Below are 226,937 nucleotides of genomic sequence, written 5' to 3' on the forward strand. Positions count from 1 at the left end.
TGAACTGGGCGCTGTTCAATGACGTCGCGTGGGACTTCGCCGCCGATACGCGCGGTTATACGGAAGGCCTGATGGTCGGCCTGGTCGAATCCGGCTGGAGCCTGCGCTACGGCATCTACCGCATGCCGCGCGAAGCGAATGGCTCGCAGCTCGTGCCGTCGCTGCAACGCGCGCGCGGACAGCAGATGGAGCTGACCCTCCAGCCGCAGAAGGACGGCTGGGCGCTGCGCGCCCTGGTCTTCCAGAACCAGGCCAGCATGGGCATCTACCGCAAGGTCATCGCCGAGGCGCTGGCGAACGGCACGGTGCCGGACATCCGCGCCGACGACCGTCCGGGCCGCCACAAGTACGGCTTCGGCCTCAACGGCGAGCTACCGTTGGCGGACGACGGCGATACCGGGCTGTTCATGCGCGCGGGCTGGAACGACGGGCGCAACGAGTCGTTCGCGTTCACCGAAGTGGATCGCACCGTCGGCGGCGGATTCCAGCTGTCCGGAGCCCACTGGGGGCGCACGCAGGACCATCTGAGCGTGGGCGTGGCGGTGAATGCGCTTTCGGCACCGCACCGGGAGTACCTCGCCCTGGGCGGCAGCGGATTCGTGCTGGGCGATGGCGCGCTGAACTACGGGCGCGAGCAGATCGTGGAGGCCTACTACAGCTTCATGCCCTTCGAACACCTGACGCTGAGCCCGGATCTGCAATGGGTGCGGCACCCCGGTTACAACCGCGACCGTGGGCCGGCGCGCTTCGTGGCCCTGCGAGCGCACGTGGAATTCTGACGCGCACCCACGCGCAAGAACTCGGCACACTGAATCAGCTGGCAGCCCAATGTCCGTGGCGGACGGGAGCGTTCCGCCATGGCGCCGCCAGTCGCCATGCCGCCCGGCCCGGCCTCTCCATGCAGGGAAGCCGGGCCACTCCCAACTAGCCGGTATGTGTTATTTGCCCCCGCCCAGCCGCCTGACAAGCTCCCGGACACCCCCTTCCGGGATGCCGTCATGCGCCAGTTCTATCGCCACTTCTATTTCTGGGTCCTGCTCGCGATCGTCGCGGGCGGACTGATCGGCCACTACTCGCCCGAGACCGGCGTGGCGCTCAAACCGCTGGGCGACGGTTTCATCGCGCTGGTGAAGATGCTGATCGGCCCGATCATCTTCCTCACCGTGGTGCTGGGCATCGCCGGCGTCTCCGACGTGAAGAAAGTCGGCCGCGTGGGCGCGAAGGCGATTCTCTACTTCGAAGTGGTCTCCAGCTTCGCGCTGGTGATCGGCTTGGTGGTGGTCAACACGCTCAAGCCGGGCGTCGGCTTCAATGCCACCCCGGCCTCCCTCGATGCCGCGGCGGTGGCCAAGTACGCCAATGCCGCGCACGAGCAGGGCACCGTGCAATTCCTGCTGCACCTGATCCCCAAGACCTTCAGCGATGCCTTCAGCGGCGACGGCGACCTGCTGCAGGTGCTGCTGCTCGCCCTGCTGTTCGGCTTTGCCATGATCCACGTCGGCGAGCGCGCCAAACCGGTGATGACGCTGCTGGAATCGCTGTCCAAGGTGTTCTTCCGCATCATGGGCATGATCATGCGCCTGGCGCCGCTCGGTGCGATGGGCGCGATGGCCTTCACCATCGGCAAGTACGGCGTGCACAGCCTGGGGCCGCTGCTGAAGCTGATGGGCAGTTTCTATCTGGCTTGCGTGCTGTTCGTGGTGGTGGTGCTCGGCGCGATCGCGCGCGCCACCGGCTTCAGCATCTTCAAATTCCTCCGCTACATCCGCGACGAACTGCTGCTGGTGCTGGGCACCTCGTCGTCCGAATCCGCGCTGGTTCCGCTGATGCAGAAACTGGAACGGCTGGGCTGTTCCAAGTCCGTGGTCGGCCTGGTGGTGCCCAGCGGCTATTCGTTCAACCTGGACGGCACCAACATCTACCTGACCATGGCCGCGATCTTCGTCGCGCAGGCGCTGGGCGTGGAACTGTCGCTCACCCAGGAACTGACCCTGCTCGCGGTGGCGATGCTGACGTCCAAAGGCGCGTCCGGCGTCACGGGCGCGGGTTTCATCACGTTGGCCGCCACACTCGCGGTCGTACCTTCGGTGCCAGTGGCCGGCCTTTCGCTGATCCTGGGCATCGACCGCTTCATGAGCGAAGCGCGCGCCATCACCAACATCATCGGCAACGGCGTGGCCACCGTGGTGGTCTCGCATTGGGAGAAGGAACTCGACCACGCCAGCCTGCAGGCCGCGCTGGACGGCCGCCCGCCCTCGCCCGCCGCGGACGAGGCCACCCTGCTCTCCGACGCCGGCTGAGCCGCCGGTTCCTTCCGAAGCCCACGAGGCCGCCATGACATCCTTTCGCGCGTTCGCCGTCTCCCTTCTTGCCTGCAGTGTGGGCGTGGGCCTCCCTGCCGGCGCCCGCGCCGCCGACATCAACAACTGGCCGATCAAGTACACCGCGCCGGGCGGCAGCGAGTGGATGCTCTACGGCAACTACCAGTACGACTGGATGGACGTCAGCGGCAGCAAGAAGCTGGAGGACGCCCACACCAACCGGCGCAAGGAGTTCGGCTTCATCGCGCGCAAGAAGGACCAGTGGGACGCCATGGTCTATTTCGACTTCCAGTCCAAGCAGTGGCTGGACGTCTATTGGCGCATGGAGACCAAATGGCTGTTCGGCCAGGACTACGGCAAGCTCCGCTTCGGTTACAGCAAGCTGCCCGTCGGCTTCGAAGGCGTCACCAGCGCGCGCAACGACAGCTTCATGGAACTGGCCCTGCCGCTGCAGGCGTTCTATGAAACGCGCCGCACGGGCATCGACTGGGCATTCGAGCGCCCGACGTACCTCATCAATGCCGGCTACTACTTCGGCGAAGACCTGCAAGGCGACAACGACGGCACCACCGTCGCCGCACGCGCCGCATGGACCCCGCTGAAGAAGGAAGGCGATGTGCTGCACCTCGGCGTCTCCGCGTCGGTGGAGCACCCGGACGCCACCACCGACGGCCGCGGCGTCGATCATTCGCCCGCGGCGCGCTGGCGCGCCAGGCCCGAGGCTGGCCTGACGACCGTGCGCCTGATCGACAGCGGCTCGCTCAGTCACGTCGACAGCAATCGCCGCCTGGGCCTGGAGGGGCTGTGGATCCATGGTCCGCTCTCGTTCCAGGGCGAGTACCTGCACGCCCACAGCGAGCGCGCGGACGGCCTGCCCGACTACACCGCCGACGGCTGGTATGCCTTCGGCAGCTATGTGCTGACCGGCGAATCGCGCCCATACACCGCCGGCAACGTCGGCAATATCAAGCCACGCGGCGCGTGGGGTGCCGTGGAGCTGCTCATGCGCTACAGCACGCTGGACCTGGACCACGGCAAGATCCTCGGCGGCCGCGAGCATGACCTCACCTTCGGCGCCAACTGGTATCTCACGCAGCACTTCAAGTTCCAGGCGAACTACGTGAAGGTCCACGCCACGCGTCAGGGCAAGCGCGAAGACCCGGACATCCTCGAGCTGCGCGCGCAGGTGTACTTCTGACCGGGAAAGAGGCGACAGACGCATGAGCACGACGATACAAGCACTCGCCGCGCGCGCCCCGGCCATGACGGCCGGCCAGCGCCTGCGCTCGATCTTCAGCGGCTCGATCGGCAACCTGGTCGAGTGGTACGACTGGTATGTGTATTCGGCGTTCTCGCTGTACTTCGCCCACGTGTTCTTTCCGGCGAGCGATCAGACCACGCAGCTGCTCAACACCTCCGGCATCTTCGCGGTGGGCTTCCTGATGCGCCCGCTGGGCGGCTGGCTGCTGGGCACCTTCGCCGACCGGCGCGGGCGCAAGGCCGCCCTGCTGCTGTCGGTGTTCATGATGAGCCTGGGTTCGCTGATCATCGGCCTGTCGCCCGGCTACGAGCACATCGGCGTGGCCGCGCCGATCCTGCTGGTACTGGCGCGCCTGCTTCAGGGCCTGTCGATCGGCGGCGAATACGGTACCTCCGCCACCTATCTCAGCGAGATGGCACCGCGCGAAAGCCGCGGCTTCTGGTCCAGCATCCAGTACGTGACCCTGGTGGCCGGTCAGCTCATCGCGCTCGCGCTGCTGGTGGTGCTGCAGCAATTCGTGCTCAGCGCCGAGCAGCTGCATGCCTGGGGCTGGCGCATTCCGTTCCTGATCGGCGCCCTGCTGGCGGTGATCGCGGTGATCATCCGCCGCAACATGGACGAGACGGCGTCGTTCAAGAAGGCCGCGCACCTGGAGAGCCCGCTACGCACCCTGCTGCGCCATCCGCGCGAGGTGCTGACCGTGATCGGCCTGACCATGGGCGGCACGCTGGCCTTCTATACGTACACCACGTACATGCAGAAATTCCTGGTGAACTCGGCCGGCATGAGCAAGGACGACGCCACCTCGATCTCCACCGCGGCGCTGTTCATCTACGCGCTGCTGCAACCGGCCTTCGGCGCGCTGTCGGACCGCATCGGCCGCCGGCCGCTGCTGATCGGCTTCGGCGTACTCGGCGCGTTAGGCACCTACCCCATCCTATCCACGCTCAAGGAAGCCCACGACTGGTGGCAGGCGTTCGGCCTGATCATGCTCGCGCTGGTCATCGTCAGCGGCTATACCTCGATCAACGCGGTGGTGAAGGCGGAGCTGTTCCCCACCGAGATCCGCGCGATCGGCGTCGGCCTGCCCTATGCGCTGGCGCTGTCGGTCTTCGGCGGCACCGCCGAGTACTTGGCGCTGTGGTTCAAGAAGATCGGCCACGAGGACTACTTCTACTGGTACGTCACCGCCTGCATCACCTGTTCCCTGCTGGTATACATAGGCATGCGCGATACCCGGCGGCATTCGCGCATCGTCGAGGACTGAACGCCGCGCGCGTCGCGCGGGGAATGGATGCCAGGCCGCCCGATCCGAACAGGCATTCCGTTCCCGAACAGGCATGGCCATCTCGTTCCGCCATGGCAAGACCGCCGCCGTCGCCGCCCTGCTCGCGGCCGGCATCGCGCTGTCTGCCCTGCTCGCCTACCGCATCGCCCTGCGCCACGCGCTGGGCAACCTGGCCGAGGACAGCGCACAGCAGCTGCAACTGCAATCGCTGGCTCTGCAGCGGCTGATCGATCGTTATCGCGTCCTACCGGGTACGCTGGCGCTCGACCCGGAGCTGCGCGCCGCCCTGGTCACACCGCCGGACGCCGCCACGCAGCACTACCTCAACGTCAAGCTGGAACACGCCAACGGGGTCACCCACGCTTCCACGCTCACCCTGCTGGACCGCGACGGACTCGCCTTGGCCGCCAACAACTGGCGCGAGCCGAGCAGCAACGTCGGCCACCGCTACGATTTCCGGCCGTACTTCCAGCAAGCGGTGGCCAAGGGGCTCGGTACGTTCTACGCCGTCGGCATCTCCACGCACGTGCCGGGCTACTTCATCGCCGAAGCGGTCAAGGGCGCCAAAGGCGAAGTGCTCGGCGTGATCTCGGTGAAAGTTCCGCTGGGCGAGCTCGAACGCGAGTGGCTGCACGGCGAAGACACGCTGCTGCTGAGCGACAAGATGGGCATCGTATTCCTCACCAACCGCAACGAATGGGAATTCCGCGAACTTGCCGCCCTGCGCCCCGACGAGGCGGCACGTCTCGAAGCCACCCGCCAGTACGAGGGACAGCAGCTGCGGCCGGCCCGATACCGCACCCTGGACGAACTGGACGACGGCAGCCTCCTGGTCCGCGCCACGGAGCCGGCCATGCGGGGCCCGCTGCTGTGGACCTCGCTGAGCCTGCCGCTGGAAGGCTGGACCCTGCACCTGCTGCGCAGTGCTTCCCGCAGCCTCGCCACAGCACGCGTCGCCGCCGCGGTCGCGGCGGCGGCCTGGGCGCCGCTGATCTTCTTCGGCCTGTTCCTGCAGCAACGCCGCCGGCTGATCCAGCATCGCCTGCAAAGCCGTGCCGAACTGGAGCGCCTGGTCGCCCACTACACCGGCGAGCTGCGCTCGGCGCAGGACAGCGTGGTGCAGGCCGCCGAAGCCGCCGCCAGCCGCAACGCCAGCCTGGAACATCTGCCCCAGGGCGTCAGCGTGGTCGACAAAGAGTTGCGCCTGGTCGCCTGGAATACGCGCTACCAGGAGATCTTCAAATTCCCGCCCGGCCTGCTGCGTGCCGGCATGCCGATCGAAGAGGTGCTGCGCTACAACGCGCGGCTCGGCCGGCTCGGCCCCGGCTCGGTGGAGGAAGCGATCCAGCGCCGCCTCGATCATATGCGCAGCGGTTCGGCGCACATGTTCGAGCGCGAACGGCCCGACGGCAGCGTGCTGGAAATCCGCGGCAACCCGCTGCCCGGCGGTGGCTTCGTCACCAGCTTCGCCGACATCACCGCGTACAAGGCCGCCGCGCGCGAGCTGCGCAACCTCGCCACCACGCTCGAACAGCGCATCGAAGAACGCACGCGCGACCTCGAAGCGGCCAAGGCCGAGGCCGAACGCGCCAACCGCAGCAAGACCCGCTTCGTCGCCGCGGCCGTGCACGACTTGCTGCAGCCGCTCAACGCGGCGCGAATGTACGTGGGCGTGCTGCGCGGCCACCTGCCCGGCGGCGACGACCGCGAACTGGCCGACCGGGTGGAAAGCGCGCTGGAAGCGCAGGACGAACTGCTCGCCAGCCTGCTCGACATCGCGCGGCTGGAAGCGGGCGCCCTGGCCGCCAAGCCCGTGGATCTGCCGCTGGAGCCGCTGCTCACGGGTCTGGCGCGGCAGTTCGGCATCCTTGCGCAATCGCGCGGCCTGGTGCTGCACTACGTACCCAGCCATGCAATGGTACATAGCGACCCGCTGCTGCTGCGGCGCATCCTGCAGAACTTCCTTTCCAACGCGATCCACTACACGCCACGCGGGCGCGTACTGCTCGGCTGCCGCCGCGGGCACGACAGCGTGCGCATCGAAGTGTGGGATACCGGCGTGGGCATTCCCGCGACCAAGCAGCAGGCGATCTTCGAGGAGTTCCGCCGCCTCGACACCGGCATCGACCGCGATGGCCGCAGTGCCGGCCTGGGCCTGTCGATCGTCGACCGCATCGCAAGGCTGCTCGGCCACCGCATCGGCCTGCGCTCCTGGCCGGAACGCGGCAGCGTGTTCTCTGTCACCGTGCCCTTGGGCGACCCCGTCGGTGTCGCGGAACCGGCCAAGCCGAACGGCACGGTGACAGACGAGGATTCCCCCCTGCGCGGCTGTAGCGTTTGGTGCGTCGACGACGCCCCGCAGGTCCGCGAAGCCACCGCCGCGCTGCTGCGGCACTGGGGTTGCGAGGTCACCCTCGCGGACGGCGCGGAGCAGGCCTTGGCGCTGGCCCACGCCAACGCCGCCCCCGACCTGCTGCTACTGGACTACCAGCTCGGCGACGAACACACCGGCCTGGACCTGCTGCCCCGCCTCGCCATGCAATGGGGCAAGCAACCACCGACCATCGTGCTCTCCGCACAGAAAGACCCGCAGACGCGAACACGCGTCCAGGAAGCCGGCCTCCGCTTCCTGGCCAAACCCGCCACCCCCGCCGCCCTGCGGGCGATGATGTCGCAGATGCTGCTGGCGAGCCTCGGCGAAGCGAGGGCGGCAAACGACGGAAGTTTCGCTCCGTAGCACCCCTCATCCCGCCTTCTCTCCCACGGGGACTACCTTCGGGTCGCCCGGAGGGGAGAAGGAGAAGTGCGGTACCGAGGCAAGCAAGAGCGAGCGAAGCGACGCTCCGTGTCGCTCTTGATCTCCCGGGTTCCCTTCGCGGCGGTGAGGGCTGGACGATCAGGCCGCCAAAGGCGGGCGGGGACAGGACGTCCCCGCCTTTTCGATCAGGGCATGGATGCCCTGTCGAAAAGCCCGGCCAGCCCTCAACGCACCCGGAGCAGCGTAGGCTGCGGAGGGCGCCGCGCAGGGGGCCTTTTCTTCTTGGTTACTTCTTCTTTGGGCAAGCAAAGAAGAAGTAACTCGCTCTCCGGCAGGAGAGCGAAACCCTCGCCCTCCGGGCGAGACCAGACTGGCGACCACGTCGCGACAACCGAGCGATACCGCCACTGGATGACTCGCTACGCCCGCCCCTTCGGGGCGGCCCTCCAGGCGTTCTCCGCGCGACGCACTCCGTCCGGCCCGCGACGGAATGACGAGTAGGTAGGGGCGAGGCTGACTCAGCGCCTCCCGTTGGGGTTCGCAGGCTCACCCCAACCTACGCCCACCCTGACCTCAAATCGCCGTCGACGGCGACTCATCCAAATCCAGCGACTTCGCCAACACCGCCGCCTGCGTCCGCGACCGGCAATCCAACTTCTTCAACACCGCCGTCACATGAATCTTCACCGTGTTCTCCGCCAATCCGAGCTGATCGGCGATCTGCTTGTTGAGCAACCCCTCCGCAAGCAACATCAACACACGCAGCTGCTGCGGCGTGAGCTGCGCCAGCCGTGCCGCCAGCGCGGCATCCTGCTCACTGCGCTCGGCCTTCTCGGCGGGGAACCAGCTGCCGCCTGCGAGCACCTCGCGCACGGCCTCGCCCAACGTGCCCACGGGCGCCGACTTGGACACGAAACCCGCGGCGCCGAACTGCTGCGCCCGGCGCACCGTGCGTGGATGATCGTTGGACGAGATCACGATGACCGGCACCTCCGGGCGCTCGCCGCGCAGCAGCACCAGCGAGGAAAAACCCATCGCGCCGGGCATCGCCAGGTCCAGCAGCACCAGATCGATGGCCGCTGCGCCGGCCAATGCGGTTTCCAGCGCGCTTTGGCTGGCCACCTCCAGCATGCGCGCGCCGGGCAGCGCCTCACGCAGCGCGTGCAGGATCGCAGCGCGGAACATCGGGTGATCGTCGGCGACAAGAATGGTTTGCACGGCTGCCCTCTTCTTCTGAGCGGACGGATCGGTCGCCGCCGGCGGCCGTTGCCCTTCGCGCCGGAGGCGCGACCGCTGGTGTTTTAACAGAGGCTCGCAGCGGCGGCTATCGCGATGCTTGACCCTTACGTAACGTAAGGCCTCAGTGTTCGGCCCCGCACCGAAGGAGAACCCCATGCTGTTGACTGTTGGCGAACTGGCGCGGCGTTGCGGGCTGACCGTCCGCACCTTGCATCACTACGACACCATCGGCCTGCTGAAGCCTTCAGTGCGCTCCGCTGCCGGCTATCGACTCTACGATCGGGCGAACATCGAACGCCTGCATCGCATCCGCGCCCTGCACCAGTTGGGCCTGTCGCTGGCCGCCATCGGAGACGCCCTGTCCGGGCCGCAGGCGCCGCTGCCGGAGGTGATCGATCGCCAGATCGCCAGCCTCGACCGCGAGCTGGCCAAGGCCGCGCTGCTGCGCGAGCGGCTGCTCCGGCTGCGCATACAGCTGGATACCGGACAGTCCCCCGACCTGGCCGACTGGCTGGACACGCTCGAGACCATGACCATGTACGAAAAGTACTTTTCCGCCGACGAACTGAAGACCCTGCCGCTGCACACCGACCCCGACGTACTGCCCGAATGGAGGGCGCTGGTCACCGCGGTGCAGGCGGCGATGGACCGCGGCGCGACCGCACAGGACCACGACGCACAGCTGCTGGCGCTGCGCTGGATGACCATGCTCGGGCGCGGCACCGGCAACAACCCCGCCTATCTGTTGCGCCTGCTGGACATCAACGAACAAGAGCCCTGCATGCGCGAGCGCAGCGGCATCACCCGCGAGCTGGAGCGCTTCGTGGAGCAGTCGCTGATCGCCGCGCGGCTGTCGATCTTCGCCCACTACCTGGATGCGCGGGAGATGGAGCGAATGCAGGCGCATTACGGCGCGCAGATGCATGCCTGGCCCGTGCTGATCGCGGAACTGCGCCATGCCATGAACGACCAGCTTCCGCCCGCGCACCCGCACGTGCAGGCCAAGGCGCGGCGCTGGATGGAGCTGTTCTTCGCTTATGCCGGCGACGACCCGGCCACGCATGCCCGCATTCGCGAGGCCTATGCGAAGGAGCCGGACCTGCGCAGCGGCAGCTCGGTGGACGAACCGCTGCTGGCCTATGTGCGCAGCGCGTGGGAAAGCGTGCAGGCGGCGACGCACTGAGTTCCTCAACGAAGAAGGGCGGCCCAAGGGCCGCCCTTCCTCAGCTTCGATACCGAAGCGGCTTACTTCTTGGCGAACAGGTGCTCGACGCCGGCGCGCTCTTCGCGCAGTTCCTTGTCGGTCGCTTCCATGCGGGCGCGCGAGAAGTCGTTGATCGCCAGGCCCTGCACGATCTCGTACTTGCCGTTCTTCACCGTCACCGGGTAGCCGTAGATCACGCCCGGAGCGATGCCGTACGAGCCGTCGGAAGGAATGCCCATCGAGACCCAGTCACCGTCCACGGTACCCAGCGCCCAGTCGCGCATGTGGTCGATCGCGGCCGACGCGGCCGACGCAGCGGACGACGCGCCGCGCGCCTTGATGATCGCCGCGCCGCGCTGCTGCACGGTCGGGATGAAGGTGCCTTCGTACCAGGCCTGGTCCACCTGCTCGAGCGCCGGCTTGCCCTTCACCGAAGCCTGGTGCAGGTCCGGATACTGGGTGGAGCTGTGGTTGCCCCAGATGGTGACCTTCTTGATGTCGGTGGTGTGCGCACCGGTCTTCTCGGCCAGCTGCGACAGAGCGCGGTTGTGGTCCAGGCGCACCATCGCGGTGAAGCACTTCGGATCGAGGTCCGGGGCGTTCTGCTGGGCGATCAGCGCATTGGTGTTGGCCGGGTTGCCCACCACCAGCACCTTCACGTCGCGCTTGGCGTGGTCGTTCAGCGCCTTGCCCTGCGGGCCGAAGATGGCGCCGTTGGCTTCGAGCAGGTCCTTGCGCTCCATGCCCGGGCCACGCGGACGCGCGCCGACCAGCAGGGCGTAGTCCACGTCCTTGAAGGCGACGTTGAGGTCGTCGGTGGCGACGACGCCGGCCAGGGTCGGGAACGCACAATCGTTCAGTTCCATCACCACGCCCTGCAGGGCGGGCAGCGCCGGGGTGATCTCCAGCAGATGCAGGATCACCGGCTGGTCCTTGCCGAGCATGTCGCCGGCGGCGATGCGGAACAGCAGGGCATAACCGATCTGGCCGGCAGCGCCGGTAACGGCAACGCGAACGGGGGCTTTCATCACTTGCACTCCTTCAGGGGACAGGTGGGCCGTGCCCACCGAGTTAATCGGGGTGGGCTCGCGGACCCACCGATGCGATGGATCAGGTCAGCTCGGCGAAGAAGGCCTGGATACGCTCCAGTCCCGGCTTCAGCTGCGCCGTGGGACAGGTGTACGAAATGCGCATCGCGCGCGGCTCGCCGAAGGCGGAGCCCGGCACGCAGGCCACACCGGTCGCTTCCAGCAGCGCGGCGCAGAACTCCACGTCGTTGGCGATCTTCGTGCCCTGGTGGCTCTTGCCGAAGGCTACGGAAATGTCGGGGAACGCGTAGAACGCGCCCTGTGGACGCGGGCACACCACGCCGGGGATCGCGCGCAGCGCATCTACGACCACGTCGCGCTTGCCGGCGAATTCCTCGCACTTGGCGCGCGGAATGTCCTGCGGGCCGGCGAACGCCGCGACGGCTGCCGCAGTGATCACTTCCGGCACGCTGGTGATGTGGTTGGAGTTGAGCGTGGTCACCGCCTTGGCCACCGATTCGGGACCGGCGATCAGGCCCACGCGCCAGCCCGGCATGCCGTAGGTCTTGGAGACCGAGTCGACGAACACCAGCCGCTCGCGCAGTTCGGGGCGCGCGAACACGAAGTTGTGGTAGCCCAGCCCGTCGAACACCATCGAGTTGTAGATGTCGTCGGTGATGATCCACGTGTCCGGATACTTCGCCAGCACGTCCGCCAGCGCGGCGATTTCCTCGCGCGTGTAGACCATGCCGGTGGGGTTGGACGGGTTGTTGAACAGGAACACCTTCGGCTTGCGCTTGAGCGCTTCTTCCAACTGCGCGGGCACCAGCTTGTAGTTCTGTTCCGGGCCGCAGTGCAGCACGTTGGCCTTGGCGCCGACGATGTCCGCGATGTCGTGGTAGGTGGTCCAGTACGGCGCGGCGAAGCAGATTTCGTCGCCCTCGTCGAGCATGGCCTCGGCCAGGTTGTACAGCACCTGCTTGGCACCGATGCCGATGGAGAGATTCAGGCGGCCGTAGCCGGTGAAGCCCAGCGCCTCGATGTGCTTGAGGAAGGCGTCCAGCAGCGCGTCGGCGCCGCGGTTGCTGCCGTACTGGCCGGAGTCGTGCTTGAGCGCCTCGCGCGCCGCTTCGTACACATGCTCGCCGGGAAGAAAGTTCGGCACGCCGATGGAGAAGCTGATGATGTCGCGGCCGGCGGCTTTCAGCTGCCTGGCCTTCTCGGCGATGACCATGATCGCGCTGGGCTTGGCACGGCCGACACGCTGGGCGAGCTGGGGCATGACTTCCTCGGGTTAGAGCCGGTGGAGGGGGGAGGAGGCAGCAAACCCGGCGATTTTAGCATGCGGCGCCGCGTCATCCCGTACCGGCGCGCCCAGCGGACCCGGGTGCATTCCACGACGGGCCCATGCATGATGCGCGGGCCACGCCCTCCACCGCACGGAGCCGGGGCAGCGGGCCACGGGACGGCGCCCGCCAGACGTACTCAGGGGACCTTTCCAACCATCTCGGAGGACACGGGTATGCATTGGCTTTGGGTTTTCATCGTCGGTCTGGTCGTCGGCCTGCTCGCCAAGGCCATCATGCCGGGCAAGGACCCGGGCGGTTTCATCATCACGGGGTTGCTGGGCATCGCCGGTTCGGTCATTTCGACCTATATCGGCGAGCAGCTCGGCTGGTGGCCCGCGACGGGCTTCGTGCATTTCCTGGGCTCGATTGCCGGCGCGATCGTGCTGTTGCTGCTCTACCACTTCCTGTTCAAGCGCAAAGCCGCGGCCTGAGGCCAGAAAAAAAGCCGCCGGCGGGTCGCCCCGCCGGCGGCTCTTCGTATCCGCGCGATGCCTGCGTCAGGCCGGCGCCTTGCTCCCGCCCAGCAGCTGGCCGGCCAGCGAGGCCAGCGAGCCGAGATCGAAACCATTGCCTTGCGGCACCTCGCCGTTCGGGGTGACGTGATCCACCGCCTGCGGCAGCACGTGCGAGAGCTGGCCCAGCAGCTGGCCAGGATCGACGCCGAGCTTGCCGGCCGCCTCCTGCACGAACGAGCCCAGGCCGCCGTTCTGCAGCGCCTGACCGAGCTGGTCGCCCGACACCGGCTGGTTGGCGCCCGTGCCGACCCACGACTGCACCTGCTCGCCCAGGCCATGCTGCTGCAGGATGTTCACCAGGCCCTGCACGCCGCCCGCCTTGTCGAGCAGCTGACCGGCAAGGGAAATCAACGAACCGCCACTCTGCCCCTCCTGGCCGCCCTGCCCGCCGAGCAGGCCGCCAAGGCCTCCAAGCAGATCATTGAGTGATGACATGTTTGCTCTCCTGAGAAAGAAGGACTACCCCCGGTAGCGCACGACCGGCGCATCCGCGGATTCTAGGCATGCATGGGCTAGCCACATGTGACGGGTCCGTTAACGACGAAGGCCGCCGTCGTTGCCGACGGCGGCCTTCGTTTACGCCCGGACCGACGCTCAGCCGCGCTGGTCGAGGATCGCGTTCCACTCTTTCACGCGATCAGCCTGCGCGGCCAGCAGCGCATCGGCATCGCCGCCGTCGATAGTGGCCTTCTCGATCTTGTCGCCCTGCTGGATGGCATCGACCACCTTCTGGTCGTCCGCGCCGACCACTTCGCCGAACACGCTGTGCTTGCCGTCGAGCCAGGGCGTGGCGCCGTGGGTGATGAAGAACTGGCTGCCGTTCGTGCGCGGGCCGGCGTTGGCCATCGACAGCACGCCGGGCTTGTCGTGGCGCAGCGACGGATTGAACTCGTCCTCGAACTTGTAGCCCGGGCCGCCGCGGCCGCTGCCCTCCGGGCAACCGCCCTGGATCATGAAATCGTTGATCACGCGGTGGAAGCTCAGACCATCGTAGTAACCGCGGCGCACCAGGTTGACGAAGCTGGCGACCGTCACCGGCGTCTTATCGTCATGCAGGCGCAGGTGGATGGGGCCGCGATTGGTGTGGAGGGTCACTTGGATGGTCATCGATGGATCCTTGGTCTGACGGAACGGCGCCGCGGGATGGCGCGGAACGCGAAAGGATACCCCAGCCGGCCCGTCGTCGCCCTCGACGCGGCCCCTCCGAACGGACCGGAACAGCCCTTCAGGGCAGGCCCAGCGCGGCGCGCTCCAGCGGCGCGGCCCCGCGAGGCTGCGCCTCGGGCACCGGCGGCGCGTCGGCCGGCCACGCGGCATCCTCGTAGAGATGGCTCCACAGGCGGTCCAGGGCCAGATACCCGTACGGCAGCAGGGGCACGTGGCGGTCGCCGAACCCCGGCACCGGCAGGAAGGCGTCGAAGTGCTGCGCGTACGGCACCTTCCAGTACAGCGGGCGGCGCCCCTGTCCGCGCAGCCAGCTCACGTAGGGCTCGGAGGTGAAGGCCGTGGGCAACAGGCCGTCCTGCGCGCCGTGCAGCACCCACATCGGCAGCTCCGGGCGCGGCAGCCGCACCGCCGTGGCCGCGACCGCGGCATGCAAGTCCGCGACGTCGGCACCGGTACCCTCCCATAGCCCGCGCAGGCAACGCGTACCTGGCAGCGTCGCGTCGGCAGAGCCGTCCGTGCCGCCGAGGAGCGCAATGCCGTTGCCCGGCGGAATACCCGCGCCATCCGCCCACCACGATGCCCGCGCCGCTGGCGTCGCTTCCGCCGTGGCGGCGTAGCGGAATCCGCACGGCATGTCCGTTGCGCCACGGCGCATGTAAGCGGAGGCATAGCCCGCGGCGATGGCACGCCACAGATCGAAGGCCTGCGTGCTGGCCGCGACCTCCAGCGCTGCATCGCTCCAGCCGCCGGCGCGCAGGTGCTCGTAAGCCTGCGCCGCCTGGGCCTGCGGTGTCTCGCCGGTGACCAGCCCCAGCGATCGCAGGCTGCCGCAGCGCGCGAGCCATGCGGCCGCCGGCTTGCCGTCCTTGCCGCGGGCCAGCGGCGTGCGGTCGAAACGCGCATCCGTCAGTGCGCACGGCAGCCAGAGCGCCGCGTCGGTAGCGTAGTCGTACAGCGCGCGACCATGCCCTTCCACGTGGACGTTAGGCTCCAGCGCCACCACACCCGCGAGCACGCCTTCGTCGTCCAGCCCCGCCGCCTGCAGTACCGCGCCACCGCCGTTGGAAAGGCCGGTGGCGATGATGCGCGTGTTCTGCGGCGTGAACGGCGCCTCGGCCGGATAGGCGCGGTCGAGCATCGCCAGGCCGAAGCGCGCCGCCTGCAGCACATGGCGGCCCCAATCGGCTTCCGGATGGTCGCCCGAATGCAGATGCTTGATCGCGACGCCTGCATGGCTGGATGCGGCAGCCGGTTCGAACTCAAGCGCGGCGTCGCCCCGCTTGGCGCGCGTGCCGTCCAGGGCGACGCCGCTGTCGTCGGCGAAGTCGAAGTAACCGGCGCCCGTGCCCTTGTCCGTATAAGCGACAGCGCAACCGCGCGGCAGTCCCCACGCCCCCGCCAGCGCGATCGCGCCGTAGATGCCGCGCGAACCCGACGACGCCGTCACCACCAGGCAGCGCCGCTGCCGGTCGAATGAGTCCGGCACCTGCAGCAGCACCCGGTGCGGCGCATGCGCGCCCGGAATCCGCGCGAACGCCTGATATTCCCGCCCCGGCGCCGCCGGCACCGCCCCGTACACGCGCCCGTAGCCGCCCAGCGGACCGAGATCGGCGATGCCCTTCCAACTGTTCTGAATGGCCCTCCGCCGCAACTCCGCCGGCGTCGGATGCAGGGGATCGGCATAAGGCGCCGGCACCCCCGCCAACCCCGCCAGCCCAAGCCCCGCACTCAACAGATCGTCCCCGCCCCGATGCTCGGTGACGCGCACATCGCCTTCGATGAAATCCAGGTCGCGCATGAAAGCCTGTCCCGCCGAATGGGAGGAATGCGTCTGCGCCGCGCACGCGGTCAGCAACGGCAGCAGCAACAGCCAAGAGCGATGAAAGATAGTCATCCGCGCACCATAGCAACCGCTGGTTGGCACGCCATCGTACGAAGGTACAGCGTGAGGTGGGGGAGCTCCAGGATCCGCAGGGGTAGTTCGATGGCCTGCGCTCCGTAGGTCCCCTCATCCCTCCTTCTCCCCGGAGGGGAGAAGGAGAAGTGCGGTACCGAGGCGAAAACTAAACAAGAGCGAGCGCAGCGACGCTCCGTAACGCTCTTGATCTTCCGGGTTCCCTTCGCGGCGGTGAGGGCTGGACGATCAGGCCGCCAAAGGCGGGCGGGGACAGGACGTCCCCGCCTTTTCGATCAGGGCAGGATGCCCTGTCGAAAAGCCCGGCCAGCCCTCAACGCACCCGCAGCAGCGAAGGCTGCGGAGGGCGCCGCGCAGGGGGCCCTTTCTTCTTGGTTACTTCTTCTTTGGGCAAGCAAAGAAGAAGTAACTCGCTCTCCGGCAGGAGAGCGAAACCCTCGCCCCGCCAGGGGCGAGACCAGACTGGCGACCACGTCGCGACAATCGAGCGACCGTCCGGCCTACGCCGAATGACGAAGATGGGAGCGCGAGGCACACCCTCGCCGCCCCCACCCTCGACGCCACACCCCCACCCCCGCTAACGTCCCCCACCATGCCCACCCTCCTCATCGCCGACGACCACCCCCTGTTCCGCACCGCCCTGCGCCAGGCCGTGAGCGAAAGCATCGACGACTGTGTCGTGCGCGAAGCCGCCGACCTCCCCGCCGTGCTCGCGGCACTCGCCGGCGAGCCGGACATCGACCTCGTGCTGCTGGACCTCAACATGCCCGGCAGCCACGGCCTCTCCGGCCTCGCCGCGCTGCGTGGCCAGCATCCCGGCGTGGCGGTATTGGTGGTGTCGGCGCATGACGAGGCGCGCACCGTGCGCCGCGTACTGGACCATGGCGCGGCCGGCTTCATCGCCAAGAGCGCGTCGCCCGCGGAGATCGGCGAAGCCGTGCGCACCGTGCTCGCTTGCGGCACCTGGCTGCCACCGGCATTGGCGCAGGCGGTCGCGGCGATGCCGGCCGATCCGGCCGACGCCGATCTCGCCGCGCGGCTGGCGCGGCTGACCGACCAGCAATACCGCGTACTCACCCTGGTGGGCGAAGGGCTGCTGAACAAGCAGATCGCCGATCGCCTGTCGATCCAGGAACGCACGGTGAAAGCACACGTCACCGCCATCTTCGAAAAGCTCGGCGTGCGCAATCGCACCCAGGCCAGCCTGCTGCTGCGCTCGCTCGCCTTGAGCGAACCCGCACTTTGATCAGGCAGGCGCGCCGCCGCGCGCGGCGGCCATCAGGCGCTGCATCACCTGTTGCATCGCCAGCGGCTTGAGCGGCTTGTAGAGCAACATCGCGCCGGCGTCGAGCACGCGCTGCCGCAATTCGCTGTCGCGATCCGCGGTGAGCACCAGCGCCGGCACGTCCGGATGCACGCGGCGCAGCTCGTGCAGCACGTCCAGGCCGGTGACGCCGTGATCGAGGTGATAGTCGAGCACGCACAGATCCGGCCGCCATGGCGTTTCCAGCGCCTGGCGCGGCTGCGCGGCGACGTGGACTTCCCAGCCCCAGCCCTGCAACAGCGCCGCGAGGGCGGTCCGCGCCGCCGGCTCGTTGTCGAGCACCAGCGCGCGGCCGATAGCCACGCCGTGAGTCGCCGCAGGCGCGGCAACCGGTGATGGAGAAGACACGGCCCGCGCGCGCGGCACCTCGAGGTGGAACACGCTGCCCTGCCCAGGCCATGAGCGCAGCCCAAGCGGATGTTCGAGCAACGCCGCCATGCGCTGCGCGATCGATAGCCCGAGGCCCAGCCCCTGGCCGCCGGCATGCTGCAACCGATGGAACTCCTGGAAGATGCGTTCGCGTTCCTCCGGCGCGATGCCCGGCCCGGTATCCCAGACCTCCAGCCGCACGAACTCGCCACGACGGCGCACGCCGAGCAGCACGCGACCGCGCTCGGAGTAGCGCAGCGCGTTCGACAGGAAATTCTGCAATACGCGCCGCAGCAGCAACGGATCGGAACGCACCCAGACAGCGCTGTCGACCACGCTCAGGCGCATGCCGCGGTCGCCGGCCATGGCCTGGAATTCCGCGGCCAGCGGACCGAGCACTTCGCTCAAGGCGAACTCGCGTGGCTGCGGATGCAGGCGCCCGCCTTCCAGGCGCGCGATATCGAGAAGTCCGGCGAGCAACCCTTCCGTCGCCGCCAGCGCGCCCTGCAGGTGACGCACGGTGACCGCCTCGCCGCCGCGTTCGGCCAGCGTGTGCGCGAACAGCTGCGCAGCATGCAGCGGCTGCATCAGGTCATGGCTCACTGCGGCGAGGAAACGGCTCTTGGCCGCGTTCGCGCGCTGTGCCTCGGCCGTGGCCTCGGCGAGTTCGCGCGTGCGTTCCTCCACGCGCAATTCCAGCGTTTCGTTGGCGCGCTTGAGCGCGTCCTCCGCCTGGCGAAAGGCGGTGACATCGGTGAAGGTGGCGACGAAGCCCCCGCCGGGCATGGGGTTGCCGCGGATCTCCACCACGGTGCCGTCCGGAAAGCGCCGCTCGGACAGATGCCGCGTGCCCGCGCGCATGTGCGCCAGGCGACGCTGCACGCGCGCCTCGACGTCGCCCTGTCCGATCATGCCGCGCGCAACGTTGTGGCGCGTGAGGTCTGCCACCGGGCGCCCCACCTGCAGCAGGCCTTCCGGATAGTCGAACAGGCTGGCGTAGCGGCGGTTCCACGCGACCAGGTGCAGTTCCGCGTCGACCACGCAGATGCCCTGGCTCATGTTCTCCAGCGCTGCTTCCAGCACGCGCTGGTTGAAGCGCAGGTCCTGCGCGGCTTCGCCGACGATGGCGGCGACGGTGTCCAGTTCGTCGCGCCCCTGCCGCCGCACCACTTCCAACAACAGTCGCGCGGACGCTGCGCCGATCACCGCCGCCAGATCGTGTTCCACCTCGGCCATGCGCGCGCCGCTGGCGAAGCCCTGCGTCGGCGCGTCACGGAAAAGATGGGCCACGCGCTCGGCCGGCAGAAAACGCAGGGCCAGCGCGTGCAGTTCGGCGATCCCGATCCCGCCCACCGCCGACCGCGGGCGCGCTCGCCCGAAACGCGACCCGGCCACCATGAACATCGAAAGGACATTCACCGCCAGCCCGGCCGCGACGGCACGACCCAGGCGACTCCAGTCGCCGAGCCCGAGAAAGCCGTCCGGTGTCAGCGCGTGCAGCCCGGTGGGCCACTCGTTCCACCACGCGGCTTCGGCGGGGAACATCGCCGGCATGAGCACGTACAGCCATGCCAACGTTCCTGCAGCGAGTCCCGACGCCACCGCTCGCGGCCCCAGCTGCGGACGGTACACCGCCGCCAGCAACGCGGGCGCCAGGCCGGCGAGCGCGGAGAAGGAAATCGCGCCGATGTCGGCCAGCACGTCGTTGCGGGCAAGCACGCGGCTGTATGCCCAGGCCAGCAGGATGACCGCGAGGATGGCCACGCGACGCTGATTGATCACCTCGCCGCGCAGGTCGCCGTGCTCGTCGCGACCCCAGCCCGCCTGCACGCGCAGCGGCGCGATGAGGTGGTTCACCACCATCAGGCTCAGTGCCAGCGTCGCCACCACCACCATGCTGGTCGCCGCGCTCAATCCGCCAAGAAAAGCCAGCAGCGCGAGCCCGTGCTGGTCGCGCGCCATCGGCAAGGCCAGCACGTAGAGATCCGAGGGCACGCCGCTAGGTGCCAGCCACGCATCGCCCAGCCGCGCGAGCGGCAGGATCGGCAGCGCGATCAGCAGCATGTACAGCGGAAAGAGCCAACGCGCCGTGTGCAGGTGCGCGCCGTCGCGGCACTCCACCACGCCGGCGTGGAACTGGTGCGGCAGCGTGAACATGGCCAGCGCGCCGAGCAGGATCATCGCCGGGAATCCGGCACTGTCGTGCGGCGGCGGTGCCGCATGCGCCACGCTCGCGGGCGGCACCGCGAACAGCAGCGACCCCAGCGCCAGCATCGCCGCCAGCTTGAACAGCGATTCGAACGCCATCGCCAGCACCAACCCGCGGTTGTGCGCCATGGTCGACGCGCGACGCGTGCCGAACAGCATCGCGAACAGCGCCATCAGCAATGCGACATACAAGGCACTGTCCTGCCACGGCGGCGACTCCGCTACCTGCCCGCGGCTGAGCATGGCGAAGCTCATTGCCACCGCCTTCAGCTGCAGCGCGATGTACGGCACGATGCCGATCAGCACCACCACCGTCACCAGCGCGGCGAGCCCCGAGTGCCGCCCCAGGCGCACCGCGATCAGGTCAGCCAGCGAGCCGGCGTTGTAGTCGCGCGCCAACTGCACGAGGCGTTTCAACACCGCGATGCCGAACAGATACATCAGGATCGCCCCGACGAAGGTCGGCGGCAGCCACCAGCCGGAGCGGCTAGCCTGCGTCACCGTGCCGTAGAACGTCCACGACGTGCAGTGGATCGCCAGCGACAGCGCGTAGACGATCGCCCAGCGTTTCTCGAACAGCGCGGGCCGGCGCTCGCCGAGCAGCGCGACGCCGAACAACAGGCCGAGCCAGATGAGCGCGGCGGTGGCGATGATGGCGGGGGTCAGCATGGCGGGCGGGCGGCGTCGGACCTTAGCGGGTTAGGGCTTGTGCGATAGAAGCGCATTCGCGAGCACCCGCCCCTCATCCCGCCTTCTCCCTGGAGGGGGGAAGGAGAAGTGCGGTACCGCGGCAAGAAAAAGACAAGAGCGAGCGAAGCGATGCTCCGTGTGGCTCTTGATCTCCCGGGTTCCCTTCGCGGCGGTGAGGGCTGGACGATCAGGCCGCCGCAGGCGGGCGGGGACAGGACGTCCCCGCCTTTTCGATTCGGGCAGGGATGCCCGATCGAAAAGCCCGGCCAGCCCTCAACGCACCCGGAGCAGCGAAGGCTGCGGAGGGCGCCGCGCAGGGTGCCCTTCTTCTTGGTTACTTCTTCTTGGGCAAGCAAGAAGAAGTAACTCGCTCTCCGGCAGGAGAGCGAAACCCCTCGCCCCGCGAGGGGCGAGACCAGACTGGCGACCACCTCGCGACAACTGAGCCGCATCGCCGCTAGATTCCGGCCTGCGCCGGAACAACGACCGAAGGCAGGAAAGTCCGGCGCCAGCCTCAGCCCTTCACCCCGATGGGGAGAGGGAGAAAAGCGGGACATCGTCACCGCGCGGGCGGCAATCCCAGCGCCTCCACCGCGCGCACCAGCCACCGCAGCTGCACACCCTGCCGCGTGTCGTAGTCCGTCCCCGAATAACCCCACCAATCCCAGCATGCCTGCGGATTCAAAGGCGCCATGCTGGCGCGCGTCTGAGGATACAGGACCGCCACCCCGTAAACGTCCGCCCAGCGATTGAACCCCGCGTCCTTCACGAACGCCTCGCCCACCGCCGTGGCGTTCTGCTTGCAGCCGTGAAACGCTACCAGCAAGCCGCAGGGCTTCCCGGCGAGGCAGGCCGGCGGAAGGTACACGTAGCCTTCGTCCGCCAGGTAGGCGTCGGCACCATCGGGCTTGTAGGCGTTCTGGTCGAAGCGGCGCAGTTCGCCCTTCGCCTCGCCCGCTGCGTGCGCCGGCTTGCCGAACAGCTGCGCGAAGACTTCGCCGGCCGCATCGAAACCGCAGTGTCCGAGATAGGGCGATACGGACTTGTCGCAGTCGTCGCCCTTGGCGGCGATCGGCAGGTTGTGCGCGAAGGCTCGATCGCCATCGTCGCGAACCTGCATGCTCTTCAGCGCGGGATCGCCGTCGCGCAACCGGCCGTAGAAGCCCACGGCGGCTTCAGCGACGGTGGGAGCGACCACGGCATCGTCCTTGCCGTGGAGCACGTAGACATGGGCCTTGGCCAGCGCATGCAGGTCGCCGATCTCGCCGGACTTGGCCCGCTCGCGCGCGCGCTCCGCCAAGGCGGCGACGTCCGGTGCCGGCGTGCCTTTCATGCACGAACTCAGCGCCGCATCCAGCTTGCCGCCGGCGCAGCCGTACGGCCCGCCGGCGATCAATGCCGCATGGGGAAAACGCTCCGGATAAGCCACCTGCACCTGGGTGGCCATGTAGGCGCCGGAAGACAAACCGGCGACGGCCACCCGCGACGCGTCCAGCTTCAGCCTGGGCAGCGGCTCCGCGTCCGCCGCCCAGGCCTGCGCGACGAGGGCCCATAGCGCAACGCCGACCCAACCGATCCAACGCATGTTCCCCTCCTGTCCGCTCAGAACTTGTAGCGCGCCGTCAGCGTGACCATGCGCGGCGCCCCGTAGAAGCCGGTGACGATGCCCAGTGCCGCGATGTTATAGCCAGTCGTGCGATAGGACTTGTTGGCCAGGTTGGTACCCTGCAGGCTCAAGGTCCAGGGTTCGTTCACTTCCCATACGATGCCGGCGTTCCACAGCCCGTAGCCGCGCTGCGCGATCAGCGGCGACAGCGTGGTTTCCGGATACACCGTGCTCTGGTAGGTGTAGTTGACGCGCGCGCCGATGCTGCCGCCGTTGGCCAGCGGGTAGTTGTTCTCCACGCTCAACCCGCCGGACCACTTCGGCGCATTGGTGAAGCGCTGCGTATCGGCAATGTTCTTGCCGCCGCTCATGAACTCCGTGTACTTGGTGTGCAGGTACGCGACGTTGCCGCTGACGGTCCAGTTGTCCGACGGCTTCCAGGCGAACTCCTGCTCCAGGCCGTCGATGTGGCCCTTGCCGGCGTTGGTGAAATCGCCGAAGAAGCCTTGGGTGCCATTGGGCAGCGTGTACGAGGTGAATACGGACAGCTGGATGTCCGAATAGATGTTGTGGAAGGCCGCGGTGTTCATCATCAGGCGGCCATCGAAGAAGCTCATCTTGCTGCCGAGCTCGAACGACTGCACCTTCTCGTCGCTGATCGGACGGCACGATTGCGGGATCGCTACGCAGTTGGCGCGAATGTTGTAGCCGCCCGAGTGGAAGCCCGCACTGTAGGTGGCATAAAGCTTCATCTGCTCGCTGGCGTTCCAGGCCAGCGATACCTTCGGCGAGGCGTTGCGCGAGGTATGCGCGCCGCTGAAGTCGGCCGCCGTGGCGATACGACGCGTAAAGGTCGCATCGGAGAAGGCGTAGTTCTGGATCACCGCGCTCTTCTTCTCCTGGGTGAGCCGCAGCCCCACGTCCAGGCTCCACTGTGGAGCGAAGTCCCAGGTGAGGTCGCCATAACCGGCGATGCTCTTGGTGCCCATGCTGCCACCCGTGCTGCCGTAGGTGGCGAAGCCCAGCGCGCTGTACGGCGGCGAGCCGAGGAAGATGTTGTGGATCTGCCCGTCGGCCGCGCCTTTGAAGTAGTACAGGCCGAATACGCCGTGGATCGAGCCGCCGGCGTCGTAGTTGGCCTGCAGCTCCTGCGAGAACTGGTGGTCCTTGTAGACCGCGTTCACGTCGGCGACCTTGGCCGGAATCGTGTCGAAGTCGATGTTGGTATCCGTGGACGACTCGCGATACGCGGTGATCGACTTCAACGTCCACGACGGGTTGACGATCCAGTTCAAGGTCAGCGCGGCGCCGGAAAGCTCGGTGTGATTGAGCTGCGCCATGCCGCCGCGCGTATCGAAGTCGCTGGAGAGCGGCTGATAGGTCGGATAGAACTTGTTCGTGGTGAGCAGCTTGGCGCCGCGCGGATTGGAGTTGTCGCGCAGGCCGTCCACGGTGAGCTGGGCGTTGAAGGCCTTGCTGGGGAAGAAGCCCAGCGAGGCGCGCGCGGCATTGGTGTTCTTGTTGCCGTTGCGGCTGTCGGTGAGCAGGTTCTTGCCGAAGCCGTCGTTGTGCGCACTGGATACCGCCACGCGCCCGCGCCACACGCCGTCGTCCGTGGCACCGCCCACACTGGCCTTGACGTCCTTCTCTCCGCGCGTGCCGATCGTGGCTTCCGCACTGCCGCCGAACTTGGTGGGCAATGGATTGGACACGTACTTGATCGCGCCGCCGATGGTGTTCTTGCCGTACAGCGTGCCCTGCGGGCCGCGCAGCACCTCGATGCGGTTGACGTCGAACACGTCCAGCAACGCGCCCTGCGGGCGGGCCATGTAGACGTCGTCGAGGTAGATGCCCACGCCGGGGTCAAAACCCCAGGTCGGGTCCGCCTGGCCGACGCCGCGGATATAGGCGGTCATGGTGGTATTGGAGCCGCGCGCGGCGTACACCTGCAGCGAGGGCACCTTGCCCTGCAGGTCGCCCAGGTTCTGCACGTTCTGCTTGAACAGCGCCGCGGACGTGAACGCGCTGACGGCAATCGGCACGTCCTGCAAGGTCTCTTCGCGCTTGCGCGCGGTCACCGTCACCGCCTCCAGCTTCTTCGCTTCCGCCGGCTTGGCCGGCGCTTCCGCCTGCTGCGCGCGGACCGGCAAGGCACAGGCCATGCCGAACGCCATGCCGATGGCCAGACTCATGTACGTGCGTTTCATATCGCCCCTCACGGTATGCGCACCCTCCCCACGGATGCCGATGCCGCGAAGCGTAGGGAGCGGGGCACGGGGCCACACTTGTACCTTCGTACAGTGCCGTGACGAATGGCCCATCCGGATACTGCCGGCCGTTCGTCTTGCATGCTGGGAGTGACGAGGAATGGCGTTTGCGATCGTGCTGGCCGCGCTGTGTTTCCTGATGCTGGCGGCGTACCGCGGCTACAGCGTGATCCTGTTCGCGCCGATCGCCGCGCTGGGCGCGGTGCTGCTCACCGACCCGGCGCTGGTCGCGCCGATGTTCACCGGCTTGTTCATGGACAAGATGGTGGGCTTCCTGAAGCTCTATTTCCCGGTGTTCATGCTGGGCGCGGTATTCGGCAAGCTGATCGAGATGTCCGGCTTTTCCAAGGCGATCGTCGCGGCGACGATCGGACTGGTCGGGCGCGGGCGCGCGATGCTGTCGATCGTGCTGGTATGCGCGCTGCTCACCTACGGCGGCGTGTCGCTGTTCGTGGTGGTGTTCGCGGTGTACCCGTTCGCGGCGGAACTGTTCCGCCAGGCGGACATCCCCAAGCGCCTGATCCCCGGCACCATCGCGCTGGGCGCCTTCACATTCACTATGGATGCGCTGCCGGGCACGCCGCAGATCCAGAACATCATTCCCACCTCGTTCTTCGGGACCACCGCATGGGCCGCGCCGTGGCTGGGCACGCTCGGCGCGGTGTTCATCCTGGCCGTGGGGCTTACCTACCTGGAATCGCGACGCCGGCGTGCCGCGGCCGCCGGCGAGGGCTACGGGCAGGCCTGGCTCGCCAACGAGCCGGCGCCGTTCGAGGGCGGCCGGCTGGCGCATCCGCTGGTTGCCCTGCTACCGCTCGTCGTGGTGGGTGTCGCCAATAAGCTGCTGGCCGACGCCGTGCCCAGGCTGTACGGCGCCACGTCCTCGTTCGTGCCCGCCGTGATCGGCGAGGCGAAGCCCGTGGTGCAGGAAGTATCCAAGCTCGCCGCGATCTGGGCGGTGGAAGGCGCGCTGCTGCTGGGCATCCTGTGCGTGCTGCTGTTCGCGTGGCGCCCGGTGAAGCAGTCCTTCGCGGAAGGGAGCAAGGCTGCGGTCGCGGGCGCCCTGCTGGCATCCATGAACACGGCGTCGGAATACGGCTTCGGCGCGGTGATCGCCGCCCTGCCGGGCTTCAAGCTGATCGCCGACGGGTTGCACGCCATTCCCAATCCGCTGGTCAACCAGGCCGTCTCGATCACGGCGCTGGCCGGCATCACCGGCTCGGCCTCTGGCGGCATGGGCATCGCCCTGGCGGCGATGGCCGACACCTTCATCCGCAACGCGCAGGCAGCGGGCATTCCGATGGAAGTCCTGCACCGCATCGCCGCGATGGCCTCCGGCGGCATGGACACGCTGCCGCACAACGGCGCCGTGATCACCCTGCTGGCAGTGACCGGGCTCACCCATCGACAGTCCTACCGGGACATCTTCGCCATCACGCTGATCAAGACCGCCGCGGTGTTCGTGGCGATCGCGGGCTACTACGTCCTCGGGCTGGTCTAGCCGTCCCTCACGTCGATGCCTTCCCCCGGTTCGTTTCTCCAGGACGCGACCGTGGCATCGCTTTCGATCCGGCGCCGCGCGGGCGATCGCGCGGCGCCTCACCGTCCCGGCCTGCCGGGACCCGTCAAAGCGAAGGGAGGAAGCAGCGATGTCGATCAGATCATGGGGGACCGTCAAATCCTGGGCCATGGGCCTGTTGGCCCTGGCCTTGCTGATCCCGGGCGCCGGGCTGCGTGCGGCCTGCGTGGACAGCGTGGTGCTGGTACACGGCAACACCGGCAGTCCGGGCGATTTCCAGAACACCTACAACCTGCTGCGCCAGAACGGCTACGCCGACGCGCAGATCTACGCGCCAAGCTGGGGCAATGCCCTGTGCGCCGCCTGCAACGACCATAGCGGCAGCGAGGAGACCCCGGTCGCCAACGCGATCAACGCCGCCATCGCCGGCTCCTGCACCGGCCGCATCGACGTCATAGGCCATTCGATGGGCGCCACGCTCGCCGCGCGCGAGATCGACAAGCTCGGCGTGTCGGGCAAGGTCGACGTGTTCGTCGGCATCGCCGGCGCATTCCATGGGCTGTGGTCGTGCGGCACCTATCCGTTCAACGTGGCCACCAGCACCTGCGGCTACTGGGGCTTGTCGGTGGGCAGCCCGTTCCTCGGCAGCATCGCGGGGCACCGCTTCGGGCAGCGCATGTATTCGATCAAGTCGTGGATCGACGAGATCAACTGCTACGGCGGGGTGTGCACGGTGGGCGGCGTGCATACGTCGAGCATCGACGGCGAGACCGGCAGCCTCACGTATGCATACGGGCATTACGGCCTGCTCTGGTACACGGCGGCGGACCAGTTGTTGCTGCTGCAGTAAAGCGCCCGCGCGCCGCCTCAGCGCGCCAGTTCGCGCGCGGGGCGGCGCTCGCGGCATCACACCGGCCGATCCCGCGGCTATCATCGGGGCTTCCATCGAGGAAGCCCCGCATGCCCCAGCGCTGGATGACCCGCCTGTTCGCCGCCGTGCTCGCCGTGGCCGCCCTGCCCGCCCCGGCGGCGGCCCCGTCCAGGGGCGACGTCCTGCTCCTGCCCGACCGCGTATGGACGGCCGAAGGCGATGCGGCGCACACCGGCTGGGCCGTGCTGGTCCATGACGGCGCCATCGCGGCGGCCGGCCCTGCCGCCGGTATCCAGGCGCCCGCCGACGCGCGACGGATCGAGCTGCCCGGCACCACGCTAGTACCGGGCTTGATCGACCTGCACTCGCACGTGTTCCTGCATCCCTACAACGAAACATTGTGGAACGACCAGGTGCTGAAGGAGCCGCAGGACTACCGCACGCTGGAGGCCGCGGTGCATGCGCGCGACACGCTCATGGCCGGCTTCACCGCACTGCGCGACCTGGGCACGGAAGGCGCGGGCTATGCCGACGTCTCGGTGAAACGCGCGATCGACGAAGGCATGATTCCCGGCCCGCGCCTGTTCATAGCCACGCGCGCGATCGTCGCCAGCGCCAGCTACGGACCGGCGCCGCGCGGCTTCCGTCCCGATCTCGACCTCCCCGGCGGCGCGCAGGAAGTGAGCGGCGCGGACGAGGCCATCCGCGCCGTGCGCGAGCAGGCCAACCGCGGCGCCGACTGGATCAAGCTCTACGCCGACTACCGCGTCGGACCGGGCGGATCCACCGTGCCGACGCTGAGTGCCGCGGAGATGAAGGCGATCGTCGATACGGCGCATCTCTCCGGCCGCCCGGTCGCCGCACATGCTGCCAGCGACGAAGGCGTGCGCATGGCGGTCGAGGCCGGCGTCGACAGCATCGAGCACGGCTACGGCGCCAGCGAGGCGACGTTCCGGCTGATGAAACAGCATGGCGTCGCCTACCAACCCACGCTGACCGCGGTGGCATCGACGGCCGAGTACTTCGAGCACTACGTGCCTGGCAAGAGCGAGCCGACCGAGCGCATGAAGGAAGCCGAGCGTGCGTTCCGCACCGCCATGAAGGTGGGCGTCACCATCGGCAACGGCAGCGACGTGGGCGTGTTTTCGCACGGCGCCAACTGGCGCGAGCCCGATGCCATGGTGCGCGCGGGCATGTCGCCTGCGCAGGCGCTGCATGCGGCCACCGACGTCGCCGCGCGCATTCTTCGCCAGCAGGACCGCTTCGGCCGCATCGCACCCGGCCTGCGCGCGGACCTGGCGGCATTCGCCGGCGATCCGAGCCGGCACATCGACGACCTGCAGCATCCCGTCTTCGTGATGAAGGACGGCGCCATCTACCGCAGCCCCGAAAGCAAACCATGAATCCACGCTTCCTGATCCGCCCCATCGAGCCCCGCGACGATGCCGCCATCGCCGCGATCATCCGCGCCGTGATGCCGGAGTTCGGCGCCGACGGCCCCGGTTTCGCCATCCACGATGCCGAGGTGGATGCCATGCATGCCTCGTATGCGCGTCCGCGCAGCGCCTATTTCGTGGTCGAGGTCGACGGGCAGGTGGCCGGCGGTGGCGGCATCGCGCCACTGGAAGGCGGCGAGCCGGACGTGTGCGAACTGCGCAAGATGTACTTCCTGCCCGCCGCGCGCGGCATCGGCGCCGGCGCCGCGATGATGGAACGCTGCCTGGATGCGGCGCGCGCGCACGGGTTCAAGCGCTGCTACCTGGAGACGCTCACCGGCATGGATGCGGCGCAGGCGCTGTACCGGCGCAGCGGCTTCCGCACGCTGTGCGGCCCGCTCGGCGGCACCGGGCATTTCAGCTGCGACCAGTTCTTCATCCGCGACCTGTGAGAGCCGCCATGGGCAGCCACGATCCGCGCGTCGACACCTATATCGCCAAGTCCGCCGAGTTCGCCCGGCCGATCCTGGAGCACATCCGCGCGACGGTGCATGCCGCCTGTCCGGAGGTGGAAGAGACGCTCAAGTGGAGCATGCCTTCCTTCGTCTACAAGGGCGCGATCCTTTGCGGCATGGCGGCGTTCAAGCAGCACGCGAGCTTGCATTTCTGGCACCACAAGGCCTTGTTCGGCGATGGGGCGCAGGACGAACCCGGGAAAGCGCCAGCGAAAGAAGGTCCAGAGAAAGAAGGAATGGGCCAGTTCGGCAAGCTCGCTTCCGTGCGGGATCTGCCGCCGAAGAAGACACTGGCCGCACTGCTGAAGAAAGCCGCGGCGCTGATCGACGACGGCGCCACGCGCGCGCGGCCCAAGGCGGCGCCGAAGCCGCCGCCGTCCGTGCCGGAGGACCTCGCCGCCCTGCTCGCGCAGAAGAAACACGCCGCCGCGCGCAAGCACTTCGAGGGCTTCAGCCCGAGTGCGCAGCGGGAGTACGTGGAGTGGATCATCGAGGCCAAGACCGACGCCACCCGCCAGAAACGCCTCGCCACCGCGCTGGAGTGGCTGGCCGAGGGCAAGCACCGCAACTGGAAATATCAGTGAACAAGCGCCCCGAACTCGTCTTCGCCGTCGAAGACCCCGGCACGCCCGACATCCTGCCACTGACGCAGGAATTGGACGGCTATCTGGCCGAACTGTATCCCTCGGCCAACATCCAGCCGGTCTCGCTGGACGAGTTGCGCCAACCCAACGTCACCTTCGTCACCGCCCGCGTGGACGGCACGCCGGTGGCTTGCGGTGCCTGCGTGGACGAAGGCGGCTACGTGGAGGTCAAGCGCATGTACGTGCTACCGGCCTGCCGCGGGCTGGGCCTGGGCAAGCAGCTGCTGGAAGCGCTGGAGCAATACGTGCGCGGCCGCGGCGGCCGCGTGATCCGCCTCGAGACCGGCACGGCCCAGGCCGAGGCGCTGGAGCTGTACGAGCGCTCCGGCTATGCGCGTTGCCCGCCGTTCGGCCGCCATCGCACCAACCCCCACAGCATCTGCATGGAAAAGGTTCTCGCATGATCCGCATCGCCCGCCCGGAGGACGCCGCCGCCATCCACGCCATCTACGCGCCCCACGTGCTCGAAGGCATGGCAACGTTCGAAACGGAACTGCCCGGCGAAGCAGCGATGCGCGACCGCATCGCCGGCAGATTGCCGCACTACCCCTGGCTGGTATGGGAGGACGACGGCCGCTTGCTGGCCTACGCCTACGCCAGCCGCTTCCGCGAACGCGCCGCCTACGACTGGATCGCCGAGACGTCCATCTACGTTCACCCCGACGCGCAACGCCGCGGCATAGCGCGCCGCCTCTACGGCATTCTGCTGGAGAGCATGCGCCTGCAGGGCATCAACCAGGCCGTCGGGGTAATCACCATGCCGGGCGAACCGAGCGTGGCCATGCACGAAGCCATGGGCTTCGAGCCGGCCGGCATCTGGCGCAAGGCGGGCTACAAGCTCGGTCGATGGTGGGATGTAGGCGTGTGGCAGAAGGAACTACAGGCACCGGCGCTACCGCCCTCCCCGGTCGTGCCCTTCGCGGAACTGCGGACGCAGGCGGCGTGGCGGGCGCTGCTGGATTGACGGCTGGCGGCAAGCGTTCGACGGCGTAGGTACGTTGCCGCAAGCACCCGCCCTTCATCCCACCTTCTCCCCGGAGGGGAGAAGGAGAAGTGAATACCGAGGCAAGCACAGCTAGTGCGGGCTTTTGCTCTTCGCTTTTGCTCTCCCGGGTTCCCTTCGCGGCGGTGAGGGCTGGACGATCAGGCCGCCGAAGGCGGGCGGGGACAGGACGTCCCCGCCTTTTCGATCAGGGCAGGGATGCCCTGTCGAAAAGCCCGGCCAGCCCTCAACGCACCCGCAGCAGCGTAGGCTGCGGAGGGCGCCGCGCAGGGGGCCCTTCTTCTTGGTTACTTCTTCTTGGGCAAGCAAGAAGAAGTAACTCGCTCTCCGGCAGGAGAGCGAAACCCTCGCCCCGGAGGGGCGAGACAAGGCTGGCCACAAGGCGCCCCCCAAAACCATCATCACCCCAAACCCCAACAACATCCCGCGCCGCCGCGAGCGCCTCCCCGACCTCCTCGGCTACCATTCCGCCTTTCGGCATTTCCCAGGACGTTCCCCATGCAACTCCAGCAGGTCAAGGCGATCATCACCGGCGGCGCCTCCGGTCTCGGCCACGCGGTGGCGCAGCACATCGTCGCCAAGGGCGGCCAAGTGGCGCTGTTCGACGTGAACGAGGAGAAGGGCCAGGAGGCGGCGAAGGCGCTCGGCGCACAGGCACGCTTCTTCCGTACCGACGTGACCTCCGAGGACGGCGTGACCGCCAACGTGGCTGCCGCCCGCGACGCCATGGGCGGCCTGAACGTGGTGGTCAACTGCGCGGGCATCCTGGGCGCCGGCCGCGTGCTCGGCAAGGAAGGCCCGATGCCGCTCAGCACCTTCGCCACGACCGTGATGGTGAACCTGGTGGGCAGCTTCAACGTGGCCAAGGCGGCCGCGGCGCTCATGCAGGGCAACGAGGCGGGCGAGGACGGCGAGCGCGGCGTGATCATCAACACCGCCAGCGTTGCCGCCTACGAAGGGCAGATCGGCCAGGCCGCCTATTCCGCCTCCAAGGGCGGCGTGGTGGGCATGACCCTGCCGATGGCGCGCGAGCTGTCGCGCTTCGGCATCCGCGTGGCGACGATCGCGCCGGGCATTTTCTGGACCCCGATGGTAGACGGCATGCCGCCGCAGGTGCAGGAATCGCTCTCCGCGTCGATCCCATTCCCGTCACGCCTGGGCAAGCCGGAAGAGTTCGCCGAGCTGGCCGCGTTCATCCTCGCCAACCGCTACATCAACGGCGAGACCATTCGCCTGGATGGCGCGGTGCGGCTGCAGCCGAAGTGAGGCATCTGGCGGCCGGAAACGGGGCGTAGCGAAAGCCACCCGCGCCGGCCTCCCCGCCCCGCATATTTCCCTCTCTATTTCCCACTTTCTTCAAAAACCCATGAAAGCTTCCGACGTCAAGAAAGGCAACGTGGTCGAACACGAAGGCACCGTCTACCAGGTGCGCGACATCGAGCGCAGCTCGCCCACCGCGCGCGGCGGCAACGTGACCTTCCGCTTCACGCTGTACTCCATCCCCGGCGGGCGCAAGTTCGACCTCAGCCTGCGCGCGGACGACGATCTGAAAGAGATGGACCTGGTGCGCCGCGCCGCCAATTACTCCTACAAGGACGGCGACGCATTCGTGTTCATGGATGCGGAGGACTACACGCAGTACCTGCTCGGCCCGGAGCTGGTCGGCGACAACGCCGGCTACATCGTGGAGGACACCGAGGGCTTCTACGTGCAGTTGATCGACGACGCTCCGGTGGGCCTGCAGGTGCCGACCAGCGTCGCGCTCGAAGTGGTGGACACCGCGCCGGAGCTGAAGGGCGCCAGCGCCACCAAGCGCACCAAACCGGCCAAGCTCAGCACTGGGGTGGAAATCCAGGTGCCGGAATACATCACCAACGGCGAGAAGGTGTGGGTGAACACCGTGACCGGCGAGTTCGGCGGCCGCGTCTCCTGATCCGCCGGCGGGCAGCACCGCCAAAAAAAGGCCCGTGGGGGTCACGGGCCGAAATGGGCATCACCCGATTCACCGTGCGGGCGTGCGCTGAACGATCGCGCCCCGCCCTGTCCTTCGCGTCGCGCGCTCCCGGTCGCGCGGATCGCCATGATGTCGAGGCCTCTCCCATGCCCCTGCAAAGGGAGGCTACGGGTCCGGCGCCTCGTGTGCCGGACCCGCCCCCCTGCTGATCCCGCCCGGCGCGCTGATCAGCGATGGCACCTCCTGTGCCCGGCGCCTCCGTTCGCCGCGGGAAAACCCGAGTCCTGGGCTTTCCTCTTTCCAACCCCCTTCAGACCGCCTCGGCCAGCCCCTGGGCATCCGCCAGGGATGCGGCCGGGCGAGTCATCGCCAGCTGGGCGGTCCAGAACTGGTCCCACAGATCGCAATAGCGCATGCACAGCTGCTGCACGCGCGGGTAATGCTCGGGCGTCAGCGCCTGGGTCAGCGCGAGCCACAGATCGTTCTCGTGATCGTCGTCCGCAGCTTCGGCCGTGGTGTCCTCGCTGACGCCGTGGACGAAGTAGTAGCCGTCGTCCACGCCGATGCCCAGTGCGCGCGTGGCCTCACGCAGCGGCGGGCTGAACAGGATCACCTCTTCTTCCGCGGCGGCGAGCAGCACGACCACGTCGAGGTAATCGCCGTAACTGTGTTCGAGGAACTGGCGCACCATGCGCGAGATGCGACTGGCCTGGTACGCCTGCCGCTGCTGCTGGCCGATGCCGTAGTCGTCGAGCACCCGCTCGAATAGCGGGTAATGCGCATAAGCCGGATTGCCGCGGTAATAGCCGGCGGCATCTCGCCCGGGGCGGAAGCCGAATTCGTCCAGGTCGTTGAGCGTGATCAGGAATCGCGGCGCCATCTTGGCGCCGGGACACAGGCGCGGTTCCAGCTGCCGCGTCTGCAACTGCGCGGCGAGCAGCGCGTCGGTGAAGATCTGCACGATCGCATGCCGGTATTCCAGATGGATCGTGCGCATCGACGCTAAGTCGAGCGTGCCGCTGTTGAGCACGCCGATGGCGCGATGCCTTGCCACCGGATGCGTGGCGATCAGCCGGCGGAGATTGTCGACAAAGGCGGCATTCCGTTGCCAGAGGTCCTGGGCAATGCTCGCCCGCATGGCGGCGATCGCCTTCTTGCGGGGTTGGTCCAGATCAGCCATCAACGAAGGCATGGTGCTCCCCCTGGGTTTGCCTGCAGAACAGCCAAAACCAAACGTTTGGTTTTCTACCAGACAGCATAGGGGCCTGTAAAGCGGTTTTTATGAAGCTACAACAGGTTACGTACCTGTTTACTGCATTCCCGCAGGGCCTCTTCTTCCCCCGCGATCTGCAGCCAGATCACGGCGCCCTCGATCCGGGCCAGGGCGTCCGTGGACAGCCGGTGCGCTTCGGCCTCGTCGTAGCGGGATCGCAGCAAGTCGGCCAGCAGGTCGCGCCAGTCGCGGAAGAACTGCTGGATCATCCCGCGCGCCTCGTCGCTCTCCTGCAGCGCGTCGGGCCACAGGTGAACCAGCGCGCAGACGCGGTGCTGGATGTAGTAGCTCTCCACCGCATCGATCATGCCGTCCAGCCGCGCCTTCTCGCTCAGGTCCGCGCGCCGGGCCTCCGCGAAGACACCGTCCTCGAACAGGCCGATGACGTGCTGGATCACCTCGATCAACAAACGCTCCTTGTTGGGGAAGTGGTGATAGATGCTGCCCTTCAGCAGGCCGCTTGCCCGGCCGATGTCGGCCATCGAGGTGCGCCGGTATCCCTTGCTTCGAAACAGCGAGAGCGACACCTCGATCAAGTTGGACGGATCTGTCTTCATGTTGATGTTGGCCTTCCAGGAATGCGATGCCGGCGTCCATCCCGGGACAGCGCGGCGGCCTACTGTACGAGATTTGACCACCTTGACGCCCCGGAACACGCTCACCGTTCGAGCTATGCATATCCGCCATGGCGCGCCAACGGGCGCGCGCAGCCGTCTTTCCGCCGTCTTCAGCCTGTGTCAGGCAGAATCCCGCGGATCGTTTAGGAGTGAACGAGAGCCATGCCTGCCGGCGGTTATTCGCTACGCGCCACTGTCATCGAGAGCCTGCTGACCGCCAAGCGTCCCGACGTGCCTCCGCGCGTCGTGCTGCGCAATACGGCGGCGGTGATCCTGCCGCTGGCAGTCGGCCTGGCCACGGGTTATCCGGCGGTCGGCCTGGGTGTCGCCGCGGGCGCGCTCGACACGATGTTCTCCGACCAACCCGGGCCTTATCGCCAGCGCATGTGGCAGCTGTTCCTCGCCTCGCTGGCCGCCGCCCTGGCCTCGGTGCTGGGCTTCCTGATCGGCGACCAGCTGCTGCCGATGCTCGTGGCAACCGCAGCGTTCGGTTTCTTCGGCGGCATGCTGGTGGTCTTCGGCACGGACATCGCGCGTGTCGGCATGACGAGCATGATCCTGCTCGTGGTGACCGCGGCCTCGCCCACATCGCTGGCCGGCGCGCTGAGCGGCGCCGGGCTGATCTTCGCCGGCGGCCTGCTGCTGGCCCTGTTTTCCGTCGCGGCGTGGCCGCTGCAACGCTACCGCCCGGAGCGCCATGCGCTGTCCGAGGTCTACCGCGGGCTCGCCAGCCTGGCCCGGCAGCAGGCGCACGACGACGCCGACGTGCCCGCGCTCACCGTCGCCATGACCACGCTCCAGCACACGCTGCTCGGCCGCCACCATGCGCGCGGCCGCGCGATGGAGGCATTCCGCGTGCTGCTGGAGATCGCCGAACGCATCCGCCTGGAGCTGATCGCCATGGCCGAACTGCGTGCCAGCCCCGGCGTACACGCAATGTTCCGCGGCGATGCGGCGCGCGTGCTCGCGGCGATCGCCGATGCGCTCGAAGCGGGCGAGTCGCCCCGGCAGGCCGAGCGCGCATTGCAGACGCTGCAGGCGAGCGAGAACGCGCTGCTCGGCCGCGGCGGCTCGGGCGAGGGATTGGCGGCGCACATCCACGCACTCTCCGGCCAGCTCGCCGCCGCCGTGCGCAACGCCAACTGGGCGGGCAGCCGCGGCGAACTGCGCGCCTCGGCCGCGGAAACGCCGCTGCCCGCGGCGCTGCGCGCGGATTCGGCGCTGTCCACGCTGCGCGCCAATCTCACGCCGCGCTCGGTGGCGTTCCGCCACGCGGTGCGCAGTGCGCTGTGCCTCAGCGCGGCGCTGCTCGTCGCGCGCAAGCTGGCCCTGCCGCACGGCTACTGGCTGCCGATGACCGCCGCGATCGTGCTGCGTCCCGACTTCGGCGCCACCTTCAATTTCGGCTTCCTGCGCGTGGTCGGCACGGTGCTCGGCCTGGTGCTGACCACGGCCCTGCTGCACGTCACGCCGCACGACCCTTGGGCGCACCTGGCGGTGATGGCCGTGCTGTGCATGGCGTTCCGCTATCTGGCCAACGCGCATTACGGCGTGGCGGTGGCCGCGCTGACGGGCACGGTGGTCATCCTGCTCTCATTCGAAGGCGTCAATTCCAGCGCCGCGGTCGCCGACCGCGTACTCAACACGGCACTGGGCAGCGGCATGGCGCTGCTCGCCTACGTGCTGTGGCCGACCTGGGAACGCGGCCGCGCACGCGCCGCGCTGGCGGACATGCTCGACGCGTACGCCGGCTATCTGCAATCGCTGTCGCGCCCTGACCGCCGCGATGCACACCGCGAAGCGCGCACCGCCGCACGCACCGCGCGCACCAACGCCCAGGCTTCGCTCGACCGCATGCGCGCCGAGCCCGCCACTCCGTCGCACCTGATGGACCTGGCCAGCACCCTCTTCGCCAACGGCAACCGCCTCGCACGCACCGCAATGACGCTGGAGGCGGTGATCGACGACCACGACAACCTGCCCGAGACCACCGAGATCGCCGCCTTCGTCGAACACGTCGCCTCCGCCCTGCACCTCGTCGCCAACGCCCTGCGGGACCACCAAGCCCCCACCACCCTGCCCGACCTCCGCGCCCTCCAGCGCAGCCTCGCCTCCTTGCTGTCCATGGCCGAGGACCGCCGCGCCGCCGAACTGCTCGATCGCCTCAGCGACCGGCTGGTAGACAACGTGAACACCCTTGCGCACATCGTTGAAAGGGGGGCAAGGGAGAAGGCGGCGACGGTGGCCTGAGTGGTTGGGGTGCTAGCGAGCGTGTTGGTGTGCATTGCCGCGCTGGGACTCTCCGACGGTTAGCCACGATCAACGCGGCGGTTTGGCTCGAACTATGTTGGCGCGAGCCCCGCCCCTCATCCCGCCTTCTCCCCGGAGGGGAGAAGGAGAAGTGAATACCGAGGCAAGAACAAACAAGAGCGAGCGAAGCGACGCTCCGTAACGCTCTTGATCTGCCGGGTTCCCCTCGCGGCGGTGAGGGCTGGACGATCAGGCCGCCGAAGGCGGGCGGGGACAGGACGTCCCCGCCTTTTCGATTCGGGCATGGATGCCCGATCGAAAAGCCCGGCCAGCCCTCAACGCACCCGGAGGTGGCGAAGGCCACCGGAGGGCGCCGCGCAGGGTGCCGTTTCTTCTTGGTTACTTCTTCTTTGGGCAAGCAAAGAAGAAGTAACTTGCTCTCCGGCAGGAGAGCGAAACCCTCGCCCCGCGAGGGGCGAGACACGACTGGCGACCACCTCCCGACTTGAGCGAACGACGCAGTCACAAGCGCTGACACGGCCATCAGCGCTCGTGCAGGCACACACCCCCAACCCACGCCAGCCCAAACACTCCCGCTCGCGACAAACAAACCGAAGCACACACCACGCGCGCCCCGCGCAAAAAACACCCCCGCCCCCCCCTTTGCCGCGCCGCGACAAGGCACCATCCCCCTCAACCCCCTACACTCCTGCGCATGCTCAAGATCGACACCCACGCGCACGTCCTCCCCCGCGACTGGCCGAATCTTGCGGCCAAGTACGGCGACAACCGCTTCCCCGTCATGACCCATCACGACGGCAAGCACCGGATCTACAAGGACGGGAAATTCTTCCGCGAAGTCTGGGAATCGGCCTTCGATCCCCAGCACCGCATCGACGACTACGCGCGCTTCGGCGTCGACGTCCAGGTCGTCTCCACCGTGCCGGTGCTGTTCTCCTACTGGGCTCCCGGCTACCAGGCCCTCGACCTGCACCGGCACCTCAACGATCACGTCGCGGGGCTTTGTCGCGACTACCCGCGCCATTACGCCGGCATCGCCACCGTGCCGTTGCAGTCGCCGGATTTGGCCATCCGCGAGCTGGAGCGCTGTATCGACGAGCTCGGCCTGCAGGGCGTGCAGGTGGGCTCGCACTGCAACGACTGGAATCTGGACGCGCCAGAGCTATTTCCGTTCTTCGAGGCTGCGGCGGACCTGGGCGCGGCGGTGATGGTCCATCCCTGGGACATGATGGGCACGGACAGCATGCCCAAGTACTGGCTGCCCTGGCTGGTCGGCATGCCGGCGGAACAGTCGCGCGCCGCGTGCTGCCTGGTCTTCGGCGGCGTGCTGGAGCGGTTGCCGCGGCTGCGCGTGATGCTGGCGCACGGCGGCGGCAGCTTCCCCTGGAGCATCGGGCGCATCGAACACGGCTTCCGCATGCGCCCGGACCTGGTCGCCACGGACAATCCGCGCAATCCCCGGGAATATCTCAAGCGGCTATATTTCGACTCCTGCGTGCACGATCCGCAGGCCCTGCGGTATCTGCTGGATGTGACCGGCGTCGAGCGCGTGATGCTCGGCACCGACTATCCTTTCCCGCTGGGGGAGCAGCATCCGGGCAGCGGCATCGAGGCCCTGGGGCTGGACGAGGCCGCACGGGCGCGCCTGTTCCACGGCACGGCGCTGGAATGGCTGGGGCTGCCCCGTTACCGTTTCGCTTCTGACTGATCGAGAACAGGATCCGGCATGAGTTTTTCCCGCACTATCCTCCTGGCCGGCGCCCTGCTGCTGGCCGGCACGGTCCACGCCACCGAGGTGGCCATGGCCAACGGCACCGTTCATTTCGCCACGCCCGACGGCTGGTTGGGCATCATGGAAACCCAGGGCGACCCCGAGTCGCGCGTCTTCCAGGTGCCGGACAGCTCGCCCACCGGCAGCACCGCCCTGGCGCGGGTCACCGTGACCGTGAAGCAGGTGGCGGACGTCGCCGCATTCCAGGACTACGTGAACACCGCGACGACCAAGGCCAAGGGCCTGACCGGCTACCAGTCCGGCGGCAGCCCGGCGCCGAACGCCAGCACCTATACCGCGCAGGAGAACGGCTCGCAGTTCAGCTACGTGGAGCGCTACTGGTTCCGCGAAGGCCACGCCATCCAGCTCCGCTGCGCGCGCCCGGCCCAGAGCCAGGCGGGTCCGGGCTGGAAGGCGGCCTTCGACAAGGGCTGCGACGCTATCGCCGACCGCCTGAAGTAAGCGCGCGGCGCGGCGAGGCCCGGGCTTGCGCCCGGGCCTTTTTCGTTTCGGCGGCCCGGTCGCGCCCAGGCTACGCGGTCCGCCACGCAGGCTCTAAGCTTTAGCGCCGTTCCGCGCGAGACGAGAGCCGATGTCGACTGCCTACCAAGCCACCGCCGAATGGGCCCGTGCCCAGGATGTCGCCGACCCGCTGCGCGCGTTCCGCGACGAGTTCCTGATTCCTCCGCACGAGGGCCGCGACAGCCAGTACTTCTGCGGCAACTCGCTGGGTCTGCAGCCGCGTGCAGTGCGCGACGCGGTCGCCGCCGAACTCGAAGACTGGGGTGCGCTCGCGGTGGAAGGCCACTTCAAGGGCCGCCTGCCATGGATGGACTATCACGAGTTCGTGCGCGACGGCCTCGCCGAGGTCGTGGGCGCGCTGCCTTCCGAAGTCGTCGCGATGAACACCCTGGGCGTGAACCTGCACCTGATGATGGTGAGCTTCTACCGCCCTACCCCAGACCGCCACGCCGTCCTGATCGAAGCCGGCGCCTTTCCCACCGATCGCTACGCGGTGGAATCGCAGATCCGCTACCACGGTTTCAGCCCCGCGCTTTCGCTGATCGAACTGCAGCCGGACGAACCGAATGGCACGCTCTCCCAGACGGCCATCGAGCGCGCCCTGGCCGAGCATGGCGACCGGATCGCGCTCGTGCTGCTGCCGGGCGTGCAGTACCGCACCGGCCAGGTGTTCGACCTGAAGGCCATCGTCGGACTCGCCCATGCGCAGGGCTGCATGGTCGGCTTCGACCTCGCGCACGCCGTGGGCAACCTGCCGCTGAGCCTGCACGACAGCGGCGCGGACTTCGCCGTGTGGTGCAGCTACAAGTACCTCAATGCCGGCCCGGGCGCCGTTGGCGGCGCCTTCGTGCACGAACGCCACGCGCATACTGAACACCTGCCCCGCTTCGCCGGCTGGTGGGGCCACGACAAGCATTCGCGTTTCCGCATGGGGCCGGAGTTCGTGCCCACGCCGGGCGCAGACGGCTGGCAGATTTCCAACCCGCCGATCCTGTCGCTGGCGCCGCTGCGCATTTCGCTGGACATCTTCCACCGCGCGGGCATGCCGCGGCTGCGCGAGAAGTCGCTGCACCTCACCGGCTATCTGGAATGGCTGGTGCAGACGCAGCTGGGCGACCTGCTGGAATCGGTGACGCCGCGCGATCCGTCGCGGCGCGGCTCGCAGCTGTCCATCCGCGTGCTCGGCGGGCGCGAACGCGGGCGCGCGCTGTTCCAGTACCTGCTGGACCGCGGCATCGTCGGCGACTGGCGCGAGCCCGACGTGATCCGCATTTCGCCGACGCCGCTGTACAACCGCTTCGAGGATTGCGTGGCGTTCGCGGAGGCGGTACGGGCGTGGGGGCAGGGGTGATCTCGCTGCGCGGGTGCGGACGCCGCGAGGCATCCGAAGCGGCGGGTTGAGACGATTCGCTCCGCAGGGCCCCTCACCCCGGCCCTCTCCCCGTAGAGGAGAGGGCATGAGGCATGCGCTTACTTGCCTTCGCAGCGCGGATGCTCGAAACGCTGCGGCTTCAGGCCGGGCAGATCGGCATCGTCGAAGGCGAACACGAAGAAGCGGTTCGGATTGTCGGCGCCCTGCGGGTGCAGGCTGTCGGTGATGTCCGGCAGGAAGTCGTTGTCGTTGGCGAGGAACAGCGTGTGACGGCGCCGGCCGTCCTGCACCACGTCCGGACCGAGGCTCAGGCCCTCGAGCTTGGCCGGCACTTCCGAAGGCGCCAGACCGTGGCGCCCCAGCTCAGCAAGCACGTCGAGGAACGGCGTCTTGTTGACGGCCGCCGCGGCGAGTGCGGTGGCGCCGCTGAGTTTGCTCACTTCCGTCGCGCCATCCAGGTCGATCAAAAAGACACGCTTGAACTTCGCTTCCGATCCGTCGACAAAACCCTTGCCGTCGCGTTCGTCGACCAGCAGCTGATGATCGTTCACCGCCAGGATCTCGCTGACGCCGTTGTACTTGGGTTTGCTCGCCGTGCCGGTGTTGCTCAGCGGATAGGCGTACTCGCGCACCTCGCGCGTGCGCAGGTCGATGCGCACGATGCGCAGCACCGGCGCGCCGTCGCCGCCGTCCTGGAGCAGCGGCGCCTGCATCGCACCGAACAGCGTGCGGCCGTCCGGCGAGATCGCCAGGCCTTCCATGCCTTTGTTGGCGACGCGGCCGGCGCTGTTTCCGGCGATCTCGTCGGCGCCGTGCGGCGAGGTCTTCGCCACATAGAAGTGCGCCGGCAGCGCATAGCTGTCGAGGCGCCGGCCGGTGTGGCGATCGAACTTGTAGACGTAGGGACCGTACTCGTCGGACACGTACACCGCATCGCCATCGGCCGAGGCGCGGATGCCTTCGGGGTCCAGGCGGGCATCCAGCATCCAGCCGGAACCGCGTGCAGGATCGGCATTGTCGGAACGGCCGGTGAAGTAATGGCGGAACCCGTGGTTCGCGCGCGGGGCGCCGTCCGGCAGGTTCGCCGCGCGGCCGTCACCGTAGTAGAGACCGTAGGCATCCCACAGCAGCGTGGTGCGCTCCAGCGTCGGCGTCAGGGCGAATGGCAGCGCGGCATCCGGGCCGGCGGGGCGCAGCGCCATGCGCAGCGTATGGAAGCGCGGGATGTAGGAGGTCGTGTCGTCCACCGCGGCGTCATAAGAGACCGCGTTCGGGCCGCGATCCGGCAGGGCCAGGAAGGTGTTGCAGCCGGCGTAGGCGAGGCCGGAGCCCAGGCCGCCGAGCAGGTTGCCCGGCACGCCGTTCTCCAGCGGGCCGGCCGTGCGGACCGCGCGATCGCCCTGGTGGGCGTCCAGGCTGCCGATGGCGATCAGCTCGACGCCGGCATGGGCCTGCGAGGCGGCGAGCGCGGCGATCAGGGCGAGAGCGAACTTCGAACGCATGCGGGGCACTCCTGGACGGGATCGGTCCGCCCAGCCTGCGGCCCATGCATTGCCGCGCTGTGACGCTTGCGTGACCCTGCCAGCCGGGCGTTGCGGCATGCGATCCGCTGCGCGCTTCGGCCTACCTGGGGAGCACCCCAGGTAGGGAACGCCCCAGCTAGGGTTCGCCCCAGGTGCATCTTTCATGACAGCGGGATTACGGTCAGACCGAAATCCCCGCTGGAGCGCGCCCATGAACATGAAACTCGACGGCGCGGTGGCGCCTCGCGTCCTGCCCGAACTCGACCCGCAGACGACCGTCAGGACCGACGCGCGGGCCACGCCCGCCGACCACAGCTCGACACCGCAGCTGCCCTATAACCCGCACGTCTCCCAGGCCTATTACCGGACCCCGGACGGCGGCGGCGATGCCGGAAAGCATGCGTCCGACGACGAGATCAAGCAGACCGCGCACGAGATCCTGAAAACGGGCGACCGTTTCATGCTGGTCGATGACTACGACAGCCGCATGGTCCGCTTCAGTCAGGAAATGGCCAAGCTGGATACCGAATCGCGCGCAAAACTGGTGCAGCAGCTGCTGAGCAAGGACCACGGTGCGCTGCAGTCGTGGATGAAGCTGGACATTCTCGACCGCATGCACAACGAAGGCCGCACCGACGGCGCCGGTTATGCGGCGGTCGCCGACGGCTTCGCCCAGGCCTATACCAGTGGGCGCATCGATCAAGGCAAGGCCGAGACCTTCCTGCAGATGCAGACGCTCACCGAACGCGCACCGGCCCTGGTCGACAAGCAGTGGCGGCAGCTGCGCGACTTCCTTGGCGCGGGCGACGCTTCGCCATCCATGCAGGCCTTCCGCGAGCAGTTCGCCGGCAAGCTGCTCGCCGACGGCCACGGCCCGCATGCGGCCGGCATCGCCATGCAGATAGCCGCCGATTCCGGCGACCCTGGCATGCCCGCACGTGTGTTCGCAGGTATACCGGAGGACAAGCGCGATGCCGCGTTGCAGGCTATCGGCCAGTCCAGCATCGGCTTCCAGAATTCGCTCGGCGCGGTGGATGGGCTGAAGAACCCGATGGCCGCCTTGATCGAATCCGTGGCGCAGCAGCCGGCGTCCAAGGACACCGACGCCCTGGCCGTGCAGATCGCCCGCTACGCCAGTTCCGCCGATCACCAGATCTTCTACGACATGTACACCGACAAGCCGATCGGCCCGGTGTCCACGGCGTTGACGCATCTGCTGGCGGGCGAACACGGCAAGGCGGTGCTGGATGAACTGTCCGTCTGGGATACGACCGGGGTACCCGGCAAGGACGGCCATGCAATGCAGTTCGGCGAGAACGCCATCGAACTGGGCAATCTGCTGCGGCTGACGGTATTCAATCCGGACAACAAGGAATCGTCGGCAGCGATGAAGACGATCACCGAGTGGACGCAGCTGCGCAAGGAGATCGCGACCTCGGGCCAGGAAAAGGACGGCATCAGCGTGACCGACGCACGCAGCCAGCTGGGCATGCTCGGCGGCGCGGCCATGGATGCGATGCAGCAGGCCAAGATCGACAGCGACCAGCGCGCCGCGGCCAACGAGAAGCTGGTCGGATTCGTGGTCGATGTGGCGCTTTCCGCCGTACCCGGCGGCGGCACCGTCAGCGGCGTCGTGGGCCCGCAGCTCAAGAACGTGTTCGGCAACAACCCCAAACTGGACGGCGTGATCGACGAAGCACTCAAAGGCGCCGACACCCTCAGCACGGCCCAGACCGACGCCCTGAAAAAGAAGCTCACCGACGCGCTCAACGGCGACCAGAAAGCGCTGGAAACCTTCCGCCTGGACGCGAGCAACTTCATCAACAAGTCGGTACTCAACGGGTTGCCGGAGAACGGGCCGATGGCATCGGTGGATATCGTGAAAGGGCATATCCAGAACGTGCTGGACAATATCGACGACAACCGGAAGTGAGGTGATGGAGTTGTTCGGTGGTCGTAGGAGAGGTTCCGGCGAGCCCCCGCCCCTCATCCCGCCTTCTCCCCGGAGGGGAGAAGGAGAAGTGCGGTACCGCGGCAAGCAGCAACAACAAACAAGAGCGAGCGAAGCGACGCTCCGAGTTGCTCTTGATCTGCCGGGTTCCCTTCGCGGCGGTGAGGGCTGGACGATCAGGCCGCCGCAGGCGGGCGGGGACAGGACGTCCCCGCCTTTTCGATCAGGGCATGGATGTCCTGTCGAAAAGCCCGGCCAGCCCTCAACGCACCCGCAGCAGCGAAGGCTGCGGAGGGCGCCGCGCAGGGTGCCTTTCTTCTTGGTTAGGCGGTGTCAATCTAGAAGTGCATCATCGATGGCCTGAGCGAGGTCATCGTGCCCCATGGCACGCATGAACATCTCCGCCGGACAGTGGTAGCCCAAGGTGGCTCGGGGCCGAAGGTTCATCTCCTGAGCGATGGCATCCAGCGCTCGCTGGCTATGCACGGACAGATCGGTGCCTTTAGGGAGGTACTGCCGCAGCAGGCCGTTGGTGTTTTCGCAGATGCCCCGCTGCCAGGGGCTGCGCGGATCGGCGAAATAAATGCTCAAGCCGGTACGTTCGGACAAGGTCTTGTACAGCGCCATTTCCTTGCCCTGGTCATAGGTCAGTGTCTGGCGAAGCTCCGGCGGCACGCCCTGGAAGGCGCGACTGAAGCCCTCCAGCGCCTCCTGGGCCGAACACCCCTTCATCTTGACCAGCTTCAGGAACAAAGTGCGTCGATCCACCAGCACCCCCACCGACGATCGGTTACGCGCCCCCTTGAGGAAGTCGCCTTCCCAATGGTCTGGTAACAGGCGCTCGTTGGCCTCCGGCGGGCGGTCATGAATACTCGGCAGATCCTGCATGCGGCCGCGCCGGTTCGCCCCTTGGCCACGCGGACGGCGTGCGCACTTGTGTTGGCGCAGCAAGGCCACCAGCTCACGCCGCAGTTCGCCACGCGGCATGGCATAAATCGCGGTGTAGATCGTCTCATGGGACACGTGTTTGGCCGGCTCGTCAGGATGCTGCCGGCGCAGTGTGCGGCTCACTTCTTGCGGTGACCAGCGGCGCGCTAACAGCTGGCGCACCAGGGGCCACAAGGCCCCATCACGATGTAGCTTGCGCCGTCGGCGTGCCTTGCGCGCGAGCCGTCGAGCCCGCGCACCGGCACGGCGGGCGTCATAGCCAAGTGTCGGACGACCCATGCGCGGACGCTCCGCCGGTTCGCGGTGCCCATTACGCGCCAATTCCCGGGAAATCGTGCTAGCCGAACGGCCTAGCAGCCGTGCCAGCTGCCGAGCGCTCTCGCCGCGTGCCTTGCCCACCATGATCGCGCCCCGTTCTTCGGCGCTCAGATGGCTGTAATGCTGTCCCATGCATCACCGTGTCGTGGGGGTGGTGCACTTGATGTTAGAGACCGCCTTACTTCTTCTTGGGCAAGCAAGAAGAAGTAACTCGCTCTCCGGCAGGAGAGCGAAACCCCTCGCCCCGCGAGGGGCGAGACCAGACTGGCGACCACGTCGCACCGGATCCCAGCCACGCCGGAATGACGAGTAGGTGAGGCCGAGGCGACCCTGAGCGCCGCGTTGGGGTCCGCAGGCTCACTCCAACCTACGGCCTACGGCCTCGATGACGGGTGCCTCACCTGCCCCACCCCGCGCACCACAAAACGCTCCACCGTAAGCGCCTCCGCCCCCATCGGCCCATACGCATGCAAACGCGTCGTAGAAATACCGATCTCGGCGCCGAGCCCCAACTCCCCGCCATCGCTGAAACGCGACGAAGCATTCACCATCACCACCGCCGAACGGATACCGCGCACGAAGCGGCGCGCTGCATCCACGTCGCCCGTCGCAATCACTTCGGTATGGTCCGAACCGTAGCGGCGGATATGCGCCAGCGCGTCCTCCAGATCGTCCACGATGCGCACGGCGAGAATCAGATCGAGATACTCGGCCGCATAATCGGCCTCGTCCGCCGCCTTCATCGCCGGCACCAGCGCGCGGCTGCGCTCGCAGCCGCGCAATTCCACCTGCCGGCGGCCCAGGGCGTCGGCGGCGCGCGGCAGGAATTCGGTGGCGATGTCCTTGTGCACCAGCAACGTCTCTAGCGCATTGCACACGCCGGGGCGCGAGGTCTTGCCGTCCACCAGCAGGTCCAGCGCCAGGGACGGGTCGGCCGCGCGGTCCACGTAAAGGTGGCACACGCCCTTGTAGTGCTTGATCACCGGCACGCGCGCATGCTCGGCCACGAAACGGATCAGGCCTTCGCCACCGCGCGGGATGGCGAGGTCGACGATGTCGGTCAGCTGAAGCAGCTCCACCATGGCTTCGCGGCTCAGGTCCGTGATCAGCGTGAGCGCCGCGTCGGGCACGCCGTGCGCGGCCAGCGCGCTGCATAGCAGGCGCGCGATCGCGGTGTTGGAATGCACGGCCTCCGAGCCCCCACGCAGGATCACGCCGTTGCCGGCCATGAGGCACAGCGCGGCGGCGTCCGCGGTGACATTGGGGCGCGCTTCGTAAATCATCGCGATCACGCCGAGCGGCACGCGCACCCGCTCGATCTGCAGGCCGTTCGGGCGCGTCTCGCGACGGGTGACCACGCCGACGGGATCGGGCAACTGTGCCACCTCGCGCAGCGCGGCAACGATGCCGGCGACGCGCGCCTCGTCCAGGCGCAGGCGATCGAGCATGGCGCCCTGCACGCCTTTATCCCTGGCTGCAGCCATGTCCCGCGCATTCGCTTGCAATACCTCGGCGGTGCCGGCATGCAGGGCCTCCGCCATTGCGCGCAGCAGCGCACGCTTGGCTTCGGTATCCAATTCGGCCATGACCAGGGCCGCGTCGCGGCAGGCCAGCGCCTGGGTTCGCATCTCGCTCATCGATTCGTCTCCGCCAGGACGACCAGGTCGTCCCGATGCACCACTTCCGCGCCGTAGCTGTAACCCAGCACGGCGTCGATCTCGCTGCTGTGCCGGCCCGCCAGGCGGCGCACCTCGGCCACGCCGTACTGGCACAGCCCGCGCGCCACCGGATGCCGCGCCGCATCCACGATCTCCACCATGTCGCCGCGATGGAATTCACCCTCGATGCCCACGATGCCGCCGGGCAGCAGCGAAGCGCGTCCGCCGGCGAGTGCGCGCGCGGCGCCGTCGTCCACCTGGATGCGCCCCGGCGCCGCCGGCGCGTGGCGAAGCCAGTACTTGCGCGCCTGCATGCGGCTGCGGGGCGCCTCGAACAGCGTGCCGTGCAGGCAGTCTTCGGCAAGCGCGGCCACGGTCTGTGCGTTGCGGCCATCGAACAGCACCGTGGGAATGCCGGCCGCGCCGGCTTTCACCGCCGCCTCCAGCTTGGTGCGCATGCCGCCGGTGCCGACGCTGCTGCCGCTGCCGCCGGCCATCGCCATCACCTCCGGCGTCAGTTCGGGCACGCGATCGATCGGCACCGCGTTCGGATTACGCCGGGGATCGGCGTCGTAAAGCGCGTCGATGTCCGAAGCGATCAGCAGCAGATCCGCGTCGACCAAGGCGGCGACGATGGCAGCGAGGTTGTCGTTGTCGCCGAGCTTGAGCTCGTCCACCGCCACGGTGTCATTCTCGTTGATCACCGGCAGCACGCTCAGGCGCAGCAGTTCGCGCAGCGTGGCGCGCGCATTGAGATAGCGGCGGCGGTGGCGCAGGTCGTCGTGGGTCAGCAGAACCTGGGCGACCGGGCGTTCCGACAGCGACTGCCACAGCGCGATCATCGGCGCCTGCCCCAGCGCGGCGAGCGCCTGCCGCGCGGCGAGGTCGTCGCCGGCACGCTGGCGCAGCAGTGCGCGGCCGGCGGCGACGGCGCCGGAGGACACCAGCACCAGCTGGCGCCCGTGGGCATGAGCCTGAGCGATGAACGCCGCGAGCGCTTCGGCGTGGCGCGGCGTCAGGCCGCCGCCGTCGGCGGCCAGCAGGTTGCTGCCGACCTTGAGCACGGCGCGCCGCCACGACGGCAGGCTTTGCGCGGGCAGGCGCTCAGCCATCGACCGCCTCCCGGTCGCCATGGCTCTTGGGCGAGGAGACGACCACGAAGCGGACGTCCGCGGCCGATTCGTTGCGCATCTGGTGCGCCGAACCCGGTGGCACGTGCAGCCCCTGGCGCGGACCGAGCGCATGCGCCACGCCATCGAGTTCCAGCACCGCTTCACCCTCCAGCACATAGAAGAACTGGCGGGCACGTACGTGGCGATGGCGCACTTCGGCGGTGCCGGGCGGCATGCGCTCCTCGATCACGCTGAGGTCGTCCCCTTGCAGGAGGTGCCAGCCGTCGCACTGCCGGCCCCAGGTGTAATGCGGTGCGTTGGCGGTGCTGACGGCGCTCATTGGCCTGGCCTCAGTGATCGAGCGCGGCGAGCCGCGCCGTCAGCTCGTCCAGCCGCAGGTCGTGGCCCGCGCCGGGCGACACACGCGCAGCGAGGCTGCCTTCGGGCGTGCGGCCTTCGCCGGCCGAAGCCGCAGTCTCCGCCGCCGCGCGGTAGGCATCGCGGAACGGCACGCCGGCGGCGGCCTGTTCGATCGCCACGTCGGTGGCGTACATCGCCGGCTCGATCGCCGCGCGCATGGCCGCCTCATTCCACTCCATCCGCGCCAGCAGGTCCGGCACCAGCTCCAGCGCGGCCAGACCGTGGCGGCAACCATGGAACAGCGAGCCCTTGGAGAACTGCAGGTCGCGCTGGTAGCCCGAGGGCAGCGACAGCAGCTGTTCGATCTCGGTGCGCGCGGCGGCGACGCTGGCGTAGCTCGCGCGCAGCAGCTCCACCACGTCGGGGTTGCGCTTGTTGGGCATGATCGAACTGCCGGTGGTGTACTCCGACGGCAGCTTCACGAAACCGAATTCGGCGGTGGTGAACAGCGACAGGTCCCAGGCGAGCCGACGCACGTCCAGCAGCGCGGCGGCGATCGCTTCCAATACGGCCATTTCGAACTTGCCGCGCGACAGCTGCGCATAGATCGGCGACACCTGCATGCGCGCGAAGCCCAGTGCGCGCGTGGTGTGCTCGCGGTCCAGCTTCAGGTTGACGCCATAGCCCGCGGCGGTGCCGAGCGGGTTGCAGTCGATCAGCGCCATGGTCTGGCGCGCGCGCAGCGCATTGTCGATGGAGCCTTCGGCGAAGCCGGCGAACCACATGGCGGTGGACGACACCACCGCGCGCTGGATGTGGGTGTAGCCGGGCATCGGCACGGCCGGCTGCGCGGCGCGCGCGAGGCAGACTTCCGCGATGGCGCGACAGTGGCGTTCCAGCGCGGCCAGCTGGTCCTTCAGCCACAGGCGCGTGGCGACCAGGATCTGGTCGTTGCGGCTGCGCCCCGTATGCACGCGGCGCCCGGCGTCGCCGAGGCGTTCGGTCAGGCGCGCCTCGATGGCGGAATGGCCGTCCTCGTAGCGTTCGTCCAGCACAAAACGGCCGGCCTGGAAATCCTCCGCCAGGACATCCAGTTCCCGCTTCAGCGCGGCGGCTTCGTCGGCGCTGACCACGCCGATGTTGGCAAGGCCTTCCACGTGCGCCTTGCTGGCGGTGATGTCGTGCAGGAAGAACTCGCGGTCCAGCACGACGTCGTCGCCGGCGAGGAAACGCATGATCTTGGCGTCGATCTGGATGCCGGACTTCTGCCAGAGAGGTTGGGTCATGGGGGTGTCCTGAAAACGTGTAGCAGACAACGTGACGCGCGCGCGTCAGGCGTCCAGCGGGATGGCGGTGCACTCGTCCACGCCGATCGCGCGGTTGATGTTCTGCATGGCCTGGGTGGCGGCGCCCTTGAGCAGGTTGTCGAGGGTGGCGACCACCACCACGCGCTTGCCGTCCACCGAGACGGCGAAGCCGCCTACCTCGGCGTGGTGCTTGTGCGCGATGTGGCTGACCCACGGCGCCTCGTCCACCACTTTCACGAGCTTCTCGCCTTCGTAGGCATGGCGAAAGCGCTGCAGGATGTCTTCGCGCTTCATCGGACGCACGAGATAGAGATTCGTGGTGACGGTGAGCCCGCGGAAGTGCGGCGCGACGTGGGGCATGAATTCCACCGGCACGCCAAGATGGCGGCTAGCCTCCTTCTCATGTGTGTGACCGGTGAGCGAATACGGCATCAGGTTGTCGCGCAGCTTTTCCGGGTCGTTCTTGTCCGACGGCGTGGTGCCGGCGCCGGAGTAGCCGGACACGCCGAAGCTCACCGGCGGTGCCGCCAGCATGTCCTTCAGCGGCGCGATGGAGAGCTGGATCGCGGTCGCATAGCAACCGGGATTGCTGATGCGTTTCTCTCCCCGCCATTTGCCGCGGGTCAGCTCGGGCAACCCGTAGTACCAGCGCTCGTCGAAACGGTAGTCGGCGGAAAGGTCCAGGAGCAGCGTGTCGGGCTTCGCCGCGTCGATCGCTTCGACGTACGGCGCCGCCTTGCCGTTCGGTAAGGCCAGCACCACCACGTCCGCGCCTTGCGCGGCGACCGCGGCAGGATCGAGGCTGGCGTAGCGCAGCTCGCCGGGGAAGCCGTCCACGTGGTCGGCCACGCGCTGGCCGTCCAGTTCGCGGGACGAAACGAAGCTCAGCTCCAAGGCCGGGTGCGCGGCGATCAGGCGGATCAGCTCCGCGCCGGTATGGCCGCGTGCGCCGACGATGCCAATGGTCTTCTTGTCGTTACTCATGTCAGTCCACCAGGGTCGCGGGCCGGGTCGCGCAGTGCGCGACGCAGCGCTCGATCTCGCCGAAGTTCTTCAACCCGTACCAGAACACCTTCCAGCGTTCCTGCTTGAAGCAGCCGTCCGATTCGGCGTAGTAGAAGATGTTGACCTGGTTGCCGTGGCGCGAACGCCAGAACAGCTGCGGGTTCTCGTCGCGCATCACCTGCCACACGGCACGGCCCAGGCCCTCGCCCTGCGCGTCGTCCAGCACGGCGAACTTGTCGAGATACGGCAGGCCGTCTTCCCAGGTCAGGATCATCGCGGCGCGATAGTTTTCGCTCACGTAGATGCGATAGGGCTTGGTGCGTGCGAAGTAGTCCGGCACCACCTTGCGGCCGAAGCTCGACTCGATCAGCCCGCGCATGCGTTCCTGGTCGATGCCGTCCCACGATTCGAAGCGCTGCACCTTCTCGCCTCGGCGCACCAGCGTGCCGGAGCCCTTGTGGGTAAACAGCTCCTTAGCCAGCTCGGACGGACGCGTGATCGACACCGACGAGGTCAGCGGCAGGCTCGACAGCAGATCGGCGATCTGCTCGATCTTCACGCGCATGCCGCCGTTGATCCACGGCTGCTGCATGAGGTGGTCGTACTCGGTGCTGAGGTTGATCGAGTCGATGATCCGCCCCTGGTCATCCAGCAGGCCGCCGGTGCCGGTGAGGAACACGATCTTGTACGGCTGCAGCACACGCACCAGCTCGTTGGCGGCGAAGTCCGCATTGATGTTGAGGATCTGGCCTTCCTCGGTCTCGCCCAGGCTGGCGATCACCGGAATAGAGCCGGCGCGCAGGCTGGCCTCGATGGGCGCGAGGTTGATGCTGGTGACCTTGCCCACCAGACCGTAGGTGTCGCGGTCCAGGTATTCGGAGGTGAACACGCCGGAAGGCACCGACGTCGCGCGCGTATCCATCTCCTGCAGCGCCTCGACCAGGCGCAGGTTCTGCGCCTGGAAGACCTTGCGCACGATCGCCAGCGCCCTGGGCGAGGTCACGCGAAGGCCGTTGACGGTCTGCTTCTCGATGCCGGCGGCGGAGAGCTCCTCGTCCAGCTGCGGGCCGGCCCCGTGCAGGACGATCGGCGTCAAGCCGACCTGCTGCAGGAACGTCAGCGACGACGTAAGCGCCGGCAGGTCGTCGCGCAGCACCGCGCCACCGACCTTCACTACCGCGAAGCGCTTGGCATCGAGCTGCGAGAAGCGCTTGAGGTACTGCTGGATTTCCTTGGTGCTGCCCATGCTCGACAGCAGCCGAACGATGGTCTTGCGAGTGTGCTTATGCGCTTCCACGGTTGACGATCCGGTAAATGGTTTGTGCGTAATGGTCGAGCTGTTCGAGCGATACCCATTCGTCCGCGGCATGCGCCTGGGCGATGTCGCCGGGGCCGTAGACGAAGGAGATGTAGCCGGCGGCGGAGAACAGCGCCGCCTCGGTCCAGAAGTTCACGGCATTGCCGACGGGAATGCCAAGCTCGTCGGCCAGGTCGCGGGCGGCCAGGCGGCGGGTTTCCGCCGTGGCGGTGTCGCCGGCCGGCAGCGAATCGCCGCGGAAGGTTTCGCCGAACTCGACAGGGTGCGGTTCCACCAGCGTGCGGAACGTTTCCAGCATCTGGTCCGCATCCATCGAAGGCAGCGGGCGGAAGCCGAAGCGCACGTCCGCGGTCGGCGCGATGACATTGGCCTTGATGCCGCCCTCGACCTTGCCGATGTTGAAGCGCAGGCCGGTCAGGCCGCCGAAGCGCTCGTGCGCCTGCTTCTCTACGTAGTCCAGCGCGGCCGTGCCCCAGCGCACCGCCTGGTGCAGCGCACTGTCGGACGGCTTCTGCTCGCCGGACGCGTGGCCGGCCTTGCCGCTGAAACGCATCTGCACCGAATGGATGCCGCGGTGCGCCAGCACGGCCTCACCCTTGGTGGGCTCGGCGACGATCACGGCTTCGTAGTCGTGCACGCCCTGCTCCGCCTGTCCCTTCAAGAAGCCGGCGATGCAGCGCGCGTCGTTGGCTTCTTCGTCGGTGGAAAGCAGCAGCGCCATGTCGCCCTGGGTCGCATTGGCGACGGCGAGCAGCGCGGCGGCCGCGCCCTTGATGTCGCAGGCGCCCAGGCCGATGGCGCGGTCGCTTTCGACGCGCAGCACGTGCGGGTCGGCGCTCCAATGCGGCGAATCGGGCACCGTGTCCAGGTGCACATTGAACAGGTACTTCGGCTTGCCGCGCACGGCGTAGAGATTGACCGCGCCGGCGCCGAAGTCGGTGACGGTGACGTCGAAACCGGCGAGATGCTCGCGCAGGTAGTCGAAGATACCGCCGGTGCCGATCTCGCGCGGGGGATTGCGCGTGTCGTGGCTGACCAGTGCCCGGAGATGCCTGAGGGTGTCGTCGAGTAGTTGGCTCATGAGGTCCGTCTTTGTCTTTGTGTTTTCCGGGGATGTCATCGTCGGGCGGACTGGTAGATGCCCGGCTTGTAGATTTCCATCAGAGTGTCCGGGTTATGCGGCGGAGTGAATCCATAACGCGCGTAAAGCGCATGGGCGTCGAAGGTGGCGAGGGTGAAGCGGCGCAAGCCCTGCAACTGGGGATGCGCCATCACCGCCTCGACCACGGCCTTGCTGTAGCCCTGCCCGCGGTACGGGGGCAGGACGAACACGTCGACCAGGTTGGCGAACGTGGCGAAGTCGGAAATGACCCGCGCGAACGCCACCTGGGCCTGGCCGAGATAGCCGCCGAAGCACAGCGAATGCTCGATGGACTTGCGCACCGTATCGAACGAAATCCCCTTCGCCCAGCTGGAGCCGGTCGAGAGGAAGTCATGGATCAGGGCAAGGTCCAGCTCGCTCTTTTCCGTACTGATGCGCAAGGTCTCGCTCATGCCGCTCAGCCCTTGCGGTTCACTTCGGCCCACAGGGTGCTGCTCATGCCGAACAGCTTGATGAAGCCCTCGGCCTCGGCCACGCCCCAGTCGGCGGACTGCGCATAGGTGGCGCCCTTGGCGTTGAGGATGTGCGGCGAGCGCACTTCCACTGCAGTCACCTGGGCGCCCGAGGTTTCCAGCACCACTTCGCCGTTGACCTGCTGCTGGCTGGAGGCGAGGAAGGCTTCGAGGTCGGTCTTGATCGGATCGTGGAAGAAACCTTCGTAGACCACCTCTACCCACTTGCGCGCGATCTCGGGCTTGAAACGGTTCTGCTGCTTGGTCAGCACGGCCTCTTCCAGCGCGCGGTGCGCGGCCAGCAGGGAGATCAGGCCGGGGGCTTCGTACACGATGCGACCCTTCAGGCCGATGGTGGTGTCGCCGGTGTACATGCCGCGGCCCACGCCGTAGGGCGCGAACAGTTCGTTGAGCTTGGCCAGGATCTTGGCGCCCGGCAGCTTCTGGCCGTTGAGCGACACGGCCTCGCCCTGCTCGAACGCGAGGGCCACGCTGAGCTTTTCGGACGGCCATTCGGCGCGCGGCTTGCACCAGCCGCGCGCGCCTTCGCCCGGCGCCTTCCACTGGTCGATCTCGCCGCCGGACAGCGTCACGCCCAGCAGGTTCTCGTTGATGGTGTAGCTCTTCTGCTTGGCGCGCACGGGGAAGCCACGCTCTTCCAGATAGGCCTGCTCGTAAGCGCGGGTCTGCGTGTGTTCCTTCTGGATCTCGCGGATCGGCGCCACGATCTCGTAGTCGCCCAGCGCCTTCACGGCCAGGTCGAAACGCACCTGGTCGTTGCCCATGCCGGTGCAGCCGTGCGCGATCGCGCGGGTGCCCACTTCGGCGCAGCGCTTGATAGCGGCGTCGACGATCAGATAGCGGTCGGACACCAGCAGCGGGTACTGGCCCTGGTAGCCCTCGCCGGCCCACACGAACGGCTTGACGAAGCCTTCCCAGATGGCCGGGCCGCCGTCGACGGTGACGTGGCTGGCTACGCCCAGCTCCTTGGCGCGCGCTTCGATGTAGGCGCGCTCCTCGGCGTCCACGCCGCCGGTGTCGGCGAATACGGTGTGCACGTTCCAGCCGCGCTCCTTCAGGTAGGGCACGCAGAAGCTGGTGTCGAGGCCGCCGGAGAAGGCGAGGACGATGTCTTTGCTCATGGCTTTTCGGGGATCCTGGGTGGAAAGGAAACGGTCAGGCGGAAACGACGATGCGCGGTTCGCAGCGCACCGGGAAATTCATGGAATTGGCGATGAAACAGGCGTGGTGCGCGTCTGCGTGCAGCGATTCGGCTTTCGCCGCGTCACCGGCGGCGATGGTGACTTCGGGGCGCAATACCACTTCCGTGAAGCGGCCGCCCTTGGCATCGACGACCAGCAGGCCTTCGGCACGATCCACGTACTGGGTGACCACCACGCCCGCGTCTGCCGCCAGATGCAGGTACCACAGCATGTGGCAGGCCGAGAGCGAGGCGACCAGCATGTCTTCGGGATTGTGCTTGGCGGCATCGCCGCGGAACGCCGCGTCGGACGAGCCGGCGATCACCGGCCGGCCCGCCACGCGGATCTCGTGGTCGCGGCCGTAGCCTTGGTACGTACGCGTGCCGTCGCCGCGGTTGCCGGTCCACACGACGTCGACCGGATAACGATGTTCATGCGCCATCGGTCAGCTCCTTGGTTGCGGTCATCAGGTCAGCCAGGTCGCGGTCATGGCGATGCGCGCGCTCGCGCAGACCTTCGACCACGCCGGCGCGATTGCGGGCGGGATGGTTCTGGCTCAGCTTGAACTTGGCCTCGATGCGTTCGATGGCGATGTCCAGTCCGACGATCGCGCCGAGCATCTTGTCCACGTGGTCGGCCGGCGCGTCGTCGACGCGCCATGGCTGGGCCTGCGCGGCTTCGTGACGGTCGGTAAGCCGATCGAGCAGAGCGCGCAGCCAGGCCTTGTCCTCGACCACGCGCAGGGTGCCGCGCACGTGCACTACCGCGTAATTCCAGGTGGGGACTTCACGGCCGGTCTCGTGCTTGCTGGGATACCAATTGGGGCTGACGTAGGCGTCGGGCCCCTGGAAGATCGCCAGCACCTCGGTACCACCCGCTTCGGCCAGCTCGTTGACGCGTGCGACGTGACCGTGGAGCCGCCCATCGACCAGTTCCAGCGGAAGGTGATTGGCAGTGACGCCCGTCTCGCCCGTCGTGACGACAGTGGCGAACGGATAACTGCGTATCAGCGCCCGCAGGGCGTCTTCGCGCGTTTCCTGGAACGAACGAGGCAGGTACACGGGCGTGCGCTCAGCGCTGGCCGAGCAGCGAGGCCATTACCGCCTTCTGCACGTGCAGGCGGTTTTCCGCCTCGTCGATGGCGATGCAGTACGGCGCATCCATGACGCCGTCGGTAGCCTTCACGTTGCGGCGCAGCGGCAGGCAATGGCTGAACAGGCCGTTGTGGGTGAGCGCCATCTTCTGCTCGTCGACAATGAAGTGCTTGTGCGCGTCGCGGATCGGCTTCTCCTGTTCCCAGCGGCCGAAAAACGGCAGCGCGCCCCAGCTCTTGGCGTACACCACTTCGGCGCCGGTGTAGGCTTCCTCGATGTCATGGCTGACCCGCAGCGAGCCGCCGTTGGCCTTCGCATTCTCGTAGCCGGCCTGCATGTAGCGCTCGTCCAGCACGTAGTCCGGCGTGGGGCACAGCAAGGTCACGTCCATGCCCATCTTGGTGGCGATCAGCAGCGCCGAGTTGGCCACCGCGGTGTTGAGCGGCTTGGGGTGATAGGTCCAGGTGAGTACGTACTTCTTGTTCTGCAGATCGCCCAGGTGTTCCTTCATCGCCATCGCATGCGCCAGCTCCTGGCAGGGATGGGTGATCGTTTCCATGTTGATCACCGGCACGGTCGCGTACTGGGCGAAAGCCTTGATGACGCGGTCCTCGCGGTCCACCGACCAGTCCTGGAACTTGGGGAAGGCGCGCACGGCGATCAGGTCGACGTAGCGGCTGAGCACGCGCGCGACCTCGGCGATGTGCTCCTCGGTATCGCCATCCATGACGGTGCCGACGTCGAATTCGATCGGCCATGCGTCCTTGCCGGGCGCCAGCACGATCGCGTGGCCGCCGAGATGGAAGGCGCCCAGCTCGAAGCTGGTGCGGGTGCGCATGGAGGGATTGAAGAACAGCAGCGCCACCGACTTGCCGGCCAGTTGCTGTCCACGGGGGGAGCGCTTGAACGCGGCCGCCTGGTCGAGCAGCGCGTCGATCTCGGCGCGGGTGTAATCCTGAGTGGTGAGAAAGTGGCGAAGCGTCATGTCATGTCTCTTCTATCGATCCGAAACGTTGGCCCTGCCCGACAACCGCCGACAGCCGAACCACTGCTTACAACTCCCGGCCGAGCCGGTTTCCCCTTGCGTACCCCAAAACCGAAACACAAAAAAACCCGGCGCGATGGCCGGGTTCTTTGTCGTCGATGCGCATGAAATGCGTGCGACAGCCTACCCGGCCGTATGTCGGACCAGCGGTCGGCGCGCACGCGACGTCATGCCAGCGGCCATGCGGGCGCTGGTGAGTACGGTGGCGGTATAGACGGCTGCGGACATGCGGGTTCCGGGTAGGTGAACCGGCATGATGACGGGATTTCCGCTGCTGTGCAACAGGCGCGGCGACCCGGCCCGGGTTGAGGAAGAGGAGCGGCAGGCGCATTGCCGGGCGGCTACCGGCCGTGGCGAATGGCGGAGGCGGCCTCCCCGGCATACAAAGCCTCTCCGCGCTGCCAACTTCCTATGCCGCAACAAAAAAAACCGCCGCCCGAAGGCGGCGGCTGGTCTGGACTCCCCACGACAGGTCCGGCTTAATCCGCCGGGGCCACGCTGACCCGGACGCGCAGGCGCTCGCCCGGATCGTAATTCAGCCGCGACACATAGACCTCGCCGCGGTAGCGGTACTCGACATCGTAACCCATGATGCGGCGCTGCTCGCTCACCGCGGCGACCTGGCGGCAGCGGGTTTCGGTGGACTCGTACTCGCCCCCGCCGCTGCGGGACACGCCGTTGCCGACGGCGCCACCGACCACGGCACCGGCCACGGTCGCCGCGCGGCGGCCATCGCCCTTGCCCACGGTGTTGCCGAGCACGCCGCCGACCACGGCGCCCAGGATGGTGCCCGCGGCGCTGCCGCTGCCCGGCTCGCGGCGGACCACCTGCTGGTCGTAGCACTCCTGGCGGGGGACCTCGGTGCGCGACACACCATAGACCGGATCGACGCGCAGCACGTCCGCCCAGCCGTAATGGGTGTTGTCGTCACTGGGGTAACGGTCGTTGGGATAACGCGCGTCCTGCGCGGCGACGCTGGCGGCGGCGAGGCACATCATCAGCGCGGGGAAAAACAGCTTGGTCATCGCGGCCCTCCGGCGGGACTTCAGGCGCGCTTCGTTGCGCTTGTGTGAATTCCAGCAAAACATCTATGAATCGACGCTTAGAATGGCCGGCCACCACCCGGGCCGCTTACAGCTTGTTAAGATGCCCGGCTGGCCCGCGCGCCGCGCGGCCCTATCCGGAACCGACGTCGATGCCGATCACGCTCTACAACAGCCTCACCCGCCGCGCCGAACCGTTCGCCCCGCGCGATCCGCAGCGAGTGACCATGTACGTGTGCGGCCCCACGGTCTACAACTACGTGCATATCGGCAACGCGCGCGGCCCGGTGGTGTTCGACGTGCTGGCCGGACTGCTGCGCCGGCACTATCCCAAGCTGGTCTACGCCCGCAACATCACCGATGTGGACGACAAGATCAATGCCGCGGCGAAAGAAGCCGGCTGCGCGATCGGCGTCGTGACGGAGCGCTACACGGAAGCCTACCGGGAGGACATGGCCGCCCTCGGCATCGCCCCGCCCGACCTGGAGCCGAAGGCCACCGCCCACATCGGCCAGATCATCGCGATGATCGAAAGCCTGATCGCCAGCGGCAACGCCTACGCGGCCGAGGGCCACGTGCTGTTCGAGGTGGGCACCTACCCGGCCTATGGCGCCTTGTCGGGCCGCGATACCGAGGAGCTGATCGCCGGCGCCCGCGTCGAGGTGGCTCCCTACAAAAAGAACCCCGGCGATTTCGTGCTATGGAAGCCCTCCACGCCTGACCTGCCGGGTTGGGACAGCCCCTGGGGCGTGGGCCGCCCCGGCTGGCACATCGAGTGCTCCGCCATGTGCGAGGCGCACCTGGGCGAGACCATCGACATCCATGCCGGTGGCGTGGATCTCCAGTTCCCGCATCACGAGAACGAGATCGCCCAGTCCACTTGCGCGCACGGCGGCAAGACCTTCGCGCGCTGGTGGCTGCACAACGGCATGCTCACCTTCGACGGTCGGAAGATGTCCAAGTCGCTGGGCAACGTGCTGAAGGTGCACGAATTGCTGAAACAGCACCCGCCCGAGGCGCTGCGCCTGGTGTTGCTGCGCGGCCATTACCGCCAGCCGCTGGACTGGTCCGACGAGGCCGTGACGCAGGCAGTGAGCACCCTGGACGGCTGGTATCGCGTGCTGCGCGACCTGGCCGATGTCGCCCTGCCGGAAGGGCCGTTGCCGGTGCCGGAAAAGGTCGAGGCCGCGCTGTGCGACGACCTCAATACGCCGCAGGCGCTGGCCGAGCTGTCGCAGCTCGCCGATGCCGCGCGCCAGAGCGGCGAAGCGGACAGGCAGGCAGCGAAGGCGGCCCTGCTGGGCGGCGGCGCGCTGCTGGGCCTGCTGCAGCAGAACCCGGAAGCATGGTTCAAGCACGGCGGTGCGGCGGCGATCGACGCCGACCAGGTCGAGTCCCTGCTGGAAGAGCGCCGCGCTGCCCGTGCGGCCCGCGACTTCAAGCGCGCGGACGCGATCCGCGACGAGCTGAGCGCCATGGGCGTGGTTATCGAGGACGGCGCACAAGGTACGCGCTGGAGCGTTGCCAAGGGCTGATGCAGGGTCGGCGCGGGCACGCGCGCCGGCCTTCGCCATCGGATCGGGCGAAACGCGCGATAATGCGCGGCATGAACACTATGGCCGCACCCGGCGCCGAGCAGGCGCAGCAGGACATCATCGACGAGTTCGCCTTCTTCGGGGACTGGACCGAGCGCTACCAGTACCTGATCGATCTCGGCAAGCAGCTTCCGCCGCTTTCCGAGGAACTGAAGACCGAGGCTTACCGCGTGCATGGCTGCCAGTCGATGGTATGGCTGGTGCCCGATGGCGACGCCTCGCGCATGCAATTCCGCGCGACCAGCGACTCGGCCATCGTCGCCGGCCTGATCGCACTCGTGCTGCGCGTGTATTCCGACCGCCCGGCGCAGGAGATCGTGACCACGGAGCCGCGCTTCATCGAAGCGATCGGCTTGGCCAAGCATCTTTCGCCCACCCGGTCGAACGGCCTCGCGGCCATGCTGGCGAAGCTCAAGGCCTACGCGGCCGCCGCACTCCAGCCGGCCTGATACGGCAACGCGCCACAAAAAAGCCCCGTGCTCGACGGGGCTTCTTGAAGAACCGGATATCGGCTCCGATCAGTCGCCCATCTGCTTCTGCAGATGTTCGCGGCGTTCCTGCGCATCCAGCGACAGGGTAGCGATGGGACGCGCTTCCAGGCGCTCCACGCCGATCTCCTCGTCGGTCTCTTCGCAGTAGCCGTAACGGCCTTCTTCGATCCGGCGAAGCGCCTTGTCGATCTTGGAGATGAGCTTGCGGTAGCGGTCGCGGGTGCGCAGCTCCAGCGAGTTCTCCGTCTCGCGCGTAGCGCGCTCAGCTTCGTCGCCGACGTCGCGGACCTCGTCACGGAGGTTCTCCATGGTCTGGCGCGACTCTTCGACCAGCTGATCGCGCCAATCCCGCAACTTGTTGCGGAAGTAGGCGAGCTGACGGGGGTTCATGTACTCCTCGTCGTCCGTGGGCTTGTAGCCCTTCGGCAGATCGATGGAGGTGGTGGAAGGCAGGGCATAGCGCCCGTCTTCCTTGGTGATGCCATTGTCGAGTACGGCTGTCGAACTATTCATCGAGGACTGCGGGGTCTTCTGTTTTTTGGAAGAGGTATGGCGCGCGGTGGCGGTTGCCACCTTGGGGGGCGCCACGGCGACGGCGCTCGCGACCTTGCCCGGAGCGGGCGCAGGTGCAGGCTTCGGTGTTTCCTTGCCGGTGACCGGTGCCGGAGCGGCGGCCGGAGCGGCGGTTTTCTTTACGGCCGCCGGCGAGGCGGCGGGCTTCACGGCCGGCTTGGGCGCCGCCTTCTGCGGCGGCTTGGCAGGCGCCACGACGGCCTTCCTGGGTTCCGGCTTCGCCGGGGCGGCCTTGGCGGGAGCCTTCTTCGCGACCGGCTTCGGCGGAGCGGCCTTCCTGGGTGCCGCCTTCACCGCAACGTTCTTCACCGCGGCCTTCTTGGCCACTGGCTTGGGAGCCGCCTTCTTGGCGACCACCTGCTTCGCGGGAGCCTTCTTGGCCGCCGGCTTCTTGGCCGGCGCCGGTTTCTTGGCGGGCGCTACCTTGGGAGCGGCCTTCTTGGCCGCCTTGGCGGCGACTTTCGACTTGCTGGTCTTGACCTCTTTAGCCTTGGCCGCAGTCTTTCCCTTCTGCGACTTGGCAGCTGTCGAACTACGCGTCGTTTTCGCCATTTCCCTTCACCATTTTGGCCTTGGCGGCCGGGTGTTATAGCCCATGTGACCTACCCCGGCAACCATGCATCTGGAATACTGCACGCTTATTTGCCGCAGGCTGTTTCGGCAGCGTCAAACCGTCGTGACACGACTCTTACTTCTACTGCTCGGTCTGTACAAGCGCCTGTTGAGCCCCCTGCTCGGCCCGCGTTGCCGGTTCCATCCGACCTGCTCGGATTATGCACGGATTGCCATCGCGCGCTTCGGGCCTCTGCGCGGCAGCCTGCTGACCGGCTGGCGTCTGCTGCGCTGCCAACCCTTGTGCGATGGTGGCGAAGATCCGGTCCCCGAGCAGTTCACTTTTCGCCGATGCCGCACTCACGAGGAACCTCATGTCCACTGACTGGCTGATCAAGAACGCCGAACTGGTCAACGAAGGCCGCCGCTTCCACGCCGATCTGCGCGTCAAAGGCGGACGTATCGAGACGATCGCCGGCGATCTCGACGCCCGCCCCGGCGAACAGGTCGTCGATGCCGCCGGCCTCTGGCTGCTGCCGGGCATGATCGATGACCAGGTGCATTTCCGCGAACCAGGCCTGACCCACAAGGCGGACATCGCCCACGAATCCCGCGCCTGCGCGGCCGGCGGCATCACCAGCTTCATGGAGATGCCCAACACCAAGCCGCCGGCACTGGACCGCGATTCCCTGGAAGCCAAGTACGCCCGCGCCGCGGAGACCTCGGCGGTCAACTACGCATTCTACCTGGGCGCCAGCAACGACAACCTGGAAGCGATCCGCTCGCTGGACCCGAAGGCCGCCCCGGGCATCAAGGTGTTCATGGGCGCTTCCACCGGCAACATGCTGGTGGATAACCCCGACGTGCTCGACGGCATCTTCCGCTACGCGCCCACGCCGATCATCACGCACTGCGAAGACACGCCGATGATCGACGCGCTGCACGCCAAGGCGCGCGAGAAGTACGGCGATGCCATTCCCGCCCGCGAGCACCCGCTGATCCGCTCGCGCGAGGCCTGCATCAAGTCCACCCGGCTGGCGATCTCCCTGGCGCAGAAGCACGGCAGCCGCCTGCACGTGCTGCATATCTCCACCGCGGACGAACTGGCGCTGTTCCAGCCGGGCCCGCTGAAAGGCAAGAAGATCACCGCGGAAACCTGCGTGCACTTCCTGCATTTCGACGATCGCGACTATGAGCGGCTAGGCTTTCTCATCAAGTGCAACCCGGCGATCAAGACCGCCAACGACCGCGAAAAGATCACCCAGGCCCTGGCGGAGGGCCGCATCGATGTACTGGCTACCGACCATGCCCCGCACCTGCTGGAAGAGAAGGCCCAGCTGTACGACAAGGCACCATCGGGCCTGCCGCTGGTGCAGTTCGCCCTGCAGGCGGCCTTGCAGCGGGTCTTCGAGGGCAAGCTCACGCTGGAGCGCGTGGTCGAAGCGGTCTGCCACGCGCCGGCGCAGCTGTTCGACGTGGCCGAACGCGGCTACCTGCGCGAAGGCTACGCGGCCGACCTCGTCCTGGTGGATCCGCATAAACCACACACGGTGCGGCGCGAGGAGGTGCTCTCCAAGTGCGGCTGGTCGCCGTTCGAGGGCGAGACGTTCCACAGCTCTATCGCCGCCACCTTCGTGAACGGCCAGCGGGTGTGGGACGGCCGCGAGGTCGACGCCGCGGTGCGTGGCCAGCGCCTGGCGTTCACTCGATGATGTGTCGCCGGCTGTCCGGCGCGCTGCTGTTACTGGGCGCGCTGGTGGCGCATGCGGCGGAACCGGTACTCCCCCTGCCCGCCGCCTTGTCCCAGGGCGGGCTGGCGGTCGCCCGCCTCCCCGAGGTTTCTCGCGCCAGCGTCGGCGGCAAGCTGGTGCGCGTCGGGGCGGACGGCACGTTCGTCTTCGGCGCGGGCCGCGACGAAAAAGGCCCGCTGGCGGTGAACCTCACCTACCGCGATGGTCACCGCGAGACCCTGCGCATCCCAGTGACGCCGCGTGACTGGCCGGTCGAACGCGTCAACGGCGTTCCGCCGAAAACGGTCAATCCGCCTCCGGACATCGCCGCGCGCATCCGCCGCGAGCAAGCCGAAGTCGTCGCGGCGAGGGATCGCGACGACGATCGTGAGGACTTCACGCAAGGCTTCATCTGGCCCGTGCAGGGCCGCATCAGCGGGCGCTTCGGCAACCAGCGTGTCTACAACGGCGATCCCAAGTCGCCCCACTCGGGCATGGATATCGCCGTACCGCAAGGCACGCCGGTGAAAGCTCCGGCGGATGGCCTGGTGACCTTCGCGCGCCCGGACCTCTACCTGACCGGCGGAACCGTGCTGCTCGACCACGGCTTCGGACTGAGCTCCAACTTCCTGCATCTCTCCCGCCTCGACGTGAAAGTCGGGCAGCGCGTGCGCCAGGGCGAGGTGATCGGTGCGGCAGGGATGACCGGGCGCGCCACCGGCCCGCACGTGCACTGGGGCTTCAACTGGTTCGGCGTGCGGCTCGACCCGCTGCTGTTGCCCGGTATCGCCGCCCCCTGAGTCCAGGGGTACCGATGTCGCGCCGCCCTCCGGCCGGTACGGCGGCAGCTCAGGCCTGCGGCACGCTGCCGAATCCGCCAGCCACGCCCTTGCTGGCGTAGGCCACCGCGTCGTGGGGATGCAGGCTTTCCTGGTGCTCCACGCGAATGTGGAAATCGCCCAGGTTCGCATCGGCGTCCAGTGCCTTCTGAATACGGCGCGCGGCATCCTCGCAGAACATCAAGTTGCTGCCGTTGGCGAGCGCGAAGGCCTGTTCGTCTTCGCGCTTCACCGCGGTCTGCACCGGCGTGCCGAGGGCCTGCTCGACGCGGTCTACCAGGGCGATCAAGTTGAATTTCCCGCCTTCCGCGATCCGTACGCGCAGTCGCGCCACGCTGCGCTGTGCGTGCGGCGTGGCGAGGATGCCGCGCTCGGACCCCAGCCAGGCCAACACGGTGGCGTGGTCCAGGGGGCGGGATGCGTCGAAGTCCTGCGCGAACTGCTCCTGGATGAGCTGACGGGAAAGGGCCGCCGATGCCGGGCAGGTGGAGGAATAGACGACTTCCGTGCCGTATTCGAGCAGGAACGCCTCGCCCACCAGGCTGGCCTCGATGCATACCGGGTACGCCCGCCAGCCGCTGTTGCCGCTGCGCAGCGCGGGGCGGCGCACCAGTTGTTCGAAGCGGATGCTGAGGCAGGCGCGGTCGGAAAGGTCCTTGTGCGACTCCAGGAAGCTGCCGAGCAGGTCGCGCAGCGCATCGGCCGTGAGGGGCCGCGCGCTGAGCGCGCGCTCCACCAGCAGATAGAGACGCGACATGTGAATGCCGCGCTTGTCCGGCCTATGCAGATTGACGAACGCCCCAGCCCTGGCGCTGGCGCGATGGATGTCGCCATCGCCGGCATCGAAACTCACTGGCACTTCGATGCCGTCCATGCCGACCCAGTCCAGCGCACCGGCTAGATGCGGCTGAGCGTGGTGGGCGACATCGGGCAACAGGCGAACGGTGTTTTCCTGGGTATACATGGATGGACCCTTGAAGCCATGCGTGGAGCGCGCCTCGTCTTCCTCGATCCCGGAGCAGATACTCCTCTGACCACCGTGATGGGCGCGACAGCGACGCAAAAAGGAAACCCCGCGTTTCCGTGCCCTCAGCCGGTTACTTTCCGCCAACGCCGCGCGGCGCGCCATGCCTGCCATGCTGTGCTGGGGCCGCTGCGCCCCTGTCCAGCACGCAGCGTCGCCAGCGGATCCACGGCCTTGCCCGCCCGTCCGGCCAGGGACTGGCCGGCGTCCGATTCCAGGCTGCGGAATACGCTGAGCGGGCCGGGCAGGCGCTCGGCCTCGCGCCAGGCCGTCGCCAGGTCCTGCAGTTGCGCCCGGATCGCCTGCTCGCGCGCAGGATGGTCGCCACGCAGTTCAGCGCGACTGAGTCCGAAGCGCGCCAGCCGCGCCATCGGCAGCGGCAGGCGGTCGCGGTCGGCGTCCTCTTCGACGCGCAGCAGGGCGAACAGCAGGTGGGACAGCGTGGCGACGCGAGCCGCACGCACGCTCGACGCACTGCTGCCGTACCACCACGCCGTCTCCAATGCGGCGAGCGCGCCATGCAGCTGGCCGCCCGCGTTGACCTGCGCATCGAAATCGGCGGCCGTGCCCTCTTCCAGCTGCGCCATGGCAGCCAGCACGGGAGCCAGCCAGTGCTCGGCCGATACGGCGTGCGCGCGCTCGTCGTCGAACAGCACCTGGGTCAAGGGATGGCGCCCGCCGGAGGCAGGAGCGCCGGAGAGTTCCTCGGCCCACCAGTTGAGCTTGACGGCCGCTACCTGGGGTTCGCGGATGCCGTAGGCGGCGGAGAGCAGCTCCTGTTCCAGCGCGGCCAAAGCAACGTGCCCCGGGTAGCGCGCAGGATCCACGAACGCCAAGGCGATGCGCTGGCGCGGCTGCACGGCCAACCACTTGTCGACGTAGCTCTGCAGCGGCCCGCCGAGTTCCTCGGGATTCATGCCGCCACCGTGCCCCGCTGCAGCAGCGCGGTCAGGTCCGAGGGCTTGTCCAGAACGATATCGGCGCCCCACTCGTGGGGATTGCCGCCATCCAGGTATCCCCAGCTCGCAGCGACCGTATAGAGCCCGGCGCCGGCGCCCGCCAGGACGTCGCGGCGATCGTCGCCCACGAACAGGCAGCGAGCGGGCTCCAGCCCCGCCCGCTCGCACGCCAGCAGCACCGGCGCGGGATCGGGTTTCTTCACCGGCAAGGTGTCGCCCGACACCACGGCGCCGGCACGCTCGGCCCAGCCGATCTGGCGAACCAGTTCGTCAGTGAGGAAACCGGGCTTGTTGGTGACGATGCCCCAGCGCAGGCCCTGCGCCTCGATTAGCGCGAGCAGTTCGTCCACGCCGTCGAAGGCGCGGGTCTGGCGGGCCATCACGTCCTGGTAGATCTCCAGGTAACGCGGCACCAACGCGAGCCGGGCGGCGTCGTCGAGGTCGGGGAAGCCGCAGGCCAGGATCGCGCGCGACCCGCGCGACACCACCTCGCGCACGGGCGGGAAGGCGGGCTTCGGGGCGCCCTCCTCCAGGCACAGGATGACCAGTGCGTCGTAGAGGTCGGCGGCGCTGTCGAGCAGCGTGCCGTCCAGATCGAACAGGACGCCTTGGACATCGGAGGGGTATCGCTTCATGCAGGCTTGCGTGCGCAGAGCACGTAGTTGATGGAAGTAATGCGGCTGAGCCACGCTTTGCGGTTCACCGGGTTGTAGCCGAGGCCGGTGACGTCCTCCAGTTCCAGCCCGGTATGGCGCAGCAGGCGCCCCAATTCGGATGGCTTGAGGAATTTGCCATAGTGGTGCGTTCCGCGCGGCAGCATGCGCATCAGGTATTCCGCGCCGAGAATGGCTGCGCCGAACGCCGCAGGCGTGCGGTTGATGGTGGACATGAACACCAGCCCGCCCGGCTTGACCAGCGCGGCCAGATCGGCGACCAGTGCGGCCGGGTCCGGCACGTGTTCGATCAGCTCCATGCAGCACACGGCGTCGAACGAAGCCGGCTCGGCGGCGGCCAGCGCAGCGGAGGACTGCACGCGGTAGTCGACCTGGAGTTGGGACTCATGCAGGTGCAGCCGAGCCACATCGATGACCTTTTCGCCCAGATCGATACCGGTGACCTGGGCGCCGGCGCGGGCCAGTGCCTCGCTCAGCAGGCCCCCGCCACAGCCCACGTCGACAACGCGCGCGCCGCGCAGGTCCAAGCGCGCGGCCACGTAGCCCAGCCGCACCGGATTGAGATCGTGCAGCGGGCGCGATTCGCCGTCGGGATCCCACCAGCGGGCGGCGAGCTTGCCGAAGCGGGCGATCTCGTCGGGGCTGACATTGGGCGAGGCTTGCATGGGGGGTACCTCTTGGGGGCTTGCGCGGGGAGCCCGTAGCTTAACGCGCGTTCCACTCGTGCACGGTGAAATCCCAACCGCCACTCAGGTAGGCCGGGTCCGCGTGCACGGTCTGCATGGCCTGCTCGATATCTTCGGCGAACAGCAGATAGGCGCCGCCGGAGCCATCGGAGAAGCCGCCGGACAACTCCAGCCTGCCGCCCGCGCGCAATCCTTCGAGAAAATCGCGATGGGGCTGCACGGCGGCCGGGTCGAACCTGGCGTTGCGCATGACGAGCACGAGGTAACGGTTCATGGCGATCCTCAGGCCGACGCGTCGATCGCGGCGATGCGCTCGCGCCACGCACGGGTGCGGGCATGGATGCCATCCACGTCCATGCCCACCAGCGTGCGGCCCGCCAGCTTGCGATGGCCCGCGATCCAGACGTCAGTGACCTGGTGGCGGCCGGTGGCGTACACCAGCTGCGACGCGACGTGGTACAGCGGCTGGGTTTCCAGGTCCGACAGCCGCACTGCCGCCAGGTCGGCCTGTTTGCCTGGTTCGACCGAACCGATCTTCGCGTCCAGGCCCAGCGCCCTGGCGCCGTTCAGCGTAGCCGCGCGCAACGCGTAGGCCGCGTCGAAGGCAGCGGCATCGTTCGAGACCGCCTTGGCCAGCATGGCCGCCGTGCGCATCTCGCCGAACATGTCCAGGTCGTTGTTCGACGCGCAGCCATCCGTGCCGATCGCGACGTTGACGCCGGCGAGGCGCAGTTTTTCGGCCGGGCAGAAGCCCGAGGCCAGCTTGAGATTCGATTCGGGGCAATGCACCACCGACACGCCCGCCTCGGCGCAGGCGGCGATTTCGCCGTCGGTCATCTGCGTCATATGGACCGCGATCAGCCGGTCGTTGACCAGCCCCAGCTTCTGCAGGCGCTGGAATGGGCGGAGCCCGGTCTTTTTCTTTTCCTCTTCCACCTCGTGTGCCGTCTCGTGCGTATGCAGGTGCACCGGAATGTCGAGCTGGTCGGCGAGCAGGCGGATGCGCTCGAAGCTCTGGTCGGACACCGTGTAGGGCGCATGCGGCGCGAAGGCGGTGCTGATCAGCGCGTCGCCGCGGAAGCTATCGTGCACTTCGGTGGCGCGCTCGAAATATTCGTCCTGGGTTTTGGCCCACGCCGTGGGGAATTCGATCACCGGCAGACCGACCGCGGCGCGGAAGCCTAGGCGGCGATAGGTGGCGCCGATCACGTCGGGAAAGAAGTAGTTCTCGTTGGCGCAAGTCGTGCCGCCGCGCAGCATTTCGGCCACGGCCAGTTCCACGCCGTCACGCACGAATTCCGGACCGATCACCTGCCCTTCCACCGGCCAGATGTGCTTCTGCAGCCACACCATCAGGGGAAGATCGTCGGCCAGCCCGCGCAGCAGCGTCATGGGGTTGTGCGTATGCGCATTGACCAGGCCAGGCATCAGCACGTGCTCGCCCAGCTCGACGCGTTCGCGCGGGGCATAGGCCGCGCGTGCATCAGCGATCGGCAGCAGCGCGACGATGGCGCCCTTGTCGACGGCCACCGCATGATGATCGAGCACCACGCCATGCGGCTCGACGGGGATGACCCAGCGCGCCTCGATGAGAAGGTCAATGACGGTGCTGCCGGGGTTCATGCATTACCTCGCCGAAGTGGGGTACCAGAAGTTGCGGAACATATCGATGCCATAGGACTGGCCATCGTACTTGAGCACAGTGCGGGCGACGCGCTTGCCCGTGTCCGTGTAGTCGCCATCCTTGCGCTGGCTCTGCGTGATATGCGCGGTGACCGACAGGTCGGCGAAGCCGTGGCTGGCGGTTTTTTCCACCGCGATGGTCATGTGCGCGGACTCGCTGCGCGCATCACCGGCGGCGGCGCCGCAAGCCGTACCCTCCACGCTGACCCAGCCATCGAGATTGGTGCCGAACACTGCCCGCAGACGCTTGCCGTCGCGAACCCACAGGGTCAGCTCGTCCGAGGCCTCGGCATCGGGACAGCTCGGGCCGCGCGCGGCGCTGATGAACACGACGCCGAAGGCACGCACGTCCGGCGAGAGCCGATACGGCGCGGCGTCGATGCGGTAGCTGCCGACGGCCGTGAGGGCATCCTCCTCGATCTCCGACCGTTCCGCCGCGACCACCTTGCCCGCCTCGACCAGCGCGATGATCTGCAGCTTGCTGCCCGTGTCACCGCCGCGCCCTTCATGCTTGGTGTCGAACGCGATGGCGGCGATCGTGGTGCCTGGCGCGTTGGGCATGGCCTTGCAGGCCGAAGCGGCGATCAGTCCGTCTTCCTGGTCCCAGGACACCAGTTTGCCCTTGACCGCACCCCATCGGGCGACGGCTTCGACGATGCGGTCGTCGCAAGCCTGGGCATCATCGGCATGCACCCATGGCGCCAGCAACAGCGCGAGCAGCGGTAAGACGCGGACGTTCCTGTGCATGAGTGGCCTTTCCTTGCAGCCCATAAAGCAAACGGCACGGCGCCCGAGGACTGCCGTGCCGTTCCGATGCCGCGCGTCGCCTTACTTGCCGACGCGGCTGACGTATTCGCCCGTGCGGGTGTCGACCTTGATCACTTCGTCCGTGCTGACGAACAGCGGCACGCGCACCACGGCACCGGTTTCCAGCGTGGCCGGCTTGCCGCCGCCGCCGGAGGTGTCGCCGCGCAGGCCCGGATCGGTCTCGGTGATCTTGAGCTCGACGAAGTTCGGCGGCTGCACGGCGATGATCTCGCCATTGAACAGCGTCACCACGCACTCCTCCTCGCCCTTCAGCCATTTGGAGGCGTCGCCGACGCCGACCTTGGTGGCCTGGTGCTGCTCGAAGCTCTCCTGCTGCATGAAATGCCAGTATTCGCCGTCGGAATACAGGTACTGCATGTCGGTATCGACCACGTCGGCGACTTCGAAGCTGTCGCTGGACTTCATGGTCTGCTCGGTGGTGCGGCCGGTCTTCAGGTTGCGGATGAAGATGCGGGTGAAGGCCTGGCCCTTGCCCGGCTTGATGAAATCCGCGTCGGTGATGACCCACGGGTCGTTGTTGTGAAGGATCTTCATACCCTTCTTGACGTCGTTGAGACCGACGGTGGCCATGCGCTTCTGCTCCAGAGGTGACGCCGCTCCATGGCGGCTACAATAGGGGTTTCTCCGGGCCATGGGCCCGACGTAAGGCCCGCTATGATAACCGCAAGCTCCTCCGCCCGCCTATCGCCGCCCCTGACCGACTGGCGCGAACTCTGGCGCACCGCCGTCACCGACGCGGGCGAATTGCTGCAGATGGTCGGCCTGGAACACCTGAGCGGGCGGCTGCCCGCCGACGACGCGGGCTTCGCCCTGCGCGTGCCCCGCGGCTTCGTGGACCGCATGCGTCCGGGGGATGCCAACGATCCGCTGCTTCTGCAGGTCCTGCCCCAGCTGGCCGAGCTTGACGCGGCGCCTGGCTTCGTCACTGACCCGGTGGGCGACCTGGCCGCGCGGGAAGCCCAGGGCCTGCTCCACAAGTACGACGGCCGCGCCCTGCTGATCGCCAGCGGCAGCTGTGCGGTCAACTGCCGCTACTGCTTCCGCCGGCATTTTCCCTACGGCGAGGAGATGGCCGCGGCCGGCCAGTGGCGCAAGGCGCTGGAACACGTGCGGCAGGACAGCTCGATCTCGGAGCTGATCCTCTCCGGCGGCGATCCGCTGGCACTGTCCACCGCCAAGCTGGAGGAGCTGACCCGGGGCCTGGCAAGCATCCCGCACGTCACCCGCCTGCGCATCCATACCCGCCTTCCGGTGGTGCTGCCGGAGCGCATCGACGACGCTTTCCTGGCCTGGTTCCGGGACGTTCCACTGCAGAAGGTGGTCGTGCTGCATGCCAACCATGCCAACGAGTTCGACGCCTCCGTGGACACCGCCTGCAGGCGCCTGCGCGAAGCGGGAGCGACGCTGCTCAACCAGTCCGTGCTGTTGCGTGGAATCAATGACCGGGCCGATACGCTGGAATCGCTTTCCGAGCGGCTGTTTGCCGCAGGCGTTCTGCCCTACTACCTGCACCAGCTCGACCGGGTACAAGGCGCTGCCCATTTCGAGGTGGACGACGAGCGGGCCATCGCCCTGGTCGAAGCCATCCGCCGCCGCCTGCCCGGATACCTGGTGCCGAAGCTGGTCCGCGAGGTCGGTGGGGACGCTTCCAAGCGTCCTGTCTGAGCGACTGCGCGCCACGTCACCCTAAGGATATTTCCGCTGGCGGTTGACCGGGGAATCCGTTAAAACCGAACGTCGCCGGCTCGCGCCACGCCGGCCGGCCTGCCCAAGGCGCCCATGGACAGTACGACGTGCCAATGAAGACAGACCTGGTCATCAAGATTCTTTTCATCGAGAAATCGGTCGAAGACGCGGAACAGATCGTCAGCCTGCTGCGGAACAACGGCATTGCCGTACGCCCGGCGCGGGCCACCAGTACTGACCAGGTGCAGGCGGCGCTGGAAGAACTCGGCCCGGATATCGTGCTCTACGATCCTTCGGTCGGTTCCGTGGACCTTCCGGACCTGATCCGTCAGCTCGATGCGCATGGGCGGGATCTTTCGCTGATTGCGGTGGTGCCGCAGGTGGACAACACCATCGTGTCGGACTTCTTCGTCAACGGCGTGCGTGCCATCGCCCTGCGTCCGCAGCCCAAGCAGCTGCTGGCCGTCGTGCAGCGAGAGTTCGAGTCGCTCAACACCCGCCGCCAGCTGCGCCGCCTGGAAACCGCACTGCGCGAATCGGAGCGTCGCTGCGACGCCCTGCTGGATTCGTCCAACGATCCCATCGCTTACGTGCACGAAGGCATGCACGTGCGCGCGAATCAGGCTTACCTGGAAACCTTCGGCTACTCCGATTTCGACGAGCTGCTTGGTCTTCCCGTGCTGGACATGGTCGGCTCGACCGACGCCGACGAGTTCAAGACCACGCTCAAGAGCCTTTCGCGCGGCGAAAAGCCTACCAGCCCGGTGGAAGTGCAGGCGCGCCGCGCCGACGGCAGTACCTTCAAGGCAACGGTGGAGTTCGCCCACGCTACGTTCGAGGGCGAGCCCTGCCTGCAGATCGTGTTCCGCCGGCAGCTGGTGGACCCGTCGGTACTCGAGCAGTTGCAGCGGGACCCGGTCACCGGCCTGTTCAACCGCGCCCGCATGCTGGAATGCGTGGACCAGGCCGTGGCCGCCGCGACCGAAGGCACTAAGGGCCAATCCCTGCTGCTGATCGAACCGGACAACTGGCAGGGCATCGTGTCAGGCATCGGCCTGGGCAAGGCGGACGAGCTGCTGGCGGCCTTCGCTGCGCGCATCAACAACCTGCTCGGACTGGAAGACACCGCCGGCCTGCTTGCCGAACACACCATCGGCGTCATCCTGCACTCGCGCAACGACGATGGCATCAAAGAATGGATCGCCAACCTGCAGCGCGCGGTGGCCAACGAGATCTTCGACGTCGGCACGCGTTCGCTGACCGTCACCACCAGCATCGGTGGCAGCCTGCTCGGCGAGAGGAACGCCAATACGGAACTGCTGCTGGAACAGGCTGGACAGGCCCTGCGCAACGCACAGAGCCTCGGCGGCAACCGTTTCGACCTGCACGACCCGGCCGCGCGCGAGAAGGCGGATGCCGAACGCGAACGCTATTGGCTCGGCCAGCTGAAGCAGGCCCTGAGCCAGGACGAGTTCGTGCTGTATCACCAGCACATCATCAGTCTGCAGGATGCGGAGGGCGAGTTCTCGGAGATCCTGCTGCGCCTCAACGGTCCGCAGGGCGAGGTGTTGCCGGGCTTCTTCATGCCTATCGCCGAGAAGTACAACCTCACGCCGGCCGTCGATCGCTGGGTGCTCAACCAGGCCATCCAGGCACTGACGGCGCGCGAACGCTTCGCGTCGCCGACGACCTTCTTCGTCAAGCTCACCTCGGGCTCGCTGCAGGACGAACAGCTGCTTCCCTGGCTCAGCGCACGCCTCAAGCAGGCCAACCTCAAGCACGGCAAGATCGTGCTGGAGATGACCGAGAGCAAAGTGGTCACGTCACTGCGGCCCGCGCAGGAATTCGTACGGGCCTGGAAACAGCTTGGCGGCCAGTTCGCGCTGGAGCAGTTCGGCTCGGGCCTCAACTCGTTCCAGCTGTTGAATCACATCGACGCCGACTACCTGAAGATCGACCGCAGCTACATGTCCAACCTGCCTCAGCAGCCGGACAGCCAGAAGAAGGTGGCCGAACTGTGCCGCCAGGCGCGCGAGATCAAGCGAATGACGATCGCCGAATGGGTCGAGGACGCGGCCAGCACTTCGCTGCTGTTCGCCTGCGGCGTGGATTTCGTGCAGGGCAACTTCCTGCAGGAGCCCCAGAGGCTGGCCATTACGCCATGACGGCGCCTGCTGGCCGGGCCCCGGCCAGCAGAGCGATCATCGCTCCCCCGCGGAGGGCAATGCAGGGCACCCTACTTGCACCGCCTTCCATCCGCGCAATAGAAAAACCCGCGAATGCCGAGCATTCGCGGGTTTCCGGGTAAATCGAAGAAGCTGGATTACTCGCCCTTCGCCTTGGCTGCAGTAGCGGCGGCGATGTCTTCCTTGATGCGGGCAGCCTTGCCTTCCAGGCCACGCAGGTAGTACAGCTTCGCGCCACGGACCTTGCCCTTGCGCTTCACCTGCACCGATTCGATGGCGGCGCTGTGCGACTGGAACACGCGCTCCACGCCGGTGCCGTGGGAGATCTTGCGCACCGTGAAGGCGGAGTTCAGGCCGCGGCTGCGCTTGGCGATCACGACGCCTTCGAAGGCCTGCACGCGCTCGCGGTTGCCTTCCTTCACCTTCACATTGACCACCACAGTGTCACCAGGGCCGAATTCCGGCAGCTGGCGGGTGATCTGCTCGGCTTCGAACTGTTCGATGATCTTGTTCATGGCAACACCTATCTGATTTCAATGGCTGCGGTTACTGCTAGGCCGCATCGTTAGTTTGCCGCGTCGCGCTGAGCGTGTTCGCGGCGGAATTCATCCAACAACGCCCGGGATTCCGCATCCAGCGTGCGTTGCACCAAGAGATCCGGACGCCGCAGCCAGGTCCGCCCCAGGGCCTGCTTCAGGCGCCAGCGGCGGATCGCCGCATGGTCACCGGACAGCAGCACTTCCGGTACGTCACCCAGTGCATGACGCACCGGCTTCGCGTAGTGAGGGCAATCCAGCAATCCGTCCGAGAACGAATCCTGTTGCGCCGACTGCGCGTCGTTGAGCGCCCCTTCCTGCAAGCGGCCAACGGCATCGATGATCACCGCCGCACCCAGCTCGCCACCGGACAGCACATAGTCGCCGATCGACAGCTCTTCGTCGACCTCATGCGCCAGTAGACGCTCGTCCACACCCTCGTAACGCCCACAGAGCAAAGCGATTCGCGGCAACTTCGCCAGCGCCTCCACCCTGCCCTGCGTCAGCCTCGCACCTTGCGGGCTGAGGTAAATCACGTGCACCGGCTCCGGTGCCGCCTCGCGCACGGCCTGGAGCGCCGCGCGCAGAGGATCGATCAACATCACCATGCCGGGCCCGCCGCCGCAGGTGCGGCCATCCACGGTACGGTAATTGTCAGCGGCGTAGTCGCGCGGATTCCAGGTTTCCACCTGCAACAACTCGCGCTGCTGGGCGCGCCCGACGACACCGACGGCGGCGCACTGGCGCACGAAGTCGGGAAACAGCGTGACGACGTCGAAGCGCATGACCCTCAAACTCCAGCTGCGGCGGAACCGCCGTCAGAATTCAGGATCCCAGTCCACCACCATGCGTCCGCCGGACAGATCCACCGAACGCACGTAAGAACCCTGGACGAAGGGAATCAGCCGCTCACGCTCGCCGTCCCTCACTACCACGACATCGTTGGCCCCGGTGGCGAACAGGTGACTGACCCGCCCCAGCACCACGTTTTCCGTGGTGACGACCTCGAGACCTTCGAGATCGACCCAGTAATACTCGTCCTTTCCGGGAGGAGGCAGCTGCTCGCGGGCGACGTAGATGTCCTGCCCCACCAGCGCTGCCGCCGCATCACGACCGTCTATGCCGGGCAATTGGGCGATGAGCCCTTTGCCTTGCGGACGACCCTTGACCCCTTCCACTTCCGTTTCCTCGCCCGGCGCCGCACTGAGCAGCCAGGGCTGGTACCGGAAAATCTGGGTGCGGGGCTCGGTCCAGGATTCGACCTTGAGCCAGCCCTGCACTCCGAACAGCCCGACGATGCGTCCTACCAGGACGCGCCGACCGGCTGCACTCATACTCAGGCGGCAGCCTGCTGCTTGCCGGCTTCCTTCACCAGGGCGGCGACCTTGTCGCTCAGCTGGGCGCCCTTGGACACCCATTCCTGGATGCGCGTGACGTTCAGCTCGAGACGCTTGTCCTTGCCCGAGGCGACCGGGTTGTAGAAGCCCACGTTCTCGATGTTGCGGCCTTCACGCGCGCTGCGCGAGTCGGTGACGATGACGTGGTAGAACGGACGGCCCTTGGCGCCGCCGCGCGAAAGACGAATCTTGACCATAAGTAAAAAGCTCCGGAATCGCCGGCTGCGCCGGCAGCACGCCCGGGCACGGGCGCGGTAAACGCGGCATTTTAGAGAGAAAACCGCAAAAAGGGAATAGGCGGCGCGCTCGTCGACGGCACGCCCGCCACCCCGCTCAGCGCATGGGCGGCAGGCCGCCCATGCCACCCATGCCCTTCATGGCGCCGCGCATCTGGCGCAGCAGCCCCTTGCTGCCGCCCTTGGACAGCTTGGACATCATCTTTTCCATCTGCATGTACTGCTTCAGCAGGCGATTCACGTCGGCCGGCTGGGTGCCCGAGCCGCGGGCCACGCGGGCGCGGCGGGAGCCGTTCAGCAGGTCAGGGTGGCGACGCTCCTTCTTGGTCATCGAACTGATGATGGCCACCATCCGCTTGATCTCGCCGTCGTTGACCTTGGACTTGACGCTCTCGGGGAGGCCCGAGACGCCAGGGAGCTTGTCCATCAGGCCGGCCAGGCCGCCCATGTTGGACATCTGCTCGAGCTGGTCGCGCATATCGTTGAGATCGAAGCGCTTGCCCTTGATGACCTTCTCGGCCAGCTTCTGCGCCTTTTCCTGGTCGACCTTGCGCTCGACCTCCTCCACCAGCGACAGCACGTCGCCCATGCCCAGGATGCGCTGCGCGACGCGATCCGGGTGGAACGGCTCCAGGGCGTCGGTCTTTTCGCCGGCGCCGAGGAATTTGATCGGCCGGCCGGTAACGTAGCGCACCGACAGCGCGGCGCCACCGCGAGCGTCGCCATCGGTCTTGGTCAGCACCACACCGGTGAGCGGCAGCGCCTCGGCGAAGGCCTTCGCGGTGTTGGCCGCGTCCTGGCCGGTCATCGAATCGACCACGAACAGGGTCTCGACCGGAGTGATCGCGGCGTGCAGCGCCTTGATCTCGGCCATCATGGCCTCGTCGACATGCAGGCGGCCAGCGGTGTCCACCAGCAGCACGTCGACCACTTCACGGCGGGCGGCAGCGATTGCGCCCTTCGCAATGTCGACGGGATTCTGGCCCGCCTCGGACGGGAAGAACTTCACGCCCACCTGCTCGGCCAGCGTGCGCAGCTGCTCGATGGCGGCCGGACGATAGACGTCGCAGCTCACCACCATCACCTTCTTTTTCTTGCGCTCGGTGAGGAAGCGGGCCAGTTTCGCGACGGTGGTGGTCTTGCCCGCGCCCTGCAAGCCCGCCATCAGCACCACGGCCGGCGGCTGCTGCGCGAGGTTCAGCTCGCTGTTGGCGGTGCCCATCACTGCGGTCAGCTCGTCGCTGACCACCTTCACCAGGGCCTGGCCCGGGCTCAGGCTCTTGAGCACTTCCTGGCCGACGGCGCGCACCTTCACGCGCTCGATCAGTGCCTGCACCACCGGCAGGGCGACGTCGGCCTCCAGCAGGGCGATGCGCACCTCGCGCAACGACTCGCGGATGTTTTCCTCGGTCAGGCGGCCGCGGCCGCGCAGGCGGTTGACGGTGGCGGAGAGGCGTTGGCTGAGCGACTCGAACATGGCGGAGTACGGCGAGGGGAAAGTGGCCAAGTATAGCGGAGAGCGCTTTGACCGCATTCACCTGCCACGAGGGGCTGTGAGACACTCGCGCGCCATGGCTATCCACCTCCTCTCCCTGCTCGCGATCGCGCTCTACCTTGCCGCAGCGGGGGGATTGGCTCGACCGCTGCTGGGCGGCGGGCAGCCGCTGAACAAGTCCGCCCTGGGCCTGGCCGGCATGGCGGTGCTGATTCACGCAGGCATTCTGCTGGGCATCCATCGCGGCTCGGTGGATCTGCATTTCTTCGCCGCGCTATCGCTGGTTGCTTGCGTGGTCTCGGCGTTGACCTTGGTGGTCAACGTCACGCGCCCCGTCGCCGCCCTGGGCGTGATCGTGTTCCCCCTGACGGCACTGCTGCTGGGCGCGGATGCTTATCTGGCTCCCGCCACCGCTCCCTTGACCATGGGCTGGCAGATCAAGCTGCATGTGACGGTGGCCCTGCTCGCCTTCAGCGTGTTGTCGATCGCCGCGGTACTGGCGATCCTGCTTGCCATCCAGGACCGGACCCTCCGGCACAAGCAGTTCGGCACGTGGCTGCGCGCGCTGCCGCCGCTGACCCTGACCGAGACATTGATGTTCCGTCTCATCGGCACCGGCTTCGCCCTGCTCACACTCACCTTGCTGACCGGCGCACTGTTCGTGGGCGATCTGTTCGGCCAGCACCTGATCCACAAGACCGTGCTGTCGATCGTCGCCTGGCTGGTGTTCGGCGCGCTGCTGTTCGGGCGCTGGCGCTACGGCTGGCGCGGCCGCCGCGCGGTAAACCTCACCCTGACCGGCATGGCCGTGCTCCTGCTTGCCTTCTTCGGCACCAAGGCGGTGCTGGAGCTGATCCTGCACCGCACTGCCTGAGCCAAGGAGACCGCACGTGAAGCTGATCGGCATGCTGGATTCCCCCTTCGTACGCCGCGCGGCGATCACGCTGAAGCTCAAAGGCCTGCCGTTCGAGCACCTATCGCTGTCGGTGTTCCGCAACTTCGACGAGTTCCAGTCCATCAACCCGCTGGTGAAAGCTCCCACGCTGGTCGGCGACGATGGCTGGCAGCTGGTCGATTCCACGCTGATCATCGATTGGGCCGAAACCGCCGGCTCCGGGCCCAGCCTGATGCCATCCGACCCGGCGGCTCGGCTGCGGGCGCTGCGCCTGACCGGACTGGCTTTGATCGCCGCCGAGAAAAGCGTGCAGATCGTATACGAGGGCAAGCGCGCCGAGGATCGCCGCGACGCCGGCTGGCTCGCCCGCGTCCAGGGACAGCTGAAGGCTGCCTGCTCGGAGCTCGAGCGCGAGGCGGCCGGAAGCGATGACTGGCTCGTCGGTGATGCGCTCACGCAGGCCGACATCACGACCGCCGTGACCTGGCGCTTCACCCAGCTGATGCAGCCCGAGCTGATCCGGCCGCACGACTACCCGGCCCTGGCCGCGCATTCGGCCCGCGCCGAACAGCTGCCCGCTTTCGTCGAGCTGCCGCCCATCTGAGTGGCAGGCAGAGGCAGCGGCGCCATCCAAACGACACTCAGGCGCGCTCCGCGGCCACGCCCTCCGGAACGATCTCCAGCTTGCGCACGAAAGCGCGGCGCGCCAGGTGATACGCCTGATCCGCACCGAAGAAGTTACGGCGCATCTCGACGAGTTCCTCTTCCGCATACCGCTCGAGCGGTTTGCGGCGTTCGTCCTCCTCGCGCCGCGCCGCCTTGCGAGCCAGCTCTTCGCGCCAATGCCGCAGCTCGTTTCCGGGTGCAAGAATCGCCTCCATCGCCCCCGGCAGCTCGCTTCCCGCCATGACGCCGTCGACGAGGCCGATGCGCCTGGCTCGCGCCGTGCCAAGTGGCTGCAGGGACTCGGTCAACAACCGGGCCGCCGTTTCGCCTACGCGGCGCGGCAGCAGGTACGTCCAATACTCCGAGCCGTATAGGCCGCCCATGCCTTTGTAATGCGGATTGAGCACGATGCCCTCGCGGGCGTACACCAGGTCCGCGGCAAGCGCGAGGATCACGCCGCCGGCACCCGCATTGCCGCGCATCAACGCAACCGTGCGCTTGTCATGCGTGAGCACGATTTCGCGCACTAGTGCATTCATCGCCAGGATGTTGCCCCAGGACGCCTCGGCTGGGTCGCGCGATGCCTCGATCGCATTGAGGTCGATGCCGTTCGACCAGAAATCCTCGCCGCCGCACAGCACGAGAGTGCGGGTCGGACGCGCACGCGCATGACGGTAGGCAGCCAGCAGCCGCTCGAGCGCCTCGGTGCCCATCGCGCCGTTGAGGAAGTCGAAATGCAGATAGCCATTATGACCGCGCTCGCGGTACCGGATCGGCTGCCATGTAGACCCCGAGGGGCGAGCATCCGCGGCCAAGGGAAGCTCGGGCACACCCATCAGACGGTCGGCCAGCACCTGCGCGGCTGGCAGCTTGATGTCGTAACGCGGGTCGTCGGCCGATAGCCCCTGGCGTCGGCGGAGATGGCTGATCCATATCGCGCCATCGGCACAGGCCACGCACACCGCGCCGTCGCGCTGCGCGAGCAGCCGGCCAGGCTTGCCGCGCAACTTCGCTTCGGCATGTACGCCGTACAACCTCGCCTTGACGCCACCGAGCGACGCCAGCAGCCCCGGCGCGCTGTCGGCGGAACGGATGTGGCGCAGCACCTGTTCGACAGGCCCGTCCCAATCGATCTGCCGATCGGACTGCCGGCACGGCGGCCGTTCGCGTCCGCGATGTGGGGACGGCTCGTCGAAGGGTGGACGCTGTCCGCGTTGATATCGCTCCAGCGCCTCGCGGATCGCCACCATCGCTGCGTCGGTGGTTTCCCGCCGATAGATCGCGCTCTTGCTGGCCTCGCGCAGCGGGAATTCGCGATGCGCCAATACCGGCCCGCCGTCCAGCTCGTCGCGCGCTTCCAGCACGGTGACACCCCAGGCGGATGCTCCCTCCAGGACCGCCCAGTCCAAGGCAGAAGGCCCGCGGTCTCCGGGAATGCCCGGGTGCACGATCAGGCACGTATAGCGTTGCCAGACGCTGGCGGGTATCGCCGATTTCAGCATCGGCGCGAGGATCAAGTCGGGTCGGAAGCGCTGCGCTGCGGCTTCCATCTGTGTACCGTCGGCGACTTCCGCGATGTCCAGGTGATGCCCCAGTTCCTCCAGCTCGACCTGTGCGCGCTGGGACAATCCATTGTGACGCGTAGACAGAAACAGGATCCGCATGGCCCTCTCTCCTTGAGTGCGCTGCCTCGCACATGAGCGGCGATGCTGCCAGCGGCCGATGGCCACTTTCATTGATGCACCGCACAGCTTCGAGAGAAGGGCTACGGCAAGAGAACACGCCGCTTCGCTCTTCACCATCCATCGACACGCGCAGTGATTCCGCGATGGTGTCGTAACCAGAGCCGCTACCGGCAGGCGTCGATCGCCTGCGCGAGCCGTTCCACGCCGATCACTTCCAGTTCCCCTACCTTGCCCTTCTTCGGCGCATTCGCTTTCGGAACGATCGCGCGCTGGAAGCCATGGTGCGCCGCCTCCTTCAGGCGTTCCTCGCCGTTGGGCACGGGACGAATCTCGCCGGACAGGCCCACCTCGCCAAAGGCGATGGTCTTTTCCGGCAGGGGACGATCGCGCAGGCTCGACAGCACCGCCAGCAAGACCGGCAAGTCCGCGGCCGTCTCCTGGACGCGGATGCCGCCCACCACGTTGACGAAGACGTCCTGGTCGTAGGCCGCAACGCCGCCGTGCCGATGCAGCACGGCCAGCAGCATCGCCAGGCGGTTCTGCTCCAACCCCAGGGCCACGCGCCGGGGATTGCCAAGCGAGGATTGATCCACCAGTGCCTGCACTTCCACCAGCAAAGGCCGCGTGCCTTCGCGCGTGACCATCACCGCGCTGCCCGACGTGGGCTCGGCGTGCGCGGAGAGAAAGATGGCGGAGGGATTGGGCACTTCGCGCAGCCCCTTCTCCGACATAGCGAATACGCCCAGCTCGTTCACCGCGCCGAAGCGGTTCTTGAAGGCGCGCAGCACCCGGAAGCGGCTGCCTGACTCGCCTTCGAAGTACAGCACTGCGTCCACCATGTGCTCGAGCACGCGCGGGCCAGCGATGCCGCCCTCCTTCGTCACGTGGCCGACGAGGAATACCGAGGTACCGGTCTCCTTCGCGAAACGCGTGAGCTTGGCGGCGGATTCGCGCACCTGGCTCACCGACCCCGGTGCGGCGGCGAGCAGCTCGGTCCAGATGGTTTGGATCGAGTCGATCACCAGCACGCGCGGGCGGGCGGACACGGCCTGCTCGAGAATCCGCTCGATGCAGGTTTCGGCCAGCGCGTGCAACGGACCCAGCGGCAGATCGAGGCGCTGCGCGCGGGCTGCTACCTGGGCGAGCGATTCCTCACCGGTGACGTAGACGCTGGCGAGCTGCTCGCCCAGCTTGCCAAGCATCTGCAACAGCAACGTGGATTTGCCGATACCGGGATCGCCGCCGATCAGTACCACCGAACCGTCGACCAGGCCACCGCCCAGTACGCGGTCGAGTTCACCGATACCAGTGAGCGTGCGCGACTCCGCCGTCAGCGCCACCGACGTGAGCGGCGTGACTCTGGGCGCACCCGCGGCGGCGCCGGCATAGCCCGCGCTGCGGGCGGCACCGGCGGACTTCACCGCCGGCTGCACCACGAATTCGCTGAGCGTGTTCCACGCGCCGCATTCGATGCATTGCCCCTGCCACTTGGAGTGCTCCGCCCCGCAATCGGCGCATACGTAAGCGGTCTTGGCCTTGGCCATGAATATCGGTTCCCGGAAACGCGAAAAGGCGAGCTTAGCCCGCCTTCATCGCAAATCGCGAGACGGCCAGAGCGCGCTCAGCTGTCGTCTTCCACGAACAGGACGCGTCGGGTCATGCCACAGGTCAGGTCGTAAGAGATGGTGCCGGCCTGGGCAGCGATATGCTCGACCGGCAGGCCCGGCCCCCACAGCGTCACCTGATCGCCCACTTTGGCCTGCGGAGCTTCCCGCAAATCCAGGGTGATCAGGTCCATGGACACGCGTCCGATCAGCGGCACGCAACGCTCGCCGACCAGCACCGGCGTGCCGCAGGCCGCGCTGCGCGGATAACCGTCGCCGTAGCCTACGGCGGCCACGCCGACCGGCATGTCTTCGGGGCAGGCCCAGGTGCCGTTGTAGCCGATGCGTTCGCCACGACGAATCCGATTGATCGCGATCAATCGGGTAGTCAGGGTCATCGCTGGGCGAAAACCGAAGTCCGCGCCGGTCTTCCCCGCCACCACCGACAAGCCGTACAGCAACCCTCCGGTACGGACCCAATCGCCACGCGCCTCGGGCCAGCCCAGGACGCCGGCGGAATTGGACAGCGCCCGCGGGCCTTTCAGCCCCGCGACCGCCTCGTTGAAACGGCGAATCTGCGCGGACGTTTCCTCGCCCTCGAAGACCTCCGATTCGGAGAAATGGGTCAGCAGCCCGACTTCCGGATCGATCCCGGGCATGGACGCCAGCCGCGCATGAATGTCGGCGACTTGCTCGGGCGGAAAACCCAGCCGGTGCATGCCCGTGTCCACCTTCAGCCACACGCGCAGGGGACCGCGCGACGCAGAGGCTTCGCTCAGCCAGGCCAATTGCGATTCATGGTGGATCGCCGCGTCCAGCCGCAAGCGCTGCATTTCCGCAATATCGCTCGCCCGATCGGGGCCCGACAGCACGACGATGCGCTGCCGATGTCCCTGGGCTCGCAGGCGCAAGCCATCGCCCTGCGCAGCCACCGCGAACGCATCCGCAGCGCCATCCAGCGCACGCGCCACGCGCTCCAGCCCATGGCCGTAGGCATCGGCCTTGACCACGGCCATGACTTTGGCTGGAGCAGCCATGGCTTTGATGCGGGCCAGGTTATGGCGGAGTGCGCCGAGATGGATGGTGGCGACGGTGGTACGGCTCATGATTCCTTGGCGCGCCGCGGTTCGCGACGGCTTCAACGAGGAAAGGGAGGACGCCGCCGGGGGCGGGCCGGAAGGGCCGGAACGGCTGCGGCAAGCTTAGCATCCGTGCCGATCCCAGGCCGATGCATGCTAGTCCGGCGCGACGCCGGGCGTATGGAGCCATCCGGGCCCCCGCGGGGAAATTCCCGGGCATGGCCGGGTACGGCCGGCGGCTTGCCTGGCCGGTTTGGCTGCAGCATCCAGGACGCGCCGCAGTACCAGCGGCTTATCGGGCATCCAGGTTCGCGCGCGCCCGCAAAGAACGAAGGCGCGGGATCACCGCGCCCTCTTCATCCGTGCACCGGTTACTCGAACGCGCCGACAAACGAATCCGGCGCATAGTTCTCGAACTTGGTGTAGTGCCCAAGGAAAGTGAGCTTCACCGTATCGGTGGGGCCATTACGCTGCTTGCCGATGATGATCTCGGCCAGGCCTTTGTCCGGCGATTCCTTGTTGTAGTACTCGTCGCGGTAGATGAACATGATCACGTCCGCGTCCTGCTCGATAGCGCCGGACTCGCGGAGGTCGGACATCATCGGCCGCTTGTCGGCACGCTGTTCCAGCGAACGGTTGAGCTGTGACAGCGCGATCACCGGACAGTTGAGTTCCTTCGCCAGGCCCTTGAGCGAGCGCGAGATCTCGGAAATCTCCGTGGCGCGGTTTTCCTTCATGCCCGGCACCTGCATCAGCTGCAGGTAGTCGATCACGATCAACCCCAGGCCGCCATGCTCGCGGTGCAGGCGGCGCGAGCGCGAGCGCATTTCCACCGGCGAGAGGCCAGGCGTGTCGTCGATGAAGATCTTCGCGTCGGAGAGCAACGCGATGGCATTGGTGACGCGCGGCCAATCCTCCTCGGCGAGGTCGCCATTGCGCAGATGCTGCGCGTGGATGCGACCGACCGAGGAGATCATACGGAACGCCAGCTGCGACGCCGACATTTCCATCGAGAAGATCGCCACCGCCTTCTTGCCGCGCAACGCGGCAGCCTCGGCGATGTTCACCGAGAACGCGGTCTTGCCCATGGACGGACGCGCCGCCACGATGATCAGGTCGGAAGGCTGCAGGCCCGACGTGAGTTCGTCCAGGTCGGTAAAGCCGGTGGAGATGCCGGTCAGCTGACCGCGGTTTTCATAGCGCTCGGACAGGATGCGGAAGGCATCCTTCACTGCCTCGCGCATCGACACGGTGTCCTTCTTGCCGCGCGCGCCCGACTCGGCGATCTTGAACACGCGTTGCTCGGCGCTTTCCAGCACCTCGTGCACGCTCTTGCCTTCCGGGCGATAGCCGTCCTCGGTGATTTCCGTGCCCGCGTCGATCAGCTGCCGTAGGATCGACTTCTCGCGCACGATGTCCGCATAGGCACCGATGTTGGCCGCGCTGGGCGTCGCATTGGCCAGTTCCACCAGATAGGTCGCGCCGCCCACCAGCTCCGCCAGACCATTGGCTTCGAACCAGTCGCCCAGGGTGACCGCATCGCACGGCATGCCCTTGTTGGCCAGCTCCGTAATGGCACGCCAGATCAGGCGATGGTCTTTGCGATAGAAGTCCCGCTCGCCGAGCCGGTCGGCCACCTTGTCCAGCGAATCGGGCGAAAGCATCAGGCCGCCCAGCACGGCCTGCTCGGCCTCGATGGAGTGCGGGGGTACGCGCAGCGCCTCGATGGAGGTGTTGCCGTGCTTTCGATCTGGGACAAAGGACATCGAGTCTCCTCGCGAAGGCGAGTCCGACCAGCGCGGATCGTCAGCGTCAGAGGATACGCGGCGTTTTCTCATGCGGCGAGACCATAACTCTGTGGATAAGTTGTGGATACCGGTGGATAAAACCTCCGGCGAGGCACTGCCCGGCCGGCACCACCGGGCAAGGCGACGAGCCCCAAAACAAACGGGCGCCCGGAGGCGCCCGTTTGATGCGACACAGGCGGGAGATCGGCTTACTTCTCGCCGACCACCGTCACCTTGACCGTCGACTGCACGTCGGCGTGCAGCGCGATGACCACTTCGAACTCACCGGTGGCGCGGATCGGGCCTTCGCCCTGGATCACTTCGTTCTTATGGACGTCGTGGCCGGCAGCCTGCAGGGCTTCGGAGATCTCGCGCGGGCCGACCGAGCCGTACAGCTTGCCCTCGGGGCTGGCGTTGACGGTGATGGTCACGGCCACGTCGGCCAGCTTGGCCTGGCGAGCCTGCGCGTCGGCCAGCTGCTTGTTGGCCTTGGCTTCGTACTCGGCGCGGCGCTTCTCGAAGCCTTCGAGGTTGGCGGCGGTGGCCGGCACGGCCTTGCCCTGCGGCAGCAGGTAGTTACGGCCGTAGCCCGGCTTCACCTTGACCTTGTCGCCCAGGTTGCCGAGGCCGCGGACTTTCTCGAGGAGGATCAGATCCATGGTTTATTCCTTTTCGTTAGCGCCGGAGAGTGGCCCGGCGCAGCCGTGGACGGTTGTCCGAAGAGTTGAGGAAGCCGCCCGGCGCGAGGCCGGGCGGCGGTCCATCAGACGTCGTGGTTGTCGGTGTACGGCAGCAGCGCCAGGAAGCGCGCACGCTTCACCGCGGTGGCCAGCTGGCGCTGGTAGCGCGCCTTGGTGCCGGTGATGCGGCTCGGCACGATCTTGCCGTTCTCGGTGATGTACTGGCGCAGCGTGTTGAGATCCTTGTAGTCGATCTCCTTCACGTTTTCGGCCGTGAAGCGGCAGAACTTGCGGCGGCGGAAGAACTTGGACATGGCTTAGTGCTCCTGATCAGTCGTCGCTGTCGCGGTCGTTGTCGTTACGAGCGCCGCGGCGGTCGTCACCTTCGCTGTCGCTGTCGTCATCGCGGCGACGCGAGGACTTGGCGTCATCCTTCTCCTTGGACTTCAGGATGAAGGACGGCTCGGTGTCGGCGGCATCGCGCTTGATCACCAGGTGGCGCAGCACGGCGTCGTTGAAGCGGAAGCCCGACTCCAGCTCGTTCAGCGCGCTCTGGCCGACTTCGATGTTCAGCAGCACGTAGTGCGCCTTGGCCAGGTTGACGATCGGGTAGGCCAGCTGGCGGCGGCCCCAGTCCTCGAGACGGTGGATCTTGCCGCCGTCGGCTTCGATCAGCGCCTTGTAGCGCTCGATCATGGCCGGGACCTGCTCGCTCTGGTCAGGGTGGACCAGGAACACAACTTCGTAATGACGCAGGGTCATTGAGGGGTAACTCCTTGTGGATGCGGCCTTTTCGGGCCTGGCAGCCTCCCGCGGAAGGCGATGAGGCAAGGGTCCGCCCGGGCCTTTTTCGCCAGGACAGAAGCGGAATTCTAAACGGTTACAGGGATTTACCGCAAGCAGTCAGCTGCCGCGGATCGGCCGCTGGAGACAGGGCCGGCAGGCGCGCGCCCTCAGGAGACGGTGAAGCTCTCCCCACAACCGCACTCGCCGGTGGCGTTGGGGTTGTGGAACACGAAGCTGGCGTTGAGGCCCTGGCGCTGGAAGTCGATCACCGTGCCGTCGACCAGCGGCAGGCTCTTGGCGTCCACGATCAGCCGCACGCCGTCGAGGTCCAGCGTCTGGTCGTCCGCCGTCACCGTCTCGGCCAGGTCCACGACGTACGAGAAACCCGAACAGCCGGTACGCCTCACCCCGAAACGCACGCCGGCAGCGCCGGGCGTAGTGGTCAGGAAGTGGCGCATGCGTTCGCTGGCGGCAGGAGTGATGCTGATGCTCATGAGATGGCGGTCGGTGCGGCGAAATGACGATCGGAACGTCGCGGTTCGGACGAAGCCTACATTATGATGCAGGTTTGCCCCGAGCGCCGCGGCGCACAGGGGTTTCACCCGATCATACGTGCCAGATGCGGCACTTCAGCAGGAGTTTCAATCCATGGCGGTGGTCAGTGTCAAACAGGCCCTCTCCGGCAAGCTCGAAGCCGGCAGCAAGGTGACGGTCCAGGGCTGGGTGCGCACCCGGCGCGATTCCAAGGCCGGCCTGTCCTTCGTCAACGTCACGGACGGCTCCTGCTTCGACCCCATCCAGGCGGTGGTTCCGGCCACCCTGGCCAACTACGAGACCGAGGTGAAGCACCTGACCGCCGGTGCCGGCCTGGTCGTCGAAGGCACCCTGGTGCCTTCCCAGGGCAAGGGCCAAGCGTTCGAGCTGCAAGCGGAGCGGGTCGAGGTCACCGGCTTCGTCGACGACCCGGAAACCTATCCGATCCAGCCCAAGCAGCATTCGATGGAATTCCTGCGCGAGGTCGCCCACCTGCGACCGCGCACCAACCTGTTCGGCGCAGTCACCCGCGTGCGCCACACGATGATGACGGCGATCCATCGCCATCTCACCGAACAGGGCTTCTTCTGGATCAACACGCCGATCATCACCACCTCGGACGCCGAGGGCGCCGGCGACATGTTCCGCCTGTCCACGCTGGACCTGGCGAACCTCCCCCGCACCGACGACGGCAAGATCGATTTCCGCAAGGACTTCTTCGGGCGCGAGGCCTTCCTCACTGTCTCCGGCCAGCTCAACGTCGAGGCGTACGCGCTGGCGATGAGCAAGGTCTACACCTTCGGCCCGACGTTCCGCGCCGAGAACTCCAACACTCCGCGCCATCTCGCCGAGTTCTGGATGGTGGAACCGGAAATCGCCTTCGCCGACCTGTCCGCCGACGCCGACTGCGCCGAGGCCTTCCTCAAGGCAATCTTCAAGGCCGTGCTGGACGAACGCGCGGACGACATGGCCTTCTTCGCCGAGCGCGTGCTGCCTGAAGCGGTGTCGCGCCTGGAGACCTTCATCGCCCAGCCGTTCGAGCGCATCGATTACACCGACGCGATCGACATCCTCAAGAAGTCCGGCCAGAAGTTCGAGTTCCCCGTGGCCTGGGGCGTGGACCTGCAGACCGAGCACGAGCGCTACCTGGCCGAGAAGCACATCGGCCGGCCGGTGGTCGTGATGAACTACCCGGAACAAATCAAGGCGTTCTACATGCGCCTGAACGACGACGAGAAGACCGTCGCCGCCATGGACGTGCTCGCCCCGGGCATCGGCGAAATCATTGGCGGCAGCCAGCGCGAGGAACGCCTGGACTATCTCGACCGCCGCATGGCCAAGTTCGGTCTCGATACGAGCACCTACGGCTGGTACCGTGACCTGCGCCGCTATGGCAGCGTGCCGCATGCCGGTTTCGGCCTGGGCTTCGAGCGCCTGCTGGTTTACGTTTGCGGCCTCTCCAACATCCGCGACGCCATCCCGTACCCCCGCGCCGCGGGCACTGCCGAGTTCTGATATCGACGATGCGTCCACGCCACCGGTTCCTCACCGCACTGCTTGCTCTTTCCGTCCTGGCTCTTGGCGGCTGCCATGGGGTGAAGAAGCTGGTGCCGCCGAACCTGCGGCCGCCCGAGGAAAACACCACGGCGCTGGACCAGGCCAAGGCCGCCCTGCAGCAAGCCACGCCCTGCTGCAGCAGCTTCGCCGATTTCTCGTACCAGACCCTGCTGCCTTGGCGGCCGAAGCGCTTCGAGCTGGGGCCGGGCAGCATGGTCGCCAGCATCAACGGTGAGCGCAGCTACTTCCTCAGCTTCCGCCTGCCGCCCGATACCAAGCTGCCTTACCGCATCGCGATCAAGTCGGAATTGAACGGCCGCTGGCTGCGCGCCAGCTACCTGTTCGCGCCCACGGTCACCCTGCTCGACGAGGCCTTCCAGCCGGTCAGCAGCGAGGACATCTCGCTGTGCGAGCACATGGGCTGGACCAGCGAGACCACCGGTGCGTTCGGCAGCGTCAAGGTCACCAGCAAGCAGGCGCGCTACCTGGTGCTCTACAGCTCGGCCAAGCAGCAGGCGGACAGCACCTATTGGGAGCAGTCGCCGGCAGCGTTCTCCGCCGAAGCCCCCGTGAAGATGGCCGCCGCCGGCAGCTTCCGCATTCCGCACGGCCCGGATGGCACGGTGTGGGTAGGGTTGATGAACAAGAGCTTCGAAGATGCCGTCGACAGCGCCATCTGCGGCAAGGCGCCCAAGGGCGAAGGCGTGCTCAATACACTGCGCACCGCCCTCCCCGTGCCGCTATGGCTCGGTGCCGACCCGACGAACAAGACCAACTCGGTCGACACCCCGGCAGCGGATCATCCTTCCGGCGACGCCGGGCAGAACAAGACCAACTGAGCCGCTCCGCCGATCGGCACCCTTCAACCCGGAACCCAGCTGCATGGTCACGCTTTACCTTTCGCTTCTTCTCGCCGGCGTGGTGTTCTTCCTGCTGCATTTCATCGCGCAGGCGCGTATCGCCTCGCTGCTGCGCGAACGGCATCCGTCGCAATGGAAAATCATCGCCGAGACCGAAAGCGGCAACCCCAGCCCCTTCGGCATCTGGATGCGGCTGCAGCTGGCCCTGCGCTCGCCCATCCTGCCCGCGCTGGAAGATGCATCCATCACTCGCTGGCGACGCGTCTGGCGCTACTGTCCCTGGGGAGCCTGGCTCTGCTGGTTCGGCGCGCTGGGTCTTCAATGGATGGCGCGCTGAAGGAACCGGACCCGCCGTCCGGCGCTGCCCCGGCGAACGGCAGCGGCCACCCCGTCACCGCAGGAGTCATCTCATGCAGCTGGATCTGAGCGGGCGTCATGCCCTGGTCTGCGGCGCATCCCAAGGCATCGGCCGCGCCGCCGCCATCGAACTGGCGCGCCTGGGCGCCAACGTCACCGTGCTGGCCCGTTCCGCCGAGACGCTCAAGGCGCTCGCCGCCGAGCTGCCGCGAATCCATGCATCCCAGCAGCACCGCTGGCAAGCGGCCGACATGCTGGATACCGCGCGCCTGCTCACCGCCGCGACCGACGCCGCGGCGGCCGAACCGGTGCAGATCCTGGTCAACAACACCGGCGGCCCTCCTGGCGGCTCCGCGCACACCGCCGAAGCCGCCGCCTTCGAAGCCGCCTTCCGCCAGCACGTGCTCGCCGGACAGGCGCTGGTGCAGGCGGTGTTGCCTGGCATGCGCGCCAGCGGCTACGGCCGCATCGTGAATGTCATTTCGACATCGGTGCGAGAACCCATCCCCGGGCTTGGCGTATCCAACACGATCCGCGCCGCGGTGGCCGCCTGGGCCAAGACCCTGTCCGGCGAACTCGCCGCCGACGGCATCACCGTCAACAACGTGCTGCCCGGCTACACCCGCACCGCCCGGCTCGATGGCTTGGTCGAGACCCAATCGGCCGGAACCGGCCGCAGCCGCGAGGAGCTCGAGCGCGGCATGCTCGCCATGGTTCCCGCCGGCCGGTTCGGTGAACCGGAGGAAGTCGCCGCAGTGATCGCCTTCCTGTGTACGCCGGCGGCCGGCTACGTCAATGGCGTGAGCATCGCGGTGGACGGCGGCCGCACACGCGCGCTGGCGTGACGTCCGGCGTTCACTGCGAGCGCTCTCTGCCACCGCGCCATACCCCCGCGTCCGGTGCATTCGCCGACGCCGCGGATTAAGCTTTTACAGATGCCCAACCTGCGCCTCGCCAACCTGATCGACGGTCGCCTGCAGGCGCCGCGCCAGGAACGCTGGCTCGACGTGTTCGAGCCGGCCACCGGCGCGGTTTTCGCGCAATGTCCCGACTCCTCCGCGGAAGACGTCGACTTCGCCGTCGCAGCAGCGCAGCGCGCGGCACCGGCATGGGCCTCGACGCCTGCCGAGCAGCGGGCACGCCTGCTGAATCGACTGGCCGACCTGATCGAAGCGCGTCTTGATGCTTTCGCCGCACTGGAATCGCGCGACAGCGGCAAGCCGCTGAGCCTCGCCCGCAGCCTCGACATTCCCCGTGCGGTGAGCAACCTGCGCTACTTCGCCGCCGCCGTCGTGCCGTGGAGCAGCGAATCGCACGCCATGGAACTAGGTGCGATCAATTACACGCTGCGCCAGCCCCTCGGCGTGGTGGGCTGCATCAGCCCGTGGAACCTGCCGCTGTACCTGTTCACGTGGAAGATCGCGCCGGCGCTCGCCGCCGGCAACGCGGTGGTCGCCAAGCCATCGGAGATCACGCCCTGCACCGCGGCGCTGCTCGGCGAACTGAGCATCGAGACGGGCTTCCCCGCGGGCGTGCTGAATATCGTGCAGGGCCGCGGCCCCACGGTGGGCCAGGCGATCGTCGAGCACCGCGGCGTGAAGGCAGTGTCCTTCACCGGCAGCACGCGGACCGGCGCGCAGATCGCCGCGGCCGCCGCGCCCCAGTTCAAGAAGGTATCGCTCGAACTGGGTGGCAAGAACCCGGCCATCGTCTTTGCCGATGCGGACCTCGGCGACGCCAACCTCGACACCATCGTGCGTTCCGGCTTCGCCAACCAGGGCGAGATCTGTCTGTGCGGTTCGCGCCTGCTGGTGCAGCGATCGATCTACGACAGCTTCCGCGCGCGCTACCTGGAGCGCGTACGCGCCCTGCGCGTGGGCGATCCGGGCGACGCCGGCACCGACCTCGGCGCGCTCGTCTCGCGCGAACACTTCGACAAGGTGATGGCCTGCATCGCCCAGGCCCGCGCCGAAGGCGGCCAGGTGGCCTGCGGCGGAGAGGCGCTCGCCCTGCCGGGCGCGCTGTCGGGCGGCTGGTACGTCGCGCCCACGGTCATCGAAGGCCTCGGTCCCGATGCCGTCACCAACCAGCAGGAGATCTTCGGGCCGGTGGTCAGCCTGATACCGTTCGACGACGAAGAAGAGGCCATCGCCATCGCCAACGGCACGGGCTACGGCCTGGCCGCCTCGTTCTGGACCGGCGACCTGGCGCGCGCGCATCGCGTCGCTTCCCGCCTCGACTTCGGCATCGTCTGGATCAATTGCTGGCTGTTGCGCGACCTGCGCACGCCGTTCGGCGGCACCAAACAATCCGGCCTGGGCCGCGAGGGCGGCGTCGAAGCGCTGCGCTTCTTCACCGAACCCAAGAACGTCTGCATTCGCTACTGAATCCATGTCCGAGGCCACTCCCTTGAACCCTTCGTTGAAAGACCTGATCGACAGCAACCGCCGCTGGTCGGCGAAAGTGCGCGGCGAAGATCCGCACTTCTTCGAGCGCCTCGCGCAGCAGCAGGCGCCCAAGTACCTCTGGATCGGCTGCTCGGATTCGCGCGTGCCGGCCAACCAGATCGTCGGCCTGCCACCGGGCGAGATCTTCGTCCAGCGCAACGTTGCGAACGTGGTCTCGCATACCGACCTGAACTGCCTGAGTACCATCCAGTTCGCGGTAGACGTGCTGAAGGTGGAACACATCCTGGTGGTCGGCCACTACGGCTGCGGCGGCGTGCAGGCGGTGCTGGACGATCGCCGGCTGGGCCTCGTGGACAACTGGCTGCGCCATGTGGCCGACGTCGCCCAGCAGCATTCCGGCCTGCTCGCCTCGCTCGATCTCATGCAGCTGCGCAATACACGCCTGTGCGAACTCAACGCCATCGAGCAGGTGGTCAACGTCTGCCACACCACCATCGTGATGGACGCGTGGGAGCGCGGGCAGAAGCTGTCGGTGCACGCGTGGTGTTACAGCCTGTTCGATGGCCACGTGAACGACCTGGGCCTGCACGTCAGCTCGCGCGAGCAGCTGCGCCCGGCCTATGAGAATGCACTGCACCGCCTCACCACCGAACCGGTGGTGCCGCGATGAGCGGCGGCGTGGTGCGTACCAGCGCCGCGCCTGCGCCGGTCGGCGCCTATCCGCACGCGCGCCGGGTAGGCGACCTGTTGTTCCTTTCCGGCGTCGGCCCGCGCATGCCCGGCGGCAACGCCGTGCCGGGCAACGTGCACGACGCCGAGGGACGCCTCATCAGCTACGACTTCGAGGCGCAGTGTCGCCAGGTGTTCGCCAACGTGCGCGCCGTGCTGGAAGCGAGCGGCGCGCGCTGGGAGGACCTGGTCGACGTGACTGTCTACCTCACCGACATGGCGCGCGACTTCCCCGCCTACAACAGGCTTTACGCCGAGTACTTCGCTGGCGTCGACGCCTGCCGCACCACGCTGGGCGTCACCGCCCTGCCCACGCCGATCGCCATCGAACTGAAATGCATCGCCGCGCTGCCGTCGGGCAGGCCGGCCATGCAGGACTGATCCGCGCATAAGAAGAAGCCCCGGCAGGCGAACCTCCGGGGCTTCGATGCCTGTCGGGCGCTCAGGGCGACGTGGTGGTCGCTGGCATGGCGCTCTTCTTGGAGTTCTTGGAGCCCTTGTGGCTCTTGTGCGAACTCTTGGCGTGGTGATGCGTCGCCGACTTGGTCGCCGGCGCCGAACCCGTCTGCGGCGCGGCCGCGCCGTCCTGGGCGAACACCGATCCAGAAAGAGCCACACCCGCGACGAGCAGGGAAGCGATGGCCAGTTTGCGCATGGGGAAGAACCTCGAAAGCTTGATCGCCGCGGACCCGGCCGGAACCCGGCGCCACGGGCGGCGCGGCAGCTTCACCTTGGCACGATCGTCGTCGCGCGGAAACCGCAAAATCAGCACGAAAAATGCACGCGGATGCCACGACCCGCTTGACTTTGCACACAAGCCGGCGGACCCGAAATTCCTTGCGCTTAATCCAGGCAAAGGCGCAGCAACGCAAGCATCGTCGGCTGCAGGCGCGCGGCTTTTGCCTCGTCGTAGGCGAAGCTCTCCTCGTCCATGTAGTTGAGCTGCGCCAGTTCGAGCTGCACCGCCTGCACGCCCTGTTGGGGCGCCGCGTAATGCCGCGTGATGTAGCCGCCCTTGAAGCGCCCGTTCACGACGAAACTGTAGTCGGACTGCGCCTTCAGGCACGCCGCCAGCTTGTCCTGCAAGGCGGGCGCGCAACTGGCGCCGTCCGCAGTGCCCAGGTTGAGATCGGGCAATTGTCCGTCGAAGAGCATGGGCACGCGGCTGCGGATCGAATGCCCTTCCCACACCACGACACGCCCGTACATCTCGCGCAGCCTCGCAATTTCGTGCGCGAGCGCCTGGTGGTAAGGACGCCAATAGGCGTTTATCCGTTGTTGAATTTCCGCCGCGTCCGGCTCCTGCCCGTCCAGGTACAGCGGCTCGCCATCGAAACCGACGGTAGAGACCAGACCGGTTTCGCGCTGCCCCGGATACAGCGCATGGCCGTCGGACGGCCGGTTGAGATCCACCACGTAACGCGATGCGTGGGGACGAATCAAGCTCGCGCCCAGCACTTCCGCAAGCGGCTGGTACAAGCGTCCCACGTGCCAGTCGGTATCCGGCGCGCGGCGTGCGGCGGGCCGCAGGCGCGCGGCGAGGTCGTCGGGAATGAAGCTGCCGTCATGCGGCAGGCTGATCAGCAGCGGGGCGCTGCCCTGGTGCAGAGTGAAGGTTTCCATTCGCGCAGTGTAGCCGGAGCGGCGCGCGCTACCGCGCGTGCGCACGACCGTCAGGACATCAGCACGAGTTCTTCGGCCGAGCTGGGGTGGATCGCCACCGTGGCCTCCAGGTCGCGCTTGCAGGCGCCCATCTTCACCGCCACGGCGAAGCCCTGCAGCATCTCATCCGCGCCGGGGCCGAGCACGTGCACGCCGGCGATGCGTTCGTCCACGCCGACGCAGACCAGTTTCATCACGCTCTGCCCGTGCAGGCCGGCCAGGGCCCACTGCATGGGCGTGAAGCGGCTGCGATAGACCCGCACGGCCTCGTCGCCGAAGCGCTCGCGCGCCTGTGCTTCGGTCAATCCCACCGCGGCCAGCGGCGGTTCGGCAAAGACCACGCTGGGCACGTCATCGTAGTCGAGCTTCGCCTCGTTCATGCCGCCGAACCAGCGATCGGCCAGTCGCCGCGCCGCCGCTACCGCTACCGGCGTCAGCGCCAGGCGTCCGGTGACGTCGCCCAAGGCCGCGATACCCGGCACGTTGGTGTTCTGCCAGGCATCGGTGAGCACGTGCCCCTTGTCGTCGCGCTGCACGCCGGCCGCGTCCAGATCCAGGCGCCCGGTGTTGGGCACGCGCCCCAGCGCCCACAGCACCGCATCGTAGGGACCTTGCGCACCGCAGGCATCGTCTTCGAGCACGATGGCGTCGCCCTCGCGACGGGCACCCGCAATACGGGCGCCGGTGGCGAGGGTGATGCCCTGCGTGCGCATGTGCTCTTCGAGACAGGAGACCATCTCCGCATCGAACGTCCGCAGCAGGCGCTCGCGTACGTGCAGCGTCACTTCACTGCCCAGCGCACGCAGCAGGCCCGCAAACTCCACGGCGATGTAGCCGCCGCCCACGATCGCCATCCGCCGCGGCAGTTCGCGCAGCGTGAACATGTCGTCCGAAAGCAGGCCCAGTTCGAAACCCGGCAGCGGCGGAGATTGGGGCCTTGCGCCGGTGGCGATCACGATCCGTGGCGCACGCAGTTCGGCGCCGCTCTCCGTGGCAATCGTGTCGGGCGCGACGAAACGCCCTGCTTCGCGCAGCCACTGCACGCCGGCGGCGGCGAGACGCTCTTCGTAGCGCTGCTTGATGCCGTCGATGTAGGCGAGGCGCCGCTGCCGGAACCGTTCCCAGTCCAGCACGCCCGTGCCGCCATCGAAACCGTACGGGCCGGCGAGCTGCATGGCATGCGCGATCTGCGCGGCGAACCACAGCGATTTCTTCGGCACGCAACCGACGTTGACGCAGGTGCCGCCCAGCGCGCCAGGGTCCAGCATCGCCACGCGCGCCCCGTGCCTGGCCGCGCGGAACGACGCCGCCAGGCCGCCGGAACCCGCGCCCAGCACGATCAGGTCGTAGGTATCGGCCATGCGGCTGTTTCCCTCGCGATAAAGCGCCAAGCTAACGGGCGCGGCTTTAAGCGCATGTCAATGCACGCCGCGTCGATCAAAGGCCGAACCGGGCCGGTGCGTAAGGCGATGGATCGATCGCCGGATCGCCCCGCCCCGCCAGTGCGGCCACCAGCTCGCCAGTAGCCGCGGACATGCTCACGCCCAGCATGCCGTGCGCGGTCGCCAGCAGCAGGTTGGACCAGCGGGTGCTCTGGCCGATGAGCGGGATCTCGTCCATGCTCATAGGCCGCCAACCCCACCACTCTTCGACCACCTCCGGCCCTTCCGGCTCGCGCAGTGCGACGGCCGCGCCACGGCGCAGCGCGTCCAGGCGCGTGCGATTCAGCCCCTCCGCATAGCCGGAGAACTCCATCGTGCTGCCGAGCCGGTAGCCGCTGCCCCAGGTGGTGACGCAGACGGCCGCCTCGCGCAGCACCAGCGCGTGGCGCGGCGCCTGGGCCGGCCGCGTGTAGGTGATCGAATATCCCTTGCCCGGCTGCATCGGCAGGCGCAGATCCAGCAGGCGCCCAAGCAGCGGCGACCATGCCCCCAGAGCCATCACGATGCGATCGCCGCGGAACACGCCCCGCGTGGTGCGCACGTGCGAGATGCGGCCACCGTCCAGGCCGAACTGGTCGATGCGCGCTCCGCTTTCGATGGTGCCGCCAAGCTCGCGCACGCGCCGTGCCAGCTCCGCCACATAGCGATTCGGCCGCAGCTGTGCGTCGCCCGGATGAAACAGCCCGCCGGCGACGCCGGGAAGCAAGGCCGGTTCGGCGGCCTCCACCTCGGCGCCACGCATGCGCCGCACTTCGATGCCCAACCGGTCCAGCACCTGCGCATGATGGCGTTCGTCCGCCGCCATCTGCGCCTGGCCACGGTAGACATATAGCTCGCCACCGGGCACGAACTCGCAATCGAGCCGCTCGTCGCGCACCAGCGCCTCCAGCAGGCCACGCGACCGCTGCAGGATCGCCGAGCGCGCGAGCGTGGCGCGCTCGAAATCGCGCCAGTTGCAGTGCCGAGCGAAACCCAGCAGCCAGCGCAGGCGGGCCAGATCGGGGCGAGGATTGAGATAGAGCGGCGCGTCGGCGCGGAACATGGAGCGCAGCGCCACGCCCACCATGCCCGGCATGGCCAGCGGCGCCGCGTGGCTCGGCGTGATGGTGCCGCAATTGCCGTGGGAGCTGCCGGAACCCGGCGTCCCCTGCTCCAGCACGCGCACCGTAGCGCCGGCCTTCAGCAGGTAATAGGCACAGGCGAGGCCGATCACGCCGCCGCCAAGGATCAGTACATCGCTGCGGGAAGCATCCATGCGGGCTATTGTAGCGGTGCCCGGCTGCTCCCCCGCCGGCCGGGCTCACGGGGGTGACATCGTGTGCATCGATCGACACGGACTTCGAACGCGCCTCGTCCGCCTCGCCGGACTCGTGCTCTGTGCAGCGTTGCAGGTGTCGCCGGCGGTGGCGGCCCAGGCGAAACCGCCCGGCGACGCGGCACCCCGGCGCGACATGTACGCCGAACTTCAAGCGCTGAAGAACGATCTGCAGCGCTACCAGCATCTGGTCGACGCGATGCCGCGCCTGGCGCATGACGACCGCATCATGCCGTTGCAGATGCTCGCGGCGGTCGAGGACCAGCTGGGGCTCTACAACGAAGCGATCCGCGATTTCCCGTTCGACAACCGCGTGAGCTTCTCCGGCGAACTGCCGCAACCGGGCCTATGGCAGGCGAGCGACGCCGTCGATGTCATCGCGAAGCTGGCGGCAGGACGCCGTATCGTGATGATCAACGAGGCCCACCACGACGCACACACCCGCGCCCTCACCCTGGCCCTGCTGCCACGCCTGAAGGCGGCGGGCTTCACCCACTTTGCGGCCGAGGCACTGCATGACGCGGACCCCGATCTGGCGAAACGCGGCTATCCCGTCCCCGCCAGCGGCAGCCAGTACGTGCGCGAACCGCTGTACGGGGAGATCGTGCGGCAGGCGCTGAAGCTCGGCTTCGTCGTCGTGCCCTATGAATCCGACGCGCCCACCATGGCCGAACGCGAAGCCGGCCAGGCGCGCCAGCTCTACCGCAAGGTGTTCCAGGCTAATCCCAAGGCGCGGCTGTTCATCCATGCCGGCTATGCGCATATCGACAAGGCGCCGGGCAACCTCGGCCTCGGCGTGAAACCGATGGCAATGCATTTGCGCGACCTTACCGGCATCGATCCGCTGTCCATCGACCAGACCCGTTGGCGCGATATCGGCGTCGCGCTGGACAACGACCCGTACCGGCAACTCATCGCGCTGTATCAGCCGCAGAAGGCCGTGGTGCTGACCCGCCGCGACGACGGCAGCGCGTGGACGGCCGATCCCTCCCGCCATGACGTCGACGTGCTGCTGCCCGGCCCTGGCCGCCAGCGCCGGCCGCGCTGGCTGAGCCTGGACGGCCAGCGCGTGACGCGCCTGATCACCACCGACATGTGCGCCGGCCATATCCCTTGCGTCGTGGAAGCGCGCTATGCCGATGAGGGCGAGCATGCCGTCCCGGCCGACCTCTATACCTTCCTCGCGCCGGAGGGGATGAGTTCGCTTTACCTGTACCCGGGTCACTATCGCTTGCGGGCATGGGCCGCCGATGGCCGCACCCTGCTCGAACGGCGGCTGGACGTCTCGCCCTGAGTCGTTTGCTGCGGTGCTTTTGCAGTGCGTGCACGGTTGCAACTAATTTCCGTGGTTCAAAGGGGAGAACGCGTTCATGAGATCGGGCCACAGGGTTTCGCGTCTTGCCGCGGCCGTTGTCTGTTCCATCGGTTTGCTGTTCCACGGGAAGGCCGCAGCGGGCGAGATCGATCCGTCCACACTGGCGCTGCTAAAGGATCTGAAACCGTTGACGGAAGACCTGGCGCGGTATCGCTATCTGGCGAAGACCGTGCGCAAGTTTCCGGAGGGACAGCAGCGCCTCGTGGCCATGCAGTTTCTCGCCACCACGGAAAGCGAGCTCGGGCTCTATGCCCAGGCGTTGAGGGACTTTCCGATCGATTCGCGCAAGAACTACACCGACCCCCTTCCCGCCCCCGGGGAATGGCAAACCGTCGACGCTGCCGCGGCCATTGCTCATGCAGCCCAAGGGCGCCGGCTCGTACTGATCAATGAAGCCCATCACGATCCGCATACGCGGGAACTCACCCTGGCATTGCTGCCTCGCCTGAAAGCCGCGGGCTTCACGCATTTCGCCATGGAGGCCCTCGGCGACACGGACACGGAGCTGGCGACCCGCGGCTATCCCTTGCAGAGCAGCGGCAGCGAGTATCTGCACGAGCCATTGCTCGGCGAGATCGCGCGCAAAGCGCTGCAGCTTGGCTTCGTGGTGGTGCCCTACGAAGCCGACAGCGCGACCACCGCGGGACGCGAGAGCGGCCAGGCCAGGAACCTCTATCAACGCGTCTTCGCGGCGCATCCGGGGGCCCGCCTCTTCGTGCATGCGGGGTATGCCCACATCGACAAGGCCAAGGGCCGCCTGGGCAATGTGGCGCCCATGGCAGCCGAGCTCGCACGCCTGACGGGTATCGAACCGCTCTCGATCGAGCAAACGCAATTCAGGGAGGCGCATCCTCAGGTTCCCCACGCCGCCTACGACCAGCTCGTTGCCGGCTTCAAGGTCACCGCGCCCGTCGTGCTCGAACGCAAGGCTGCCGGCACACCGGGAGAGGTCGCCACGTCGCTCTATTGGAGCGCCGATCCCAAGCTGCACGATATTTCGGTGATCCTCCCGCCGGACAGCCACAGTTCCAAGGAGGCGGACGTCGTTCGCTACAGTCCGATGGGCGATCTCCTCTTTCCAATGCGGATACCCATGGACGAGGGCATCCGCCCCGACTGGCTCGACCTTGGCGAGCAGCGCTACCCCGTTCCGATCGAGGGGACGCTGTGCGACGACACTTTCCCTTGCCTGGTTGAAGCGCTGTATGCGCAGGAGTCCGATCAGGCGGTCGCCGCCGATCGCTTCGCTTTCCTGCGCTCCGGGGTGCATAGCTCTCTCTACCTGTTCCCCGGCAAGTACCGCCTGCGCGCCCGGGACGCGGATGGCAGAGTGCTTGGCGAACGCGCCATCGAGGTGAGCGGGGCGGAAAAATGAAGTGATTCGTCTCGGCTGGCATAGAGCTTCACCCTTGGCCTCAAGACTTCCCTCCAACCCCTTGATTTGCTAGCCTCGCGCCGTCGTTCGACAGGGGAACTCCCATGCGCCAGGCTCCCGCCGCCCCGAACTTCCGCACGCCAGCCCGGCCGTTCGCGCTGCGGCACGCGATGCTGGCGCTGATGCTCCTGCTGCTCGCCGCCTGCTCCAGCGCGCCGCGGCGTCCCCAACCCACGTACAAGGAATCCCGCTCTTCGCTCGCGAACCTTCCGGCGCGCGCACCCGAGGGCGCGGCGGGCACGGCCAACGACGTGCTGTTCCGGGCGATCGCCCTGGTCGGCACGCCCTACCGCTGGGGCGGCAATACGCCGGATGGCGGCTTCGACTGCAGCGGCCTGGTCGACTACATCTACCGCCAGGCCGCCGGCCTGCAGCTGCCGCGGACCTCGCGGGAGATGTCGGCCATGGACGGGCACCGGGTGGGCACCATGAGCGACTTGGTGAGCGGCGACCTGGTGTTCTTCGGCAATCGCGGGAACATCAGCCACGTCGGCGTCTACGTGGGCAAGGGGCGCTTCGTGCATGCGCCCAACAGCGGCGGCACCGTCCGCCTGGACGATATCGACGGTCCCTACTGGAAGGACCACTTCGCCTTCGGCAAACGGCTGCTGGACTGACGTTCTTCCCTCTTGGAAGCTTCGATGACCAGCGCCGAAAGGCACGGGCTATCGGATCGATTGGAAAATTTAATTGTACACAACTGAATTTTGCACCTAAGGTGTGCCCATGAAGAACGCAACGACCCCGTCACTGCTCCTGGACCAGCAATTCTGCTTCGCGCTGTACGCCGCCTCCCGCGCCGTCACCGCCGCGTACCGGCCATTGCTGGAGGAGATCGGCCTGACCTACCCGCAGTACGTGACCATGCTGGTGCTGTGGGAACAGGACGGGTTGACCGTTCGGGAGCTGGGGCGCCGCCTGCAACTGGACTCCGGCACCCTGACGCCGCTGCTCAAGCGCCTGCAGCAGTCCGGACTGGTCAGCCGCGAACGCCGCCGCAGCGACGAGCGCGAAGTGGAAATCCGCCTCACCCCGCAAGGCCGCGCGCTGCGCGCCCAGGCCGAACGGGTGCCCGCATGCCTTGCGACCCGGCTGAACGCCAGTCCCGAGGACATGCTCCGACTCCGCGACGAGCTCAAACAGCTCGCCGCCGGCATCCACCGCTCCACCAACGTTTGAACCCAATCACCCCGCACCCACCAAGGAAATCACCATGAGCAACGGCACGATCAGCAAGATCCTCTACACCGCTACCGCTACCGCCCACGGTGGCCGCGAAGGCCATATCAAGAGCAGCGACGGCGTGCTCGACTTCGACCTGAAGGTGCCGAAGGAACTCGGCGGCCCGGGCGGTGCGGGCAGCAATCCGGAACAGCTGTTCGCCGCCGGCTATGCGGCTTGCTTCGAGGGCGCGGTGCGTTACGTCGCCCGCGAGCAGAAGGTCGCGCTGAAGGACGCCTCCGTTACCGCGCAGGTGGGCATCGGCCCGCGCGAACCGACCGGCTTCGGCATCGCGGTGAAGCTGGAAGTAAGCCTGCCGGGCATCGACCGCGAAGTCGCGCAGAAGCTGGTCGATACCGCGCATAGCGACATCTGCCCCTACTCTCATGCCACCCGCGGCAACGTAGACGTGCAGATCACGCTGGCCTGAACTGGCCGCTCCGCAAAAGAAAACGGCGCCTTCCGGCGCCGTTTTCGTATCCGCTCGCGAAGAAACCGCTCAGTGCGCCTCGGCACCCGGCGGATGCGCGTGGCCGTGCTGGATCTCTTCCTCGGTGCCGTCGCGCACTTCGTTGATGGTCACGTCGAAGTTCAGCGTCTTGCCGGCCATCGGATGGTTGAGGTCCACGTCGACCGCGGACATGCCGACCTTGTGCACGGTGACCACGCGGTGGCCGCCCTGCTTCAGCGCCAGCACGGTGGTGTCGCCCACCTTCAGCTTGGCGCCGTTCTGGAAATACTTCTTCGGCACGCGCTGGATCTGGCCTTCCTGGCGCTCGCCGTAGCCTTCTTCCGGCGTCACTTCCACCTGCAGGCTCTCGCCGGCTTCGTGGCCTTCCAGCGCCTTCTCCAGACCGGGGATCAGCTGGCCGTGGCCCAGCAGCACCCACAGCGGCTCGTTGCGATCGAGCGAGCTCTCCACCTTCTCGCCGCCTACCGCCAGGGTGTAGTGGAGCGAGATGACCTTGTCCTTGCCAGCCTTCATTGCCTGTCTCGTGATGTGCGAAAAGCGGCCATTCTAGCAGCAAGGGCCCCGCTAGCCGGACCGCCGGCCACCGCCGAACCCCATGCCGCCGAACCCCACGCCGTGCGCCTCCGGCCCCAGCCATACCAGCAGGGCCAGCAGCAGGGCGATGCCGGCGATCCAGGCGCTCATGGCGAAGGCCAGGTCCCCGCCGCGCCATTCGCTGATCAGGTTCTGCGCGTTGGCCGTATAAGCCGCCAGCAGGTTTCCGAGCTGGTACGCCACGCCTGGCAACGTGCCGCGCACGGCGTCGGGCGACAGCTCGTTGAGGTGGGTGGGCACCACGCCCCAGGCGCCCTGCACCATCACCTGGATTAGGAACGCGCCCACGGCCAGCCAGAATATCGATCCGCCGTACATCCACAGGGGAATGACCGGTATGGCCAGCAGCGCGGCCGTGATCATCGCCCGGCGCCGCCCGATCCGCTCCGACAGCGCGCCGAAGCCGAGGCCGCCCACCATCGCTCCCAGGTTGAGCATGGCCACCAGCAGGAAGGCCACGCCGGAGCCCGTCGGCAGGTGCAGCGTCTCTTCTTCGAAGGTGTGATAGAGGTCCTGGGAGCCGTGGCTGAACATGTTGAACGCAGCCATCAGCAGGATCAGATAGAAGGCCAATTTCCAATGGCCGCGCATCTGCTCGAACAGCCCGCGCTTGGCGCGCTCGTCGCGCCCCGCCTCCCATACCGGCGATTCCGGCACGCTTGCGCGGATGTAGAGCACCAGCAGCGCCGGCGCCGCTCCCACCACGAACAGGCCGCGCCAGCCGATGTGGTCCACCAGCAGCCAGTTCACCAGCGCGCCGAGGAAGAAGCCGCAGGGATAGCCGCTCTGCAGCAGGCCCGACACCAGGCCTCGCGCCCGCGGCGGGATGCTTTCCATCGCCAGCGACGCCCCCAATCCCCATTCCCCGCCCATGGCCACGCCGAACAGGAAGCGCAGTACGAGGAACGCGGTCAGCGACGGCGCGAACGCGGTGGCGAGCTCGAACAACGAGAACAGCAGCACGTCCACCATCAGGATCGGCCGCCTCCCGTAGCGGTCGGCCAGGCGCCCGAACAACAGCGCGCCCACTGGCCGCGCCGCAAGCGTCAGGAACAGGCCATAGAGCACCTGCGCCTTGTCGGCGTGAAATTCCTTCGACACCGCGACGATCACAAACGTCAACAAAAAGTAGTCGAACGCATCCAGCGTCCAGCCGAGGAAACTCGCCAGCACCGTGTGGCGCTGGGTGGAATCCAGTTCACGCAAGGGCGCAAGCAGCCGCATGGAAACTCCGCAGTAGGCGACGAGTGGCGCAACAACACACCAATGCGGGCCGGCGCGCAAGGCCGCGCCCGCTGCGCTCGGTTGGCACGCACGGACATGGACGCTAGTCTGCGGGAACCGCCTCCTCGTCACGGATCGATGGAACGCCTCTCGCGCCACCGCATCGCCGGCTATTACGACGGCCATATCCAGCGCGGCTACGTCCGCGGCAAGCTCGCCTCCGATCCGGTCTACGCGGCTGCCGCGGAAGCCATCGACGGCGCCGACCTGCCGCTGCTCGATATCGGCTGCGGCATCGGCCTGCTCGGCCTGTACCTGCACGCGCGCGGGGCGCTGCCGCGCTACGTCGGACTCGATCATGACGAGCGCAAGATCGCCGAAGGCCGCGTGGCGGTACGCCGCGCCGGGCTGGAGCATGCGATGGAACTGTGCACGGCCGACGCTTCCGCATTACCGGACATGCTGGGCCATGTCGCCTTGCTCGACATGCTCCATTACCTGCCTCGCGACGCCCAAGCTGCCCTGCTCGAAGCCGCCGTCGGTCGCCTCGCGCCGGGCGGCGCGCTGGTGATCCGCAGCGTGCTGCGCGACGGCAGTTGGCGTTTCCAGGTCACGCGGGCCGAGGAGGTCTGGCTGCGCGTCAGCGGCCGCATCCGCGGCGGCGCACAGCACTACCCCACGGAAGCGGAGCTGCGCGCCCCGCTGGAACGGGCCGGCTTGACCGTGAACACGGGCCCGCTGTTCGGCCGCACGCCCTTCAACAGCTACCTCCTGGTGGCGCGCCGCCCGCGCTGAAAGCAGCCCTCCACCGTTTGCGCTATACTACTCGGACGGCATTCCGCCGCCCTCCCCTCATAGAACACTGCAACGCGGTTCGATATCGCTCCGGGTTGCGCCCTGGAGCATCCATGTCTTTCGAATCGCTGGGCCTCGCGCCCACGTTGCTGCGTGCGCTTGCCGAGCAAGGCTACGCCAATCCCACTCCCATCCAGGCCGGCGCCATCCCGCTGGTACTGGAAGGCCACGACCTGCTGGCCGCCGCGCAGACCGGCACCGGCAAGACCGCCGCCTTCGCGCTGCCCCTGCTGCACAAGCTGTCCACCGCCGGTGCCACGCAGACGCGCCGGCCGCGTGCCCTCGTGCTCACTCCCACCCGCGAACTGGCCGCGCAGGTCAACGACAACCTGCGCGACTATGGCCGCCACCTGCGCGTGAGCAGCGCCACCATCTTCGGCGGCGTGAGCATGGGCCCGCAAATGCAGGTCCTGCGCCGCGGCGTGGACGTGGTGATCGCCACGCCGGGCCGCCTGATCGACCATATGCAGCAGCGCACCGTCGACCTCTCCGGCGTGGAAACGCTGGTACTGGACGAAGCCGACCGCATGCTCGACATGGGGTTCCTTCCCGCCCTCAAGCGCATCCTCGGCGCGTTGCCGAAGCAGCGGCAGACGCTGCTGTTCTCCGCGACCTTCGCACCGCCGATCAAGGCGCTGGCGATGCAGTTCATGCATGAGCCGCGCGAAGTTTCGGTGACCCCGGCGAACACGGTGGCCACCACGGTGAGCCATCACGTGCACCCCGTCGACGCCGCGCGCAAGCGCGACCTGCTGCTGCACCTGCTGGCCCAGGACAGCCGCCGCCAGACCCTGGTGTTCAGCCGCACCAAGCACGGCGCGGACAAGCTGGTGCGCTATCTGGAAACCGCCGGCCTGCGCGCCGCGGCGATCCATGGCAACAAGAGCCAGAACGCCCGTACGCGCGCGCTCGGCGACTTCAAGAGCGGCCGCATCACCGTGCTGGTGGCGACCGATATCGCCGCGCGCGGCATCGATATCGACCAGCTGCCCATCGTCATCAACTTCGACCTGCCGATGGTGGCCGAGGACTACGTGCACCGCATCGGCCGCACCGGCCGCGCGGGCGCCGACGGCCTGGCCGTGTCGCTGGTGAGCCATGACGAGTCGGGCCTGCTGCGCGACATCCGCCGCCTGCTGAAGCAGGAAATCGCGATCACCGACGTCGCCGGCTTCGAACCCTCCCAGCCCTTGCGCCTGGATGCCGGCGCGCCGCGTCCCGTGCAGGGCCAGCGCCAGCCGCGCGCGCCGCGTCCCGCGCCGTCGCATCGCCCGCACGGGCATGCCCAGCAGCCGCTCGCGGCGGAACGCTCCAGCGAAGGGAACCGCCAGCGCCGCCGCCGGCGGCGTCCTGCCGCCAAGGCCTGAGGCCACCTGCGAATGGGGCGCTACGGCGCCCCATTCGTTAGCGGGCAGCTGCACGCGCCGTCGTCACCCGCAACGCAACCAAGCCCGGCCGCTTAACCTTTCGGGTGGATGCGCGCCGTCAGCACGTGGTCTTCCCACACACCGGCAATGCACAGATAGCGCTTCGCATAGCCCTCGCGCTCGAAGCCCAAGCGTTCCAGCAGCTTTCCGCTGCGCTCGTTGCGCGGCATGTAGTTGGCCATCACGCGGTGCAGCCCGAGCGGGCCGAAAGCCCACTCCAACCCCCTTTCCAGCGCTTCGTGCATGAGGCCTTGCCCCTGTCTGCGCTGCGCGATCGCGTAGCCGAGATGGCAGGCCTGGAACACGCCGCGCACGACATTCGCCAGGTTGAAGCTGCCGATCACCTCGCGCTCCTCCGGATCGAGCACGAGGAAGGGATAACCGCGATCGAGGCGGATGGCTTCGCGCCAGTCCGCGATGGTCTGCGCGCAATGTCCCAGCGTGTAGTAACGCTCCTCGCGCAACGGTTCCCACGGCGCGAGGTGCTCGCGGTTTTCCAGCCGGAATTGCCACAGCGCGGCCGCATCGGATTCGACAGCTTGCCGGACCAGCGTGCGCGGCGTGGCGAACCGCACCGTCATGCGTACAAGGCCTGCGCATGGTGGCGCAGGTGGTCCTCGATGAAGCTGGCGATGAAGTAGTAACTGTGGTCGTAGCCGGCATGGCGGCGCAGCCGCAACGCCTGGCCGGATTCGGCGCAGGCCTGGTCGAACAGTTCCGGCCGCAGCTGCTCCGCCAGGAATTTGTCGGACTCGCCCTGGTCGATCAGGATCTCGCCGTCGAACGCACGCTCGCGCACCAGCTCACAGGCATCGTAGGCGGCCCACGCGGTCGGATCCTCGCCCAGGTAGCGAGGCAGCGCCTTGCGTCCCCACGGCACCTGTGTCGGTGCTACGATCGGCGCGAAGGCGGACGCGGAGCGGTAACGCTCCGGATGCTTGAGCGCGATGGTCAGCGCGCCATGGCCGCCCATCGAATGGCCGGTGATCCCGCTGCGCGTGATGTCCACCGGAAAGTGGCGCGCCAGCAGGGCGGGCAGCTCATCCGCCACGTAGCTATGCATGCGGAAGCGCGCGGACCACGGCGCGGCGGTCGCGTCCACATAGAAGCCCGCGCCTTCGCCGAATTCCCAGTCGCCGGTGGCGCCATCGATGCCGGTGTCGCGCGGGCTGGTATCGGGCATCACCAGCACCAACCCCAGTTCGGCCGCGATGCGCTGCGCGCCGGCTTTGATCGTCGCGGTCTCTTCGGTGGAGGTAAGCCCGGCCAGGAAATACACCACAGGGCATGCCTGCGACGCGGCCTGCGGCGGCTGGTACACCGCCACGCGCATGGGCCCGCCGCAGGCGGACGAGGCATGGCGGTAGAACCCCTGCACGCCACCGAAGCAGCGCTGCTCGGCGACGATCTCGATATCGGACATGCCCTTCCTCTCCTCGGTACCTTCCGGCCATGGAAACCGGACCGCCATGATAGTGGCCGCCCGCGCTCAGCGTTCCTGGTCCGTGGGACGCATCAGCAGTTCGTTGACATTGACGTGCGCCGGCCGCGTCACGCAGAACACGATGGCCTCGGCCACGTCCTCCGCCTGCAGCTGACGCATGCTGTCGGCCCATGCGTTGATGGCCTGCCGCGTCGAGGCGTGGCCGATGTGGTCGCGCAGTTCGGTTTCCACCACGCCCGGCTCGATCACGCTCACGCGGATGTTGTGCTGGCAGACCTCGCGCCGCAACGCCTCGGAAAAAGCGCCGACGCCGAACTTGGTGGCCGCGTACGCCGCGGCGTTGGGGTTGGCGATGCGTCCCGCCGTGGACGAGATGTTCACCACATGCCCGTCGCGGCGCCCGCGCATGCCCGGCAGCGCGGCCTGGGTGGCGGCGATCAGGCTCATTAGATTGAGCTGGAGCATGCGCTCCCAGCGCCCCAGGTCGGCGTCCTCGACCGGCTCCAGGTACATCACGCCGGCGTTGTTCACCAGGACGTCGAGCCGGCCGTAATGCGCCTCGGTCTCCCGCACCACGCGCTGGGCCTCGGTAGTCGACTGCAGGTCGGCCTGGAGCACCAGCGGCTCCGCGCCCAGGCCGGCCAGGCGTGCGGCCAGCGCATCCAGCCGTTCCCGCCGCCGGGCGGCGATGGCCACCCGCGCTCCGGCCTCCGCCAGGGCCATCGCGGTGGCTTCGCCGATGCCCGAGGATGCGCCGGTGACCAGGGCGACGCGCCCCTGCAAACGCTTCTGCATACGAATTCCTTACGCGAAAGGGGGATGGGGACCATAACTCCCCGCGGCCAGGGGCGGCCAGGCTGCTACAATGGGTACATTCTCACGCATGCCGCTGCGCATGCCCTGTCGAGGTTCCCCATGTCCTCCCCGTCCTCCGAATCCCAGCCGGTGGCCGCCGGCTTCGTTGCGCTCGCGCTCAAGCCGGAAGTGCTGCAAGCGCTCTCCGACGTCGGCTACGAGTCGCCGTCGCCGATCCAGGCCGCCACCATCCCCCCGCTGCTCGAGGGCCGCGACGTCCTCGGCCAGGCGCAGACCGGCACCGGCAAGACCGCCGCGTTCGCCCTGCCGATCCTGTCGCGCATCGAACTGAAGCCCGGCAAGCCGCAGGCGCTGGTGCTGGCGCCCACGCGCGAACTGGCCATCCAGGTGGCCGAAGCCTTCCAGCGCTACGCGGCGCACATGCCCGGCCTGCAGGTACTGCCGATCTACGGCGGCCAGAGCTACGGCCCGCAGCTGCACGCGCTCAAGCGCGGCGTGCATATCGTGGTGGGCACGCCCGGCCGCGTGATCGACCATCTCGAGCGCGGCACGCTCGATCTGTCCGAACTGAAATTCCTGGTCCTGGACGAAGCCGACGAAATGCTGCGCATGGGCTTCATCGACGACGTCGAGAAGGTGTTGCAGGCCACTCCGCCGTCGCGCCAGGTGGCGCTGTTCTCGGCCACCATGCCGGCGCCGATCCGCAAGATCGCGCAGCATCACTTGAAGGATCCGGTCGAGGTGACGATCAAGTCGTCCACCACCACGGCCGCTAACATCCGCCAGCGTTACTGGTTCGTCAGCGGCCTGCACAAGCTGGACGCGATGACGCGCATCCTCGAAGCCGAGCCGTTCGACGCGATGATCATCTTCGCGCGCACCAAGCAGGCCACCGAGGAGCTGGCCGAGAAACTGCAGGCGCGCGGCCTGGCCGCCGCCGCGATCAACGGCGACATCGCCCAGGCCCAGCGCGAGCGCGTGATCCAGCAGTTGAAGGACGGCAAGCTGGATATCCTGGTCGCCACCGACGTGGCCGCGCGCGGCCTGGACGTGGAGCGCATCAGCCACGTGATGAACTACGACATCCCGTACGACACCGAGAGCTACGTGCACCGCATCGGCCGTACCGGCCGCGCGGGGCGCAGCGGCGAGGCGATCCTGTTCGTCACCCCGCGCGAAAAGGGCATGCTGCGCGCGATCGAGCGCGCCACGCGCCAGCCGATCGAAGAAATGAAGCTGCCCACCGTCGAGGCGGTGAACGACGTGCGCATCGCGCGCTTCAAGCAGCGCATCAGCGACACCCTGGCCGTCGGCGAGCTGGCGCTGTTCCAGCAACTGATCGAACAGTACGAGCAGGAGCACAACATCCCGGCGATCGAGATCGCCGCCGCGCTCGCGCGCATCGCCCAGGGCGACCAGCCGCTGCTGCTGACCCCTCCGCCCAAGCGCGAGTTCGTGCCCCGCGAGCGCGACGAGCGTCGCGGCGGCGAGCGCGATGGCCATCATGAACGCGGGGAACGCGCTCCGCGCGAACACAGGCCGCGCGACGGCGCGCCGCGCGAGTTCGGTACGCGCCCGGTGCGGCCGCACCAGACCGAGGAAGGCAAGCGCACCTACCGCATCGAAGTCGGCCATGAGCATGGCGTAAAGCCCGGCAACATCATCGGTGCGATCGCCAACGAAGCCGGACTGGACAGTCAGCACATCGGCCGCCTCAGCATCCGTGGCGAGTACAGCCTGGTCGATCTGCCCGACGGCATGCCCAAGGAAGTGTTCGAGCACCTGAAGAAGGTCTGGGTGGCCCAGCAGCAGCTGCGCATCCGCGAATGGGACGGCGACGACAGCGGTGCCGGCGAGGCGCCGCCGAAGCGCGGCGGCTATCGTCCTGGCGGCTTCAAAGGCCATGGCAAGAAACCGCACGGCGGCAAGCCGTTCAAGAAACGCTGAGCGGGCGCGTGCCCGCGGCTTAGCGCAGGCGGCAGGTTTATACGGCCCATCGCCTGCGCAACGCTCGGTTGGCCATCGTTCCGTCCGGGCAACGCTTAGTCCGATCCCCCGCGTCTACCGGCTGGCGCAGGCGGCCCTACTCTAGGGCGGTCCCCACGAGACCGACGCCATGACCGCCCTGCCCAGCCTGTACATTTCCCACGGTTCACCGATGACCGCCTTGCACCCGGGCCAGGTCGGCGAACGCCTGGCCGAGCTGGCGCGGGACCTGCCGCGCCCTCGCGCCATCGTGATCGCCTCCGCGCACTGGCTGGCGAAGCAGCCCGCGGTGGGTGGCGCGGCCCGCCCCGAGACCGTGCACGACTTCTACGGTTTTCCGCGCGAACTGTTCGAGATCCGCTACCCGGCCCCCGGTGAGCCGGCGCTCGCGGCCCGGATAGTCGAACTGCTCGACCGCGCTGGCCTTCCGACCATGCTCGATCCGCGCCAGGGCCTGGACCATGGCGCCTGGGTGCCGCTGCGCCTGTTGTATCCCGCGGCGGACATTCCCGTGGTGCCGCTCTCCATCCAGCCCATGCTCGGCCCGCGCCACCAGTACGACGTCGGGCGCGCACTCGCCCCGTTGCGCAACGAAGGCGTGCTGGTGATCGGTTCGGGCAGCATCACCCACAACCTGCACGACTTCCGCGCCGGCTTCAGCGAGGAACGCGAGGCGCCCTACGTACGGCCCTTCATCGGCTGGATCGAACAGAAGCTCGCCGCCAACGATGTGGATGCCCTGCTCGATTACCGCCGCCAGGCGCCTTTCGCCGAACGCGCGCATCCCACCGACGAACATCTGCTGCCGCTGTTCGTCGCGCTGGGCGCGGCCGGCGAACCGGCCCGCGCCGAACGCATCGACGCGGGTGTCGACCTGGGCTTCCTCGCCATGGACATTTACCGCTTCGACGGCACGCCTAGCGCACGATGACCGTGCCGACCATGTGCGGGTGAATCGAACAGAAGTACGCGTACGTTCCCGGCTTGTCGAACACCGCCGCATAGCTGTCGCCGGTGTCCAGCGCCTTCGACGAGGCGAACTGGTCGCCCGCGCTCACCACGATGTGCGGCTCGTCGTCGCGGTTGACCCACACCACGCGCGTGCCCGGCGACACCGTCAGCGTGCCCGGCCCGAACGTGAAATGGCTGATCTCGACGCGCACCTCGGGCGCCTTGCCGGCCGCGTTCGCCGCGGACATGCCGGCGACGAACAGTGCCCCCGCCAGCAGCGCGGCACCGCCGCGCAACCCGTTCATGCCAGCACCTCGTCAGTCACGGCGAGCGCCTGCGTCCCGCGCACGTGGCGCACCTCGCGCACGCCCAGGTAGCGCTGCAACAAACCGGGGGCGATCGTCTTCAGCGGCCCCGGCGTGTCCGCCGCGCCCGGGGCCGGCTGCGGATAAGCCGTGGAGCGCGCCGTGTGGAAGGTAACGTTGCCCTCCACCTTCTGCTGGATCTGGTGGATGTGCCCATTGAGCACGCTCACCGAGCCGAAGCGGCGCAGATAACCCATCGCTTCCGCACTGTCCTCGGTGCCCCAGCCCCATTGCGGATACAGCGGCCACAGCGGCATGTGCGCGAACACCACCAGCGGCGTCTCCGCCGACAGCGGCGCCAGGTCCTTCTTCAGCCACGCCAGCTGATCGGCGCCGAGCGAACCGAGCCCGCCCGCCTTGAGGTTCAGCACGTTGATCAGCCCGACGAAATGCACGCCGCGGTGATCGAAGCTGTACCAGCCGCCAGGCTGCTGACCCTGGCCGAAGCGGCGAAAGTACTCCGCGCCGTTGTCGCCGATCACGTCGTGCTCGCCCGGCACATAAAACGTGTGCGCCGCGCGCGCGTCCTGCATCACCCCGGATAGCGTGTCGAACTCCTCCGCTTTCGAGAGGTGGGTCAGGTCACCCGTATGCAGCAGGAAATCCGGACGGGTCGGCTGGGCCTGGATGCGTGCCAGCGATGCGCGCAGCGTGCCGACCACGTCGGGATTCGGCTCTTTGTGGAAACCGATGTGCGAGTCGCTGATCTGGGCGAAGCTGAAGCTCGCATCGGCAACCTCCTTGGCATCCAGCCCGTCGAGGGCGCGGGCCTGCAACACCCCGCCTTTCATCAGCCATAGCGTGCCGGCCCCGGCCCAGGCCATGCATTGGAGGAATTGACGGCGTCCCGGCGCCGTATCGTCGTGATCGTCTTGCATGGTGTGCTCCGGAAAAGGCGGCCGGCTGGCCGGAATGACCGGCATCGCCACGATGCCGGCCACCTCAATACCCGCCCGTGCCGCGGCCTATTCCCGCCTCCACGGCGCGGGAATAAAGTCGTGCGCAGCGAGGTATCTCCTCCCATGGCCATCGATGCGCACCTGCCGCCGCACCGCCCGGACGCCGCCTCCCGCGCGCGCTTCCAGGCGCTGGTCGTGCCTTATCTCGACGCGGCCTACAACCTCGCCCATTGGCTCACCCGCGACGACGCGGACGCGCAGGACGTCGTGCAGGAGGCAATGCTGCGGGCGCTGCGCTACTTCGACAGTTTCCATGGCGCCGATGCACGCGTGTGGCTGCTGGCCATCGTGCGCAACACCTTCTACACGCTGCGCGCCAGGCACGCGCCCGAGACGGCGCGCGATCCGCTGGACGACGAAAGTCATCCGCTGGTCGATCCGCAGCCGTCGCCGGAAACCGTCGCCCTGCTCGCGGTGGACGTGGGCTCGCTGCAGGAGGCCCTCGCGCGCCTGCCCGCCGCCTGGCGCGAAGTGCTGGTGCTGCGCGAGCTGGAGGAGTGTTCTTACAAGGAAATCGCCGCCATCACCGGGCAGAAGATCGGCACGGTGATGTCCCGCCTGGCGCGCGCCCGCGAGCGGCTGCGGGAGGAGTTGACCCACCGGCCCGCGCCCGACCACCGGCTGCGGTCGCACGAGGCGCCGCCCCACCAGACACGATCGGACAAGGGAGGGCCGCCATGACCTGCGACGACGCCCGGCGGCGGCTGCACGCCTACCTCGACGACGAGCTCGATCCCGCGCAGAGCATGGCGGTGGAGCAGCACCTGGTCGGCTGCGCCGCGTGTGCCGCGGGCCGCCGCGAATACGATCGCCTGCGCCAGGCACTGGCGCAGCCCGCGCTCTACCACCGCGCGCCAGACGCGCTGCGCCAGCGCTGGGACGTATCCGTCACGCCGCCGCTCACCTCGACTCGCCCGCGCCGCGCGCTGGCCCTCGCCGCGGCGGCCGGCTTCGCCGGCGCGCTCGCTCTTTCGGCCCCTGCCTGGCTATGGCTGAGCCGCGGCACGGAAACGCCCGCGGCGCTCGTCGGCGAGGCGATTTCCGGCCACCTTCGCTCGCTGCAGCCGCAGCACCTCATGGACGTGGTCTCGACCGACCAGCACACGGTCAAGCCGTGGTTCGAGGGCAAGCTGGATTTCGCGCCACGGGTGAAGGAGCTGTCCGCCGAAGGCTTTCCGCTCGCCGGCGGCCGCCTGGATGCGATCGGCGGACGCAGCGTGGCGGCCCTGGTCTATCGGCGCCGCATGCACGCGATCAATCTCTACCAATGGCCCTCCGACGGCCCGGATACGCAGCACACGCTTGCGCAGCGCCATGGTTATGCGGTGATCGACTGGCGGCAGGACGGCATGCGCTTCCTCGCCGTGTCCGACCTCAACGAGAACGAACTGAAGCAATTCGCGCTGGCCTTCGACAACGCCACGCCGGCGGCGGCGCGCTGAATCACGCGCTTTGCGGCAGCACCGGCTCGCCGGCGTCCGGACCGATCCAGTCCTCTGGGGTGAGCGGCGCCAGGCCGTAGGCCGCGCGGGCCTTGTCGCACTGGGCGCTGGGTGCGCCGAACTCCCAGGCGGGTATCACTTCGCGGCAGACCGAGGGGCGCTGGGCATAGATGCTGCAGCTCGCCGCCGTGCCGACTGCGCCCTGCAGCGCCACGCAGTGCGGCTGCCGTGCCTGGGTGCCGCGCATGGCCACGCGGTGCGGGTCGATCCGCTCGGTCAGCTCGGGCGGCACCGTGCCGCCCATGAAGGCTTCGGCTTCCGACCAGTGGAAAGCGACGCGGAAATGGGCGCAGCAGGCGCCGCAGCGCAGGCACGGATGGCTCATGACGGTTGGCGAAGCGCACCCCCTGGCGCGCGGCGGCGGGATTCTAGAACGAAGAAAGCCCGCCTGACAGCGGGCTTTTCGGCCTAGGCCGCGCGGCGGACGCGGTTGGCGCTCGCCCTGCCGTCCCTGTCAGGGCTCGCCAGCGAAGGTATTGCAGCTGTTGACGTTGCCGCTGTCGAAACCGGCGCGGAACCACTTCACGCGCTGCGCCGACGTGCCGTGGGTAAACGAATCGGGCACCACCCGGCCGCGCGCCTGCTGCTGCAAGGCGTCGTCGCCGATCTTGCTGGCGGCGTTGAGCGCCGCCTCGACGTCGCCGGCCTGCAGCCACTGCAAACGCTGCTGGCTGCGGTTGGCCCACACGCCGGCGAAACAGTCGGCCTGCAATTCCTGGCGCACCGACAGGCCATCGGCGCCTTCCATGCGTGCGCCCCGGCGGCGCGCCTGTTCGGCGCGATCGAACACGCCCAGCAGGTTCTGCACATGGTGGCCCACTTCATGCGCGATGACGTAGGCGCGCGCGAAGTCGCCTGCGGCGTGGAAGCGGTCCTGCAGCTCCTGGAAGAACGCCAGGTCCAGGTACACCTTCTGGTCGCCGGGGCAATAGAACGGTCCCACCGCGGTGGATGCCGCGCCGCAGGCGGTATTCACGCCGCCGCTGAACAAGGTGAGCTTCGGCTGCACGTACTGCTTGCCGTTGGCGGCGAAGAGATCGCCCCAGGTCTTCTCGGTGGAACCCAGCACGGCACTGACGAAATCCCTCTGCTGCGGATCGACCTGGGCCGGCTGGCCGGTCGGCGCGGCGACCTGGCCGCCGCCCTGGTCCACCTGGCTGAGCAGCGCAGTCGGGTCCTTGAAGAACACCAGCCCAAGGATGGCCAGGATCACGATGCCGCCGATGCCCAGCCCGCGTCCGCCGCCGAAACGCGGACCGCCGCCACCGCTGTCGACCTCGACGTTCTGACTGCGTTCGCCTTTTTGCCAGTCCATGCCTGCCTCGTCTGCCGATGGCGCCGCCGCCGGCACCGCCGGGGGACGATAACCCCGGCCGCAGCTTGCGCCAAGCCGCGCCGTACCGGCGCCACCGACGCCGGGCTATGGACCGACGGCAAGCCCCACGGGTTACGGAACCCGCAGGCGCCGCGCTGGGGTCCGCTATGCTCGCCCAAATCTGCCTCAACCATCAGCGAGCCCATCCGCATGCTTCAGCACCTCCCCGCCGTAGTGGTCCTGCTTACCGTGCTGTTGCAGTGCGGCACCGCATTCGCCGTGGCCCGCGCCCGCGGTCTCTACGGCATCAAGGCCCCGGCCACCACCGGCCACCCGGGCTTCGAGCGCGCCTTCCGCGTGCAGATGAACACGCTGGAAGCCACGTTGATGTTCCTGCCCTTGCTGTGGCTCGCGGCCACGTACGGCGCGCCCTTGTGGGCGGGGTTGGCCGGGCTGCTGTGGGTGGCCGGCCGTGTGTGGTACGCGCTGGCCTATCTGCGCGATCCGGCGAAGCGCGAAGGCGGTTTCGTAGTGGGCGCGGTCGGCCTGCTGGCCATGCTCGCGATCGGCAGCCTCGGCCTGGGCCGGGCCCTGCTGCTGAGCTGAGCCTCAGCCCGGGGCCACCGCGCTCAGCACCCAGACGCAATGGGGCACGGCCATCGGCTCCGCCGGATAGCGATCGGACAGCAGCGCGGCCAGTTCGGCGTCGAAGCGCTCGACCGCCGCCGGTGCCATCGACGCGCCGACGCCGGCACTGGCGCGGATGCGTCCGCGCCAGCCGAGATGGCTGTAGGGCACGTCGACGTCGAACGAAAACGTGCGCACGTCGCGAAAGCCCGCTTCGCGCACGTCCGTGAGCCATGCCGGATACAGGCCGTTGCCCTTGCCGAGCGTCCACGCCGGGTTGTGCGCTCGAATCAGTTCTTCCGTCGCATGGACCAGATTGCCTTCCAGCGGCAGCCAGTCGAAGTGTGCGATCACCAGCCGTCCGCCGGGCCGCAGCCAGCGCCGCGCCAGGGCGGCCGCGCGCGGCCGGTCGAACCAGTGCCAGCACTGGCCCGCAGTGACGAGATCGAAGCTCGCGTCCGGAAACTCCGCATCTTCTACCCGTGCGTGCACCTGCCGTACCTGCACGCCGACGGCGCGATCCAACTCGGCAGCTTGCGCCAGCAGAGCCTCCGAAGGATCGAGCCCCGTGACTGCGCAGCCCCGCAGCGCCAACCCGCGCGCCACGACGCCCGTGCCGGTACCGAGATCCAGTGCGAGCTCGCCGGTCCGCGCCAGCCCCTCGTCGAACAGGCGCTGGAAGAAGGCTTCGGGAAAACCTACGCGGTGCTGAGCGTAATCGCCGGCCGCCTTGCCGAAATCCACCTGCATGCCGTTCCCTCCGATCAATCCGCCGGGGTGACCTTGAGCCGCTCGATGCGGGCTCCGTCCATCGCCACTACTTCGAAGTGCAGGTCTTCGCTGTCCAGGCTGTCGCCTACGCGCGGCAGGCGGCCGAGCTGCTGCAGCACGTAGCCGGCGAGCGTGGAGAAACTGCCGTCGCTGGTGAGCGTGCAGTCGAGCAGATGTTCGACACGACGCAGATCCAGGCCGCCGTCCAGCAGCCAGGCACCGTCGGTGTCCTGCACGGCGGAGGGATCGCCGCTGTCGTCGTCGGGGAACTCGCCGGCGATCGTCTCCAGCACGTCCGTCGGCGTCACCAGGCCGAGCACGCTGCCGTATTCATCTACCACCAGGGCCACCTGCAGCGGCGAGCGACGGAATTCGTCGATCAGGCGCAGCACGCTGAGCGAATCGAGCACGGTCAGCGGCTTGCGCACCACCTGCTCCACCTCCACGCGACCGTGTTCCAACAAGCTGGCCAGCAGGTCGCGCGAGGACGCCACGCCGACCAGCTGGTCCAGATCGTCGCCGGCCACCGGCAACCATGCATGCGAAGACGAGGTGACTTCGCCGCGCAGCGTCTCGGCGTCCTCGCGCGGATCGACCCAGCTGATCTCGGTGCGCGGCGTCATGATCGAACGCACCGGGCGGTGCGCCAGGTCCAGCACGCCTTGCACCATGGCCAACTCGTCCTTGCCGAACACGGCCACGCCGGACTCGGCCGCGGCGGCGTCCGCCTTGGGCACGTCTTCTTCTTCCTCGCCACCGGCGCCGAGCAGGCGCAGCACCGCCTGCGCGGTACGGTCGCGCAGCTTGCGCGGGCTGCTGAACAGCACGCGGCGACGATTGCGCCGCATGGTCTGGTTGAACACCTCGATCATGATCGAGAAACCGATCGCGGCGTACAGATAACCCTTCGGAATATGGAACCCGAGCCCTTCCGCCACCAGGCTGAAACCAATCATCAGCAGGAAGGACAGGCAGAGGATCACCACCGTCGGCCGCGCGTTGACGAACGCGGTGAGCGGCTTGCTGGCACTGATCATCAGAACCATCGCGATGAGCACCGCAATCATCATCACCGAGAGCTGGTCCACCATGCCGACGGCGGTGATCACCGAGTCGAGCGAGAACACCGCGTCGAGCACGACGATCTGCGTGACCACCAGCCAGAACCTGGCGTGCGCGCGGTTGCCGGCTTCGTGGCCATCGCCGCCTTCCAGCCGCTCATGCAGTTCGAGCGTCGCCTTGAACAGCAGGAACACGCCGCCGAGCAGCAGGATGATGTCGCGCCAGGACAGCGAGAAGCCATGCCACTCGAACAGCGGCGTGGTGAGCTTCACCAGCCAGGACATCGCCCCCAGCAGGACCAGCCGCATCGCCAGGGCCAGGCCCAGGCCCATGAGACGTGCGCGATCGCGCTGATGCGGCGGCAGCTTGTCCGCCAGGATCGCGATGAAGACGAGGTTGTCGATGCCCAGCACGATCTCCAGCACCACCAGGGTGAGGAGACCGGCCCAGGCGGTAGGGTCGGCCAGCCAGTCGAATGCGAACATGGGTCGGCGCCTGGACGCCTGCTTCCTCCGTGTAGGACCTCGACACTATACAGGCAGGGTATCCCGCGACCATGACGAAGGGCAGGATTGCGCGCCCGCGGCAGCGGCGATTAGCGTGTGAAGTGTCGGAAGCAATCAGGGAGAACGGGCGCCAAGGCCTCGGCCTGGAATGCCTGCCGATGTACCCACCGCAGGATGATCCCGATGCAAGCCCCCCTTGACTCCGCCTTCACGCCCCATGCCCCGCAGCGCACGCTCACGCTGTGGGCGGCGCTCGGGCTGATCGCGCTCTACTTCGTGCTGCAGTACGTGGTCGGAGCGGTCGTGGGTCTGCTGGTCGGCCTGACGGTGGGTCTCGCGCACGGCTTGCGCGGCGGCGAGGCGATGGCGCGGCTCCAGACGCTGGTGGTGCAGCCGGACGTCAATGCGGCCATGGTGATTCTGACCCTGCTGATCACCGCGACGGTCACCCTGCTGTTGGCGAGGCGCCGCTGGCCGGCGCTGTGGGCGCTCGCCGCGCCGCCGGGATTCGGCTTCGCCCCGCCGCGGCAGGCGGGCTATTACGTGGCCGCCATCGCGCTGGGACTGGCCTTGCCATTTCTCGGCGGGTTGCTGACGCAGTGGTTCGCGCAGGGACACGAGGTGAGCCAGGACATCAAGCAACTGGGCGCGACCGCATCGCCCGCGCTGCGGATCCCGCTCGCCCTGCTGGTGGTGAGCCTGGGGCCGGTGGTGGAAGAACTGCTGTTCCGCGGCGTGCTGCTGTCCGCGGCAGTGCGTCATCTTCCGCCCGGCACCGCCACCTTCCTCACCGCCGCTTTGTTCGCCTGCGTCCATCTGCCCGATCTGGGTTTCCTCTGGTACGCCCTGCCCAATCTCCTGCTGCTCGGGCTGGTGCTGGCGTGGCTGCGGCTGGCGTCCGGTTCGCTGTGGCCGGCCATTCTCGCGCACGCCGTGAACAACGCGCTGGCGGTGGTCTCGTGGTTCGTGGTGATGCCGTAGCGCAGCGGCGCGCGGTCAGCGGATGCCGAAACGGCGCAGGAGACGCGCGGTCTCGAACACCGGCAAGCCCATCACCCCGGTGAAGCTGCCTTCCAGATACTCGATCAAGGTCGCGCCCAGGCCCTGGATGGCGTATGCGCCCGCGCGGCCGAACGGCTCGCCGCTGGCCACGTAGGCGGCGATGTCCTCGTCGGCGAGCCGCGCGAAACGCACGCGCGACACGCAGACCTCGCTCTCCGCACGCTCGCCCTGCACGGCCCACACCACCGAGATGGTCTCGTGCGTGCGGCCGGAGAGCCGGCGCAGCATCGCCGTGGCATCGGCCGCGTCTGCGGGCTTGCCGAACACTTCGTCGTCCAGCACCACTTCCGTATCCGCGCTCAGCACCAGGGCATCCGCCGGCAGGCCGGCCATGCCGGCGGATGCCTTGTCGCGCGCGACGCGGCTGACGTAGTGGAGCGGCGACTCTCCTGGCGCGCGCTGTTCGGGCACGTCCACGTCGACCGGCGTATAAGCCACGCCGATCTGTTCCAGCAGTTGGCGGCGGCGCGGCGATTGCGAGGCGAGATAGAGCATGGAGTCTTCCTTGGGCTGCGAAGGCGCTCAGGGTCGCATGTCGCCGGTATCGAGGAAACGCTGGTGCCAGGCCAGCGCCTCGCCCAGCAGGTGCGGCGTGTGCTTGCCCCGGCTGTCGCGGCTGGCGCGCTCGACGTAGTCCTCCAGCAGCGGGCGATAAGTGGGATGCGCGCAGTTGGCGATGATCGTGCGGGCGCGCTGCCGCGGCGACAGCCCGCGCAGGTCGGCGAGACCCTGCTCGGTCACCAGCACGGACACGTCGTGCTCGGTGTGGTCGACGTGGCTGGCCATGGGCACCAGGCAGGAGATCGCGCCGTTCTTGGCCGTGCTCGGCGTCAGGAAGCAGGACATGAAGCCATTGCGCGCGAAGTCGCCGGACCCGCCGATGCCGTTGATCACGCTGGTGCCCGCGACATGCGTGGAATTGACGTTGCCGTAGATGTCCGCCTCCACCATGCCGTTCATCGCGATGCAGCCCAGGCGGCGCACGAGTTCCGGATGGTTGGAGATTTCCTGCGTGCGCAGCACGATGCGTTCGCGGAAGAACGCGATGTCCGCGAGGAAACGTTCGATGCCTGCAGGACTGAGCGAGAACGAGGTCGCCGACGCGCTCTTCAGTACACCGTCGGCGAGCAGGTCTAGCATGCCGTCCTGGATCACTTCAGTGAACGCGGTCAGCCCGCGGAAGCCGCCCTCGCGCAGGCCGGCCAGCACCGCATTGGCGATGTTGCCCACGCCCGACTGCAATGGCAGCAGCTGCGGACCGAGCCGCCCGCGCGCGATCTCATGGCGGAAGAACTCGATGAGATGTCCGGCGATGCGCTTGGAGGTTTCGTCGATCGGCGCGAACGCGCTGTTGCGGTCGGGCGCATCGGTCTCCACCACCGCCACGATCTTGGACGGATCGCAGCGCAGATATGGCTCGCCGATACGGTCGTCCGGATTCACCAGCGGGATCGGCTTGCGATGCGGCGGCAGCGCGGTGCCGTAATAAACATCGTGCATGCCGTCCAGCGCCTCGGGTTGCCAGCGGTTGACCTCCACGATGACCTTGTCGGCCAAGTCGAGCCAGGTCTTGTTGTTGCCCACGGATGATGAAGGCACCAGGCGGCCGTCCTCGCGGATCGCGGTGGCCTCGATCACCGCCACATCGATCTTGCCGAAGAGCCCGAACCACGCGTACTGCGCGACGTGGCTCAGATGGATGTCGAGATAGTCGATCTCGCCGCGGTTCACGCGCGCGCGCAATTCCGGATCGGACTGGTAAGGCAGGCGCAGGTCCAGGCCGTCCGCGCGCGCCAGCGCGCCATCCAGTTCCGGCGCAGTCGAGGCGCCGGTGAGCACGCGCACGCGGAAAGTCTCGCCGCGCGCATGCGCTGCGGTCATGCGCGCCGCCAGCGCCTGCGGCACGGCCTTCGGATAGCCCGCGCCGGTGAAGCCGCTCATGCCGACGGTCATGCCGGGCTCGATGAGTGCGGCCGCCTGTTCGGCGGTCATGACCTTGGCGGCCAGTTCGGGATGGCGAATGCGCGACATGGGGAGGACCGGCTGGGGAGACGGCTATGGTAAAGCCCGCGCCGCGCTGTCCTGCCTTCGACTTTGGTCGGCGACATGCCGCACGCGGCAGCCCGCCGGCTACAGCGTCAGGCTGTACTCGCGGAACTCCGTGTCCGGTTTCCAGCCAAGCGATTCGTACAGCCGCTGCGCCGCGTGATTGTCATGCGCCGTGGACAGCGAGAGCCCCGCCACGCCCATCGCACGCCCGTGTCCCGCGGCCGCCTTCAGCAGCGCCGCCGCGATACCGCGGCGGCGCGCCGCGGGCGCCACGAACAAGTCGTTGAGCAGATAGCGGCGCGTACAGCGCACCGAGGAGAACAGCGGATAGAGCTGAGTGAAACCCAAGCCGGTGCCTTCGGCATCCAGGGCCAGCAGGATCACCGACTCGGCATGCTGGAAGCGCTCGGCGATGAACGCGCGCGCGCGGGCCAGGTCCGCGGGCTGGCCATAGAACTGGCGATAGCCGTCGAACAGCGGCACGACGGTGTCGAGATCGTGGATGGTGGCCTGGCGCACGACGAAGGACATGGCGGACCCGCTGGCGGAATGGTCGGCGGAGCATAGCAAGCGCGCCGCGCCGCGAAACGGCGGCTCAGGCGCGGTGGTACGGATGCCCGGAGAGCAGCGTGGTCGCGCGATAGAGCTGCTCGGCCAGCACCAGCCGCACCAGCATGTGCGGGAGCGTGAGCGGGCCGAGCGACCAACGCTGGTCCGCCCGCGCGAGCACCTCCGGCGCGTGGCCGTCGGGGCCGCCGATGAGGAAGGCGAGATCGCGCCCGGACATCCGCCAGCGTGCGAGCTGCTCCGCCAGTTCCTCGCTCGACCAGGTCTTGCCGCGCCCGTCCAAGGCGACGACGTGGATATCGCGCGGCAGGGCGGCGAGGATCGCCGCGCCTTCGTCCTGGATCGCGCGCGCATCGTCGCGCCCCTTGCCGCGAGCGCCGGGCTTGAGCTCGACCAGCTCCAGCGGCAGTTCGTGCGAAAGGCGCTTGCGGTATTCGGCGAAGCCCTCGGCCACCCAGGCGGGCATACGTTCACCGACGGCGATCAGGCGGGCGCGCATGGATCGGAACGATCGAAAAGAGGAAAAAAGCGAAAGTAACGGAACCCGGCGCGCGCCGTCGCCGGCGCAGCGCGGCAGGTCGCGGACGCGGGCGCTCAGCCCGCGCCGACGGCGGCCTGGTTGTCGGCCTCGCGGTCGCCCACGGTCCACAGCCGCTCGAGGCCGTAGAACTCGCGGATACGCGGCAGCATCACGTGGACGATCACATCGCCCAGATCCACCAGGACCCATTCGGCTTCCTGCTCGCCTTCCACGCCGATCGGCATCACGCCCGCCTTCTTGGCGAACTTGACCACTTCGTCGGCGATGGATTTGACGTGTCGCGCGGAGGTGCCGGAGGCGATGACCAGCAGGTCGGCGATGGAGGTTTTGCCGCGGACGTCGATTTCGCGGATGTCCTTGGCCTTCAGTTCTTCGAGCGCGTCGATGACGTGCTTGCGGAGGGAGGCGGTATCGGCCGCCTTGGTGCGCTGGGAAGTCTGACTCAAGTGGGCATGCCCTCGGTGCGGTTCGGTGCGCCGGATCGGCGCGGCCGCAGTATAGCGCCCGGCTCTCAAACCCGCGTCAAACCTCGGCTTCGGCCACTCGGCCTAGTCGAATGCGCGGCGCGCCTGGACGTACTCGTCCATGAGCACCGCGACCAGCTCGCCCGCCGGCATCGCGCGGGACAGGCCGGCCCCCTGCCCGCACCACTCCGAGAGCAGATCCCCGCGTCCCGCGGCAGCCGCGGCGCGGCGCAGCGGCGAGGTCAGCGCATTGGTCACCGGGTAGGCCGGCAGCTCGGCTTCGATGGCCGCCATGGCCTTGACGTAGGTATTGCGCAAGCCGCGCGCGGCGCGGCCGGAAAAGCTGCGGATGGTCGCCACGTCGTGCTCGGTCGAGCCCGCCAGGTCATGCTTCCAGGCCGCCGCCGCGCCGCACTCCGGACAGGCCAGAAAGGCCGTGCCGAGCTGGCTGGCCGCGGCGCCGAGCACCTCCGCGGCGAGCATGCCGCGGCCGTCCATGATGCCGCCGGCCGCGATCAGCGGGATCTTCACGGCGCGAGCGGTCAGGGGCAGCAGCGCGAACAGGCCGATCAATGCCTCTTCGGGCTCATGCAGGAAGGTGCCGCGGTGGCCGCCCGCTTCCGCGCTCTGCAGGCTCACGGCATCCGCGCCGAGTTCCTCCCAGGCGCGTGCCTCGGCCACCGTGGTGGCGGTCCCGACCACGACGATGCCCAGCTGCTTGAGCTGCCGCATCTGCCCAGGCGAGATCAGGTCGAAAGCGAAGCTCGCCACCGCCGGACGCGCCTCGCACAATGCCGCGAACTGTTCGGCGAACGAAGGCGCCCAGCGCGCAGGCATGACGGTGCGCACGTCCAGTCCCTCGCGCTCCATCAGCGCGTCGAGCGCACGGCGCGCGGCATCCACCGCGGCCATGTCCACCTCGAAGGTTTCGGGCAGCACGAACAGGTTGATCGCGAACGGATGGCCGCTGGCGGCACGGATTTCGCGCGCCTGGTCGAGGATGGCCTGGGGTTCGAGATAGCCCGCGCCGAGCGAGCCGAGCGCTCCCGCGTTGGACACGGCAGCCACGAGCGCCGGCGTGGTGGAGCCGGACATCGGCGCCTGGATCAGCGGATGCTCGATGCCCAGCCGAGCGACGAGGGAAGGAACCATGGCGTTTCTCCGCGGAGCGAAACCCGCGCATTACACCACGGAAAATGCAACGGCCCTCCCCGTCGCCGGGAAGGGCCGCGCGTGGAACTGCCGGAAAATCAGTGACCGCTGCTAGAGGACGAGGCCGGTGCGGCCGCAGCCTTCTTGTGATGCTTGTGCTTGGCCGGCTTCGTACCGGTGTCGGATTTCATGGAGTCCTCGGACTTCATGGAATCGCCGGACTTCATCGAATCGTCGGCCTTCATGTGGTCCTTGTGCATGTCGGACTTCATCATGTCCTTGTGCATGGCCGAGGATGCGGGCGCTGGCGTGGTTTCCTGCGCGCCGGCCTGGCCGATGCCGGCTCCCAGGGCGAGCGCGATGGAAAGACCGAGGACGGCGTTACGGGAAACTTTCATGAGTGCGTTCTCCTTCAGTCGGTAAGTTGCCGTGCGGCGCGAGCCGCGCTTCCAATCGGTGAAGTGCCGGGGCGGCCCCCTCCCGGACCGCCCCGGCGATACCGCTACCGGCGAGTAGCCGGCCGCGGGCACGCTGCGTCAGGCGGTGGTCGCTGGTGCACAACGTTCCCGCAGAGACGCCGCGACGACACCCCCTCAGCGCCGTCGACGCGAAGAGCCTAGCTCGCCTCTGCCTACGTTCCCGAAGCGAAAGAACCGCGCCGTTCAGCGCAAATACCGCCTCGCGCGCCATACGGACGAACCGTGCTGCGATGCCCACAAGCGATGGGCGCGTGCGCCCTGCGGCGGCTGTCTCCGTGCCGAGCGCTTCGCCGCAGGGCTCACGCGCCGAGACTGTGCCGGCCCGGTCGACCCGACGGCATGCGCGCGCCGCGCGCAGCGCTGCGACGCACCAGGGAAACGAAAGTTCGTGCGGCTTGCGCGAAGCTGACGCTTCGCTGCCTCAGCGCGGCTGTAGCAGCCGGCCACCCATGGCCGCGTTCACGCCAATCACGATCGCGACGGCCAGCGCGTGCATCAGCAGGTCCGTCGCGGCGGCGTCGAACTCGTGGCAGATCTCCAGCAGGCTGGCCGACGCGGCGGCGCTGGCAAGGCCGATCAAGGCCGCTGTGAGCACGGGCCGCAGCGGACAGGCACGACGCAGCAGCCAGATCATCAGCATCGACAGCGGCACCGAGAAACTGACGATGAAGATCAGGCAGTGGCCCGCCTGGTGCGGACCGGCCACCAGCGTGTCAGGCGCCACCCATTCGCGCAGGCAACCCAGCCCGCTGGCGCCGATCCACAGCAACGCGGCCGGCAGCGGCAGCAGCGCCCAGCGCGGACTGCGTCCGGGCACACCCAGCGAGAACGCCGCCCATGCCGCCGTCACCGCCGTCAGCGCGGCGCCGAGGCCGGCCCAGGCCAGGTCCGGCGCGCCGGACCAGCGCCGCAGCATGCCGCCGGCGCCGTAATGCGCGAACAGCACCGCAGCGATCACGGCGACGACCAGCAGCCACCGGGCCGCGCGCCGCCACGGCGGCGGCAGGCGCCGCACCGGCACCAGCTCGGCGCCGAGCGTGTCGATCAACGCGTGGTGGTTGCGCGGGTCGGCCATGACGATCAGGGTCCTCCGTGAATACGGTTGCGCAACGCCTTGAGCGCTCGATGCAGATTGACCTTCAAGGCGCCGGCGTTGCGGCCGGTGTGCTCGGCGGCCTCCGCCAGCGAGCGCTCACGCAGCGCGAGCTGCTCCACGGCTTCGCGCTGGCCCGGGGGAAGCGTCTGGATCGCCTCGTGTAGCCGCTGCGCTTCCTGCTCGCGCTCGGTGGCGAGCGCGGCATCGGCATGGTCGGGCTGGTTGTCCAGCACGAAATCGTCGTGCAGCTCCCGCCGGTCGCGGCGGCCATGGCTGCGCAGCGCATCGATCGCGCGGCGCGAGGCGATGGCCGTGATCCAGGCGTCGTAGGACCGCGCCGGATCGTACGTGTGACGCACGCGATGCACGGTCAGCAAGGTTTCCTGCACCACGTCGTCGACGTTATCCACGGGCACGCCCTGCCGGCGCGCGGCGGCGCGGATCAGCGGCAGGGAATCGGCCAGCACGCGCTCATAGGCACGCCGGTCGCCGGCCTGCGCCGCAGCCATCCAGTCGGCGCGACGGCGGTCGGCTTCCTCGTGGGTGCTGGCAGGTTCGGCGGACAAGGCTAGGCGAAGACCGAGATGGCGACGGAATACGCCATCTAGGCCCAGGACGCCGGCCGCGGTCAAGCTGGCTTGCATGGATGACTCGAAAAGTGGGCTCTTGCCGTCTTCGCCGGAAGCCGCGGCCCGGTTACACCCACCCCGCAAACCCGCCATGGCGTGGCCCGCGCCGGTTTGGGAGAACGCCCCATGGCGGCGCGAGGTAACCGTTCGCCCCGTCCATCGAATAAGCCATCAACCTGCCCCTGGATTCGCGCCCATGCTCGTTCTGATTCTTGCCTACCTCGGCGGCGTGCTGACCATCCTCAGCCCCTGCATCCTGCCCGTACTGCCGTTCGTGTTCGCCCGCGGCGACCGGCCGTTCCTGCGCAACGGCCTGCCGATGCTGCTGGGCATGGCGGTCACCTTCGCCCTGGTCGCCACCCTGGCCGCGGTGGGCGGCGGCTGGGCGGTGCGCGCCAACCAGTACGGCCGCTGGGTCGCCCTGGCCGTGCTCGCGGTACTGGGCCTGACCCTGCTCTCGCCGCGCGTAGCGGAGTGGATCAGCCGCCCGTTCGTTTCCCTCGGCAACCGCCTCACGCAACGCGCGGACAGCGACGAGGGCTCCGCGCTCTCCGCCGCCGGCCTCGGTGTCGCCACCGGCCTGCTGTGGGCGCCCTGCGCCGGCCCGATCCTCGGCCTGCTGTTGACTGGCGCTGCACTCAACGGTGCCAGCGTACAGACCACCTTGCTGCTGCTCACCTACGCCGCCGGCGCGGCGACGTCGCTCGCGCTGGCGCTGCTGGTGGGTGGCAAGGTGTTCTCGCTGATGAAGCGCTCGCTCGGCGCGGGCGAATGGCTGCGGCGCGCGCTCGGCGTGCTGGTACTCGCCGGCGTCGCCGCGATCGCGCTGGGGCTGGATACCGGTGTGCTTACGCGCGTGTCGCTGGCGAGCACCGGCGGCCTCGAACAGCGCCTGGTCAACCAGGTCGTGCCCGCGCCCGCGCCGCAGCCGGAACGCAAGGCCGGCGAAGCCCTGCCGGTGGAAGGCGAGCTGCCGTCGCTGGCTGGTGCCACGGCCTGGATCAACACGGCACCGCTCAGCGCCGCGTCGCTGCGCGGCAAGGTGGTGCTGGTGGATTTCTGGACGTACTCCTGCATCAACTGCATCCGCGCCCTGCCCTACGTCCGCGCCTGGGCGGACAAGTACAAGGACCATGGCCTGGTCGTGCTCGGCGTGCACGCGCCGGAGTTCGCCTTCGAGAAGGACCTGGGCAACGTCCAGCAGGCGGTGAAGGACCTGCAGGTCAGCTACCCGGTCGCGCTCGATAACGACTACGCGATCTGGCAGGGCTTCAACAACCGCTACTGGCCAGCGCATTACTTCATCGATACGCAGGGCCGCGTGCGCCATCACCATTTCGGCGAGGGCGGCTACGAGGAAAGCGAGGACGTGATCCGCCAGCTGCTCGCCGACGCCGGCCAGAAGGACCTGCCCGGCGGCTATGTGCGGCCCGACGCGAAAGGCGCCGAAGCCGCGGATTCCAAGGCCGCCGACCGTTCGCCCGAAACCTACGTGGGCTATGCGCGCGCGCAGAATTTCATCGGCGGCCCGTTCATCCGCAACGACCGCGAGACCTATCGCGTACCCGCCACGCTGCGCGTCAACCAATGGTCGCTGGACGGCGACTGGACGGTGAATGCTGAGGACGCGCGGCTCGACGCCGCCGGCGGCCGCGTCGTCTACCGCTTCCGCGGCCGCGACCTGCACCTGGTGCTGGGCCCGGGCGCCGACGGCAAGCCGGTGCGCTTCCGCGTCCGCATCGACGGCAAGGCGCCGGGCGCCGACCACGGCATGGACATCGACGCCGGCGGCAACGGCACGGTGACCACGCAGCGTCTGTACCAGCTCGTACGCCAGGCGCAGGGCACGGGCGAACGGCAGTTCGAGATCGAATTCCTCGATCCGGGCGTGCACGCCTACGCCTTCACCTTCGGCTGATCCGTCTTCGACTGAGAGAGGCTCGCCATGAGCACACGCACCATCCGCACCATCGAGAACGAACAGCGGCGCGGCTTCCTGCGCGTCGCCGCGCTGGGTGTCGCCGGCGCCGCCGTCGGCGCCCTGCTGTGGCCGCGGCGCGACCCGGCGCTGGCCGCCGGCGCGGCCGCGTCGACTGCCGCACCGCAGGACCTCATGCTGGAGTGCTTCGCTGATGCCGACGGACGCCGCCTCGGCCCCTGCCACGTGCAGAAGCTGGTGCTGACCGACACGCAATGGCGCCAGCGGCTCTCCGCGGATGCGTTCTACGTGATGCGCCGCGAAGGCACCGAACGCCCCTTCAGCGGCGAATACTGGAACCTGCACGCCAAGGGCCTGTTCCGCTGCCCGGGCTGCGACACCGCGCTGTTCGACGCCTCGACCAAGTTCGACTCAGGCACCGGCTGGCCCAGCTTCTGGGAGCCGATCGCGAAGGCCAACATCGTCGAGAGCAACGACTACAGCCTGGGCATGGTGCGCACCAAAGTGAGCTGCGCCGGCTGCGACAGCCACCTGGGCCACGTATTCACCGACGGCCCCAGGCCGACCGGCCTGCGCTACTGCATGAATTCGGTGGCGCTGCGCTTCGTACCGCGCAGCGCGTGAAACGCATCGGCTCCGCTCAGCCCGACAACGGTTCGATGCGCAGGATGCGGCCGCCGCGCGGACGGCGATCCACATAGTCCATGCGCACCACGCTGCCGCAGGTGATCGTCTCCTCGTCCGGCACTTTCAAGCCGGTGGCATAGAGACGATCGCCGATGCGATACCAACGCTGGGTTCGCGCATAGCGGCCAATGGAGACGGTTTTGTCCAGCACTTCCGCGATCACACCCGTCACGGTCAAGGTTCGCGGCTCGATCGCCAGCCAGTGCTTCGTCCTGCGCCACATATGCACGCCGATCGCACCGATCGGCAGCGCGGCCACCAGGAGGCCGCCGGTGAGCCGCGAATACGCCCAGGCGTCGATGAAAGCGAACAAGGCGACGCCGCCCGCCAGAAACGCCAGCATGGCAAGCACGGCCATGAACCAGGCGTAGGCGACGTGATCCCACCAGGCCACGGCGCGACGTTCCTGCTCGGTCGATACGCGCTCCGTCACCACCGGGGGATCGTCCGGATAATCCACGCGAAGCAGCAGCCTCGGTGCACCGTCGAGTGCCAGCCACTCCAATGAGACGCGCCGATGCAGCAAGCCGCCCAGGCGTGGAACGGTTCTTTCGAAATCGATCTTGCCGGTATCGGCGAGCGGCACCGGCAACCACACCTCGAAGGATTCTCCGCCCAGGTCGTAGCGGATGCTGCCCTTGCCTCGCGCAATCGCGGTCAATTCGCCCTGGCTGACTTGTTTCGCGACCCGCGAGGGCTGCCGCAGCAACGCGTCGGCACTACGGAACAGACGAGCGCTACGCGCCCCGCCCAGGAACGCCACGCCCACGATCGCGGCGAGCAGCGGAACGGCGACAAGCTCGGCCGAAAACTCGTGCCCTATGCCGCGATCGATCAGGGTCCATAGCGCGCTCGCCAGGGCAGACACGAAGACCGTGCCCGCCAGCGTCGTCATGGCGATACCGCCCAGCAAGTTCGTCCGCAGCGCGCGCAGCAAGGCCAGGTCTCGTGGCTCAAGCGGACGCTCAGTGGTGTGCGTCGCGATCACGACTGGGTTCCTTGTCGAAAAACATCGGTGTCCTTCCGATGGGATGCCGCGCGATCAGCCGGCCTTGCCGCGCCGGTAGGGTTCCAGCAGCGCCGGGTCCTCGAACAACCCGCATGGCAGCAGATAGCGTGGATCTCGCCCCGCGGCAAGCAGTTCGCGGATGCGCGTGGCGGAGATTTCCAAGGGTGTGACCGCCAACTCGATGACGTATCCCGCCGGCGACGCACGCAACGAAGAGACGTCGTCGGTGCGGCGGGTATCGATCTCCGCCCACAACGTGTGCGGCAATTCCACTTCCACGCCGGGCCGGCTGAGCACGCCCAGGTGCGCCACGTCGAACAGTTCGCGCCAACGATGCCAGGTCGGCAGGCCGGCGAAGGCATCCGCGCCCAGCAGCAGCACCAGCGGGCGGGCGCCCTGCTCCGCGCGCAACTCGCGCAAAGTGTCGTAGGTGTAGGAAGGGCCTTCGCGGCGCAGCTCCCGCGTGTCCACGGTCAGGCGATCCTGCTTCTGCAACGCTGCGTGCAGCATGGCCACGCGCTGATCGGCCGTGGCCAATGGAGCCGGCTTGTGCGGCGGCACGTTGGCCGGCATCAGGCGCACTTCCGCGTCGAGCAGCTCCGCCGCTTCCCACGCCACGCTCAGGTGGCCCAGGTGCACCGGATCGAAGGTGCCGCCGAACAGAGCGAGCGGTTTCATGCGAAGGCGCTGGCGGCCCGCGGTTCGGCGATGGCGGCGATCAGGCGCTCGGCTTCCAGCCACGGATCGCCCGCCTCGCGGCCCTTGGCCATGCGATCGATGCGCGCCGCACGCGCCAGGCATTGCAGCCAATGCTCGCGCGGCGCGCGGCGCAGGGCCTTGCGGAACAGCTGTTCGCGCGCGGGCCACAGGCGCTCGGCGCGAGCCTGCGCGGCGAAGTCGCGCGCATTGGCCAGGCGCAGCGCCAGCTGCAGCTGGTTCACCAGCCAGCCCATCAGCGCGATCAACTCATCGCCCTCGGCACGCAGGCCGGCGAGAATGTGCAAGGCGCGCCCGCCGTCGCCGGCGAAGGCCGCGTCGGTGAGCTTGAAGGCGTCGTAGCGCGCGCTGTCGGCGACCAGATGCTCCATTTCGGTCGCGTCGATGCGCCCGCCGCCACCTTCGCCGCGCAGCACGGCCAGCTTGTCGATCTCCTGCGCGGCGGCGAGCAGGTTGCCCTCCACCCGCTCGGCCAGCAGCGCGGCAGCGTCGGGCGTGGCGCTCAGCCCGCGCGAAGCGAGCCGTGCGCCGACCCAGGCCGCCCATTCGTGCGGCTTGGGGGCGTTGAACACCACCACGGCCCCGGCGGCGTCGAGGTTCTTGGTCCACGCACCTTCATGCTTGCTGCTCCACTCGGTGGCGGTGATCAACAAGGTGACGTCCGGTGGCGGATTGGCGCAGAACTCGTTGATGGCCTTGGCGCCCTCGGTACCCGGGCGGCCGGTGGGCAGGCGCAAGTCCAGCAGGCGGCGCGTGGCGAACAGGGACATGCCCGCGGCCGCCCGGGCCAGGTCGTTCCAGTCGAAATGGTTGCCGACGTCCAGCACCTCGCGCTCGGCATAGCCCAGGCGGCGCGCCTGCGCGCGCAGCGCGTCGGCGGCTTCCAGCACCAGCAGCTCCTCGCCGGCCAGCAGGTACGCCGGCCGCAGGCTGTCGCCGGCCAGCGCCTTCTGCCATTGGGCGGGATTGAGCGGCATGCGGTCAGCGCGTGGAGGACGCGGACGCCGGCGCGACCACGCCGCCGTGCTTCTGCAGCGCCTGCAAGCGGAACAGGATGGACTGCACCATGTCGTCGTTGAGGCTGCGCTGAATCTCTTCCACCTGCGCCGTGGTGCCGATGGTGTTGGTGGCGTCGTAGCTGAATTCACGCGACATGCTGATGCTCTGCGACGGCAGCAGCACCTGGCCGGCGCCATCCTCGAGCTGGAACTGCACCTGATAGCGCACCGCGTACTCGGTGACGCGGGCGTAGCCGCTGACGGTCAGCGTCTCGGTGCTGAAGCTGGCGACGGGCACCTTCAGCTCGGCGACGCCGGGGCCGGAGCGCTCCTCTACGGTAGCGCCAGAGCTTTCCAGCGCGCGCGCCAGGTCGCGCTGCAGGTCGGCGCCGCCGTTCACCGCCAAGTGCACGCGCTGCATCGCGGCCGGCAACGCGGCGCTCTGGCGGAGATGGAAACCGCACGCCGTCAGCGCGAGGGCAGACACCAGCATCAGCGAAGCTTTGAACACGCGGCTCACGGTACTCATTGGGGCGCTCTCATCCTGCGACGATGTTGACGATCTTGCCGGGAACCACGATCACCTTGCGGACGCTCTGGCCTTCCAAGAAGGCCGCGACGTTCGGATGCGCCAGCGCGAGCTTCTCGGCCTCTTCCTTCGAAGCGCCCGCGGCGACCTCGATGGTACCGCGCAACTTGCCGTTGACCTGAACCGCCAGGGTCAGCGAGTCGCGCACCAGCGCGGCCTCGTCAGCCTTCGGCCAGGGCTGGTCTTCCAGCACCGACGCCGGATGCCCCAGCACCTGCCACAGGGCGTGGCTGACATGCGGCACGACCGGATTGAGCAGCAGCACCATCGCTTCCAGCGCCTCATGGCGCACCGCGCGGCCCTGCTCGCTCATGTCGTCGAACTTGCCCAGCGCGTTGAGCAGCTCCATCAACGCGGCGATGGCGGTGTTGAAGGAGTGGCGCCGGCCGAAGTCGTCGCCGACCTTCTGGATGGTCTCGTGCAGCTGGCGGCGCAGCGCCTTCTGCGCGGGGTCGAGCGCCGCCGGGTCCGTGACCGGATGGTCGGGAGCCGCGGCGTGCGTGGTCACCTCGCGCCAGAAGCGGCGCAGGAAGCGCGCCATGCCTTCCACGCCGGCCTCGCTCCATTCCAGCGACTGTTCCGGCGGCGCGGCGAACATCGAGAACAGGCGCACCGTATCGGCGCCGAACTTGTCCACCATCGCCTGCGGGTCGATGCCGTTGTTCTTGGACTTGGACATCTTCTCGGTGCCGCCGATCTTCACCGGCTCGCCGTCCTGCTTCGAGCGGGCGCCGATCACGCGCGCCTTGTCATCGCGCTCGATCTCCACGTCGGCCGGATTGATCCAGTCCTTCGAACCGTCGGCGTTCTCGCGATAGAACGTCTCGGCGATCACCATGCCCTGGCACAGCAGGTTGGTGGCCGGTTCGTCCGAATGCACCAGGCCCGCGTCGCGCATCAGCTTGTGATAGAAGCGGAAATACAGCAGGTGCAGGATCGCGTGCTCGATGCCGCCGATGTACTGGTCCACCGGCAACCAGTAGTTGGCGCGCCCGTCCACCTGGTCGCTCGCGCCCGGGCTGGTGTAGCGGGCGTAGTACCAGCTGGACTCCATGAAGGTGTCGAAGGTGTCGGTCTCGCGCTCGGCCGGGCCGCCGCACTGCGGGCAGATGGTCTTGCGCCATTCCGGGTCGGCCTTGATCGGTGACTGCACGCCGGAGAAGGCCACATCCTCGGGCAGTACCACCGGCAGCTGGTCTTCCGGCACCGGCACCGCATCGCAGTGGGGACAATAAATGACCGGGATCGGGCAGCCCCAGTAGCGCTGGCGGCTCACGCCCCAGTCGCGCAGGCGCCAGTTCACGCGGCGCACGCCCTTGCCCTCGCGCTCGAAGCGCGCGGCCATGGCCTCGAAGGACTGCCCATAGTCCATGCCGTCGAATTCGCCCGAGTTCACCAGGAAGCCGCGCTCGGTATACGCGCCGTCCTGCTGGATGCTGCGCTCGAACGCCTCGACCAGCTGCACGGCGGAAGACGCCGCGTACGCGTCGACCGTGCCGCCGCCCAGGGCGGCGCGCAGCGGATCGGCGCCGACGCCCTTGGAAAGGTCGTGGCCGATTTCCGCCACCGCGTCCAGCACGGCGCGGTCGACCACCACCATCTTGATCGGCAGGCTGTATTTCTGCGCGAACTCCCAGTCGCGCTGGTCATGGCCGGGCACAGCCATCACTGCGCCGGTGCCATAGCCCCACAGCACGAAGTTGGCGACGAAGACCGGGATCTTCTCGCCTGTCAGCGGGTGGATGGCCTCGATGCCCGTATCCATGCCGCGCTTTTCCTGCGTCTCCAGCTCGGCCTCGGACACACCGCCGTGCTTGAGCTCTTCCAGGAACGCGGCCAGCCGCGGGTTGTCCTGCGCGGCCTTCAGCGCCAGCGGATGCTCGCCCGCGATGGACACGAAGGTCACGCCCATCAGCGTGTCCGGACGCGTGGTGAACACGGTCAGCGGCTCGGCCTCGCCTTCGACCGCGAAATGGATCTCCAGCCCCTCGGAGCGGCCGATCCAGTTGCGCTGCATGGTCTTCACCGCGTCCGGCCAGCCCGGCAGGGTGTCCAGGCCGTCGAGCAGTTCCTGCGCGTAGTCGGTGATCTTGAGGAACCACTGCGGGATCTCGCGCTTCTCCACCAGCGCGCCGGACCGCCAACCGCGGCCGTCGACCACCTGCTCGTTGGCCAGTACGGTCTGGTCGACCGGGTCCCAGTTGACCACCGCGTTCTTGCGGTAGGCCAGGCCCTTCTTCATCAGCCGTGTGAACATCAACTGTTCCCAGCGGTAGTACTCCGGCCGGCAGGTGGCGAACTCGCGAGTCCAGTCGTAGGCAAAGCCCATGCGCTGCAGCTGGCCGCGCATGTGGTCGATGTTCTGGTAAGTCCACTTGGCCGGCGCGGTCTTGTTCTTGATCGCGGCGTTCTCGGCCGGCAGGCCGAACGCGTCCCAGCCCATCGGCTGCAGGACGTTCTTGCCGTTCATGCGCTGGAAGCGGCTGATCACGTCGCCGATCGTGTAGTTGCGCACATGGCCCATGTGCAGGGCGCCGGAGGGATACGGCAGCATCGAGAGGCAGTAGAACTTGGGCCGGGAAGGATCTTCCTTCACCTCGTAGGCGCGCTGCTCGCGCCAGTACTGCTGCGCGGCGGCTTCCACCGCCTGCGGCCGATAGCCCTGTTCGCCAGCCTGCTCGCTGGCCTGGTCGTTGCTGCCCTGTGCTTGGTTGTCCTGCATGTTTCCGGCGCCTGGATCTCGTTGCGGCAGCCCGTGCCGGCGTCCGCCGGCGGCTGCGGGTGAACGCGGCAGACTAGCAGATGACAGGGGTGGCGCGGGACCGGGGCGGGCTCGGCACGGCCGGTTTCCCGCCCCCGCTTCAGCCTGCCGGACAGGCGACGGGCTGGCCCGCGGCCAGCGTCTGCGCCGCCGCGGCGATCCGCGCGGCCAAACCGTCCAGCGCCCGCTGATGGCCCTGCACCAGGGCCGCATAGCCTTCGCCCACGCTTTCCTGCACACGGCTGGTGCACGCCACCGACGCGCCGCTCTTGAGCGCCCGCACGCTCCACGCCGCATCGACGAGCGCGTAGCTCCCCGGCACGGAATCGAAGCGCCGCAGGTCTACCTTGATGCGCAGCACCGGCGGCGTGCCCGCCGCAAGGCCGGAGACGTCCTGGGCATGCAGCTGCCGCGAGAGGTCCGCCGACAACGCTCCGCGCACCTCGTCGCCCAGCGGGGCGATCCAGCGCTCGCCATCCAGCACCGCCACGCCCTGCCCGCCCTGGCGCACCACCAGCTGCGGCTGGTCCACCTGTGCGGGCACGCCCACCGGCAGCAGCTCGAACTGGAAGGATGCCGCGGGCGCCACGATGGCGCTCTGGGTCGCGGTGGGCACATAGGCATCCGCCGGCGGCACCAGGGTGTAGTAGCGCACCGGTGCCGAGCCGCCGCAGGCGGCCAGCGCGAGCGCGCCACCCAGGACCAGGGCGCCGAGGACGGCGAAGCGGTTTCCCTTGCGGATCATGGCTTGCTCCCTTCTTGCGTGGCGGCCGGCGGCTCGGCGCGCGGCGGCGGGGCATCCGCCCGGCGTCCGCGCAGCAGCGCGTCCGGGTGGCTGCCGAGGTAATCGGTGAGCACGCGCAGCGAGCGCGCCGTGCGCTGCAGTTCCTGCATCGTGCCGCCGAGGTTCTGCTGCAGCGGGGAATCCGCCGACAGCGCATTGTTGGCGTTGCCCAGCGTCTGCTGCGCGCCCTGCAGGGTGTTCTTGAACTCCGGCAGCACGTCGCCGTTCACCTGCTTGAGCGTGCGATTGAGCTCAGCCAGCGTAGCGTCCACGTTCTTGCCGATGCTGTCGAACGGGATCTTCTGGATCTTGTCCACGATCTCCGCCAGCTGCTCCTGCAACCGGTCGAAGCTGCCCGGCACGGTCGGGATCTCCAGCGGCTTCTGGGCCGGGTCGTATGCCACCTTCGGCGCCTTCGGCACGAAATCCAGCGCGATGTAAAGCTGGCCGGTCAGCAGGTTGCCGCTGCGCGCCTGCGCGCGCAGGCCGTGCTCGATCAGCTTGCCCATCATCTGCGACAGCTGCGCGTCGTCGCCGCGCTCGCGCGCCAGCGCCACCAGCTTGTCGTGGGCGCGGCCGAGGCGCTGCGGATACACCACCGCGCCGACCACTACCGGGAAGGTCTGGGTCTTCTCGTCGAAGTCGAGGTTGATCGACACCACCCGGCCGAACGGAATGCCCAGGAATTCCACCGGCGCATCCACCTTCAAGCCGCGCAGCGACTGATCGAAGCGCATGCGGATGTACTTGGGCTCCCCATCCGGCGGCGCCATGGCAGTCGCCTGGTCGCCGAACAGGCGGTATTCCGCGCCCTGGTCCGCCGGCGTCTCGTCGTGCGGCCCCATCGGCGAGCCGAACGCCACGCCGCCGGCCAGCACGGTGGCCAGCGATTGCGTATCGAGCTTGACGCCGTCGGCGCCGATCGAGACGTCCACGCCGCTGGCGTTCCAGAAGCGCGTGGACTTGGTGACGAATTCGTCGTTCGGTCCATCGATGAAGATCTGCAGGCTCACGCCCTTGCCGTCCTTGTCCAGCTGGTAGGTCACCACGCGGCCGACCTGGATGCGGCGGTAATAGACCGGCGAGCCGATGTCGAGCGAACCGAGGTCGTCGGTGTGCAGCTTAAAGGTCTTGCCCGGCGCGCCGTGGGTCACCGCCGGCGGCTCCTCCAGGCCGGTGAACTCGTCGCGCGTTTCCTTGGACTCGCCCACGTCGGCGCCGATGAACGCGCCGGACAGCAGCGTGTCGATGCCCGACACCCCGCCCAGCCCGATGCGCGGACGCACCACCCAGAACCGGGTGTCGGCGGTGGCGAAGCCCTCGGCGCTCTTCTCCAGCGAGACCTTCGCCGTCACGTGGCTGCGGTCCTTGCTGAGCGTCACCGAGGTGACGCGGCCGATCACCACGTTCTTGTACTTCACCGGCGTCTTGCCCGGGTCCAACCCTTCGGCGCTCTGGAAGCTGATGGTGATGGTCGGCCCGGCCTTGATCCAGGCGTTGATCACCAGCGAAAGGCCGACCAGCGCGGCGAGCACGGGGATCAGCCATACGAATGAGGCGTTCACGCGCGGCTTGCGCACGATCGGCTCGGGCAGTGCTCCGCCGGAAGGCGTTTGTTGGTCAGTCATCGGATTCCCTGCCATCCCAGATCAGCCTGGGGTCGAAACTCATCGAGGCAAACATGGTGAGTACCACCGTCAGGCCGAAGAACACCACGCCCGGCAAGGGTTCCACCAGGCTCAGCACGCCGAACTGCACCAGCGCCGTCAGCAGCGCCACCACGAACACGTCCAGCATCGACCAGTAGCCGATCAGCTCCACCAGCCGGTACAGCTTGGACCGCTGCCGGCGCGCCCAGGGGCTGGCGCGATGCGAACTCCACAGCAGCGTCACCAGGGCCAGGAACTTGAGCACCGGCACCATGATGCTGGCGGTGAACACGATCACGGCCAGGTCCGGCGAGCCCTTTACCCACAGCTCGATGACACCGCTCAGAATGGTGTTGTCGTCGATGTCGCCCACGCTCGCGGTGCGCATGATCGGCAGCACGTTGGCGGGGATATAGAAGATGAAAGCGGCGATCAGCAGCGCCCACGTGCGGCTATAGCTGGCCGTCTTGCGCCGGTGCAGCGAGGAATGGCAGCGCGGGCAGTGCGCATGTTCCGCGCCCGTGTCGCGGCAGACCAGGCCGCACACGTGGCAGCCAATCAGGCCCAGCTCGTCCGCGCGCGGCAGGTCGGCGCTCATGCGGGCGTCTCCGGCACCAGCTCCCACAGGCGGCGCAGGTCGATGCTGGCGAAGACGGTGATCAGCAGGGTCAGCGCCGCATAGGCGAAGATCCCCGGATTGAGGATCACATCGAAGTACACGCGCGCCTTCACGATCGCCACCAGCGCGCCGAGCACGAACACTTCGCTCATGGTCCACGGCCCCACGCGGTGCAGCGCCACCATCGCCTGGCGAAAACCGGGGGCGCGCTGGCCGCGCTGGGCGAAGAACAGCACCCAGCCCAGCAGCGACATCTTGCACAAGGGAAAGAAGAACAGCGTGGCCGCGGCCAGCACCGAGACGATCTGCGAATGCTCCCGCCACATCATGATGATGGCGCCCCACAGCGTGGTGCTGATCAGCTGGCCGTTGAGGCCCAGCGTCACGATCGGCCAGACGTTGGCCTGCACGAACACCAGCATCGCGGTGACCACCAGCGCGAACATGCCGCCCACGCCGAGGCGATGGTGCCGCTCCAGGATGGCGTCGCAACGCAGGCAACGCGCGACCTCGCCGCAGCACAGCTCGCGCCGCCGGTAGACGGTGTCGCAATGCTCGCAGATCAGCAACGGCTGCTGTTCGGCCATGCGGGTACTGGCGGGGTCCGGGCTCGTCATCCGGCGGATTCTCGCAAATCCACGCCGCGTGCGCCCAGGCACCGGCAAGCCCGTTCAGCGCCGCCACGGGCGGGCGCGGCCCCCTTGATATGCACCATGCCGCCCTGATCTGATGCCGATTCCCTCTTTGTCCCCCGGAGCCCGGCCGTGACCAGCGACGCCCCAACCCATGTCTTCGACGTCGACCAGGAGAACTTCGAAGCAGAGGTGCTGCAGGCCTCGCTGAAGACGCCGATCCTGATCGATTTCTGGGCGACCTGGTGCGGCCCCTGCAAGACCCTGGGCCCGCTGCTGGAAAAACTGGCGACCGCCTTCAACGGTGCCTTCCGCCTCGCCAAGGTCGACGTCGACAAGAACCAGCAGCTCGCGGCCATGTTCGGCGTGCGCAGCATTCCGACCGTGATCCTGGTGAAGGACGGCCAGATCGTGGACGGCTTCGCCGGAGCACTACCCGAGGGCCAGCTGCGCGAATTCCTGTCGCGCCACGTGCAGCCGGCCGAGGATGCCGCCGAAGAAGCCACCCTCGCCCCGGCCGAGACGCCCGAGCAGACCGTCGAGCGCCTGCGCCATGCGATCGCGGCCGAACCGGAGCAGCCGGAACTGAAGCTCGACCTGGCCCTGGCCCTGATGCAGGCCGGCCAGGCCGACGCGGCCGAGGCCGAACTGGCCGCGCTGCCCGCCAACCTCGCCACCGATGGGCGCGCGGTGCGGCTGCGCAGCCAGCTCGACCTGGCGCGCGCGCTGCAGGGCGCCCCGGCGCTCGGCGAACTGCGCCAGCGCGTGCAGAACGACGCTACGGACTGGGCGGCGCGCGATCTGCTCGGCGTGCGCCTGCTGCTTGAGGGCGACGCCGCGGCCGGCCTCGATCAGTTCCTGGCGATCCTGGAAAAGGCCCGCGACTGGAACGACGGCCAGGCGAAGAAGCGCCTGCTTGCCGCCTTCGCCACGCTGGACGACGCCGAACTGGTGGGCAAGTACCGCCGCCGCATGGCTTCGCTGTTGTTCTAAACGGCAAGCCCCCCCGGGCGGCCGGCATGCGCCGGCCGCTTGTCAGCCCTCGTATCGAGCGCCGAGGAGCAGCGGCGCCCCATACGCGCACGTATGTTTATCGTAGACTGGCGCACCCAGCCGCCATCCGCGAGCCCCATGCGCGCCTCCACCTTCCGCCGCCTGCTCAACCTCTGGCCGCCGTTCCTGTTCAACAGCATCCGCGTGCAGCACGTCGCGGAGGACTGGTCTGAAGCCCGCGTGGTCCTGCGCCTGCGTCCCTGGAACCGCAACTACGTGCGCACCCAGTTCGGCGGCAACCTGTTCGCCATGACCGACCCGTTCTGGATGCTGCTGGTGATGCACCGGCTCGGCGGCGAGTATTTCGTGTGGGACAAAGCCGGCGCGATCGACTTCGTGGCGCCGGGCCGTAGCGATGTCTATGCGCACTTCAAGCTGGAGCCGAGCGTGATCGACGAACTGCGCGCCGCCGCCGCCACCGGCGAGAAGGTACTGCGCTGGTTCGAGACGGATGTGATGACCGCCGACGGCGAGGTGGTGGCGCGGGTGCGCAAGCAGCTTTACGTGCGCCTGAAGCCGCGGGCCCGCGAAGCCGCATGACCCTTTCGCGCGAGCCATGAAGCGATCCCGGGCAGGACGGCGAAGAAGAAGTCCGCATCGTCCGACCGCGCGCTCACGCCTGCTCGAACTGGCGTATCTCCTCCATCGCCGCTTCCGCGCGCAATAGGCTCTGGCCCACGAAGTTGCGTTCCAGCCAGGAGCGCTTGCCGGCAAAGCGCAGCACGCCATACGTGCCCCAGGTCAGCGCCAGCGCGACCAGGCCGCCAAGCATCAGGTTCCAGACGAGCCCTGGCGCTTGCCGCAACGCGTCGCCGCCCCCGGCATCGAACTCGAGCTGGAACAGCATCAGCATCAAGGGCACCCAGATCACGCTCCCGAGCGTGGCGAACACCGGCGCCTCCACCCGCACCCGCCAACGCCGCAGCAGGGCCAGGCGCCGCTGGATGTCGAGCACGGGTGTCGCGTAGTCGATACCGTGCAGCAGCGCGATGAGGCGCCCCGAAAAAGCCATCACCACGATGCCGAACAGTTGCGTGACGGCACCGCACAACACCCACGCCCACGACCACCGATGCGTGCTCCAGAACGACACGCCCATGCCGAGAAACACGGCCCCGAGCGCGAACTGCGCCCATTGCCCCCACCGCAGAGGGCGCAGGCCATGCCTCATCCGTTCCAGCATGTTCGCGCGATGCCACTGCACGCCCCATTGATGCTGCCGCTCGAGGCGAGCGTCCAACGCTTTCCAGGCGAGTTTCAGTTCGTCCAGTTCCATGCTCATGCTCCTGCGCTCAGGCGCTCGGTGGGTGACGCGGTCATCCGGCCGCGCAAGGTCTGCTTGATGCGACCGAGCTTGGTCGCAACGTTCGTTTCGGTGATGCCGAGCACCTCGGCGATCTCCGCATAGCTGCGTTCTTCCAGGTAAAGCAGGATCAGCGCGCGGTTGAGCGGGTCGAGCTGGCCGATGAACGCGTACAGCGCGGCCAGCCGCTCGTCGCGCTCCGGCGGCTCCTCGCCGCTCAGCGTGTCCAGGTGGTGCTGCTCCAGCGGCTCGAGCCGGCCGGCATCGCGGCCCTGCTCGCGGCGCAGGTGGGAAATCGCCACGTTCAGCGCGATCCGGTACAACCAGGTGGAGAAGCGCGCGCGCCGTTCGTCATAGCCGGGATAGGCGCGCCACAACTGCACGCAGATCTCCTGCTCCAGATCGCGCCGGTCCTCGGCGCCCGCGGCATACACGCTCGCCACCTTGGCGATCAAGCGCCGGTGCTCCGCCAACCTCTGCTCGAACTGCCCGTGGTCCGCCTTGCCGCTCATGTCCGTTCCCCCGCTCTCCCTCCATGATTCGCGCCGCGGCGAAAAAAATCACAAGCGGCAAAAATCGCAGGCGGCGCGAAAGGGTCGAACGTCACGCCCAGGCCATGTCCCCCTCCGCCTACAATGCCGGCTTCCCCGCCTCCCGAAGGGTGTTCCCCATGCGGCGACTGCGCGTCAAACGCTACCTGTTCACCGGCTTGCTCACCTTCCTTCCGCTATGGGTGACGTGGCTGGTGTTCAAATTCGTCTTCGGCCTGCTGGCCGGGATCGGCGCGCCGGCGGTGGGTGCGCTCGTCGTCGCCGCCGGACGCGTGTCGCCGGCCCTGGGCGAGGCGCTCAACCGCGGCTGGCTGCTGTCCGTGCTGGCGCTGGTGCTCACCCTGCTGGCGCTCTACCTGCTCGGCTGGCTGGCTACGCGGGTGATCGGCCAGCGCCTGCTGGAAGCCTTCGACGGCCTGCTCGCACGCATCCCGCTGGTGCAGACCATCTACGGCGGCACCAAGAAGCTGATGGCGGTGCTGCAGCAGAAACCTTCCGGCGTGCAGCGCGTGGTGCTGATCGACTTCCCGCGCCAGGGCATGAAGGTGGTCGGCTTCGTCACCCGCGTGATGACCGAGGAAGGCACCGGCCGCGAGATGGCCGCGGTGTACATCCCCACCACGCCCAACCCCACCGGCGGCTACCTCGAGGTGGTGCCGGTGGACGAACTCACGCCCACCGACTGGACCATGGACCAGGCGATGGCCTTCATCATCTCCGGCGGCGCAGTCGCGCCCGACACCCTGCCCGCTTCGCCGGCGCTGCCGCCGCATCAGGACCGCGCATGAACCGATTGCTCCTCGCCGCCGCGCTCGCGGCGTCCGCGCCTTTCGCGCACGCCGCCGACTGGACCACGCCCGCGGAGTCGGGCCATTTCCGCACCACGCCGGACTACGCGGACACCGTCGCCTACCTGAGAAAACTGGCCGAGGCCGCGCCCGGCAAGCTGAAGGTGGAAACCTTCGGCACCTCGCCGCAAGGCCGCCCGATGGCCGTGGTGATCGCCAGCGCCGACGGCACGTTCACGCCCGAAGAGGCGCACCGCAAGGGCAAGCCGGTCGTGCTGCTGCAGGCGGGCATCCATCCCGGCGAGATCGAGGGCAAGGACGCCGGCCTGATGCTGCTGCGCGACTACGCCGTGACCGGCAAGCTGCCGCACCTGCTGGACCATGCGGTGCTCGTCTTCATCCCGGTATTCAGCGTGGACGGCCACGAAAACAGCTCGCCCTACCACCGCATCAACCAGAACGGCCCGGAACGCATGGGCTTCCGCGGCCAGTCGCAGTACCTCAACCTCAACCGCGACTACATCAAGGCCGACGCGCCGGAGATGCGCGACTGGCTGAAGCTTTGGCAGCGCTGGCGGCCCGACCTGCTGATGGATATCCACACCACCGACGGCGCGGATTATCAGTACGACCTCACCTGGTACCTGGAAGACCCGCAAAAGCTCGATGCCGGCGTGAGCGCGTGGCAGCAGAAGCTGCTGCACGATCGCGTCATTCCCGCCTATGAGAAGCGCGGACACCTCGCCTCGATCTACCTCGAATTCAAGGACGGCCGCGATCCGCGCAAGGGCATCGTCAACTTCGGTTCCGGGCCGCGCTTCTCCACCGGCTACGCGGCACTGCAGAACCGCCCAGCCCTGCTGGTGGAGACGCACATGCTCAAGAGCTACGAAACCCGCGTGCGCGCCACCTATGACCTGGTCGCCCTGATGCTCGAACAGACCGGCGCCGACGCGGCCGGCCTGATCGCGGCCAACCGCAAGGCGGACGAGGCGGTGGTGGCCCGTGCGCGCGATGCACATGCCCAGGTCGCGCTGACCTTCAAGGACGACCCGGCCTCGACGCCCTTCACGCTCAAGGGCTACGCCTTCAGCCTCAGTCACAGCGATGTCTCCAACAGCGACTGGATCCAGTACGACCCGCGCACGCCGCGCAATTACGACATCCAGAACTGGAACGGACTGCTGCCCGACACCGCCGTCGCGCCGCCGGCCGCCTATGTCGTGCCGGCGCAATGGACGCAGGTGCTGGACCGGCTGGATGCCCACGGCATTACCTACCGTCGCCTGGCCCGGCCGGCGAAGCTCAAGGTGCAGGCTTACCAGCTCGACAAGCCGCAGTGGGCGAGCAAGCCGTTCGAAGGGCACTTGATGCTGCGCGATTTCGCACTGTCCCCGACGACGCGCGAGGTGGAACTGCCGGCCGGCTCGGCGATCGTGCCGATGGATCAGCGCGCGGCCAACTTGGCGATCGAACTGCTCGAGCCGCAGGCGCCGGACTCGCTGCTGCGCTGGGGTTTCCTCGACGCCGTCTTCGAGCCCAAGGAATACGGCGAGCCGCGCGTGCTGGAGAAACTCGCGCGCGACATGATGGCGAAAGATCCTGCGCTGAAGGCCGATTTCGAACACCGCCTCCGCGAGGACGCAGCGTTCGCCGCCAGCCCGTCGCAGCGCCTGTTCTATTTCTTCGAGCGTTCGCCCTGGTACACGGCCCAGGACGTGGGCCTCTATCCCGTGTACCGCCTCGACGCGGCCGCCCTGCAGGGCCTGCCCCCTGACCTTTGACACTGTGCCCGACCATGACCTTTGGCCTAGCGTCGAGGGCCATGACCGCGAAACGGGACACATACCCGGCGTGGCCATCGGTGACAGACAAGCCATTTCGCCCCCGCGGGGGCGCCATTTCATGAGAGGGAGATCCATGACCAAGCCGTACCTGAAGCCGCTCGCCCTTGCGGTGAGCCTGGCCCTGACGCTTTCCGCCTGCGGCAAGCACGAATCCGCCGAGCAAGCCCCCGCCGCCAGCGGCAGCGCGCCCGCCCCGGCCTCTACCACCGCCGCCGCGCCGGCCGCGAAGAAGAGCCCGTTCGACGTCAGCGAGCTGGATACCGGCATCAACGCGTGCCAGGACTTCAACGGCTTCGTCAACGCCAAGTGGGTCGCCGCCAATCCGATTCCCGACGACCGCACCCGCTGGGGCGCCTTCGACCAGCTGAGCGAGAACAGCCTCAACACGCAGCACGAGATCGTCGACGCGGCCGCCAAGGGCGCCGCGCAGGCGCAGGCCGGTTCCATCGAGCAGAAGATCGGCCTGCTGTACCAGTCGGGCATGAACGAAGACGCCATCGAGAAGGCCGGCTTCGAGCCGATCAAGCCCAAGCTCGACGCCATCGGCGCGCTGAAGAGCGGCGCCGACGTGGCCGACTACATCACCAAGAGCTATGCCGAAGGCGACGGCCAGGTGTTCCAGTTCGGCTCCGGCGCGGACTACAAGCACGCCGAGACGCAGATCGGCTATGCCAACCAGGGCGGCCTGGGCCTGCCGACCAAGGACTACTACCTGGATCCGAAGTACAAGGAGATCCGCGACGCCTACGTGGCGCACGTGGCCCAGGCGCTGCAGTTGACCGGCGTGGCCGAGGCCGACGCCAAGAAGCAGGCCGACGACGTGCTGAAGTTCGAAACCGAACTGGCCAAGGCTTCGCTGGCGCCGGTGGAAGAGCGCGATCCGAAGAACCAGTACCACTTCGTCAGCGTGAAGGAGGCCGACAAGGTTACCCCGCACTTCAGCTGGGAGAAGTTCTTCAGTGCCCAGGGCGTGACGATCGACAAGGGCTTCTCGCTGTCGCAGCCGAAGTTCTTCGCCGAGTTCGACAAGCTGCTGGCCGCCGCGCCCATCGAGCAGTGGCAGGCCTACCTGCGCTTCCACACCATCAGCGACGCCTCGCCGTACCTTAGCAAGGCGTTCCAGGACAACAAGTTCGACTTCTACGGCAAGACCCTCGCCGGCCAGCCGCAGCAGAAGCCGCGCTGGAAGCGCGTGCTCGGCGCGGTGAACGGTTCCATGGGCGAAGCGCTGGGCCAGCTGTACGTGGCCAAGGTGTTCAAGCCCGAGGCGAAGGAACGCGCGCAGGAACTGGTCGACAACGTGCGCAACGCCCTGAAGGCGCGCATCGAGAAGCTCGACTGGATGAGCGACGCCACCAAGCAGAAGGCCATCGCCAAGTGGGAGACCTTCCTGCCGAAGATCGGCTACCCCGACAAGTGGCGTGACTGGTCTGGTCTGAACGTCAGCGGCGACAACTTCTACGGCAACGTGATGGCCGCCTCGAAGTTCAACTACGACTACGACATCGCCAAGATCGGCAAGCCGACCGACCGCAAGGAATGGGGCATGACCCCGCAGACGGTCAACGCGTACTACAACCCCACCGACAACACCATCAACTTCCCGGCCGCGATCCTGCAGCCGCCGTTCTTCGACGCCAGCGCTGACGATGCGATCAACTACGGCGGCATCGGTGCGGTGATCGGCCACGAAGCCAGCCACGGCTTCGACGACGAAGGCAGCCAGTTCGATGGCCAGGGCAACCAGGAGAACTGGTGGACCGCGGCGGACCGCAAGCAGTTCGACGGCCGCGCTGAGAAGCTGGTGCAGCAGTTCAACGACTACACGCCGATCAAGGACAAGCCCGACGCGCACGTCAACGGCAAGCTGACCCTGGGCGAGAACATCGCCGACCTGGGCGGCCTGAACGTGGCCTACGACGCGCTGCAGAGCGTGCTGTCCAAGACCCCGGGCTCGACCGAGCAGAAGACGGACGGCTATACGCCCGACCAGCGCTTCTTCCTCAACTGGGCCCGCGTGTGGCGCGGCCACGCGCGCGAGAAGCAGGCCCTGCTCTCGCTCAACACCGACCCGCACGCCCCGGTCTCGCTGCGCGCGATCGGCGCGCCGTCGAACATGGAAGCCTTCGCCAAGGCCTTCCAGTGCAAGCCGGGCGACGCGATGGTGCGCGATGCCGACAAGCAGGTGAAGATCTGGTGATGCAGTACGCCGCGGCCTGGACCGCGGCGCCTCGCTGAAAAGAAAAAAGCGCCGCATGCGAATGCGGCGCTTTTTTTGTCATGCCGGCCTGCGCCAGTGCATCCTTTTTTGCCATTCCGGCCCGCGCCGGCGCATCTCTCTTGCCATTCCGGCCGACGTCGGCGCATCCCTTTTTGCCATTCCGGCTGACGCCGGAATGGCGGTTCAGAAGGCCGTGTCGCTCAAGCCTGGCGTGCGCGGCGGTTCTCGTAGGCCTTCAGATGCGCATACGCGGTCCGCAGCATGGACAGCGAAGCGCCGGGCGCAGCCCGCGCGATCAGATCGCCGACCACATGATCCGCTTCGACCGGCCCACCCTGCTCCAGGTCGCGCATCATCGAGGCGCTCAGGGTGGAGCCCTCCTCCGTCAAGACGCCGCGCGCTTTCGACAGCACGCTTTCCGATAGTGCATGGCCATGATCGGAAGCCACTTGGCAGCAGTCGTCGAGCATCGACAGCATCGCGTCCAATCCACCCGGCGCGGCCATGATGTCGCCCACCGGCGCGCGCATCAGGCAGGTCATGCCGGCAAGCGAAGCGAGGAACACCCATTTGTCCCACATGTCCTGCAATACGCCCGTGCTGAGACGCGACTCGAAGTTGGCGCCCTGCATCGCTTCGGCGATCCGCTCCGCCCGCGCCGAGCGCGAGCCGTCGCGCTCGCCGAACGTCAGGCTGTGGGAGCGGTTGAGGTGGCGCACCTCGCCTTCGGCACCGAGCGTCGCGGCGATCACGCACAGCCCGCCGAGCACGCGGGCAGCGCCGAAGCGCGCATCGAGCTCATCCAGATGCCGCATGCCATTGAGCAAAGGCAGGATCGCCGTGCCCTCGCCCACCGCCGGCGCCACGTCCGCGATGACCTGCGGCAGGTGGTAGGCCTTGCAGCTGAGCAGGATCAGGTCGTAGGACCCACGCAACGCGTCCGCGGTCACCGTCGGCGCACGCAGCGTGGCGTCGCCCAGCGCGCTGCGGATCGCGAGGCCATGCTTCGCCAAGGCCTCGGCGCGGGCGGGCCGCACCAGAAAGGTGACGTCCTGCCCGTTCTCCAGCAGACGGCCGCCGAAATAGCCACCGGTAGCGCCGGCACCGACGACGAGGATGCGCATCGAGTCTCTCCTGGGGATGGGGCGGCACACGCGCGGCATCGCGGCGCTTACCCGGGGGAGACGAAGTGTACGCCCGCCAGGCGCGGGAAACGAACTCGCTGACTTAGGTCAGGCGCGCTCACTGGACCTGCAAAGCATGCGCGCCTGACTACCCCTTTCGATCGACGGCAGCCCGGCAAGCAATCGATGCTCGTCGGCTACAGGTGGATTTAACGCCGTTAGGTCGGCACGCAGCCCGTCTGCACGCCAAGCGACTTGGAGGTCACGCTGCCCGACGCATTCACCGTCAACTGCGCGCCCGGCACCGCATTCGAGCTGCTTCCCGTGCCCGAGGCGCCCACGGCGCGGAAACAGGTGGCGAATTTCGGTTGTTTGGTATCCGGGCGCCGGCTCTGCCCTTGCGAACCGAAACTGAGGATGACGCTGTCCAGGGCCTGCACCGACACGCTGTCGCGCGCCGTGGCGGCACGCAGCAGAATGTTGTCCGTGCTCGTGCTGCTGTAGACCGCATTGGGCGTGCCCTTGCCGGGCGCGTACGTATAGATCAACCAACCGTTCTCGTACGCCGTGCCGTTCGCCGTGCAGGTCTTCTGATCCGAGCTCGGGCAGATTGAAACGATATTGCCGCGGTTGATCGCTTCGCTGCGCGCGTAGGCGATGTCCGCCAGCAGAGCGTTGCTGGTCGCGCTCACTTTGTTGCGACGAAGCGCGTCGCGGAAGCTCGGTGCCCCCACGACGAGCAGAATCGCCGCCACGGCGAGTGCGATCATCAGTTCGACGACGCTGAAACCCCTGTGCCCCTGTCGTTTCATGGCGGTCACCAGCACGTGCCGTTGGTGGTGGCTCCGCTGTAACCCTTCACACCCGCATTGTTGATCGTGAGCGCCTTGCAGTCGTCCTTTGCCTGGGGGCCACCGGTCACTGGTGTCGCCGTGGCAATGAAAGTCGTGACCGGCGACGCGGGAAGAACGCTTACCGAGTAGTAGCCCTTATCGGAGGACGTGTTGTTGAATCCGACCTCCACCAAGGTGCCGTAGCGGTTGTTCGTGGCGTAGAACCGCTCCTGCGCATTCGCCACGCGCATCAGGAGGTTCTGCCCATCCGCCCGGCGCGCCCGTATGCCATAGCGCAGATAGTTGGGCACCGCGAACGCAGCCAGGATGGCAATGATCGCCACTACCACCATCAGCTCGACCAGGGTGAATCCGCGCGCATCGCGTCGGAACTTGCTCATATCGATCATTGCGTAATCCCTCGCCAGGAACGGCGGCGCCAGATGGCGTCGTTGATGTTCAGACTTGTATTGCTGCCGCTGAGCTTCAGGCCCGGCACCATCACGGTGCCGCCGCCCACGGTCGTGACCAGTGGCACCGAGCCGGACGTGCGCGGATCGTTCACTCGGCCGCCCACCACATAGGTGCCCGTGTTGTTCCATGCGGTCACGCCAGGCGAGGAGATCCCGCCGTTGGCCCCGCCCGTCGCCGCGTTGACCACCATGATCGCGCCCTGGATGCTGGCATTGCACGGATCGTTCGTGCCGGGAATCAGGGTCTGGATCACCGCGCGGCCCGTGTCGAACAGCGCGCCCGGAGTCACCACCACGCGCTCGCCGGCCGACGAGGTGGACGGTCCGAGATCGAAGTACCAGCCCTTGTAGCTGGAAGGCACCGCGTTGTCGGTCAGGCCGCGGGCGACGCTCCTGCCGTCGTCGGCCGTCGTTTCGCTGAGCGTCTGCTTGACCAGCTGGGTGCGGTCCACGGTCACGCCGACGTCGCGGATGCCGTACACCGACTGCGTCGCCGCGCTGCCGCTGGTGTTGTCGCTCACGCCCAGGTACTTGCCGGTGCCGAACACCACGATGAAGCGGTTGGTGGCCGGATCCGCGAACAGGCGCGGCATGCTGGTGATCGGCTGCGTGCCGGCGGTGGCGGGCTTGAAGGCCAGCGTGATGGTCCAGCTGGCTGGATTGCTGGAGCTCAGGTCATAGCGCCAGAGATTGCCATCCAGATCGCCAGCGAAGGCCACGTCGTCGATCTGGTCGTCGTTGTAGTCGCCGAGCACCGGCGTCGCCAGGCCGTGGCTCTTGGCGCCACCGCTGTTCGCGTCCGGCGTCTTCAGCTCGCGGATCAGCTTGCCGGTCTGCGCGTCGAGCACGAACAGCGAGCTGAAGGTATTGGACGCGGCCGCGGGTGTGGAGCAATTGGCACCGGTGAAGGGCGACTTCGTGCAATCGGGGAAGTAGCCGCCCGGCACCAGCACGACCCACTTGCCGTTGTTCAGGCGGCCGATGTTGGGCTGGCCATAGGTGAAGCCGAGGTTCGACGGGTTGCCGCCCGGATTGTTGGCGGCGCCATCTGTCCACGCAGCCTGCGTCGGCGCGTCGGCATTGAATTCCCACAACACCTTGCCCGCCGCCATCGCGGTCGGGTCGGTGATATCGAGCACATACACGCCACGCCCGCCCAGCCGCAAGCCGCCGACCAGGATGGTGTGCCAACCCTGCGTCGTCGAAACCGGCGAGGAGGTGCTCTGGCTGAAGTACACGTCGCGCGTGACCGGCACGCCATCGACGGTGGGCATGAACTTGAAGTTGGACTTCAGCGTGAGATTGCCGAGATTGGTATAGGCCGAGCGCGGCACATAGGCGAACAGTTCCTTGCCGGCGTTCGCCGACGGCGTGGCATCGGCGTTCAGGGACGCGTCGAACGCGTGCAGCATGCCGTCGTTCGCTCCCACGTAGACCGTGGGCTTGCGGCTGAGGTTGTTCTTCACGAACGCTTCGTAGCTGTGGCAGGTCGACGGCGTCTGCGTGCCGCAATCCGATGCGTCGCCCGACATTGCGTTCTGCTCCGGCGAGTTCGTCGGCCAGATGTTGCGATAGCCGCTCGACGGGTAGCTCACGTAGACCGCCTGCGAACCGATGATCGCGCCGAGCAGATGGTTGCGGGGCCGGAACGTGGTGGTTTCCTTGCTACGCACGCCACGCAGGTAATCCAGGCGCGACTGGCCGGTGTCGTTGGTGGCATCGACGCTGCCAGGCTTGGTGCTGAGCAGCGTCTGGGCCGCACTATCCAGGCTCGTGAACGTCTTGAAATCCAGACCGCTCTTGAAAGAGCCGTCGGTGTTCTCGGCCGCGGTCAGGATGTTGCGCGCAGCCGGATCGGTCTTGTTGGCATCGTCCAGGATCGCGCCGGCATCCCAGGCCACCGTGGAGATCGTGCCGGTGGCACCGATGCTCACCGCCTGGAACGTGCCGCTCCAATCCGCGGAACTGTAGCCCGTGGCGAATCCCAGCGCGCCGGCCACCAGCACCGCCGAGTTCACCGCGCCAGTGTTCGCCGGAACGTTGCGGGCGCTGATGTTGGTCAGGATCGCACTGAGCTGATCCACCAGGTTCTGCGGGTTGCCGGCGCTGAAGTACGCGCCGCGGCTGTTGATCGCTGCGTGCCAGGTGTCGTCGATGCCCGGCGGCGAGTTGTTGGCAGGCGTGGTCCAACCCTTGGCGCCGGTCGAATTGACCGCGCCAGTGCGCAGCGCGCACAGATCGTTGGCCGCCTTGACCACGCAGTCGGGGTCATTGGAGAACGTCAGGTTGCCGGCGATGCCCAGGGTCACCATGTACTGGACCAGATGCGGCCAGTTGGCGGGATCGTTGTTGGGGTTGAAGTACTGCTCGAGCGCCGCCGAGGCGCCGGTCACCACGCCGGTGGTCTTGTCGGGCATGTATGGGGCCACGGACTTGCCGTTCGCCGGGTCGTAGAGATCCGGGCGCAGGTTGGTTGCCCAGTAATTGAACGCGATGTTGGCCAGCGACGAGGTGTACTTGTTTCCCTGTACGTCCCAGAACACACGGGACTCGGCCGCCGATGCCGAATATTTCGTGCCGTCCGGCAGCGTCTGCGAGGTTTGCGAGTCCGTGAACGGCGTAGGCAGGCCCGGGTCACTTTCGTTCCAGTAGCCGTCGGTGACCACCATGTGGAAGTTCTGGCGGCAGGTCAGCTCCAGGCCATCGGCGCCGGACTTGGCCGGCGGCTCCCAGTACGGATCGTGCAGGTCGCCCGAGGCGCCCGTATTGCCGTTGCCGCGCTGGAAGAACTGGCCGGCGCGAATGGTGGAAGCGCGCAGCGGCGTATTACCCGTCGCCGGCACCTGGAAGATCCAGTTGAAGAACGCGGAGCGATAGCAATTGGGTGGCGTTTTCACCGTGCCGGTCTGCCGGCCGGTCGCCGTCGGATCGACGCTGGAGGCCGTACATGCGGGCGAATTCGCGTCCAGCAGGCTGCTGATGATGGTGTCGTCCTGCAGATGGAAGGTATCGCTCGTATAGAGGTTCTGCCAGGCCACCCGGAAGGCGCTGCCGTAGCCGCCGCTCGAATTGGCCGCGCCGAGCTGGCCGAAGACGCGCGACAGCGCGGTACGGGTCATCAGGTTGCGGGTGCGGTAGTAGGCGTACCAGTTGGCAAAGTTCTGCCACTGGTTCACCTGCACGCCATTGATGGTCACCGTGGTGTTGGGGACCGCGACGGCTTCCCAGTTGCTGCTGTTGTAGAGATTGGTGAGGCCGGTGGCGGTCGGATCGCCATAGCTGTCGACGTCGATCTTCGGCGCCGTGCTCTTGTAGCGCCAGTAGAACGGACCGCCGTTGGGATACGTCTGGCCATCCGGGCCCTTCGTGCTGCCGTCCATCGGCGACGTATTGCCGTCGCCGCAACCCCAGCGGTTGTCGCTCCTCCTGCCCAGGACACCGGTCAGGTCCGTGGCTCCGGTCGGATCCGTGGAACCCTGGGGGTTGTTGTTATAAGCGCCCGTGGCATCCAGCGTGACCGGATTGCGCGGACGGTTGACCCCGATGCCGTCCAACGGAACACGAACCAGGCTCGCGTCGGCATTCGGAAAGGAGGTTCCGTCCGCCTTGACCGGCGGCAGATAAATCACGTTCGGGTTGTAGTACACGCCATTCATCGCACGCGAGCGGATGTCCGACGGATCGGTCACGCGCGGATCGATGACGCCGGCACAGCGCCAGCGGCCGCTGCCCCACCCCTTGAGGTCGAAGGGACGCGTATCGCCCATGTAGTTGCTGGCCATCGATCCCGAGTCGTCGAACGTCACCGTGATGTTCGGCGCCACGCCCTGCGTGAGGTTCGGCGGCGTGGGGCTGAGCTCGACCACGGAGTACGGCGCCGCAGTGCTGGTGGTGGCCAGGATGGTGCTGGACAGCACCGGCGCGAGCTGCGCATCGGCGGTCGGCACGAACGGCACCGACAGCCCGCCCGTCAAGGTCAGGCCGAGGCACAGCACGGCGATGCCGCGTGGACTGGAGAGAAGTTGGCGAATACGCATGGAGGTAGGACTCCGGCTCAAAAGGGTCGCGCTCAATTGCTCTTGGCGGCGAAGGTGCTTTCCATCACGCGCACCGTATTGCCGTCCGCGCCGGTGGCGCGCGCGGTGATGCGGTACACGTGGCGGCTGGTGCTGACGGTGCCACTGCCGCCGGTGCCGGTGGCGCCCGATTCGTGCAGGCCGCCGCTGGCGCCCGGAGGCAGTTCCACGCCCATGTCCTCGATGATGTAGACGGGGTTCTTGGCGAGCTTGGCGTTCTTGTAGCTGGGGTCCGTCGCGGTGAAGTCTGTCGCGCCGTCGGCACCCTGGTAGGTGGCCGCGCCGTCCGTCACCCAGGTCGTACCGGTGCGGAACTTGGTGACGATGCCGTTGGGCCCGTAGACGGCGGCATTGCTCGGGTCGTAGCGATAGCAGCTGCCAGCGAGCACGCCCGAGCCGCACAGCAGCGGCGTGCCGGTGAGCTTGGTGGTGCTGGTCCACAGCTTCCATTCCACGCCACGCAGGGTGGTCTCGGCGCTCATGTCTGCCAGGCTGGAGTTGCGCAGGCCACCGGCCATGCGCTCCTGCAACAGCGAGCGGCCCGACGCGCTGACCGCCAGGATGGTCAGCAGCACCAGGAAGATCAACGCGACGATCAGCACCACGCCGCGCTGGCTCTTCGCGCGCGGCAGGTGCGGACAAGAACGTGCGTACGTCATGCGATTCCCCTTCTTACGGCAACCCGGCGCCTGTGCGTCACGGGTTGAAATTGCGAACGGACACCAGCGCCGTGAACTCGCGGCGCAACATCGGATCCACGAAGCCCTGGTCGCTCGGCTTGATCGGATGGCCGGACGGCGCCGTCGCCGTGGTCTTGCCGTCGATGCCGTAGGTGTAGGCCAGCTCGGGGGGCGTGAGCGTGTACAGCGGAATCTGCCCGTCGATCACCAGATTCATCTCGATGCTGGCGACCGCGCGCCATAGGCAGCCGGCCGAGGTGATCTTGTTGACCTCGCCGGGCGGGCAGCTGATACCGGTGGCCGCATCGACGTCGCCGGCGGTGAGGTAGCGCACCTTGCCGTCCACATCCTGCACGCCATAGCGGAAATCCAGGCGCTCCACGCCGCGTACCAGCTCGTCTTCGCTGCCGCCGGGATTGGCGGTGCCGCCGTTCACGCGGCGCATCAGCGCGCCGGTGGTCTGGCCGTTGCCGTTGTCGACGACCTTCACGTAGTAGGTGACGGTCTGGAAGTCGCGATTGAAGTCGAACAGCTTCGGCGCGGAGAGCGGCTGCTGCGGCGCCGGCGCGGCCCAGTTCCTGGTGCTGTCGGGCGTCAGCGTGGCCGAGCCGCTCTTGGTCACGGCGAACACCTGCGCATTGGAGCAATCGGCCAGCATGGCCATGTCGCCGGAGGTGAAGTCAGTGGCCGGCGGCTCGCTGGATGACGCCGGCGCAATGCTGATGCTGGTGATCGCCGAACCGGTCGACGCCGCCGTGGCGATGGTGGTGCCGCCGCTGCCGATGGCCCAGCCGCGGTCGGCGTTGACGTAGCGCACGGTGATCACGTCGGTGCCCTTGACGCGATCACCTACCGCCGTGCCCATGGCAGGAATAGCGGCTACCAGGGAATGAGGATCCATCGGCTTGCAACTGGCCGAGGTGATCCCGCAGTCATAGCCCCGCATGAACATGTAGGAGGGCATCGAATACTGCGCGGACGGCGCCACCGGATAGGTATTGCTGCCGCTGGTCGCGCCCCACTTCGTCGTGAGGTCGGGAATGGCGGTAGTGACGTCCTTGGCGTACACAATCGGCGTGCGCAGGCCGTCCAGGTATACCTGCGAAGCCGCCGCCGGCTTGGCCACGCCGCCGGAGTTGGTGCAGTACTGGCCGTTGGCCATGCTCAGGTCCTGCTTGAGCCGCGTGACCGCGAAACGGCCTTCTTCCTGCAGGCGCGCGAGCTGCGTCTGCGCACGATTGCTGCTGGAAGTGGAATTGAAGATCGCCACCACGCCGCCGGCCACGATCAGGCCGAGCGTCATGGCGACCATCAGTTCGACGAGGGTGAGGCCGCCCTGGCGGGAGCGGGCGGATGCGATGGGATGCGCGAAGGTCGTCACGGCTGGAAGGTCCAGGAGAAAGACGTCTGTTTGGCCACGGAGTTGGCCTGATCACCGGTTTGCTGTTCGTCCCAGCTGATCTTCATCCTGCACAGGCCGCCGTACGGCGGACGCATGCCCACCTGGCCCGGATCGGCCGGCGTCGCGGCGGTGGCGCCTGACGCGGGCGTGCCCAGCGTCCAGCCCGCCGGCGTGTAGCCCGCCTTGCTGGCATCGCAGCTGATGCTGGCGGTGACATTCGGCAGGAAGGTCTGCAACTGGCGGCTCCAGGCGCGCTGGTCGGCCGCGGCCAGGGCCTGCGGGGTGCAGCCGGCACTGCAATCGTTGTTGGCGGCGCTGCTAGCGCCCACGGGATAAGCAGCCGAGTTGTAGAACCCGCTCCACACGCCCACCGGATTGGCGCCCATGCGGTCGGCCATGGTGCTGGCCAGGAAGGTGACCTGGGTGCGCTGGTAAGCGGCGTGGTTGGAACGGGTCGCCATGACCAGCAGGCCGGCCAGGCCGATCAGGCCGACGCTGAAGATCAGCACGGCCATCAGCACTTCGATCAGCGAGATGCCGCGCTGATGCGACAGACGAAGCATGTCGGATTCTCCCCTTGAGGCGGCACATACTCTCAGGATCGCCCTACCCGGCCGCCAGCGATGGCCGACGAACGGTGCGAATCGTCCGACGAGCGGCGCAACTGAAAGTGGGCATTTGCGCCGGCTCGCAGCACAAGCGAGAAGTCCATCGCATTCCCGCTGGCCTCTTCATGGCGGGGGCCGAACCGGCCATCGCGGCCTTTGCTAGGCATCCGCGCTCCACGAGCGGATAATTGCCGACCCGTTTCACAGAAAAAGCAGCGCCGATGTTCGTACCAGGTCAACGATGGATCTCCACCGCCGAACCCGAACTGGGCCTCGGCACTGTGCTGCGGGTGGAGGGACGCGGGGTGCAGGTGTTGTTCGCCAAGGCCGGGGTGCTGCGGCCCTATGCGGTGGACTCGGCGCCGCTGGTACGTGCGGAATTCCGCGCCGGGCAGCGCGTTTCCGGCAAAGGCATCGCCTTTCTGGTCGAGCGGGTCGAAGTGAAGGACGACCTGCTGGTCTACCGCGGCGAGGGCCGCGAACTGCACGAGGGCCAGCTGGACGACGAACAGAGCGTCAGCCAGGCCGACGACCGCCTGATCGGTGGCCGCACCGACCCGGTGGCGCGCTTCGACCTGCGCCTGGAAGGCCTGCAGCGCCGCGCCGAGGCCCGCCGCTCCGCCGCCTGGGGCCTGGGCGCCGCCCGCATCGGCCTGGTGCCGCACCAGCTGCGCGTGGCCGGCATCGCCGCCGCCCGCCGTCCGCCGCGCGTGCTGCTGGCGGACGAGGTGGGCCTGGGCAAGACCATCGAGGCCGGCATGATCCTGGCCCGCCAGCTGGCCACCGGCCGCGCCCAGCGCGTGCTGGTCCTGCTGCCGGACACCCTGGTCTACCAGTGGTTCGTGGAGCTGCGCCGACGCTTCAATCTCAGCTTCGCCATCTACGACGAGGAGCGCTGCGAAGCGCTGGAACTGAACGACGACGGCAACCCGTTCGAGGACGAACAGCTGGTCATCGCCGACTTCGCTTTCCTCGAACAGAACCCCAAGCGGGCCGAGCAGCTGCTGCAGGCGCCGTGGGATCTGCTAGTGGTGGACGAGGCGCACCATCTCGCCTGGACGCCCGAAGCCGCCAGCCCGCGCTATGCGCTGGTGGAGCGGCTGGCCGCGGTCACGCCTGGGGTGATCCTGCTCACCGCCACACCGGAACAGCTGGGCCGCAGCGGTCACTTCGCCCGCCTGCGCCTGCTCGATCCGCAGCGTTATCACGATCTGTCCGCCTATCTGGCGGAGGCCGACACTTTCCAGGAGCTCTCCCGCATCGCCGATCGCCTGCTCGACGGCGAGCCGCTGGACGCGCCGCAGCTCGCCCGACTGCGCGAGGCCTTCGCCGGCGACGACGCTCTGCTCGCCCGCCTGGCGGACACCACCAAGGCGGAAAACGCGCGCGAGCTGATCGCTGCGCTGATCGACCGCCACGGCACCGGCCGCGTGATGTTCCGCAACCGCCGCGCCGGCATCGGCGGCTTTCCGCAGCGCGTGCCGGTGTGGCACCTGCTGGAAGCCGGCACGCTCAGCGCGGACGGCCGCCAGGCGCTGCTGGCCGAATTCCATGCGGACATCCAGCAGCCGCCGCCGGCGCTGGAGCTCGACTACTCGGCCGATCCACGCGTCGATGCACTGGTCGCCCTGCTGGACGCGCATCCGCAGGACAAGTTCCTACTCATCTGCCGCAGCCAGGCCAAAGTGCTCGCGCTCGAAGAGGCGCTGCGCACCCGCAGCGGCGTGGGCGTGGCGCGCTTCCACGAAGGGCTGGGGATCGTCCAGCGCGACCGCAACGCGGCCTATTTCGCGCAGCCGGACGGCGCGCGCCTGCTGATCTGCTCCGAGATCGGCTCGGAAGGCCGCAACTTCCAGTTCGCCCACCGCCTGGTGCTGTGGGACCTGCCGCTGGATCCGGACCTGCTCGAACAGCGCATCGGCCGCCTGGACCGCATCGGCCAGAAACATGACATCAGCATCCACATCCTCACCGTGGCCGATAGCGCGCAGCATGTGCTCGCACGCTGGTACGACGAGGGCGTGGACGCGTTCCGCATCAGCCCCGCCGACGGTCGCGAGCTGCTGCGCCGCTACGGCGAGCCGCTCGCGCGCCTGGCCGACGAGCACGCCCGCGGCGACGACAACCGCGACCAGGAACTGGACGTGCTGCTGGCCGAGACGCGCGCCAGCCACGAGGAAATGGCCGCGCTCATCCGCGAAGGCCGCGATCATCTGCTCGAACTGGCGGCCAGCCGCGACCTGCATGCCGCCGAACTGCAGCAGGCCTTTTCGCGCGAAGACAACGACCCGGGCCGCGACGATTTCATCCAGCGCCTGCTGGAGCAGTTCGGCATCCACGCCGAAGAGCTCGGCGGCCGGGTGCTGCTGCTCGACCCGCAATACCTCTCCACCGACGCCCTCCCCGGCTTCGCCGAGGGTCCCCTGTCGGTGACCTTTGCGCGCGACGTCGCGCTGGCCCGCGAGGAACTGCCGCTGCTGCGGCTGGATCACCCGATGGTGGGCGGCGCCATGGACCTGGTGCTGTCGGGCGAGGAAGGCAACGCCGCCTTCATGGTGGACGACACACTGCCGCCGCGCACCGCGTTGCTGCAGGCGGTGTTCCTGCTCGAATGCGTGGCCGACCGCAAGCTCGACGCCGAGCGCTTCCTGCCCACCCAGCCGGTGCTCGTCACCGTGGATACGCGGCTGGCCGAGCGTGCCGATTTCCAGCCCAGCGAGGTGTCGCTGCGCAAGGCGGCCGATCGCAACATCGAGGTGCCGCGCTACCGCAAGTTCCTCGCCAAGCTGGTGCCGCCGATGCTGGAGCGGGCCGAGGCGATCGCCAGCGAGCGCGCGAAAGCGAGCATCGACGGCGCTGTGGCCACGGCTACCGACACGCTCGATGCGGAGTTGTCGCGCCTGCTCGCGCTGCGTGCGGTGAATCCCGCGATCAGCGAGTCCGAGATCGCCGCCATCGCCGGCGAACGGACGGCCCTGCTCGATGCGCTGCCTCAGTCGCGCCTGCGGCTGGATGCGGTGCGCTTCGTGGTGAGCGCAGACTTCCTCGCGTTGCGCTGAGAAGGCGAACGGCGAACATCCAGCGACGGATGTCCGCCGTATCGCGGGCCGGCTCTACGGCCCGCGCCTTTTTCACGCTATTTGACCAGCGCGAACTCCACCGCCGCCGCCGCGTGCAGCGCGGTGGTGTCGAACAGCGGCACCGGGCTGTCGTCGCGCCCCACCAGCAGGCCGATCTCGGTGCAGCCCAGGATGATCGCCTGCGCGCCGCGCGCGGCGCAGTCGACCATGATCTCCCGGTAACGCTGTCGTGACGACTCGCGCACGATGCCGGCGCACAGTTCCTCATAGATGATGCGGTGGACGTCGCGGCGCTGTCCCTCGTCCGGCACGATGCAGCGCACGCCGTAGCGATCGCGCAGGCGCGCGCGGTAGAAGTCCTGTTCCATCGTGAACGCCGTGCCCAGCAGGGCGACGCGATCGAAGCCGGCTTCGCGCAGTGCCGCGCCGGTCGGGTCCGCGATATGCAGGAAAGGTAGCGGTGTCGCCGCGACGATGGCGGGGGCCACTTTGTGCATGGTGTTGGTCGCCAGCACGATCACCTGGGCGCCGCCGGCCTGCAGGCGCCGCGCGGAAGCGGCCAGCAATTCGCCGGCCCGCGCCCAGTCGCCCTGGCGCTGCAGGGCCTCGATCTCGCCGAAGTCCAGGCTGTCCAGCAGCACGCGCGCCGAGCGCAGCGGCCCCAGGCGATCGCGCACGCCGCGGTTGATGAGCTGATAGTAGACGACGCTGGATTCCCAGCTCATGCCGCCGATCAGTCCTATCGTTCGCATCGGCGGCTCCGGGAAAGTCAGGCGGCCCTGGGCTCGAACGCCCGCATGCGGTCGCCGATGCCGAGGAAGCGATAAGCCAGCGACAGCAGCACGATCCACGCCGCGCCCACGTAGAGCGCGACGCGCGTATCCGGGCTGTAGCCGAGCATGAACAGCACGAAGCCCAGGAACAGCAGGCAGACCACGCTGCTGGCCGGCCACGCGCGTAGTGCGAAGGCGGTGGCGCCGTGGCGGCGCCGGAAGCTGAAGTGTGCGATCAGCACCATGGCCCAGGTCCACACGGTGTTGAAGGCCAGGATCGACATCATCATCGCGAAGATGCGCTCGGGGACCAGGTAATTCAGCAGCACGCCGAACACCAGGCAGGCCAGCGTCACCAGCACGCCGCGCACCGGCACGCCATGCTCGCTCACTTTGTCGAGGAAGGCCGGCGCCTGCCCCTTCGTCGACAGGCTGTACAGCATGCGGCTGCCGCTGAACGTGGTGCTGTTGAAGCCGGACAGCGCCGCGGTGATCACCACGAAATTGATCAGCCCCGCCGCCTGCGGGATGCCCAGCTTGGCGAAGGTGGTCACGAACGGGCTGCCCTGGGTGCCGAGCTGGTTCCACGGGTAGATCGCCATGATCACGAACAGCGCGCCCACGTAGAAGATCAGGATGCGCCACAGCACCGAGTTCACCGCGCGCGGAATCGTGCGCTCCGGTTGCGCGGCTTCGCCGGCCGCCATGCCGATGGTCTCGATGCCGCCGAAGGCGAACACCACCACCGGCAGCGCCAGCACCATGCCGGTCACCCGGTTGGGAAACCAGCCGCCGTGCGACCACAGGTTCGCCAGGCCCACCGGCTGGCCGCCGTTGCCCCAGCCCACCCAGATCATGCCGGCGCCGCCGAGGATCATCAGCACCACCGTAACCACCTTGATCAGGGTGAACCAGAATTCCATCTCGCCGTAGACCTTCACCGCCATCAGGTTCAGGCCGCCGATCATGGCCACGCTGCCGAACACCCAGATCCATTGCGGCAGGTCGGGGAACCACTGCTTCATGTAGATGCCCACGGCCGTGCTCTCGGCCATGCCGACGCCGACCATCAGAATCCAGTAATTCCAACCCGTGAGGTAACCGGCGAACGGCCCCAGGTAGCGGTGCGCGTAGGTGCTGAAGGAACCGGCGACCGGATCGTGCACGGCCATCTCGCCCAGCGCGCGCATGATCACGAAGATCATCGCGCCGCCGACCATGTACGCGAACAGCACCGACGGTCCGGCCAGGTTGATCGCATTGGCGGAACCGAGGAAAAGACCGGCGCCGATCGCCATCCCCAGGGCCATGAAGGTGATGTGGCGGGGGGTGAGCCGGCGCTGCAGGTGCTGAGTCATCGAAAATACCGAGGGAGAAAGGAACGTCAGCGCATCAGGCGCCGGCGCGGCTTGATGGGCAGCTTGCCGCGCCAGTACTGGATCAGCACGAAACCGCCCAGCATGCCGCCCAGGTGCGCAAAGTGGGCGATGCCGGGCATCCAGCCGGTGGTGCCCGAAATCAGCTCCAGCAATCCGTAGCCGGTGACGAACAGCCAGGCGGGAATGGCCGCGGGAATCGGGAACACGATCAGCCGCTCCTGCGGCCACATCATGCCGAAGGCCAGCAGCAGGCCGAAGATCGCGCCCGAGGCACCGACCGTGGGCGTCTGGAAATCCTGCGCGACATAGCGCAGCCACAGCAGTTGCAGCACGGAGGCGGTCAACAGGCAGACGAAGTAATACAGCGTGAAATTGCGCCCCCCGAACAGCCGCTCGATGCGTCCGCCGAACATGAAGAGCGCGTACATATTGAAGAACAGGTGCAGGAAACCGCCGTGCATGAACGCATTGGTCACTACCTGCCACGGCTGGAAGTAACCACTGCCCAGCGGCCACAGGGCGAACGGCGCCGCCAGCTCGGGCATCAGCCACTGCAGCAGGAAGACCGCCGCGTTGGCGATCAGCAGGTTACGGGTGGCCGGGGGAAGGTCGTAGAACATGGGGTAATCCGGGAGCAGCCGCCCAAGGGTAGCGGCTGCGGCCCCACGCCGCCATCGACGGCCGGAAAGCGCCCGCAACAACCTGCGACAATGCGCCACATGCATGCCGCGGAGCCTTGCGGGACGCGGTGCGGTGGCGCTGCAACAGGTTACTTCCGGCCGGATGGCGACGGCGCGGACGGCCACCGCTGGTTGACATCGCTCGACGGCAATGGAGAAATCGGCGTCCACACGGCGAGTCCCCACCGCCGTCGTCTCCATGCAGGAATACTTCTCGCCGTGACTATCCAGGGCCGCCGCCACACCGCCAGTGCCACGCATCGCATGCACGCGATGTGTTGTCGCTGTCGTCGCTGATCGCGCGCCGCCCTCCGTCCGGGCGCCACGTCCGGACGTCCCCAGCAAGCCAGCGCCGTTTCCACGCGCGCATGCCGGATACCACGATGCCTTCCGTCTTCGAATCTTCGCCCGCGAGCCGCTTTGCCGTTGCCGTCCTGGCCGGCATGCGCTGTTGTCGCCGCGGTTGACCGTTCTTCCGGTTGATCCGTCCGCCCGGACGGCGACCGCAGGCGTCCCCGCGCCTTAACCGCGCCGCACCCCGGCGTCCTCCCCCACGCAGCTCCCCCGCTGCATCCCCATCGTCCCTGATGCCTGGCCCCGCGCCGGGAGGGACGCGTCTACAGGAATGCTTCACCAAATGCACAAGCCCAGCCTGCTCACGCTCGCCATCGCCACGGCGCTCGCGCTCTCCGCGCCCGCCACGCGCGCAGAGGAATCGTCATCTCCGCAAGACGGCAAGACACTCGAACAGATCACCGTCACCGGCTCGCGCATTCCGCGCGTCGACGTCGAAGGCCCGTCGCCGGTGCTCACCATCAGTGCGTCCGACATCCAGGCGCGCGGTTTCCGCAGCGTCTATGACGCGCTCAACGCACTCAGCCAGAACACCGGCATGACCCAGGGCGAAGACTTCGGCAACACCTTCACGCCGGCCGCCAACACCATCAACCTGCGCGGACTGGGCCCCAACCACACGTTGGTACTGGTCAATGGGCGCCGAGTGGCGGATTACCCGGTGGCGTACGACGGCTCGGTCAACTTCGTGAACCTGGCCAACCTGCCGGCGGTCATGATCGACCGCATCGAAGTGCTGACCGGCGGCGCCTCGGCGGTCTACGGCTCGGATGCGATCGCCGGCGTCGTCAACGTGATCCTCAAGCAGAAGGCGAACGGCATCGACGTGGATCTGCGCGCCGGCGGCACGCAGGGCGGCGGTGGCGCGAACCAGCGCCTGCAGATCGGCGGCGGCCACCGCTGGGGCAGGCTCGATGCCGTCTTCGGCGTGGAGCTGACGCGTCGCGAGCCGATCTGGGGCACCGACCGCCGCTTCATGGACTCGCTTGCGCGCGATCCCAGCCTGGCCGGCCAGCCGACGCTGCCGACCGCCGTGTTCTATCGCCGCGATATGAGCACGGGCCGCTACATCGATCCCGGCGCGGGCACGTGCGAAGCGCTGGGCGGCCTCTACGGCGGCACCGTGCGCCGCGCCTACAACCCGCGCCTGGGCTACTACTGCGGCAGCGATCGCGCGCCGCCGACCTTCTGGACCGTGCAGACGCAGCAGCGCAACGTCAACGCCTATACGGGCCTGCACTATCGCCTGGACGACGACACCGAGCTGTTCGGCGACTTCATGCTCGGCGTCGACCGCATCCGCAACACCACACGTGCGCCGAGCTGGATCTCGCTCGCGGCCGAAGGCAGCTACTTCGTCAACGGCAATACGGGACAACCGGAACGCTGGTACCGCCGCTTCTCCCCCGAAGAGATCGGCGGCCGCACGCAGGCCGGCGGACGCTTCTTCGAACGCGCGTGGAACGCGACCGTGGGCGTGCGCGGCAAGCTCGGCAGCCACTGGCGCTACGAAGCGGCGTACAACCGCTCCGAGTACGACAACGTCACCACCCGCCGAGCCTTCCTCGCCGGACTGGACGAATACTTCCTGGGCGAACGCTCGGGCACGGCGGGCGGAACAGCCGTCTATACGCCCGATCCCGCACGGCTCTATCAGCCGCTGACGCCGGATGCATGGGACCGGCTCACCGATACCTACGCCAGCCACAACAACGCGTGGGTGCAGACCTTGAGCCTGAGCGCCAACCATGACGACCTGTTCGCCCTGCCCGGCGGCTCGGCCGGTTTCGCCGGCGTGATCGAAGCGGGCAGCCAGGGCTATCGCAACACGCCGGACGAACGCTTGCGCGAAGGCGTGTTCTGGAACAACAGCGGCAATCTTCCTTCCAGCGGCACGCGCGACCGCTACGCCGCAGGCGCGGAACTGAGCCTGCCGCTGCACCAGCGGCTCATCGCCACGCTGGCCGGCCGCTACGACAGCTACGCCTACGCCGGCCGCCACGACCGCAAGGCCACCTGGAGCGCAGGGCTTGAGTACCGTCCCGTGGATTCGCTACTGCTGCGCGGCAACGTCGCCACCAGTTTCCGTGCGCCGGACATGAACTACATCTTCGCCAGCGCGACCAACGGCTACATCCCTGGCCTCACCGACTACTACCGCTGCCGCGTCGCGGGCCAGCCCTTCGGCAGCTGCGACTTCGCCAACCAGAGCATCAACTACACCAGCTACGGCAGCGACAAGCTGAAGGCGGAGAACGGACGCTCCTACAGCTACGGCGTGGTGTGGTCGCCCGGCCGGCAGTTCGATCTGTCCGTCGACTACTACCACGTGCGCATCGACAACGAGGTCACCAACCTCAGCGCCGATGGCGTGCTGCGCGACGAGGCCGACTGCCGCCTGGGCGCCACGCAGGCGGGACAGCCTATAGACATCGCTTCGCCGCAGTGCCGGGCCACGCTCGCGCGCGTGCAGCGCAACGCCGCTAACGCCGTGGATCCGCTCACGGCCACGCGCATCTACGTCAATCCGATCAACGCGGCCAGCGAACGCACCAGCGGCATCGATGCCAGCGGCAACCTGCGCTGGGGCAACGCGCGCACCGGCGATTTCGCCCTGCGCCTGAACTACACGCTGGTGCTGAAGCACGAGTACCAGCAGTTCCCCGGCGGCACCGTACTGGACCTGCGCAACGGCGCCGGGCAGAGCGATTCGGGCAGCACGTACGAGTGGCGCAGCAAGCTCAACGGCAGCCTGAGCTGGAGCTACCGCAACGTCACCACCACCCTGTACGGCGTGCGCTACGGCAGCTTGCTCAATACGGATCAAAGCGGGCGGATCGCGCCCTACTTCCGCTACAACGCCAGCGTGGCATGGCGCATCAACGACCGCGCGAGCGTCTCGCTGATCGTCAACAACCTGCTGGACAAGGCGCCGCCGCGCGACCGCACCGGCAGCGGATGGCCGTTCTATCCGGTCGGCAACTACGATCCTTACGGTCGTCAATGGTGGATCGAGGCGAGTTACCACTTCGGTTCCCGCGGCTGATCGCACGAAGCTGCGCGCCCGCTGCAGAGCGCATGAACTTGCGCGTTTGCAGCGGGCCGCGACGCGGGTACATTCGCGCCTGTCGCCGTGCAGGGAATACGGGGAAATGCGCCGCTTCTGCTCCATCCTCGCCATGTGTGCCGCCGTAGCCGCGTGCCAGCATCCGTCGACGCCGACGCGCGACGGCGAAAGCGCGGCGAGCTTTTCGCCGGGCATCATGCCGGAGGATTTGGCCGTCCATTTCCACGCCCTGTCCGCGCCGCCCATGCGCGATCGCTCGCCCGGCGGCGAAGGCGAACGCCGTACCATCGATTACCTCATCGCCCAGTTCCAGCGCATGGGCCTGCAACCCGGTGCCGGCGACGGCTGGACGCAGGAGGTGCCGTACGTGCGCAGCTCCGTATTGCACCCGGAACGCATGACGCTGCGCATCGATGGCGGCACGGAACCGCTCTCGCTCGCCTGCGGCATCGACATGGTCGCCAGCTCGCCGGCCAATCTCGCGCACGCGGCGATCGAACATTCGCCTGTCGTCTTCGCCGGCTATGGCATCGACGACCCGGAGCAGGCCTGGGACGATTACGCAGGCCTGGACCTTCGCGGCAAGACCGTGGTGCTGCTCGCCAACGATCCGGGCTGGGCCACGCGGGACCCCGCTCTGTTCCGCGGGCGTACGCCAACGTTGTTCGGCTCCTGGCGCTACAAGCTGGAACAGGCCGCCCGGCATGGCGCGGCCGCGGTGTTCGTGGTGCACGACGAAGCAGCGTCCGGCTATGCGTGGAACGCATTGCGGCAGCGCTGGGGCAGCCCCTGGTACAACCTTCCCGGCGACGCGGCCGCCATGCCCGCGATCGCGGGCTGGCTCAGTGACGGCGCCGCGCGCCGCCTGTTCGCAAGCGCGGGCGCGGATTTCCAGGCCCTGCGCATGGCCGCGCAGCGACGCGGTTTCCGGCCCGTCGCCCTCACCGCGAACGCAAGCCTCGCCTTCGACAACAGCGTCAACCGCGGCGTGTCGTTCAACGTACTTGCGCGCCTGCCGGGCACCCAGCGCGCGGACGAAGTGATCGTGTATGCGACGCACTGGAATCATCCCGATCCGCGCGACAGTCAGTCCCTGCATGGCGTGGCCGAGAGCGCGGCGGGACTTTCCGGCCTGCTCGAATTGGCCGAAGCCTTCGCGCATCGCGCACCGAAACCGCACCGAACCCTGCTGTTCGCCGCGCTCGCCATGGAAGAGTCGGGGCAACTGGGATCGCGCTGGTACGTCGATCACCCGCCCGTTCCGCTGGAACGCACGGTGGCGGAGATCCAACTGGATGCGCTGCCATGGATGGGACCGAGCCGCGACCTGGACGTACTCGGCTACGGCGAGTCCCAGTTGGACGACTATCTTGCCGACGCCCTGCGTCAACAGCACCGCAGCCTGACGCCGGGCGACGACCAGCCCGACACGCTGTTCCGCTCCGACGCACTCAGCTTCGCCACGCGCGGCGTGCCGGTGCTCTATGCGCGCTCCGGCCTGGACCTCCGCGACGGAGGCGACGCGGCCGGGCGCAAGCGCTACGACGACTATCTCGCCGCCAGCGGCATCGCCCCGCCAGCGGACGGGTTGGCGACCTGGGATCTGCGTGGACTGGTGGAAGATCTGCGCGCGCTGTTCATGGTCGGCGGCCGGCTGTCGATGGAAACCACGTATCCGCAGTGGAAACCGACCGCGAGCTTCCATCGCCCCGTGATGGCCGTCGCGCGCTAGCGTTTTGCCGCACTTTCCGGCGCCCGCCGTTACGCGCGGCGAAAGCATGGCATGGCAAGCTGGCGGGGTAGTCGCCCCTCGCCACGCCCATGACCGAATCGCCCCGCCACGTCCTGCTCGCCGGAGCCACCGGGCTCACCGGCGGCTACGTGCTGCGCATGCTGCTCGCCGATCCCGCCGTCGCCCGCGTGGTCGCGCCCACGCGCCGCGCGCTGCCGCCGGCCCCGCGCGTGGAGAACCGGGTCGGCTTGCTGCACCGACTATTGCCGCAGTTGCAGACGCCGGTGGACGTGGCGATCTGCTGCCTCGGCACCACCCTCGCCCGGGCCGGGTCGCGCGAGGCCTTCCGCATGGCCGATTACGACCTGCCGCTAGCGGTGGCGCGACGGGCACGTCGCCTGGGCGCCCGGCATTTCCTGGTGATGAGCTCGCTGGGTGCGGACCCGGCATCGCGCGCGTTCTACACCCGCGTCAAGGGCGAACTGGAACAGGCGCTCATCGCGCAGGCTTGGCCCCAGCTGACCATCGTGCGGCCCTCCCTGCTGCTGGGGCCGCGGCAGGAATTCCGGCTCGGCGAAGCGCTTGCGGCACCGCTGTCGCGCCTGTTGCCGCGCCGCTGGCGCGGCATCCACGCTGAGACCGTGGCCCGCGCGCTGTGGCGGCTGGCCAGCTCCGAGGGCAGCGGCGTGCGCATCGTCGAGTCCGGCGAATTGCACCGTATCGGCCATGCGGAATCGGGACCGGGCCACGAGCGTTCCTCCGCGGATTGAACGCGCTGGGCGGCTCATGACGCACAAGAAAAAAGGCCGCCCTGGGGCGGCCTTGGACTGCGGAAAACCTTCTGGCGATCAGCCGTTCTGCGCCATGCCCTCGGGACGCTTGGCGCCGGCGAAGCGCTTGGCCCAGTAGGCCTCGTCGAGGCTGTCCACGCGCACGGTCTTGCCGCGCGAAGGCGAATGGATGAACTGGCCGTTGGCGATGTAGATGCCCACGTGCGAGACACGACCGCCGCCGCGGCGACCGCCGGCGGTGCGGAAGAACACCAGGTCGCCCGGCTGCATTTCCGCGCGATTGACCTTCAGGCCCGCGAGGAACTGGCCGGCTGAGTTGGTGGGCAGCTCCAGGCCGACGGCATGCGCGAAGACGTAGCGGACGAAGCCGCTGCAATCGAAACCGGTGGAAGGATCGTGGCCGCCACGCACATAGCGAATGTCGCGCAGCTTCATGGCCAGTTCGATCAGGGACTTGCGGAAATCGTCGACGTTGCCTGCATCGGCATCCGCGGTCTGGTCGGCGACCGGGGCGGAAGGCAGCGCGGACTGGGAAATCATCTGGGCCGGGGCGAAGACCGAAAACTGGGTCATCAGCGGCGGGGTGATCGTGGCGACGGCGGCGTTAGCCTGGGACGGTCCGCTGGGGCTGGCGAAAACGGGGCCGGAGACGAGGGCAACGGCGGCCAGCGCGGAGAGGACGGTCAATCGCTTGATTGGCATGCGGGAAAAATCCCTTTGCTGTTCACGGGATTGGCCGTCGGATGTGTCGACGACCGTGACGAAGGCGTGAACTTAGCAAAGCGATATAGAACGTATGTTCGATTGGGGTTAACTGAACCCTGCGGTTTCAAAAAGCTGAAAGCCTCAGAAACGCGTGGCATCTCCCTGAAAACAACGGCAAAACGCTGCAGCTCCGCAGCGGGCCTAAGAATTTTTCCTAGTTAACCAGTGTCGCGGGAGTGTGACGGAGGTCCGTAACAGGTCCGCTGCGAGGCCGCAGCCGGATGCGTCAGGCGCGGCGGCCGAAGATCGCGGTGCCGATCCGCACTTCGGTGGCGCCCTCGGCGATGGCCAGGGGGAAATCGCCGCTCATGCCCATGGAAAGCCGTGGAAGGTCGTGCCCCTGGGCCGTCATGCGATCGCGCAGCTCGCGCAGCAGGCGGAAGCAGGCGCGCACGGGCGCCGGGTCCTCCGCGTTCACGGCCATGGTCATCAGGCCGCGCACCCGCAGGGTGTCCAGGTTCCGCAGGGCGGCCAGGAAGGCCGGCAGTTCGTCCGGCGGCAGGCCGTGCTTGCTCTCTTCCGGCGACGTTTTCACCTGGATCAGCACTTCGAGGGCGCGGCCCTCGGCCTGAAGGCGGCGATCCAGTGCCTCGGCCAGGTCCAAGCGGTCCAGCGACTGCACTTCGCTGGCCAGCCGCGCCACGTCCTTGGCCTTATTGGTCTGCAGATGGCCGATCACCACCCACTCGATGCCGCAGTCGGCCAGCGGGCCGGCCTTCTCGCGGATTTCCTGCACCTTGTTCTCGCCGAAACGATGCAGCCCCAGCGCGACTGCCGCGCGGATGGCATCGGTGCCGAAGGTCTTGCTCACCGGCAGGATGGACACCTCCGCAGGCGCGCGGCCCGCGTCGCGGCAGGCCGCATCCACGCGCTCGCGCACGGCCGTCCAGTTGGCACGGAGATAACCGAAGTCGTCGTTCGTTTCGCTCATGGGACGCAAGCACGCGCCGCCCGTGGGCGGCGCGATCCGCTCAGGCCTTGCCGGCCTGTTCGAAGTGGCGCGCCACGACCTCGGCCACCACCATGCTGACCTTCTTGCCGGTGGGGATGTGCAGGAATTCATTCGGCCCGTGCGCGTTGGAGTGCGGGCCGAGCACGCCGGTGATGAGGAACTGTGCCTGGGGGAACTTCTCGCCCAGCATGCCCATGAAGGGGATGCTGCCGCCCTCGCCCATGTAGGCGGCCGGAGCGCCGAAATGATGCTGCGAGGCGTCGGCGACTGCCTGTTCCAGCCATGCCGACAGCTGCGGCGCGTTCCAGCCGCTGCCGTCCTTCTCCAGCTTGAAGCTGACCTTGGCGCCGTACGGCGGGTCCTTCTCCAGCAGCTGCTTGACGAAGCGGCCGGCCTCGGCGCCGTTGAGCGTCGGCGGCACGCGCAGGCTCAGCTTCACCGAGGTCTTCGGGCGCAGCACGTTGCCAGCGCTCTCCAGCGGCGGCAGGCCGTCCGCGCCGGTCACTGCCAGCTGCGGGCGCCAAGTGCGGTTGAGCACCAGTTCGGTGAGGTCCTCGGTGACCGGCTTCATGCCCGCCACGAAGGGGAACTTGTCGTAGATCGCGGTGCCGAGCACCTTCGCCGCCTGCTTCGCCTGCTCCACGCGCTGCGCGGGCACGTCGACGTAAAGTTCCTTCGGCTTGATCGCGCCGGTCTGCGGATCTTCCAGGCGCGACAGCAGCTCGCGCAGGATGCGGAAGCTCGACGGCACCACGCCGGAAGCGTCGCCCGAATGCACGCCTTCTTCCAGCACCTGCACGGTCAGCTCGCCGCCGGTCATGCCGCGCAGCGACGTGGTCAGCCACAGCTGGTCGTAATTGCCGCAGCCGGAATCCAGGCAGACCACCAGCGACGGGTTGCCGATGCGCGTGGCGAGGTGGTCCACGTAGTACGGCAGGTCGTAGCTGCCCGATTCCTCGCAGGCTTCGATCAGCACCACGCAGCGCGCATGCGGTACGCCCTGCTCGCGCAACGCCAGCAGCGCCGCCAGCGAGCCGAAGATGGCGTAGCCGTCGTCGGCGCCACCGCGGCCGTAGAGCTTGTCGCCCTTCAGCACGGGCGTCCACGGCCCCAGGCCCTCGGCCCAGCCGGTCATCTCCGGCTGCTTGTCGAGGTGGCCGTAGAGCACCACGGTGTCGTCGTTCTGCCCCGGCACCTCGATGTAGATGAGCGGCGTGCGGCCTTCCAGGCGCACCACTTCGAGCGTCGCGCCCGGCAGCGCCGACAGCTTGGAACGCGCCCAGGTCTCCATCAGCTTCACCGCGGCGTCCATGTAGCCGTGCTCCACCCACTTGGGGTCGAACATCGGCGACTTGTTGGGAATGCGGATGTACTCCACCAGCTGGGGCACGATCTCGTCATCCCACAGGCCGCTGACGAATTTGGACAGACGAGCGGTATCCATGAGGGACTCCTGGGGAAAAGGGGAAAGCGCGCATTGTATCAGCGCCCTCCGAGCGCCCGCCGACACGCGCGTAGGCGACGGCGCACGCACGGCACCGCCACAAGCCCACGACGCGAAACTGGCAACGCCGGCAGCGATGCACCACGTGCAGCGGGCATCGTGATGGGGCGGCGCGGAGGCGCCGCGCTTCCACCCATACGAGGAGATTTCCATGTTCCGCAAGCTTGCGATCGCCGCCTTCGGCCTGGCCCTGGTCCTGCCGCTGCACGCCGCCACGCCGGTCAACATCAACACCGCGGACGCCGTGGCCATTGCCAAGGCACTGGACGGCATCGGCCCCGCGAAGGCGGCCGCCATCGTGGCCTGGCGCGAAGAACACGGTCCGTTCAAGAGCGTGGACGAAGTGGGCCAGGTGAAGGGCGTCGGTGCCGAAACCCTGGAACGCAACCGTTCCGCCATCCAGCTCTCGGGCGACGTCGCCAAGGCGGATGCGCCGCCCAAGGCCAAGGCGAAGAAGAGCGAGGAATAACTTCCCGCCGATGGCCGGCGGCAACCCCGGCCCGCCAGACAACCGCACGCTATGGGAGTCGCACCCTGGAAAACATGAGCCGGGCGGCCGGGCGCGCGGGCGTCAACCCAGGCACCGGTCGGTGGGCGGCCCTGCCGTCGCCGCCCATGGACACTGGAAGAGCCCGCTTCGATCAACCGTTTACCTCCGGCGCGGCCCTGGCGGGCCGCGCCGGATGCGCCTACACTCCGCCTTCACGTCCGCCCGCCCGGGCGGAGCCGCTCAGGCCCCATGCAGCGCAACCATCCGCTTTCATCGCCATGATCCTGCCGCGTTACCGTATTGCCGCCTCGGGAATCGGCGGCGCCGGCAAGGGGCTGTTCCTGGAGGAAGACGTCGACGCCGGGCGCATCGTCACCGCGCCGGACGCGATCGACCGCACCTGGAGCCTGGCCGAGATGCTCGGCTCGCCCGAGCTGAAATCCCAGCTCCACGCCAGCGCCCGCTGGTTCGAGGACCGCTACACGCTGTCCCCCGACTGGCCGGACGAGTGCTACATCAACCACAGCTTCGATCCCACCGGGCTGTGGCACCTGGGATTCGTGTTCGCCCTGCGGGACCTGCCCGCGGGCACCGAGATCACCGTGGATTACCGCCACCTCCTCCCGCCCGGTCAGGAAGAGGACTTCATCGACGCGGCCACCGGTGGGAAAATCGTCGGCCTGCCATGGGCCGAGAGCCTCGCCTCGAGTACCCGAGCCCTCGCTAGCCTGCTGGCCAGCACGCACGCCCATTGATCCTGCGATGTTCGACATACCCACTCTCGAAACCGCGCGCCTGCGCCTTACCGCCCTCTCCGCCCGCCATTTCGACGACTACGCCGCGATGCTCGCCGACCCCACCAGCACCCGCTGGGTGGGCGATGGCGAACCGCTGGACCGCGGTCACGCCTGGCGTTCGCTCGCGATGCTGCTCGGCCACTGGCAGCTACGCGGCTACGGCATGTGGGCGCTGGAACTGAAGGACACCGGCGCCTTCGTGGGCCGTGCGGGCCTGATGAATCCGGAAGGCTGGCCGGACATCGAGCTGGGCTGGATGCTGCGGGCCGAGTACCGCCATCACGGCTACGCCACCGAAGCCAGCGCGGCCATCCTCGATCACGCCTGGAACCAACTGCGCGCGCCACGCGTCATCAGCCTGGTGCGGGTGGGCAACGAAGCGTCCGACCGCCTGGCCGAGCGCCTCGGCGGCGAACACATCGAAGACATGGATTTCTGCGGCGCCTACAACCACGTCTTCGCCTACTACCCGCCGTTCCGCGAATCGCGCCGCGCCGCCTACGCCTGAGCGCGCCGGCATCATGAGCGCTTTCCGCCCGGTGCCCGCCTCGGCGCAACGCACGGAAGCCTGGGCCAACGACGCGGGCACCACCACCGTGCTGGACAGCGGGCCCGATGCCGCGGAATGGCGTTGGCGCCTGAGCATCGCCAGGATCGACCGCGACGCCGACTTCTCTCCCCTGCCCGGCGTGCGCCGCCGCTTCGCGCCGCTCGACGCGCCGGTGACGCTCACGTTTCCGGGCGGACGCGAGAAACATGTGTTGCGCCTTGAGACGTTCCGCTTCGACGGCGCGGACGTGCCGCACGCGCAGCTCGGCGACGGCCCGACACGGGCCTTCAACCTCATGTTGCGCGACGGCGCCGAAGGCGAGCTGATCGCGCGGCCGCTGACCGGCGCGATGGTCCTCCCGCTGGCGCGCGGCACGCGCTGGTTCTTCCATCAGCTGGCCGGCCGCGCCCGGCTCGATATCGCCGGCGAGACCATCGAAGCCGAACAGGATGCATCGTTCTGGATCGAAGCCACCGGCACGCTGCGCATCGAAGGCGGCGGGGAGGTGGTGCTGGTCCGCATCGAGGATACGGCGTCTCCGGGCGCGTAACGGTCGCCGGCGTACGGCACCTCGGCACCACGAAACGAAGTTCTCCGCGAACGCGCCTTCGCACAGCACCGCATGACGGCCGGCGTAGAGATGCCATGCCCGCCAGATGGCCATCGCGAAGCAAGCCCAGGCAGCATGCCTACGGACTTGAGCCCATCCCTCACGCATGACACGATCCGGCGAATGACCCGCTCTCCCGCCGAGGACCTGCACCTGCGCGATCTCGCCCGGCTACGCCGCGTGCGCGACCGCATCGACCGGGAATACGCGCAGCCGCTGGACGTCGAAGCGCTCGCGCGCGGCGTGCACATGTCGGCAGGCCATCTCAGCCGCCAATTCCGGCTCGCCTACGGCGAATCGCCCTACGCCTACCTGATGACGCGGCGGATCGAGCGCGCGATGGCGCTGCTGCGCCGTGGCGACCTCAGCGTCACCGACGTCTGCTTCATGGTCGGCTGTGCCTCGCTGGGCACCTTCAGCACGCGCTTCACCGAACTGGTCGGCATGAGCCCGAGCGCCTACCGGCGCCAGGAAGGGCTCGCCACCGAGGGCATGCCGTCCTGCGTAGCCAAGCAGGTCACGCGACCGGTCAGGAATCGAGAAGCGCCGGTCGCCGAACCGAACGTAGAGTGACCGCCACGGCCACCGCCGTTCACTGGGAACCGATCGACATGAACCTTTCCATCCATTCCACCTTTCTGCCGCATACCGACGCGGAAGCATCGCTCGCCTTCTACCGGGACACGCTCGGCTTCGAAGTGCGCAACGACGTCGCCTATGGCGGCAAGCGCTGGATCACCGTGGGCCCTGCCGGCCAGCCGGGCACGTCCATCGTGCTGACCCCGGCCGGCATCACGCCGGGCCTGACGGACGACGAACGCCGTACCATCGCCGAGATGATGGCCAAGGGCACGTACGCCATGATCATCCTGGCCTCCAAGGATCTCGACGGTACGTTCGAGCGCATCCAGGCCACCGGCGCGGAAGTCATCCAGGAACCGACGATGCAGCCCTATGGCGTACGCGACTGCGCCTTCCGCGATCCGGCCGGGAACCACGTGCGCATCAACGAAGTTCGCTGAGCGGCGAACTGCACCGCGCCCGGCACCGCGACGGCACCGGGCGCGAAACGTCAGAAGGCCGGCCGACGACCGCCGCCGAGCGACCGTGCCACCTCGGCCAGCGAAAACAGCCGCGCCGTGCGGGTCCAGGCGATCGCCGCCACCGCCAGCTGCGTGAGCAGGAAGCCGAGCAGCAGGCCCGATCCCACTGCCGTGGTATTGGCCCTGACCACGCCGAGCGCGAAGGCGATGCCGAAGCCGACGACCGTGACGAGCAGATAGGCGAACAGACTGCTGAAGGGGCGGCGCAACAGCTGCCACAGTCCGCGCCAGATGCCCTTGGTCGCCGAGCGCAGGCCGACGTCGGCAATGAACGCCGCGCGGCCGGATTCCACGATCACCTGCGCCAGCACCACGCACAACACCGCCAGGGCGAGCATCCAGTGCGTCGACGCCTGGGCCTGCGATTCCAGCACCGCGAGTTCGGTCTTGTCCTGCAGCCCATCCATGACGGTCTTCGCCGCCCAGCCCGCGATGCCGTACGGCACCAGGGACCACAGCATCAGGCGGAACATCCGGCCGTACTCGACCACGCCGCTCTGCAGCAGATGGCCGAAGCCGAGCGGCCGTCCGGCGCGACCGCTGCCCACCACCATGCCGTCGAGCAGCGGCGAGAGCAGCACCGTCAGCACCAGCCCCGCGAACAGAGTGCCGTGCACCGCGCCGCTGCTGGCGGAGAGGCCGCGCACGACGTCGCCGAACATCATCGCGTCGAACTGGCGTGCCCACGCGTCGGCATGGACCGAATGGTTGAGCATCGCGCCGAGCGCACTCATCAACGGCAGCGCCGCGAGCAACGCGGGCAACAGCATCAGCAGCGTCCACAGCAGGATCAGGCGCCACTGCAAGGCGGCGAAGGGGGCGCCGAACAAAGCGCCGAGGGAAACCCGTCGGGAATTCTTGAAGGCCATCACAGGGTCACCAGGAAAGAGTAGAAAGCCTGCAGCAGCGCGCCCACGTCCGCGGTCCAGCGGCGCGCGGCGGCGCCGTTCGACTTGACGGTGCGGCTGTCGTTCAACTTGTCGGCATCGAGCAGGACCTTCCGATCCGGATCCAGCTCCGCCGACACCACCTTGGAAGGTTTGTCGAAGACGAAGCGCGCCCAGCGCCGCTCGTCGTTCCAGCGCACATCCTCGTGGCTGCCGTCGGCAAAGGTGACGCGCAGCAGCTGCGGCACCGGCGCGCCATCGCGCACCACCGTCACCGTGCCGCGCCAGGGGAACGGGCCCTCGCCGGGCTTGGCGTCCTTGTGCGCCTTCTCCCAATCTTTGCGCTGCTGGTCGAGCTGCTTATCCAGCTCCTCCGCGTCCACTTCGCTGCGCTTGCCGTCCTTGTCGAACACGCCCGCCTGCGGCACCACTTCGTCGTTGTCGATCGAGGCGACGCGGTCGTCGATAAAGGCGGTGCCGTAGACGTACTGGTCGAAGACCTCGTTGACGTTCTTCGCATCGCCCGAGACGTCGATCAAGGCCGCCTTCAAGTCGGCCACCGACGGGTGGCGGAAATGCCAACGGCGGTAGTACTCGCGGAACGCCTTCTCCATCACCGGCTTGCCGAGTCGCTCTTCCAGATCGTGCATGGCGGTGGCGGTGCGTGAATACACCGTGCCGTAGCTGCTGCTCGAAAAACGGTTCCACGCGTTCTCGGAGAGCGCGTCGTACGGCGACTTCAGCCCCGCGCTCATCCGCTCCATCGTGAACACGTCGATCGACGGACGAATGCCCAAGCGCGCCGCCCAGGAACTGGGCACCAGGATGCGCTGGCCGCGCTCGCGCAGCATGCGCTGGTCCCAGTACTCGTTGAGCCCTTCGTCCAGCATCGGCTCCTCGAACTCGTTCGAGGCGAGCAGGCCATAGAAATAGCCGTGGCCGAACTCGTGGATGGTGACGAAGTCGATCTCCCATTGGTCCGAGGTGCGCGGGTCGATCTTCGAATAGCCTTCCGCGGTGAAGAAGGTCGGGTATTCCATGCCGCCGGCTTCGGCCGCGTTGTACGGCGGCACTACCGCGGTCACCGTGCGGTAGGGATACGCCCCCAGCGTGCGGGAGAAATAGTCCAGCGAATCGGTCGTCGCCTTCAGCACCGGCTGCGCGCTGGCCTTGTATTCCGGCGGATAGATCACCCGCACCGCGACCTTCGGCACACCCGGGCCCGCATAGCTGCCGTCGAGCGTCTGGTAGCCCTTGGCGGCGACCCAGGCGAAGTCGTGCACGTCGGCCTGCACGAAACGATAGGTGGTCTTGCCGTTGGCCTGTTCCGGCGTGCCCTGCAGTTCGCCCACCGCACCGACGGTGTAATCGGAAGGCACGGTGAGGCGCACGTCGTAGCTGCCGAAGTCGGCGTAGAACTCGCTGTTGAAATGGAACTCGTGCGCGTTCCAGCGCAGTTCCCTGGCGCCGCGCTCGCCCGGCAGCTCCAGCACGGCGATCTTCGGGAACCATTGCGCGACCAGGTTGAAATCGCCCCACCAGCCGGTGCGCTCGACCACGCGCGGCAGCTGGCTGAGGAAGTCGATGTCCAGGGTCAGCGTCTCGCCCGCGCCCACCGGTTGCGCCAGGTCGACGCGCACCACGGTCTGGTCGGTCTTCGGGCCGCCATCCGGCTGCACGAAACTCCACTTGAGCGCCGTCTCGCCCTGCTGCACGCGCTGCAGGTCGATCCAGCCCCACTGCCCTTTCTTCAGCGTGGCGGCGCCGCGCGAATGGCCGTGCGCGGTGAGCACGCGTCGTTCGGAGAAGAAGGTGCTGCCCTCGTTCTTGAAAGCATTGAGATACAGATGCAGGTACACGCTGCGTACCGGACGGTCGCTGCGGTTGCGCCAGGTCATCTGTTCGCGCCCGGTGACGGCATGTTTGGCGGCGTCCAGGTCCGCGTCGATGCGATAGCTCACCACTCGATCGGACAGCGTCGTCTCGGTGCCGCTGCGCTCGCCGCCCCAGGCGCCTGGCGCGCTGGGTTCGCGCACGCCCGCGGCATCGCCGCGCGCCAGCGGAATCTCCGCCGCCTCGGCCGAGGTGCCGGGCGACCCTGCCGCCTCCGTCGTCACCTTCTGCCCTACCGGCACCGCTCGCGGCACGGCGCCGCCGCTGGCCGCCGGCGCCGGGGCGTCCTGTGCCCATGCCATCCACGATGCCGCGCCGAGCGCCAGCACCCAAGCCAGTCCAACGACCCGGACCGTTCTTCCCGCCATATCGTCTCTCCCCTCGCGATACGCCAGCGTGCGACATGTGCGCACGAGCCGGCATAGGCCAAAGGTCACGGAACGAAGACGGCCATGGCATGCCCGGCGGCGCCATCACCTTCCTCGACCGAATCGCTTCCGCGGCATCACCATTCCGGCGGCGCATCCGACCCGTCGGCCGGCACCGCCCGCGCGCTCGGCCAGGACTGCGTAAGCGGCCGTGCAACGACGCCGTGCGCAAGCTGTCCCAGCGGTCCGTCCGGGCGCTAAGCTGCCCGGCAACAACGCCGCCGGTGGGGCGGCCAGTACGGATAGGCCATTGATGAGCAGCACTCGCCACTTACTCGAAACACCCGCCACGACGCCGCGCGCCCGCCGGAGCCTCCCATGCGCATCCTGATCGCCGAGGACGATCCGGCCATCGCCGCCGGCGTGTGTGCATCGCTGCGCCAGAGCGGCCACGCCGTGGACCACGTGAACGATGGCGCCCGCGCCGATACCGCGCTGCGCGACACGCCTTACGACCTGCTGATCCTCGACCTGGGCCTGCCCAACCTGGACGGCAGCGAGGTGCTGCAGCGCCTGCGCAAGCGCGGCGCCGGCATGCCGGTGCTGGTGATCACCGCCCGCGAGGGCCTGCGCGAACGGGTCCGCGTGCTGGATCTCGGCGCCGACGATTACCTGGTGAAGCCCTTTGCCCTCGCCGAATTCGAAGCCCGCGTGCGCGCCCTGCTGCGGCGCTATACAGCCCAGGGCGCGCCCGAACTGACCATCGGACGGCTGCGCCTGGACCTGCCCGGTCACCGCGCCTGGGTAGGCGACACGCCGCTCGAACTGACGGCGCGCGAGTTCGGCCTGCTGGAGGCGCTTGCCGCCCGGCCGGACCGCGTCACCAGTCGCGCCCAGCTCGTCGAGGCGCTGTGCAACTGGGACGAGGAACTCACCGACAACGGGCTGGACATCGCGATCTACCGGCTGCGCCGCAAGCTCTCCGGTTCCGGCACGCAGGTGCGCACCATCCGCGGTCTCGGCTATCTGCTGGAGGAATCGAAGGACGGCGCCGAGTGAGCGAATCCCAGCCCTGGCTGTACCGCCTGCTGGAGCCCGACGGCCGGCAGAGCCTGCGCCGTCGGCTGCTCGCGTTCCTGCTGGTGCCGTTGATGGCCATGCTCTTCATCGAGAGCCTGATCACCTACACCGGCGCGCTGGTCTATTCCAACCACGTGCACGACCGCGACCTGGCCGGCGGCGCGGAGACCGTGGCGCGCATGCTGCAGATGGGCCTGGACGGCCCGCTGTCCGAACAGGCGCGGTTCCTGCTGCAGTACGACCCCGAAGGCCACAACAACATCAATTACTTCAGCATCGCCAGCGAGCACCACGGCCTGCTCGCCGGCGCCGGCTCGTTGGCTCCGCCATCGCGGCTGGCGCTCTCCGTCAACGGCGAGCCCAAGCTGTTCGACGCCATGATCGACCGCCGGCGCGTGCGCGCGGCCAGCATGGTGATCGACAGCGTGCACGAACCGGGCGACACGCTCACCGTGACCGTCGCCGAAACCCTGCGCGACCGCCGCCAGCGCGCGCGGGAAATCCTGCTGCTGAGCATTCCCGCGCAGGCCCTACTCATCGCCGCGGTATTCGTGCTGGTGTGGTTCGGCGTGCGCATCGGCCTGCGCCAGCTCGACCCTCTCACGGCACGGCTGGCCGCGCGCGAACACGACCTGGCGCCGATCGGCGACGCCGACGTGCCGGTGGAAATCCTGCCGCTCACCCGCACCATCGACGGCCTGTTCGCGCGCCTGCGGGGCATGCTTGCGCTGCAGGAACGCTTCATTGCCGATGCCGCGCACCAGTTGCGCACGCCGCTGGCGGGCCTGCGCGTGCACGTCGAGCGCGCGCAGAGCGATCCCTCGCCGGAGACAGTGAAGGACGCGCTGGGCCATATCCTGCGCCTGACCCTGCGCGCCACGCGCACATCCACGCAGCTGCTCGCGCTCACGCGCGCGCAGGCGCCGGAGATGGACGGCGGGGCGCATACCCTGCTCGATCTGGGCCGCTTCATACCGGACATGCTGGCCTTGCGCGTACACGACGCCCTGGCCGCCGGTGTGGACCTCGGCTACGACGGCCTGCCGCAACCGGCCTGGATCGACGGCGACCGCACCACCTTGCAGGAACTGCTGGACAACCTGCTGGACAACGCGCTGCGCTACGCCGGCCGCGGCAGCATGGTGACCGTGGCCGTCGCCGAGGACGAACGCGGCGTCACGCTCAGCGTCGAAGACAACGGCCCCGGCGTGCCGCCGGCCTTCCTCGCGCGACTGGGCGAACGCTTCTTCCGGGTACCGGGCAGCAATGAGGAAGGCACCGGCCTGGGCCTGGCCATCGTGCAGCGCATCGCCGAGCGCCATCGCGCGCACGTGCGCTATACCGCCGGCAACGAAGGCGGCCTGCGCGTGGAAGTGCGCTTCCCGCCGGCACGAACCTCCAAAAAAGACGGCGACGCATGAGGCGTCGCCGGGTCGGTATCCCCTGCATGGGATCGTACGACACAAGAAAAAACCTGCGCCGCGCGGTGCCTGGACACCGCGCGGCGTAAGACTTACAGCGCCTTCTTGGCCTTGGTCAGCAGCTGGTCGAGCAGCGCGACGGCCAGGTCGATCTCTTCGTGCGTGATGTCCAGCGACGGCGCGAAGGTGATCACGTTCTTGTACCAGCCGCCCACGTCGAGCACGAGGCCGATCTTCTTGCCCTTGTGCTCCAGGTCGCCGGCCAGGCCGATGTCGACCATCTTGTCCAGCAGCGCCTTGTTCGGGGTGAAGCCGTCCTCGGTGCAGATCTCCGCGCGCAGCGCGAGGCCCAGGCCGTCGACGTCGCCGATTTCCTTGTGGCGCTTCTGCAGGTCGCGCAGGCCGTCGAGGAAATGCGCGCCCTTCACCGGCACGGTCTTCTCGTAGTCCAGCTCATAGCCCATCCGGATGACTTCGAGGCCGAGCGAGGTGCCGAGCGGATTGGAGTTGAAGGTGGAATGCGTGGAACCCGGCGGGAAGATCTCCGGATTGATCATCTCCTCGCGCGCCCACAGGCCCGACAGCGGGTTCAGGCCGTTGGTCAGCGCCTTGCCGAACACCAGCACGTCCGGCGTCACGCCGAAGTGCTCGATCGACCACAGCTTGCCGGTGCGCCAGAAGCCCATCTGGATCTCATCGACCACCATCAGGATGCCGTACTTGTCCAGCACCTTCTTGAGGTCTTTGAAGAACTGGCGCGGCGGCACCACGTAGCCGCCCGTACCCTGGATCGGCTCCACGTAGAAGGCGGCGTATTCGGCCTGGTTGACCTTCGGGTCCCACACGCCGTTGTACTCGGTTTCGAACAGGCGCTCGAACTGGCGCACGCAGGCGTCGGAGTACTCGTCCGGCGTCATGCCCTTCGGGCGGCGGAACGGATACGGGAACGGGACGAACATCGCGCGCTCGCCGAAATGGCCGAAGCGGCGGCGATAGCGGTAGCTGGAGGTGATGGACGAGGCGCCCAGCGTACGGCCGTGATAGCCGCCTTCGAAGGCGAACATCAGGCTCTTGCCGTTCTTGTAGTTGCGCACCAGCTTGAGCGAATCCTCGACCGCCTGCGCGCCGCCCACATTGAAGTGCACGCGGCCCTTCAGACCGAACTTCTGCTGCGCGTCGACGGCGATCGTCTTGGCCAGCTCGATGCGGGTCTGGTGCAGGTACTGGCTGGCCACCTGCGGCAGCAGGTCGATCTGCGCCTTCAGCGTGTCGTTGAGGCGCTTGTTGCCGTAGCCGAAATTGACCGCCGAGTACCACATCTGCAGGTCCAGGAACGGCACGCCGGCGGTGTCGTACATCCAGCTGCCCTGGCCGTGGCGGAAGATTTTCGGCGGGTCGACGTAATGCACGGTGTCGCCGAAGGAGCTGTACTGCGCTTCGTCGGCGAGCAGCTGCGCATCAGGGATCACGCCGGTGGCGGCGTTGGGATCGTAAGCGTTCATCGAAAAGTCCGAATGGGGATGAGTCGGGGTACGAAAACGAAACTCGGCGACGCGTCAGCCCGCCGCGACAGCCGGTGCCGGGCGCGCGTGCTCGGCGAGCAGGCTGCCGTCCAGCAGGCGGGGCAGCAGCTCCAGCGCATCGTCGAAGCCGGTGATCGGTACATACGGGATGCCGGCCGCGCGGCAATGCTCGATCAGGCGGTGCTTGGCGAACACGAAGTCCACGCGGTCCGCCGCGCAGAAATCGGAGGCACCGTCGCCGATCAGCAACGTCTTGGCGCCGCCGCTGCGAGCCTGCGCCACGCACGCGCACTTGCAGGTACCGCTGCGGCAGCCTTCGGCCTGGAACGGCGAAGTCAGCTGCCACTGGCGCGGCGGCTCCGCCGGAGCCAGGTGGTTGGCGGCCAGCGGCAGGCCGTCCAGCCCGTAGCGGCCGAGGATCTGATGGATGGCGTAGTCCAGCCCGTCGCTGACGACGCGGATCGGCGTGCCGAACTCACGCGTCTTGGCCACGAAGGCCGGAAAGGCGTGGTCGATCCACAGGCCTTCCAGATGCTTGTCCAGTTGCTCGCGGCTCATGTCCAGCAGGGCGACCTGGCCGCTCATGCACTCGCGCGAGCCGATGCGGCCGGCGCGCCAGTCCTGCTCCAGCGCTTCCCAGCCGGGACGGCCGAAACGGTCCAGCAGCGAATCGATCACGTCCTCGACGGAGATGGTGCCGTCGAAGTCGCAGAGGATGTTCCATGCCGTCACGCGGGCACTCCGGGGATTTCAGGGTGGCGCCACCATAGGCGCCGACCCCTTTCGGCCTCCTTTCTGCCTTTTCTAGGCCGAAGGTCACGGCCCCGGCCGTCGCGAAAGACCCGGCCCGAGGCGACCGGCGTTATGCTGCGCGCCGACGGCATTGCCGATTGTCACCTTTGGCCGATACCCTGCGCGGCTTGGCTCGCCGATGCTGCTGTGCGTCACCGGAATGGCGCGGGCGTCGGCTCGCACTCCGGCGGCTCTTCGCGGTCCAAGCGGCCGCGACTGTGCAGCCATCTTCCGCCTATGACCGGGAAAGACGTGTCCTCATCCGCCATCCACCCGTCGAACGACCGCACCGGCACGGCGGCCAGGCGCGCAGCGGTCCTGCTGTGCGCGGCCATCGGCGTCGCGCTGGCGGGCTGCTCGGTGGAGCCGCTGCCCGCGCTCAAGCCCCCTCTGCCCGATGCCTGGCGCCATGCGCCGCAGGGTGTCGCGCCGCCGGCGGCCGACCTGCGCAGATGGTGGCAGGCGCTGGGCGATCCGGCGCTGGACGGGCTCATCGACCGCGCGCTGCGCGGCAATCTCGACGTGGCCCAGGCCGCGGAGCGCCTGAAGGCCGCGCGGCTGATCGGAGGCCACGCCAAAGATGCCTACCTGCCCAACGTGCATGGCCGCACCAACGACGTGGTGAACCCGGACACCAGCGCGTCCTATTTCATGGTGGGCTTCGACGCCAGCTGGGAGTTCCCCTTGTTCGGCGCCTGGCAGAGCACCCGGCGCATCGCCGACGGACAGGTCGGCGCGGCCCAGGCCGCGCTGCGCGGCGCGCAGGTGTCGCTGGTGGCCGAAGTCACGCGCCGCTGGGTGGAACTGCGTTCCGCGCAGCGACAGGAAGGCCTGCTGACGGCCATCCGCGATGCGCAACAGGAAAAGCTGCGCCTGCTGCGCACGCGGGTGGATCTGAAGCTCGCACCGCCCGCCGAGGCGGCCCGCGCCGAAGCCGACCTGGCCCGGGCCGAAGCCGCCCTGGCCGAGCCGCGCCAGGCGATCAACGCCAACGCGCAGCAGCTGGCCGTGCTGCTGGGTCAGAACGAACCCGATCCGGCCTGGCTGGAGCCCGGCGCGCAACCGCGGCTCGGCGACTGGCAGCTCACCGCGGCACCCGCCGATCTGCTGCGCACGCGCCCGGAAATCGCCGGCGCCGAGGCCGAGGTGATCCGCGCCGCCGGCGAACTGGGCATGAGCCGCGCGGACATCTATCCGCACATCGGCTTCGGTTCGTCCATGCAGTGGTCGATCAACATCGCGACCAACCACCGCGCGCGCAACCACGAAGGCATTTTCTCCGCCGGCCCGGTGATCGACATCCCGCTGTTCGACTGGGGCCAGCGCGTCGCCACCGCGCACGCCAAGGACCACGACTTGAACGCCGCGCTGTTCGCCTATCGCCAGGCGGTGCTGCAGGGCGTGGCCGAAGCGGAAGTGGCCATGGGCGACCTGGAGCAGCTGCGCGGACGCGAGCAGGCGCTCGCGCAGGCGGCGCAGGCCTCCGGCGGCGGCGTCGCGGCGACGCGCAAGCGCGCGGAACTCGGCCTGGGCAGCGGCCTGGACCTGCAGGACAGCCTCATCGACAGTCACCGGGCCGAACTCGAGCTCGCGGCCGCGATCGCGCAGCGCGACCTGGCCTACGTCTCGCTCTACAAGGCGCTGGGCGGCGCGCCCATGCCGGAGCCGCCGCCGTCGAGGAGCACCGACTGATGGTGGCGCTCGCCCGCAAGACGCTGATCTACGAATGGCGCCGCTTCCTGCCGGCCATCCTCGCGGTGGGTTTCGCCGGCCTGCTGCAGTTGCTCCAGGCCGCTCTGGTGCTGGGCATCTTCGGCAGCGCCAGCGTGTACATCACCGGCTCGTCCGCCGATCTCTGGGCGGGCTACCCGGGCACGCAAAGCGTGAACCTCGGGCGCCCGGTCGACGTCGGCGTGGAGATGCGCCTGCGCATGGACCCTGCCGTGACGCAGGTCGAACCCTTCCACTGGGTGGATGCCGACTGGCGCGGCCCGCACGACACCGGCGGCGTCTCGGTCTTCGTCTCCGGCATCGACGCACGGCCGGGCGGCATGATGTTCGCGCATGCGCTGCCGCCCGAGCTGCGAGCGCGGCTCAACGAACCCGACGCGGTGATCGTCGACCGCGCCGACCTCGGCAGCCTGGGCGTAAGCGTCGGCGAGAACGCCGTGATCAACGGACACCGCGTGCGCGTGGCCGGCGTCAGCAACGGCCTGCGCGCGCTGGGCGGCGTGAACGTGGTCGCCTCGCTCGCCACCGCGGCCGAGCTGGACACCGACCCGGCCAACGCCAACCGCATGACCTACTTCGTGGCGAAACTGCGCGATCCCGCGCAGGCGGACGCGGTGGCCGAGCGCCTGCGCGGCGCCACTTCGTTCGGCAGCTATGACGTGTGGACCGCGCGCGACTTCGCGCGCCGCTCGCAGCTGTACTGGATGTTCGATACCGGCGCCGGCGCCGGCGTGCTGTTCCTGGCCGGCATCGTGTTCCTGGTGGGCGCCGTGATCACCAGCCAGACCCTGGTCGCCGCGGTGATCGGCTCCGTGCGCGAGTACGCCACGCTCAACGCGCTCGGGGTAGGCGTCGGCGCGCTGCGCAAGGTGGTGATGGAGCAGGCGTTCTGGGTGGGTGCGATCGGCCTGGTCGGCAGCGCGGTGCTCGGCGGCATTTTCTTCGCCTTCGCGCGCAGCCGCAGCGTGCCGGTGGCGCTGGATCCGCTCACCACCCTCGCCTGCCTGCTGCTGGGCATGGGCCTGGCGATCGTGTCGGGACTGGCCGCGATGCGCAGCCTGCGCCGCGCGGACCCGGCGAGCCTGCTGAGGTAGTCGATGGCCGGCGCGATCCCCACCCACTCCTCCGTCTCGCTGCAGGCCCGCGGCGTGACCAAGTCGTTCGAGTCCGGCCGCGTGCGCAGCACGGTGCTGCACGACCTCACGCTGGACATCCGTTCCGGCGAACTGACCCTTATCTCCGGCCCCTCCGGTTGCGGCAAGAGCACGCTGCTGGCGATCCTCAGCGGACTGCAGCGTCCCGACGCCGGCCAGGTCGCCGCGCTCGGCCAGGACCTCGGTCAGCTGGACATCCGCGCGCTGGAGCGCTTCCGCCTGCTGCACACCGGCTTCGTGTTCCAGGGCTTCAACCTCTTCCCCGCGCTCAACGCGGTGGAACAGGTGGAACTGCCGCTGAGCTACCTGGGCCTCGCGTCCGCGGAGGCGCGCCGGCGCGCGGTGGCTTCCCTGGAAGAAGTCGGCCTGGGCCCGCGCATGCGGTTGCGGCCGTCCGAGCTTTCCGGCGGCGAGAAGCAGCGTGTGGCGATCGCGCGCGCACTGGCCAAGCAACCCGAACTGCTGTTCGCCGACGAGCCCACCAGTGCGCTCGACGCCGCCAACGGCCAGATCATCATCGACATCCTGCACAGGATCGCCCGCGCGCACGGCACCACGGTGCTGTGCGTCAGCCACGATCCTCGCCTGGTCGGCCACGCCGACCGCGTCCTCGCCATGGAGGACGGCCGCATCCTCAGCGACCGCGTACAGCCGTCGCTGCCGGACGCCGTCCCGGGCCTCAAGGAATCTTCCGCATGAGTTCGCGCCTGCCCGTTTCGCGCCTGTCTCTCCCGCTGTTCGCCCTGGCTGGCGCGCTCGCCCTGTCTGCCTGCTCGCGCGGCGACGATGCCGAGAAAACGACGACCCAGGCGCCGCCCGCGTCGAACTACGCGGCGGTCGCGCGCGGCAAGATCGACATCGAAGGCGGCCTGCTGAAGCTGAGCGTGCCGCGCGATGGCGTGGTCGCCGAGATCAAGGTCCACGAGGGCGATCAGGTGCGCAAAGGCCAGCTCCTGGCGATGCTGGATACCGAGCCGGCGAAGCTGGCGGTCACCTCCGCCGACGCCGAGCAAAAGCAGGCCGAGGCGCAGGCCCGCCTGCTGGAATCGCGCATGAAGGCCGCCGACCAGCGCGCCGAGCGCCTCGAAGCCGCCGCCAAGGCCGGCGCCGGCGACGCCCAGAGCGCCGATGACGCGCGCGAGGCCGCGCGCCAGCTGCAAGGCGAACTGGAGAATGCGCGCGCCGCCGCGGCGCTGGCCGCGCAGAAGCTGGCCGGCGCGCGCTACGAATTGGCGCAGCGCAGCCTGCTGGCGCCGGTGGACGGAGAAATCGTTCAGCGCCTGATCCAGCCCGGCACGCTCGCCTCGCCGCAGAGCGGCCCTGCGTTTGTGCTGTTGCCTGCACAGCCGCGCATCGTGCGCGCGGAACTCAACGAGTCCTTCGTGCGGGTGGTGACGCCCGGCATGCGTGCAGAGGTGGTGGACGACAGCGGCAGCGGCATGCCCGCGCTGACCGCCCACGTGCAGCGCGTCGGCACGGTGTTCGGCGCCAGCGCGCTGGAAGAGGATCCGCTGGTGCGAGCCAACACGCGCACGGTGGAATGCGTACTGGTCTTCGACCAGCCGCCGCCCGCGAGCGCGCGCATCGGCCAGCGCGTACTGGTGCGTTTCTCCGCCGACAACCAGGCCGGCAAGACCCGGTGATGCGCGGCTTCCTTCGCCTCCTTCGCCCGGCGGCGTGTGCGGCGCTCGTGCTGTGCGGCACCGCCCACGCGCAGGACAGCGCAGCGCCGTCGGCGCAGGACGCCGATATGCTCGGCGCCGGCTTCATTCACCTGCCGCGTTGGCAGGGTGCGCGCACGCATCGCGATCAGTTCGCGCCCTACGTGCAGGTGAAGCTGGGAGACCGCCTCACGCTGTCCACCGAGGACGGTGCCACGCTGGACTTGATCCATGCGGAGCACTTGCACGGCGGCCTTTACGGCAATTACCAGTGGGGACGCAGCCACGAAGACCTCGGCCGCCTCGCGGGCAAGATCACTTCGCTGTCGCCGCGGCTCAATGCGGGCGGCTATTTGGAGTACGACTTCAGCGAGGCGCAGAACATCGGCATGACGGCGGCGCACGACACGCTCGGCGCCGGTGCCTACGTCAACGCCTACGCTTTTACCGCGCTACCGCCGATCGGCTCCTACGAACACGGCGTGCAGCTGCAATGGCAGTGGATGAACGGACCGGCGATGCGCCGCTTCTTCGGCATCACGCCGGCCGAAGCCGACCGGCTGGGCACGCAGGCATGGCGGCCCGGCGCGGGCGGCCAGCAGATCGGGCTGGAGTACGACGGCATGATTCCGCTCGGCCGTCACCTCGCGACGGTGTTCTCGCTGTCGTATGCACGGCTATTGGCCAACGCAGCGGACAGCCCGCTGGTGCGCGAGTTCGGCACAGCCGACCAGTTCACCTATTCGATGGCGCTCGTCTATCGTTTCCAGCCGCCTCGCTAGGCGTTGGGAGCGGACCATAGGCGGTTGAGCGCGCCTTCGCGCCCGTCGACCGGGTCCGATGCGGGAAACGGCAATCCGGCGATGCGTTCGCGCATGGCCTCGGTCGGCGCTTCGCGACAGATGTCCCAGTCCTGGTCGGGCGGATAAGCGCCCACAACGAGAAAATCGTCGCTCGCCGAGAGCTTGCAGTGCCCCGTCCCCGCCGGCAGCACCACGACATCGCCGGCGCGCACGTCTACTTCGCGTGCACCGGGACCGCCGAGCACCAGCCGCGCCGTGCCGCCGGCGAACCCCAGCACCTCGTGCGCGGTGGAATGGTAGTGGTGATAGTCGTACACGCCGTTGCGCCAGCGCGGCGGCCAGCCGTGGCGGCTGAACATCGCTTCGAACGCGGCCGCGGCATCCTCGCCGCCCGGCCCTTCCAGTACCGCGCGGTAGAGCAGCACCGGCAGGCGCGGATGGTTCGGTACCCAGTCGTGCGGTTCCAGCATGAAGCGCTCGGGTTCGCGCATGGCGCGGTCTCCTTTCATCGCGTGTGTGGTTGCCTGTCGCCGGGCTTGCCGTCCGGCAGCGCATAGGCCATCACGTAGTCGCCGCTGCGTGTGCCCAGCCCGGCATGGCCGCCGGCGGCGATCACCACGTATTGCCGACCGTTCACCGCATACGACATCGGATTCGCCTGTCCGCCGGCCGGAAGCCGTGCCTTCCACAGGACCTTGCCCGTGCGCTCGTCGACGGCGCGCAGATAGTCGTCCGCCGTCGCGCCAATGAAGACCAGGCCGCCCGCGGTCACCATGCTGCCGCCGATGTTGAACACGCCCGTGGGCAGCGGCAGGTTGTAGTGCAGGCCGAACGGCCCCGCGTCGCGCGTGGTGCCGATCGGGTGCTGCCACACGATCCGCCGGGACACCAGGTCGATCGCCGTGAGCGTGCCCCACGGCGGCGGATTGCACGGGACCCCCATCGGATTGAGCCAGGGATGCACCCTGCCCACATACGGCGTGCCGTACTGCGGCGCGAGCTGGCCTTTCACGGCTGGTTCGTTGCCTGCACCGTTCCATGGCTGCACCAGCCCCGCGCGCTCCGCCGGTTCGCGCGGCGCGAGGCTGATGAGGAAGGGAATGTAGTTGGCGTTCGCGATGAGCAGCTTGTGCGCCGGATCCAGCGACGCGCCGTGCCAGTCGATCACGCCGTCGAAGGCAGGGTAGACGATGGTGTCGCGGTTCAACTGCGGCGGCGTGAACTGCCCTTCGTAGAACGCGCGGCGGAATTCGATGTGGCACATCATCTGGTCGATCGTCGTGGCACCCCACATCGAGGCTTCGCTCAGCCTCTTCGGCGCCAACGAGGGCATGCCGGTCGAATAGGGCTGGGTCGGCGCACTCCAGTCGCCCGGCACCGCGCCCTGCGGCACGGGCTTTTCCTCCACCTTGGCCACCGGTTCGCCGGTGACGCGGTTGAGCATGAACAGTTCGCCGCGCTTGGTGGTCTGCACCAGTGCGGGAATCGTCGCTCCGCCGGGCCCCGGCAGGTCGACTAGCGACGGGCCGGTCGGCACGTCGAAGTCCCAGCGATCGTGGTGTACGGTCTGGAACGACCAGCGGGGAGCGCCGGTATCGATGTCCAACGCCACGATGGAGCTTGCGTACTTCTCGTCCATCGGGCGGCGCTTGCCGCCGAAATAGTCGGGCGTGGCGTTGCCGAGGGGCAGATACACCAGGCCGCGCTCGGCATCGGCCGTATAGACGCCCCAGGCGTTCGGCGTGCCGCGCGTCAGCTGATCCTGTGGGCCCGGCGTCCAGTTCTGCGGATCGTGGCCGATGTCCCAGGCCCAGACGAGTTTGCCCGATACCGGATCGAAGGCCCGCACCGCGCCGGAGGGTTCGAAGGTGGCCTGGTTGTCATAGATCCAGCCGCCCAGCACCACGCGGTCGTGCAACACCAGCGGCGGGGAAGTGACGAAATGGAAACCCGCGGGCACGTGGCCGAGGTATTGGCGCAGCGAGACGAAGCCGTGTTCGCCGAAATCCTCGCATGGTCGCCCCGTGCGCGCATTCAATGCCATCAGCCGGGCATCCAGCACGGGCGCAATGATGCGCTCGGGACAGTCGGTGGCTGTGCCTGGAGGTGCCTTGTAATACGCGACGCCGCGGCAGGCCAGGTAGACATCCGCGCGGGTGTCGGCGTGCGGGTCGTAGGTCCATTTCTTGCGCCCGGTCGCGGCGTCGAGTGCGAGTACCCAGCTGTGGCCGGTACACACGTAGAGCGTGTCGCCCACCTTGATGGGCGTGTCCTCGAAGTTGAACTCGTGGCCCGCATCGGTGCCCGCCTGGCTCTCGCCTGGGCGCATGGTGTCGCCGGTGTGCGTGGACCAGGCGAGCTGCAGGTTCCGCACATTGTCCGCACGGATCTGGTCGAGCGGCGAGTAGCGATCGCCACGGGGCGTGCGCCCGTAGAAACGCCACTCGTCGTCCGGCACGCTGCTGTCGCGCGCCGGCGCCGCATCCGCAAGCTCCGCGCTGCCGTGCACGCCCACCGGGCGGAACGCGGCGATCATGCCGACGGCGATCGCGAGCACCGCGGCGAAGCCCAACGCCGCAGCGCCGACCTTCGCACTGCGCGATGCGCTCTCTTCGAGCGGCCGCAACTTGCGCCACACCCAGGGCAACAGCAGCCAGAGCCCTAGGACCAGCGGCATGACCAGCCTCGGCTCCAGCGACCAGAAATCCGAACCCACCTCGACGATCGCCCACAGCACGGTGCCGGCCAGGAGCAGCGCATGCAGCCAGAACGTCCATCGGCTGCGGCGCCAGGCGAGCACGGCCACGGCAAGCAGGCCCGCCCCGTAAATGAAGTCGTACCAGGAACCGCCGAGCGCGATCAGCCACGCGCCGCCCGCGGCAAGCACGAGCCCGATCGCGGCCAGGACCGCCACGGTGATCCATGCGCGCGGCTGTCGTTTCGTTTCCTGCATGGACGTGCCTGCTGCATCGGAAAGCATCGATGCACGCTAGGCAAGGCACGGACAAGAGCGAGTGAAAGAAACGCCATCGCGGCGTGGGCGTGCGACGTGACGGCGAGCGTCACGCAGTCAGCGGTCGTCGCGTGTCCAGATGCCGCCGTGGGCTTCGCGCACCGGGAAACTGGCGATCGGCTCGTAGGCCGGCGGGCACAGCACCGCGCCCGTGCGCAGGTCGAAGCGCGCGCCATGGCGCGGGCATTCCACTTCGAAGCCGTGCACGTCGCCGCCCGCCAGCTCGCCGCCGTCGTGCGTGCACAGGTCCTGCACCGCGTAGAGTTCGCCATCGATGTTGTAGATGGCGATGGGCTCCTGGGTCAGCTCGTCATAGACGACCTTGAATTCGCCCGGCAGCAGTTCGGCGCGCGTGCACACGTAGGTCCAGCCGGTCACGTCCTCGCTCATGCCACGCATCCCAGCGTCTTCACCATCCACTCGAAACGCAGGTCGTCGCGGCGCGGGATGCCGAAGCGCTCGTCGCCGTAGGGAAACGGCCGGTATTCGCCGGTGCGCTGGTAGCCGCGGCGCTCGTACCACTCGATGAGTTCGGCGCGCTGCTCGATCACCGTCATGCGCATGGCCAGGCATTGCCATTGCTCGCGCGCGTAACGCTCGGCCTCGGCCAGCAGGGCCTTGCCGATGCCGCCGTTCTGCAACAGGGGATTGACTGCGAACATGCCGAAATAGCCTGCTTCCTGCTGCCGCTCCACGTGGCAGCAGGCCAGCAGCTCGCCGTCGCGTTCGGCCAGCAGTATCACGCTGTCGGCCTGGTCGAGCAGGGCCGCCACGCCTTCGGCGTCGGTGCGCCGGCCATCGAGCAGGTCCGATTCGGTGGTCCAGCCGAGCCGGCCCGAATCGCCGCGATAGGCGGACTCGACGAGGGTGACGATGGCGGGTATGTCGGCGGCGGTGGCCGTCCGGAAAGCGGGGAGAGAGGTCGTGGGCATGGGCGGGATGATAATGCCTGCCCTGCCCCGCGAGCCACGGCGCGCGCGGGGCGGATAGACGTCCGCGGGCGGTCAAGCCAGGTGGTCGGCCGCGAACTCCCAGTGCGCGAGCTGCCAGAATGCCTGCAGGTAATTCGGGCGCGCGTTCCGGTAATCGATGTAATACGCGTGTTCCCACACATCGGCGACCAGCAGCGGGCGATCTTCGCCGGTGAGCGGTGTATCCGCATTGGCCGTGTTGACGATCGCCAGCTTTCCGTCCGGCCGCTGCACCAGCCAGGTCCAGCCCGAGCCGAACAGCGTCGTGCCGGATTTGGCAAATGCCTCCTTGAAAGCCTCGAAGGAACCGAAGTCGCGCGCGATCGCATCCGCCAGGCGGCCCTGCGGCGCGCCGCCGCCGCGCGGACTCATCGAGTTCCAGTAGAAACTGTGGTTCCAGGCCTGGGCAGCGTTGTTGAAGATGGGGCCCGACGCGCGGCGGACGATCTCCTCCAGTTGCATGCCTTCGAACTCGGTGCCCGCGATCAGCGCGTTGAGGTTGGTGACGTAGGCGCGGTGGTGCTTGCCGTAGTGATACTCCAGCGTTTCCGCGGAAAGGTGCGGCGCCAGGCCATGGAGCTCGTAGGGCAGCGGCAGCAATTCGATAGCCATGTCGTTGGTTCCTTCTTCTTCGTGGGGTCAGTGAGGGAGCGATGCGGCGCGCCGCGCGGTCGGCAGGCCCAGCGCGACCAGTGCCGCGAAACCGCCGAGCAGCCACGCCGCCGCGGTTCGCGCGCCGGGCACGCCGCCCGGATCGCCCAGGCCAGCGGCGTTGGCCACCCAGCCGGCGACCGCGGCGCCCAGCGACATCGCGTAGAGCTGCACCGTGGAGATGGACGAGGACGCAAGGGCGCCCTCTTCCGCCGGCGCGGCCTGGAGCAGGTTCGTGAGCAGGTGCGGCCAGGCCAGGCCGATGCCGAGACCGACGCCGGCCAGGCCCGCGCACAGCGCGCCGAAGGCCGGCCCGCGCATGAGTTCCGCCGGCTGCTGGAACAACCACGCGAGCGCCGCCAGCGCCACGGCCATCAGCGCCGGTCCGAGACGAATGCAGCGCGTACCGAAAGCGCCGCCGCGGCCGGCGCTCAGCATGGAGCCGAAACTCCAGCCGCCCGCCATCACGGCCGTGAGATAGCCCGCCACCAGTGGTTCGTGGCCCAGGATGGTCTGCAGGAAGTACGGCACGAAGATCTCCACCGTGCTGCCGATCACCAGCAGGGCGATCACCAGGTAAAGCGCGCGCAGGCGCGATCGTGCGTAGGCGCCGGTGGGCAGGAGTCGCGCTTCGGCGTGGCGGTCGGCGCGCACGATCAGCGCGGCCAGGACCAGACTGGTCGCGATGCCGGCGCATTGCAGCAGCCGCGAGTCGGCCAAGCTCGCCATCGATACCGCCAGCACCGACGCCGCCAGCAGCGCGAGCCGCCCGCCCGGTACCGCCGTACGCTCGCCGGCAGCCGGCACCGCGGGCAACCAGACGAGCACGATCCCGGCCAGCACCGCTACTACCGGCAACAGGCTCCAGAACGCCCAGCGCCATTCGCCAAGCTGCGCAAATACGCCGCCGATCGCCGGCCCCGACAGCGTGGCGATGCCCCACATCGCAGACACCAGCCCCATCGCGCGCGACCACAGCGCGGGCTCGAACACCTGTCGGATCAGCACATACGCCAGCGACACCAGCACGCCGCCGCCCAGCCCCTGCAAGCTGCGCCCGGACAGCAGCCACGGCATGGACGGCGCAGCCGCGCAGGCCAGCGTTCCGGCCGTGAACGCGGCCAGCCCCAGCAGATACGCGCCCTTGCCGCCCAGCCGTCCCGCCAGCGATGCCGCCAGCGTGGCGCCGATGATCGAAGCGACCACGAATAACGTCGTGTTCCAGGCGTAGTACGCCAGGCCGCCGATGTCGGCGACGATCGACGGCATGATGGTGGTCACGACGTAGACGTTGATCGCATGCAATGCCGTGCCGCCCGCTAGCGCCATCGAACGGATGCCGTTGCGCCCCGAGAGCAGATCCGCCCAGGAGGCAGAAGTCGTGGTAGTTGCCATGCGTTCCTCGACAATGCGCGCCGTGCGCGCCAATATCCAAGTTATGGCTTGGGATATTAGACCCGCCGCAGGGAATTAAACAAGTATGTCCTTTGAAAATATCGACCCCACCAGCGAACGCATCCTGCGTCTGCTCAAGACGAACGGCCCGCAAAGCACCGCCGCCTTGGCGGAATCGCTGGGCGTAAGTGCGGAAGCGATCCGGCAGCAGGTGCAGAAGCTGCTCGACGAGGCGCTGATCGCCGGCGAGCCGCAGCGCGGTACCGGCGCCGGCCGCCCTCGCCAGCTGTGGTCGCTCACCGCGGCCGGCCATGCCCGCTTCCCGGATGCCCACGCGCAGTTGGCGGTAGACCTGATCCAATCCGTGCGCGCCCTGTTCGGCGAGGCCGGCGTGGACAAGCTGGTCGACGCGCGCCGCGACGACAACCGCCGCCACTATCTCCAGGCGATCGGTACGGCCCGCACCCTCGCCGACCGCGTACGCCGCCTCGCCGCGATCCGCGAACAGGAGGGCTACATGGCGCGCGCCGAGAAAGACGGCCGCGACTGGCTCCTCATCGAAGACCACTGCCCCATCTGCTCCGCCGCCCGCGCCTGCCAGGGCTTTTGCCGCGCCGAGCTGGAACTGTTCCAGGAAGTACTGGGCGAAGAAGCGAGCGTGAAACGCGAACAACACCTGCTCGCCGGCGCCAGACGCTGCGTGTATCGCATCAGCTCGCGTAGACCGGTGGGGACGCCGGTGAAGCTGGGTTAGGGGTAATGGGGGTATGGGTTTGAGAGCCGAGAGGAGCTGCGTTGTCGCAAGCACCGGCCCCTCATCCCGCCTTCTCCCCTGAGGGGAGAAGGAGAAGTGCGGTACCGAGGCAAGCAGCAATGACCAAAGCAAGAGCGAGCGAAGCGACGCTCCGCATTGCTCTTGATCTGCCGGGCCCCTTCGCGGCGGTGAGGGCTGGACGATCAGGCCGCCGCAGGCGGGCGGGGACATGGATGTCCCCGCCTTTTCGATCAGGGCATGGATGCCCTGTCGAAAAGCCCGGCCAGCCCTCAACGCACCCGCAGCAGCGTAGGCTGCGGAGGGCGCCGCGCAGGGGGCCCTTCTTCTTGGTTACTTCTTCTTGGGCAAGCAAGAAGAAGTAACTCGCTCTCCGGCAGGAGAGCGAAACCCTCGCCCCGCAAGGGGCGAGACCAGACTGGCGACACACGCGCGACAACCAAGCCATGACGCCTGACTGCGAGCGACCCCCAACCACTTACAGCCCCCTCACCGCACCTGTGCAAAACCAAAGAAAAAAGACCTCCCCTCGCGTGACCTTCGACACTGTCGACCCCTCTCCACCCCCGCCTAGCCTGCCCGGTCAACCACCCGTCCACCGCGCGGCGGCGCGGCGATCCGCACCACAGGGAGACTCCATGAAAAACCTCGCGAAACCGCTGGCCCTGGCCATCGGCCTGGCCTTGTCCACCATCGCCGTCGCCGGCCCTTCCGGCCACTTCGACGTCAAGGAACTGGACAAGAAGACCGCCCCCTGCGCCGACTTCAACGGCTTCGTCAACGCCAAGTGGGTGGCCGCTCATCCGATCCCGCCGGATCGCACGCGCTGGGGTTCGTTCGACGCCCTGCGCGAAGACAGCCTCGACGCGCAGCGCACTATCGTCGAGCAGGCGGCGAAGAACCCGGCGGGCGCCAAGGCCGGCTCGATCGAACAGAAGATCGGTTACCTCTACGCCTCCGGCATGGACGAAGCGGCGATCGAGAAAGCGGGCTACGACCCGATCAAGCCGCAGCTCGCCAGCATCGACGCGCTGAAGAATCCCAACGACGTCGCCGCCTACCTCCGCGACACCTATGCTCGGGGCGACGCCGTGGTCTTCCGCTTCTACGGCAGCCCGGACTTCAAGGATTCCAGCCGGCAGATCGCCTACGCCGGCCAGGGCGGGCTGGGTCTGCCGACGGCCGACTATTACAGCAAGCCGGACTTCGCCAAGATCCGCGAAGCCTACGTCGCGCACATCGCGCGCACGCTGCAACTGGTGGGTGTGAGCGCGGCGGACGCGCAGGTGCAGGCCAAGGCGGTGATGGCGTTCGAGACGCGCCTCGCCGGCGCCTCGCTGGTGCCCACCGAGCTGCGCAAACCGGAGAATCGCTACCACTACGTGAGCATCGCCGATGCGGACAAGGTGACCCCGCATTTCGACTGGGCCGCGTTCTTCAAGGCGCAAGGCGCCGACGTGACGGATGGCTTCTCGCTGTCGCACCCCAAGTTCTTCACGGAATTCGACAAGATGCTGGCCGACGTGCCGGCATCGGACTGGCAGGCCTATCTGCGCTTCCATGCCGTGGACAGCGCGGCACCCTACCTGTCGAAGGCTTTCCAGCAGGAGGACTTCGACTTCAACGCGAAGACGCTCAATGACCAGAAGGAAATGAAGGCGCGCTGGAAGCGCACGCTCGACGCCGTCAATGACGGCATGGGTATGGCACTGGGCGAGCTCTACGTCGCGCGGTATTTCTCGCCCGAATCCAAGCAGCGCGCGCAGGCGCTGGTGGACAACCTGCGCACCGCCTACAAGGCGCGCATCGAGAACCTGGAATGGATGAGCGCGGCCACCAAGCAGAAGGCGCTGGAGAAGTGGGCCAGCTTCACGCCCAAGATCGGCTATCCGGACAAGTGGCGCGACTGGAGCGGGCTGCAGCTGAAGCCGGGCGATTACTTCGGCAACGTGCAGGCGGCGGGCAAGTTCAACTACGACTACATGGTGGCCAAGATCGGCAAACCGGTGGACCGCACTGAGTGGGGCATGACACCGCAGACGGTGAACGCCTACTACAACGCGCAGAAGAACGAGATCGTGTTCCCGGCGGCGATCCTGCAGCCGCCGTTCTTCGATGCCAAGGCCGACGACGCGCTGAACTACGGCGGCATCGGCGCGGTGATCGGCCACGAGATGGGGCACGGCTACGACGACCAGGGCAGCAAGTTCGACGCCCAGGGCAACAACGTCAACTGGTGGACCGACGCCGACCGCAAAGCCTTCGACGAGCGTACCGGCAAGCTCGCCGAGCAGTTCAATGGCTATGAGGCGCTGCCCGGCAAGTTCGTCAACGGCCAGCTCACCATGGGCGAGAACATCGGCGACCTGGGCGGCCTCAACGCGGCCTACGATGCGCTGCAGATGGCGCTGGCGAAGAACCCGGCGGAGGCCAAGAAGACCATCGACGGTTATACGCAGGACCAGCGCTTCTTCCTGAACTGGGCGCGCGTGTGGCGCGGTTCGATCCGTCCGGCGGCGCAGCTGACCTTGCTCAATACCGATCCGCACGCGCCGGCGCAGTTCCGCGCGATCGGCGCGCCGTCGAACATGGCTGCGTTCGCCGAAGCGTTCCAGTGCAAGGCAGGCGACAAGATGGTGCGTTCGGGCGAGCAGCAAGTGAAGATCTGGTAAGCACACTCGAGTCACGAGAACAAAAAAACCCGCGGGTGGCGAACCCGCGGGTTTTTCTTTGTCCCTTACCCGCTGCCGGACGAGCGGCCCGTCACATCAACAGCGAACGCACCTTCAGCAGCGCGGTGATGAAGGCATCGACTTCCTCGCGCGTGTTGTAGAACGCCAGCGAGGCGCGCAGGGTGGCCGGCACGCCGTAGAACTGCATCAGCGGATGCGCGCAATGGTGGCCCGAACGCACGGCGACACCTTGCAGGTCCAGCAGGGTGGCCAGGTCGGTGGCCTGCGCGCCCTCGATCAGGAAGGAGATTACCGGTTCCTTCTCGCGGGCCTCGCCGAAGATGCGCAAGCCGGGGACTTCGCGCAACCGTTCCGTGGCATAACTCAGCAGCTGCTGCTCCCAGGCATGGATGGCGTCGAAGCCGATGGAGCCGTAGTAATCGATCGCGGCCGAGAGGCCGGCGAAGCCGGCGATATTGGGTGTGCCCGCTTCGAAACGATGCGGTGGATCGGCGAAGGTGGTGCCGCCGAAACGCACCTCGCGGATCATCTCGCCGCCGCCGAAGAACGGAGGCATGGCCTGCAACAGTTCCTTGCGCGCCCACAACGCGCCGGTTCCGGTGGGGGCGAGCATCTTGTGGCCGGTGAGCGCGTAGAAATCGCAACCCAATGCCTGCACGTCCACCGGGCGATGGGGCACCGCCTGCGAACCGTCCACCAGCAGCGGAATGCCGCGCTTGTGGCACTCGCGCGCCAGCTCACGCACCGGATTGACCGTGCCGAGCACGTTGGATACCTGCCCCACGCAGGCAAGCTTCACTTCCGGCGTCAGCAGTTTGACGAATTCCTCGACGATCAGCTCGCCCCGTTGGTCGATCGGTGCCGGCTTCACCGTCGCTCCGGCACGCGCGGCCACGATCTGCCAGGGCACGATGTTGGCATGGTGCTCCATCACCGTCGTGACGATCGCATCGCCGGGCTTCAGCGCCGGCAGTGCGTAGCTGTAAGCCACCAGGTTGATCGCCTGCGTCGTACCGGAGGTGAGCACGATCTCGTTGCGCGAACCCGCGTTGATGAAGCGCGCCAGCTTGTCGCGCGCGCCCTCGTAGGCCGCGGTGGCTTCCTCGCCCAGCAGATGCACGGCGCGGGACACGTTGGCGTTGTGCAGGCGGTAGTGCTCGTCCACCGCATCGATCACGCTCTGCGGCTTCTGGCTGGTATTGGCGTTGTCGAAGTACACCAGCGGCTTGCCGTGCACGCTGCGCGAAAGCAGCGGGAAGTCCGCGCGGATGCGCTGTACGTCGAAGGCGGTGGGAAGCTGGGCTTGGGCGTTCATCGGCGGGGATTCCGGTGGCATGAGCGCTCGCGCGGAGCGCGTGGGCGTCATTCCGCGGGGAGATGCGAAAGCAGCAACTGCGACACGTGATCGCGCAACGCCTCGTTCGGCATGTCCTGCAGCACGGCCCGGCAGAACGCGGCCGTCAGCAGGGCGCGCGCCTCGGCGTGGGGAATGCCGCGCGAGCGCAGATAGAACAGTGCGCGCTCGTCAAGCTGGCCGACCGTGGCGCCGTGCGCGGCCTTCACCTCGTCGGCGTAGATCTCCAGTTCCGGCTTGGTGTCGATCTCGGCCTGCGCCGACAGCAGCAGGTTCTTGCTGCTCAGCGAGGCGTCGGCGCCGTCGGCACCCTCGGCGACCACGATCGCGCCGCGGAGCACGCCGCGCGACCGCTGGTCGGCCACGCCGCGCCAGATGGACTCCGATGCCGTATTCAACGCCTTGTGCTGGACCACCAGCTGCGTGTCGGCGTGCTGGCGGCCGTGCAGCGCGAACACGCCGCGCGAATCGAAACGCGCCTCGTCGCCGCACAGCTCGGTGCGAAGGTCGTGTCGCACCAGGGCCCCGCCCAGCTCCAGCGCATGCAGCGTGGCGTGGGCGCGGGCGTTCAGGCGCAACTGGGTGCGGCGGATCAGGCTGGCCTCTTCGGCTGCGTCCTGCAGCATCACGTGGTCCAGCCTTGCGCCATCGCGGAGGACGATGTCGCCGACGACGGTGGACAGGTGCTTCTGCGCACCGCTCGCGGCGTGATGCTCGACCAGCACAAGGCTGGCGCCCTCTTCCAGCTCCACCACGTTGCGCAGGTGCCAGCCGAGATCGTTCTCGGCAGCCGCTCCAACGAACAGCAGGTGCACCGGCGCCGTGACGGACACGCCGGCCGCGACGCGCAGCACGACGCCATCACCCGCCAACGACGCGTTGAGGCGGGCGAACGCATCGCCGGCCTCGCGGTAGCGGTGCGACAGCGCGAAGCGCAGGCCTTCGGCATCCTCGCGCAGCGCCCGCGAGAGCGGACGCAGGCTCAGGCCGGCCGGCAGGCTCGCCAGCGAAGAGAGGTCGGCACGAAAGACGCCATTGACGAAGACCAGCCGCGGCCCCTCCACGCCGGGCAGCGCCAGCGCGGGAATGTCGATCGCGCGCGTCGCGGCCTGCGCATCGCCATGCGCGAAGCGGCGCTGCGCCAGCGCGCGGAGCGCGGTGTACTTCCAGGCCTCGACGCGCGTGTCGGGCAGGCCGGCGTCGGCAAAGGCGTCGAGATTCTCGCGGCGCGCCGCGTCCAGCCAGGCCACGTCGCTGCCCGGCAAGCCCGCCAGCGTGTCCGCCACGGGCAGCGATTCGACGAACGGCGAGCGCACCGGCTGGTTCATGCCTGCGCTCCGGCCGGAGCCGGGCTACGCTCGTTGACCCAGGCGTAGCCGTGTTCTTCCAGCTTCAGCGCCAGCGTCTTGTCGCCGCTCTCGACGATGCGGCCATCGGCCAGCACATGCACGAAGTCCGGCTCGATGTAGTCGAGCAGGCGCTGATAGTGGGTGATCATCAGGAACGAGCGCGCCGGCGAGCGCAGTGCGTTGACGCCCTGCGCCACTTGCTTGAGCGCGTCGATGTCCAGGCCCGAGTCGGTCTCGTCCAGGATCGCTAGCTTCGGCTCCAGCACGGCCATCTGGAAGATCTCGTTGCGCTTCTTCTCGCCGCCGGAGAAACCTTCGTTCACCGCACGGTGCAGCAGCTCGTCGGAGATCTGCATGATCTTGAGCTTTTCGCGCACCAGCTTGAGGAACTGCATGGAATCCAGTTCCGGCTCGCCGCGCCGCTTGCGCTGGGCATTGAGCGCGGCGCGCAGGAAGTAGGTGTTGTTCACGCCCGGGATTTCCACCGGGTACTGCAGCGCGAGGAACACACCGGCGGCGGCGCGCTCTTCCGGCTCCAGCGCGAGCAGGTCGCGCCCCTCGAAGACCACCGAACCTTCGGTGACTTCGTAGCCGTCGCGGCCGGACAGCACGTTGCCCAGGGTGGACTTGCCGGCGCCGTTCGGGCCCATGATGGCATGCACCTCGCCGGGGTTCACGGTGAGCGTGAGGCCCTTGAGGATGGGCTTGCCCTCGACGCGGGCGTGCAGGTTCTCGATCTTCAGCATGTCAATCCAATCCGCAGAATACGTGTTCGTTGCGCGTCAGCCGACGGCGCCTTCCAGCGAAACTTCCAGCAGCTTCTTCGCTTCCACCGCGAACTCCATCGGCAGCTCGCGGAACACCTGCTTGCAGAAGCCGTCCACGATCATCGATACGGCGTCTTCCTCGCTGATGCCGCGGCTGCGGCAATAGAACAGCTGGTCGTCGGAGATCTTCGAGGTGGTGGCTTCGTGCTCCACGATCGCGCTGGGGTTCTTCACTTCCATGTACGGGAAGGTGTGCGCGCCGCAGCGCTTGCCGATCAGCAGCGAATCGCACTGGGTGTAGTTGCGCGCGCCCTCGGCGCCCTTCTCCACCTTCACCAGGCCGCGGTAGGCGTTCGAGCTGCGGCCGGCGCTGATGCCCTTGGAGACGATCTTCGACTTGGTGTGCTTGCCGATGTGGATCATCTTGGTGCCGGTGTCCGCCTGCTGGCGGTGATGCGTGAGCGCCACCGAATAGAACTCGCCCACCGAGCGGTCGCCGCGCAGCACGCAGCTGGGGTACTTCCAGGTGATGGCCGAACCGGTTTCCACCTGAGTCCAGGAAATCTTGGAATCCGCACCGCGGCAGTCGCCGCGCTTGGTCACGAAGTTGTAGATGCCGCCGACGCCGTTCTCGTCGCCGGGATACCAGTTCTGCACCGTCGAGTACTTGATCTGCGCGCGCTCCAGCGCCACCAGCTCCACCACGGCGGCATGCAGCTGGTTCTCGTCGCGCATCGGCGCGGTGCAGCCTTCGAGGTAGGACACGTAGGCATCGTCCTCGCACACGATCAGGGTGCGCTCGAACTGCCCGGTGTTCATGGCATTGATGCGGAAGTAGGTGGACAGCTCCATCGGGCAGCGCACGCCCTTGGGCACGAACACGAACGAGCCGTCGGAGAACACCGCGGAGTTCAGCGCGGCGAAGAAGTTGTCGCCGGTCGGCACCACGCTGCCGAGGTATTTCTGCACCAGGTCGCCATGCTCGCGGATCGCCTCGCTCATGGAGCAGAAGATCACGCCGGCGGCGGCCAGCTCCTTGCGGAAGGTGGTGCCGACGGACACGGAGTCGAACACCGCGTCCACCGCCACGCCGGCCAGCTTGGCGCGCTCGTGCAGCGGCACGCCGAGCTTGTCGTAGGTTTCCAGCAGCTTGGGATCGACTTCGTCCAGCGACTTGGGGCCGGCCTTGGGCGCGGCGTAGTAGCTGATCGCCTGGTAGTCGATCGGGGTGAGGTTGAGCTTGGCCCAGTCCGGCGTCGGCATGGTCAGCCAGTGGCGGTAGGCCTTCAGGCGCCACTCGGTCATCCACTCCGGCTCCTGCTTGATGGCGGAGAGCTGGCGGATGATGTCTTCGTTGAGGCCCGGCGGCAGGCTGGTGGTCTCGATGTCGGTGACGAAGCCGGCCTCGTAGCGCCGGCCGAGCGCCTCGGCTACCTGGGCGTTGTCGCGGAGCGCGGCGGCGGTGCTTTCTTCCACGGCCATCTCGGTGCGTTCGCTGGTCATGCGGTGGTCCTGCTCTTCAAGGTGCTGAGTGCGACGGTCGCCACCTGGGGGGCCGGCCGCGGCTTGAGCATGTCGGCGAGGCTCACCGCGCGCAGCGCGTTGTCCACCACGTGGCTCACCAGCCGCCAGCTGCCGCGCACGTTGCATTGCGATTCGCGCTCGCACTGCCCTTCGGCGACGCCGCACTCGGTCATGCCGATCGGTCCTTCCATCGCCTCGACGATCTGCGCCAGCGAAATCGCCTCGGCCGGGCGCGCCAGGCGATAACCGCCGTTGACGCCGCGGAAGGACTCGACGAGCCCCGCGTGGCTGAGCGACTTCAGCAGCTTGCTGACGGTAGGCAGCTCCAGGCGCGCCTCGTCGGCGATCTGCGCGGTGCTGAGCACGTCGTGCGGATGCGCGGCGATGCAGGTCATCACCACCGTGGCGTAATCGGTGAGGCGGCTGACGCGGAGCATGGGATTAGGAGAAGGACGAATCGGCTCGAATCGGGACCAAAATGGTACGGATTACGGGGCCGCCGGTCAATCGCGCCTGGTTGCACCAAACCCGCGCATTCCCCGGCGCGCGACGCGCCAAAGCGGCGCGGCCTGGTCGTGACCGCTGTGCCAAGCCATTGATCGGATTGGCTCCTACGCTGGCACGCAATGTGCTGCATCGCGACATATCAACCTACTTCCGGGGGAGCGCTGGATGAAGTGGATCACTGCGATCATCAAACCTTTCACGCTGGACGACGTCCGGCAGGCCCTGTCTGAAGCCGGCATCACCGGCATGACCGTGACCGAGGTGAAGGGCTTCGGCCGCCAGCACGGCCATACCGAGCTCTACCGGGGCGCCGAGTACGTCGTCGACTTCCTGCCCAAGCTGAAGGTCGAGGTCGCCGTGGCCGACGAGCAGCTCGAACACGCCATCGAAGCGATCAGTACCGCGGCCCGCACGGGCAAGATCGGCGACGGCAAGATCTTCGTGAGCGAGCTGGAACAGGCCATCCGGATCCGCACGATGGAGGTCGACGCCGATGCGCTCTGAGATTCGGGGGAACGGGAACCGGGAAACGGGCCGCCTCGGCCGTTGGCTGGCCGGCGGCGCGCTTGCGGCGATGGCCCTGCCGGCATGGGGACAGACGGCGGCGCCGACGCATATCGACAGCGGCGACACCGCCTGGATGCTGACCGCCACCGCGCTGGTGCTGCTGATGACCATCCCCGGGCTGGCGCTGTTCTATGGCGGCATGGTGCGCGCGAAGAACCTGCTTTCCGTGCTCATGCAGTGCTTCGCCATCACCGCGATGGTGACGGTGCTGTGGGTCGTGTACGGCTACTCGCTCGCCTTCAGCAGCGAAGGCATGCAGGCCGGCGTCACCGGGCTGCACTCGATCATCGGCGGGCTCGATCGGGCCATGCTCGCTGGGCTGAAGCCGGATTCGCGCTACCAGACGGTGCCGGAAGCGGTCTTCGTGATGTTCCAGCTGACCTTCGCCATCATCACGCCCGCGCTCATCGTCGGCGCTTACGCCGAGCGCATGAAGTTCAGCGCCATGCTGTGGTTCAGCGGCCTGTGGCTGACCTTCGTCTACCTGCCGGTGGCGCACATGGTGTGGAGCGGCCCGGGCTCGCTGCTGGGAGACCTGGGCGTGCTGGACTTCGCCGGCGGCACGGTGGTGCACATCAACGCCGGTATCGCCGGCCTGGTCGCATGCCTGGTGATCGGCAAGCGCCGCGGCTACCCGCAGGTGCCGATGCCGCCGCACAACCTCGGCTATACGGTGGTCGGCGCCAGCCTGCTGTGGCTGGGCTGGTTCGGCTTCAACGCGGGCTCCGCGGTCGCCGCCAACGGCAGCGCCGGCATGGCCATGCTGGTGACGCAGATCGCCACCGCCGCCGCCGCGCTGGGCTGGCTGCTGGCCGAGTGGATCATGCATGGCCGCCCGAGCGTGCTGGGCATCGTCTCCGGCGCAGTGGCCGGGCTCGTCGCCGTCACGCCGGCAGCAGGCACCGCCGGGCCGGGGGGCTCGCTGGTGCTGGGCTTCGTCGCGGGCGTGGTGTGCTTCTTCAGCGCCACGCGGCTGAAGCACAAGCTGGGCTACGACGACTCGCTCGACGTTTTCGGCGTGCACGCGGTGGCCGGCATCCTCGGCGGCCTGCTCACCGGCCCGCTGGCCTCGTCGACGCTCGGCGGCTTCGGCACGGTGACCTCGCTGTGGGGCCAGCTGTGGATCCAGGCCAAGGGCGTGGGCTTCACCATCGTGTGGAGCGCGGTGCTCAGCTACGTGCTGCTGAAGCTGGTCGACAAGACGCTCGGCCTGCGCGTGGATGACGAGCAGGAAATGATGGGCCTGGATCTCGCGCTGCACGAAGAGAAGGCTTACAACCTTTCCTGAGCGAAGCGCCATCGCAAGCCCGCGGACATCCGTCCGCGGGCTTTTTCGTGCCTGCGCCCCCCGCTAAGCTGCCCCCAAGCCAAACGCCGCCACGCCATGACCGATCGCTCCGCCGCCCGCCTCGCCTGGGCCCGCTCCGCTCTCGCCGCTCCCGCACTCGTCCTGGAACCGGCATCTTCCGACGCCAGCTTCCGCAGCTATTGGCGCGCCCGCCACGAGGGCACCAGCTGGATCGTCATGGATTCCCCGCCAGCGCAGGAAGATCCGCGCCCCTGGCTGGCCATCGGCGAACGCCTGGCGGCCGCCGGCCTGCACGTGCCCGCGGTGCGCGCCAAGGACCTGGACCAGGGCTTCCTGCTGATCGAGGACCTCGGCAACCGGCTGTATCTGTCCGAGTTGAACGAATCCAACGCCGATGCGCTCTACGGCGATGCGATGGATGCCCTGCTGCGCATGCAGACGCGCATGGACTGGCGCGACCTGCCGCCGTTCGATCGCGACGTGCTGGTGCGCGGCCTGGAAGTGATGCCGGAGTGGTTTCTCACCCGCCATCTGGGCCACACGCCGAGCTGCGAGGAATGGGACGTACTGGAGACCTCGTTCAGCGCGATCGTCCGCAATGCCATGGAGCAGCCGCGCTGCTTCGTGCATCGCGATTACCACAGCCGCAACCTGCTCGTGGTCGAGCACAACAGCCCCGGCGTCATCGACTTCCAGGGTGCGCTCGGCGGGCCGGTCACCTACGACCTGGCGTCCCTGCTGCGCGACGCCTACGTGGTGTGGCCGCGCGAGCGGGTGGAAGGCTGGGTGGAGTCGTACCGGCAGCGCCTGCTCTCTGCCGGCGTCATCGACGAGACGGTGGATGCGGAGCGATTCCTGCGCTGGTTCGATCTCACCGGACTGCACCGCCACGTGCGCGTGCTCGGCCAGTTCTATCGGCTGTGGTATCGCGACGGCAAGTCCGGTTATCTCGCCGACGTGCCCACCGTGTACCGCTATGTGACCTCGGTGGCGCGCCGTTATCCCGAACTGGCCGACTTCGCCGCACTGCTGGAACGCCACGTCGCCGGCCGCGACCTCACCCAGGTGGCTGCCGCATGAGGCATGCGCTGATCTTCGCGGCGGGGCTGGGCGAACGCATGCGCCCGCTCACCGAGCACACGCCCAAGCCCCTGCTCGTGGCGGGCGGCAAGCCGCTGATCGTGTGGCACCTGGAAAAACTCGCCGCGGCCGGCGTGAACTACGTGGTGATCAACACCTCGCACCTGGCCGAACAATTCCCCGACACACTAGGAGACGGATCGCGCTGGGGCCTGCGCATCCGCTATGCCTACGAGGGCGCGACGCCGCTGGAAACCGGCGGCGGCATGCTCAACGCCATGGCGCTGCTGGGCCCCGAACCGTTCCTGGCCGTCAATGGCGACATCTGGACCGACGCCGACTTCGCGGCGCTGCCCGCCGAACCGCAGGGCCTCGCGCACCTGGTCATGGTGGACAACCCGGCCCACCACCCGCATGGCGACTTTGCGCTCGACGCGAATGGCCTGCTGCGTGACGAAGCACCACCGCCCCGGCTCACCTTCAGCGGTCTGGGCATCTACCGGCGCGAACTGTTCGGCGACTGGCGCGCGGTCGTGGGCGATGAACTCAGCGCGATGGAGAAGCCGCCTCGCTTCAAGCTTGCGCCGCTGCTGCGGCATGCGATGGCGCAAGGCGCGGTGCAAGGCAGCCATCATCGCGGCGCCTGGACCGACGTCGGCACGCCGCAGCGACTGGCCGAGCTGGACGCACGCCTGCGCGCAGCCTGACCCGGACGAAACGCAAGATTCTGCCGAAGTGGAGGCGCTCGCCGCGCGGCGCTATGCTCCTGGCGTTTTCCAGCGTGCCATACGGCCGCGCAGCGATCTCGCAAGGTATCCAAGATGTCGGCACTATGGTCAATGCTGGTCGAATGGTTCGCCGGCCATGGCGTTCTTCCTGTTCTGCACGCCCTCCATCTGGAAGGGCTAGCCGGCGATCCGAAGGACATCGCCGAATCGCTGCTGATCGCCACCTTGCAGTTGTGCATCATCGGCTTCATTTTCCGTCCGCTGGAAAGCCTGGTTCCGGCCGAGCGATGGGCCGACCGCAAGCTGACGCGCGTCGATTTCCAGTACACGCTGATGATGCTCGTGGGCATCTTTCCCATCTTCAGCTTCCTGGTGCTGACGCCACTAGCCAATTACTTCGGCGGGCCCGATACCGGCCCCGGCGACGCCAGTGCTTCACCGCTCGCGATCACGCACTGGGTACCCTGGCTGAAGCAACACCCGTGGCTGCTGTTCGGCTGCTATTACGTGGTGTACGACTTCGTCTACTACTGGATGCACCGCCTGCAGCACGCCCTGCCTTGGTGGTGGGCGCTGCACAGCATGCACCACAGCCAGCGCCAGATGAGCTGCTGGACCAACGACCGCGGCAGCCTGGTCGACGGCTTCCTGCAATCGATGGTGCTCGCCACGGTGGGCATCGTGATGGGCGTGGAGCCGGACCAGTTCGCATGGCTCGTGCTGCTGGGAGAGCTGGTGCAGAACTTCTCGCACGCCAACGTGCGCATCGGCTTCGGGCCGGTGTTCGGGCGCATCTTCGTGGATCCCAAGTTCCATCGGCTGCACCACATGCTGGTGGATCCCGAGCGGCCGGGGCTGCACAACTGCAATTTCGGGCAGGTGCTGTCGGTGTGGGATGTGGTGTTTGGGACGTCGCTGTATGGGATGGCGCCGAGGCCGACGGGGGTGGGCGATCCGACGGTGGATGCAGACAACGACCATGGGTTGATCGGGCTGCATTGGGTGGCGTTCAAGCGGTTCTGGGGGGCGGTGCGGAGGCCATCCGGCTGGAGGCTGGGAGAAGTGGCGTTCGGTCCCGGCTACGAGCCGATTCCAGTGGAACAAGTCGATCTCCATCGCGTGGTTGCGCCGAGCGCCGATTCGCCTATGGAGATCAACGAACACACAGTTGCTGTGCCTCGTGCGCCAGCCGCTTGAGCTCTCGCTGTAGGAATCGCCGGCTTTCGCCGGCGATTTTTTTAACCGCAAATGGCCTCGGGATAAGGCGTGTAGACAACCGTGCAATTTGGTGGCCCCGGAGGTTCATCACCACCCGTGTTAATCCCGCCGCTGGTATCCGGGCACTCTTGAGCCGTGAACGTCTGATACATGGTCTGGTAACCCCAAGACCATAAATTGCCCTGGCAGTTATAGTCCCGCTCTCCAACCCGCGTGGTTAACGACGCGTCGCTGTAATAGCTGTTCTTAATGTTGACCTTGCCGGGATTTACCGCCCATGCGTAACCGCTCACCAGCATGCATCCCATCGCTGCGAGAACGACACGCTTCATCCTAAAGCCTGAACGCATATTTCGCTCCTTTCCCTGCGTAGCCATGACAGCGCCATGGCGAAGAACCCCCTTTCAAAAAAAACCGCGCCAGGGAATCCCCTGGCGCGGCTTAAAAAAACAAAGTAGCCCCTGCGCTCCGGATGAAACAGCAGGGGCGAGTGCTGCATTAGAAGTCGTACGTCATACCGAAGCGGACGTACCGCGGCGTGGTGAAGCCGCGCGGACGGCGATAGCTCGCGCCCAGGTTGTACTCGTACACGTAGGTCTCGTTCTGCGAGTCGAAGATGTTGAACACGTCAGCCGTGAAGGCGAGCTTGTGATCGGCGAACGCCGGACGGTACTGAACGTTGAGCGACACCGTCTTCTGCCACGGCAGGCGACCGGCCGAGCCCGAGGGCGACGGCTTGCCATTGCACCAGTGGTAGTACGGACCATCGTACGCGGGCGACTCGGCATTGGGGCCGTAGAAGTCCAAGCAATCGTACGGCGCACCCGAAGCCAGCGAGACGACACCGCCGACCATCCACTCAGGCGTGACCTGGTAGCTGCCATAGGCCTTCAGCTGGTGCTTGCGGTCGTTATGCAGCAGGCCGCCGGAGTACACCATGAGCGACGGGTAATCCCAGTCGGTCGTAGCAGCGATGTCGCCCTGACCGATGTTGGACTTCACCTGACCTTCGGAGTTGCCGTAGGAGCGCGAGTAGACGTAGTCGATGCGACCCTGCCACTTGCCGTCGAACGGATGATCCAGGTACAGGTTCAACGCGTAGTAGTCGCGCTTGGGCTTCGGATATTCGAAGTCCTTGGAGCTGATCTGCAGCTGGCCGTAGCCGCCCTTGCCGTCCGGCAGCTGGAACACCGCACCGCGACCCGGGTTGAAGAAGTAGCAACCGCGCAGGTTGGTGGTATCGATGCCCTGCTCGGCCGCCTTCGCTTCGAAGAGGTCGGTGTTGCAGGTGTCATCGATGATGTTGCGCAGGACGCGATAGGTCGCCTTGGCACCGTAGTTCCACGAGTCGTTGAGCCTCTTGTCGAAGCCCAGGATGAACTCGTCCTGGTACTGCGCCTTCAGGTTCTTCGCCGTCACGGTGGCCGGATCGGGGGACTGACCGTACTCGTTGTTCTCCGAGTAAGGAGCGCCCGGGCCCTTGGCCGTATTGATCGGGGTCAGGCCGGTCGGATAGCCGGTGGCCGGATCGATGCCCGTGTAGGTGTAGAACACGCGGGTGTAATACGAGCCGGAAGCACCACGCAGCGCCACGCTGGTCGGCATGGCGAGGTAATAGCGACCCGCGTTGCCGTAGACCTTGAAGCTGGAATCGCCATTCACGTCCCAGCTGAAGCCGAGGCGAGGCGCCCACTGCGGCTTGGTCTGGCGAATGTAGGGCTCGCCATCGCTGTTGTAGTTGGTGAACTGGTCGTTGCGCAGACCCATCTTGACCATCCAGCGGTCGTTGATCTGCCAGGTGTCTTCGATGTACTGCGCGCGCTGTTCCACGCGGACCGAAGCTGCGGTACGGAAGAAGTACTGAGCAACGTAGTAGCCCGTCGCACCGCCGGGGTAGCTGCCGGGGGCATCGACCACGGGATTGCCGGCGGCGTCCTGAGCAATCGGCGAATTGGGGTTCGCGCGATGGTTGTATTCCCAGGCATAGCCGGCATTGGTCGGGATGTAATCGCCGTCGTTCAGGTCCTGCGTGCGCTGGTTGTCGATACCGGCGGTGATCGTGTGATCGCCGAGGACGTAGGTGACGTCGAAACGGTAGTTCGCACCCTTGGTCTGATGCGACGGGTCGGTGGTGGTCAACACGGTCTGCGTATTGCCGATACCGGTACTGCTGCCGCCGTTCAGTGCCGGGTTCTGCTGATCGGGACTGAGGACGTTGATGAGACCGGCATTGAAGTCACTGCCCAGGGCCGTATACAGGTCGGTCTTCTGCTTGCCGTACTGAGCACTGATGGTCAAGCTGTCAGTGATGTAGCCGGTGTACTTGGCGATCCACATGTTCGCCGAAGTCTTGCTGGGCGTGTCCTGATTCAGGTAGTCGCCGCGCTGGTTGGTGTCGTTGTCGTAAGCGTAGACGTTGCCGTTGTAATTGTGCTTCGTCGACGCGCTGGTCAGCTCGAGGATGTGGCTGTCGGTGATGTTCCAGTCCAGCTTGGCGTACCAGCTCGGGTCGCTGAAGTGGCGACGCAGTTCGGTGCCCGACGCGACCGAGTTGACAGCCTTATCGTCGGTCTTGTTGCCTTCCACCGACGCGAACATGAACAGCTTGTCCTTGATCAGCGGACCGCCGACATAGGCACTGGCGATGGTGTTCGTGCCCTTGTTGTCATTGCGGTACTGGTAGAGCTTACCGTTGCGCAGGCGGATGTTTTCCGGGTCGGCGCGCAGGGCCTCGGGCGTCCACAGAATCTGTCCGCCGAAGTGCCACTCGTTGGTGCCGCGCTTGCCCACCATGTTGATCACGCCGCCGTCAGAACGGCCGAACGCGGCGCTGTAACCGCCGGTCAGCGTTTCCTGCTGCTCGATCGAGCCGTACGGCAGATCGATGCCGCCCATGCCGCTCAACGGATCGGTCACGTTCATGCCGTTGATGTAGTAGGCGTTCTCGACGACCGACGCACCACCGAACGACACGAGCTGCTGGCCGCCCGGGCCAGTGAAGAAGCCGCTACCCTGCACAGCGCCCGGCGCCAGCAGCGCGATGGCTTCCGCCGAGCGCGCCAGCGGCAGCTTGGCCAGCTGCTGCGAGGTGATCACGGTGCGCGAGTCGACGCCAGTAACGTCGATCGCCGGCAGCGCGTTCGCCGTCACGGTCACGGCCGACAGCGAGGAAGCGTTCGTCTTGCTCGCAAACGAGACTTCGGTGTTGCCGCTCACCTTGATGGCCACGTCGGAGCGAGTGTCCACGGTGGCGCCCCCCTTCTGCAGGGCCACGGTGTACGTACCAATCGGGAGATTGTTCACCTGGTACTTGCCGGAAGCATCGACCGGCACGGTACGGGTCAGGCCCGAGTTGCTGGTGACGGTGACCGTATCGCCAGGCTCGGCCTGGCCGTAGATGCCGCCGACGGTCGACTGAGCGAAGGCCGTGCCGGCCATGCCCATCGCGAGGGCAGCCGCCAACGCGGTATGGCGCAGCAGATAACCGCGATTCAACGATCGAAAACTCATTTGGATCTCCCCGAAAACGCCCGCCTGGGTGGTGGGCAAAATTGAGCAAAACCGCCCGGTCCCCTGGGCGATAGGCCAAAAGGTCGCAAAGCTGCGTCTGTAGGAAACTCCCCCTGCAGACTGCCCCTCTGCATCCCCTGTTACGACGACGATTTCTTGCGGGCCTCCCGTGGCTGTAAGCAAGCTGTCGCCTGACTGTCGTATCAGGAACCTCCCGAAAATAACGTCGGGCGTTACACCAAGTCAACAATTACTTAATGAATGGCGCCGCTGCGCCATCCTGCGGTGCCCGCCTGCCGATTAGATCCTGCGTTTCCCCGATGTGCGCAGGCGTACGGTCGCGGGTAATGGCTTGGCCCGAATCGTAATTTATTGCGTCACGAGGGCACGGCTTTACCGCGGCTCAGCGCCGGGCCAGGTGCCATTAAAGCCTTCTGCATTATCCAGTTAATGCACAGGCTTTATTGAATTAAATCCGGCCATAAAAAAACCCGGCCGAAGCCGGGCTTTTCTTCCAATACCGCCAGATCTGCTCACGGACGCCGCGCCAGCTCCGGGTTCTCCTTGGTCTGCGGCATCAGGTCCTTCTTGGAGACGCCGAGCCACAGCAGGATCGGGCTGGCCACGAAGATGGACGAGAGCGTACCGACCAGGATGCCGATCAGCATGGTGATGGCGAAGCCCTGCACCACCGAGCCGCCGATGAAATACAGCGCCGCCATGGTGATGGCAGTGAACAGCGAAGTGATGATGGTTCGCGACAGCGTGCTGTTGATCGAACGGTTGAGGACTTCCACCGGCTCGGCCTTGCGGGCCAGGCGGAACAGCTCGCGGATACGGTCGAACACCACCACCTTGTCGTTGATCGAGTAGCCGATCACCGCTAGTACCGAGGCCAGTACGGTGAGGTCGAACTCGCGCCCGGTGATCGCCAGCACGCCCAGGGTGACCAGCACGTCGTGCACTTCGGTCGCCAGGGCGGCGACGGCGAAGCGGCGCTCGAAGCGGACCCACAGGTACAGGCCGATGCCGAGAATCACGAACACCGCGGCCACGGTACCGTCGCTGCGCAGCTCGTCGCCGACCTGCGAACTCACTGAAGAGCGGCTCTTGAGCAATGCGTCCGGACGCGCCGCCTGCAGGGCCTTGCTGACCACGGCGGAGACCTGGTCCAGGTTCACCCTGCCCTGCGCGTCCTTCATCGCCGCGGTCGGCTGCATGCGGATCGAGACCTCCTTGGTGCCGCCCAGGCTCTGCACGACGGCGTGTTCCATGCCCGCCTTGGCCAGCGCCTCGCGGACGTCGGACACGGCCACCGGCTGCTGGTAGCTCACCTCGGCGGAAATACCGCCGGTGAAGTCCAGGCCGTAGTTCAGCCCGCGCGTGGCGATCAAGGCGATCGAAACGAGCATGAGCAGCACGGCGATGCCGATGCTGACCTTGCGCATCCCCAGGAAGTTGACGTTGGCGTTGTGGTTGAAGATTTCCATGAGTTCCAGTTCCTCTTCAGACCGACAGCGTCTTGAGCTTGCGACCGCCGTGGATCAGCGCGGTGATCGCGTGGGTCACGGTGACCGAGGTGAACATCGAGGTCAGGATGCCGATCAGCAGCGTCACGCCGAAGCCGCGGATCGGGCCGGAGCCCATCGTGGTCAGCGCCAGCGCGGCGATCAGGTGGGTGACGTTGGCGTCCAGGATGGTCGCCCAGGCCTTCTCGTAGCCGGCGCGGATCGACGCCAGCGGCGTGGAGCCGTTGCGCAGTTCCTCGCGCACGCGTTCGCAGATCAGCACGTTCGCGTCGATCGCCATGCCGAGGGTCAGCACGATACCGGCGATGCCGGGCATGGTCAGCGTGACGCCGACCATCGACATGACCGCCAGCAGGATCACCAGGTTGAAGAACAGCGCGACGTCAGCCACCAGTCCGAACAGCTTGTAGTAGATGGCCGCGGCCAGCAGCACCAGGCCCAGGCCGATCAGCACGGCCTTCATGCCCTTCTCGATGTTGTCCTGGCCCAGGCTCGGACCGATCACGCGCTCCTCGACGATATCGATCGGCGCGGCCAGCGAACCGCCCTTCAGCAGCAGCGCCAGCTCGGAAGCCTCCTTCGCACTACGCAGACCGGTGGTCTGGAAGTTCTTGCCGAACACGCCGTTGATGGTGGCGTAGTTGATCACTTCCTCGGTGATCTTCGGCGTGCGCACTTCCTTTCCGTCCACCACCTTGGTCTCGACCACGCGCTCGACGTACACCACGCCCATCGGCTTGCCGACGTTGCTGGTGGTGAAGTCGAGCATCTTCTTGGCGCCCGCGGCGTTGAGCGTCACCGACACCATCGGCGAACCGCTCTGCTGGTCGGCGCCGGAAGCGGCATCGACCAGCTGGTCGCCGGTAACGATGATCTTCTTGCTCAGCAGGATCGGGCGTCCATCGCGGTCCTTATACAGGCGCGCATCCGGCGGCACGCTGCCGGTGCGCGCGGCATCCGCGGCCTGTTGCGGCGTGCCGTAGCCGGCGCGGTATTCCAGCGTGGCGGTGGCGCCGATCAGCTTCTTGGCTTCGGCGGTGTCCTGCACGCCGGCCAGCTCGACGATGATGCGGCTATCGCCCTGCTGCTGGATGATCGGCTCGGACACGCCCAGCGCGTTGATGCGGTTGCGCAGCGTGCCCAGGTTCTGGCGCACGGCGTTGAGGGAGATCTCGCGCAGCTTGTCGGGACGCAGCACCGCGTTGAGCACGAAACGGTCGCCGGTCACCTGGCCGTCCTGCGTGGACAGGTCCGGATACTCGGCGGCGATGGCATTGGCGGCCGCGGTGCGGTCTTCCGCCGAGCGCAGGATCACGGCCACGCCCTGGCCGCGCACGGCGTTGCGGCTGACCGAGTCGTAGCGGATGTTCTTCTCGCGCAGCAGGCTGCGGATGTCGTCCGCGTAGCGCGTCTCCTGCTTGTCGACCACGTCGTTCTGGTCCACTTCCATCAGGAAGTGCACACCGCCCTGCAGGTCCAGGCCCAGCGGCATCGAGCGCGCGCCGATCATGGACAGCCAGTGCGGCACCGTCGACCTGAGGTTGAACGCCACCGTGTAGTCGTCGCCCAGCGCGGCCTTGATGGCGTCGCCCGCGCTCTTCTGCACGTCGGCGTTGCCGAAGCTCACCAGCAGGTGGTCGTTCTTCAGCTCGACGCTCTGGTAGGCGATGTTCTGCTGCTTGAGCGCACCCAGCGCCTTCTGCTCGAGCGCCTGGTCGACCACCCCGTTGCGGTTGGCCGTGACCTGTACCGCCGGCTGCGGCAGGAACACGTTCGGCAACGCGTAAACGATGCCCAGCGCCAATACGATGGCAACCAGGAAATATCTCCAGCGTGGAAAATCACTCATGCCTTGCATCCGTCAAAAGCCGCGGCAGAGGCCGCGGCGGTAGCATCGTTTCGCATCGCGACGCGGGCGTCCGCCCGGCCGGCTCCCCCAGCGAAGGTCAGGACGACTTCAGCGAACCCTTGGGCAGCACCTGGGCCACGGCACCCTTCTGCACCTTGACCTTCACATTGGCTGCGATCTCGAGGGTGATGAAGGACTCGCCCACTTCCTCCACGCGGCCGGCCATGCCGCCGTTGGTCACCACCTCGTCGCCCTTGGACAGGGCCGAGACCATGGCGCGATGTTCCTTCTGCCGCTTCATCTGCGGGCGGATCATCAGGAAGTACATCACGCCGAACAGCAGGATCAGCGGCAGGAAGGTGACCAGCGGGTTCCCCTGGGGAGCACCGGCGGCCGGAGCGGCCTGAGCGATCACGAAAGTGGTCGGAAGATTCATCAGCTTGTCTCGTAAGTAGCGGCGCCGGCTGAAATTTCCGCCAGAAGCCTGAAAAAGATCGTGGATTATGCCACGCCCCCCGCTTCCCACGCAGCGGCCGGACGGCCCCCGGCGCGGGAGCGCATGGTTATGGAGGGTGCCGGGGGCGCTTGCAAGCACCCTGCCCCGCCTCCGTGCCCCAACTGCGATGCGCGCCACGCCGGCGCCGGCATCACAGACCCTGTTCCGCCGGCTTCGTTCGCCGCCGGCTCAACCTTCGGGGCGCGCGCGCCTGGCGTAGAAAGCGGCGACGAAGTCGTCCAGCCCCCCGGCTGCGATGGCCTCCCGCAGTCCCGCCATCAGCCGCTGGTAATGCCGCAGGTTGTGCATCGTGGCCAGCTGGCTGGCCAGGATCTCGTTGCAGCGGTCAAGGTGGCGCAGGTAGGCGCGACTGAAGCCGCTGGCGCAGGCGTAGCAGTCGCAGCCTTCCTCGATCACCCGCGTGTCCATCGCGTACTTGGCGTTGCGGATGCGCAGCGTGCCTTCGGCGGTGAACAGGAATCCGTTGCGCGCGTTGCGGGTCGGCATGACGCAGTCGAACATGTCGATGCCGCGGCGCACGGCCTCAACGATATCTTCCGGCCGCCCCACGCCCATCAGGTAGCGCGGCTTGTCCGCCGGCAGCAGCGGCACGGTGAAATCCAGGGTGTGGTTGCGCTCAACCTCCGGCTCGCCCACCGCCAACCCGCCCACCGCATAGCCGTCGAAGCCGATGCCGACCAGGCCTTCGGCCGAGCGGCGCCGCAGGTTCTCGTACACACTGCCCTGCACGATGCCGAATAGCGAGTTGGGGTTCCGCAGATCGTCGAAGGCCTGCCGCGAACGCTCGGCCCAGCGCAGGCTCAGCTCCATCGAGGTCGCCGCCACCTTTTCAGTGGCCGGGTACGGCGTGCATTCGTCGAAGATCATCACCACGTCGGAATCCAGCGTCTTCTGGATCCGCATTGACTCCTCGGGCGAAAGGAACACCTTGGAGCCGTCCACCGGCGAGGCGAAGGTCACGCCCTCTTCGGTGATCTTCCGTTTGTGCGCCAGCGAGAACACCTGGAAGCCGCCCGAGTCGGTGAGGATCGGCTTGTCCCAGCCGATGAAGCGGTGCAGGCCGCCGAACTGCTCGACGATCTCCAGGCCTGGGCGCAGGTAAAGGTGAAACGTATTGCCGAGGATCATTTCCGCGCCGATCTCGAGCAGATCGCGCGGCGTCATGGCCTTCACCGAGCCATAGGTGCCCACGGGCATGAACGCCGGGGTTTCCACGGTGCCGCGGGCAAAGGTGAGGCGGCCACGCCGGGCCGCGCCGTCGGTGGCGGAGATATCGAAACGAAGGGAAGTCATGGGCGGGATTATCGCCGGTTTGCCCGTTTGCCGCTCGCGGACGCCGCCACGGGTGGCCGCCGGCGGGCCCGGCACCCTGCCGCGGTCACGTCCGCGGCAGGATCATCATGGCGTCGCCGTAGGAGAAGAAGCGGTACCGCTGCGCCACCGCATGACGGTAGGCCTCGAGCACGAAATCGCGCCCCGCCAGGGCGGATACCAGCATCAGCAGGGTCGATTGCGGCAGGTGGAAGTTGGTGATCAGGCCGTCGATGCTGCTGAAGCGATAGCCGGGAAAGATGAAGATCTGCGTGTCGCCGGCGAACGGCTGCAGCTCGCCGTCGCGACAGGCGCTTTCCAGCGCGCGTACCACCGTGGTGCCTACCGCGATCACCCGCCCGCCGCGCGCACGCGTCCGGCGCACCTGCTGCACCAGCCCCGCGCCGACGTTGAGCCACTCGCGGTGCATCTGATGGTCCTTGATGTCGTCCGCGCGCACCGGCTGGAAGGTGCCGGCGCCGACATGCAAAGTGACGTAGCCGAACTCCACGCCCAGCTCGCGCAGCGCATCCAGCATGGCTTTGTCGAAATGCAGCCCGGCAGTGGGCGCTGCCACCGCGCCGGGCTCGCGCGCGAATACGGTCTGGTAGCGCTCCAGGTCGCTGTCGTCGGCATGGCGTTCGATGTACGGCGGCAGCGGCATCTCGCCGAGCCGGCGCAGCAGACGTTCCAGCGGCTCGGGCGATTCGAAGCGCAGGCGGAAGAACTGCCCGTCGCGCCCCAGCACCACGGCGTGACTGCCGTCGGCCAGCTCGATGCGCCCGCCCTCCTTCGGCTTCTTGCTCACGCCCAGCTGCGCGATGGCTTCGTGCGCGCCGGTCACGCGCTCCAGCAGGATTTCCACCGCACCGCCGCTTTCCTTGCGCCCGTACAGGCGCGCCGGCAGCACGCGCGTGTCGTTGAAGACCAGCAGATCGCCGGCGCGCAGCAGTCCCGGCAGGTCGCGGAACATGCGGTCCTGCAGGGTCTGCCGCTCCACGTCCAGCAGCAGCAGGCGGCTGGCCGAGCGCTCGGGCAGCGGCGCCTGGGCAATCAGTTCGGGCGGAAGCTGGAAATCGAAATCGGACTTCTTCAACGGCGGACTCGGCTGGCGGCCATGGGCGGCGGAAAACGGCGCATTATCCCGCAGCCCGACCGCGCGGGCACGTTCGCTGCCTGTCAGGAGGGCTTATTCGCCTTCCGGCGGCGGCGCAGGAGCCAGAAACCGAGCCCGGCTCCGAACACCACGATGCCGCCGGCGATCCACGGCAGATGGCGATGAACGACCCGCTTGGCTTTCACGACGTACAGATGGCGCTGCATGACACGGGCGCGCTCGAAGTCCGGCTCTTCGCAATTCCGGCCAAAGTCCGCTGCCCAATCGACGTACGGCCCATGCTTCACGTAGCGGTCGTACAGCGCCCGCGCGCGGCGCATCCGCTCCGGCAGGACGGCGGGCGGGGCCTCGCCGTAGCCCTGGTACTGGTCCTCGTAGTCCGGCGGGCCCTCCAGCATCCAGCCGGTGGCTTTGCAGAGCACCGCGGCGAAAGCCTGCGAGCGCGGCGGCAGCAGGTCGGCCGCGCTCGCCGCGCGATCGGCGGCCAGATACCGATAATGGAAGCGGCGCTCGGGCTTGGCGGCGCTTTCGGCGAAGCGCTGACGCTCGCCATCGGTCACGAAGGTCTGCTTAAGATCGTCTGCCGAATGACCGCTGCCGCCCTGGTAGCCACCGCCCTCGTCCTGGTAGTCCGGCCCCTGCTCGTAGCCGAACAGCTCCAGGCCGTGTTCGCGCTGGATCGCTGCCGCCGCGTAGCGCGCCTCGGCCCTGCCGATGTCGGTCCACGCCTTGTCGGCGTCGCGCACCGCCTGGGCGAACGCGCGGGCTTCCGCGCGCAAGTCTTCCTTGCCGAAACGCTGATCGCCGCTGACCGGGAAATACGCCTGCGCTTCGTCGTACCGGCCGACGCGCATCAGGCGGCGGGCCAGCAGCCAGCGCAGGTTGTCCGCCAGCGGCGTGCCGAACCCGTACGGCGCCGGTTCGGCCGATCCGCCCTTGGCCGGCGCAGGTGCCGGGGTGGCGGGCACGCGGGCGTCCACGAAGCTTTTCAATTCGTCCACCGTGAGCACACGCTCAGCGAGATAGGACACGTCGTTGCCGAAGCCGATGCCGCTGGTCTCGTCGTCGGGAAAGAACACGTTGCCGCTGCCGCCAACCGCATTGGCGGCGTCGTAGAGGCGCCCCATCGCCTCCACGTACTCGCCGCGCGCGAGCGCCAGCACGCCTTGCTCGCCCACCAGCAGATGGGTGTTCTCCGGCTCCATGCTGGCCTTGGGATCGTCCGCCTTGGGGAAGGCCTTGGCCGCTTCGGCATAACTGGCGGCAGCGGCGGCGAGGTCGCCCTTCTGCAGGGCCAGCTTGGCGCGCACCCAGCTCGACAGCGGGCCCGGCGCCTTGTCGATCAGCTTGGCAGCCAGGTCATAGCGACCGACGCGGTAGGCCAGCGCGGCGAGGCGATCGGCGCCCTCCACGTGGTCCAGCCCGCGCTGCTCGATCGCCGCCACCAGGGCCACCAGGCTCGGATGGGGTTTGCGGGTCGTGGCCTTGCCATCCGCCGCTTCGCTGACTACGTCGTCCATCCGCGCCAGCGCATAGGCCACCAGCAAGCGCTGCGATACCGGGTGATCGACCAGAGCGGCGGCGAGCTGGTCGTCGCGCAGCGCCGTTTCGGCCAGGATCGCCAGCGACTGCACCGCGCCGCCCGAGCCGTGCCCGGCCTGCGCGGCATACAGCGTGATGGCGCGCTTCAGATCGTCCGGCGCCAGATGCAGGCCACAGTCATTGTCGGGACCGGCGATCTCGTTCCAGCCACAGGGCTTGCCACTGACATACAGATGCAGGCGCGCCTCTTCGCCGAAGCTGGACAACGCCAGAGCCTGCGTATCGCTGCCCCCATCCAGGGCGCGCGTGCGCGCCAGCTGGAACGCCTTGGCCGCGGCGTCACGCTCCCGCTTGAACGCGGCGGCATCTCCGGCCTGGTCGCGAGCCCGCTCCGCGTGAATGCGGCCGAGCATGTACGCCGCCCACACCGAGCGCAGCTTCGCCTGTCCGGGCGGCAAGGCCAGGACCTTTTCGAAACTGGCGACCGCGCGGTCCATGTCCGGGCCAGTGGACACCGCGCAGTGCGCGTCGGCGGGCGCCGATGCGGCCTCGCCTTCGTCGCTGCCTTCGCAGGCCATCTGCGCGATCTCGTAGTCCGCCGCGCCGGCCGCGTACAGGCGCAGTTCCTCCGGCAGGCCTGTGCTCTTTTCGTAGACCTCGCTGCCGCTTTGCAGCTGGCGCAACGATTCGATCTGCTGCCATTGCTCCGGCGTCAGGCCAAGCGACCTGGCCACCGTCGCGGCATCGTCCGCCTTGGGCGCTTCGGCCTCGGCGGGCAGCTTGTCGGTGGCCGGTAGCAGGGCAGCCGCCTCGAAGGCAAAGCTGTTCTGCGGCGTGGCCTTCAGCGTGGCTTCGCGGTGGTCCAGCAGCTGGCTGGGAAAGTCCGGCCCGCAGGCCCAGACAGCGGCAGCCGCCACGCCGGCCAGCAGAGCGGCCGCGATCCATTGGCGCTTGTACATCGGAAATCCTTCCCCTTGGGAGATGCTTGGCGCGCGCATCATGCGGGCAAAGCCGCCCAAGCGGAATAGCCATCGCTTCAGGGCTCGGGCACGGGCTCGCCAGGTCTGTCGCCGCAACGTGCCCAACCGACCGCGCGCTGGTAGTGCGCACGCAACCAGCCGTCGCGGTCGCGCCGCAGGAACGGATGAGCTTTGGCATAGGCGAGCACGTAGCCGTTGACCCCGTCGGCGACGGTGCAGCCCGCCGGCAGGCGGATGCGGCCCGGCAGGCGCCCGTCCACTTCGCCGTCGTTGCGCAGCACGATGTCCACCGCGCCAGGCGCAGCGCCCGGCTGGAAAAACGCGACCAGGGATGTCTTCAACGGCGTGCCGCCGATCACCGCGCGCCAGGTCGGCAGGCTCCATGCGCGCTCGTCCTGGGCCGTCGGAAGACGGAACCACACGATGCCGGCCAGGCCACGCGGCGGATCGCCGCGCAGGCTGGCGAGCAGCGTCGCCACGTCCGCCGGTGCCGCGATCAGCTCGCTCGCCTCGCTGCCGCCCGCGAGCAACGGGGCCTCGCTTTCCACGGCGACGACGCGCCCATCGTCGTCCCAGGCCACACGCGAGCCGTAGGTCGGCAGCGCGACGCGGAACGGCTTGTGCACCCGCGCCGCGAAGCGGTCGATCCAGGTGCGCGCGAGCGCGGGATCGAACAGGCCCGCGCGAGGCGATTGCACGGCATGCACCTGCAGCACCACTTCGTCCGCCTGCGCCGCCACGCGCTCCAGCTCGGCGGACGCCAGCCACGCGGGCAGCGCCGTGATCGACAACGGCGTCGCCCGGAGGGCGCTCTTCAGCCGGGCAAGAAACCCGGCATAGGTCGGCAACCGCGCGGTGCCACAGTCGTGATCGATCTCGACGCCCGCCAGCGGCGCGCCTTTCCAGGTGTCGCGCAGGGCGATCACCTGCGTGAGCAGCGCATCGGCATCCCATGACGACAACTGCCCGTCGATGCGTATCACCAGCACGACCGGCCGCTGCGTGGCCGCGAGCGCGGTGCGATCGATGGCCACCGGCCGCAGGCGGCCGCTGGCATCGGTCTGCGCGGCCAGCACGCGCCATGCATGGATCAGGTCGGCCGACTGCGTCAACGCGGCCGTCACCGCGGGATTCCATTGGCGCTGCCACACGTAGACGTCGTGCTCCAGCGGAACGGGCGGACGATGGCAGGCGATCAGGCAGACGCAGGCCAGCCACGCGGCCAGCCATCGCCATCCTCTTGTCCAGGCACCGTTCGCCACCCCGCTCCCCATCCCCCGCTCAGAAGCGGCCCGCTCAGAAGCGCGCATTCTAGCCACGCCAAAGAAAACGCCGCCCGGAGGCGGCGTCAAAGAGGCGCAGCGCGCGGCAGGAACTCAGCCCTTCACGCACAACACCTGGCGCAACGTGTGCACCACCTCCACCAGGTCGGTCTGCGCGGCCATGACCGCGTCGATCGACTTGTAGGCGGCTGGCGATTCGTCGAGCACGCCCGCGTCCTTGCGGCATTCCACGTGCGCGGTGGCCTCGCGGTGCTGGGCCAGCGTGATCTGCTGCTTGGCCATGCCGCGGCTCATGACGCGGCCGGCGCCGTGGCTGCAGCTGTGGAAGCTGTCCGCATTCCCTTTGCCGCGCACGATGTAGCTCTTCGTGCCCATGCTGCCGGGGATGATGCCGAGCTCGCCCTCGCGGGCGCTCACGGCCCCTTTGCGGGTGACCAGCAGCGATTCGCCGAAGTGGGTCTCGCGCTGCACGTAGTTGTGGTGGCAGTTCACCGCCACCTTGTCGAGCTGGAACTTCGGCAGGCGGTGGCGCATCTCGTTGAGCACCCGCGCCATCATCGCCTCGCGGTTATGGCGTGCGTAGTCCTGCGCCCAGGACACGGCCTCCACGTAATCGTCGAACAGCGGCTCGCCTTCCATGAAAAACGCGAGGTCCTTGTCCGGCAAGTGGAAACCCAGCACGCGGTGGGCCAGCTGTTCGCGCGCCCGTTCGATGAAGTAGGTACCGATCAGGTTGCCGGTGCCGCGCGAGCCCGAGTGCAGCATCACCCATACGCGGTCCTCCTCGTCCAGGCAGATCTCGATGAAGTGGTTGCCGCCGCCGAGCGTGCCGAGCTGCTGTTCGAACTTGTCCGTGCGGATCTTGCGGTGCCTGGCCTTGATCCCCTCCAGCCGCTGCGCCAGCCCGGACTGCACCAGACGCGTGCCGATGCCGTCCGGCAGGCGGCGGTGTTCGCCGCCGGCGCCGTTGCCCACCGGCACGCCACGCTCGATGCTCGAACGCAGCAGCGCCAGGCTGTCCGGCAGGTCGGCCGCGCGCAGCGTGGTCCGCACCGCGGCCATGCCGCAGCCGATGTCCACGCCGACCGCAGCCGGGATGATCGCGCCGCGCGTGGGCACCACCGACCCGACCGTGGCGCCCTTGCCCAGGTGCACGTCCGGCATGACCGCGACCCACGGGCCGACGAACGGCAGCGCCGCGATATTCTGCAGCTGCGCGTGGGCTTGCGCCTCCAGCGGCACGCCGTCCACCCAACCCTTGATCGGCTTGGCGCCCTCGGCATGCAACAGTTGATATGACGTTTCGGTACTCATGATGTTCTTCTCCTTGGGGCCGGTCGCGGCAATTCCATCTGCCGCGACGACGGCTTTCATTCCTTGATGGTCACCAGCTGCTTCAGCACGCCATCCAGGCCGCCGAACACCGTCAGCTTGTCGATCTTCTCGGTGACCTTCTCCAACGCTTCCAGTTCCTTCAGGCGCATCAACACCGGGCTCTCCTCGATCAAGCGCGCGGTGTTGAGCAGGGAACGCGTGGCGTTCGCCTCCTCGCGGCGGCGGATCACATTGGCCTGAGCCGCCTTCTCCGCCTGCACCACGCTGTTGAGGATGTCCTTCATTTCGCCCGGCAGGATCACATCCTTGACACCCACGCCTAGCACTTCCACGCCCAATTCGGTCACACGGCCGCGCACGTAAGCAAAGATGTCCGCATCCAGCGAGGCCTTGTCGCCCAGCAGCTCGTCCAGCGTCTTGGCGGAGACCGCCTTGCGCAGGCCGTACTGCAGTTCGCGATAGACGTAATCGCCGTACTTGGCCACCTTCGTGCGCGCGGCGACCGGGTCGGTCACGCGCAGGCTGGCGGCAAGATTCACGCGCAGGCTCACCTTGTCGCGAGTCAGCAGTTCCTGGCCCGAGACTTCCAACGACTGCACGCGCAGGTCGATCACTTCGGCGGCGACGTTCTTGCGGAAGTTCCAGAACGCATACGCACCCGGCGCCAGCGTGCGCACCAGCTTGCCATCCACGAACAGCAGGCCCGCCGATTCGGACGGCACGTCCAGCGCCACCGCCACCTTGGTCAGTACGCCGAGTTGGCGTAGACGGTTGGCGACATCAGGCTGCACCTCCAGCGTGCCGGCAAGGGATGCCAGGCGCAGTTCGACCGGTACCAGCTCCTTCCAGTACAGCTTGCGGGTACCCGGCGCGAGCACGTCTTCCAGCTTGCCGTTCTTCAGCACCAGGCCGACCTGGTCCACGCCGACGTCCGCGAGCAGGAAGTGCTCGCCCAGCTTCGCGTCCATCCGCGCCATCAGCACGTCGGCGTCGGTGCCGGCGTACTCGGCGCGGGCAGCATTGTGCACGGCCACCGCGATGCGGCCGAACGGGTCGAACCAGCGGTAGACGCCCGCGGCGAGCACGCGCTGCAGTCGACGGTTGCGATACAGCAAACCGCGCTCGCCGTCGCCGATCACGATTTGCTTGATCCAGAACATGGGAATACTCCTTATCCCTGACATAAGCCGGCCTGAGTTAATCGCTTTGCGCGGGCCAGCCGGTAACGCGCAAATAATCGTTTTGATAATCCAAGGGCGCGGCACGCCCTCCCTTTCGGGATAATCGTCCGCAAATCGCTCCGCGGCCGAGCGGAAACTAAGGCGGAAGCGCCCCTGGCGTCGGCGACGCGGGACCGTCGCGCCTCCACGGGGGAGACGGACGCTGTCCGCGGCGCGGCGAACCGCCCGCTTGCCGGCGACCGTCCGCCCCATCTCGGGACGGCGATCCGGCGTGGCTCCCGCTGCGGCGAAGCCGGACCGCCTTCCCTGGCGATACCGGCAGCGCCGCGCGGGGCGCTTCCTGTGGAGGGAGCTTTCGCTCCCGGGGTTTTGGAGCGGGAGTCGAACCCGCGACAACCGACTTATGAGGTCAGTGCTCTACCTGTCTGAGCTATCCAAACAAGCGACGTGCCGGATTCGAACCGGCGCCCGATGGCATGCGAAGCCATTGCTCTACCCGACTGAGCTAACGTCATTCCCGAAACACCGCCGTGCAGGCCCGGGCATACGCTGTCGGCAACGCCGCGCGCACCGGCCGGGCGCTTGAACCCGAGCCGCTGGAGCCTGTCGTATCGATGCTTCGCATGGCCGGCTGTCGCCAGCCGGTCATCCGTGTGGGCGCAAGCGCCCGCATTCGTTGAAACCTCCCGGTCACTCGCCGCCCGTGCCGAAGCATCAAGGCACAGCGCATCCATGCGCCTCTCGCGGTCGCCCCTGCCTCGGCCCGGCGGCCGGATGCTTCAGGGCGGAAGTCGCCTTCCGTTGGTCGGTCGTTTCATCACCTTTCGGTGCATGGACCCGTTCCTTGCGAACGCCGGAAACAAAACGCCCCCGGGTGAAGAACCCGAGGGCGTTCGCGTTGCCTCGGGAGATCGGGGTGACCGATCTCCGCAGGCGAGGATCAGTCGATGGTGTGGAAGCGGCCGCCATTCGCCGGCCGCATGCCGTGCCCGCACGGCAGCACGTCGCGGCATTCGCGCGAGGGCAGCGTGGCGTGGACGACGAATAACGACATGGCTAATTCCAGACCTTTTCCAAAAATGAAGTTCGCCGGACTTGGCGAGGTCGCGAACATTACGCGAGCCCGATTATCCATGCAAGCACTTTTTTTAAGGCTACGAATAATTCTTACAGCCAGCCTTTTTGCCGGGCCAATCGATAAGCCTCGATGCGATTGGCGACGCCCAATTTGCCGATCGCTTCGGAAAGATAATTACGTACCGTGCCATGCGAGAGATTCAACTGCGAAGCGATTTCGGTAGCCGATTGTCCTTCGCCGGCGAGGCGCAGCACCTGGCGTTCGCGATCGTTGAGCGGATCGGCCTCCGACCACGCCTCCAGCGCGAGCTGCGGGTCGATCGCGCGGCCGCCGCGATGGACCATGCGCAACGCCTCGGCGAGATTCTCCGCTGGCGCGTCCTTCAGCAGATAGCCGGACACACCCGCATCCAGCGCGCGGCGCAGAAAGCCGGGGCGTGCGAACGTGGTCACGATGATCACCTTCATCGGCAGCTCGTGGCGCTGGATGCGCTGCGCCAGTTCCAGCCCGGTAAGCCCCGGCATTTCGATGTCGGTCACCAGCACGTCCGGTTTCAGCCGCTGGATCTCGCGCCATGCGGCCTCGCCGTCCGGCGCCGAACCCAGCACTTCGATGTCCGACTCCAGATTGAGCAGCGCGGACAGCGCGCCGCGCACCATCGCCTGGTCCTCGGCCAGCAGCACCCGGATCATGCGACGCTCCCGGGCAACGCCACGGCGCTTTCCCGCTCACGGGGAAGCTGCGCGAGCGGAACGCTAACGCGCAGGCGCGTGCCCCGCCCGGACGGCGAATCGATCTCCAGCTGGCCGCCCAGCGCGCGGACGCGCTCGCGCATGCCGCTGACGCCATTGCCATGTGCGGAAAGCCCTCCGCAGCCGTTGTCGCTGATCTGCATGTCGAACCGTTCCTTGCCGATGTCGAACCGCACGCAGGCCTCGCTGGCCCGCGCATGGCGATGAATATTGGTGATGGCTTCGCGCAGCACCAGCGCGAGGGGCGCCTCGACCGCGGGCGGCAGCAGCATGCCGTCCGGCAGGTCGCCGTGGAACGTCACGCCGGAAGCCTCCAGCATCAGCCGCGCCGAAATCAGTTCCGCCGCCAGGTCGCCGCGCCGCATGCCCGTGACGGCGGCGCGCACTTCCGCAAGCGCATGGCGCGCGACTTTCTCCACTTCCGCCATCTCGCACTGGGCCCGCGGCGGATCGTCCAGCGCAAGACGACGCGCCAGCTCCGACTTGATGGCGACCAGGGAAAGCGTGTGGCCCAGCAGATCGTGCAGGTCGCGGCCGATGCGCTCGCGCTCCGCCAGCGTGGCCAGGCGCCGCACTTCCTGCTGCGAAAGGCGCAGGTCGGCGTCCTTGCGCAGGTTATTGATGTAAAGAAAGTTGCCGGAACCGCCCAGCACGCTGCCGATAAACATCACGAGCAGGACCCACAGCGGCACGTCCACCCAGAGCAGCGCGGCGACCAGCGAGGCCAGCACCATCAAGGCCGTGCCGCGCAGCCACAGGCGAAACGAAGGGGTCACGGACAACGCCGTGCATGCACTGACGACGTAGCCGAGCGCGACGGGATTGGCAGGCCACAACCCGATCCCCATGACCGCCATGCCGGCGACATACCAGTACAGGCGCCGCGGCGACCCGAAGTACACCTGCATGTGCAGGTAAACGAACACGAACATGCTCAGGATCGTGGGCACGAACCACGATGGAGCGAACCCGCGCACGCTCAACGGCACCAGCAGGAGCGTGACGATCCATACCATCTGGCCCAGCCCCGCTCGCCAGATGAACGCTGGCGCCCGCAGTTGGAGGTAAAGCGAATCCGGCGCGGGCTTGAACGGCAGGCGCACGTCACACGCTCGATGGAACACCGCTGCCCGCGGGTTCCAGGTCCGCCACGGAAGGGCGCGAGGGCAGCAGCGGCACGGTGACGAGCAGGACCGTGCCGCGGCCGCGCGCCGACTCGATGCTCAGATGGCCACCCAGCGCGCGGACGCGCTCGCGCATGCCGCACATGCCATTGCCCTCGCCGGCGGTGAAGCCCCGGCCATCGTCGCTCACGCGCAGGCGCATCGTGTTGGCGTCGCGTTCGAGTTCGATGCGGGCGCGGCTGGCCTGGGCGTGGCGGGCGACGTTGGTGGCCGCCTCGCGCAGCACCAGCGACAGGGCGCGCTCGACTTCCACGGGCAAGCCGGTCGGCGGTGGCGCGTAATCCAGATGCACGCCGGAGGACTCCAGCAGCAGGCGCGCCGAGGCCAGCTCGGCCGCCAGATCGGTGGCGCGGATGCCGGTCACCGCCGAACGCACCTCGGCCAATGCGTGCCGCGCCACGCGCTCGGCTTCCGTCACTTCGCGCTTGGCCGCTTCGGCATCGCGGTCGAACAGCTTGCGCGAGAGTTCCAGCTTCAGCGTGATCAGCGACAAGGTGTGCCCGAGCAGATCGTGCAGGTCGCGCCCGATGCGCTCACGCTCGGCCGTGGCGGCCAGCCGGCGCACTTCTTCCTGCGACAGCTTCAGCGCTGCGTCTTTTTCCTGCTCCATCCGCTCGACGTGGCTTACCGTCGCGATGATGATGGTCATGC

207 protein-coding genes and 2 tRNA genes (2 of these 209 only partly in view) are annotated in these 226,937 nt (G+C 67.8%); 82 read left to right on the top strand and 127 right to left on the bottom strand.

The annotated features are described in order from the left end of the window. The 5 genes from RKE25_RS16575 to RKE25_RS16595 all read left to right on the top strand — a co-directional run. Positions 1-779: the 3' portion of a carbohydrate porin gene (locus RKE25_RS16575; RefSeq protein ID WP_311839200.1), read on the top strand. 544 nt of this gene lie to the left of the window's left edge; only the last 779 of its 1,323 coding nucleotides appear in the window; the start codon falls outside the window, past its left edge; its stop codon occupies positions 777-779. 219 nt (positions 780-998) lie between these two features. Then, a complete protein-coding gene (locus tag RKE25_RS16580) occupies positions 999-2,300 on the top strand; it encodes a dicarboxylate/amino acid:cation symporter (protein WP_311839201.1) in 1,302 nt (433 codons plus the stop codon). 34 nt (positions 2,301-2,334) lie between these two features. Next, positions 2,335-3,519 carry a porin gene (locus tag RKE25_RS16585; RefSeq protein WP_311839202.1) on the top strand — a complete coding sequence of 395 codons (1,185 nt, stop codon included), beginning with the start codon at positions 2,335-2,337 and terminating at the stop codon, positions 3,517-3,519. Positions 3,520-3,541: 22 nt separating this feature from the next. Next, positions 3,542-4,849: an MFS transporter gene (locus RKE25_RS16590; RefSeq protein ID WP_311839203.1), complete on the top strand. Its 1,308-nt coding sequence runs from the start codon at positions 3,542-3,544 to the stop codon at positions 4,847-4,849. Between the two features lie 73 nt (positions 4,850-4,922). Beyond that, the gene (locus RKE25_RS16595; protein ID WP_311839204.1) at positions 4,923-7,607 is read left to right on the top strand and encodes a NahK/ErcS family hybrid sensor histidine kinase/response regulator; all 2,685 of its coding nucleotides are present in this window, start codon (positions 4,923-4,925) and stop codon (positions 7,605-7,607) included. 594 nt (positions 7,608-8,201) lie between these two features. Here the strand turns inward: RKE25_RS16595 and RKE25_RS16600 are convergent. Next, complete coding sequence (locus tag RKE25_RS16600; RefSeq protein WP_311842415.1) at positions 8,202-8,813, bottom strand: response regulator transcription factor; 612 nt, start codon at positions 8,811-8,813, stop codon at positions 8,202-8,204. A gap of 208 nt (positions 8,814-9,021) precedes the next feature. Between RKE25_RS16600 and RKE25_RS16605 the strand changes: the two genes are divergently transcribed. Continuing rightward, entirely contained in the window at positions 9,022-10,050 is a 1,029-nt protein-coding gene (locus tag RKE25_RS16605; protein WP_311839205.1) for a MerR family transcriptional regulator, read from the top strand. Between the two features lie 62 nt (positions 10,051-10,112). Here RKE25_RS16605 and RKE25_RS16610 read toward each other — a convergent pair whose 3' ends face one another. Next, entirely contained in the window at positions 10,113-11,099 is a 987-nt protein-coding gene (locus tag RKE25_RS16610; RefSeq protein ID WP_311839206.1) for a malate dehydrogenase, read from the bottom strand. 82 nt (positions 11,100-11,181) lie between these two features. Further along, the gene (locus RKE25_RS16615; protein ID WP_311839207.1) at positions 11,182-12,381 is read right to left on the bottom strand and encodes an aminotransferase class I/II-fold pyridoxal phosphate-dependent enzyme; all 1,200 of its coding nucleotides are present in this window, start codon (positions 12,379-12,381) and stop codon (positions 11,182-11,184) included. Between the two features lie 240 nt (positions 12,382-12,621). Here RKE25_RS16615 and RKE25_RS16620 point away from each other — a divergent pair, with 240 nt between their 5' ends. Continuing rightward, positions 12,622-12,879 carry a GlsB/YeaQ/YmgE family stress response membrane protein gene (locus RKE25_RS16620; RefSeq protein WP_311839208.1) on the top strand — a complete coding sequence of 86 codons (258 nt, stop codon included), beginning with the start codon at positions 12,622-12,624 and terminating at the stop codon, positions 12,877-12,879. 66 nt (positions 12,880-12,945) lie between these two features. Here the strand turns inward: RKE25_RS16620 and RKE25_RS16625 are convergent, their stop codons facing one another. From RKE25_RS16625 to RKE25_RS16635, 3 genes are all read right to left on the bottom strand, one after another. Beyond that, the gene (locus RKE25_RS16625; protein ID WP_311839209.1) at positions 12,946-13,398 is read right to left on the bottom strand and encodes a YidB family protein; all 453 of its coding nucleotides are present in this window, start codon (positions 13,396-13,398) and stop codon (positions 12,946-12,948) included. A 159-nt stretch (positions 13,399-13,557) separates the two neighbouring features. After that, a complete protein-coding gene (locus RKE25_RS16630; RefSeq protein WP_311839210.1) occupies positions 13,558-14,070 on the bottom strand; it encodes a peptidylprolyl isomerase in 513 nt (170 codons plus the stop codon). Positions 14,071-14,188: 118 nt separating this feature from the next. Next, a complete protein-coding gene (locus tag RKE25_RS16635) occupies positions 14,189-16,024 on the bottom strand; it encodes a 3-hydroxybutyrate oligomer hydrolase family protein (RefSeq protein ID WP_311839211.1) in 1,836 nt (611 codons plus the stop codon). Positions 16,025-16,637: 613 nt separating this feature from the next. Between RKE25_RS16635 and RKE25_RS16640 the strand changes: the two genes are divergently transcribed. Next, the gene (locus RKE25_RS16640; protein WP_311839212.1) at positions 16,638-17,291 is read left to right on the top strand and encodes a response regulator transcription factor; all 654 of its coding nucleotides are present in this window, start codon (positions 16,638-16,640) and stop codon (positions 17,289-17,291) included. On the opposite strand, the gene RKE25_RS16645 is transcribed toward RKE25_RS16640, so the two are convergent. The 3 genes from RKE25_RS16645 to RKE25_RS16655 form a co-directional block, all read right to left on the bottom strand. Continuing rightward, positions 17,292-20,615 (bottom strand): PAS-domain containing protein, encoded by a 3,324-nt coding sequence (locus RKE25_RS16645; RefSeq protein WP_311839213.1) that lies wholly within the window; start codon positions 20,613-20,615, stop codon positions 17,292-17,294. 580 nt (positions 20,616-21,195) lie between these two features. Continuing rightward, positions 21,196-22,221, bottom strand: a complete 1,026-nt coding sequence (locus RKE25_RS16650) for a PHB depolymerase family esterase (RefSeq protein WP_311839214.1) — start codon at positions 22,219-22,221, stop codon at positions 21,196-21,198. A gap of 17 nt (positions 22,222-22,238) precedes the next feature. Continuing rightward, on the bottom strand, positions 22,239-24,449 hold the full coding sequence (locus RKE25_RS16655; protein ID WP_311839215.1) for a TonB-dependent receptor: 2,211 nt from the start codon (positions 24,447-24,449) through the stop codon (positions 22,239-22,241). 160 nt (positions 24,450-24,609) lie between these two features. Between RKE25_RS16655 and RKE25_RS16660 the strand changes: the two genes are divergently transcribed. The 9 genes from RKE25_RS16660 to yeiP all read left to right on the top strand — a co-directional run bounded on the left by RKE25_RS16660 (position 24,610) and on the right by yeiP (position 32,430). Beyond that, positions 24,610-26,010, top strand: a complete 1,401-nt coding sequence (locus RKE25_RS16660; protein ID WP_311839216.1) for a GntP family permease — start codon at positions 24,610-24,612, stop codon at positions 26,008-26,010. Positions 26,011-26,158: 148 nt separating this feature from the next. Continuing rightward, a complete protein-coding gene (locus tag RKE25_RS16665) occupies positions 26,159-26,878 on the top strand; it encodes an alpha/beta fold hydrolase (RefSeq protein WP_311839217.1) in 720 nt (239 codons plus the stop codon). A gap of 110 nt (positions 26,879-26,988) precedes the next feature. Continuing rightward, on the top strand, positions 26,989-28,302 hold the full coding sequence (locus tag RKE25_RS16670; RefSeq protein ID WP_311839218.1) for an amidohydrolase family protein: 1,314 nt from the start codon (positions 26,989-26,991) through the stop codon (positions 28,300-28,302). Further along, positions 28,299-28,787 carry a GNAT family N-acetyltransferase gene (locus RKE25_RS16675; protein WP_311839219.1) on the top strand — a complete coding sequence of 163 codons (489 nt, stop codon included), beginning with the start codon at positions 28,299-28,301 and terminating at the stop codon, positions 28,785-28,787. The genes RKE25_RS16670 and RKE25_RS16675 overlap by 4 nt, the downstream gene beginning before the upstream one ends. A gap of 8 nt (positions 28,788-28,795) precedes the next feature. After that, positions 28,796-29,434: a YdeI/OmpD-associated family protein gene (locus RKE25_RS16680; RefSeq protein ID WP_311839220.1), complete on the top strand. Its 639-nt coding sequence runs from the start codon at positions 28,796-28,798 to the stop codon at positions 29,432-29,434. Continuing rightward, positions 29,431-29,898: a GNAT family N-acetyltransferase gene (locus tag RKE25_RS16685; protein ID WP_311839221.1), complete on the top strand. Its 468-nt coding sequence runs from the start codon at positions 29,431-29,433 to the stop codon at positions 29,896-29,898. Before RKE25_RS16680 ends, RKE25_RS16685 begins: the two co-directional genes overlap by 4 nt. Next, the gene (locus tag RKE25_RS16690) at positions 29,895-30,458 is read left to right on the top strand and encodes a GNAT family N-acetyltransferase (RefSeq protein WP_311839222.1); all 564 of its coding nucleotides are present in this window, start codon (positions 29,895-29,897) and stop codon (positions 30,456-30,458) included. Before RKE25_RS16685 ends, RKE25_RS16690 begins: the two co-directional genes overlap by 4 nt. A 537-nt stretch (positions 30,459-30,995) precedes the next feature. After that, a complete protein-coding gene (locus tag RKE25_RS16695) occupies positions 30,996-31,763 on the top strand; it encodes an SDR family NAD(P)-dependent oxidoreductase (protein ID WP_311839223.1) in 768 nt (255 codons plus the stop codon). A 100-nt stretch (positions 31,764-31,863) separates the two neighbouring features. Next, complete coding sequence (yeiP, locus tag RKE25_RS16700; RefSeq protein WP_311839224.1) at positions 31,864-32,430, top strand: elongation factor P-like protein YeiP; 567 nt, start codon at positions 31,864-31,866, stop codon at positions 32,428-32,430. Positions 32,431-32,761: 331 nt separating this feature from the next. Here the strand turns inward: yeiP and RKE25_RS16705 are convergent, their stop codons facing one another. Together RKE25_RS16705 and RKE25_RS16710 are read right to left on the bottom strand one after the other, a co-directional pair. Next, positions 32,762-33,643: a hypothetical protein gene (locus RKE25_RS16705; RefSeq protein ID WP_311839225.1), complete on the bottom strand. Its 882-nt coding sequence runs from the start codon at positions 33,641-33,643 to the stop codon at positions 32,762-32,764. Positions 33,644-33,738: 95 nt separating this feature from the next. Continuing rightward, positions 33,739-34,251 (bottom strand): TetR/AcrR family transcriptional regulator, encoded by a 513-nt coding sequence (locus RKE25_RS16710; RefSeq protein WP_311842416.1) that lies wholly within the window; start codon positions 34,249-34,251, stop codon positions 33,739-33,741. Between the two features lie 252 nt (positions 34,252-34,503). Here RKE25_RS16710 and RKE25_RS16715 point away from each other — a divergent pair, with 252 nt between their 5' ends. The 4 genes from RKE25_RS16715 to kynU all read left to right on the top strand — a co-directional run bounded on the left by RKE25_RS16715 (position 34,504) and on the right by kynU (position 40,256). Continuing rightward, entirely contained in the window at positions 34,504-36,591 is a 2,088-nt protein-coding gene (locus tag RKE25_RS16715) for an FUSC family protein (RefSeq protein WP_311839226.1), read from the top strand. 715 nt (positions 36,592-37,306) lie between these two features. Continuing rightward, on the top strand, positions 37,307-38,320 hold the full coding sequence (locus RKE25_RS16720) for an amidohydrolase family protein (RefSeq protein ID WP_311839227.1): 1,014 nt from the start codon (positions 37,307-37,309) through the stop codon (positions 38,318-38,320). 18 nt (positions 38,321-38,338) lie between these two features. Then, positions 38,339-38,845: a hypothetical protein gene (locus RKE25_RS16725; protein WP_311839228.1), complete on the top strand. Its 507-nt coding sequence runs from the start codon at positions 38,339-38,341 to the stop codon at positions 38,843-38,845. Positions 38,846-38,975: 130 nt separating this feature from the next. After that, entirely contained in the window at positions 38,976-40,256 is a 1,281-nt protein-coding gene (kynU, locus tag RKE25_RS16730) for a kynureninase (RefSeq protein ID WP_311839229.1), read from the top strand. 119 nt (positions 40,257-40,375) lie between these two features. Here the strand turns inward: kynU and RKE25_RS16735 are convergent, their stop codons facing one another. Next, positions 40,376-41,779 (bottom strand): esterase-like activity of phytase family protein, encoded by a 1,404-nt coding sequence (locus RKE25_RS16735; RefSeq protein WP_311839230.1) that lies wholly within the window; start codon positions 41,777-41,779, stop codon positions 40,376-40,378. Between the two features lie 232 nt (positions 41,780-42,011). Here RKE25_RS16735 and RKE25_RS16740 point away from each other — a divergent pair, with 232 nt between their 5' ends. Next, complete coding sequence (locus RKE25_RS16740) at positions 42,012-43,733, top strand: hypothetical protein (protein WP_311839231.1); 1,722 nt, start codon at positions 42,012-42,014, stop codon at positions 43,731-43,733. Positions 43,734-44,084: 351 nt separating this feature from the next. Here RKE25_RS16740 and RKE25_RS16745 read toward each other — a convergent pair whose 3' ends face one another. From RKE25_RS16745 to RKE25_RS16810, 14 genes are all read right to left on the bottom strand, one after another. After that, positions 44,085-45,149 (bottom strand): IS30 family transposase, encoded by a 1,065-nt coding sequence (locus RKE25_RS16745; RefSeq protein WP_311839232.1) that lies wholly within the window; start codon positions 45,147-45,149, stop codon positions 44,085-44,087. Positions 45,150-45,391: 242 nt separating this feature from the next. Continuing rightward, complete coding sequence (locus RKE25_RS16750; RefSeq protein ID WP_311839233.1) at positions 45,392-46,654, bottom strand: glutamate-5-semialdehyde dehydrogenase; 1,263 nt, start codon at positions 46,652-46,654, stop codon at positions 45,392-45,394. Further along, the gene (proB, locus tag RKE25_RS16755; protein ID WP_311839234.1) at positions 46,651-47,808 is read right to left on the bottom strand and encodes a glutamate 5-kinase; all 1,158 of its coding nucleotides are present in this window, start codon (positions 47,806-47,808) and stop codon (positions 46,651-46,653) included. The genes RKE25_RS16750 and proB overlap by 4 nt, the downstream gene beginning before the upstream one ends. After that, entirely contained in the window at positions 47,780-48,127 is a 348-nt protein-coding gene (locus RKE25_RS16760) for a cupin domain-containing protein (RefSeq protein ID WP_311839235.1), read from the bottom strand. The genes proB and RKE25_RS16760 overlap by 29 nt, the downstream gene beginning before the upstream one ends. Positions 48,128-48,137: 10 nt before the next feature. After that, positions 48,138-49,433, bottom strand: a complete 1,296-nt coding sequence (gene argH / locus RKE25_RS16765) for an argininosuccinate lyase (RefSeq protein WP_311839236.1) — start codon at positions 49,431-49,433, stop codon at positions 48,138-48,140. A gap of 45 nt (positions 49,434-49,478) precedes the next feature. Beyond that, the gene (gene argC, locus RKE25_RS16770) at positions 49,479-50,438 is read right to left on the bottom strand and encodes an N-acetyl-gamma-glutamyl-phosphate reductase (protein ID WP_311839237.1); all 960 of its coding nucleotides are present in this window, start codon (positions 50,436-50,438) and stop codon (positions 49,479-49,481) included. Between the two features lies 1 nt (position 50,439). Next, entirely contained in the window at positions 50,440-51,705 is a 1,266-nt protein-coding gene (locus tag RKE25_RS16775) for an acetylglutamate kinase (RefSeq protein WP_311842417.1), read from the bottom strand. 37 nt (positions 51,706-51,742) lie between these two features. Then, a complete protein-coding gene (locus RKE25_RS16780) occupies positions 51,743-52,858 on the bottom strand; it encodes an acetylornithine deacetylase (RefSeq protein WP_311839238.1) in 1,116 nt (371 codons plus the stop codon). A 35-nt stretch (positions 52,859-52,893) separates the two neighbouring features. Further along, positions 52,894-53,331 (bottom strand): GNAT family N-acetyltransferase, encoded by a 438-nt coding sequence (locus RKE25_RS16785; RefSeq protein WP_311839239.1) that lies wholly within the window; start codon positions 53,329-53,331, stop codon positions 52,894-52,896. Between the two features lie 5 nt (positions 53,332-53,336). After that, positions 53,337-54,533 carry an argininosuccinate synthase gene (locus tag RKE25_RS16790; RefSeq protein ID WP_311839240.1) on the bottom strand — a complete coding sequence of 399 codons (1,197 nt, stop codon included), beginning with the start codon at positions 54,531-54,533 and terminating at the stop codon, positions 53,337-53,339. 34 nt (positions 54,534-54,567) lie between these two features. After that, entirely contained in the window at positions 54,568-55,035 is a 468-nt protein-coding gene (locus RKE25_RS16795; protein ID WP_311839241.1) for an OsmC family protein, read from the bottom strand. Then, a complete protein-coding gene (locus tag RKE25_RS16800) occupies positions 55,025-55,654 on the bottom strand; it encodes an FMN-binding negative transcriptional regulator (RefSeq protein ID WP_311839242.1) in 630 nt (209 codons plus the stop codon). Before RKE25_RS16800 ends, RKE25_RS16795 begins: the two co-directional genes overlap by 11 nt. A gap of 10 nt (positions 55,655-55,664) precedes the next feature. Next, positions 55,665-56,672, bottom strand: coding sequence for an N-acetylornithine carbamoyltransferase (locus RKE25_RS16805; protein WP_311839243.1), 1,008 nt, complete (start codon positions 56,670-56,672; stop codon positions 55,665-55,667). 539 nt (positions 56,673-57,211) lie between these two features. Further along, positions 57,212-57,757 carry a glycine zipper 2TM domain-containing protein gene (locus tag RKE25_RS16810; RefSeq protein WP_311839244.1) on the bottom strand — a complete coding sequence of 182 codons (546 nt, stop codon included), beginning with the start codon at positions 57,755-57,757 and terminating at the stop codon, positions 57,212-57,214. Between the two features lie 170 nt (positions 57,758-57,927). Here RKE25_RS16810 and cysS point away from each other — a divergent pair, with 170 nt between their 5' ends. Both cysS and RKE25_RS16820 read left to right on the top strand, forming a co-directional pair. Beyond that, positions 57,928-59,310 carry a cysteine--tRNA ligase gene (gene cysS, locus RKE25_RS16815; RefSeq protein WP_311839245.1) on the top strand — a complete coding sequence of 461 codons (1,383 nt, stop codon included), beginning with the start codon at positions 57,928-57,930 and terminating at the stop codon, positions 59,308-59,310. Positions 59,311-59,381: 71 nt separating this feature from the next. Continuing rightward, positions 59,382-59,819: a SufE family protein gene (locus tag RKE25_RS16820; RefSeq protein WP_311839246.1), complete on the top strand. Its 438-nt coding sequence runs from the start codon at positions 59,382-59,384 to the stop codon at positions 59,817-59,819. Between the two features lie 69 nt (positions 59,820-59,888). On the opposite strand, the gene dksA is transcribed toward RKE25_RS16820, so the two are convergent. Beyond that, entirely contained in the window at positions 59,889-60,986 is a 1,098-nt protein-coding gene (gene dksA, locus RKE25_RS16825; protein WP_311839247.1) for an RNA polymerase-binding protein DksA, read from the bottom strand. Between the two features lie 64 nt (positions 60,987-61,050). Here dksA and yidD point away from each other — a divergent pair, with 64 nt between their 5' ends. Genes yidD through RKE25_RS16840 form a run of 3 tightly spaced genes read left to right on the top strand, consistent with a single transcriptional unit; the run spans position 61,051 to position 63,516 of the window. Next, positions 61,051-61,371: a membrane protein insertion efficiency factor YidD gene (gene yidD / locus RKE25_RS16830; RefSeq protein WP_311839248.1), complete on the top strand. Its 321-nt coding sequence runs from the start codon at positions 61,051-61,053 to the stop codon at positions 61,369-61,371. Beyond that, positions 61,361-62,698 (top strand): dihydroorotase, encoded by a 1,338-nt coding sequence (locus tag RKE25_RS16835; protein ID WP_311839249.1) that lies wholly within the window; start codon positions 61,361-61,363, stop codon positions 62,696-62,698. Before yidD ends, RKE25_RS16835 begins: the two co-directional genes overlap by 11 nt. Next, positions 62,698-63,516: a M23 family metallopeptidase gene (locus RKE25_RS16840; protein WP_311842418.1), complete on the top strand. Its 819-nt coding sequence runs from the start codon at positions 62,698-62,700 to the stop codon at positions 63,514-63,516. The genes RKE25_RS16835 and RKE25_RS16840 overlap by 1 nt, the downstream gene beginning before the upstream one ends. Positions 63,517-63,565: 49 nt before the next feature. Here the strand turns inward: RKE25_RS16840 and folE2 are convergent, their stop codons facing one another. The 8 genes from folE2 to efp all read right to left on the bottom strand — a co-directional run bounded on the left by folE2 (position 63,566) and on the right by efp (position 69,979). After that, complete coding sequence (gene folE2, locus RKE25_RS16845) at positions 63,566-64,519, bottom strand: GTP cyclohydrolase FolE2 (protein WP_311839250.1); 954 nt, start codon at positions 64,517-64,519, stop codon at positions 63,566-63,568. 125 nt (positions 64,520-64,644) lie between these two features. After that, positions 64,645-65,496 carry a squalene/phytoene synthase family protein gene (locus tag RKE25_RS16850; protein ID WP_311839251.1) on the bottom strand — a complete coding sequence of 284 codons (852 nt, stop codon included), beginning with the start codon at positions 65,494-65,496 and terminating at the stop codon, positions 64,645-64,647. Further along, positions 65,493-66,173, bottom strand: coding sequence for an HAD-IA family hydrolase (locus RKE25_RS16855; protein ID WP_311839252.1), 681 nt, complete (start codon positions 66,171-66,173; stop codon positions 65,493-65,495). Before RKE25_RS16855 ends, RKE25_RS16850 begins: the two co-directional genes overlap by 4 nt. Beyond that, positions 66,170-66,877, bottom strand: coding sequence for a bifunctional 2-polyprenyl-6-hydroxyphenol methylase/3-demethylubiquinol 3-O-methyltransferase UbiG (gene ubiG, locus RKE25_RS16860; protein ID WP_311839253.1), 708 nt, complete (start codon positions 66,875-66,877; stop codon positions 66,170-66,172). Before ubiG ends, RKE25_RS16855 begins: the two co-directional genes overlap by 4 nt. A 40-nt stretch (positions 66,878-66,917) precedes the next feature. After that, positions 66,918-67,172 carry a YciI family protein gene (locus RKE25_RS16865; RefSeq protein ID WP_311839254.1) on the bottom strand — a complete coding sequence of 85 codons (255 nt, stop codon included), beginning with the start codon at positions 67,170-67,172 and terminating at the stop codon, positions 66,918-66,920. An 8-nt stretch (positions 67,173-67,180) separates the two neighbouring features. Next, a complete protein-coding gene (locus RKE25_RS16870; protein WP_311839255.1) occupies positions 67,181-68,521 on the bottom strand; it encodes a TRZ/ATZ family hydrolase in 1,341 nt (446 codons plus the stop codon). A gap of 3 nt (positions 68,522-68,524) precedes the next feature. After that, positions 68,525-69,328, bottom strand: a complete 804-nt coding sequence (locus RKE25_RS16875; RefSeq protein ID WP_311839256.1) for a hypothetical protein — start codon at positions 69,326-69,328, stop codon at positions 68,525-68,527. 81 nt (positions 69,329-69,409) lie between these two features. After that, on the bottom strand, positions 69,410-69,979 hold the full coding sequence (efp, locus tag RKE25_RS16880; RefSeq protein ID WP_311839257.1) for an elongation factor P: 570 nt from the start codon (positions 69,977-69,979) through the stop codon (positions 69,410-69,412). Between the two features lie 84 nt (positions 69,980-70,063). Between efp and epmB the strand changes: the two genes are divergently transcribed. Together epmB and RKE25_RS16890 are read left to right on the top strand one after the other, a co-directional pair. Beyond that, on the top strand, positions 70,064-71,074 hold the full coding sequence (gene epmB, locus RKE25_RS16885) for an EF-P beta-lysylation protein EpmB (protein ID WP_311839258.1): 1,011 nt from the start codon (positions 70,064-70,066) through the stop codon (positions 71,072-71,074). 134 nt (positions 71,075-71,208) lie between these two features. Then, entirely contained in the window at positions 71,209-73,260 is a 2,052-nt protein-coding gene (locus tag RKE25_RS16890; RefSeq protein ID WP_311842419.1) for an EAL domain-containing protein, read from the top strand. Between the two features lie 158 nt (positions 73,261-73,418). On the opposite strand, the gene rplS is transcribed toward RKE25_RS16890, so the two are convergent. From rplS to ffh, 5 genes are all read right to left on the bottom strand, one after another. After that, on the bottom strand, positions 73,419-73,796 hold the full coding sequence (rplS, locus tag RKE25_RS16895; RefSeq protein ID WP_311839259.1) for a 50S ribosomal protein L19: 378 nt from the start codon (positions 73,794-73,796) through the stop codon (positions 73,419-73,421). Between the two features lie 50 nt (positions 73,797-73,846). Continuing rightward, complete coding sequence (gene trmD, locus RKE25_RS16900; protein ID WP_311839260.1) at positions 73,847-74,602, bottom strand: tRNA (guanosine(37)-N1)-methyltransferase TrmD; 756 nt, start codon at positions 74,600-74,602, stop codon at positions 73,847-73,849. Between the two features lie 33 nt (positions 74,603-74,635). Next, entirely contained in the window at positions 74,636-75,151 is a 516-nt protein-coding gene (gene rimM, locus RKE25_RS16905) for a ribosome maturation factor RimM (RefSeq protein ID WP_311839261.1), read from the bottom strand. A gap of 2 nt (positions 75,152-75,153) precedes the next feature. Beyond that, positions 75,154-75,411, bottom strand: coding sequence for a 30S ribosomal protein S16 (rpsP, locus tag RKE25_RS16910; protein ID WP_311839262.1), 258 nt, complete (start codon positions 75,409-75,411; stop codon positions 75,154-75,156). A 136-nt stretch (positions 75,412-75,547) separates the two neighbouring features. Further along, positions 75,548-76,927, bottom strand: coding sequence for a signal recognition particle protein (gene ffh, locus RKE25_RS16915; RefSeq protein ID WP_311839263.1), 1,380 nt, complete (start codon positions 76,925-76,927; stop codon positions 75,548-75,550). Positions 76,928-77,021: 94 nt separating this feature from the next. Here ffh and ccsA point away from each other — a divergent pair, with 94 nt between their 5' ends. After that, positions 77,022-77,819, top strand: a complete 798-nt coding sequence (gene ccsA / locus RKE25_RS16920; RefSeq protein ID WP_311839264.1) for a cytochrome c biogenesis protein CcsA — start codon at positions 77,022-77,024, stop codon at positions 77,817-77,819. 16 nt (positions 77,820-77,835) lie between these two features. After that, positions 77,836-78,444 carry a glutathione S-transferase family protein gene (locus RKE25_RS16925; RefSeq protein ID WP_311839265.1) on the top strand — a complete coding sequence of 203 codons (609 nt, stop codon included), beginning with the start codon at positions 77,836-77,838 and terminating at the stop codon, positions 78,442-78,444. Positions 78,445-78,481: 37 nt separating this feature from the next. Here the strand turns inward: RKE25_RS16925 and RKE25_RS16930 are convergent, their stop codons facing one another. The 8 genes from RKE25_RS16930 to RKE25_RS16965 all read right to left on the bottom strand — a co-directional run bounded on the left by RKE25_RS16930 (position 78,482) and on the right by RKE25_RS16965 (position 86,621). Then, complete coding sequence (locus RKE25_RS16930) at positions 78,482-80,170, bottom strand: hydrogenase maturation protein (protein ID WP_311839266.1); 1,689 nt, start codon at positions 80,168-80,170, stop codon at positions 78,482-78,484. Between the two features lie 185 nt (positions 80,171-80,355). Further along, positions 80,356-81,735 carry a DNA repair protein RadA gene (gene radA / locus RKE25_RS16935; RefSeq protein WP_311839267.1) on the bottom strand — a complete coding sequence of 460 codons (1,380 nt, stop codon included), beginning with the start codon at positions 81,733-81,735 and terminating at the stop codon, positions 80,356-80,358. A gap of 77 nt (positions 81,736-81,812) precedes the next feature. Beyond that, on the bottom strand, positions 81,813-82,901 hold the full coding sequence (gene alr, locus RKE25_RS16940; RefSeq protein ID WP_311839268.1) for an alanine racemase: 1,089 nt from the start codon (positions 82,899-82,901) through the stop codon (positions 81,813-81,815). A 344-nt stretch (positions 82,902-83,245) separates the two neighbouring features. After that, positions 83,246-84,640, bottom strand: a complete 1,395-nt coding sequence (locus RKE25_RS16945; protein WP_311839269.1) for a replicative DNA helicase — start codon at positions 84,638-84,640, stop codon at positions 83,246-83,248. 230 nt (positions 84,641-84,870) lie between these two features. Further along, positions 84,871-85,320 carry a 50S ribosomal protein L9 gene (rplI, locus tag RKE25_RS16950; protein WP_311839270.1) on the bottom strand — a complete coding sequence of 150 codons (450 nt, stop codon included), beginning with the start codon at positions 85,318-85,320 and terminating at the stop codon, positions 84,871-84,873. A gap of 104 nt (positions 85,321-85,424) precedes the next feature. Continuing rightward, the gene (rpsR, locus tag RKE25_RS16955) at positions 85,425-85,655 is read right to left on the bottom strand and encodes a 30S ribosomal protein S18 (RefSeq protein ID WP_131150740.1); all 231 of its coding nucleotides are present in this window, start codon (positions 85,653-85,655) and stop codon (positions 85,425-85,427) included. A 16-nt stretch (positions 85,656-85,671) separates the two neighbouring features. Next, entirely contained in the window at positions 85,672-86,103 is a 432-nt protein-coding gene (gene rpsF / locus RKE25_RS16960; protein WP_311839271.1) for a 30S ribosomal protein S6, read from the bottom strand. 191 nt (positions 86,104-86,294) lie between these two features. Beyond that, positions 86,295-86,621: an iron-sulfur cluster assembly accessory protein gene (locus RKE25_RS16965; RefSeq protein ID WP_311839272.1), complete on the bottom strand. Its 327-nt coding sequence runs from the start codon at positions 86,619-86,621 to the stop codon at positions 86,295-86,297. Positions 86,622-86,775: 154 nt separating this feature from the next. On the opposite strand from RKE25_RS16965, the gene asnS reads away from it, so the two are divergent. The 7 genes from asnS (at position 86,776) to RKE25_RS17000 (ending at position 92,953) form a co-directional block, all read left to right on the top strand. Further along, positions 86,776-88,176 (top strand): asparagine--tRNA ligase, encoded by a 1,401-nt coding sequence (gene asnS, locus RKE25_RS16970; RefSeq protein WP_311839273.1) that lies wholly within the window; start codon positions 86,776-86,778, stop codon positions 88,174-88,176. Positions 88,177-88,184: 8 nt separating this feature from the next. Beyond that, positions 88,185-89,057 carry a MalM family protein gene (locus RKE25_RS16975; protein ID WP_311839274.1) on the top strand — a complete coding sequence of 291 codons (873 nt, stop codon included), beginning with the start codon at positions 88,185-88,187 and terminating at the stop codon, positions 89,055-89,057. 43 nt (positions 89,058-89,100) lie between these two features. Next, entirely contained in the window at positions 89,101-89,415 is a 315-nt protein-coding gene (locus tag RKE25_RS16980; protein WP_311839275.1) for a hypothetical protein, read from the top strand. Positions 89,416-89,488: 73 nt separating this feature from the next. Then, positions 89,489-90,280: an SDR family oxidoreductase gene (locus RKE25_RS16985; protein WP_311839276.1), complete on the top strand. Its 792-nt coding sequence runs from the start codon at positions 89,489-89,491 to the stop codon at positions 90,278-90,280. Between the two features lie 90 nt (positions 90,281-90,370). After that, complete coding sequence (locus RKE25_RS16990; protein ID WP_311839277.1) at positions 90,371-91,822, top strand: aldehyde dehydrogenase; 1,452 nt, start codon at positions 90,371-90,373, stop codon at positions 91,820-91,822. Between the two features lie 4 nt (positions 91,823-91,826). After that, entirely contained in the window at positions 91,827-92,513 is a 687-nt protein-coding gene (can, locus tag RKE25_RS16995; protein WP_311839278.1) for a carbonate dehydratase, read from the top strand. Beyond that, positions 92,510-92,953 carry a RidA family protein gene (locus RKE25_RS17000; protein ID WP_311839279.1) on the top strand — a complete coding sequence of 148 codons (444 nt, stop codon included), beginning with the start codon at positions 92,510-92,512 and terminating at the stop codon, positions 92,951-92,953. The genes can and RKE25_RS17000 overlap by 4 nt, the downstream gene beginning before the upstream one ends. Before the next feature lie 61 nt (positions 92,954-93,014). Here RKE25_RS17000 and RKE25_RS17005 read toward each other — a convergent pair whose 3' ends face one another. From RKE25_RS17005 to RKE25_RS17020, 4 genes are all read right to left on the bottom strand, one after another. Beyond that, positions 93,015-93,227, bottom strand: coding sequence for a hypothetical protein (locus RKE25_RS17005; RefSeq protein WP_311839280.1), 213 nt, complete (start codon positions 93,225-93,227; stop codon positions 93,015-93,017). A gap of 188 nt (positions 93,228-93,415) precedes the next feature. Then, positions 93,416-94,195, bottom strand: coding sequence for an N-formylglutamate deformylase (hutG, locus tag RKE25_RS17010; RefSeq protein WP_311839281.1), 780 nt, complete (start codon positions 94,193-94,195; stop codon positions 93,416-93,418). A 50-nt stretch (positions 94,196-94,245) separates the two neighbouring features. Next, positions 94,246-95,595: a glutathione-disulfide reductase gene (gorA, locus tag RKE25_RS17015; protein ID WP_311839282.1), complete on the bottom strand. Its 1,350-nt coding sequence runs from the start codon at positions 95,593-95,595 to the stop codon at positions 94,246-94,248. Between the two features lie 76 nt (positions 95,596-95,671). Next, complete coding sequence (locus RKE25_RS17020) at positions 95,672-96,931, bottom strand: FAD-dependent oxidoreductase (RefSeq protein ID WP_311839283.1); 1,260 nt, start codon at positions 96,929-96,931, stop codon at positions 95,672-95,674. Between the two features lie 196 nt (positions 96,932-97,127). Here RKE25_RS17020 and RKE25_RS17025 point away from each other — a divergent pair, with 196 nt between their 5' ends. The 5 genes from RKE25_RS17025 to RKE25_RS17045 all read left to right on the top strand — a co-directional run bounded on the left by RKE25_RS17025 (position 97,128) and on the right by RKE25_RS17045 (position 101,452). After that, complete coding sequence (locus RKE25_RS17025) at positions 97,128-98,285, top strand: hypothetical protein (protein ID WP_311839284.1); 1,158 nt, start codon at positions 97,128-97,130, stop codon at positions 98,283-98,285. 76 nt (positions 98,286-98,361) lie between these two features. Next, positions 98,362-99,741: a hypothetical protein gene (locus tag RKE25_RS17030; RefSeq protein ID WP_311839285.1), complete on the top strand. Its 1,380-nt coding sequence runs from the start codon at positions 98,362-98,364 to the stop codon at positions 99,739-99,741. Between the two features lie 104 nt (positions 99,742-99,845). After that, the gene (locus RKE25_RS17035; protein ID WP_311839286.1) at positions 99,846-100,418 is read left to right on the top strand and encodes a C40 family peptidase; all 573 of its coding nucleotides are present in this window, start codon (positions 99,846-99,848) and stop codon (positions 100,416-100,418) included. 109 nt (positions 100,419-100,527) lie between these two features. Continuing rightward, complete coding sequence (locus RKE25_RS17040; RefSeq protein WP_311839287.1) at positions 100,528-100,980, top strand: MarR family transcriptional regulator; 453 nt, start codon at positions 100,528-100,530, stop codon at positions 100,978-100,980. A 34-nt stretch (positions 100,981-101,014) separates the two neighbouring features. Next, positions 101,015-101,452, top strand: coding sequence for an organic hydroperoxide resistance protein (locus RKE25_RS17045; RefSeq protein ID WP_311839288.1), 438 nt, complete (start codon positions 101,015-101,017; stop codon positions 101,450-101,452). 69 nt (positions 101,453-101,521) lie between these two features. Here RKE25_RS17045 and RKE25_RS17050 read toward each other — a convergent pair whose 3' ends face one another. Beyond that, entirely contained in the window at positions 101,522-102,007 is a 486-nt protein-coding gene (locus tag RKE25_RS17050) for a peptidylprolyl isomerase (protein WP_311839289.1), read from the bottom strand. A 51-nt stretch (positions 102,008-102,058) separates the two neighbouring features. After that, positions 102,059-103,312, bottom strand: coding sequence for an MFS transporter (locus RKE25_RS17055; RefSeq protein ID WP_311839290.1), 1,254 nt, complete (start codon positions 103,310-103,312; stop codon positions 102,059-102,061). A gap of 138 nt (positions 103,313-103,450) precedes the next feature. On the opposite strand from RKE25_RS17055, the gene RKE25_RS17060 reads away from it, so the two are divergent. Both RKE25_RS17060 and RKE25_RS17065 read left to right on the top strand, forming a co-directional pair. After that, entirely contained in the window at positions 103,451-104,107 is a 657-nt protein-coding gene (locus RKE25_RS17060) for a class I SAM-dependent methyltransferase (RefSeq protein ID WP_311839291.1), read from the top strand. Between the two features lie 113 nt (positions 104,108-104,220). Beyond that, entirely contained in the window at positions 104,221-105,534 is a 1,314-nt protein-coding gene (locus RKE25_RS17065; protein ID WP_311839292.1) for a DEAD/DEAH box helicase, read from the top strand. Between the two features lie 92 nt (positions 105,535-105,626). Here the strand turns inward: RKE25_RS17065 and rimJ are convergent, their stop codons facing one another. The 3 genes from rimJ to RKE25_RS17080 form a co-directional block, all read right to left on the bottom strand. After that, complete coding sequence (gene rimJ / locus RKE25_RS17070) at positions 105,627-106,175, bottom strand: ribosomal protein S5-alanine N-acetyltransferase (RefSeq protein ID WP_311839293.1); 549 nt, start codon at positions 106,173-106,175, stop codon at positions 105,627-105,629. Then, positions 106,172-107,017: an S-formylglutathione hydrolase gene (gene fghA / locus RKE25_RS17075; RefSeq protein ID WP_311839294.1), complete on the bottom strand. Its 846-nt coding sequence runs from the start codon at positions 107,015-107,017 to the stop codon at positions 106,172-106,174. The genes rimJ and fghA overlap by 4 nt, the downstream gene beginning before the upstream one ends. A gap of 66 nt (positions 107,018-107,083) precedes the next feature. Next, the gene (locus RKE25_RS17080; protein ID WP_311839295.1) at positions 107,084-107,833 is read right to left on the bottom strand and encodes an SDR family NAD(P)-dependent oxidoreductase; all 750 of its coding nucleotides are present in this window, start codon (positions 107,831-107,833) and stop codon (positions 107,084-107,086) included. A gap of 120 nt (positions 107,834-107,953) precedes the next feature. On the opposite strand from RKE25_RS17080, the gene RKE25_RS17085 reads away from it, so the two are divergent. After that, positions 107,954-109,801, top strand: a complete 1,848-nt coding sequence (locus RKE25_RS17085) for a DEAD/DEAH box helicase (protein WP_311839296.1) — start codon at positions 107,954-107,956, stop codon at positions 109,799-109,801. Between the two features lie 169 nt (positions 109,802-109,970). After that, the gene (locus RKE25_RS17090) at positions 109,971-110,771 is read left to right on the top strand and encodes a class III extradiol ring-cleavage dioxygenase (protein ID WP_311839297.1); all 801 of its coding nucleotides are present in this window, start codon (positions 109,971-109,973) and stop codon (positions 110,769-110,771) included. On the opposite strand, the gene RKE25_RS17095 is transcribed toward RKE25_RS17090, so the two are convergent. Beyond that, positions 110,758-111,096 carry a cupredoxin domain-containing protein gene (locus tag RKE25_RS17095; protein WP_311839298.1) on the bottom strand — a complete coding sequence of 113 codons (339 nt, stop codon included), beginning with the start codon at positions 111,094-111,096 and terminating at the stop codon, positions 110,758-110,760. The genes RKE25_RS17090 and RKE25_RS17095 overlap by 14 nt on opposite strands. Further along, positions 111,093-112,034: a metallophosphoesterase gene (locus RKE25_RS17100; protein ID WP_311839299.1), complete on the bottom strand. Its 942-nt coding sequence runs from the start codon at positions 112,032-112,034 to the stop codon at positions 111,093-111,095. The genes RKE25_RS17095 and RKE25_RS17100 overlap by 4 nt, the downstream gene beginning before the upstream one ends. A 144-nt stretch (positions 112,035-112,178) precedes the next feature. On the opposite strand from RKE25_RS17100, the gene RKE25_RS17105 reads away from it, so the two are divergent. Together RKE25_RS17105 and RKE25_RS17110 are read left to right on the top strand one after the other, a co-directional pair. Next, positions 112,179-112,796: a sigma-70 family RNA polymerase sigma factor gene (locus RKE25_RS17105; protein ID WP_311839300.1), complete on the top strand. Its 618-nt coding sequence runs from the start codon at positions 112,179-112,181 to the stop codon at positions 112,794-112,796. Then, complete coding sequence (locus RKE25_RS17110; RefSeq protein ID WP_311839301.1) at positions 112,793-113,557, top strand: zf-HC2 domain-containing protein; 765 nt, start codon at positions 112,793-112,795, stop codon at positions 113,555-113,557. Before RKE25_RS17105 ends, RKE25_RS17110 begins: the two co-directional genes overlap by 4 nt. Before the next feature lies 1 nt (position 113,558). Here the strand turns inward: RKE25_RS17110 and RKE25_RS17115 are convergent, their stop codons facing one another. After that, the gene (locus RKE25_RS17115; RefSeq protein WP_311839302.1) at positions 113,559-113,942 is read right to left on the bottom strand and encodes a YkgJ family cysteine cluster protein; all 384 of its coding nucleotides are present in this window, start codon (positions 113,940-113,942) and stop codon (positions 113,559-113,561) included. A gap of 129 nt (positions 113,943-114,071) precedes the next feature. Continuing rightward, positions 114,072-114,932 carry a neutral zinc metallopeptidase gene (locus tag RKE25_RS17120; protein ID WP_311839303.1) on the bottom strand — a complete coding sequence of 287 codons (861 nt, stop codon included), beginning with the start codon at positions 114,930-114,932 and terminating at the stop codon, positions 114,072-114,074. 210 nt (positions 114,933-115,142) lie between these two features. Here RKE25_RS17120 and RKE25_RS17125 point away from each other — a divergent pair, with 210 nt between their 5' ends. Then, positions 115,143-115,538, top strand: coding sequence for an MAPEG family protein (locus tag RKE25_RS17125; protein ID WP_311839304.1), 396 nt, complete (start codon positions 115,143-115,145; stop codon positions 115,536-115,538). 3 nt (positions 115,539-115,541) lie between these two features. Here RKE25_RS17125 and RKE25_RS17130 read toward each other — a convergent pair whose 3' ends face one another. Together RKE25_RS17130 and RKE25_RS17135 are read right to left on the bottom strand one after the other, a co-directional pair. Further along, positions 115,542-116,309, bottom strand: coding sequence for a methyltransferase domain-containing protein (locus RKE25_RS17130; protein WP_311839305.1), 768 nt, complete (start codon positions 116,307-116,309; stop codon positions 115,542-115,544). 14 nt (positions 116,310-116,323) lie between these two features. After that, the gene (locus RKE25_RS17135; protein WP_311839306.1) at positions 116,324-117,877 is read right to left on the bottom strand and encodes a TerC family protein; all 1,554 of its coding nucleotides are present in this window, start codon (positions 117,875-117,877) and stop codon (positions 116,324-116,326) included. Between the two features lie 204 nt (positions 117,878-118,081). Here RKE25_RS17135 and RKE25_RS17140 point away from each other — a divergent pair, with 204 nt between their 5' ends. Beyond that, entirely contained in the window at positions 118,082-118,879 is a 798-nt protein-coding gene (locus RKE25_RS17140) for a type II CAAX endopeptidase family protein (RefSeq protein ID WP_311839307.1), read from the top strand. A gap of 15 nt (positions 118,880-118,894) precedes the next feature. Here the strand turns inward: RKE25_RS17140 and RKE25_RS17145 are convergent, their stop codons facing one another. The 9 genes from RKE25_RS17145 to RKE25_RS17185 form a co-directional block, all read right to left on the bottom strand. Beyond that, positions 118,895-119,455 carry a Maf family protein gene (locus RKE25_RS17145; RefSeq protein ID WP_311839308.1) on the bottom strand — a complete coding sequence of 187 codons (561 nt, stop codon included), beginning with the start codon at positions 119,453-119,455 and terminating at the stop codon, positions 118,895-118,897. 27 nt (positions 119,456-119,482) lie between these two features. Further along, positions 119,483-120,991, bottom strand: coding sequence for an acetyl-CoA hydrolase/transferase family protein (locus RKE25_RS17150; RefSeq protein ID WP_311839309.1), 1,509 nt, complete (start codon positions 120,989-120,991; stop codon positions 119,483-119,485). 99 nt (positions 120,992-121,090) lie between these two features. Then, positions 121,091-121,540, bottom strand: a complete 450-nt coding sequence (locus tag RKE25_RS17155) for a GNAT family N-acetyltransferase (protein ID WP_311839310.1) — start codon at positions 121,538-121,540, stop codon at positions 121,091-121,093. A 64-nt stretch (positions 121,541-121,604) separates the two neighbouring features. After that, positions 121,605-122,075 carry a 23S rRNA (pseudouridine(1915)-N(3))-methyltransferase RlmH gene (gene rlmH / locus RKE25_RS17160; RefSeq protein WP_311839311.1) on the bottom strand — a complete coding sequence of 157 codons (471 nt, stop codon included), beginning with the start codon at positions 122,073-122,075 and terminating at the stop codon, positions 121,605-121,607. Positions 122,076-122,170: 95 nt separating this feature from the next. After that, a complete protein-coding gene (gene rsfS / locus RKE25_RS17165; RefSeq protein ID WP_311839312.1) occupies positions 122,171-122,563 on the bottom strand; it encodes a ribosome silencing factor in 393 nt (130 codons plus the stop codon). Positions 122,564-122,665: 102 nt separating this feature from the next. Continuing rightward, complete coding sequence (locus RKE25_RS17170) at positions 122,666-123,733, bottom strand: nitronate monooxygenase (RefSeq protein WP_311839313.1); 1,068 nt, start codon at positions 123,731-123,733, stop codon at positions 122,666-122,668. A gap of 98 nt (positions 123,734-123,831) precedes the next feature. Continuing rightward, positions 123,832-124,131: a hypothetical protein gene (locus RKE25_RS17175; RefSeq protein WP_311839314.1), complete on the bottom strand. Its 300-nt coding sequence runs from the start codon at positions 124,129-124,131 to the stop codon at positions 123,832-123,834. A 502-nt stretch (positions 124,132-124,633) separates the two neighbouring features. Beyond that, complete coding sequence (locus RKE25_RS17180; protein WP_311839315.1) at positions 124,634-125,287, bottom strand: NrsF family protein; 654 nt, start codon at positions 125,285-125,287, stop codon at positions 124,634-124,636. A 5-nt stretch (positions 125,288-125,292) separates the two neighbouring features. Further along, positions 125,293-125,952 (bottom strand): sigma-70 family RNA polymerase sigma factor, encoded by a 660-nt coding sequence (locus RKE25_RS17185; RefSeq protein WP_311839316.1) that lies wholly within the window; start codon positions 125,950-125,952, stop codon positions 125,293-125,295. Positions 125,953-126,133: 181 nt separating this feature from the next. Here RKE25_RS17185 and RKE25_RS17190 point away from each other — a divergent pair, with 181 nt between their 5' ends. Together RKE25_RS17190 and msrB are read left to right on the top strand one after the other, a co-directional pair. Beyond that, the gene (locus RKE25_RS17190; RefSeq protein ID WP_311839317.1) at positions 126,134-127,855 is read left to right on the top strand and encodes a cytochrome c biogenesis protein DipZ; all 1,722 of its coding nucleotides are present in this window, start codon (positions 126,134-126,136) and stop codon (positions 127,853-127,855) included. Between the two features lie 27 nt (positions 127,856-127,882). Next, complete coding sequence (gene msrB / locus RKE25_RS17195; protein ID WP_311839318.1) at positions 127,883-128,500, top strand: peptide-methionine (R)-S-oxide reductase MsrB; 618 nt, start codon at positions 127,883-127,885, stop codon at positions 128,498-128,500. 16 nt (positions 128,501-128,516) lie between these two features. Here msrB and RKE25_RS17200 read toward each other — a convergent pair whose 3' ends face one another. The 9 genes from RKE25_RS17200 to RKE25_RS17240 all read right to left on the bottom strand — a co-directional run bounded on the left by RKE25_RS17200 (position 128,517) and on the right by RKE25_RS17240 (position 138,306). Then, positions 128,517-129,551, bottom strand: a complete 1,035-nt coding sequence (locus RKE25_RS17200) for a hypothetical protein (RefSeq protein WP_311839319.1) — start codon at positions 129,549-129,551, stop codon at positions 128,517-128,519. Between the two features lie 54 nt (positions 129,552-129,605). Further along, the gene (gene nadD, locus RKE25_RS17205; RefSeq protein WP_311839320.1) at positions 129,606-130,250 is read right to left on the bottom strand and encodes a nicotinate-nucleotide adenylyltransferase; all 645 of its coding nucleotides are present in this window, start codon (positions 130,248-130,250) and stop codon (positions 129,606-129,608) included. After that, the gene (holA, locus tag RKE25_RS17210; RefSeq protein WP_311839321.1) at positions 130,247-131,266 is read right to left on the bottom strand and encodes a DNA polymerase III subunit delta; all 1,020 of its coding nucleotides are present in this window, start codon (positions 131,264-131,266) and stop codon (positions 130,247-130,249) included. Before holA ends, nadD begins: the two co-directional genes overlap by 4 nt. A 4-nt stretch (positions 131,267-131,270) precedes the next feature. Further along, positions 131,271-131,816: an LPS assembly lipoprotein LptE gene (lptE, locus tag RKE25_RS17215; RefSeq protein WP_311839322.1), complete on the bottom strand. Its 546-nt coding sequence runs from the start codon at positions 131,814-131,816 to the stop codon at positions 131,271-131,273. A 10-nt stretch (positions 131,817-131,826) separates the two neighbouring features. Beyond that, positions 131,827-134,598, bottom strand: a complete 2,772-nt coding sequence (gene leuS, locus RKE25_RS17220; RefSeq protein WP_311839323.1) for a leucine--tRNA ligase — start codon at positions 134,596-134,598, stop codon at positions 131,827-131,829. Positions 134,599-134,737: 139 nt separating this feature from the next. Continuing rightward, positions 134,738-135,382: a PqiC family protein gene (locus tag RKE25_RS17225; RefSeq protein ID WP_311839324.1), complete on the bottom strand. Its 645-nt coding sequence runs from the start codon at positions 135,380-135,382 to the stop codon at positions 134,738-134,740. Further along, complete coding sequence (locus RKE25_RS17230) at positions 135,379-137,049, bottom strand: MlaD family protein (protein WP_311839325.1); 1,671 nt, start codon at positions 137,047-137,049, stop codon at positions 135,379-135,381. Before RKE25_RS17230 ends, RKE25_RS17225 begins: the two co-directional genes overlap by 4 nt. Then, positions 137,042-137,668: a paraquat-inducible protein A gene (locus RKE25_RS17235; RefSeq protein WP_311839326.1), complete on the bottom strand. Its 627-nt coding sequence runs from the start codon at positions 137,666-137,668 to the stop codon at positions 137,042-137,044. Before RKE25_RS17235 ends, RKE25_RS17230 begins: the two co-directional genes overlap by 8 nt. Then, complete coding sequence (locus RKE25_RS17240; RefSeq protein ID WP_311839327.1) at positions 137,665-138,306, bottom strand: paraquat-inducible protein A; 642 nt, start codon at positions 138,304-138,306, stop codon at positions 137,665-137,667. Before RKE25_RS17240 ends, RKE25_RS17235 begins: the two co-directional genes overlap by 4 nt. Before the next feature lie 147 nt (positions 138,307-138,453). On the opposite strand from RKE25_RS17240, the gene trxA reads away from it, so the two are divergent. Both trxA and RKE25_RS17250 read left to right on the top strand, forming a co-directional pair. Beyond that, positions 138,454-139,314 carry a thioredoxin gene (trxA, locus tag RKE25_RS17245; RefSeq protein ID WP_311839328.1) on the top strand — a complete coding sequence of 287 codons (861 nt, stop codon included), beginning with the start codon at positions 138,454-138,456 and terminating at the stop codon, positions 139,312-139,314. A 138-nt stretch (positions 139,315-139,452) separates the two neighbouring features. After that, the gene (locus RKE25_RS17250) at positions 139,453-139,914 is read left to right on the top strand and encodes a DUF4442 domain-containing protein (protein ID WP_311839329.1); all 462 of its coding nucleotides are present in this window, start codon (positions 139,453-139,455) and stop codon (positions 139,912-139,914) included. Between the two features lie 73 nt (positions 139,915-139,987). Here the strand turns inward: RKE25_RS17250 and RKE25_RS17255 are convergent, their stop codons facing one another. Then, entirely contained in the window at positions 139,988-140,650 is a 663-nt protein-coding gene (locus RKE25_RS17255; RefSeq protein WP_311839330.1) for a hypothetical protein, read from the bottom strand. A gap of 2 nt (positions 140,651-140,652) precedes the next feature. Continuing rightward, positions 140,653-141,189: a sigma-70 family RNA polymerase sigma factor gene (locus tag RKE25_RS17260; RefSeq protein ID WP_311839331.1), complete on the bottom strand. Its 537-nt coding sequence runs from the start codon at positions 141,187-141,189 to the stop codon at positions 140,653-140,655. Between the two features lie 158 nt (positions 141,190-141,347). Here RKE25_RS17260 and RKE25_RS17265 point away from each other — a divergent pair, with 158 nt between their 5' ends. The 3 genes from RKE25_RS17265 to RKE25_RS17275 all read left to right on the top strand — a co-directional run bounded on the left by RKE25_RS17265 (position 141,348) and on the right by RKE25_RS17275 (position 146,063). Further along, the gene (locus RKE25_RS17265) at positions 141,348-142,016 is read left to right on the top strand and encodes a DUF502 domain-containing protein (protein ID WP_311839332.1); all 669 of its coding nucleotides are present in this window, start codon (positions 141,348-141,350) and stop codon (positions 142,014-142,016) included. After that, the gene (locus RKE25_RS17270) at positions 142,013-143,800 is read left to right on the top strand and encodes a M14 family metallopeptidase (RefSeq protein ID WP_311839333.1); all 1,788 of its coding nucleotides are present in this window, start codon (positions 142,013-142,015) and stop codon (positions 143,798-143,800) included. Before RKE25_RS17265 ends, RKE25_RS17270 begins: the two co-directional genes overlap by 4 nt. Positions 143,801-143,936: 136 nt before the next feature. Continuing rightward, the gene (locus RKE25_RS17275; protein ID WP_311839334.1) at positions 143,937-146,063 is read left to right on the top strand and encodes a M13 family metallopeptidase; all 2,127 of its coding nucleotides are present in this window, start codon (positions 143,937-143,939) and stop codon (positions 146,061-146,063) included. Positions 146,064-146,284: 221 nt separating this feature from the next. Here RKE25_RS17275 and panE read toward each other — a convergent pair whose 3' ends face one another. From panE to pilV, 7 genes are all read right to left on the bottom strand, one after another. Then, positions 146,285-147,208, bottom strand: coding sequence for a 2-dehydropantoate 2-reductase (gene panE, locus RKE25_RS17280; protein ID WP_311839335.1), 924 nt, complete (start codon positions 147,206-147,208; stop codon positions 146,285-146,287). 218 nt (positions 147,209-147,426) lie between these two features. Continuing rightward, positions 147,427-148,020 carry a GspH/FimT family pseudopilin gene (locus RKE25_RS17285; protein WP_311839336.1) on the bottom strand — a complete coding sequence of 198 codons (594 nt, stop codon included), beginning with the start codon at positions 148,018-148,020 and terminating at the stop codon, positions 147,427-147,429. 5 nt (positions 148,021-148,025) lie between these two features. Beyond that, positions 148,026-148,442 carry a type IV pilin protein gene (locus RKE25_RS17290; protein ID WP_311839337.1) on the bottom strand — a complete coding sequence of 139 codons (417 nt, stop codon included), beginning with the start codon at positions 148,440-148,442 and terminating at the stop codon, positions 148,026-148,028. Positions 148,443-148,447: 5 nt separating this feature from the next. After that, positions 148,448-152,551, bottom strand: coding sequence for a PilC/PilY family type IV pilus protein (locus RKE25_RS17295; protein WP_311839338.1), 4,104 nt, complete (start codon positions 152,549-152,551; stop codon positions 148,448-148,450). Between the two features lie 32 nt (positions 152,552-152,583). Beyond that, positions 152,584-153,249, bottom strand: a complete 666-nt coding sequence (locus RKE25_RS17300) for a PilX N-terminal domain-containing pilus assembly protein (protein ID WP_311839339.1) — start codon at positions 153,247-153,249, stop codon at positions 152,584-152,586. A 37-nt stretch (positions 153,250-153,286) separates the two neighbouring features. Further along, positions 153,287-154,651 (bottom strand): PilW family protein, encoded by a 1,365-nt coding sequence (locus RKE25_RS17305; protein WP_311839340.1) that lies wholly within the window; start codon positions 154,649-154,651, stop codon positions 153,287-153,289. Continuing rightward, positions 154,648-155,235, bottom strand: coding sequence for a type IV pilus modification protein PilV (pilV, locus tag RKE25_RS17310; RefSeq protein WP_311839341.1), 588 nt, complete (start codon positions 155,233-155,235; stop codon positions 154,648-154,650). Before pilV ends, RKE25_RS17305 begins: the two co-directional genes overlap by 4 nt. A gap of 266 nt (positions 155,236-155,501) precedes the next feature. Between pilV and rapA the strand changes: the two genes are divergently transcribed. Next, positions 155,502-158,339, top strand: a complete 2,838-nt coding sequence (rapA, locus tag RKE25_RS17315; RefSeq protein WP_311839342.1) for an RNA polymerase-associated protein RapA — start codon at positions 155,502-155,504, stop codon at positions 158,337-158,339. A gap of 77 nt (positions 158,340-158,416) precedes the next feature. Here the strand turns inward: rapA and RKE25_RS17320 are convergent, their stop codons facing one another. From RKE25_RS17320 to RKE25_RS17330, 3 genes are read right to left on the bottom strand one after another with little or no spacing between them, the layout of a single operon-like run. After that, complete coding sequence (locus tag RKE25_RS17320) at positions 158,417-159,112, bottom strand: aspartate/glutamate racemase family protein (protein WP_311839343.1); 696 nt, start codon at positions 159,110-159,112, stop codon at positions 158,417-158,419. Positions 159,113-159,129: 17 nt separating this feature from the next. Then, positions 159,130-160,491: an amino acid permease gene (locus RKE25_RS17325; RefSeq protein WP_311839344.1), complete on the bottom strand. Its 1,362-nt coding sequence runs from the start codon at positions 160,489-160,491 to the stop codon at positions 159,130-159,132. A 26-nt stretch (positions 160,492-160,517) separates the two neighbouring features. Further along, a complete protein-coding gene (locus RKE25_RS17330; protein WP_311839345.1) occupies positions 160,518-161,132 on the bottom strand; it encodes a rhomboid family intramembrane serine protease in 615 nt (204 codons plus the stop codon). A 697-nt stretch (positions 161,133-161,829) separates the two neighbouring features. Between RKE25_RS17330 and RKE25_RS17335 the strand changes: the two genes are divergently transcribed. The 3 genes from RKE25_RS17335 (at position 161,830) to RKE25_RS17345 (ending at position 167,115) form a co-directional block, all read left to right on the top strand. After that, positions 161,830-164,592 carry a TonB-dependent receptor gene (locus tag RKE25_RS17335; RefSeq protein WP_311839346.1) on the top strand — a complete coding sequence of 921 codons (2,763 nt, stop codon included), beginning with the start codon at positions 161,830-161,832 and terminating at the stop codon, positions 164,590-164,592. 106 nt (positions 164,593-164,698) lie between these two features. After that, positions 164,699-166,345 (top strand): M28 family peptidase, encoded by a 1,647-nt coding sequence (locus RKE25_RS17340; protein ID WP_311839347.1) that lies wholly within the window; start codon positions 164,699-164,701, stop codon positions 166,343-166,345. A gap of 89 nt (positions 166,346-166,434) precedes the next feature. Further along, complete coding sequence (locus RKE25_RS17345) at positions 166,435-167,115, top strand: NAD-dependent epimerase/dehydratase family protein (protein WP_311839348.1); 681 nt, start codon at positions 166,435-166,437, stop codon at positions 167,113-167,115. Between the two features lie 78 nt (positions 167,116-167,193). Here the strand turns inward: RKE25_RS17345 and RKE25_RS17350 are convergent, their stop codons facing one another. The 3 genes from RKE25_RS17350 to RKE25_RS17360 form a co-directional block, all read right to left on the bottom strand. Then, on the bottom strand, positions 167,194-167,838 hold the full coding sequence (locus RKE25_RS17350; protein WP_311839349.1) for a C40 family peptidase: 645 nt from the start codon (positions 167,836-167,838) through the stop codon (positions 167,194-167,196). A gap of 289 nt (positions 167,839-168,127) precedes the next feature. Then, the gene (locus tag RKE25_RS17355) at positions 168,128-168,832 is read right to left on the bottom strand and encodes a YggS family pyridoxal phosphate-dependent enzyme (protein WP_311839350.1); all 705 of its coding nucleotides are present in this window, start codon (positions 168,830-168,832) and stop codon (positions 168,128-168,130) included. A 40-nt stretch (positions 168,833-168,872) separates the two neighbouring features. Next, a complete protein-coding gene (locus RKE25_RS17360) occupies positions 168,873-170,297 on the bottom strand; it encodes a M20 family metallopeptidase (RefSeq protein WP_311839351.1) in 1,425 nt (474 codons plus the stop codon). Positions 170,298-170,508: 211 nt separating this feature from the next. On the opposite strand from RKE25_RS17360, the gene RKE25_RS17365 reads away from it, so the two are divergent. From RKE25_RS17365 to RKE25_RS17390, 6 genes are all read left to right on the top strand, one after another. Then, positions 170,509-170,826 (top strand): helix-hairpin-helix domain-containing protein, encoded by a 318-nt coding sequence (locus tag RKE25_RS17365; RefSeq protein ID WP_311839352.1) that lies wholly within the window; start codon positions 170,509-170,511, stop codon positions 170,824-170,826. A 299-nt stretch (positions 170,827-171,125) separates the two neighbouring features. Next, on the top strand, positions 171,126-171,602 hold the full coding sequence (locus tag RKE25_RS17370; RefSeq protein WP_311839353.1) for an SET domain-containing protein: 477 nt from the start codon (positions 171,126-171,128) through the stop codon (positions 171,600-171,602). A gap of 7 nt (positions 171,603-171,609) precedes the next feature. Next, the gene (locus tag RKE25_RS17375) at positions 171,610-172,152 is read left to right on the top strand and encodes a GNAT family N-acetyltransferase (protein ID WP_311839354.1); all 543 of its coding nucleotides are present in this window, start codon (positions 171,610-171,612) and stop codon (positions 172,150-172,152) included. 13 nt (positions 172,153-172,165) lie between these two features. After that, the gene (locus RKE25_RS17380) at positions 172,166-172,744 is read left to right on the top strand and encodes a HutD family protein (protein ID WP_311839355.1); all 579 of its coding nucleotides are present in this window, start codon (positions 172,166-172,168) and stop codon (positions 172,742-172,744) included. Between the two features lie 183 nt (positions 172,745-172,927). Continuing rightward, complete coding sequence (locus RKE25_RS17385) at positions 172,928-173,377, top strand: helix-turn-helix transcriptional regulator (RefSeq protein ID WP_311839356.1); 450 nt, start codon at positions 172,928-172,930, stop codon at positions 173,375-173,377. 38 nt (positions 173,378-173,415) lie between these two features. Continuing rightward, the gene (locus tag RKE25_RS17390) at positions 173,416-173,826 is read left to right on the top strand and encodes a VOC family protein (RefSeq protein WP_311839357.1); all 411 of its coding nucleotides are present in this window, start codon (positions 173,416-173,418) and stop codon (positions 173,824-173,826) included. 50 nt (positions 173,827-173,876) lie between these two features. Here RKE25_RS17390 and RKE25_RS17395 read toward each other — a convergent pair whose 3' ends face one another. Continuing rightward, on the bottom strand, positions 173,877-174,776 hold the full coding sequence (locus RKE25_RS17395; RefSeq protein ID WP_311839358.1) for a hypothetical protein: 900 nt from the start codon (positions 174,774-174,776) through the stop codon (positions 173,877-173,879). Then, positions 174,776-177,055 carry a M1 family metallopeptidase gene (locus RKE25_RS17400; protein ID WP_311839359.1) on the bottom strand — a complete coding sequence of 760 codons (2,280 nt, stop codon included), beginning with the start codon at positions 177,053-177,055 and terminating at the stop codon, positions 174,776-174,778. Before RKE25_RS17400 ends, RKE25_RS17395 begins: the two co-directional genes overlap by 1 nt. Before the next feature lie 378 nt (positions 177,056-177,433). Between RKE25_RS17400 and RKE25_RS17405 the strand changes: the two genes are divergently transcribed. Beyond that, positions 177,434-178,114, top strand: a complete 681-nt coding sequence (locus tag RKE25_RS17405; RefSeq protein ID WP_311839360.1) for a response regulator transcription factor — start codon at positions 177,434-177,436, stop codon at positions 178,112-178,114. Continuing rightward, the gene (locus RKE25_RS17410; RefSeq protein WP_311839361.1) at positions 178,111-179,556 is read left to right on the top strand and encodes an ATP-binding protein; all 1,446 of its coding nucleotides are present in this window, start codon (positions 178,111-178,113) and stop codon (positions 179,554-179,556) included. The genes RKE25_RS17405 and RKE25_RS17410 overlap by 4 nt, the downstream gene beginning before the upstream one ends. A gap of 92 nt (positions 179,557-179,648) precedes the next feature. On the opposite strand, the gene RKE25_RS17415 is transcribed toward RKE25_RS17410, so the two are convergent. Together RKE25_RS17415 and RKE25_RS17420 are read right to left on the bottom strand one after the other, a co-directional pair. Further along, complete coding sequence (locus RKE25_RS17415; protein ID WP_311839362.1) at positions 179,649-181,058, bottom strand: aminotransferase class III-fold pyridoxal phosphate-dependent enzyme; 1,410 nt, start codon at positions 181,056-181,058, stop codon at positions 179,649-179,651. Positions 181,059-181,112: 54 nt separating this feature from the next. Further along, complete coding sequence (locus RKE25_RS17420) at positions 181,113-181,811, bottom strand: MtnX-like HAD-IB family phosphatase (RefSeq protein ID WP_311839363.1); 699 nt, start codon at positions 181,809-181,811, stop codon at positions 181,113-181,115. Positions 181,812-182,123: 312 nt separating this feature from the next. Here RKE25_RS17420 and RKE25_RS17425 point away from each other — a divergent pair, with 312 nt between their 5' ends. Genes RKE25_RS17425 through RKE25_RS17445 form a run of 5 tightly spaced genes read left to right on the top strand, consistent with a single transcriptional unit; the run spans position 182,124 to position 187,199 of the window. Continuing rightward, positions 182,124-183,563 (top strand): TolC family protein, encoded by a 1,440-nt coding sequence (locus RKE25_RS17425; RefSeq protein ID WP_311839364.1) that lies wholly within the window; start codon positions 182,124-182,126, stop codon positions 183,561-183,563. Continuing rightward, complete coding sequence (locus RKE25_RS17430; protein ID WP_311839365.1) at positions 183,563-184,696, top strand: ABC transporter permease; 1,134 nt, start codon at positions 183,563-183,565, stop codon at positions 184,694-184,696. The genes RKE25_RS17425 and RKE25_RS17430 overlap by 1 nt, the downstream gene beginning before the upstream one ends. 3 nt (positions 184,697-184,699) lie before the next feature. After that, a complete protein-coding gene (locus RKE25_RS17435; protein ID WP_311839366.1) occupies positions 184,700-185,455 on the top strand; it encodes an ABC transporter ATP-binding protein in 756 nt (251 codons plus the stop codon). Continuing rightward, positions 185,452-186,399 carry an HlyD family efflux transporter periplasmic adaptor subunit gene (locus RKE25_RS17440; protein ID WP_311839367.1) on the top strand — a complete coding sequence of 316 codons (948 nt, stop codon included), beginning with the start codon at positions 185,452-185,454 and terminating at the stop codon, positions 186,397-186,399. The genes RKE25_RS17435 and RKE25_RS17440 overlap by 4 nt, the downstream gene beginning before the upstream one ends. Next, on the top strand, positions 186,399-187,199 hold the full coding sequence (locus RKE25_RS17445; RefSeq protein WP_311839368.1) for a MipA/OmpV family protein: 801 nt from the start codon (positions 186,399-186,401) through the stop codon (positions 187,197-187,199). The genes RKE25_RS17440 and RKE25_RS17445 overlap by 1 nt, the downstream gene beginning before the upstream one ends. Here the strand turns inward: RKE25_RS17445 and RKE25_RS17450 are convergent. The 6 genes from RKE25_RS17450 to RKE25_RS17475 all read right to left on the bottom strand — a co-directional run bounded on the left by RKE25_RS17450 (position 187,196) and on the right by RKE25_RS17475 (position 193,250). Continuing rightward, positions 187,196-187,711: a cupin domain-containing protein gene (locus RKE25_RS17450; RefSeq protein ID WP_311839369.1), complete on the bottom strand. Its 516-nt coding sequence runs from the start codon at positions 187,709-187,711 to the stop codon at positions 187,196-187,198. The two genes, RKE25_RS17445 and RKE25_RS17450, sit on opposite strands and share 4 nt — an antisense overlap. Positions 187,712-187,725: 14 nt before the next feature. After that, positions 187,726-190,173 (bottom strand): membrane-bound PQQ-dependent dehydrogenase, glucose/quinate/shikimate family, encoded by a 2,448-nt coding sequence (locus RKE25_RS17455; protein WP_311839370.1) that lies wholly within the window; start codon positions 190,171-190,173, stop codon positions 187,726-187,728. Positions 190,174-190,290: 117 nt separating this feature from the next. Next, positions 190,291-190,623: a non-heme iron oxygenase ferredoxin subunit gene (locus tag RKE25_RS17460; protein ID WP_311839371.1), complete on the bottom strand. Its 333-nt coding sequence runs from the start codon at positions 190,621-190,623 to the stop codon at positions 190,291-190,293. Further along, entirely contained in the window at positions 190,620-191,165 is a 546-nt protein-coding gene (locus RKE25_RS17465; protein ID WP_311839372.1) for a GNAT family N-acetyltransferase, read from the bottom strand. The genes RKE25_RS17460 and RKE25_RS17465 overlap by 4 nt, the downstream gene beginning before the upstream one ends. Positions 191,166-191,237: 72 nt before the next feature. Beyond that, on the bottom strand, positions 191,238-191,816 hold the full coding sequence (locus tag RKE25_RS17470; protein ID WP_311839373.1) for a Fe-Mn family superoxide dismutase: 579 nt from the start codon (positions 191,814-191,816) through the stop codon (positions 191,238-191,240). A 27-nt stretch (positions 191,817-191,843) separates the two neighbouring features. Then, complete coding sequence (locus RKE25_RS17475; RefSeq protein WP_311839374.1) at positions 191,844-193,250, bottom strand: MFS transporter; 1,407 nt, start codon at positions 193,248-193,250, stop codon at positions 191,844-191,846. Between the two features lie 85 nt (positions 193,251-193,335). Here RKE25_RS17475 and RKE25_RS17480 point away from each other — a divergent pair, with 85 nt between their 5' ends. Both RKE25_RS17480 and RKE25_RS17485 read left to right on the top strand, forming a co-directional pair. Then, positions 193,336-194,004 (top strand): metalloregulator ArsR/SmtB family transcription factor, encoded by a 669-nt coding sequence (locus RKE25_RS17480; RefSeq protein WP_311839375.1) that lies wholly within the window; start codon positions 193,336-193,338, stop codon positions 194,002-194,004. Positions 194,005-194,660: 656 nt separating this feature from the next. After that, positions 194,661-196,694 carry a M13-type metalloendopeptidase gene (locus tag RKE25_RS17485; protein ID WP_311839376.1) on the top strand — a complete coding sequence of 678 codons (2,034 nt, stop codon included), beginning with the start codon at positions 194,661-194,663 and terminating at the stop codon, positions 196,692-196,694. A 91-nt stretch (positions 196,695-196,785) separates the two neighbouring features. On the opposite strand, the gene RKE25_RS17490 is transcribed toward RKE25_RS17485, so the two are convergent. From RKE25_RS17490 to RKE25_RS17510, 5 genes are read right to left on the bottom strand one after another with little or no spacing between them, the layout of a single operon-like run. Beyond that, positions 196,786-198,030 (bottom strand): cysteine desulfurase, encoded by a 1,245-nt coding sequence (locus RKE25_RS17490; RefSeq protein ID WP_311839377.1) that lies wholly within the window; start codon positions 198,028-198,030, stop codon positions 196,786-196,788. Between the two features lie 47 nt (positions 198,031-198,077). Then, on the bottom strand, positions 198,078-199,397 hold the full coding sequence (gene sufD, locus RKE25_RS17495) for a Fe-S cluster assembly protein SufD (RefSeq protein WP_311839378.1): 1,320 nt from the start codon (positions 199,395-199,397) through the stop codon (positions 198,078-198,080). Further along, the gene (sufC, locus tag RKE25_RS17500) at positions 199,394-200,164 is read right to left on the bottom strand and encodes a Fe-S cluster assembly ATPase SufC (RefSeq protein ID WP_311839379.1); all 771 of its coding nucleotides are present in this window, start codon (positions 200,162-200,164) and stop codon (positions 199,394-199,396) included. The genes sufD and sufC overlap by 4 nt, the downstream gene beginning before the upstream one ends. Positions 200,165-200,200: 36 nt before the next feature. Next, positions 200,201-201,667: a Fe-S cluster assembly protein SufB gene (gene sufB / locus RKE25_RS17505; RefSeq protein WP_311842420.1), complete on the bottom strand. Its 1,467-nt coding sequence runs from the start codon at positions 201,665-201,667 to the stop codon at positions 200,201-200,203. A 17-nt stretch (positions 201,668-201,684) separates the two neighbouring features. Next, positions 201,685-202,146, bottom strand: a complete 462-nt coding sequence (locus tag RKE25_RS17510) for an SUF system Fe-S cluster assembly regulator (RefSeq protein ID WP_311839380.1) — start codon at positions 202,144-202,146, stop codon at positions 201,685-201,687. A gap of 235 nt (positions 202,147-202,381) precedes the next feature. Here RKE25_RS17510 and RKE25_RS17515 point away from each other — a divergent pair, with 235 nt between their 5' ends. The 5 genes from RKE25_RS17515 to RKE25_RS17535 all read left to right on the top strand — a co-directional run bounded on the left by RKE25_RS17515 (position 202,382) and on the right by RKE25_RS17535 (position 207,097). Further along, on the top strand, positions 202,382-202,720 hold the full coding sequence (locus RKE25_RS17515; RefSeq protein WP_311839381.1) for a P-II family nitrogen regulator: 339 nt from the start codon (positions 202,382-202,384) through the stop codon (positions 202,718-202,720). Continuing rightward, on the top strand, positions 202,710-204,071 hold the full coding sequence (locus tag RKE25_RS17520; RefSeq protein WP_311839382.1) for an ammonium transporter: 1,362 nt from the start codon (positions 202,710-202,712) through the stop codon (positions 204,069-204,071). The genes RKE25_RS17515 and RKE25_RS17520 overlap by 11 nt, the downstream gene beginning before the upstream one ends. Before the next feature lie 96 nt (positions 204,072-204,167). Beyond that, the gene (locus tag RKE25_RS17525; protein WP_311839383.1) at positions 204,168-205,172 is read left to right on the top strand and encodes a phosphotransferase; all 1,005 of its coding nucleotides are present in this window, start codon (positions 204,168-204,170) and stop codon (positions 205,170-205,172) included. Beyond that, on the top strand, positions 205,169-205,879 hold the full coding sequence (gene murU, locus RKE25_RS17530) for an N-acetylmuramate alpha-1-phosphate uridylyltransferase MurU (RefSeq protein ID WP_311839384.1): 711 nt from the start codon (positions 205,169-205,171) through the stop codon (positions 205,877-205,879). The genes RKE25_RS17525 and murU overlap by 4 nt, the downstream gene beginning before the upstream one ends. Before the next feature lie 114 nt (positions 205,880-205,993). Beyond that, a complete protein-coding gene (locus tag RKE25_RS17535; RefSeq protein ID WP_311839385.1) occupies positions 205,994-207,097 on the top strand; it encodes a sterol desaturase family protein in 1,104 nt (367 codons plus the stop codon). Positions 207,098-207,138: 41 nt separating this feature from the next. Here RKE25_RS17535 and RKE25_RS17540 read toward each other — a convergent pair whose 3' ends face one another. The 16 genes from RKE25_RS17540 to RKE25_RS17615 form a co-directional block, all read right to left on the bottom strand. Next, the gene (locus tag RKE25_RS17540; protein WP_311839386.1) at positions 207,139-207,450 is read right to left on the bottom strand and encodes a DUF6289 family protein; all 312 of its coding nucleotides are present in this window, start codon (positions 207,448-207,450) and stop codon (positions 207,139-207,141) included. A gap of 166 nt (positions 207,451-207,616) precedes the next feature. Beyond that, a complete protein-coding gene (locus RKE25_RS17545) occupies positions 207,617-210,628 on the bottom strand; it encodes a TonB-dependent receptor (protein WP_311839387.1) in 3,012 nt (1,003 codons plus the stop codon). Positions 210,629-211,161: 533 nt separating this feature from the next. Next, on the bottom strand, positions 211,162-212,118 hold the full coding sequence (gene secF / locus RKE25_RS17550; protein ID WP_311839388.1) for a protein translocase subunit SecF: 957 nt from the start codon (positions 212,116-212,118) through the stop codon (positions 211,162-211,164). A gap of 16 nt (positions 212,119-212,134) precedes the next feature. Beyond that, the gene (secD, locus tag RKE25_RS17555) at positions 212,135-214,006 is read right to left on the bottom strand and encodes a protein translocase subunit SecD (protein ID WP_311839389.1); all 1,872 of its coding nucleotides are present in this window, start codon (positions 214,004-214,006) and stop codon (positions 212,135-212,137) included. A 97-nt stretch (positions 214,007-214,103) separates the two neighbouring features. After that, complete coding sequence (gene yajC, locus RKE25_RS17560; RefSeq protein WP_311839390.1) at positions 214,104-214,442, bottom strand: preprotein translocase subunit YajC; 339 nt, start codon at positions 214,440-214,442, stop codon at positions 214,104-214,106. Positions 214,443-214,691: 249 nt separating this feature from the next. After that, positions 214,692-215,816, bottom strand: coding sequence for a tRNA guanosine(34) transglycosylase Tgt (tgt, locus tag RKE25_RS17565; protein WP_311839391.1), 1,125 nt, complete (start codon positions 215,814-215,816; stop codon positions 214,692-214,694). 85 nt (positions 215,817-215,901) lie between these two features. Next, positions 215,902-216,930: a tRNA preQ1(34) S-adenosylmethionine ribosyltransferase-isomerase QueA gene (queA, locus tag RKE25_RS17570; protein ID WP_311839392.1), complete on the bottom strand. Its 1,029-nt coding sequence runs from the start codon at positions 216,928-216,930 to the stop codon at positions 215,902-215,904. Positions 216,931-217,013: 83 nt separating this feature from the next. Then, a complete protein-coding gene (locus RKE25_RS17575) occupies positions 217,014-219,452 on the bottom strand; it encodes a hypothetical protein (protein WP_311839393.1) in 2,439 nt (812 codons plus the stop codon). 77 nt (positions 219,453-219,529) lie between these two features. Then, positions 219,530-220,735, bottom strand: coding sequence for a DUF3142 domain-containing protein (locus RKE25_RS17580; protein ID WP_311839394.1), 1,206 nt, complete (start codon positions 220,733-220,735; stop codon positions 219,530-219,532). 114 nt (positions 220,736-220,849) lie between these two features. Next, positions 220,850-222,070 (bottom strand): RtcB family protein, encoded by a 1,221-nt coding sequence (locus tag RKE25_RS17585; RefSeq protein ID WP_311839395.1) that lies wholly within the window; start codon positions 222,068-222,070, stop codon positions 220,850-220,852. 56 nt (positions 222,071-222,126) lie between these two features. Further along, the gene (locus RKE25_RS17590) at positions 222,127-223,251 is read right to left on the bottom strand and encodes a slipin family protein (protein ID WP_311839396.1); all 1,125 of its coding nucleotides are present in this window, start codon (positions 223,249-223,251) and stop codon (positions 222,127-222,129) included. A 386-nt stretch (positions 223,252-223,637) separates the two neighbouring features. Then, positions 223,638-223,712, bottom strand: a tRNA-Ile gene (locus RKE25_RS17595). Between the two features lie 4 nt (positions 223,713-223,716). Beyond that, a tRNA-Ala gene (locus RKE25_RS17600) sits at positions 223,717-223,787 on the bottom strand. Between the two features lie 652 nt (positions 223,788-224,439). After that, positions 224,440-225,042 (bottom strand): response regulator transcription factor, encoded by a 603-nt coding sequence (locus RKE25_RS17605; RefSeq protein WP_311839397.1) that lies wholly within the window; start codon positions 225,040-225,042, stop codon positions 224,440-224,442. Further along, positions 225,039-226,205, bottom strand: coding sequence for a sensor histidine kinase (locus tag RKE25_RS17610; RefSeq protein WP_311839398.1), 1,167 nt, complete (start codon positions 226,203-226,205; stop codon positions 225,039-225,041). Before RKE25_RS17610 ends, RKE25_RS17605 begins: the two co-directional genes overlap by 4 nt. Position 226,206: 1 nt before the next feature. Continuing rightward, positions 226,207-226,937, bottom strand: partial view of a sensor histidine kinase gene (locus tag RKE25_RS17615; protein WP_311839399.1) — the 3' portion only. The gene runs 457 nt beyond the window's last position; only the last 731 of its 1,188 coding nucleotides appear in the window; the start codon falls outside the window, past its right edge — the gene reads right to left on this strand; it ends in the stop codon at positions 226,207-226,209.

It is taken from the genome of Dyella sp. BiH032 (genome assembly GCF_031954525.1).
Lineage (GTDB): Bacteria > Pseudomonadota > Gammaproteobacteria > Xanthomonadales > Rhodanobacteraceae > Dyella_D.

Coding starts and splice junctions, on each gene's coding strand:
- rplS (WP_311839259.1), bottom strand. CDS start 73,796: ATGAACAAGATCATCGAACAGTTCGAAGCCGAGCAGATCACCCGCCAG.
- proB (WP_311839234.1), bottom strand. CDS start 47,808: ATGGCGACCGGGAGGCGGTCGATGGCTGAGCGCCTGCCCGCGCAAAGC.
- RKE25_RS16945 (WP_311839269.1), bottom strand. CDS start 84,640: ATGTCCTTTGTCCCAGATCGAAAGCACGGCAACACCTCCATCGAGGCG.
- efp (WP_311839257.1), bottom strand. CDS start 69,979: ATGGCCACCGTCGGTCTCAACGACGTCAAGAAGGGTATGAAGATCCTT.
- RKE25_RS16625 (WP_311839209.1), bottom strand. CDS start 13,398: ATGTCATCACTCAATGATCTGCTTGGAGGCCTTGGCGGCCTGCTCGGC.
- RKE25_RS16690 (WP_311839222.1), top strand. CDS start 29,895: ATGATCCGCATCGCCCGCCCGGAGGACGCCGCCGCCATCCACGCCATC.
- argC (WP_311839237.1), bottom strand. CDS start 50,438: ATGAGTAACGACAAGAAGACCATTGGCATCGTCGGCGCACGCGGCCAT.
- RKE25_RS17275 (WP_311839334.1), top strand. CDS start 143,937: ATGACCAAGCCGTACCTGAAGCCGCTCGCCCTTGCGGTGAGCCTGGCC.
- RKE25_RS17145 (WP_311839308.1), bottom strand. CDS start 119,455: ATGCTCTATCTCGCCTCGCAATCGCCGCGCCGCCGCCAACTGCTGGAA.
- holA (WP_311839321.1), bottom strand. CDS start 131,266: ATGCCGCTCAATCCCGCCCAATGGCAGAAGGCGCTGGCCGGCGACAGC.
- RKE25_RS17475 (WP_311839374.1), bottom strand. CDS start 193,250: ATGGCAACTACCACGACTTCTGCCTCCTGGGCGGATCTGCTCTCGGGG.
- RKE25_RS16820 (WP_311839246.1), top strand. CDS start 59,382: ATGAACACTATGGCCGCACCCGGCGCCGAGCAGGCGCAGCAGGACATC.
- RKE25_RS16990 (WP_311839277.1), top strand. CDS start 90,371: ATGCCCAACCTGCGCCTCGCCAACCTGATCGACGGTCGCCTGCAGGCG.
- RKE25_RS16725 (WP_311839228.1), top strand. CDS start 38,339: ATGAGTTTTTCCCGCACTATCCTCCTGGCCGGCGCCCTGCTGCTGGCC.
- rapA (WP_311839342.1), top strand. CDS start 155,502: ATGTTCGTACCAGGTCAACGATGGATCTCCACCGCCGAACCCGAACTG.
- RKE25_RS16590 (WP_311839203.1), top strand. CDS start 3,542: ATGAGCACGACGATACAAGCACTCGCCGCGCGCGCCCCGGCCATGACG.
- RKE25_RS16670 (WP_311839218.1), top strand. CDS start 26,989: ATGCCCCAGCGCTGGATGACCCGCCTGTTCGCCGCCGTGCTCGCCGTG.
- RKE25_RS17000 (WP_311839279.1), top strand. CDS start 92,510: ATGAGCGGCGGCGTGGTGCGTACCAGCGCCGCGCCTGCGCCGGTCGGC.
- RKE25_RS17120 (WP_311839303.1), bottom strand. CDS start 114,932: ATGGACTGGCAAAAAGGCGAACGCAGTCAGAACGTCGAGGTCGACAGC.
- RKE25_RS17450 (WP_311839369.1), bottom strand. CDS start 187,711: ATGCGCGAACCCGAGCGCTTCATGCTGGAACCGCACGACTGGGTACCG.
- rplI (WP_311839270.1), bottom strand. CDS start 85,320: ATGGATCTGATCCTCCTCGAGAAAGTCCGCGGCCTCGGCAACCTGGGC.
- RKE25_RS17385 (WP_311839356.1), top strand. CDS start 172,928: ATGACCCGCTCTCCCGCCGAGGACCTGCACCTGCGCGATCTCGCCCGG.
- RKE25_RS17325 (WP_311839344.1), bottom strand. CDS start 160,491: ATGACTCAGCACCTGCAGCGCCGGCTCACCCCCCGCCACATCACCTTC.
- RKE25_RS17035 (WP_311839286.1), top strand. CDS start 99,846: ATGCGCCAGGCTCCCGCCGCCCCGAACTTCCGCACGCCAGCCCGGCCG.
- RKE25_RS16775 (WP_311842417.1), bottom strand. CDS start 51,705: ATGGGCAGCACCAAGGAAATCCAGCAGTACCTCAAGCGCTTCTCGCAG.
- RKE25_RS17375 (WP_311839354.1), top strand. CDS start 171,610: ATGTTCGACATACCCACTCTCGAAACCGCGCGCCTGCGCCTTACCGCC.
- sufD (WP_311839378.1), bottom strand. CDS start 199,397: ATGAACCAGCCGGTGCGCTCGCCGTTCGTCGAATCGCTGCCCGTGGCG.
- RKE25_RS16850 (WP_311839251.1), bottom strand. CDS start 65,496: ATGAATCCCGAGGAACTCGGCGGGCCGCTGCAGAGCTACGTCGACAAG.
- RKE25_RS17470 (WP_311839373.1), bottom strand. CDS start 191,816: ATGGCTATCGAATTGCTGCCGCTGCCCTACGAGCTCCATGGCCTGGCG.
- RKE25_RS17355 (WP_311839350.1), bottom strand. CDS start 168,832: ATGAGCGAAACGAACGACGACTTCGGTTATCTCCGTGCCAACTGGACG.
- RKE25_RS17045 (WP_311839288.1), top strand. CDS start 101,015: ATGAGCAACGGCACGATCAGCAAGATCCTCTACACCGCTACCGCTACC.
- RKE25_RS17125 (WP_311839304.1), top strand. CDS start 115,143: ATGCTTCAGCACCTCCCCGCCGTAGTGGTCCTGCTTACCGTGCTGTTG.
- radA (WP_311839267.1), bottom strand. CDS start 81,735: ATGGCCAAGGCCAAGACCGCTTACGTATGCGCCGATTGCGGGGCGGAG.
- RKE25_RS17230 (WP_311839325.1), bottom strand. CDS start 137,049: ATGACTGACCAACAAACGCCTTCCGGCGGAGCACTGCCCGAGCCGATC.
- RKE25_RS16645 (WP_311839213.1), bottom strand. CDS start 20,615: ATGCTGACCCCCGCCATCATCGCCACCGCCGCGCTCATCTGGCTCGGC.
- RKE25_RS16620 (WP_311839208.1), top strand. CDS start 12,622: ATGCATTGGCTTTGGGTTTTCATCGTCGGTCTGGTCGTCGGCCTGCTC.
- RKE25_RS16790 (WP_311839240.1), bottom strand. CDS start 54,533: ATGAGCAAAGACATCGTCCTCGCCTTCTCCGGCGGCCTCGACACCAGC.
- RKE25_RS16675 (WP_311839219.1), top strand. CDS start 28,299: ATGAATCCACGCTTCCTGATCCGCCCCATCGAGCCCCGCGACGATGCC.
- RKE25_RS17110 (WP_311839301.1), top strand. CDS start 112,793: ATGACCTGCGACGACGCCCGGCGGCGGCTGCACGCCTACCTCGACGAC.
- RKE25_RS17295 (WP_311839338.1), bottom strand. CDS start 152,551: ATGCGTATTCGCCAACTTCTCTCCAGTCCACGCGGCATCGCCGTGCTG.
- RKE25_RS17340 (WP_311839347.1), top strand. CDS start 164,699: ATGCGCCGCTTCTGCTCCATCCTCGCCATGTGTGCCGCCGTAGCCGCG.
- cysS (WP_311839245.1), top strand. CDS start 57,928: ATGCCGATCACGCTCTACAACAGCCTCACCCGCCGCGCCGAACCGTTC.
- RKE25_RS17260 (WP_311839331.1), bottom strand. CDS start 141,189: ATGAGCGGCAAGGCGGACCACGGGCAGTTCGAGCAGAGGTTGGCGGAG.
- RKE25_RS16630 (WP_311839210.1), bottom strand. CDS start 14,070: ATGACCATCCAAGTGACCCTCCACACCAATCGCGGCCCCATCCACCTG.
- RKE25_RS16720 (WP_311839227.1), top strand. CDS start 37,307: ATGCTCAAGATCGACACCCACGCGCACGTCCTCCCCCGCGACTGGCCG.
- RKE25_RS17435 (WP_311839366.1), top strand. CDS start 184,700: ATGGCCGGCGCGATCCCCACCCACTCCTCCGTCTCGCTGCAGGCCCGC.
- RKE25_RS16785 (WP_311839239.1), bottom strand. CDS start 53,331: ATGAGCGAGACCTTGCGCATCAGTACGGAAAAGAGCGAGCTGGACCTT.
- RKE25_RS16810 (WP_311839244.1), bottom strand. CDS start 57,757: ATGACCAAGCTGTTTTTCCCCGCGCTGATGATGTGCCTCGCCGCCGCC.
- RKE25_RS16610 (WP_311839206.1), bottom strand. CDS start 11,099: ATGAAAGCCCCCGTTCGCGTTGCCGTTACCGGCGCTGCCGGCCAGATC.
- RKE25_RS17575 (WP_311839393.1), bottom strand. CDS start 219,452: ATGTACAAGCGCCAATGGATCGCGGCCGCTCTGCTGGCCGGCGTGGCG.
- RKE25_RS17335 (WP_311839346.1), top strand. CDS start 161,830: ATGCACAAGCCCAGCCTGCTCACGCTCGCCATCGCCACGGCGCTCGCG.
- RKE25_RS16635 (WP_311839211.1), bottom strand. CDS start 16,024: ATGACTATCTTTCATCGCTCTTGGCTGTTGCTGCTGCCGTTGCTGACC.
- RKE25_RS17185 (WP_311839316.1), bottom strand. CDS start 125,952: ATGCAAGCCAGCTTGACCGCGGCCGGCGTCCTGGGCCTAGATGGCGTA.
- RKE25_RS17025 (WP_311839284.1), top strand. CDS start 97,128: ATGTACGCCGAACTTCAAGCGCTGAAGAACGATCTGCAGCGCTACCAG.
- RKE25_RS17365 (WP_311839352.1), top strand. CDS start 170,509: ATGTTCCGCAAGCTTGCGATCGCCGCCTTCGGCCTGGCCCTGGTCCTG.
- RKE25_RS17605 (WP_311839397.1), bottom strand. CDS start 225,042: ATGATCCGGGTGCTGCTGGCCGAGGACCAGGCGATGGTGCGCGGCGCG.
- rimM (WP_311839261.1), bottom strand. CDS start 75,151: ATGAGTGCAGCCGGTCGGCGCGTCCTGGTAGGACGCATCGTCGGGCTG.
- RKE25_RS17400 (WP_311839359.1), bottom strand. CDS start 177,055: ATGGCGGGAAGAACGGTCCGGGTCGTTGGACTGGCTTGGGTGCTGGCG.
- lptE (WP_311839322.1), bottom strand. CDS start 131,816: ATGAGTACCGTGAGCCGCGTGTTCAAAGCTTCGCTGATGCTGGTGTCT.
- sufC (WP_311839379.1), bottom strand. CDS start 200,164: ATGCTGAAGATCGAGAACCTGCACGCCCGCGTCGAGGGCAAGCCCATC.
- alr (WP_311839268.1), bottom strand. CDS start 82,901: ATGAGCCGTACCACCGTCGCCACCATCCATCTCGGCGCACTCCGCCAT.
- argH (WP_311839236.1), bottom strand. CDS start 49,433: ATGACCCAACCTCTCTGGCAGAAGTCCGGCATCCAGATCGACGCCAAG.
- pilV (WP_311839341.1), bottom strand. CDS start 155,235: ATGCTTCGTCTGTCGCATCAGCGCGGCATCTCGCTGATCGAAGTGCTG.
- RKE25_RS17370 (WP_311839353.1), top strand. CDS start 171,126: ATGATCCTGCCGCGTTACCGTATTGCCGCCTCGGGAATCGGCGGCGCC.
- RKE25_RS17380 (WP_311839355.1), top strand. CDS start 172,166: ATGAGCGCTTTCCGCCCGGTGCCCGCCTCGGCGCAACGCACGGAAGCC.
- RKE25_RS17190 (WP_311839317.1), top strand. CDS start 126,134: ATGCTCGTTCTGATTCTTGCCTACCTCGGCGGCGTGCTGACCATCCTC.
- RKE25_RS16930 (WP_311839266.1), bottom strand. CDS start 80,170: ATGCGGATCCTGTTTCTGTCTACGCGTCACAATGGATTGTCCCAGCGC.
- RKE25_RS17150 (WP_311839309.1), bottom strand. CDS start 120,991: ATGTCGCGCATTCGCCATCCCGAACTGGCCGCCAAGGTCATGACCGCC.
- RKE25_RS16985 (WP_311839276.1), top strand. CDS start 89,489: ATGCAGCTGGATCTGAGCGGGCGTCATGCCCTGGTCTGCGGCGCATCC.
- RKE25_RS17540 (WP_311839386.1), bottom strand. CDS start 207,450: ATGAAGCGTGTCGTTCTCGCAGCGATGGGATGCATGCTGGTGAGCGGT.
- RKE25_RS17055 (WP_311839290.1), bottom strand. CDS start 103,312: ATGCGGCTGCTTGCGCCCTTGCGTGAACTGGATTCCACCCAGCGCCAC.
- RKE25_RS17030 (WP_311839285.1), top strand. CDS start 98,362: ATGAGATCGGGCCACAGGGTTTCGCGTCTTGCCGCGGCCGTTGTCTGT.
- RKE25_RS17510 (WP_311839380.1), bottom strand. CDS start 202,146: ATGCTCCGCGTCAGCCGCCTCACCGATTACGCCACGGTGGTGATGACC.
- epmB (WP_311839258.1), top strand. CDS start 70,064: ATGATAACCGCAAGCTCCTCCGCCCGCCTATCGCCGCCCCTGACCGAC.
- RKE25_RS17130 (WP_311839305.1), bottom strand. CDS start 116,309: ATGCAGGTGGATTTCGGCAAGGCGGCCGGCGATTACGCTCAGCACCGC.
- RKE25_RS17080 (WP_311839295.1), bottom strand. CDS start 107,833: ATGCAGAAGCGTTTGCAGGGGCGCGTCGCCCTGGTCACCGGCGCATCC.
- yeiP (WP_311839224.1), top strand. CDS start 31,864: ATGAAAGCTTCCGACGTCAAGAAAGGCAACGTGGTCGAACACGAAGGC.
- RKE25_RS17060 (WP_311839291.1), top strand. CDS start 103,451: ATGGAACGCCTCTCGCGCCACCGCATCGCCGGCTATTACGACGGCCAT.
- RKE25_RS17405 (WP_311839360.1), top strand. CDS start 177,434: ATGCGCATCCTGATCGCCGAGGACGATCCGGCCATCGCCGCCGGCGTG.
- tgt (WP_311839391.1), bottom strand. CDS start 215,816: ATGACTTCCCTTCGTTTCGATATCTCCGCCACCGACGGCGCGGCCCGG.
- RKE25_RS17415 (WP_311839362.1), bottom strand. CDS start 181,058: ATGAACGCTTACGATCCCAACGCCGCCACCGGCGTGATCCCTGATGCG.
- RKE25_RS16650 (WP_311839214.1), bottom strand. CDS start 22,221: ATGCGTTGGATCGGTTGGGTCGGCGTTGCGCTATGGGCCCTCGTCGCG.
- dksA (WP_311839247.1), bottom strand. CDS start 60,986: ATGGCGAAAACGACGCGTAGTTCGACAGCTGCCAAGTCGCAGAAGGGA.
- leuS (WP_311839323.1), bottom strand. CDS start 134,598: ATGCAGGACAACCAAGCACAGGGCAGCAACGACCAGGCCAGCGAGCAG.
- RKE25_RS17135 (WP_311839306.1), bottom strand. CDS start 117,877: ATGTTCGCATTCGACTGGCTGGCCGACCCTACCGCCTGGGCCGGTCTC.
- secD (WP_311839389.1), bottom strand. CDS start 214,006: ATGAGTGATTTTCCACGCTGGAGATATTTCCTGGTTGCCATCGTATTG.
- panE (WP_311839335.1), bottom strand. CDS start 147,208: ATGCGCATCCTCGTCGTCGGTGCCGGCGCTACCGGTGGCTATTTCGGC.
- RKE25_RS16870 (WP_311839255.1), bottom strand. CDS start 68,521: ATGAACCCCGGCAGCACCGTCATTGACCTTCTCATCGAGGCGCGCTGG.
- RKE25_RS17140 (WP_311839307.1), top strand. CDS start 118,082: ATGCAAGCCCCCCTTGACTCCGCCTTCACGCCCCATGCCCCGCAGCGC.
- RKE25_RS17115 (WP_311839302.1), bottom strand. CDS start 113,942: ATGAGCCATCCGTGCCTGCGCTGCGGCGCCTGCTGCGCCCATTTCCGC.
- RKE25_RS17005 (WP_311839280.1), bottom strand. CDS start 93,227: ATGCGCAAACTGGCCATCGCTTCCCTGCTCGTCGCGGGTGTGGCTCTT.
- RKE25_RS16980 (WP_311839275.1), top strand. CDS start 89,101: ATGGTCACGCTTTACCTTTCGCTTCTTCTCGCCGGCGTGGTGTTCTTC.
- msrB (WP_311839318.1), top strand. CDS start 127,883: ATGAGCACACGCACCATCCGCACCATCGAGAACGAACAGCGGCGCGGC.
- RKE25_RS16740 (WP_311839231.1), top strand. CDS start 42,012: ATGAACATGAAACTCGACGGCGCGGTGGCGCCTCGCGTCCTGCCCGAA.
- RKE25_RS16580 (WP_311839201.1), top strand. CDS start 999: ATGCGCCAGTTCTATCGCCACTTCTATTTCTGGGTCCTGCTCGCGATC.
- RKE25_RS17485 (WP_311839376.1), top strand. CDS start 194,661: ATGAAAAACCTCGCGAAACCGCTGGCCCTGGCCATCGGCCTGGCCTTG.
- rlmH (WP_311839311.1), bottom strand. CDS start 122,075: ATGCGCGCCCGCCTGATCGCCGTCGGTGAACGTATGCCCGCCTGGGTG.
- RKE25_RS16890 (WP_311842419.1), top strand. CDS start 71,209: ATGAAGACAGACCTGGTCATCAAGATTCTTTTCATCGAGAAATCGGTC.
- RKE25_RS17345 (WP_311839348.1), top strand. CDS start 166,435: ATGACCGAATCGCCCCGCCACGTCCTGCTCGCCGGAGCCACCGGGCTC.
- ubiG (WP_311839253.1), bottom strand. CDS start 66,877: ATGCAAGCCTCGCCCAATGTCAGCCCCGACGAGATCGCCCGCTTCGGC.
- RKE25_RS17320 (WP_311839343.1), bottom strand. CDS start 159,112: ATGCGAACGATAGGACTGATCGGCGGCATGAGCTGGGAATCCAGCGTC.
- RKE25_RS17085 (WP_311839296.1), top strand. CDS start 107,954: ATGTCCTCCCCGTCCTCCGAATCCCAGCCGGTGGCCGCCGGCTTCGTT.
- RKE25_RS17105 (WP_311839300.1), top strand. CDS start 112,179: ATGGCCATCGATGCGCACCTGCCGCCGCACCGCCCGGACGCCGCCTCC.
- RKE25_RS17040 (WP_311839287.1), top strand. CDS start 100,528: ATGAAGAACGCAACGACCCCGTCACTGCTCCTGGACCAGCAATTCTGC.
- RKE25_RS17520 (WP_311839382.1), top strand. CDS start 202,710: ATGCGCTCTGAGATTCGGGGGAACGGGAACCGGGAAACGGGCCGCCTC.
- RKE25_RS17440 (WP_311839367.1), top strand. CDS start 185,452: ATGAGTTCGCGCCTGCCCGTTTCGCGCCTGTCTCTCCCGCTGTTCGCC.
- RKE25_RS17050 (WP_311839289.1), bottom strand. CDS start 102,007: ATGAAGGCTGGCAAGGACAAGGTCATCTCGCTCCACTACACCCTGGCG.
- folE2 (WP_311839250.1), bottom strand. CDS start 64,519: ATGTATACCCAGGAAAACACCGTTCGCCTGTTGCCCGATGTCGCCCAC.
- RKE25_RS16875 (WP_311839256.1), bottom strand. CDS start 69,328: ATGCACAGGAACGTCCGCGTCTTACCGCTGCTCGCGCTGTTGCTGGCG.
- can (WP_311839278.1), top strand. CDS start 91,827: ATGTCCGAGGCCACTCCCTTGAACCCTTCGTTGAAAGACCTGATCGAC.
- trmD (WP_311839260.1), bottom strand. CDS start 74,602: ATGCGCTTCGACGTCGTCACGCTGTTTCCCGACTTCGTGCGCCAGTGC.
- rimJ (WP_311839293.1), bottom strand. CDS start 106,175: ATGACGGTGCGGTTCGCCACGCCGCGCACGCTGGTCCGGCAAGCTGTC.
- RKE25_RS16615 (WP_311839207.1), bottom strand. CDS start 12,381: ATGCCCCAGCTCGCCCAGCGTGTCGGCCGTGCCAAGCCCAGCGCGATC.
- yidD (WP_311839248.1), top strand. CDS start 61,051: ATGCATCTGGAATACTGCACGCTTATTTGCCGCAGGCTGTTTCGGCAG.
- RKE25_RS17430 (WP_311839365.1), top strand. CDS start 183,563: ATGGTGGCGCTCGCCCGCAAGACGCTGATCTACGAATGGCGCCGCTTC.
- RKE25_RS17090 (WP_311839297.1), top strand. CDS start 109,971: ATGACCGCCCTGCCCAGCCTGTACATTTCCCACGGTTCACCGATGACC.
- RKE25_RS17095 (WP_311839298.1), bottom strand. CDS start 111,096: ATGAACGGGTTGCGCGGCGGTGCCGCGCTGCTGGCGGGGGCACTGTTC.
- RKE25_RS17225 (WP_311839324.1), bottom strand. CDS start 135,382: ATGATCCGCAAGGGAAACCGCTTCGCCGTCCTCGGCGCCCTGGTCCTG.
- RKE25_RS16605 (WP_311839205.1), top strand. CDS start 9,022: ATGCTGTTGACTGTTGGCGAACTGGCGCGGCGTTGCGGGCTGACCGTC.
- ffh (WP_311839263.1), bottom strand. CDS start 76,927: ATGTTCGAGTCGCTCAGCCAACGCCTCTCCGCCACCGTCAACCGCCTG.
- RKE25_RS16585 (WP_311839202.1), top strand. CDS start 2,335: ATGACATCCTTTCGCGCGTTCGCCGTCTCCCTTCTTGCCTGCAGTGTG.
- RKE25_RS17065 (WP_311839292.1), top strand. CDS start 104,221: ATGTCTTTCGAATCGCTGGGCCTCGCGCCCACGTTGCTGCGTGCGCTT.
- RKE25_RS17480 (WP_311839375.1), top strand. CDS start 193,336: ATGTCCTTTGAAAATATCGACCCCACCAGCGAACGCATCCTGCGTCTG.
- RKE25_RS16705 (WP_311839225.1), bottom strand. CDS start 33,643: ATGCCTTCGTTGATGGCTGATCTGGACCAACCCCGCAAGAAGGCGATC.
- RKE25_RS17290 (WP_311839337.1), bottom strand. CDS start 148,442: ATGAGCAAGTTCCGACGCGATGCGCGCGGATTCACCCTGGTCGAGCTG.
- RKE25_RS17395 (WP_311839358.1), bottom strand. CDS start 174,776: ATGGCCTTCAAGAATTCCCGACGGGTTTCCCTCGGCGCTTTGTTCGGC.
- RKE25_RS17270 (WP_311839333.1), top strand. CDS start 142,013: ATGAACCGATTGCTCCTCGCCGCCGCGCTCGCGGCGTCCGCGCCTTTC.
- RKE25_RS16855 (WP_311839252.1), bottom strand. CDS start 66,173: ATGAAGCGATACCCCTCCGATGTCCAAGGCGTCCTGTTCGATCTGGAC.
- ccsA (WP_311839264.1), top strand. CDS start 77,022: ATGGCTATCCACCTCCTCTCCCTGCTCGCGATCGCGCTCTACCTTGCC.
- RKE25_RS16655 (WP_311839215.1), bottom strand. CDS start 24,449: ATGAAACGCACGTACATGAGTCTGGCCATCGGCATGGCGTTCGGCATG.
- RKE25_RS17455 (WP_311839370.1), bottom strand. CDS start 190,173: ATGCAGGAAACGAAACGACAGCCGCGCGCATGGATCACCGTGGCGGTC.
- hutG (WP_311839281.1), bottom strand. CDS start 94,195: ATGGAAACCTTCACTCTGCACCAGGGCAGCGCCCCGCTGCTGATCAGC.
- RKE25_RS16975 (WP_311839274.1), top strand. CDS start 88,185: ATGCGTCCACGCCACCGGTTCCTCACCGCACTGCTTGCTCTTTCCGTC.
- RKE25_RS16735 (WP_311839230.1), bottom strand. CDS start 41,779: ATGCGTTCGAAGTTCGCTCTCGCCCTGATCGCCGCGCTCGCCGCCTCG.
- RKE25_RS16965 (WP_311839272.1), bottom strand. CDS start 86,621: ATGAGCATCAGCATCACTCCTGCCGCCAGCGAACGCATGCGCCACTTC.
- RKE25_RS16835 (WP_311839249.1), top strand. CDS start 61,361: ATGTCCACTGACTGGCTGATCAAGAACGCCGAACTGGTCAACGAAGGC.
- RKE25_RS16760 (WP_311839235.1), bottom strand. CDS start 48,127: ATGAGCGCCGTCAGCACCGCCAACGCACCGCATTACACCTGGGGCCGG.
- RKE25_RS17515 (WP_311839381.1), top strand. CDS start 202,382: ATGAAGTGGATCACTGCGATCATCAAACCTTTCACGCTGGACGACGTC.
- rpsP (WP_311839262.1), bottom strand. CDS start 75,411: ATGGTCAAGATTCGTCTTTCGCGCGGCGGCGCCAAGGGCCGTCCGTTC.
- rpsF (WP_311839271.1), bottom strand. CDS start 86,103: ATGACCCTGCGTCATTACGAAGTTGTGTTCCTGGTCCACCCTGACCAG.
- RKE25_RS17100 (WP_311839299.1), bottom strand. CDS start 112,034: ATGCAAGACGATCACGACGATACGGCGCCGGGACGCCGTCAATTCCTC.
- RKE25_RS17490 (WP_311839377.1), bottom strand. CDS start 198,030: ATGAACGCCCAAGCCCAGCTTCCCACCGCCTTCGACGTACAGCGCATC.
- RKE25_RS17175 (WP_311839314.1), bottom strand. CDS start 124,131: ATGAAAGTTTCCCGTAACGCCGTCCTCGGTCTTTCCATCGCGCTCGCC.
- RKE25_RS16595 (WP_311839204.1), top strand. CDS start 4,923: ATGGCCATCTCGTTCCGCCATGGCAAGACCGCCGCCGTCGCCGCCCTG.
- nadD (WP_311839320.1), bottom strand. CDS start 130,250: ATGAAACCGCTCGCTCTGTTCGGCGGCACCTTCGATCCGGTGCACCTG.
- RKE25_RS17170 (WP_311839313.1), bottom strand. CDS start 123,733: ATGGTTCCTTCCCTCGTCGCTCGGCTGGGCATCGAGCATCCGCTGATC.
- RKE25_RS16715 (WP_311839226.1), top strand. CDS start 34,504: ATGCCTGCCGGCGGTTATTCGCTACGCGCCACTGTCATCGAGAGCCTG.
- RKE25_RS17265 (WP_311839332.1), top strand. CDS start 141,348: ATGCGGCGACTGCGCGTCAAACGCTACCTGTTCACCGGCTTGCTCACC.
- RKE25_RS16805 (WP_311839243.1), bottom strand. CDS start 56,672: ATGACGCTTCGCCACTTTCTCACCACTCAGGATTACACCCGCGCCGAG.
- RKE25_RS16660 (WP_311839216.1), top strand. CDS start 24,610: ATGGCGTTTGCGATCGTGCTGGCCGCGCTGTGTTTCCTGATGCTGGCG.
- RKE25_RS17255 (WP_311839330.1), bottom strand. CDS start 140,650: ATGGAACTGGACGAACTGAAACTCGCCTGGAAAGCGTTGGACGCTCGC.
- RKE25_RS17020 (WP_311839283.1), bottom strand. CDS start 96,931: ATGGATGCTTCCCGCAGCGATGTACTGATCCTTGGCGGCGGCGTGATC.
- RKE25_RS17445 (WP_311839368.1), top strand. CDS start 186,399: ATGCGCGGCTTCCTTCGCCTCCTTCGCCCGGCGGCGTGTGCGGCGCTC.
- RKE25_RS17585 (WP_311839395.1), bottom strand. CDS start 222,070: ATGAGTACCGAAACGTCATATCAACTGTTGCATGCCGAGGGCGCCAAG.
- fghA (WP_311839294.1), bottom strand. CDS start 107,017: ATGTCCGATATCGAGATCGTCGCCGAGCAGCGCTGCTTCGGTGGCGTG.
- secF (WP_311839388.1), bottom strand. CDS start 212,118: ATGGAAATCTTCAACCACAACGCCAACGTCAACTTCCTGGGGATGCGC.
- RKE25_RS16680 (WP_311839220.1), top strand. CDS start 28,796: ATGGGCAGCCACGATCCGCGCGTCGACACCTATATCGCCAAGTCCGCC.
- RKE25_RS17390 (WP_311839357.1), top strand. CDS start 173,416: ATGAACCTTTCCATCCATTCCACCTTTCTGCCGCATACCGACGCGGAA.
- kynU (WP_311839229.1), top strand. CDS start 38,976: ATGTCGACTGCCTACCAAGCCACCGCCGAATGGGCCCGTGCCCAGGAT.
- RKE25_RS16750 (WP_311839233.1), bottom strand. CDS start 46,654: ATGAGCGAGATGCGAACCCAGGCGCTGGCCTGCCGCGACGCGGCCCTG.
- RKE25_RS17300 (WP_311839339.1), bottom strand. CDS start 153,249: ATGACGTACGCACGTTCTTGTCCGCACCTGCCGCGCGCGAAGAGCCAG.
- RKE25_RS16745 (WP_311839232.1), bottom strand. CDS start 45,149: ATGGGACAGCATTACAGCCATCTGAGCGCCGAAGAACGGGGCGCGATC.
- RKE25_RS16600 (WP_311842415.1), bottom strand. CDS start 8,813: ATGTTCCGCGCTGCGATCCTGCACGCGCTGCGTGAGGCGCTGCCCGGC.
- RKE25_RS17235 (WP_311839326.1), bottom strand. CDS start 137,668: ATGAGCGCCGACCTGCCGCGCGCGGACGAGCTGGGCCTGATTGGCTGC.
- yajC (WP_311839390.1), bottom strand. CDS start 214,442: ATGAATCTTCCGACCACTTTCGTGATCGCTCAGGCCGCTCCGGCCGCC.
- asnS (WP_311839273.1), top strand. CDS start 86,776: ATGGCGGTGGTCAGTGTCAAACAGGCCCTCTCCGGCAAGCTCGAAGCC.
- RKE25_RS17240 (WP_311839327.1), bottom strand. CDS start 138,306: ATGACGAGCCCGGACCCCGCCAGTACCCGCATGGCCGAACAGCAGCCG.
- RKE25_RS17350 (WP_311839349.1), bottom strand. CDS start 167,838: ATGCCAATCAAGCGATTGACCGTCCTCTCCGCGCTGGCCGCCGTTGCC.
- RKE25_RS17525 (WP_311839383.1), top strand. CDS start 204,168: ATGACCGATCGCTCCGCCGCCCGCCTCGCCTGGGCCCGCTCCGCTCTC.
- RKE25_RS17545 (WP_311839387.1), bottom strand. CDS start 210,628: ATGAGTTTTCGATCGTTGAATCGCGGTTATCTGCTGCGCCATACCGCG.
- RKE25_RS17180 (WP_311839315.1), bottom strand. CDS start 125,287: ATGGCCGACCCGCGCAACCACCACGCGTTGATCGACACGCTCGGCGCC.
- RKE25_RS17460 (WP_311839371.1), bottom strand. CDS start 190,623: ATGAGCGAGGACGTGACCGGCTGGACCTACGTGTGCACGCGCGCCGAA.
- RKE25_RS16840 (WP_311842418.1), top strand. CDS start 62,698: ATGTGTCGCCGGCTGTCCGGCGCGCTGCTGTTACTGGGCGCGCTGGTG.
- RKE25_RS16665 (WP_311839217.1), top strand. CDS start 26,159: ATGTCGATCAGATCATGGGGGACCGTCAAATCCTGGGCCATGGGCCTG.
- RKE25_RS17250 (WP_311839329.1), top strand. CDS start 139,453: ATGCGCGCCTCCACCTTCCGCCGCCTGCTCAACCTCTGGCCGCCGTTC.
- RKE25_RS17535 (WP_311839385.1), top strand. CDS start 205,994: ATGTCGGCACTATGGTCAATGCTGGTCGAATGGTTCGCCGGCCATGGC.
- RKE25_RS17360 (WP_311839351.1), bottom strand. CDS start 170,297: ATGGATACCGCTCGTCTGTCCAAATTCGTCAGCGGCCTGTGGGATGAC.
- gorA (WP_311839282.1), bottom strand. CDS start 95,595: ATGGCCGATACCTACGACCTGATCGTGCTGGGCGCGGGTTCCGGCGGC.
- RKE25_RS16795 (WP_311839241.1), bottom strand. CDS start 55,035: ATGGCGCATGAACATCGTTATCCGGTCGACGTCGTGTGGACCGGCAAC.
- sufB (WP_311842420.1), bottom strand. CDS start 201,667: ATGGCCGTGGAAGAAAGCACCGCCGCCGCGCTCCGCGACAACGCCCAG.
- RKE25_RS16695 (WP_311839223.1), top strand. CDS start 30,996: ATGCAACTCCAGCAGGTCAAGGCGATCATCACCGGCGGCGCCTCCGGT.
- RKE25_RS17465 (WP_311839372.1), bottom strand. CDS start 191,165: ATGCCCACGACCTCTCTCCCCGCTTTCCGGACGGCCACCGCCGCCGAC.
- RKE25_RS16780 (WP_311839238.1), bottom strand. CDS start 52,858: ATGAGCCAACTACTCGACGACACCCTCAGGCATCTCCGGGCACTGGTC.
- rpsR (WP_131150740.1), bottom strand. CDS start 85,655: ATGTCCAAGTTCTTCCGCCGCCGCAAGTTCTGCCGCTTCACGGCCGAA.
- RKE25_RS16640 (WP_311839212.1), top strand. CDS start 16,638: ATGCCCACCCTCCTCATCGCCGACGACCACCCCCTGTTCCGCACCGCC.
- RKE25_RS17285 (WP_311839336.1), bottom strand. CDS start 148,020: ATGAAACGACAGGGGCACAGGGGTTTCAGCGTCGTCGAACTGATGATC.
- murU (WP_311839384.1), top strand. CDS start 205,169: ATGAGGCATGCGCTGATCTTCGCGGCGGGGCTGGGCGAACGCATGCGC.
- RKE25_RS17330 (WP_311839345.1), bottom strand. CDS start 161,132: ATGTTCTACGACCTTCCCCCGGCCACCCGTAACCTGCTGATCGCCAAC.
- RKE25_RS17155 (WP_311839310.1), bottom strand. CDS start 121,540: ATGTCCTTCGTCGTGCGCCAGGCCACCATCCACGATCTCGACACCGTC.
- RKE25_RS17590 (WP_311839396.1), bottom strand. CDS start 223,251: ATGTTCTGGATCAAGCAAATCGTGATCGGCGACGGCGAGCGCGGTTTG.
- RKE25_RS16865 (WP_311839254.1), bottom strand. CDS start 67,172: ATGAACCGTTACCTCGTGCTCGTCATGCGCAACGCCAGGTTCGACCCG.